The organism is Achromobacter sp. DH1f, from assembly GCF_000633435.1.
In the GTDB taxonomy this organism is placed as follows: Bacteria; Pseudomonadota; Gammaproteobacteria; order Burkholderiales; family Burkholderiaceae_B; genus Achromobacter; species Achromobacter deleyi.
This window is the reverse complement of record NZ_AYMF01000010.1, coordinates 1-228,498: the sequence shown is the minus strand read 5'-3', so window position 1 is coordinate 228,498 and position 228,498 is coordinate 1. Positions and strand designations below refer to the sequence as shown.

General features: G+C 67.0%; 203 protein-coding genes, 3 tRNA genes and 1 other RNA gene (1 of these 207 only partly in view). 105 read left to right on the top strand and 102 right to left on the bottom strand.

Features of this window, described 5'->3' with window-relative positions; translation table 11 throughout:
• The 3 genes in view from U858_RS0108835 to U858_RS0108825 are tightly spaced (at most 47 nt apart) and all read right to left on the bottom strand, a layout consistent with a single transcriptional unit that may run on beyond the window.
• A protein-coding gene (locus tag U858_RS0108835; protein ID WP_025137201.1) for a tripartite tricarboxylate transporter substrate binding protein crosses the window boundary here: on the bottom strand, positions 1–743 show its 5' portion. 253 nt of this gene lie to the left of the window's left edge; 743 of the gene's 996 nt are visible here — the first part of the coding sequence; the start codon lies at positions 741–743; the stop codon falls past the left edge of the window.
• Positions 744–790: 47 nt separating this feature from the next.
• Positions 791–2,062, bottom strand: a complete 1,272-nt coding sequence (locus tag U858_RS0108830) for a CaiB/BaiF CoA-transferase family protein (protein WP_042884643.1) — start codon at positions 2,060–2,062, stop codon at positions 791–793.
• Positions 2,059–2,985: a hydroxymethylglutaryl-CoA lyase gene (locus tag U858_RS0108825; RefSeq protein WP_025136808.1), complete on the bottom strand. Its 927-nt coding sequence runs from the start codon at positions 2,983–2,985 to the stop codon at positions 2,059–2,061. Before U858_RS0108825 ends, U858_RS0108830 begins: the two co-directional genes overlap by 4 nt.
• Positions 2,986–3,088: 103 nt before the next feature.
• On the opposite strand from U858_RS0108825, the gene U858_RS0108820 reads away from it, so the two are divergent.
• From U858_RS0108820 to minE, 4 genes are all read left to right on the top strand, one after another.
• Entirely contained in the window at positions 3,089–3,820 is a 732-nt protein-coding gene (locus U858_RS0108820) for an IclR family transcriptional regulator (protein WP_025136807.1), read from the top strand.
• Positions 3,821–3,910: 90 nt separating this feature from the next.
• Positions 3,911–4,798, top strand: coding sequence for a septum site-determining protein MinC (gene minC / locus U858_RS0108815; protein ID WP_025136806.1), 888 nt, complete (start codon positions 3,911–3,913; stop codon positions 4,796–4,798).
• A gap of 84 nt (positions 4,799–4,882) precedes the next feature.
• Positions 4,883–5,698, top strand: coding sequence for a septum site-determining protein MinD (gene minD, locus U858_RS0108810; RefSeq protein ID WP_025136805.1), 816 nt, complete (start codon positions 4,883–4,885; stop codon positions 5,696–5,698).
• Positions 5,699–5,701: 3 nt separating this feature from the next.
• The gene (minE, locus tag U858_RS0108805) at positions 5,702–5,959 is read left to right on the top strand and encodes a cell division topological specificity factor MinE (protein WP_025136804.1); all 258 of its coding nucleotides are present in this window, start codon (positions 5,702–5,704) and stop codon (positions 5,957–5,959) included.
• A 178-nt stretch (positions 5,960–6,137) separates the two neighbouring features.
• Here the strand turns inward: minE and U858_RS0108800 are convergent, their stop codons facing one another.
• The 6 genes from U858_RS0108800 to U858_RS0108780 form a co-directional block, all read right to left on the bottom strand.
• Positions 6,138–6,362 carry a glycine zipper 2TM domain-containing protein gene (locus U858_RS0108800; protein ID WP_025136803.1) on the bottom strand — a complete coding sequence of 75 codons (225 nt, stop codon included), beginning with the start codon at positions 6,360–6,362 and terminating at the stop codon, positions 6,138–6,140.
• Positions 6,363–6,550: 188 nt separating this feature from the next.
• Positions 6,551–7,084, bottom strand: a complete 534-nt coding sequence (locus U858_RS0108795) for an isochorismatase family protein (protein WP_025136802.1) — start codon at positions 7,082–7,084, stop codon at positions 6,551–6,553.
• 70 nt (positions 7,085–7,154) lie between these two features.
• Complete coding sequence (locus tag U858_RS34740) at positions 7,155–7,532, bottom strand: type II toxin-antitoxin system VapC family toxin (RefSeq protein WP_081821580.1); 378 nt, start codon at positions 7,530–7,532, stop codon at positions 7,155–7,157.
• Positions 7,519–7,728 (bottom strand): type II toxin-antitoxin system VapB family antitoxin, encoded by a 210-nt coding sequence (locus tag U858_RS0108790; RefSeq protein ID WP_025136801.1) that lies wholly within the window; start codon positions 7,726–7,728, stop codon positions 7,519–7,521. Before U858_RS0108790 ends, U858_RS34740 begins: the two co-directional genes overlap by 14 nt.
• 124 nt (positions 7,729–7,852) lie before the next feature.
• Positions 7,853–9,526: an energy-dependent translational throttle protein EttA gene (ettA, locus tag U858_RS0108785; protein WP_025136800.1), complete on the bottom strand. Its 1,674-nt coding sequence runs from the start codon at positions 9,524–9,526 to the stop codon at positions 7,853–7,855.
• A 66-nt stretch (positions 9,527–9,592) separates the two neighbouring features.
• Positions 9,593–10,561 carry a DMT family transporter gene (locus U858_RS0108780; RefSeq protein WP_081821579.1) on the bottom strand — a complete coding sequence of 323 codons (969 nt, stop codon included), beginning with the start codon at positions 10,559–10,561 and terminating at the stop codon, positions 9,593–9,595.
• 99 nt (positions 10,562–10,660) lie between these two features.
• On the opposite strand from U858_RS0108780, the gene U858_RS0108775 reads away from it, so the two are divergent.
• Complete coding sequence (locus U858_RS0108775; RefSeq protein ID WP_025136798.1) at positions 10,661–11,476, top strand: helix-turn-helix transcriptional regulator; 816 nt, start codon at positions 10,661–10,663, stop codon at positions 11,474–11,476.
• Between the two features lie 123 nt (positions 11,477–11,599).
• Positions 11,600–12,130: a hypothetical protein gene (locus tag U858_RS0108770; RefSeq protein WP_025136797.1), complete on the top strand. Its 531-nt coding sequence runs from the start codon at positions 11,600–11,602 to the stop codon at positions 12,128–12,130.
• A gap of 300 nt (positions 12,131–12,430) precedes the next feature.
• Here the strand turns inward: U858_RS0108770 and U858_RS0108765 are convergent, their stop codons facing one another.
• The 6 genes from U858_RS0108765 to U858_RS0108740 all read right to left on the bottom strand — a co-directional run bounded on the left by U858_RS0108765 (position 12,431) and on the right by U858_RS0108740 (position 18,646).
• On the bottom strand, positions 12,431–13,420 hold the full coding sequence (locus tag U858_RS0108765) for an ABC transporter ATP-binding protein (protein ID WP_025136796.1): 990 nt from the start codon (positions 13,418–13,420) through the stop codon (positions 12,431–12,433).
• A complete protein-coding gene (locus U858_RS0108760; RefSeq protein WP_025136795.1) occupies positions 13,417–14,418 on the bottom strand; it encodes an ABC transporter ATP-binding protein in 1,002 nt (333 codons plus the stop codon). Before U858_RS0108760 ends, U858_RS0108765 begins: the two co-directional genes overlap by 4 nt.
• An 8-nt stretch (positions 14,419–14,426) precedes the next feature.
• Entirely contained in the window at positions 14,427–15,341 is a 915-nt protein-coding gene (locus U858_RS0108755) for an ABC transporter permease (protein WP_025136794.1), read from the bottom strand.
• Positions 15,341–16,330, bottom strand: a complete 990-nt coding sequence (locus U858_RS0108750; RefSeq protein ID WP_025136793.1) for an ABC transporter permease — start codon at positions 16,328–16,330, stop codon at positions 15,341–15,343. The genes U858_RS0108755 and U858_RS0108750 overlap by 1 nt, the downstream gene beginning before the upstream one ends.
• A gap of 63 nt (positions 16,331–16,393) precedes the next feature.
• Complete coding sequence (locus U858_RS0108745) at positions 16,394–17,965, bottom strand: ABC transporter substrate-binding protein (protein ID WP_025136792.1); 1,572 nt, start codon at positions 17,963–17,965, stop codon at positions 16,394–16,396.
• A gap of 189 nt (positions 17,966–18,154) precedes the next feature.
• Positions 18,155–18,646, bottom strand: coding sequence for a MarR family winged helix-turn-helix transcriptional regulator (locus U858_RS0108740; protein WP_025136791.1), 492 nt, complete (start codon positions 18,644–18,646; stop codon positions 18,155–18,157).
• A 370-nt stretch (positions 18,647–19,016) separates the two neighbouring features.
• Here U858_RS0108740 and U858_RS0108735 point away from each other — a divergent pair, with 370 nt between their 5' ends.
• The 14 genes from U858_RS0108735 (at position 19,017) to U858_RS0108670 (ending at position 36,348) form a co-directional block, all read left to right on the top strand.
• Positions 19,017–21,245 carry an indolepyruvate ferredoxin oxidoreductase subunit alpha gene (locus U858_RS0108735; protein WP_025136790.1) on the top strand — a complete coding sequence of 743 codons (2,229 nt, stop codon included), beginning with the start codon at positions 19,017–19,019 and terminating at the stop codon, positions 21,243–21,245.
• 11 nt (positions 21,246–21,256) lie between these two features.
• Positions 21,257–22,813, top strand: a complete 1,557-nt coding sequence (locus tag U858_RS0108730) for an indolepyruvate oxidoreductase subunit beta family protein (RefSeq protein ID WP_025136789.1) — start codon at positions 21,257–21,259, stop codon at positions 22,811–22,813.
• Between the two features lie 24 nt (positions 22,814–22,837).
• A complete protein-coding gene (locus U858_RS0108725) occupies positions 22,838–23,815 on the top strand; it encodes a PDR/VanB family oxidoreductase (RefSeq protein ID WP_025136788.1) in 978 nt (325 codons plus the stop codon).
• A 26-nt stretch (positions 23,816–23,841) separates the two neighbouring features.
• Positions 23,842–25,161 (top strand): aromatic ring-hydroxylating dioxygenase subunit alpha, encoded by a 1,320-nt coding sequence (locus tag U858_RS0108720; protein ID WP_025136787.1) that lies wholly within the window; start codon positions 23,842–23,844, stop codon positions 25,159–25,161.
• Entirely contained in the window at positions 25,158–25,649 is a 492-nt protein-coding gene (locus U858_RS0108715) for an aromatic-ring-hydroxylating dioxygenase subunit beta (RefSeq protein ID WP_025136786.1), read from the top strand. Before U858_RS0108720 ends, U858_RS0108715 begins: the two co-directional genes overlap by 4 nt.
• A gap of 9 nt (positions 25,650–25,658) precedes the next feature.
• Entirely contained in the window at positions 25,659–27,290 is a 1,632-nt protein-coding gene (locus tag U858_RS0108710; RefSeq protein ID WP_025136785.1) for an AMP-binding protein, read from the top strand.
• On the top strand, positions 27,287–28,462 hold the full coding sequence (locus tag U858_RS0108705) for a thiolase family protein (protein ID WP_025136784.1): 1,176 nt from the start codon (positions 27,287–27,289) through the stop codon (positions 28,460–28,462). The genes U858_RS0108710 and U858_RS0108705 overlap by 4 nt, the downstream gene beginning before the upstream one ends.
• Positions 28,459–29,700: an SDR family NAD(P)-dependent oxidoreductase gene (locus U858_RS0108700; RefSeq protein WP_025136783.1), complete on the top strand. Its 1,242-nt coding sequence runs from the start codon at positions 28,459–28,461 to the stop codon at positions 29,698–29,700. The genes U858_RS0108705 and U858_RS0108700 overlap by 4 nt, the downstream gene beginning before the upstream one ends.
• A 45-nt stretch (positions 29,701–29,745) precedes the next feature.
• Positions 29,746–30,531: a cyclase family protein gene (locus U858_RS0108695; protein WP_025136782.1), complete on the top strand. Its 786-nt coding sequence runs from the start codon at positions 29,746–29,748 to the stop codon at positions 30,529–30,531.
• Positions 30,532–30,553: 22 nt separating this feature from the next.
• Positions 30,554–31,282 carry an SDR family NAD(P)-dependent oxidoreductase gene (locus tag U858_RS0108690; RefSeq protein ID WP_025136781.1) on the top strand — a complete coding sequence of 243 codons (729 nt, stop codon included), beginning with the start codon at positions 30,554–30,556 and terminating at the stop codon, positions 31,280–31,282.
• 185 nt (positions 31,283–31,467) lie between these two features.
• Entirely contained in the window at positions 31,468–32,616 is a 1,149-nt protein-coding gene (locus tag U858_RS0108685; protein WP_025136780.1) for an ABC transporter substrate-binding protein, read from the top strand.
• 161 nt (positions 32,617–32,777) lie between these two features.
• The gene (locus tag U858_RS0108680; protein ID WP_025136779.1) at positions 32,778–33,818 is read left to right on the top strand and encodes a branched-chain amino acid ABC transporter permease; all 1,041 of its coding nucleotides are present in this window, start codon (positions 32,778–32,780) and stop codon (positions 33,816–33,818) included.
• On the top strand, positions 33,815–35,611 hold the full coding sequence (locus U858_RS0108675; RefSeq protein ID WP_025136778.1) for an ATP-binding cassette domain-containing protein: 1,797 nt from the start codon (positions 33,815–33,817) through the stop codon (positions 35,609–35,611). Before U858_RS0108680 ends, U858_RS0108675 begins: the two co-directional genes overlap by 4 nt.
• On the top strand, positions 35,608–36,348 hold the full coding sequence (locus U858_RS0108670) for an ABC transporter ATP-binding protein (RefSeq protein WP_025136777.1): 741 nt from the start codon (positions 35,608–35,610) through the stop codon (positions 36,346–36,348). The genes U858_RS0108675 and U858_RS0108670 overlap by 4 nt, the downstream gene beginning before the upstream one ends.
• 66 nt (positions 36,349–36,414) lie before the next feature.
• Here U858_RS0108670 and U858_RS0108665 read toward each other — a convergent pair whose 3' ends face one another.
• Positions 36,415–37,350: a glycosyltransferase family A protein gene (locus tag U858_RS0108665; protein ID WP_025136776.1), complete on the bottom strand. Its 936-nt coding sequence runs from the start codon at positions 37,348–37,350 to the stop codon at positions 36,415–36,417.
• Positions 37,351–37,575: 225 nt separating this feature from the next.
• Between U858_RS0108665 and U858_RS0108660 the strand changes: the two genes are divergently transcribed.
• Positions 37,576–38,532, top strand: coding sequence for a LysR family transcriptional regulator (locus tag U858_RS0108660; RefSeq protein ID WP_025136775.1), 957 nt, complete (start codon positions 37,576–37,578; stop codon positions 38,530–38,532).
• A gap of 1,053 nt (positions 38,533–39,585) precedes the next feature.
• Complete coding sequence (locus U858_RS36355) at positions 39,586–39,714, top strand: hypothetical protein (RefSeq protein ID WP_006226408.1); 129 nt, start codon at positions 39,586–39,588, stop codon at positions 39,712–39,714.
• A gap of 204 nt (positions 39,715–39,918) precedes the next feature.
• On the opposite strand, the gene U858_RS0108650 is transcribed toward U858_RS36355, so the two are convergent.
• Genes U858_RS0108650 through U858_RS0108640 form a run of 3 tightly spaced genes read right to left on the bottom strand, consistent with a single transcriptional unit; the run spans position 39,919 to position 42,299 of the window.
• Positions 39,919–40,842: a sugar kinase gene (locus U858_RS0108650; protein ID WP_025136774.1), complete on the bottom strand. Its 924-nt coding sequence runs from the start codon at positions 40,840–40,842 to the stop codon at positions 39,919–39,921.
• Positions 40,835–41,479, bottom strand: a complete 645-nt coding sequence (locus U858_RS0108645; RefSeq protein ID WP_025136773.1) for a bifunctional 4-hydroxy-2-oxoglutarate aldolase/2-dehydro-3-deoxy-phosphogluconate aldolase — start codon at positions 41,477–41,479, stop codon at positions 40,835–40,837. The genes U858_RS0108650 and U858_RS0108645 overlap by 8 nt, the downstream gene beginning before the upstream one ends.
• A gap of 22 nt (positions 41,480–41,501) precedes the next feature.
• The gene (locus U858_RS0108640) at positions 41,502–42,299 is read right to left on the bottom strand and encodes an IclR family transcriptional regulator (RefSeq protein WP_029953664.1); all 798 of its coding nucleotides are present in this window, start codon (positions 42,297–42,299) and stop codon (positions 41,502–41,504) included.
• A gap of 230 nt (positions 42,300–42,529) precedes the next feature.
• On the opposite strand from U858_RS0108640, the gene uvrA reads away from it, so the two are divergent.
• From uvrA to U858_RS0108610, 6 genes are all read left to right on the top strand, one after another.
• The gene (uvrA, locus tag U858_RS0108635; protein WP_025136771.1) at positions 42,530–48,289 is read left to right on the top strand and encodes an excinuclease ABC subunit UvrA; all 5,760 of its coding nucleotides are present in this window, start codon (positions 42,530–42,532) and stop codon (positions 48,287–48,289) included.
• A gap of 8 nt (positions 48,290–48,297) precedes the next feature.
• On the top strand, positions 48,298–49,434 hold the full coding sequence (locus U858_RS0108630) for an aminodeoxychorismate synthase component I (RefSeq protein ID WP_025136770.1): 1,137 nt from the start codon (positions 48,298–48,300) through the stop codon (positions 49,432–49,434).
• 86 nt (positions 49,435–49,520) lie between these two features.
• On the top strand, positions 49,521–50,153 hold the full coding sequence (locus tag U858_RS0108625) for an aminotransferase class IV family protein (protein WP_025136769.1): 633 nt from the start codon (positions 49,521–49,523) through the stop codon (positions 50,151–50,153).
• Between the two features lie 100 nt (positions 50,154–50,253).
• Positions 50,254–50,775: a sigma-70 family RNA polymerase sigma factor gene (locus U858_RS0108620; protein WP_025136768.1), complete on the top strand. Its 522-nt coding sequence runs from the start codon at positions 50,254–50,256 to the stop codon at positions 50,773–50,775.
• On the top strand, positions 50,772–51,752 hold the full coding sequence (locus U858_RS0108615) for a FecR domain-containing protein (RefSeq protein WP_029953661.1): 981 nt from the start codon (positions 50,772–50,774) through the stop codon (positions 51,750–51,752). The genes U858_RS0108620 and U858_RS0108615 overlap by 4 nt, the downstream gene beginning before the upstream one ends.
• A gap of 164 nt (positions 51,753–51,916) precedes the next feature.
• Positions 51,917–54,319: a TonB-dependent receptor gene (locus U858_RS0108610; RefSeq protein WP_025136766.1), complete on the top strand. Its 2,403-nt coding sequence runs from the start codon at positions 51,917–51,919 to the stop codon at positions 54,317–54,319.
• 81 nt (positions 54,320–54,400) lie between these two features.
• On the opposite strand, the gene U858_RS0108605 is transcribed toward U858_RS0108610, so the two are convergent.
• A complete protein-coding gene (locus U858_RS0108605; protein WP_025136765.1) occupies positions 54,401–55,303 on the bottom strand; it encodes a LysR family transcriptional regulator in 903 nt (300 codons plus the stop codon).
• A 157-nt stretch (positions 55,304–55,460) separates the two neighbouring features.
• Here U858_RS0108605 and U858_RS0108600 point away from each other — a divergent pair, with 157 nt between their 5' ends.
• The 3 genes from U858_RS0108600 to U858_RS0108590 are packed head-to-tail and all read left to right on the top strand — an operon-like array spanning position 55,461 to position 57,499.
• A complete protein-coding gene (locus U858_RS0108600; RefSeq protein WP_025136764.1) occupies positions 55,461–56,696 on the top strand; it encodes an aromatic ring-hydroxylating dioxygenase subunit alpha in 1,236 nt (411 codons plus the stop codon).
• Positions 56,697–56,698: 2 nt separating this feature from the next.
• Entirely contained in the window at positions 56,699–57,172 is a 474-nt protein-coding gene (locus U858_RS0108595) for an aromatic-ring-hydroxylating dioxygenase subunit beta (protein WP_025136763.1), read from the top strand.
• 15 nt (positions 57,173–57,187) lie between these two features.
• A complete protein-coding gene (locus tag U858_RS0108590) occupies positions 57,188–57,499 on the top strand; it encodes a non-heme iron oxygenase ferredoxin subunit (RefSeq protein ID WP_025136762.1) in 312 nt (103 codons plus the stop codon).
• A gap of 52 nt (positions 57,500–57,551) precedes the next feature.
• On the opposite strand, the gene U858_RS0108585 is transcribed toward U858_RS0108590, so the two are convergent.
• From U858_RS0108585 to U858_RS0108570, 4 genes are all read right to left on the bottom strand, one after another.
• A complete protein-coding gene (locus U858_RS0108585) occupies positions 57,552–58,382 on the bottom strand; it encodes a ThiF family adenylyltransferase (protein WP_025136761.1) in 831 nt (276 codons plus the stop codon).
• A gap of 943 nt (positions 58,383–59,325) precedes the next feature.
• A complete protein-coding gene (locus U858_RS0108580; protein WP_025136760.1) occupies positions 59,326–60,747 on the bottom strand; it encodes an efflux transporter outer membrane subunit in 1,422 nt (473 codons plus the stop codon).
• Positions 60,748–60,752: 5 nt separating this feature from the next.
• Positions 60,753–62,711, bottom strand: coding sequence for a MacB family efflux pump subunit (locus tag U858_RS0108575; RefSeq protein ID WP_025136759.1), 1,959 nt, complete (start codon positions 62,709–62,711; stop codon positions 60,753–60,755).
• Between the two features lies 1 nt (position 62,712).
• On the bottom strand, positions 62,713–63,894 hold the full coding sequence (locus tag U858_RS0108570) for an efflux RND transporter periplasmic adaptor subunit (RefSeq protein WP_025136758.1): 1,182 nt from the start codon (positions 63,892–63,894) through the stop codon (positions 62,713–62,715).
• A 417-nt stretch (positions 63,895–64,311) separates the two neighbouring features.
• Between U858_RS0108570 and U858_RS0108565 the strand changes: the two genes are divergently transcribed.
• The 6 genes from U858_RS0108565 to purU all read left to right on the top strand — a co-directional run bounded on the left by U858_RS0108565 (position 64,312) and on the right by purU (position 69,540).
• The gene (locus tag U858_RS0108565; RefSeq protein ID WP_025136757.1) at positions 64,312–65,520 is read left to right on the top strand and encodes an MFS transporter; all 1,209 of its coding nucleotides are present in this window, start codon (positions 64,312–64,314) and stop codon (positions 65,518–65,520) included.
• A gap of 2 nt (positions 65,521–65,522) precedes the next feature.
• Positions 65,523–66,185 (top strand): gamma-glutamylcyclotransferase, encoded by a 663-nt coding sequence (locus tag U858_RS0108560; RefSeq protein WP_025136756.1) that lies wholly within the window; start codon positions 65,523–65,525, stop codon positions 66,183–66,185.
• Positions 66,186–66,312: 127 nt separating this feature from the next.
• Positions 66,313–66,942 carry a pyridoxamine 5'-phosphate oxidase gene (gene pdxH / locus U858_RS0108555; RefSeq protein WP_025136755.1) on the top strand — a complete coding sequence of 210 codons (630 nt, stop codon included), beginning with the start codon at positions 66,313–66,315 and terminating at the stop codon, positions 66,940–66,942.
• Between the two features lie 45 nt (positions 66,943–66,987).
• Positions 66,988–67,509 carry a flavin reductase family protein gene (locus U858_RS0108550; protein ID WP_025136754.1) on the top strand — a complete coding sequence of 174 codons (522 nt, stop codon included), beginning with the start codon at positions 66,988–66,990 and terminating at the stop codon, positions 67,507–67,509.
• Positions 67,506–68,609: an NAD(P)/FAD-dependent oxidoreductase gene (locus U858_RS0108545; protein WP_025136753.1), complete on the top strand. Its 1,104-nt coding sequence runs from the start codon at positions 67,506–67,508 to the stop codon at positions 68,607–68,609. Before U858_RS0108550 ends, U858_RS0108545 begins: the two co-directional genes overlap by 4 nt.
• Before the next feature lie 76 nt (positions 68,610–68,685).
• Positions 68,686–69,540 carry a formyltetrahydrofolate deformylase gene (gene purU / locus U858_RS0108540; RefSeq protein WP_025136752.1) on the top strand — a complete coding sequence of 285 codons (855 nt, stop codon included), beginning with the start codon at positions 68,686–68,688 and terminating at the stop codon, positions 69,538–69,540.
• Positions 69,541–69,586: 46 nt separating this feature from the next.
• Here the strand turns inward: purU and U858_RS0108535 are convergent, their stop codons facing one another.
• Positions 69,587–70,492 carry a LysR family transcriptional regulator gene (locus tag U858_RS0108535; RefSeq protein ID WP_029953659.1) on the bottom strand — a complete coding sequence of 302 codons (906 nt, stop codon included), beginning with the start codon at positions 70,490–70,492 and terminating at the stop codon, positions 69,587–69,589.
• 188 nt (positions 70,493–70,680) lie between these two features.
• Here U858_RS0108535 and U858_RS0108530 point away from each other — a divergent pair, with 188 nt between their 5' ends.
• The 6 genes from U858_RS0108530 to U858_RS0108505 all read left to right on the top strand — a co-directional run bounded on the left by U858_RS0108530 (position 70,681) and on the right by U858_RS0108505 (position 76,159).
• Positions 70,681–71,808 carry an iron-containing alcohol dehydrogenase gene (locus U858_RS0108530; RefSeq protein ID WP_232786517.1) on the top strand — a complete coding sequence of 376 codons (1,128 nt, stop codon included), beginning with the start codon at positions 70,681–70,683 and terminating at the stop codon, positions 71,806–71,808.
• 65 nt (positions 71,809–71,873) lie between these two features.
• Positions 71,874–72,749 carry a TauD/TfdA family dioxygenase gene (locus U858_RS0108525; RefSeq protein ID WP_025136749.1) on the top strand — a complete coding sequence of 292 codons (876 nt, stop codon included), beginning with the start codon at positions 71,874–71,876 and terminating at the stop codon, positions 72,747–72,749.
• A 43-nt stretch (positions 72,750–72,792) separates the two neighbouring features.
• The gene (locus tag U858_RS0108520; RefSeq protein ID WP_025136748.1) at positions 72,793–73,773 is read left to right on the top strand and encodes a tripartite tricarboxylate transporter substrate binding protein; all 981 of its coding nucleotides are present in this window, start codon (positions 72,793–72,795) and stop codon (positions 73,771–73,773) included.
• A gap of 30 nt (positions 73,774–73,803) precedes the next feature.
• A complete protein-coding gene (locus tag U858_RS0108515; RefSeq protein WP_025136747.1) occupies positions 73,804–74,961 on the top strand; it encodes an alpha-hydroxy acid oxidase in 1,158 nt (385 codons plus the stop codon).
• A complete protein-coding gene (locus U858_RS0108510; RefSeq protein WP_025136746.1) occupies positions 74,958–75,383 on the top strand; it encodes a nuclear transport factor 2 family protein in 426 nt (141 codons plus the stop codon). Before U858_RS0108515 ends, U858_RS0108510 begins: the two co-directional genes overlap by 4 nt.
• An 11-nt stretch (positions 75,384–75,394) precedes the next feature.
• Positions 75,395–76,159, top strand: coding sequence for a fumarylacetoacetate hydrolase family protein (locus U858_RS0108505; protein ID WP_025136745.1), 765 nt, complete (start codon positions 75,395–75,397; stop codon positions 76,157–76,159).
• A 12-nt stretch (positions 76,160–76,171) separates the two neighbouring features.
• Here U858_RS0108505 and U858_RS0108500 read toward each other — a convergent pair whose 3' ends face one another.
• Positions 76,172–77,062, bottom strand: a complete 891-nt coding sequence (locus U858_RS0108500; protein ID WP_025136744.1) for a LysR family transcriptional regulator — start codon at positions 77,060–77,062, stop codon at positions 76,172–76,174.
• Positions 77,063–77,203: 141 nt separating this feature from the next.
• On the opposite strand from U858_RS0108500, the gene U858_RS0108495 reads away from it, so the two are divergent.
• From U858_RS0108495 to U858_RS0108485, 3 genes are all read left to right on the top strand, one after another.
• Positions 77,204–78,907: an acyl-CoA dehydrogenase family protein gene (locus tag U858_RS0108495; protein ID WP_025136743.1), complete on the top strand. Its 1,704-nt coding sequence runs from the start codon at positions 77,204–77,206 to the stop codon at positions 78,905–78,907.
• 133 nt (positions 78,908–79,040) lie between these two features.
• Positions 79,041–80,021 (top strand): tripartite tricarboxylate transporter substrate binding protein, encoded by a 981-nt coding sequence (locus U858_RS0108490; RefSeq protein WP_025136742.1) that lies wholly within the window; start codon positions 79,041–79,043, stop codon positions 80,019–80,021.
• 12 nt (positions 80,022–80,033) lie between these two features.
• On the top strand, positions 80,034–81,143 hold the full coding sequence (locus U858_RS0108485; protein ID WP_025136741.1) for a CaiB/BaiF CoA-transferase family protein: 1,110 nt from the start codon (positions 80,034–80,036) through the stop codon (positions 81,141–81,143).
• Between the two features lie 7 nt (positions 81,144–81,150).
• Here U858_RS0108485 and ggt read toward each other — a convergent pair whose 3' ends face one another.
• A complete protein-coding gene (ggt, locus tag U858_RS0108480) occupies positions 81,151–82,905 on the bottom strand; it encodes a gamma-glutamyltransferase (protein WP_025136740.1) in 1,755 nt (584 codons plus the stop codon).
• 136 nt (positions 82,906–83,041) lie between these two features.
• Here ggt and U858_RS0108475 point away from each other — a divergent pair, with 136 nt between their 5' ends.
• The gene (locus tag U858_RS0108475; protein WP_025136739.1) at positions 83,042–83,932 is read left to right on the top strand and encodes a LysR family transcriptional regulator; all 891 of its coding nucleotides are present in this window, start codon (positions 83,042–83,044) and stop codon (positions 83,930–83,932) included.
• Between the two features lie 95 nt (positions 83,933–84,027).
• Here U858_RS0108475 and U858_RS0108470 read toward each other — a convergent pair whose 3' ends face one another.
• The gene (locus tag U858_RS0108470) at positions 84,028–85,020 is read right to left on the bottom strand and encodes a tripartite tricarboxylate transporter substrate binding protein BugE (RefSeq protein WP_025136738.1); all 993 of its coding nucleotides are present in this window, start codon (positions 85,018–85,020) and stop codon (positions 84,028–84,030) included.
• A gap of 246 nt (positions 85,021–85,266) precedes the next feature.
• Between U858_RS0108470 and U858_RS0108465 the strand changes: the two genes are divergently transcribed.
• Positions 85,267–86,166, top strand: coding sequence for an AEC family transporter (locus tag U858_RS0108465; RefSeq protein WP_025136737.1), 900 nt, complete (start codon positions 85,267–85,269; stop codon positions 86,164–86,166).
• A 523-nt stretch (positions 86,167–86,689) separates the two neighbouring features.
• Here U858_RS0108465 and fumC read toward each other — a convergent pair.
• Entirely contained in the window at positions 86,690–88,081 is a 1,392-nt protein-coding gene (fumC, locus tag U858_RS0108460; RefSeq protein ID WP_025136736.1) for a class II fumarate hydratase, read from the bottom strand.
• A 171-nt stretch (positions 88,082–88,252) separates the two neighbouring features.
• Between fumC and tsaE the strand changes: the two genes are divergently transcribed.
• Positions 88,253–88,792 (top strand): tRNA (adenosine(37)-N6)-threonylcarbamoyltransferase complex ATPase subunit type 1 TsaE, encoded by a 540-nt coding sequence (tsaE, locus tag U858_RS0108455; protein ID WP_025136735.1) that lies wholly within the window; start codon positions 88,253–88,255, stop codon positions 88,790–88,792.
• Positions 88,720–90,099, top strand: a complete 1,380-nt coding sequence (locus U858_RS0108450) for an N-acetylmuramoyl-L-alanine amidase (RefSeq protein ID WP_025136734.1) — start codon at positions 88,720–88,722, stop codon at positions 90,097–90,099. Before tsaE ends, U858_RS0108450 begins: the two co-directional genes overlap by 73 nt.
• A gap of 131 nt (positions 90,100–90,230) precedes the next feature.
• Here the strand turns inward: U858_RS0108450 and U858_RS0108445 are convergent, their stop codons facing one another.
• Complete coding sequence (locus U858_RS0108445) at positions 90,231–90,869, bottom strand: VTT domain-containing protein (RefSeq protein ID WP_025136733.1); 639 nt, start codon at positions 90,867–90,869, stop codon at positions 90,231–90,233.
• Positions 90,870–90,979: 110 nt separating this feature from the next.
• Here U858_RS0108445 and mutL point away from each other — a divergent pair, with 110 nt between their 5' ends.
• The 3 genes from mutL (at position 90,980) to U858_RS0108430 (ending at position 94,492) form a co-directional block, all read left to right on the top strand.
• Entirely contained in the window at positions 90,980–92,950 is a 1,971-nt protein-coding gene (gene mutL / locus U858_RS0108440; RefSeq protein ID WP_025136732.1) for a DNA mismatch repair endonuclease MutL, read from the top strand.
• Positions 92,951–92,953: 3 nt separating this feature from the next.
• Complete coding sequence (miaA, locus tag U858_RS0108435; protein ID WP_369797649.1) at positions 92,954–93,913, top strand: tRNA (adenosine(37)-N6)-dimethylallyltransferase MiaA; 960 nt, start codon at positions 92,954–92,956, stop codon at positions 93,911–93,913.
• A gap of 84 nt (positions 93,914–93,997) precedes the next feature.
• Complete coding sequence (locus tag U858_RS0108430; RefSeq protein ID WP_025136730.1) at positions 93,998–94,492, top strand: hypothetical protein; 495 nt, start codon at positions 93,998–94,000, stop codon at positions 94,490–94,492.
• Between the two features lie 59 nt (positions 94,493–94,551).
• Here the strand turns inward: U858_RS0108430 and purM are convergent, their stop codons facing one another.
• Positions 94,552–95,601 carry a phosphoribosylformylglycinamidine cyclo-ligase gene (gene purM / locus U858_RS0108425; RefSeq protein ID WP_025136729.1) on the bottom strand — a complete coding sequence of 350 codons (1,050 nt, stop codon included), beginning with the start codon at positions 95,599–95,601 and terminating at the stop codon, positions 94,552–94,554.
• Between the two features lie 305 nt (positions 95,602–95,906).
• Here purM and hda point away from each other — a divergent pair, with 305 nt between their 5' ends.
• Genes hda through U858_RS0108405 form a run of 4 tightly spaced genes read left to right on the top strand, consistent with a single transcriptional unit; the run spans position 95,907 to position 99,167 of the window.
• Positions 95,907–96,608 (top strand): DnaA regulatory inactivator Hda, encoded by a 702-nt coding sequence (hda, locus tag U858_RS0108420; RefSeq protein WP_025136728.1) that lies wholly within the window; start codon positions 95,907–95,909, stop codon positions 96,606–96,608.
• Positions 96,605–97,303 (top strand): HAD family phosphatase, encoded by a 699-nt coding sequence (locus tag U858_RS0108415; protein WP_025136727.1) that lies wholly within the window; start codon positions 96,605–96,607, stop codon positions 97,301–97,303. The genes hda and U858_RS0108415 overlap by 4 nt, the downstream gene beginning before the upstream one ends.
• A complete protein-coding gene (gene pcnB, locus U858_RS0108410; RefSeq protein ID WP_025136726.1) occupies positions 97,304–98,680 on the top strand; it encodes a polynucleotide adenylyltransferase PcnB in 1,377 nt (458 codons plus the stop codon).
• A gap of 4 nt (positions 98,681–98,684) precedes the next feature.
• On the top strand, positions 98,685–99,167 hold the full coding sequence (locus U858_RS0108405) for a 2-amino-4-hydroxy-6-hydroxymethyldihydropteridine diphosphokinase (protein WP_025136725.1): 483 nt from the start codon (positions 98,685–98,687) through the stop codon (positions 99,165–99,167).
• A 100-nt stretch (positions 99,168–99,267) separates the two neighbouring features.
• Here the strand turns inward: U858_RS0108405 and U858_RS0108400 are convergent, their stop codons facing one another.
• From U858_RS0108400 to U858_RS0108385, 4 genes are read right to left on the bottom strand one after another with little or no spacing between them, the layout of a single operon-like run.
• Positions 99,268–100,164, bottom strand: coding sequence for a sugar kinase (locus U858_RS0108400; protein ID WP_025136724.1), 897 nt, complete (start codon positions 100,162–100,164; stop codon positions 99,268–99,270).
• Between the two features lie 7 nt (positions 100,165–100,171).
• Entirely contained in the window at positions 100,172–101,005 is an 834-nt protein-coding gene (locus U858_RS0108395) for a CoA ester lyase (protein ID WP_025136723.1), read from the bottom strand.
• Positions 101,002–102,195, bottom strand: a complete 1,194-nt coding sequence (locus U858_RS0108390; protein ID WP_025136722.1) for a CaiB/BaiF CoA-transferase family protein — start codon at positions 102,193–102,195, stop codon at positions 101,002–101,004. Before U858_RS0108390 ends, U858_RS0108395 begins: the two co-directional genes overlap by 4 nt.
• Complete coding sequence (locus U858_RS0108385; protein WP_025136721.1) at positions 102,192–103,022, bottom strand: MaoC family dehydratase N-terminal domain-containing protein; 831 nt, start codon at positions 103,020–103,022, stop codon at positions 102,192–102,194. Before U858_RS0108385 ends, U858_RS0108390 begins: the two co-directional genes overlap by 4 nt.
• 134 nt (positions 103,023–103,156) lie before the next feature.
• On the opposite strand from U858_RS0108385, the gene U858_RS0108380 reads away from it, so the two are divergent.
• Positions 103,157–104,062: a LysR family transcriptional regulator gene (locus tag U858_RS0108380; protein WP_025136720.1), complete on the top strand. Its 906-nt coding sequence runs from the start codon at positions 103,157–103,159 to the stop codon at positions 104,060–104,062.
• A gap of 75 nt (positions 104,063–104,137) precedes the next feature.
• Here U858_RS0108380 and paaG read toward each other — a convergent pair whose 3' ends face one another.
• From paaG to U858_RS0108365, 3 genes are read right to left on the bottom strand one after another with little or no spacing between them, the layout of a single operon-like run.
• A complete protein-coding gene (gene paaG, locus U858_RS0108375) occupies positions 104,138–104,965 on the bottom strand; it encodes a 2-(1,2-epoxy-1,2-dihydrophenyl)acetyl-CoA isomerase PaaG (RefSeq protein WP_025136719.1) in 828 nt (275 codons plus the stop codon).
• Positions 104,966–104,991: 26 nt separating this feature from the next.
• On the bottom strand, positions 104,992–106,104 hold the full coding sequence (locus U858_RS0108370; protein ID WP_025136718.1) for an acyl-CoA dehydrogenase family protein: 1,113 nt from the start codon (positions 106,102–106,104) through the stop codon (positions 104,992–104,994).
• 31 nt (positions 106,105–106,135) lie between these two features.
• Positions 106,136–107,326: an acyl-CoA dehydrogenase family protein gene (locus tag U858_RS0108365; RefSeq protein ID WP_025136717.1), complete on the bottom strand. Its 1,191-nt coding sequence runs from the start codon at positions 107,324–107,326 to the stop codon at positions 106,136–106,138.
• Between the two features lie 218 nt (positions 107,327–107,544).
• Here U858_RS0108365 and U858_RS0108360 point away from each other — a divergent pair, with 218 nt between their 5' ends.
• The 4 genes from U858_RS0108360 (at position 107,545) to U858_RS0108345 (ending at position 111,266) form a co-directional block, all read left to right on the top strand.
• Complete coding sequence (locus U858_RS0108360) at positions 107,545–107,946, top strand: Zn-ribbon domain-containing OB-fold protein (protein ID WP_025136716.1); 402 nt, start codon at positions 107,545–107,547, stop codon at positions 107,944–107,946.
• Complete coding sequence (locus tag U858_RS0108355) at positions 107,943–109,115, top strand: thiolase (RefSeq protein ID WP_025136715.1); 1,173 nt, start codon at positions 107,943–107,945, stop codon at positions 109,113–109,115. The genes U858_RS0108360 and U858_RS0108355 overlap by 4 nt, the downstream gene beginning before the upstream one ends.
• 167 nt (positions 109,116–109,282) lie before the next feature.
• On the top strand, positions 109,283–110,266 hold the full coding sequence (locus U858_RS0108350; protein ID WP_029953656.1) for a tripartite tricarboxylate transporter substrate-binding protein: 984 nt from the start codon (positions 109,283–109,285) through the stop codon (positions 110,264–110,266).
• A 34-nt stretch (positions 110,267–110,300) separates the two neighbouring features.
• On the top strand, positions 110,301–111,266 hold the full coding sequence (locus tag U858_RS0108345) for a nitronate monooxygenase family protein (RefSeq protein WP_025136713.1): 966 nt from the start codon (positions 110,301–110,303) through the stop codon (positions 111,264–111,266).
• A 994-nt stretch (positions 111,267–112,260) separates the two neighbouring features.
• Here U858_RS0108345 and U858_RS0108340 read toward each other — a convergent pair.
• Both U858_RS0108340 and U858_RS0108335 read right to left on the bottom strand, forming a co-directional pair.
• A complete protein-coding gene (locus tag U858_RS0108340; protein ID WP_025136712.1) occupies positions 112,261–113,244 on the bottom strand; it encodes a tripartite tricarboxylate transporter substrate binding protein in 984 nt (327 codons plus the stop codon).
• Between the two features lie 226 nt (positions 113,245–113,470).
• The gene (locus U858_RS0108335; protein WP_025136711.1) at positions 113,471–114,370 is read right to left on the bottom strand and encodes a LysR substrate-binding domain-containing protein; all 900 of its coding nucleotides are present in this window, start codon (positions 114,368–114,370) and stop codon (positions 113,471–113,473) included.
• 148 nt (positions 114,371–114,518) lie between these two features.
• Between U858_RS0108335 and U858_RS0108330 the strand changes: the two genes are divergently transcribed.
• From U858_RS0108330 to U858_RS0108320, 3 genes are read left to right on the top strand one after another with little or no spacing between them, the layout of a single operon-like run.
• Entirely contained in the window at positions 114,519–115,433 is a 915-nt protein-coding gene (locus tag U858_RS0108330; RefSeq protein ID WP_025136710.1) for an SDR family NAD(P)-dependent oxidoreductase, read from the top strand.
• A gap of 7 nt (positions 115,434–115,440) precedes the next feature.
• A complete protein-coding gene (locus U858_RS0108325) occupies positions 115,441–116,301 on the top strand; it encodes a MaoC/PaaZ C-terminal domain-containing protein (protein WP_025136709.1) in 861 nt (286 codons plus the stop codon).
• Positions 116,298–117,527, top strand: coding sequence for a CaiB/BaiF CoA-transferase family protein (locus U858_RS0108320; RefSeq protein ID WP_025136708.1), 1,230 nt, complete (start codon positions 116,298–116,300; stop codon positions 117,525–117,527). Before U858_RS0108325 ends, U858_RS0108320 begins: the two co-directional genes overlap by 4 nt.
• 63 nt (positions 117,528–117,590) lie before the next feature.
• Here the strand turns inward: U858_RS0108320 and U858_RS0108315 are convergent, their stop codons facing one another.
• On the bottom strand, positions 117,591–118,355 hold the full coding sequence (locus U858_RS0108315) for an IclR family transcriptional regulator (RefSeq protein ID WP_025136707.1): 765 nt from the start codon (positions 118,353–118,355) through the stop codon (positions 117,591–117,593).
• 163 nt (positions 118,356–118,518) lie between these two features.
• Between U858_RS0108315 and U858_RS0108310 the strand changes: the two genes are divergently transcribed.
• The 3 genes from U858_RS0108310 (at position 118,519) to U858_RS0108300 (ending at position 121,204) form a co-directional block, all read left to right on the top strand.
• The gene (locus U858_RS0108310) at positions 118,519–119,487 is read left to right on the top strand and encodes a tripartite tricarboxylate transporter substrate binding protein (protein ID WP_025136706.1); all 969 of its coding nucleotides are present in this window, start codon (positions 118,519–118,521) and stop codon (positions 119,485–119,487) included.
• Positions 119,488–119,555: 68 nt separating this feature from the next.
• On the top strand, positions 119,556–120,248 hold the full coding sequence (locus tag U858_RS0108305) for an RraA family protein (RefSeq protein ID WP_025136705.1): 693 nt from the start codon (positions 119,556–119,558) through the stop codon (positions 120,246–120,248).
• Positions 120,245–121,204, top strand: coding sequence for an NAD(P)-dependent oxidoreductase (locus tag U858_RS0108300; RefSeq protein WP_232786516.1), 960 nt, complete (start codon positions 120,245–120,247; stop codon positions 121,202–121,204). The genes U858_RS0108305 and U858_RS0108300 overlap by 4 nt, the downstream gene beginning before the upstream one ends.
• Before the next feature lie 63 nt (positions 121,205–121,267).
• On the opposite strand, the gene U858_RS0108295 is transcribed toward U858_RS0108300, so the two are convergent.
• From U858_RS0108295 to U858_RS0108280, 4 genes are all read right to left on the bottom strand, one after another.
• Positions 121,268–123,553: a hypothetical protein gene (locus U858_RS0108295; RefSeq protein WP_025136703.1), complete on the bottom strand. Its 2,286-nt coding sequence runs from the start codon at positions 123,551–123,553 to the stop codon at positions 121,268–121,270.
• Between the two features lie 22 nt (positions 123,554–123,575).
• Positions 123,576–123,647 (bottom strand) — tRNA-Trp (locus U858_RS0108290).
• 80 nt (positions 123,648–123,727) lie between these two features.
• Positions 123,728–125,251: a fumarate hydratase gene (locus U858_RS0108285; RefSeq protein ID WP_025136702.1), complete on the bottom strand. Its 1,524-nt coding sequence runs from the start codon at positions 125,249–125,251 to the stop codon at positions 123,728–123,730.
• Between the two features lie 76 nt (positions 125,252–125,327).
• A complete protein-coding gene (locus U858_RS0108280; protein ID WP_025136701.1) occupies positions 125,328–126,095 on the bottom strand; it encodes a crotonase/enoyl-CoA hydratase family protein in 768 nt (255 codons plus the stop codon).
• A gap of 320 nt (positions 126,096–126,415) precedes the next feature.
• On the opposite strand from U858_RS0108280, the gene glyQ reads away from it, so the two are divergent.
• From glyQ to def, 8 genes are all read left to right on the top strand, one after another.
• Positions 126,416–127,327: a glycine--tRNA ligase subunit alpha gene (gene glyQ / locus U858_RS0108275; protein ID WP_025136700.1), complete on the top strand. Its 912-nt coding sequence runs from the start codon at positions 126,416–126,418 to the stop codon at positions 127,325–127,327.
• A complete protein-coding gene (glyS, locus tag U858_RS0108270; protein ID WP_025136699.1) occupies positions 127,328–129,466 on the top strand; it encodes a glycine--tRNA ligase subunit beta in 2,139 nt (712 codons plus the stop codon).
• Complete coding sequence (gmhB, locus tag U858_RS0108265; RefSeq protein WP_025136698.1) at positions 129,463–130,002, top strand: D-glycero-beta-D-manno-heptose 1,7-bisphosphate 7-phosphatase; 540 nt, start codon at positions 129,463–129,465, stop codon at positions 130,000–130,002. Before glyS ends, gmhB begins: the two co-directional genes overlap by 4 nt.
• Entirely contained in the window at positions 130,002–130,730 is a 729-nt protein-coding gene (locus tag U858_RS0108260; protein ID WP_025136697.1) for a 1-acyl-sn-glycerol-3-phosphate acyltransferase, read from the top strand. Before gmhB ends, U858_RS0108260 begins: the two co-directional genes overlap by 1 nt.
• Positions 130,717–131,775: a M48 family metallopeptidase gene (locus U858_RS33625; RefSeq protein ID WP_025136696.1), complete on the top strand. Its 1,059-nt coding sequence runs from the start codon at positions 130,717–130,719 to the stop codon at positions 131,773–131,775. The genes U858_RS0108260 and U858_RS33625 overlap by 14 nt, the downstream gene beginning before the upstream one ends.
• A gap of 44 nt (positions 131,776–131,819) precedes the next feature.
• Complete coding sequence (locus U858_RS0108250) at positions 131,820–132,962, top strand: 2-aminoethylphosphonate--pyruvate transaminase (RefSeq protein WP_025136695.1); 1,143 nt, start codon at positions 131,820–131,822, stop codon at positions 132,960–132,962.
• A gap of 11 nt (positions 132,963–132,973) precedes the next feature.
• A complete protein-coding gene (gene gloA / locus U858_RS0108245) occupies positions 132,974–133,369 on the top strand; it encodes a lactoylglutathione lyase (RefSeq protein ID WP_025136694.1) in 396 nt (131 codons plus the stop codon).
• A gap of 123 nt (positions 133,370–133,492) precedes the next feature.
• Positions 133,493–134,026, top strand: coding sequence for a peptide deformylase (def, locus tag U858_RS0108240; RefSeq protein ID WP_025136693.1), 534 nt, complete (start codon positions 133,493–133,495; stop codon positions 134,024–134,026).
• Here def and U858_RS0108235 read toward each other — a convergent pair.
• Positions 134,014–136,377, bottom strand: a complete 2,364-nt coding sequence (locus U858_RS0108235; protein ID WP_025136692.1) for an acyl-CoA dehydrogenase — start codon at positions 136,375–136,377, stop codon at positions 134,014–134,016. The genes def and U858_RS0108235 overlap by 13 nt on opposite strands.
• A gap of 149 nt (positions 136,378–136,526) precedes the next feature.
• Between U858_RS0108235 and U858_RS0108230 the strand changes: the two genes are divergently transcribed.
• The gene (locus U858_RS0108230) at positions 136,527–137,756 is read left to right on the top strand and encodes a nucleoside recognition domain-containing protein (protein ID WP_025136691.1); all 1,230 of its coding nucleotides are present in this window, start codon (positions 136,527–136,529) and stop codon (positions 137,754–137,756) included.
• A 45-nt stretch (positions 137,757–137,801) separates the two neighbouring features.
• On the opposite strand, the gene pyk is transcribed toward U858_RS0108230, so the two are convergent.
• Positions 137,802–139,244, bottom strand: coding sequence for a pyruvate kinase (gene pyk, locus U858_RS0108225; RefSeq protein WP_025136690.1), 1,443 nt, complete (start codon positions 139,242–139,244; stop codon positions 137,802–137,804).
• A gap of 105 nt (positions 139,245–139,349) precedes the next feature.
• Between pyk and U858_RS0108220 the strand changes: the two genes are divergently transcribed.
• Complete coding sequence (locus tag U858_RS0108220; protein WP_025136689.1) at positions 139,350–140,492, top strand: glycerate kinase; 1,143 nt, start codon at positions 139,350–139,352, stop codon at positions 140,490–140,492.
• A 136-nt stretch (positions 140,493–140,628) separates the two neighbouring features.
• Here U858_RS0108220 and rsmA read toward each other — a convergent pair whose 3' ends face one another.
• Genes rsmA through U858_RS0108205 form a run of 3 tightly spaced genes read right to left on the bottom strand, consistent with a single transcriptional unit; the run spans position 140,629 to position 145,404 of the window.
• Positions 140,629–141,420 carry a 16S rRNA (adenine(1518)-N(6)/adenine(1519)-N(6))-dimethyltransferase RsmA gene (gene rsmA / locus U858_RS0108215; RefSeq protein ID WP_025136688.1) on the bottom strand — a complete coding sequence of 264 codons (792 nt, stop codon included), beginning with the start codon at positions 141,418–141,420 and terminating at the stop codon, positions 140,629–140,631.
• A 19-nt stretch (positions 141,421–141,439) separates the two neighbouring features.
• Positions 141,440–143,014 carry a peptidylprolyl isomerase gene (locus U858_RS0108210; protein ID WP_025136687.1) on the bottom strand — a complete coding sequence of 525 codons (1,575 nt, stop codon included), beginning with the start codon at positions 143,012–143,014 and terminating at the stop codon, positions 141,440–141,442.
• A complete protein-coding gene (locus U858_RS0108205; RefSeq protein ID WP_025136686.1) occupies positions 143,011–145,404 on the bottom strand; it encodes an LPS-assembly protein LptD in 2,394 nt (797 codons plus the stop codon). Before U858_RS0108205 ends, U858_RS0108210 begins: the two co-directional genes overlap by 4 nt.
• 168 nt (positions 145,405–145,572) lie before the next feature.
• Here U858_RS0108205 and U858_RS0108200 point away from each other — a divergent pair, with 168 nt between their 5' ends.
• The 3 genes from U858_RS0108200 to U858_RS0108190 all read left to right on the top strand — a co-directional run bounded on the left by U858_RS0108200 (position 145,573) and on the right by U858_RS0108190 (position 148,155).
• On the top strand, positions 145,573–146,613 hold the full coding sequence (locus U858_RS0108200) for an aminoglycoside phosphotransferase family protein (protein ID WP_025136685.1): 1,041 nt from the start codon (positions 145,573–145,575) through the stop codon (positions 146,611–146,613).
• Positions 146,613–147,299 (top strand): N-acetylmuramate alpha-1-phosphate uridylyltransferase MurU, encoded by a 687-nt coding sequence (gene murU / locus U858_RS0108195; RefSeq protein WP_025136684.1) that lies wholly within the window; start codon positions 146,613–146,615, stop codon positions 147,297–147,299. The genes U858_RS0108200 and murU overlap by 1 nt, the downstream gene beginning before the upstream one ends.
• Positions 147,300–147,456: 157 nt before the next feature.
• Complete coding sequence (locus tag U858_RS0108190; RefSeq protein WP_025136683.1) at positions 147,457–148,155, top strand: DUF6776 family protein; 699 nt, start codon at positions 147,457–147,459, stop codon at positions 148,153–148,155.
• Positions 148,156–148,230: 75 nt separating this feature from the next.
• Here U858_RS0108190 and U858_RS0108185 read toward each other — a convergent pair whose 3' ends face one another.
• The 6 genes from U858_RS0108185 to U858_RS0108160 all read right to left on the bottom strand — a co-directional run bounded on the left by U858_RS0108185 (position 148,231) and on the right by U858_RS0108160 (position 154,344).
• Positions 148,231–148,557 carry a 4a-hydroxytetrahydrobiopterin dehydratase gene (locus tag U858_RS0108185; RefSeq protein ID WP_025136682.1) on the bottom strand — a complete coding sequence of 109 codons (327 nt, stop codon included), beginning with the start codon at positions 148,555–148,557 and terminating at the stop codon, positions 148,231–148,233.
• Positions 148,558–148,628: 71 nt separating this feature from the next.
• A complete protein-coding gene (locus U858_RS0108180) occupies positions 148,629–149,276 on the bottom strand; it encodes an OmpA family protein (protein ID WP_025136681.1) in 648 nt (215 codons plus the stop codon).
• Between the two features lie 204 nt (positions 149,277–149,480).
• Positions 149,481–150,149, bottom strand: coding sequence for an HAD family hydrolase (locus U858_RS0108175; RefSeq protein ID WP_025136680.1), 669 nt, complete (start codon positions 150,147–150,149; stop codon positions 149,481–149,483).
• A 107-nt stretch (positions 150,150–150,256) separates the two neighbouring features.
• Positions 150,257–152,734, bottom strand: a complete 2,478-nt coding sequence (locus tag U858_RS0108170) for a TonB-dependent siderophore receptor (RefSeq protein WP_081821577.1) — start codon at positions 152,732–152,734, stop codon at positions 150,257–150,259.
• Positions 152,735–152,840: 106 nt separating this feature from the next.
• Complete coding sequence (locus U858_RS0108165; protein ID WP_025136678.1) at positions 152,841–153,842, bottom strand: FecR domain-containing protein; 1,002 nt, start codon at positions 153,840–153,842, stop codon at positions 152,841–152,843.
• A complete protein-coding gene (locus U858_RS0108160) occupies positions 153,829–154,344 on the bottom strand; it encodes a sigma-70 family RNA polymerase sigma factor (RefSeq protein ID WP_025136677.1) in 516 nt (171 codons plus the stop codon). The genes U858_RS0108165 and U858_RS0108160 overlap by 14 nt, the downstream gene beginning before the upstream one ends.
• A gap of 206 nt (positions 154,345–154,550) precedes the next feature.
• On the opposite strand from U858_RS0108160, the gene U858_RS0108155 reads away from it, so the two are divergent.
• Complete coding sequence (locus U858_RS0108155) at positions 154,551–154,955, top strand: hypothetical protein (RefSeq protein ID WP_025136676.1); 405 nt, start codon at positions 154,551–154,553, stop codon at positions 154,953–154,955.
• Positions 154,956–155,034: 79 nt separating this feature from the next.
• Here U858_RS0108155 and U858_RS0108150 read toward each other — a convergent pair whose 3' ends face one another.
• Complete coding sequence (locus U858_RS0108150) at positions 155,035–155,445, bottom strand: DUF1090 domain-containing protein (protein ID WP_025136675.1); 411 nt, start codon at positions 155,443–155,445, stop codon at positions 155,035–155,037.
• A gap of 288 nt (positions 155,446–155,733) precedes the next feature.
• On the opposite strand from U858_RS0108150, the gene U858_RS0108145 reads away from it, so the two are divergent.
• Complete coding sequence (locus tag U858_RS0108145) at positions 155,734–156,360, top strand: FMN-dependent NADH-azoreductase (protein WP_025136674.1); 627 nt, start codon at positions 155,734–155,736, stop codon at positions 156,358–156,360.
• Between the two features lie 93 nt (positions 156,361–156,453).
• Here U858_RS0108145 and U858_RS0108140 read toward each other — a convergent pair.
• Together U858_RS0108140 and U858_RS0108135 are read right to left on the bottom strand one after the other, a co-directional pair.
• Positions 156,454–156,529: transfer RNA gene (locus tag U858_RS0108140), tRNA-Lys, on the bottom strand.
• A gap of 242 nt (positions 156,530–156,771) precedes the next feature.
• Positions 156,772–157,518, bottom strand: a complete 747-nt coding sequence (locus U858_RS0108135; protein WP_025136673.1) for an SDR family NAD(P)-dependent oxidoreductase — start codon at positions 157,516–157,518, stop codon at positions 156,772–156,774.
• 116 nt (positions 157,519–157,634) lie between these two features.
• On the opposite strand from U858_RS0108135, the gene U858_RS0108130 reads away from it, so the two are divergent.
• Positions 157,635–158,279, top strand: coding sequence for a TetR/AcrR family transcriptional regulator (locus U858_RS0108130; RefSeq protein ID WP_025136672.1), 645 nt, complete (start codon positions 157,635–157,637; stop codon positions 158,277–158,279).
• Positions 158,280–158,290: 11 nt separating this feature from the next.
• Positions 158,291–159,886, top strand: coding sequence for a sensor domain-containing diguanylate cyclase (locus tag U858_RS0108125; RefSeq protein WP_025136671.1), 1,596 nt, complete (start codon positions 158,291–158,293; stop codon positions 159,884–159,886).
• 60 nt (positions 159,887–159,946) lie between these two features.
• On the opposite strand, the gene U858_RS0108120 is transcribed toward U858_RS0108125, so the two are convergent.
• Entirely contained in the window at positions 159,947–162,022 is a 2,076-nt protein-coding gene (locus U858_RS0108120) for an AsmA family protein (protein WP_025136670.1), read from the bottom strand.
• A gap of 296 nt (positions 162,023–162,318) precedes the next feature.
• On the opposite strand from U858_RS0108120, the gene U858_RS0108115 reads away from it, so the two are divergent.
• Positions 162,319–164,223 carry an LTA synthase family protein gene (locus U858_RS0108115; RefSeq protein ID WP_025136669.1) on the top strand — a complete coding sequence of 635 codons (1,905 nt, stop codon included), beginning with the start codon at positions 162,319–162,321 and terminating at the stop codon, positions 164,221–164,223.
• Here U858_RS0108115 and U858_RS0108110 read toward each other — a convergent pair.
• On the bottom strand, positions 164,207–164,812 hold the full coding sequence (locus tag U858_RS0108110; RefSeq protein ID WP_025136668.1) for a DNA-3-methyladenine glycosylase I: 606 nt from the start codon (positions 164,810–164,812) through the stop codon (positions 164,207–164,209). The two genes, U858_RS0108115 and U858_RS0108110, sit on opposite strands and share 17 nt — an antisense overlap.
• 220 nt (positions 164,813–165,032) lie before the next feature.
• On the opposite strand from U858_RS0108110, the gene U858_RS0108105 reads away from it, so the two are divergent.
• The gene (locus U858_RS0108105; RefSeq protein WP_025136667.1) at positions 165,033–165,506 is read left to right on the top strand and encodes a YkgJ family cysteine cluster protein; all 474 of its coding nucleotides are present in this window, start codon (positions 165,033–165,035) and stop codon (positions 165,504–165,506) included.
• A 15-nt stretch (positions 165,507–165,521) separates the two neighbouring features.
• On the opposite strand, the gene U858_RS0108100 is transcribed toward U858_RS0108105, so the two are convergent.
• A complete protein-coding gene (locus tag U858_RS0108100) occupies positions 165,522–166,349 on the bottom strand; it encodes an alpha/beta fold hydrolase (protein ID WP_051593547.1) in 828 nt (275 codons plus the stop codon).
• Between the two features lie 379 nt (positions 166,350–166,728).
• Entirely contained in the window at positions 166,729–167,511 is a 783-nt protein-coding gene (locus tag U858_RS0108090) for an AraC family transcriptional regulator (protein WP_025136665.1), read from the bottom strand.
• A 108-nt stretch (positions 167,512–167,619) separates the two neighbouring features.
• Here U858_RS0108090 and U858_RS0108085 point away from each other — a divergent pair, with 108 nt between their 5' ends.
• From U858_RS0108085 to U858_RS0108060, 6 genes are all read left to right on the top strand, one after another.
• Positions 167,620–168,060: a transcriptional repressor gene (locus tag U858_RS0108085; protein ID WP_025136664.1), complete on the top strand. Its 441-nt coding sequence runs from the start codon at positions 167,620–167,622 to the stop codon at positions 168,058–168,060.
• Positions 168,057–168,476, top strand: a complete 420-nt coding sequence (locus tag U858_RS0108080) for a hypothetical protein (RefSeq protein WP_025136663.1) — start codon at positions 168,057–168,059, stop codon at positions 168,474–168,476. Before U858_RS0108085 ends, U858_RS0108080 begins: the two co-directional genes overlap by 4 nt.
• Before the next feature lie 418 nt (positions 168,477–168,894).
• Positions 168,895–169,806 (top strand): LysR family transcriptional regulator, encoded by a 912-nt coding sequence (locus tag U858_RS0108075; protein ID WP_025136662.1) that lies wholly within the window; start codon positions 168,895–168,897, stop codon positions 169,804–169,806.
• 151 nt (positions 169,807–169,957) lie between these two features.
• On the top strand, positions 169,958–171,574 hold the full coding sequence (locus U858_RS36440; RefSeq protein WP_025136661.1) for a methyl-accepting chemotaxis protein: 1,617 nt from the start codon (positions 169,958–169,960) through the stop codon (positions 171,572–171,574).
• Between the two features lie 139 nt (positions 171,575–171,713).
• Positions 171,714–172,001, top strand: coding sequence for an MSHA biogenesis protein MshH (locus tag U858_RS0108065; RefSeq protein WP_025136660.1), 288 nt, complete (start codon positions 171,714–171,716; stop codon positions 171,999–172,001).
• A gap of 110 nt (positions 172,002–172,111) precedes the next feature.
• Positions 172,112–172,543 carry a RidA family protein gene (locus tag U858_RS0108060; protein WP_025136659.1) on the top strand — a complete coding sequence of 144 codons (432 nt, stop codon included), beginning with the start codon at positions 172,112–172,114 and terminating at the stop codon, positions 172,541–172,543.
• 7 nt (positions 172,544–172,550) lie between these two features.
• Here U858_RS0108060 and U858_RS36490 read toward each other — a convergent pair whose 3' ends face one another.
• From U858_RS36490 to mnmC, 8 genes are all read right to left on the bottom strand, one after another.
• Positions 172,551–172,637: a pirin-like C-terminal cupin domain-containing protein gene (locus U858_RS36490; RefSeq protein WP_081821575.1), complete on the bottom strand. Its 87-nt coding sequence runs from the start codon at positions 172,635–172,637 to the stop codon at positions 172,551–172,553.
• 51 nt (positions 172,638–172,688) lie between these two features.
• Complete coding sequence (locus U858_RS0108055) at positions 172,689–173,957, bottom strand: hypothetical protein (RefSeq protein WP_025136658.1); 1,269 nt, start codon at positions 173,955–173,957, stop codon at positions 172,689–172,691.
• Between the two features lie 188 nt (positions 173,958–174,145).
• Positions 174,146–174,221, bottom strand: a tRNA-Lys gene (locus U858_RS0108050).
• 102 nt (positions 174,222–174,323) lie between these two features.
• Positions 174,324–175,121 carry a MetQ/NlpA family ABC transporter substrate-binding protein gene (locus U858_RS0108045; RefSeq protein ID WP_025136657.1) on the bottom strand — a complete coding sequence of 266 codons (798 nt, stop codon included), beginning with the start codon at positions 175,119–175,121 and terminating at the stop codon, positions 174,324–174,326.
• Between the two features lie 62 nt (positions 175,122–175,183).
• Positions 175,184–175,837 carry a methionine ABC transporter permease gene (locus U858_RS0108040; RefSeq protein WP_025136656.1) on the bottom strand — a complete coding sequence of 218 codons (654 nt, stop codon included), beginning with the start codon at positions 175,835–175,837 and terminating at the stop codon, positions 175,184–175,186.
• Positions 175,794–176,882, bottom strand: coding sequence for a methionine ABC transporter ATP-binding protein (locus tag U858_RS0108035; protein WP_025136655.1), 1,089 nt, complete (start codon positions 176,880–176,882; stop codon positions 175,794–175,796). The genes U858_RS0108040 and U858_RS0108035 overlap by 44 nt, the downstream gene beginning before the upstream one ends.
• A 173-nt stretch (positions 176,883–177,055) precedes the next feature.
• Positions 177,056–179,281: a TIM-barrel domain-containing protein gene (locus U858_RS0108030; protein WP_025136654.1), complete on the bottom strand. Its 2,226-nt coding sequence runs from the start codon at positions 179,279–179,281 to the stop codon at positions 177,056–177,058.
• 270 nt (positions 179,282–179,551) lie between these two features.
• Positions 179,552–181,426: an FAD-dependent 5-carboxymethylaminomethyl-2-thiouridine(34) oxidoreductase MnmC gene (gene mnmC / locus U858_RS0108025; protein WP_025136653.1), complete on the bottom strand. Its 1,875-nt coding sequence runs from the start codon at positions 181,424–181,426 to the stop codon at positions 179,552–179,554.
• Positions 181,427–181,568: 142 nt separating this feature from the next.
• On the opposite strand from mnmC, the gene U858_RS0108020 reads away from it, so the two are divergent.
• The gene (locus tag U858_RS0108020; protein WP_025136652.1) at positions 181,569–182,444 is read left to right on the top strand and encodes an inositol monophosphatase family protein; all 876 of its coding nucleotides are present in this window, start codon (positions 181,569–181,571) and stop codon (positions 182,442–182,444) included.
• Positions 182,445–182,471: 27 nt separating this feature from the next.
• Here U858_RS0108020 and U858_RS0108015 read toward each other — a convergent pair whose 3' ends face one another.
• Positions 182,472–184,184, bottom strand: coding sequence for an AMP-binding protein (locus U858_RS0108015; protein ID WP_025136651.1), 1,713 nt, complete (start codon positions 184,182–184,184; stop codon positions 182,472–182,474).
• 76 nt (positions 184,185–184,260) lie between these two features.
• Between U858_RS0108015 and U858_RS0108010 the strand changes: the two genes are divergently transcribed.
• A complete protein-coding gene (locus U858_RS0108010) occupies positions 184,261–185,457 on the top strand; it encodes a M20 aminoacylase family protein (RefSeq protein ID WP_025136650.1) in 1,197 nt (398 codons plus the stop codon).
• A 10-nt stretch (positions 185,458–185,467) separates the two neighbouring features.
• On the opposite strand, the gene U858_RS0108005 is transcribed toward U858_RS0108010, so the two are convergent.
• Positions 185,468–186,364 (bottom strand): LysR family transcriptional regulator, encoded by an 897-nt coding sequence (locus U858_RS0108005; protein ID WP_025136649.1) that lies wholly within the window; start codon positions 186,362–186,364, stop codon positions 185,468–185,470.
• A 147-nt stretch (positions 186,365–186,511) separates the two neighbouring features.
• Between U858_RS0108005 and U858_RS0108000 the strand changes: the two genes are divergently transcribed.
• The 4 genes from U858_RS0108000 to pagP all read left to right on the top strand — a co-directional run bounded on the left by U858_RS0108000 (position 186,512) and on the right by pagP (position 190,273).
• On the top strand, positions 186,512–187,594 hold the full coding sequence (locus tag U858_RS0108000; RefSeq protein ID WP_025136648.1) for a YeiH family protein: 1,083 nt from the start codon (positions 186,512–186,514) through the stop codon (positions 187,592–187,594).
• A gap of 97 nt (positions 187,595–187,691) precedes the next feature.
• Positions 187,692–188,102, top strand: a complete 411-nt coding sequence (locus U858_RS0107995) for an acyl-CoA thioesterase (RefSeq protein WP_025136647.1) — start codon at positions 187,692–187,694, stop codon at positions 188,100–188,102.
• 10 nt (positions 188,103–188,112) lie between these two features.
• A complete protein-coding gene (gene mgtE, locus U858_RS0107990; protein WP_025136646.1) occupies positions 188,113–189,585 on the top strand; it encodes a magnesium transporter in 1,473 nt (490 codons plus the stop codon).
• Between the two features lie 133 nt (positions 189,586–189,718).
• Complete coding sequence (gene pagP, locus U858_RS0107985; protein ID WP_025136645.1) at positions 189,719–190,273, top strand: lipid IV(A) palmitoyltransferase PagP; 555 nt, start codon at positions 189,719–189,721, stop codon at positions 190,271–190,273.
• Between the two features lie 84 nt (positions 190,274–190,357).
• Here the strand turns inward: pagP and U858_RS0107980 are convergent, their stop codons facing one another.
• The 3 genes from U858_RS0107980 to U858_RS0107970 form a co-directional block, all read right to left on the bottom strand.
• Positions 190,358–190,969 carry a gamma-glutamylcyclotransferase gene (locus U858_RS0107980; protein ID WP_025136644.1) on the bottom strand — a complete coding sequence of 204 codons (612 nt, stop codon included), beginning with the start codon at positions 190,967–190,969 and terminating at the stop codon, positions 190,358–190,360.
• A 193-nt stretch (positions 190,970–191,162) separates the two neighbouring features.
• Positions 191,163–191,621 (bottom strand): Lrp/AsnC family transcriptional regulator, encoded by a 459-nt coding sequence (locus U858_RS0107975; RefSeq protein ID WP_025136643.1) that lies wholly within the window; start codon positions 191,619–191,621, stop codon positions 191,163–191,165.
• An 86-nt stretch (positions 191,622–191,707) separates the two neighbouring features.
• The gene (locus U858_RS0107970; RefSeq protein ID WP_025136642.1) at positions 191,708–192,487 is read right to left on the bottom strand and encodes an SDR family oxidoreductase; all 780 of its coding nucleotides are present in this window, start codon (positions 192,485–192,487) and stop codon (positions 191,708–191,710) included.
• Positions 192,488–192,651: 164 nt separating this feature from the next.
• Here U858_RS0107970 and U858_RS0107965 point away from each other — a divergent pair, with 164 nt between their 5' ends.
• Positions 192,652–193,188, top strand: coding sequence for a cysteine dioxygenase family protein (locus tag U858_RS0107965; protein WP_025136641.1), 537 nt, complete (start codon positions 192,652–192,654; stop codon positions 193,186–193,188).
• 45 nt (positions 193,189–193,233) lie between these two features.
• Here U858_RS0107965 and U858_RS0107960 read toward each other — a convergent pair whose 3' ends face one another.
• From U858_RS0107960 to U858_RS0107935, 6 genes are all read right to left on the bottom strand, one after another.
• Entirely contained in the window at positions 193,234–194,928 is a 1,695-nt protein-coding gene (locus U858_RS0107960; protein ID WP_025136640.1) for a thiamine pyrophosphate-binding protein, read from the bottom strand.
• Between the two features lie 58 nt (positions 194,929–194,986).
• Positions 194,987–195,979 carry a tripartite tricarboxylate transporter substrate binding protein gene (locus tag U858_RS0107955; protein WP_025136639.1) on the bottom strand — a complete coding sequence of 331 codons (993 nt, stop codon included), beginning with the start codon at positions 195,977–195,979 and terminating at the stop codon, positions 194,987–194,989.
• A complete protein-coding gene (locus tag U858_RS0107950; RefSeq protein ID WP_029953645.1) occupies positions 195,976–196,719 on the bottom strand; it encodes a GntR family transcriptional regulator in 744 nt (247 codons plus the stop codon). The genes U858_RS0107955 and U858_RS0107950 overlap by 4 nt, the downstream gene beginning before the upstream one ends.
• A 178-nt stretch (positions 196,720–196,897) precedes the next feature.
• A complete protein-coding gene (locus U858_RS0107945; RefSeq protein WP_025136637.1) occupies positions 196,898–197,617 on the bottom strand; it encodes a VOC family protein in 720 nt (239 codons plus the stop codon).
• 13 nt (positions 197,618–197,630) lie between these two features.
• Positions 197,631–200,366 (bottom strand): preprotein translocase subunit SecA, encoded by a 2,736-nt coding sequence (gene secA, locus U858_RS0107940; protein WP_025136636.1) that lies wholly within the window; start codon positions 200,364–200,366, stop codon positions 197,631–197,633.
• Positions 200,367–200,543: 177 nt separating this feature from the next.
• Positions 200,544–201,527 (bottom strand): M23 family metallopeptidase, encoded by a 984-nt coding sequence (locus U858_RS0107935; RefSeq protein ID WP_025136635.1) that lies wholly within the window; start codon positions 201,525–201,527, stop codon positions 200,544–200,546.
• Positions 201,528–201,654: 127 nt separating this feature from the next.
• Here U858_RS0107935 and U858_RS0107930 point away from each other — a divergent pair, with 127 nt between their 5' ends.
• Positions 201,655–202,062: a flagellar hook-length control protein FliK gene (locus tag U858_RS0107930; RefSeq protein ID WP_025136634.1), complete on the top strand. Its 408-nt coding sequence runs from the start codon at positions 201,655–201,657 to the stop codon at positions 202,060–202,062.
• Positions 202,063–202,257: 195 nt separating this feature from the next.
• On the opposite strand, the gene lpxC is transcribed toward U858_RS0107930, so the two are convergent.
• The 16 genes from lpxC to rnpB all read right to left on the bottom strand — a co-directional run bounded on the left by lpxC (position 202,258) and on the right by rnpB (position 221,301).
• On the bottom strand, positions 202,258–203,181 hold the full coding sequence (gene lpxC / locus U858_RS0107925) for a UDP-3-O-acyl-N-acetylglucosamine deacetylase (protein WP_025136633.1): 924 nt from the start codon (positions 203,179–203,181) through the stop codon (positions 202,258–202,260).
• 240 nt (positions 203,182–203,421) lie between these two features.
• Complete coding sequence (ftsZ, locus tag U858_RS0107920; protein WP_025136632.1) at positions 203,422–204,606, bottom strand: cell division protein FtsZ; 1,185 nt, start codon at positions 204,604–204,606, stop codon at positions 203,422–203,424.
• A gap of 186 nt (positions 204,607–204,792) precedes the next feature.
• On the bottom strand, positions 204,793–206,019 hold the full coding sequence (gene ftsA, locus U858_RS0107915; RefSeq protein ID WP_006217473.1) for a cell division protein FtsA: 1,227 nt from the start codon (positions 206,017–206,019) through the stop codon (positions 204,793–204,795).
• A gap of 4 nt (positions 206,020–206,023) precedes the next feature.
• Positions 206,024–206,848, bottom strand: coding sequence for a cell division protein FtsQ/DivIB (locus U858_RS0107910; protein ID WP_025136631.1), 825 nt, complete (start codon positions 206,846–206,848; stop codon positions 206,024–206,026).
• 12 nt (positions 206,849–206,860) lie between these two features.
• The gene (locus U858_RS0107905; protein ID WP_025136630.1) at positions 206,861–207,811 is read right to left on the bottom strand and encodes a D-alanine--D-alanine ligase; all 951 of its coding nucleotides are present in this window, start codon (positions 207,809–207,811) and stop codon (positions 206,861–206,863) included.
• Positions 207,808–209,214 (bottom strand): UDP-N-acetylmuramate--L-alanine ligase, encoded by a 1,407-nt coding sequence (murC, locus tag U858_RS0107900; protein ID WP_025136629.1) that lies wholly within the window; start codon positions 209,212–209,214, stop codon positions 207,808–207,810. Before murC ends, U858_RS0107905 begins: the two co-directional genes overlap by 4 nt.
• Positions 209,211–210,290: an undecaprenyldiphospho-muramoylpentapeptide beta-N-acetylglucosaminyltransferase gene (murG, locus tag U858_RS0107895; protein WP_025136628.1), complete on the bottom strand. Its 1,080-nt coding sequence runs from the start codon at positions 210,288–210,290 to the stop codon at positions 209,211–209,213. Before murG ends, murC begins: the two co-directional genes overlap by 4 nt.
• The gene (gene ftsW / locus U858_RS0107890) at positions 210,287–211,480 is read right to left on the bottom strand and encodes a putative lipid II flippase FtsW (RefSeq protein ID WP_025136627.1); all 1,194 of its coding nucleotides are present in this window, start codon (positions 211,478–211,480) and stop codon (positions 210,287–210,289) included. The genes murG and ftsW overlap by 4 nt, the downstream gene beginning before the upstream one ends.
• Positions 211,477–213,009 carry a UDP-N-acetylmuramoyl-L-alanine--D-glutamate ligase gene (gene murD, locus U858_RS0107885; RefSeq protein ID WP_025136626.1) on the bottom strand — a complete coding sequence of 511 codons (1,533 nt, stop codon included), beginning with the start codon at positions 213,007–213,009 and terminating at the stop codon, positions 211,477–211,479. The genes ftsW and murD overlap by 4 nt, the downstream gene beginning before the upstream one ends.
• Positions 213,006–214,175 (bottom strand): phospho-N-acetylmuramoyl-pentapeptide-transferase, encoded by a 1,170-nt coding sequence (gene mraY / locus U858_RS0107880; protein WP_025136625.1) that lies wholly within the window; start codon positions 214,173–214,175, stop codon positions 213,006–213,008. Before mraY ends, murD begins: the two co-directional genes overlap by 4 nt.
• Entirely contained in the window at positions 214,165–217,029 is a 2,865-nt protein-coding gene (murF, locus tag U858_RS0107875) for a bifunctional UDP-N-acetylmuramoyl-L-alanyl-D-glutamate--2,6-diaminopimelate ligase MurE/UDP-N-acetylmuramoyl-tripeptide--D-alanyl-D-alanine ligase MurF (protein WP_025136624.1), read from the bottom strand. Before murF ends, mraY begins: the two co-directional genes overlap by 11 nt.
• A complete protein-coding gene (locus U858_RS0107870) occupies positions 217,026–218,753 on the bottom strand; it encodes a penicillin-binding protein 2 (protein ID WP_025136623.1) in 1,728 nt (575 codons plus the stop codon). The genes murF and U858_RS0107870 overlap by 4 nt, the downstream gene beginning before the upstream one ends.
• The gene (gene ftsL / locus U858_RS0107865) at positions 218,750–219,040 is read right to left on the bottom strand and encodes a cell division protein FtsL (RefSeq protein WP_025136622.1); all 291 of its coding nucleotides are present in this window, start codon (positions 219,038–219,040) and stop codon (positions 218,750–218,752) included. The genes U858_RS0107870 and ftsL overlap by 4 nt, the downstream gene beginning before the upstream one ends.
• On the bottom strand, positions 219,040–220,137 hold the full coding sequence (rsmH, locus tag U858_RS0107860) for a 16S rRNA (cytosine(1402)-N(4))-methyltransferase RsmH (protein WP_025136621.1): 1,098 nt from the start codon (positions 220,135–220,137) through the stop codon (positions 219,040–219,042). The genes ftsL and rsmH overlap by 1 nt, the downstream gene beginning before the upstream one ends.
• 7 nt (positions 220,138–220,144) lie before the next feature.
• Positions 220,145–220,573, bottom strand: a complete 429-nt coding sequence (gene mraZ, locus U858_RS0107855; RefSeq protein ID WP_025136620.1) for a division/cell wall cluster transcriptional repressor MraZ — start codon at positions 220,571–220,573, stop codon at positions 220,145–220,147.
• A 322-nt stretch (positions 220,574–220,895) separates the two neighbouring features.
• Positions 220,896–221,301: RNase P RNA component class A (gene rnpB, locus U858_RS34220), an RNA gene on the bottom strand.
• Positions 221,302–221,418: 117 nt separating this feature from the next.
• Between rnpB and U858_RS0107850 the strand changes: the two genes are divergently transcribed.
• Positions 221,419–223,242, top strand: coding sequence for an ATP-binding cassette domain-containing protein (locus U858_RS0107850; RefSeq protein WP_025136619.1), 1,824 nt, complete (start codon positions 221,419–221,421; stop codon positions 223,240–223,242).
• Positions 223,243–223,309: 67 nt separating this feature from the next.
• Here the strand turns inward: U858_RS0107850 and pyrC are convergent, their stop codons facing one another.
• Both pyrC and U858_RS0107840 read right to left on the bottom strand, forming a co-directional pair.
• Entirely contained in the window at positions 223,310–224,374 is a 1,065-nt protein-coding gene (pyrC, locus tag U858_RS0107845) for a dihydroorotase (RefSeq protein ID WP_042884624.1), read from the bottom strand.
• A gap of 10 nt (positions 224,375–224,384) precedes the next feature.
• A complete protein-coding gene (locus tag U858_RS0107840) occupies positions 224,385–225,578 on the bottom strand; it encodes a M20 aminoacylase family protein (protein ID WP_025136617.1) in 1,194 nt (397 codons plus the stop codon).
• Positions 225,579–225,725: 147 nt separating this feature from the next.
• Here U858_RS0107840 and U858_RS0107835 point away from each other — a divergent pair, with 147 nt between their 5' ends.
• On the top strand, positions 225,726–226,004 hold the full coding sequence (locus tag U858_RS0107835) for an SWIB/MDM2 domain-containing protein (RefSeq protein ID WP_006217453.1): 279 nt from the start codon (positions 225,726–225,728) through the stop codon (positions 226,002–226,004).
• A gap of 167 nt (positions 226,005–226,171) precedes the next feature.
• Here U858_RS0107835 and gcvA read toward each other — a convergent pair whose 3' ends face one another.
• Positions 226,172–227,092 carry a transcriptional regulator GcvA gene (gcvA, locus tag U858_RS0107830; protein WP_025136616.1) on the bottom strand — a complete coding sequence of 307 codons (921 nt, stop codon included), beginning with the start codon at positions 227,090–227,092 and terminating at the stop codon, positions 226,172–226,174.
• A 182-nt stretch (positions 227,093–227,274) separates the two neighbouring features.
• Between gcvA and U858_RS0107825 the strand changes: the two genes are divergently transcribed.
• A complete protein-coding gene (locus tag U858_RS0107825; protein ID WP_232786514.1) occupies positions 227,275–227,832 on the top strand; it encodes a LysE family translocator in 558 nt (185 codons plus the stop codon).
• Positions 227,833–227,882: 50 nt separating this feature from the next.
• On the opposite strand, the gene U858_RS0107820 is transcribed toward U858_RS0107825, so the two are convergent.
• Positions 227,883–228,248 (bottom strand): membrane protein, encoded by a 366-nt coding sequence (locus U858_RS0107820; protein WP_025136614.1) that lies wholly within the window; start codon positions 228,246–228,248, stop codon positions 227,883–227,885.
• 69 nt (positions 228,249–228,317) lie between these two features.
• Between U858_RS0107820 and U858_RS36110 the strand changes: the two genes are divergently transcribed.
• Positions 228,318–228,498: hypothetical protein (locus tag U858_RS36110; RefSeq protein WP_232786513.1), on the top strand; the 181-nt coding region annotated here is incomplete at its 3' end.

Here is a 228,498-nt window from a genome sequence, read left to right as displayed (position 1 = left end):
TCGGCGACGGTGGGGACGTCGGGCAAGGCGGCCAGGCGGGTGTTGGAGGTGACGGCCAGGGCGCGCAGTTTGTTGGCGGCGAGCAGGGGGAAGGCGGTCTGGGGGGTGATGAAGTAGAGGTCGGTCTGGCCGCCTACCAGGTCGGTGACGGCGGGGCCGGCGCCTTTGTAGGGGACGTGCAGGAACTCGATGCCGGCGCGGCGGGCGAGCATGACGCCGGACATGTGGCCGATGGTGCCGTTGCCGGCCGAGGCCAGGCGCAGGGACGAGGCGGGCTTTTTCTTGGCGTCGTCGACCAGGTCGGCCAGGGTCTTGTAGGGGGAATCGGCACGCACGACCAGGACGACGGGCTGGGCGGCGATCAGGCCGACCAGGGTGAAGTCCTTCTTGGGGTCGAACGGCATCTTGGGATAGAGCGCCGGGTTGATCGCGAGGTTGGCGGCCTGGCCCATGCCGACGGTGTAGCCGTCGGGCTGGGCCCGGGCCACGTAGTCCATGCCGATGTTGCCGGTGGCGCCGGGCTTGTTCTGCACCACCAGGCTCCAGCCGGTGGCCACGCCCAGGCGTTCGGCCAGCAGGCGGCTGACGACGTCGGTGCCGCCGCCCGGGGGCATGGGCACGACCAGGTTGATGGGGCGCTCGGGATAGGCGGCGGCGGTGGCGGGCGCGGCGCCGGCCAGGGTAGCGGCGGCCAGGACGGCCCCGGCAAGGCAGCGCGGAAGAAGGCGCGGGAAGGGATTCATGCGGTTGTCTCCAGAAGGATTCTTGGTGGCGGCCGGGGCGGTCGCGGTCAGTACACCGGCCCTACGACGCCGGCTTCGGTCAGGGCCGCGATCTGCGTCGCGCTCAGCCCCAGGGTTTCCAGCAACTGGGCGCCCTGCGCGCCCAGTGCCGGGGGATCGGTACGCACGCCGGGGCGGCGGCCGCCCAGCGTGATGGGCAGCAGCGGCACCTTGGCGTGTTTGCCCGCCCCGCCGCTGCCCGCACCGCTGCCCGCGCCGTCTTGCGGCAAGGTGATGTCGGCCAGGCCACCGGTGGCGGTCAGGTGCGGGTCGTCGAACAGGTCCTGCGGCTTGGCAATCGGCGCGTAGGGCAGGCCCTGGGCCTCGAAGCGGCCGGCGATGTCGGCGGCGGCCAGCGGCGCCATGCGTTCGCGCAGCATGGGCATGAGCCACGAACGGGCTTCGACGCGGTCGTTGTTGCCGGCCAGGCGCGCATCCTGGGCCAGGTCGGCGAAACCGAAGGCCTCGCAGAACAGCTTCCATTGGGTGTCGGACACCACGGCCAGGAAGATCTGTTCGCCATCCTTGACGGTGAAGACGTCATACACGGCCCAGGCGGAGATGCGGCTGGGCATGGGGGCGGCGGGCTTGCCGGTGACGGCGTACTGCATCATGTGATGGCCGACCAGGAACACGTTGTTCTCGAACAGCGCGCTTTGCACTTCCTGGCCGCGGCCGGTGCGGGCGCGTTCCAGCAGCGCGGCCATGGCGCCCATGGCGCCGAACATGCCGCCCATGATGTCGTTGACCGCGGCGCCGGCACGCAAGGGCCGGCCTTCTGGGCCGGTCATGTAGGCCAGGCCGCCCATCATCTGCACCACTTCGTCCAGCGCGGTGCGGTGCTGGTAGGGGCCGGGCAGGAAGCCTTTGTGCGAGACGTAGATCAGGCGTTCGTTCAGCCTGGACAGGGTGGCGTAGTCCAGCCCCAGCCGGGCCATGGTGCCGGCCTTGAAGTTTTCGCTGACGATGTCGGCGCTGGCGATCAGCTTGAGCACCAGCTCGATGCCGCGCGGGTCCTGCAGGTTGACAGGCAGGCTTTTCTTGTTGCGGTTGAACATGGCAAAAAAGCCCGCGCCCGAGCCCTTCAGGCGGCGTGTGTTGTCGCCCTGCACCGGTTCGATCTTGATGACCTCGGCGCCCAGGTCGGCCAGCATCATGCCGCAGGTGGGGCCCATGACCATGTGCGTAAATTCCACCACCCGGATGCCGGCCAGCGGCAGCGGCGCCTCGCCGGTTTGGGTGGCGGTTTGTGCGGCGGCGTCGTGCGATTGCGGATTCATGCGGCCTCCCGCGCGTAAGTGAAGCCCTTGGGCAGGCCGGCGTCGGGCACGTGGCCGTACAGCGGTTCGCCGGGCAGCCCTTCTTGCAGCGCATCGCGCGCGGCCAGGAGGCCGTTCATGTCGATGCCGGTATCCAGGCCCATCGACTCGAGCAGGAACACCAGGTCTTCGGTGACGATGTTGCCGGTGGCGCCGGGCGCGTACGGACAACCGCCCAGGCCGCCCTGGCTGGCGTCGAACGTGTCGACGTCGGCCTCCAGCGCGGCCACCACATTGGCCAGCCCCTGGCCGCGCGTGTTGTGAAAGTGGGCGCCGCCCGCGCGTTCGCCGAGTTCGGCACGCAGGGCCTTGAACAGGCGCTTGACCTGCGCGGGGTTGGCGTAGCCGGTGGTGTCGGACAGCCCCACTTCGTCCACGCCCAACTGCGCCATCGTGACGGCCAGGCGCAGCGTGTCGGCTTGCGGCACCTGGCCGGCCAGCGTGCAGCCGAACGCGGTGGACAGGCCGGCTTCCAGTTTCACGTCGGGGAATTGCGCGTTGCGCAGGGCCACCACGGCGGCCACTTCGTCGCGCATCTGCGCGTGGGTCTTGCGCACGTTGGCCAGGGAATGGGCCTCGCTGACCGACACGGGCAGCGTGACCTTGGCCGCGCCCGCCAAGAAGGCCGCGCGGGCGCCGCGCAGGTTCGGGGCCAGCGCCGCCACGGCCAGGCCGGGCAGTTGCCGGGCGCCCGCCACCACGTCGGCCGCGTCGGCCATCTGCGGCAGCAACGTGGGCGGCACGAACGAGCAGACCTCGATTTCGCGCAGACCGGCCGCGGCCAGTGCGGCGATCCAGCGCAGCTTGGCGGGCGTGGACATGATGGCGGCGATGCTCTGCAACCCATCCCGGGGGCCGACCTCGCTGACTAGAATCTGGGGCATTGACTTTCTCCTTAGCGTTCTATAAGATAGAACGACGTTCTATAAATTATTCCCCATCCGGATTCCGGGTGTCAACCCTGCCTGCCCGAAAGGCCGCTTTGCCATGCCCAGAAAAGCCAGCCAACCCTCGTTAGCCGACCAGCACGCAGCGCCCGGCGGCGCCGCCGCGGTGGACCGCGCCCTGTCGGTGCTGTCCGCTTTCCGCACGGGCGACCGGTCACTGACCCTGGCCGAACTGGCCGAACGCACCCAGCTCTACAAAAGCACCGTGCTGCGTCTTCTGGCCTCGCTGGAACACGGCCGCCTGGTGCAGCGCACCGCCGACGGCCACTACGCCCTGGGCGCCGAAATCGCACGATTGCATGGGGTCTACGCGGCCTCGTTCTCGCTGGAAGCCGTGGTCATGCCGGTGCTGCAGGAACTGGCGCGCGCCACCCGCGAAAGCGCCGCATTCCACGTACGCCAGGGCGAACACCGCCTGTGCCTGTACCGGGTCGATTCGCCGCAACCGGTGCGCGACCACATCAAGGCAGGCGACCTGCTGCCCCTGGACCGGGGCGCGGGAGGCCGCGTGCTGACGGCGTTCGGGGGCGCGCCGGGCGAACCCTACGAATCCATCCGCCAAAGCGGCGTGGTGGTGCTGGAAGGCGACCGCATGCCCGAGCTGTCGGGCATCTCGGCGCCGGTCTTCAATGCCACGGGCGAATTGGCCGGGGCGGTCACGCTGACCATGCCCACGCCGCGCCTGCAACGCGACCATGCGGCGCTGGTGGTGGCCGCCGCGGCCGATGCCACCCGCAAACTGGGCGGTTTTTACCCTTGGCCGAACGATTGAACGGCCCCGGGGCGGGTTATCATCCCCGACATTGCGCAGCCGGTCGCATGCGCCCCTTTCGGGCGCACAGAACCGCCAGCCCCACTCAAGATGAACACTGAATCCCTAGCCCTGGACTTCAAGAGCGCCACCCTGTATGCCATCCGGGTGGTCCTGCACAGCGCCGACCCCGAACGCCTGAACGCCGCGCTGGCCAAGCGCATGGCCGATGCGGGCAGCTTCTTCGAGAACGAACCCGTCGTCATCGACGCCAGCCGCGTCGAGGAAAAAATCGATTGGACCGCGCTGGTCGCGGCGCTGCGCGGGCATAACCTGCCCCCCATCGGCGTGGTCGCCGAAGGCGCCAACCTCGCCGCTGCGCGCGCCGCGGGCCTGACGCCCGTGGAACTGTCCACGCCCGCAGCCCGCCCGATGCCGGTGGTGGACACCGCGCCGCCCAATGACGTCGCCACGCCGGTGCCGTCGGTGCCTGCCGCCGCGGTCGAGATCGCCTCCGCGCCCACGCCGGCCGACACACCTGCGGACAAGCCCGCCGAGAAGTCTGCCGATACCGCGGCCGCCAAGTCCACCGAGCCCCTGCCCGAGCGCGCCGCCAGCAGCACTACGTCGGCGCCCAGCCCGACGCCGGCCGCGCCGCAATCGTCGTCGGCGCTCGTCATCACCAAGCCCCTGCGGTCCGGCCAGCGCGTCTATGCGCGCCACACCGACCTGGTCGTCATCGGCATGGTCAGCCAGGGCGCCGAAGTCATCGCCGACGGCAACGTGCACGTGTACGGACCGCTGCGCGGCAAGGCCATGGCCGGCGCGCGCGGCGATACGTCGGCGCGCATCTTCACCACGCACCTGGATGCGGAGCTGCTGGCCGTGGCCGGCGTGTACCGTGTGGTGGAAGACAAGCTCGACAAGTCGCTGCACAACCAACCGGCGCTGGTGCGGCTGGATGGCGACACACTGCGCATCGAGGCGCTCAAGGCCTGACGGCAACACATTCTGTAAGAAGCCTTACATGGGCTTTTTGCTTTACGATAACGCGATTTATTCGAACATAAGGGTTTGATCGTCATGACACGCATTGTTGTGGTGACTTCCGGCAAAGGCGGCGTGGGTAAAACCACGACGAGCGCCAGTTTTTCCGCGGGCCTCGCGATGCGGGGCCACAAGACCGCTGTCATCGACTTCGATGTCGGCCTGCGCAATCTCGACCTCATCATGGGCTGCGAGCGTCGCGTGGTGTACGACTTCGTCAATGTGATCCAAGGCGAAGCCACGCTCAACCAGGCGCTGATCAAGGACAAGCAGCTTGAAAACCTGTTCATCCTGCCCGCCTCGCAAACGCGCGACAAAGACGCGCTGACGCAGGAAGGCGTGGAAAAGGTCATCAACGACCTGAAGGAAATGGGCTTCGACTACATCGTCTGCGATTCGCCCGCCGGCATCGAAACGGGCGCCCTGATGGCCGCCTACTTCGCCGACGACGCGCTGGTCGTGACCAACCCCGAAGTCTCGTCCGTTCGCGACTCTGACCGCATCCTGGGCATCCTGGCGGCCAAGTCCAAGCGCGCGGTCGACGGCGGCGAGCCGGTCAAGGAATTCCTGCTGCTCACGCGCTACAACCCCAAGCGCGTGGTCGACGGCGAAATGCTGTCGCTGGGCGACATCGAAGACATCCTGCGCATCAAGCTCATCGGCGTCATTCCCGAATCCGAAGCCGTGCTGCAGGCGTCCAACCAAGGCCTGCCCGCCATCCACCTGAAAGAGACCGACGTTTCCGAAGCCTACAAGGACGTCGTGGCCCGTTACCTTGGCGAAGACAAGGCCCTGCGCTTTACCGACTACGAGAAGCCGGGTTTCCTGAAACGCCTGTTCGGAGGCAAGTAAGCAATGTCCTTCCTGTCGTTTCTGCTTGGTCAAAAGAAATCGTCCGCTTCCGTCGCCAAGGAGCGGTTGCAGATCATCCTGGCCCACGAGCGGGGCCGCGGCGACTCGCCCGACTACCTGCCGCAGCTGCAGCAGGAACTCATCGCGGTCATTTCCAAGTACGTGAAGATCAACCCCGAAGACATCAAGGTGCACCTGGAACGCCAGGACACCCTCGAAGTGTTGGAAGTGAAGATCGAAATGCCGCAAAGCGAAGCCTGACGCACGCGCCGCGCAGACGTTCTGCGCGGCCCGCGGCACGTTCGCGCGCAAACGAAAAACCCTCGGTTTCCCGAGGGTTTTTTCATGGGCGAAACATTCAACGCAGGCGGCAGCAGGCACGGATACCTGCCGCGGGCACCGGCCCACCCAGGGCCAGCGTGCCCTTGCCGCAGCTGGCTTAGTGCTTGCCGACCTGGTCGCCGATGACACCGCCGATGGCTGCGCCACCCACGGTACCCAGGATGCCGCCGTTGGTGATGACGGCGCCCGCCACACCACCCAGCGCCGCACCGCCCACCGTGCTCTTCTGGCGATGGCTCATGCTGTCCCAGGACGAGCAACCTGCCATCGTGGCAGCCATGGCAACAGCGACACAGATTTTGGAAACAGATGCGATCTTCATGATGAGGCTCCTATTCTTGTACCCGGGGCCGCACCTGAACAAGACGCGAGCGCACGACACCCCTATGGGTTTGGAACCTTCAGGATCGCAAAATATCCCGGGGGACGGTGTGAGGTTTGCCCAGGAATTGTGTCAAAGGGCGAGGGAATCTTTGCGGTTCCCCTGGGCCGTGTTGCAGGGCTTACGCACTATTTGACCAGACGTAACACGTCGCGGAAGCGCGGATGCTCGCAGGTGTCCATCCATTCGAAAATGGCCATTTCCGAGGTGACGATCTCGGCGCCATGGGCGCGCGCGCGGCGCAACGCCGCATGGTGGTCGGACGGCTTGCGCGAGCCTGCCGCATCCGACACCAGCACCGCCTTGTAACCCGCATCGATCAAACCGATGACGGTCTGCAACACGCAGATGTGGGCCTCGCAGCCCGCCACCAGCACGGTCTTGCGCGCGGCCGGCAGCCAGGCGTCAAAGCCGCGTTCGCGCGTGGAAGAGAAATGCATCTTCTGGAACGTGGACTGCACCAGCTCGTTCAGCGGCGCCACGGTCACGCCGAGCATCTTGCTATGGTGTTCCGTCGCCACCACCGGCACCTCGAGCAGGCGCGCGGCCTGCGCCAGCTTGTGCGCCGTGGCCAGCACCGCATCGCCATCGTGGATCACGGGCATCAGGCGGCCCTGCATGTCGACGATGAGCAAGGTGGAATCAGAGGCTTGCAGCAACATGGTGGATCTCCAGAAATCAGTAGGACAAAGCCAGCATAGCGATCTTGTCGACAGGCATCGTATTGCTGGCTCAGTGATATTGAGGGGGTTCAGCGAACAAGCTCAGTTCACTGGCAAGCGACCGTAGACGCTTGTCCTTGGTCCACAACGTTGCACCCGGTGTCAATCGAGTTGAGGCCAAAAGGTGCAAATCCACGTAGCCGATTCCTTTGCCAAATAGTCTCTCGGCCTGCAGAAAATGCATCACCTCGTTGTGACTTGCTCTCACGACTTGGGGTAGTAGCGTCAATGCATCCATTACCGTTTCGCGTCTTCCCAAAGAGCCAAGTGCGAGTTCGCCAACCACGAATGGATGCATCAGCACGCTTTCATCATTCAATAGGCGTTCAAGGCGGGGTTCACCCTCAGCCAAATGATCGATCCAGACAGAGGTATCAACCAAGATCATCGGCAGTCTCCGTTTGACGCCGAGGTATCGGCTTCAGCTTGGGAGAGCTTCCACCCAGCTTGGCCAGCCGCTTCGCGGCTTCTTTCTGCACCAGCTTGGTCAGTGCTTGCTGGAGCAGCGCGGACGTTTCCTGAATACCCGTGTAGGTTCGGGCCAGTTCCAGCAGATCGTCGTCGAGTGTCACAGTGGTACGCATGCGAACCTCCCCGTCGTAAATTTGAATCAAAAATAACATCAAATGATGCTGCTTTTGATTCTAACACCTCAAAAAAAATCCCGGCACATCGGCCGGGATTTCTCGGACTGCGTTACAGGCGGGATTACTTCAGGGCCTTGTAGCGCAGGCGCTTGGGCTTGGCGCCTTCTTCGCCCAGGCGGCGTTTCTTGTCGGCTTCGTACTCTTGGTAGTTGCCATCGAAGAACACCACTTGCGAGTCGCCTTCGAATGCCATGATGTGCGTGGCGATGCGGTCCAGGAACCAGCGATCGTGGCTGATCACCATGACGCTGCCGGGGAACTCGAGCAGTGCGTCTTCGAGGGCGCGCAGGGTTTCGACGTCGAGGTCGTTGGACGGTTCGTCCAGCAGCAGCACGTTGCCGCCGGCGATCAGCGTCTTGGCCATGTGCAGGCGGCCGCGTTCGCCGCCGGACAGCTGGCCGACCACCTTGTTCTGGTCGCCGCCCTTGAAGTTGAAGCGGCCCAGGTAGGCGCGCGACGACATTTCGAACTTGCCCACGGTGAGGATGTCGGCGCCGTCGGCCACCGCGTCGAACACGGTCTTCTTGTCTTCCAGCGCATCGCGCGACTGGTCGACGAAGGCCAGCTTGACGGTCTGCCCGACCTTCACTTCGCCCGAATCCGGCTGCTCGCGGCCGGCGATCATGCGGAACAGCGTCGACTTACCGGCGCCGTTGGCGCCGATGATGCCGACGATGGCGCCCGGCGGCACCTTGAAGCTGAGGTTGTCGATCAGCAGGCGATCGCCATAGGCCTTGCTGACGTTGTTGAATTCGATGACCTCGTTGCCCAGGCGCTCGCCCACGGGAATGAAGATTTCCTGGGTTTCGTTGCGCTTCTGGTATTCGTAGGACGACAGTTCCTCGAAACGGGCCAGACGCGCCTTGGCCTTGGCCTGGCGGCCCTTGGGGTTCTGGCGCACCCATTCAAGTTCTTTCTTGATGGTCTTCTGGCGGGCCGATTCCGAGGACTCTTCCTGCTTGAGGCGGTCTTCTTTCTGCTCGAGCCACGAGCTGTAGTTGCCCTTCCAGGGGATGCCGTAGCCGCGGTCCAGTTCGAGGATCCATTCGGCCGCGTTGTCCAGGAAGTAGCGATCGTGGGTCACGCCCACGACGGTGCCCGGGAACTTGTGCAGGAACTGCTCCAGCCATTCGACGCTTTCGGCATCCAGGTGGTTGGTCGGTTCGTCGAGCAACAGCATGTCGGGCTTGGACAGCAGCAGGCGGCACAGCGCCACGCGGCGCTTTTCACCGCCGGACAGGTTGCCGACGATGGCATCCCAGGGCGGCAGGCGCAGTGCGTCGGCGGCGATTTCCATCTGGTGCTCGATGTCGTCGGCGCCGCTGGAGGCGGCGGCCGCGATGATGGCTTCAAGTTCAGCCTGTTCGGCGGCCAGCGCGTCGAAATCGGCGTCCGGCTCGGCGTAGGCGGCGTAGACCTCATCCAGGCGCTTCTTGGCGGTGACCACGGCGCCCAGGCCTTCTTCGACGGCCTGGCGGACCGTGTGCTCGGGGTTGAGCTGCGGTTCCTGCGGCAGGTAGCCGATGTTCAGGCCCGGCATGGGCGTGGCTTCGCCTTCGATCTCGCGGTCCACGCCTGCCATGATCTTCAGCAGCGTCGACTTGCCCGAGCCGTTCAGGCCCAGCACGCCGATCTTGGCGCCAGGAAAAAACGAAAGCGAGATGTCACGCAGGATCTGCCGCTTGGGCGGCACGATCTTGCCGACGCGGTTCATGGTGTAGACGTATTGGGCCATGGGCTCGTATAGGGTAAGAAAGCTGATGAACCGTTGATTGTAGGCCGGATCCCTGACAGGCGCGCGTCAGCCTTGCGCGGCGGGCTTGCCCCCGGCGAACGGCGCACGCATCTGCGCCAGCATCACCCCTGCCAGCGCCATCGCGCCGCCCACGATATGGAACAGGTGCGGCTTCTCGTCCAGGAACAGCGCCGCGATCGCCACCGTGGCCACCGGCATCACGTTCAGGAACATGCTGGCGCGGTTCGGCCCCAGGTGCCGCACCCCCTGCATCCACAGGAACGGCGCGAACAGCGACGGAAATATCGCCGCATACAGCACCAGCGGCAGGTTCTCGCCATTGAGCGACGCGGCCGGCGCCATCAGGAAGGCCGGCAGCTGGAACAGCACGCCGAACGCCACCTGCACATACAGCGACTGCCACGGCCCCACCGGCAGGCCCCAGCGGCGCAGCAGCACGCCGTACAGCGCATACGCCAGCGCCCCCAGGCCCATCAGCACGTCGCCGTGATTCGCGCCCACCGACAGCAGCCGCGCCGGATCGCCCTCGCCGATCAACAGCGCCAGCCCCGCCAGCGACAACAGGCCGCCCAGCAGCGCCATCGCCGACGGCCGCTCGCGCAGCACCAGCGCCCCCACCGCAATCGTCATCAGCGGAATCATCGCCGTGATGATGCCCATATTGGTCGCCGTGGTGCTGCTCGCCGCCACATAGGCCAGCCCCTGGTACAGCGCCATGCCCAGCCCGCCCAGCACCGCGAACTTCGGCAGGTAGGGCAGCACCACGCGCCGATTGCGCCACACCCCCGGCAGCGCGAACGGCGTCAGCACCACGCCCGCCAGCGCCCAGCGATAAAAGCCGATGACTGCCGGTGAAATCACGTCCGCCGCCATCTTGGTGACGATCATGTTGACCGACCAGATCAGCGCCGCCAGCAGCGGAAACAGGAAATAGCGGGCCGGAACAGGAGAAGAAGCCGGGGAAGAAGCCGAGGAAGAGGCCGGGGTCGTCCCCGGAGAAACTGCGCGCGTCATGGAAGCGGTACTGCCAAACAGGAATGGCTGGCCAGTGTAGGGCTATGTCCGACTCGATGTATATAATGAAAATCAGACAAATTCCTGCGAACTTCGGACATGGCTGCTACGCCCCCGGACCTCGGCCCTGGCCGCCCCTACCCCCTGGCCTGCCGCATCCTGCACTTCCTGCCGCATTCACGCGTCAGGCGGCACACCTCGCCCTGGGGCGAACTGAACTTCGCCCTGTCCGGCATCATGGAAATCGGCATCGAAGGCGCCACCTACCTGTCCCCGCCCCAGTACGCCATCTGGATACCGCCCCAGATAGAGCACTGCTGCCAGAACCAGGACGACGTCCATTACGCCTGCATCGACATCCCTGCCGCGGCCTGCGCCGACCTGCCCGCCGCCCCCTGCACCCTCGAAATCAGCCCCGTCATGCGCGCCGTCCTGGCCGACTTCGAACGGCGCGGCATCACCTACCCCGACACCCCCGAAGATCGCCGCCTGGCCCAGGTCGTCATCGATCAGATCCGCGTCGCCCGCGCCTACGCCAGCTACCTGCCATCCGCCAGCGAACCCGTCCTGGCCCCCATCCTGGCCGCCCTGCAAAGCCAGCCCGGCGACAAGCGCAGCGCCGCCCACTGGGCCGCCACCGCCGGCATCACCGAGCGCACCCTGCTGCGCCACTGCCAGCAGCACCTGGGCATGACCTTCAACGAATGGCGCCAGCGCCTGCGCGTCGTCAGCGCCCTCGGCATGCTCGAAGCCGGCCAGTCCGTCCAGGCCATCGCCCGCGACCTCGGCTACAGCACCCCGTCCGCCTTCATCGCCATGTTCCAGCGCCTGACCGGCCAATCCCCCGACAGCGCCCGCAAGCGCACCGACCCACCCCGCCCGTCGCACCATCCCGGTGCGCCCGCTCCGCTATAGCCGCACTCCCCCCGCGTAAATCGTCATCCACCCGTGCGATGCACGGCTTGCGCGATCGCGAGACAATAGCGGTTGTTTTTTCGTAACGCCGTACCCGCGGCATCATCGCGCCCAGGAACCCCCATGTCCGCCTCTGCCACGCCCCCGCCTTCCCTGACCCACTTCAGCGCGACCGAACTCGACATGCTGGCCAAGACCGCCGACGCCCTCAGCGCCTACCTCGGCAAGCCCGTCCTGGCCGAAGTCGTCCTGGGCGACGAAGGCACCGAATGGGTCACCTACGGCGTGCCCATCGACGAAAACGCCAAGACCGACGAAGCCCAGACCCACGTCCAGCTGGGCGGCCCCGGCGCCCGCCTGCTCGGCAACCGCGGCGGCCTGCCCCAGACCGACGACGACACCTACGACTGCCTCTACCTCTGGGCCATCCAGATCTCGCTCAACGAAGGCGAACGCTTCATCAAACTCGACCACGACGGCGAAGAATCCGCCTGGTCCGACAACCTGGAAGACGTCCTGCCTTTCGCCCTGACCGAAGAACCCCTGCCCGACCCCGACGAAGAAGAAGACGACGCCGAAGACGACGACGAAGAAGACGACCCCCTGGGCCACGACCACCCGCACGACCCCAACGATCCGGGCCACCGCCACTGAGCAACACGGCGAAGCAACAGTCGAACACTCAAAGCTGGAAAGGGACCGCCCAGAACGAGCCGGTCCAGCAAAGCGGCCAAGCCGCAACGACGCCCCACAAGCCAAATGCGGCGACGGGCCGCCCGCGCGGCCTCGTTGCCGCGGCCCCGCAAGACGCTCCTCCCCCAAGAAACCCGAGGCAAGAACGCCAAGCAAACCCGTCGCCCCAGCAACGACGGCGAGCAATCAACGCGAGTCTGGCACGGCGTGGGGCGGGGTGCCAGACGTCTAAAGAACCCAAAAACGCCAAGAAAAAGAAGCCTAAATCCTCCCCTCCTGCACCGCATGACAAGCCACCACCGACACCCCCGCCAACACAGCAACAGGCGCCTCGGCCTTGCACCGCTCATCCGCATGTGGACAGCGGGGATGAAACGTACACCCTGAAGGCGGATTCAGCGGATTGGGCACTTCCCCCGCCACTGCCGTGCGCGGCTTGCCCGCCCCATTGATATCCGGAATCGCCTCCAGCAGCATCCGCGTATAAGGATGCCGAGGCCGCGCAAACAGCTCATCCCGGGGCGCGACTTCCACCATGCGCCCCAGATACATCACCCCCACCCGGTCCGCCACATGGTGCACCACCGCCAGGTTGTGCGAGATGAACAGATAGGTCAGCCCCAGCTCCCGCTGCAGGTCCTTCATCAGGTTGAGCACCTGCGCCTGCACCGACACGTCCAGCGCCGACGTCGGCTCGTCGCACACCAGGAACTCCGGATTCACCGCCAGCGCCCGCGCAATCGAAATGCGCTGGCGCTGCCCGCCTGAAAACTGATGCGGATAGCGGCCCTGGTCCGCCGGGTCCAGCCCCACCTGCTTGAGCAGATCCCCCACCCGCGCCGTCCGCTCCGCCGGCGTCATCGCCGTATGCGTCAGCATCGGCTCCGCAATGATCCGCCCCACCCGCCAACGCGGATTCAGGCTCGCATACGGATCCTGGAAAATCATCTGCAGCCGCTTGCGCAGCGCCCGGCCGCCCGGCTCCGACATCTTCGACAGCGGCTGGCCGTCGAAGCGGATATCGCCGCGCGTCAGGCCGTACAGGCCCACCAGCATCCGCGCCACCGTCGACTTGCCGCAGCCGGACTCGCCCACCAGCGCCAGCGTCTCGCCGCGCGCAATCTCGAACGACACGCCGTCCACCGCCCGCAGCATCACCCGCGGCTTGCCTGCCAGCTTGCGTTCCAGCCAGGGCGGCGACACATCGAACCAGCGCGCCGCGTCCTTCACTTCCACCAACGGCGCGCTCATGCTGCCACCTCCGATTGCTTGCCACTCGGGGCCGCGGCCCCCTCATGCAGCCAACAGGCTGCGCGCGACGTGCCGGCCGGCATCAGCTCGGGCCGGTCCAGGGCGCAACGCGGCAGGCGCTGCCCGCAGCGCGGGTTGAACGCACAGCCCGGTGGAATCGCATTCAGCCGCGGCATGCTGCCGTCGATCTGCACCAGCCTTTCCGCATGCCCTTCCAGCGACGGGATCGACCCCATCAGCCCCGCCGTATACGGGTGGCGCGGCTGGTGGATCACATCGGCCACCGGACCGATCTCGGCTACCCGGCCCGCGTACATCACCGCCACCCGGTCCGCCGTTTCCGCGATCACGCCCATGTCGTGCGTGATCAGCATCACCGCCGTGCCGTGCTCGCGGCACAGCCGCTTGAGCAGCTCGATGATCTGCGCCTGGATCGACACGTCCAGCGCCGTCGTCGGCTCGTCCGCCACCACCAGCTTCGGTTCGGCCGCCAGGGCCAGCGCAATCACCACGCGCTGGCGCATGCCGCCCGAGAACTGGTGCGGGTAATGGTCGATGCGCTCGCGCGCGGCGGGAATGCCCGTCGACGCCAGCAGTTCCACCGCCCGGTTGCGCGCCTGCGACCAGCTCAGGTCCAGGTGCGTCACGATGGTCTCGGCCAATTGCCGGCCCACCGTGTACAGCGGATTGAGCGAGGTCAGCGGGTCCTGGAACACCGCGCCGATCTCGCGGCCCCGCACCCGGCGCATCTGCTCGTCCGGCAGATTGTCGATGCGACGGCCCGCCAGCAGGATTTCGCCGGCGGCGATGCGGCCCGGCGGTTCCAGCAGGCCGATGATGGACGCGCCCGTCAGGGACTTGCCCGCGCCCGATTCCCCCACCACGCCCAGGACTTCGCCCGCCTGGATCGAAAAGGACACGTCGTCCAGGGCGCGCAGGGTGCCGCGGCGCGTCGGAAATTCGACGCGCAGATTGCGGACTTCAAGAAGTGCGCTCATGTAAGACCTCAATTCAGACGCGGGTTGAGCGCATCGCGCAGCCAGTCACCCAGCAGGTTGACCGACAGCACCAGCAGCACCAACGCGGCGCCCGGGAAGATGGTGATCCACCACTCTCCGGAAAACAGGAAATCGTTGCCGATGCGGATCAGCGTGCCCAGCGACGGCGCCGTCGGCGGCACCCCCACCCCCAGGAACGACAGCGTCGCCTCGGTGATGATCGCAGTGGCCAGGTGCACGGTCGCCAGCACCAGCACCGGCCCCAGCACATTGGGCAGCACATGGCGGAACATGATGACCGGCGAAGCCACCCCGATCACCCGCGCGGCCTGCACGTATTCGCGGTTCTTCTCCACCAGCGTCGACCCCCGCACCGTGCGGGCGTACTGCGGCCAGCCGGCAAGCGCGATGGCGCCGATCAGCACCGGGAACGCGATGATCTCGTGCAGCTCGCGCGGCACTGCCGCACGCGCCACGCCGTCGATCAGCAGCGCGATCAGGATCGCCGGGAACGACAGCTGCACGTCCGCGATCCGCATGATGAACGCATCGATGCGTCCGCCCGCGTAGCCAGAGATCAGCCCCAGCACGATGCCGATCAGCATCGACAGCAGCACCGACGCCAGGCCGATCAGCAGCGACACGCGAGTGCCGTACAGGATCGCCGAATACAGGTCGCGGCCCTGGCTGTCGGTGCCCAGCAGATAGGTCTGCTGGCCGTTGGCCTCCCAGGCCGGCGGCAGCAGCGCATCCAGCAGTTCCACCTTGGTCAGGTCGAACGGATTGTGCGGCGCGACCCAGCCGGCGCCGAACGAGCCGATCAGCAGCAAGGCCAGCAAGACGGTGGCCACGATGGCCACGGGCGCCCGGCGCCAGGCCCAGGCAATGTCGCTGTCCCACCAGCGTTTCATGACGGCGCGCATCAGTGGCCACCTCCGCCGCGGGTCAATCCCGAGCGCAAGCGCGGGTCCACGACAAAATACAGAAGATCGACGATCAGGTTGATCACCACGAACACCAGCGCGATCAGACACAGGTACGCGGCCATCACCGGCACGTCGGCGAATTGCACCGCCTGGATGAACAACAGGCCCATGCCCGGCCACTGGAACACCGTCTCGGTCACGATGGCGAAGGCGATGATGCCGCCCAGCTGCAGGCCGGTGATGGTGATGACCGGCACCATGGTGTTCTTCAGCGCATGGCCGAAGTGGATGGCGCGGCGCTTCAGGCCGCGGGCGCGGGCGAACTTGATGTAGTCCGACCGCAGCACCTCGAGCATTTCCGACCGCACCAGCCGCAGCACCAGGGTCATCTGGAACAGCGACAGCGTGATGGACGGCAGGATCAGGTGCTTCCAGCCCGTGGCGGTGAACAGGCCCGACGTCCACCAGCCCACGCTGACGGTATCGCCGCGGCCATAGCTGGGCAGCCAGCCCAGCTGCACCGAGAACACCAGGATCAGCAGGATGCCGATCAGGAAGGTCGGCAGCGACACCCCCAGCAGCGAGCCGGCCAACAGCAGCTGCGACAGCAGGCTGTTGCGCTTGAGCGCGGTATACACGCCCAGCGGCACGCCCACCACCAGCGCCAGCAACGCCGCCACCATGGACAGTTCCAGCGTGGCCGGCAGGCGCGATTTGAGCAGGGTGGAAACCGGTTCGCTCTGGCGCAGGGAGATGCCGAAATTACCCTGGGCGGCGTTGGCCACGAAGTGGCCGAATTGAACGATGGCGGGCTCGTTCAGGCCCAGGCGTTCACGCAGTTCGATGCGCTCGGCATCGGTGGCGTCCTGCCCCAGCATGATGGTGACAGGGTCGCCGACGTATTGAAAAAGCACAAAGGCCAGTAGCGCGACGGTGAGCATCACCGCTACGGCCTGCAACAGGCGACGCAGTATGAAAGCAAACATAGGCGGGAAAAGCAAAGACGGCGAAGCCCCTCAGCAGGGGCTTCGCTGTCTGGTTAGCCGGGATCAGTCGACCTTGACCCAATCGGCAACGAGGCGATTGTCGGCGCGGTGGATGACCGTGACGTTCTTGCGCATGGCCCAGGGAATGACCTGGTCGTGCAGCGCGATGTGGCCGAATTCCTTGGCGTGGACTTCCAGCACCTTCTGGATGTCCGCGTCGCGCTTGGCCGCGTCGGTTTCGGTCTTGATGCGATCGATGATCGCGTCCAGTTCCTTGTTGCTGTAGTTGCCCAGGTTGTACATGCCGTCCGCGCCTTCGCCCTTGGTGCGGATCAGGTTCTGCAGCGTGTACATGGCGTCGAACGTCGGCACGCCCCAGCCGAACAGGTAGGCGCTGGTGTCGGAATTCTGCACCTTGGGGAAGTAGGTCGAACGCGGCATGGCGTTCATCGTGGCCTTCACGCCCACCTTGGCCCACATGCCCACCACGGCCTGGCAGATCGCCTCGTCGTTGATGTAGCGGTTGTTGGGGCAGTCCAGCGTGAAGTTCAGGGTGCCGTCGTAGCCGGCGTCCTTGAGCAGCGCGCGGGACTTCTCGGGATCGTAGGGCACGCGCTTGTGCAGCGATTCGGTCCAGCCATGCACCTGCGGCGCGATCATGGTGCCGGTGGGCGCCGACAGGCCGCGCATCACGGCGCGCTTGATGGCGTCCACGTCGATGGCGCGGTACAGCGCCTCGCGCACGCGGATGTCCTGGAACGGATTCTTGCCCTTGATGTTCGAGTACTGCAGCTCGGGGCGCTTCTGATCCAGGCCCAGGTAGATGGTGCGGTATTCGTTGCCTTCGACCACCTTGGCCGACTGGCGCAGGCGGTCCAGGTCCTGCGCGGCCGGGTCCAGCACGAAATCGATCTCGCCCGACAGCAGCGCGGCGGTGCGGGTGGCGTTCTGCTTGATGGGCGTGAACACCACTTCGGTGACGTTGCCGACCTTGCCGGCCTTGTTCCACCAGTCCTTGTTTTCTTCGAACACCGTGCGCACGTCCACTTCGCGCGACTTCAGCTTGTAGGGGCCGGTGCCGTTGGTGTTGCGCGCGCCGAAGGTCTCTTCCTTGTTGACGAAGTCCTGCGGCTTGGCGATGTTGTTCTTTTCCGACCAGGCCTTGTTCATGATGAACACGTTGGGCAGCTGGCGCAGCAGGACCGGGTTGGGCGCCGAGGTCTCGATCTCGACCGTCAGGTCGTCGATCTTGCGCGCTTCCTTGATGCCGGTGGTGTAGGCCTTGTAGTTCGACGTGGGCGCCATGGCGCGATGCACCGAGAACACCACGTCGTCGGCGGTGAAGGCGGCGCCGTCATGGAACTTCACGCCGGGGCGCAGCTTGAAGCGATACAGCGTGGGCGAGACCTGCTCCCACTCGGTCGCCAGGCGCGGCACCACCTTGAAGTCCTTGTCGTAGTCCACCAGCGGTTCGTAGATGTAGCTGTTGGCGGCGATCGTCATGCCTTCGTTCTGCGAATGCGGATCAAAGGTGAGGATGTCGCCCTGGGCGGCCCAACGGAAGGATTTGGCCTGCCCGATCGAGGGCACGGCCACGGCGGCGGCGATCGCGATGGCAATCAAAGTGCGGCGCATAGGTGTCAACTCCTGACTGTAGTCTGAATACCGGCGCGATATTGCCTAGCCGCAAGACCCTCGTCAATTAAGGGTTTATGCGTACCGGAGCCGGTTTTCACAGGAGAAACACAATTAGGGACATATAAGGACATGACGAAAAAATCGCATATCCGCCCAAGTAAACAGTGTTCACCTGTCGGACAAGCCCTATTCGTCCGTGTCCAGCGGCAGGTCCAGCGGCACGTGTTCCGTCATCAGCACGCGCAGCATGTCGATCAGCAGCGCCGCCTTTTCTTCGCCGAAAGGCGCCAGCACCGCCTTCTGGTGCTGGGTGGCCTGCTCGCAGAGCGCCGCGATCAGGTTGCGGCCCTTGGTGGTGATGCCGACCCGCGTCTGGCGGCGGTCGGCGCGCACGCCGGTGCGCGCCACCAGCCCCTCGGTTTCCATGCGCTGCACCACTTTGCTCAGGGTCGGCTGCTTGGTGATGGCCAGCACCGCCAGGTCGCCGATGGTTTCGCCCGCGCTGCCTTCCAGGCTGGCCAGCACCCGCCATTCAGTGACCGACAGCCCGGCTGACTTCACCTGCTGATGGAATTCGGCCGAGATGCGCTGGCTGGCCTGCGCCAGCAGGTAGGCCAGGTAATCGTCGACGAACCGCGTGCCGGTCGCCAGGGTCCCGCTCTGCTTGTCCGACCGCATGTTGCTTTGCTCCCACGCACCAATATGGATAGGCGGCGTCATGCCGCAGGGCGCATTGCACCACGGCGGCGCGAAGGCGCGCCATGACGCGACGCAATGCTGTTGCGCAGCACAGGGTATACCCCGAATCGCAACCCGTTTTTGCACCATCAAAGCGCCTTTTTTCAGGCGCGGCGATAGAGAACAACCAGTATATACACCCTTGTTTTAGCGTGATATTTTTTTGATTCCATGAAATTTCATCTTTTTTGTTGACAGCTAAAACGTTGACTCCTAAAGTATTTTTCAGAGTGAAATTTCGTGACGTGGCCTTGCTGCGCAGCAGCAACGCTTGAGGACCCGCAAGCCGGTCCGCGTGGAGGAGTTCGAGATGGCTGAAAGGTCTTTCAAGAAAGAAGTCCAGCAGTTGCGTATCGGGGCCGGCGAAGAGTTTCGCGGCGAAGGCATCCTGGCCGTCACCAAGGCCTTGCTGCAGTCCGGCGTGGGCTACGTGGCCGGTTATCAAGGCTCGCCCATCTCGCACTTGATGGACGTGCTGGCCGACGCCAACGACATCCTGCAGGAACTGGGCGTGCACTTCGAGGCCAGCGCATCCGAAGCCACCGCCGCCGCCACGCTGGCCGCGTCCGTCATGTACCCCATCCGCGGCGCCGTCACCTGGAAGTCCACCGTGGGCACCAACGTCGCGTCCGACGCGCTGGCCAACCTGGCCTCGGGCGGCGTCACCGGCGGCGCGCTGGTGATCGTGGGCGAAGACTACGGCGAAGGGTCGTCCATCATGCAGGAACGCTCGCACGCGTTCGCCATGAAATCGCAGATCTGGCTGCTGGACCCCCGCCCCAACCTGGAAAGCATGGTCAAGGCGGTGGAAGACGGCTTCGCCCTGTCGGAAGCCAGCAAGACGCCGGTGATGCTGCAACTGCGCATCCGCGGCTGCCATGTGCACGGCCGCTTCATCGCCAAGGAAAACAAGCGCCCGGCGTTCTCGCTGGCCCAGGCCCTGGAAAGCCCGGCGCGCGACACCAGCCGCATCGTGCTGCCGCCCGCCTCGTTCCTGCACGAACAGGAAAAGATCAAGGAACGCTGGCCCGCCGCCATCCGGTATATCAAAGAGCACAAGCTCAACGAGCAGTTCGATGGCGACCAGGACGACATCGGCCTGATCCTGCAGGGCGGGCTGTACAACGGCGTGATCCGCGCCTTGCAGTTGCTGGGCCTGGCCGACAACTTCGGCAACAGCCGCATTCCGCTGTACGTCATGAACGTGGCCTACCCCGTCATCGAAGATGAGGTCATCGACTTCTGCCGCGGCAAGCGCTCGGTGCTGCTGCTGGAAGAAGGCCAGCCCGACTACCTGGAACAGAACCTGCACGCCGTGCTGCGCAAGGCGGGCATCGACACCCGCCTGTCCGGCAAGGACGTGCTGCCGATGGCGGGCGAATACACCACCCAGGTCATGCGCGACGGCCTGCGCGAATTCCTCAAGCGCGAACGGCCGCAATCGCTGCAGACGCATGCGGCGGTGGCCGTGGACCGCGAAGCCAGCGCCGCGCCGCAGCTCGAGATAACCGAGATCGCACGGCCCAAGCCGGCGCCGCGTCCGGCCGAGCAACCCATCACCTTCCACAAGCAGGTGGCCGACCTGGCCGCCGTGGTACCGCCGCGCCCAGCCGGCTTCTGTACCGGCTGTCCGGAGCGGCCGATCTTCTCGGCCCTGACCCTGGCCCAGGAAACGCTGGGCCAGCACCATATCTCGTGCGATATCGGCTGCCACCTGTTTTCGATCCTGCCGCCCTTCAACCTGGGCGCCACCACCATGGGCTACGGCCTGGGCGCGTCCAGCGCAGCGGCGTTCAACGTGCCCGCGGCCAAGCGGCCGATCTCGATCATGGGCGATGGCGGTTTCTGGCACAACGGCCTGGCGTCGGGCATCGGCAACGCGGTCTTCAACAAGTATGACGGCGTCATCGTCATCGTCGACAACTTCTATGCCTCGGCCACCGGCGGACAGGACATCCTGTCGTCGCGCGCCGACAACCCCGACCGGTCCACCAACAACCCCATCGACCAGGCCGTGCGCGGCGTGGGCGTGAAATGGGTGCGCACGCTGGACCGCACCTATGACGTGGCCAAGGTCCGCGCCACCATCGAAGAAGCACTGACCACCGACATCAAGGGCCCCAAGGTCATCATCGCCCAGTCGGAATGCATGCTGAACAAGCAGCGCCGCATCAAGCCGCTGTTCAACAAGGCGGCCAAGGAAGGCCGCCGCGTGGTCAAGGAACGCTTTGGCGTCGACCCTGACGTATGCACCGGCGACCACGCCTGTATCCGGCTGTCGGGCTGCCCGTCGCTGACGGTGAAGGACAGCGGCGACCCCTTGAAGGAAGACCCGGTGGCGCACGTGGAAAGCAGCTGCGTGGGCTGCGGCAACTGCGGCGAAGTCGCGCATGCCGCGGTGCTGTGCCCGTCCTTCTACCGCGCCGACATCGTGCACAACCCCAGCGGCCGCGACCGTTTCCTGGCGCGCGTGCGCCAGGGCGTGATCGGCTACCTGCAGCGCCGCCGCGCCGCGCGCCTGGCCAAATTCGCCCTGTGAGGACCCGCCCCATGAACCCGGTGGCATTGCAGCAAGGCACCCCCATCAAGATCGCTATCCTGGCCATGGGCGGCCAGGGCGGCGGCGTGCTTGCCGACTGGATCGTCGACATGGCCGAACACGCCGGCTGGTGGGCCCAGACCACGTCGGTGCCCGGCGTGGCCCAGCGCACCGGCGCCACCATCTATTACCTGGAACTGCTGCCCGAAGCCGATGTGGCGCGTGCCGGCCGTCCGCCCGCACTGGCGCTGATGCCCACCCCCGGCGACGTCGACCTGGTGGTCGCGGCCGAACTCATGGAAGGCGGCCGCGCGATCCAGCGCGGCCTGGTCACGCCCGACCGCAGCGTGCTGATCGCCTCGTCGCACCGCAGCTACGCGGTCAGCGAGAAGTCGGCGCCCGGCAACGGCATTGCCGATCCCAACAAGGTACTGGAAGCCGGCCGCGCCGCCGCCCGCCGTTTCCTGTGCTTTGACCTGCAGGACCTGGCCGACCGGGCCGGCAGCGTCATCAGCGCCAGCCTGTTCGGCGCGGTGGCCGGCAGCGGCGCCCTGCCGTTCTCGCGCGAAGACTATGAAGCCACCGTGCGCCGCGCTGGCGTCGGCGTGGATGCCAGCCTGCGCGCCTTCGCGCTGGGCTTTACGGCTGCCGACCAGGCGCCCGCGCAACCGGCCGCGATCGACCTGACCCGCCCCGTGCCGGTACTGCCCGAACGCGCCGCCAGCCCGCGCACGCAGGCGCTGCTGGACACCATTGCCCGCGATTTCCCGCCCTGTGCCCAGCCCATGCTGGTGGCCGGCGTGCGCCGCCAGATCGAGTTCCAGGACCTGGCCTACGCCCAGGATTACCTGGCGCGCATGCAAGCCCTCCGTGAACTGGACGCGCGCCACGGCGGCGAAGCCAGGCAATGGGCGCTGACCTGCGCCGCCGCGCGCTACCTGGCCACCGCCATGGCCTACGACGATGTGATCCGGGTGGCCGACCTGAAGACCCGCGGCTCGCGCTTCGAGCGCGTGCGCAGCGAAGTGGGCGCCAAGCCGGACCAGCTGGTCTACACCACCGAATTCATGCACCCGCGGCTGGAAGAGATCTGCGGCACGCTGCCCGCAGGCCTGGGCCGCTGGCTGGAGCAATCCAAGGGCTTTGGCGGCTTTGTCGAGCGGCGCCTGGGTAAGGGCCGCCGCATGCAGAGCGGCACGCTGGGCGGCTTCATGATGCTGTACCTGCTGGCCGGCATGCGGCGCTTTCGCCGCCGCACGCTGCGCCACCAGATCGAATCGGCCGCGCTGACGCAATGGCTGGACCTTGTGGCCAGCCTGGCGCCGCGCGACTACGACCTGGCCGTGGAAACGGTCAATTGCCGCCGCCTGGTCAAGGGCTACAGCGACACCCACGTGCGCGGCGGCGGCAAGTACCGCCAGCTGATCGCGGCCGCGGCCCAACTGGCGGGCCGGCCCGATGCCGCGGCGTCGCTGCGGTCGCTGCGCGAAGCCGCGCTGGCCGACGAGAAATGCGGCCCCATGGAACGCCAGCTGGCCGACGTACTGGCCCAGAAAATGGCCGCCTGATCCCAGAACCTAGAGACGAACGCCGTGCAAACCCTGAAACTCATCGTCCGCGAGATCCGCCAGGAATCGCCCCTGATCCGTTCGCTGCGCCTGGCGCGCGAAGACGGCGGCGCCCTGCCGGCCTTTGGCCCCGGCGCCCACCTGAAAGTGTCGGTGCCCGGCCTGCGCGAGGCACGCTGCTATTCACTGGTGCAGCTGGCGCCCGAGGCTGGCCGCTTTGCCGAGCCCGCCGAATACCGCCTGGGCGTGCGGCTGGAAGAAGCCAGCCAGGGCGGTTCGCGCCACATGCACGGCCTGGCGGTGGGCGACACGCTCACCGTCGAAGGCCCCAAGAACGACTTTCCGCTGCACGAATCGCCCGCGGGCGACGAACCGGTCGTGCTGATCGCCGGCGGCATCGGCATCACGCCGGTGGCCTCGATGGCGGCCGCGCTCAAGTCCGCCGGCCGCGCCTTCCGCCTGCACTACAGCGGCCGCAGCCGCGACCAGCTGGCGTTCCTGCCGGAACTGCAGGCCCTGGCCGGCGACGCGCTGGCGCTGCACGCCGACGATGAGCCGTCCTGCCGCTTCGATCTGCAAGCCCTGCTTGACGCTGCCAACCCGCGCCAGCACCTGTACGTCTGCGGCCCAAAGGGCCTGATCGACGCCGTCATCCAGGGCGCCCGCGCGCGCCACTGGCCCGACGCCCACATCCATTTCGAACTGTTCGCCAGCGCCGCGCCGCAGGCCGGCGACCAGCCGTTCGAGGTGGAACTGCGCCAGTCCGGCCGCGTGCTGACGATACCCGCCGACAAGACCATCGTCGACGTCATGGAAGAAGAAGGCTGCGATCCCATGTTTGACTGCAAGCGCGGCGAATGCGGCGTCTGCCAGGCCACCGTGCTGGAAGGCGAGCCCGACCACCGCGACTACTACCTGTCGGACACCGAGAAAGCCAGCGGCAAGATCATCCAGATCTGCATCTCGCGCGCCAAGTCGGCCCGCCTGGTGCTGGACCTGTAGAGCCGGTCCGCAGAAAGGAGACGAGCATGGCCAAATACCGCGACAATCCCGACGCCATCCGCGCCCTGCTGCGCGAGACCGAGGTACACAAGGACCTGTTCATCGACCAGGAACTGTTCGACCTGGAAATGGAACGCCTGTACGCCAACACCTGGGTCTACGTCGGCCACGACAGCCAGGTGCCCAACCCGGGCGACTACATCACCACCACCGTCGGCAACCAGCCGGTGGTGATGGTGCGCCACAGCGACCGCACGGTGCGCGTGCTGCACAACCGCTGCCCGCACAAGGGCACCATGGTGGCGGGCGACGCCTGCGGCAACACCGGCAAGTTCTTCCGCTGCCCCTATCACGCCTGGACCTTCAAGACCGATGGCAGCCTGCTGTCGATCCCGTTGAAAAAAGGCTACGAGAACACCGGCCTGGAACAGTGCGAAGCCAGCCAGGGCATGGCGGCCGTGAAAGACGTGCGCAACCACCGCGGCTTCGTCTTCTGCCGCCTGAACCCCGAGGGCCAGTCGTTCGAGGACTTCTTCGGCGACGCGCTGTCGACCCTGGACAACATGGTCGACCGCTCGCCCGAAGGCCGCCTGGAAGTGGCTGGCGGCGTGCTGCGCTACATGCACCGCTGCAACTGGAAGATGCTGGTCGACAACCAGACGGACACCTGCCACCCCATGGTGGCGCACGAGTCGTCGGCCGGCACGGCCGTCAAGGTCTGGGAACAGGCCCCGGCCGGCACGCCCAAGCCCATGGCGGTGGAATTGTTCGCGCCGTTCATCTCGCCCTATGAGTTCTTTGAAAACATGGGCATCCGCGTCTGGGAAAACGGCCACGGCCACACGGGCGTGTCGGATTCGATCCACGCGGCGTATTCCGGCATTCCGGGCTACTGGGAATCCATGGTGGCCGCCTACGGCGAAGAGCGCGCACACCAGATCCTGGGCGACGTGCGCCACAACACGGTGTATTTCCCCAACATCATGGTCAAGGGCCCGATCCAGACGCTGCGCGTGTTCAAGCCGATCGCCGCCGACCGCACGCTGGTGGAGTCCTGGACCTTCCGCCTGGTCGGCGCGCCCGACCTGCTGCTGGAACGCACCCTCATGTACAACCGGCTGATCAATGCGCCCACGTCGGTAGTCGGCCACGACGACCTGGAAATGTACGAACGCGCGCAGGACGGCCTGCAATCGCGGGCCCGCGACTGGGTCAACATCGGCCGCCTGTACACCCCCGACGAGGCCGGGCGCAAGAACGTCACCACCAACGGCACCAACGAATGGCAGATGCGCAACCAGTACCGCGCCTGGGGCCGCTACATGACGCAGACGGAGGCAGCATGAGTTTTTCCGAACGCGACCTGATCGATTTCGTCTACGCCGAAGCGCGCCTGCTCGATGACCTGCGCTTCGAGGACTGGCTGGACCTGTATGCCGAAGACGGCTACTACTGGATGCCGCTGGCCCACGGCCAGACCGACGCCAGGCTGCACGCCTCGCTGATGTACGAAGACAAGCTGCTGCTGCGCGTGCGGGTCGAGCGCCTGGCCGGCCAGCGCACCTTTTCGCAGCAGCCCAAGAGCCGCTGCCACCACTTGCTGCAGGCGCCCACGATCGAACGCGACCATCCGGAATCCGCCCCCGCCGAAGGCCGACACGTGCTGCGCACCGCGTTCCACTATGTCGAGACGCGCCAGGACGCGCAGACGCTGTACGCCGGCTGGGCCACCCACCACCTGGTGGAACAGGACGGCGCGCTGCGCATCCGGTTAAAACGCGTTGACCTGGTCAATTGCGATGCCGCCTTCGGCAACATCCAACTGTTCATGTAGGAGCGGCTTGTGAGCACCACCGTCCATCAGGCCTTTCGCGACACCGCGGCCCGCCACGGCGCCAGGCCCTTCCTGTGCATCCTGCCGGAAACGGCCGAGGCCTACGGCATCGGCGCCGGCGAGCTGGGCTATGCGCAGGCCGCCAGCGCCATCGAGACGCTGCGCGCCGCCTACGCCCAGGCCGGCTACGGCCACGGCCACCGCGCCGGCCTGCTGCTGGAAAACCGCCCGGCCTTCTTCCTGCACTGGTTCGCGCTGAACGCGCTGGGCGTGTCGGTGGTGCCCATCAACCCCGACCTGCGCGCGGCCGAACTCGAATACCTGACCGGCCATTCCGAGATCGCGCTGGCGGTGGCCCTGCCCGACCGCCATGCCGACCTGCTGGCCGCGGCCGAACGCGCCGGTCGTCCCTTGCGGGTGATGGCGCCGGACGACGCACCACCCGCCGCGCCGTTTGCCGCACCGCTGGCCGGCGCACCCGGCGAACTGACCGAATGCGCGCTGCTGTACACGTCCGGCACCACCGGCCGGCCCAAGGGCTGCATCCTGCCCAACCGGTATTTCCTGCATGCGGGCGGCTGGTACGCGCGCATCGGCGGCCTGGCCGAGCTGCGGCCCGGCGAAGAACGCATGCTGACGCCGCTGCCGCTGGTGCACATGAACGCCATGGCTTATTCCGCCATGGCGATGGTGCTGACCGGCGGCTGCCTGATTCCGCTGGACCGCTTCCACCCCAAGACCTGGTGGGACAGCGTGCGCGATTCCGGCGCTACCGTGCTGCACTACCTGGGCGTGATGCCGGCCATCCTGATGAAGGCCGAGCCGTCTGCGCAAGACCGCCAGCCCGCCATCCGCTTCGGCTTCGGCGCAGGCGTGGACCGCAAGCTGCAGCAGCCGTTCGAAGCGCGCTTCGGCTTTCCGCTGCTGGAAGCCTGGGCCATGACCGAGACCGGCGCGGGCGCCGTCATCATCGCCAACCAGGAACCGCGCCATATCGGTGAAAGCTGCTTCGGCGCGGAAGAAGACGATGTGCAGGTGCGCATCGTGGCCGACCACGGCGGCGAAGCGGCGGCCGGCGAACCCGGCGAGCTGCTGGTGCGCCACGCCGGCAGCGACCCGCGCTACGGCTTTTTCGCCGGTTACCTGAAAGACGCGGACGCCACCGACCAGGCCTGGGAAGGCGGCTGGTTCCATACCGGCGACATCGTGCGCCGCGAGGCCGACGGTGCGCTGCGCTTTGTCGATCGCAAGAAGAACGTGATCCGCCGCAGCGGCGAGAACATCTCGGCCGTGGAAGTGGAAAGCGTGCTGCTGCAGCACCCGCTGGTCAAGGCCGTGGCGGTGGCCGCGGTGCCCGACCCGGTGCGTGGCGACGAGGTGCTGGCCTGCGTGGTGGCGGAAACGGCTCCCGCCGACGCTGCCGCCCGGGCCGACGCCGCGCGCGGCATCGTGCAATGGAGCCTGCAGCAACTGGCCTACTACAAGGCGCCCGGCTATGTCGCGTTTGTCGACAGCCTGCCGCTCACCACCACCAACAAGATCCAGCGCGGCGAGATGAAGACGCTGGCGCCGACGCTGCCGGGCACCGCCTGCTGCGTGGACACCACCGCCATGAAAAAGCGCCAGGAGCCCGCCCGATGACCGCGCCGCGCGCCCGCTACGACGGCGTGGTGGCGGCCCTGCCCGTCAGCATTCCGTACGAGCGTTATTCCACGCTGGCTGCGCACGGCTGGCTGGGCCGGGCGCTGGCCGCGCTGATCCGCCAGGCCGGCATTGCCAAGACCGACGTCGACGGCCTGTGCGTGTCCAGCTTCACGCTGGCGCCGGACACCGCCGTGGGCCTGGTGCAGCACCTGGGCATGAGCCCGCGCTGGCTCGACCACCTTCCCATGGGCGGCGCCAGCGGCGTGGCCGCGTTGCGCCGCGCCGCCCGCGCGGTGCAGGCCGGCGACGCCAGCATCATCGCCTGCATCGCGGGCGACACCAACCAGGTGGACTCGTTCCGCAATACCGTCAGCCAGTTCTCGCGCTTCGCCCAGGACGCCGTCTACCCGTATGGCGCGGGCGGCCCCAACGCCAGCTTCGCGCTGCTGACGGCGCACTACATGCGCGCCACCGGCGCCACCCGCGAAGACTTCGGCAAGGTCTGCGTGGCCCAGCGCGACAACGCCCTGCGCTACCCCCACGCCCTGATGAAAAAGCCGCTGACGCTGGCCCAATACCTGGACGCCCGCGTCATCGCCGACCCGATCCACCTGTTCGACTGCGTCATGCCCTGCGCGGGTGCCGACGGTTTCCTGGTGATGACCGAGGCCCGCGCCAAGGCGCTGGGCCTGCCCTACGCCCGCATCCTGTCCACCATCGAACGCCACAACGCCTGGATCGAAGACCCGATCCAGACCCGCGGCGGCTGGACGATGGACATCGACGAGCTTTACGGCATGGCCAACGCCAGCCCGGCCGACATGGATTTCCTGCAGGCCTACGACGACTACCCCGTCATCAACCTGATGCAGATGGAAGACCTGGGCTTTTGCGCCAAGGGCGCGGCGCCCGAGTTCGTGCGCGCCAACACCTTCACGGTGGACGGCAGCCTGCCATTCAATACCAACGGCGGCCAGTTGTCGGTGGGCCAGGCTGGCGCGGCCGGCGGCTATCTGGGCATGGTCGAGGCCTTGCGCCAGCTGACCGGCACGGCCGGCGGCACGCAGGTCGCCGACGCGCGGCTGGGCCTGGTGAGCGGCTTTGGCATGATCAATTACGACCGCGGGCTGTGCACCGCCGCGGCCATCCTGGCCAGGAGCGACGCATGACCGAGCCGCTAGCCAAGCCGCCCCGCAAGAACCCGGTAGCGCGCACCCGCCAGCCGACCCTGCCGCCCGGCGCCCGCAGCCGCGCCGCGCTGGGCCTGACGGCCGCGGCCGCCGAGGGCCGCTTCGACCTGCAGACCTGCGCCGACTGCGGCGCGGTGCAGTACCCACCACGCGACGCCTGCGGCCATTGCCTGTCCGACCGCCTGCCATGGCGCCAGGCGGACCCGAACGGCGTGCTGCTGGTCAGCACGACCCTGCATCACAGCAACGACCTCTACTTCCGCGAGCGCCTGCCCTGGCGCGTGGGCACCGTGCGCATGGACGCCGGCCCCTCGGTCGTGGCCCACATCCACCAGGATTGCGCCGACGGCGCCCGCGTGCGGCTGGCGCTGAAGCTGGATCGCGCCGGCCAGGCCGTGATGATCGCCCTGCCCGAAAGGAATACGCCGAACATGGAAGACGACAAGACCCTGCGCGAAACCTCGTGCGATCCGAAGTTCCGCCGCGCGCTGATCACCGACGGCAAGTCGGCGGTGGGCCAGGCAGTGGCGCGCGCGCTGCTGGACGCCGGCAGCCCGACCGTGTTCCTGGGCGATCCGCAGGCCTGGCGCCAGGACGCCGGCTTCAATGCACTGGCGGCCGACCCGCGGGTGCAGGTGCTGGCGCTGGACGTGACCGACTCCGATTCCGTCGAACGCGCCGCGGCGTCCATCGGCGGCAAGGTCGAGATTCTGGTCAACACGGCCGACCTGGAACGCGAAGGCGGCCTGCTGGACCGGCGTGACGTGAACACCGCGCGCGATGCCATGGACGTGAACGTGCTGGGCCTGATGCGGCTGGCGCAAGGCTTCGGCCCGGCGCTGTGCGGCCGCGCGGCCGATGGCGTCAACAACGCGGCGGCCTGGGTCAATGTGCTGTCCATCTACGCCCACATGAACCTGCCCTCGCGCGGCATGTGGTCGGCGTCCAAGGCGGCCGCGCTGTCGCTGGCGCAGTGCCTGCGCGCCGAGATGCGGCCGGCGGGCGTGCGGGTGGTGAACGTGTTTCCGGGCCCGGTCGACCATGAATGGGAGCAGCGCACGCCGCCCCCGCGCGTGGCGCCCAAGGCCATCGCGAGCGCCATCGTGCGCGCGCTGCAGGACGGCGTCGAAGACGTGTATGTCGGCGACGTAGCGCAGGAATTCCGTGCACGGCTGGCGGAAAACCCCAAGGGACTGGAGCGGGAACTGGGCGCCTGACGGCCGGCCCACGCCCGACGACACGAAAACCAAAAGGAGCAACAGATGAGCCAACCCATTCTTGCCCAATTCATGACCGAACTGGTTTCGGGCCGCATCCGCCTGGTGGACCTGACCGAGACGCTGACGCCGGAATTTCCCACGATCGTGCTGCCGCCGGAATTCGGCCAGGCCTGGCCGTTCCGCATCGAAGAGATTTCGCGCTACGACGAGCGCGGCCCGGCCTGGTACTGGAACAACTTCTCGTGTTCGGAACACACCGGCACGCACTTCGACGCGCCGGTGCACTGGGTCACGGGCAAGGACCAGCCGGACAACACCGTGGACACCATTCCGGTGGACGCCTTCATTGCCGGCGCCTGCGTCATCGACTGTTCCGCAGAAGCCCGCGACAACCCCGACTTCCTGCTGACCATCGACTTCGTCCGGGCGTGGGAAGAAAAGCACGGCCGCATTCCGGCCCGGTCGTGGGTGCTGATGCGCACCGACTGGTCCAAGCGCGCCAAGCCCGCCGAATACCTGAACATGAAAGAAGACGGCGCCCATTCGCCCGGCCCCGATGCCGAGGTGGTGCCGTGGCTGATCAAGGAACGCGACGTGCACGGTTTCGGCACCGAGTCGGTGGGCACCGACGCCGGCCAGGCGCATCACCTGAACCCGCCCTACCCCTGCCACTACTACATGCACGGCAACAACCGCTACGGCCTGCAGTGCCTGACCAACCTGGACCAGCTGCCGCCCACCGGCGCCGTGATCTTCTCGGCGCCGCTGAAGATCCGCAGCGGCTCGGGCAGCCCGTTGCGGGTATTGGCCTTGGCGCCCCGCGCCTGATCCGCACGCAAAGGAAATCCGCATGACTCCATCCAACGTTGCGATCGTCACCGGCGGCAGCGCCGGCATCGGCGCCGAAATCTGCCGCAGCATGCTCGATGCCGGCTACGAAGTGATCTCGATGGCGCGCCGCGCCGCCGACTTCAGCCACCCGCGCCTGCACAACGTGCAGGTGGACCTGCTGGACGCGGACGCTACCGCCCAAGCCGGGGCCGAGGTCGTGGCGCGTTTTCCCGTCAGCCACGTTATCCACAACGCCGGCGTGATCTGGCCCAAGCTGCTGCCCGACGTCACGCAGGAAGAGCTGCATGGCCTGACCCAGATCCACCTGGGCGCGGCCATCAGCCTGGTGCAGGCGGCCCTGCCCGGCATGCAGGAACGCAAGTTCGGCCGCATCGTCATGATGTCGTCACGCGGCGCGCTGGGCCTGCCCACCCGCACCGCCTATTCCGCCACCAAGGCCGGCATGGTCGGCATGGCCCGCACCTGGTCGCTGGAACTGGCGCCCTACGGCATCACGGTCAATGTGGTGGCGCCCGGCCCGATCCAGACCGACATGTTCTACGAGGTGATCGAGCCCGGCAGCGAGCGTGAAAAGCAGCTGGCCAACGGCATTCCGGTCAAGCGCCTGGGGCGTTCGGACGACGTGGCGCGCGCCGTCATGTTCTTTGCCGACCCGGCCAACAGTTTCGTCACCGGCCAGACGCTGTTCGTCTGCGGCGGCGCCAGCGTCAGTTCCATCACCATCTGAACGGCCTTTTTCACGCCCGCTTCGGGTTTTGACGGATAGGTAAGCACGGGGACCGGGTCTACAGTGCTGAGCCTTGCCTCTCAGAAAGTTTAAGCCGCAAGTAATTCCAGCCGTACCCGCGCAGTTCCCGTTTTCTCCGTTTTCCAGCCGCACTCCTTTTACGCTCCCTATCCGGAGGTTTTGCCATGCTGTCGAAGAAACTCCCCCTGGCCGCCGCCGTCCTGGCCGCGCTGTGTTCCCTGCCCGCCCTGGCCCAGGTCAAGGTCGGCGTGGTGTCCTCGTCCACCGGCCCCACGGCGCTGGTGGGCATTCCGCAGAAGAACACCGTGCCGCTGCTGCCCAAGAAGATCGGCGACCTGACGGTGGAATACATTTCGCTGGACGATGCCAGCGATTCCACCAACTCGGTCACCGCCTTCAAGAAGCTGATCACCGAGCAGAACGTGGACGCGCTGATCGGCCCGTCGGGGTCGCCCAACGCCATGGGCGTGATCCAGTTCGCCGCCGAAGCCGGCGTGCCGATGCTGGCGCCGGTGGGCACCGCGGCCGTGGTGCTGCCGATGAACGAGCAGAAGAAGTGGGTGTTCAAGACCACGCAGAACGACGACATCATCGCCCGCGCGCTGGTCGACCACATGGCCAAGACCGGCATCAAGACCGTCGGCTTCATCGGCCTGAACGATCCGTATGGCGAGAATTGGTACAAGGTCTTCTCGGGCCTGGCCGCCGAAAAGGGCATCAAGATCGCCGCCAACGAGCGCTATCTGCGCTTTGACAGCTCGGTCACCGGCCAGGCGCTGAAGATCCTGGCCGCCAAGCCCGACGCCGTGTTGATCGCCGCCCCCGGCGCGGCCAGCGTGCTGCCGCAGACCACGCTGTTCGACCAGGGCTACAAGGGCAAGTTCTACCAGACCCACGGCGCCGCGCTGCCCGACTTCCTGAAGCTGGGCGGCAAGAAGGTCGAAGGCACGGTGCTGGCCGCCAGCCTGATGCTGGTGCTGCCGGAAATGCCCGACAGCAACCCGTCCAAGAAGGTCGCCAGCGACTACATCGCGGCCTACGAGAAGCTCAACGGGTCCAAGCCCGCCACCTTCGGCGCCAACGTCTACGACGCCGGCCTGCTGCTGGAAAAGGCCATTCCGCTGGCCGAGAAGGCCGGCAAGCCGGGCACCAAGGAATTCCGCAGCGCCCTGCGCGATGCGCTGGAGCAAACCCGCGAGCTGGTCGGCACCCAGGGCGTCTACAACATGAGCGCCGCCGACCACAGCGGCTTTGACGACCGCGGCCGTGAACTGATCACGGTGAAGGACGGCAACTGGACGTTGGTGAAGTAAAAGTAAAGGCGGGGGAAGGCCCCCCCCCGAAGCGCCGCGCGCTTCCCCCCAGGGGGCATGCCTGCGGACCGGCAAAGCCGGCTCCGCGGCATCCCGCTGGGGATGCGTTCAAGTGAAGATGAGGTCGCCGTCATGTTTGTCTGTTTTATCCGGAAGTACTGATGAATGCTCAGATCGCCCTGATACTCGGGCAGGATGGCATCACCAACGGCGCCATCTACGCGCTGCTGGCCTTGTCCATCCTGCTGGTCTTTACCGTTACCCGCGTGCTGTTCATCCCCCAGGGCGAATTCGTCGCCTTCGGCGCGCTGACCATGGCCGCCCTGCAAGCCGGCAAGCCGGTGCTGCTGGTGTGGCTGCTGCTGGCCTTTGCGCTGGCCGAGGCCGTGGCCGACCTGCTGGCGCGCGCCAAGCGGCCGGGCCGCCAGCGCGGCGCCTGGCGCATCGGCGCCAAGGTCGCGTATCCGCTGATCCTGGCGGCGCTGTTCTATCGCTTGCCGTTGGCGCAGCTGCCGATGGCCGTGCAGGCGCTGCTGACGCTGTTGCTGGTGGTGCCGATGGGGCCGCAGCTGTATCGCCTGTTCTACCAGCCCATCGCGTCCGCCTCGACGCTGGTGCTGCTGATCGTGTCGATCGCGGTGCACCTGGCGCTGGTGGGCCTGGGCCTGTTGGCCTTCGGCGCCGAGGGCGCGCGCACCGCGCCGTTCAGCGATGCCAGCCTGACGCTGGGCCCCATCAACGTCAACAGCCAGGCGCTGTGGGTGGTGGCGGTGTCGGCGCTGCTGATCATCGTGCTGTACCAGTTCTTTGAACGCTCCATGTACGGCAAGGCCCTGCGCGCGGCCGCTTTCAACCGCCTGGGCGCGCGCCTGATGGGGATTTCGCCGGTGTTCGCCGGCAAGGCCACGTTCTTCCTGGCGGCGCTGATCGGCACCGTCTCGGGCATCCTGATCGCGCCCATCACCACCATGTACTTCGATTCCGGCTTCATGGTCAGCCTGAAGGGCTTCGTCGGCGCCATCATCGGCGGCCTGGTGAGCTACCCCCTGGCCGCTGGCGGTGCGGTGCTGGTCGGCCTGATCGAGGCGTTCTCGTCGTTCTGGGCCAGCGCCTACAAGGAAATCATCGTATTCACCCTGATCATCCCCGTGCTGCTCTGGCGCTCGCTGAAAAGCCACCACGTCGAGGAAGAAGAAGAATGACCCCGCGCCATCTCGTCCTCGCGTTCCTGGCGCTGCTGGCGGCCGCCCCGCTGGTCCTGCCGCCGTTCTACGTCACCCTGCTGAACTACATCGGCCTGTACGCCATGGTGGCGCTGGGCCTGGTGCTGCTGACCGGCGTCGGCGGCCTGACCAGCTTCGGCCAGGCCGCGTTCGTCGGCGTGGGCGCCTACACCACCGCGCTGCTCACCACGCAGGCCGACGCCCTGCCCGCCTGGCTGGCCTGGCTGGGCGCCTCGCCCTGGCTGACGCTGCTGGCCGGGCTGCTGCTGACGCTGGTGATCGCCTACCTGCTGGGCGCCATCACGCTCAAGCTGTCCGGCCACTTCCTGCCGCTGGGCACCATCGCCTGGGGCCTGTCGCTCTACTTCGCCTTCGGCTCGGTCGAAGGACTGGGCGGACACACCGGCATTCCCGACGTGCCCGCCATCCACCTGTTCGGCTGGGCCCTGACCCAGGGCGGCGAGATCTACTACCTGATCTGGGCCTTTCTGCTGGTGGCCATGTGGTCCACCAGCAACCTGCTGGATTCGCGCGAAGGCCGCGCGATCCGCGCCCTGAAGGGCGGCCGCGTGATGGCCGAGTCCATGGGCGTGGACACCGCGCGCTCGCGCATGGTGATCTTCATCATCGCGGCGTTGCAGGCCTGCGCGTCGGGCTGGCTGTACGCGCACATGCAGCGCTTCGTCAATCCGAACCCGTTCGGCCTGCAGATGGGCATCGAATACCTGTTCATGACCGTCATCGGCGGCGCCGGGCAGGTCTGGGGCGCGCTGGTCGGTGCAGGCGTGTTCACGGTGCTCAAGCAATGGCTGCAGGACTGGCTGCCCAAGCTGCTGGGCCAGACCGGCAATTTCGAGGTCATCATCTTCGGCTTCGGCATGGTGCTGCTGCTGCATCGCGCCCGCGGCGGCCTGTGGCCGGTGCTGGCGCGGCGCTTTCCGATGAAGAAAAGCGTGCGCAAGATCGACGCGCAGGCCGAACCGCTGCCGCGCAAGCCCATGCCGCCCCGCGGCGACGTGGTGCTCAAGGCGGTGGACGTGACCCGCAAGTTCGGCGGCCTGGTGGCCAACAACGCCATGAACCTGGAGATTCGCGCGGGCGAGATCCTGGCGCTGATCGGCCCGAACGGCGCCGGCAAGAGCACCATGTTCAACCAGATCTCGGGCGTGGACACGCCGACCTCGGGCCAGGTCACGCTGCTGGGCCAACCGGTGGCCGGCGCCGGGGCGCGCAAGATCGCGCGCCTGGGCCTGTCGCGCACCTTCCAGCACGTGCGCCTTCTGGGCCGCATGAGCGTGCTGGAAAACGTGGCCATCGGCGCGCACCTGCGCGGCCACCGCGGCGTGCTGCCGGCCGCCTGGCGGCTGGACCGCGCCGAAGAGGCCCGCCTGCTGGCCGAAGCCGCCCGCCAGGTCGAACGCGTGGGCCTGGGCAAACACCTGCACGACGACGCCGGCTCGCTGGCGCTGGGCCAGCAACGCATCCTGGAAATCGCGCGGGCGCTGGCATCGGACCCCTGCATCCTGCTGCTGGACGAACCGGCCGCGGGCCTGCGCTACCAGGAAAAATGCGAGCTGGCCGAGCTGCTGAAAAAGCTGCGCGCCGAAGGCATGGCCATCCTGCTGGTCGAGCACGACATGGACTTCGTGATGGGACTGGTGGACCGGGTGGTCGTGATGGACTTCGGCGAGAAGATCGCCGAGGGGCTGCCGGCCGAGATCCAGCACAACCCCGCGGTGCTGGAAGCGTATCTGGGCGGAGTGGAAGAATGAGCGCGAAACTGCTGGAAGTACGCGACCTGCGCGTGGCCTACGACAAGGTCGAGGCCGTCTCGGGCGTGAGCCTGGCGGTGGACGAAGGCAAGATCGTCACCGTCATCGGCCCCAACGGCGCCGGCAAGACCACGCTGCTGTCGGCCATCATGGGCGTGCTGCCCTCGCGCGGCGAGATCGTTTTCGGCGGCAAGCGCCAGGAACACGCCGAGATCGAGGAAATGGTGGCTGCCGGCATGAACCTGGTGCCCGAAAAGCGCGAACTGTTCGCCGAAATGACGGTGGAAGACAACCTGGCGCTGGGCGCCTTCGATCGCTTTCGCCGCGGCCTGCGCGACCAGGACAAGACACTGGCCGAGGTCTACGCGCTGTTCCCGCGGCTACAGGAACGCCGCGCCCAGCTGGCCGGCACGCTATCGGGCGGCGAACGCCAGATGCTGGCCGTGGGCCGCGCCCTGATGGCCAAGCCGCGCCTGCTGATGCTGGACGAACCCAGCCTGGGGCTCGCCCCGCGCATCGTGCGCGAGGTCTTTCGCATCGTCGCGCACCTGCGCGACATGGGCGTGTCCATCCTGCTGATCGAACAGAACGCCCGCGCCGCGCTGCAAGTGGCCGACTACGCCTACGTGCTGGAAACCGGCGCGGTCACGCTGGAAGGCCCCGCCGCCGAGGTCGCCGTGGACCCGCGCGTGGTCGAGGTCTACCTGGGACTGGGCCACGCGGCCGCCGCAACGTAGTGGGTCAGGCGGGGGCTGGCGCCCCCGCGCTTGCGGCAACAGGATTCGTGTACCGGCGCCCGCGCCTCAAGCCACGCCACGCCGCCGGTCGCGCCGATACAGCGCGTAGCCCAGGGGCCACATGATGCCGACCATCACGCGCGCCCACGGCTGCGTCAGGCGGTAGGCCTGCACGGCCGTCGGCACGCCGGAATGCTTCAGGTGCAGCCGGAACCGCGTGTAACGCGCGGCAGCCATGATGAACTCGCGCGGCCGGAAGCGGAAGAATTCCAGGTGGTGCTGCAGCATGTCCCAGGCCAGCAGGTACAGCCCCTGCGCGTTGTTGCGCACCGACACGGCACCCTGGCTCAAGCCGCCCGGGGTGTCGTGATAGGTGCGCACGACCTGGTTGATGAAACGGCTGAGATAGCCCGCCCGCGCAATCGCCCACCACACCAGGCTTTCGGGCACGAAGCCGGCGACGTCTTCGGGAAACGGGAATTTGCGCAGGATGTCGGTGCGCATGCAGCCGAATTTCTCGCCCTTGATGCGATAGCGGAAATACACGTCGACGGCGGTGCTGTCGAAGACGTCCTGCGGATAGCGGTCGCCGACGATGCTGCCGTCGGGCCGCGCACAGAGGCCGGTGATGGCCACGTAGGAATCGCGCCGTGCCGGGGGAATGGCGTCCCAGGCGGCCTTGAAGGTGGCCAGGGCGTCAGGCGGCATCTCGTCGTCGCTGTCGAGCCCGACGATCAACTGGCCATGCGCCTCGCGCACGCCCCGGTTGAAGGCGGTTTTCTTGTGCTGGTTGTTCTGCCAGACATAGCGGATGGGAAAATCGGCCCGCTGCTGCCAATCGAGCACGGCTTCGTGGGTATTGTCGGTGGAGCCGTCGTCCACGATGACCCATTCGAAATCCCGAAACGTCTGGCGGGATAGCGATTCATACACCCGGTGCAGGGTGCCCGCCCGGTTGTAGGTCGGCGTCAGAACGGTAAAGAACGTCGGCGTGTCAGTCATGCCTGCTGTGCCCTTTTGCGATTTCCGGATAACCGCTGCGGTCTTGGTATGCGTGTTTTCGCCTGAAGTGTAGGGGATATGCCTGCGCCAACCCATGGCACGGCATGCAAATTTGCAATCAAATCTGACAATGTGCGGATTCCAGGACAGGCCCAACCCGCCTGGGAACCCGTTGGGGCGGGCGCCGGAGTGGCGTAAACTCGGGCGGCCCCAACCGGAATGCCTATGGAAGCTTCGACCGTCCAGCTCAATGACATCGCCTTGTTCGTAGAGGTAGCCAAGCGCAAGAGCTTCAGCCTGGCCGCCCGCGCGCTGAATATGCCCACGTCCACGCTGTCACGCCGGATCAACGAGCTGGAACGCGCGATCGGGCTGCGCCTGATCAACCGCAATACGCGCCGCCTGGACCTGACGGAAGCGGGCGCGGCCTACATGAGCCGCTGCCAGGGCCTGATCGACGAGGCGCGCCTGGCGCACGAACAACTGCAGACGCTGTCGGGCGGCCCATCGGGCAACCTGCGGGTATCGATGCCCTACAGCCTGGCCATCTGGCTGCTGCCGGAAACGATCAACGATTTCACGGACCGCTATCCGGAAGTGGAATGCGAGTTCGACCTGAGCATGATGACGGCATCGGACGCGCAAGGCACGCCGTTCGATATCGTGCTGCGATTCGGCCGCAACAGCGATTACCCGACAGCCAATATCGACAACGGCACCGCGGCGGTGACGCCGCGCAGCGACGGCGCGGTGATCCAGGAACTGGTGTCGCTGGACAATTACCTGTACGCCTCGGACCGCTATCTGGAACGTTTCGGCGAACCGAAGACGCCCAGCGATCTGACGCAGCACCAATGTCTGCGCACGACGATCGATGACGCACATTCCCACTGGACGTTGCACAACGGCAAGGTGAGCGAGCGGGTTCCGGTCAGCGGGCATCTTGCTGCAAACAATATGAGTATCGCGGGGACGCTGGCGGGGTTGGATCTGGCGATTACGCGAATGCCGCATTGTCAGGCGTTGGATCCGATCATCAAGCGGAATTCTTTGCGGCGAGTGTTGCCGGGATGGTCTGTGGATCCTATTTCTATCTATGTTGTCTATCCTTCGAGTATTCAGCCGGCTAAGACTCGGGCTTTTATGGATTTCATTCGGCCTAAGTTGGGGCCTGCGGAGTAGTTCTTAAGCCGCGATTGGCGGGGGCGGTGTGGGGTGGGCGGGGCTACGATTGCGGTCCGGAGCCTTCGCTCCGGACTGCCCCGTCCTCATCCTCGTACGCCTTCGGCTCCCTACGGATTCCGTCGGGCGCATCTAACGCCCCACCCACCCCACACCGCCCCCGCCAATCGCTCTTGATGAGGATTAGCCACGGCCCCTGGGGCGAGTTGTGTGCTTGGCATGTTGGTGAAGATCAGTGGGGGGGTGGAGCGGGGTGCGGGGCCCGTCTCGTGCCGGCCGCGCGGGCGGCCTTACGAGACTTACGCGCCGTCTTGCGTACACCGATGCCGCTATCGCGCTTGCGGAGCGCGCGCGCGTTTGGGTCACCTGTTGAATTGACGCCCGACTGGCCCCAGCCTTCTAGCGGCGCGGATGCCGTGGCGTTCGACATGAATGTGCAGCGCCCGATGGGCGGCGCGCGAGAAAGCCGCCACGCGCAAGCCAGCCCATGCCGCGCCGCCCATCACCGCCCCCCCAAAACAATTGCGTAACCTTAAGAACCCCTACCTCCACCAGCGCGAAGCGCCACCGCCACACAGTCAGCAACACGAACGCCAAACGTGGCCGCCCGCGCGGCCGCGGCTTGGCGACCCTGCAGATTCCATTCCCTGCACACGGGTCTAGCAACGCGACAAATCTCAGCAGACGTAGTCCCTCGCGGCGGTGGCATGCGGGGCGGGCAACCTCGATGCGCCCGAGGGAATCTGAAGGAGGAGCCGAAGGCTCGGACGAAGATGACGAAGGGGCAGTCCGGAGCGAAGGCTCCGGACCGCAATCGTGGGCGCCCGCCCCGCATGCCACCGCCGCGAGGGACGACCTACGAAGATCAACGCCCAGCCCACGAAGCAACCTCCGAAAAGCCAAAATTAGCGCTCTCCCAAATTTCAAGCTAGAATACCGAGTTACCCAATTCCCCCGCCAGCCCAGTATCCGGTTGTGCGGTCGGTTGGAAGACCGCAAGTTGGAACTTCCAACCGCAAATCCGATTTCCGCAAATTCAACAGGAGAATCAACATGGCTGAACGCAAACGCGTGCGTCGTAACACCCTGGAACGCCGTTGCCTGGGCAAGGCCTTCAAGCGCTTGTTCGTCAAGTCGCCCAAGGGTGTTTTCAAGATGCTGGAAAAGATCAAGCGCGTCTAAATGGCCGCTGGTTGCCCGGGCTTTGCCTGGGTAGCTTGATCGAAAAATCCCCGCCTGGCGCAAGCCAAGCGGGGATTTTCCATCTGGGGCCCGGATTTGCGGGGTTGGCCTCGTCGGCCTGACGCGGGCTCCAGTATTACGCGTGCCTCGCCGGTTCGGCATATCGCCTGGCGAAGCGGGGCCAGTCCGGTCCCCCGCTTCGCCCTAGCCCTTCAGCTTTGCCAGCACCTGCTCTGCCCGCGGCAGCGGATTCACCGCGCCATATCCCAGCGTCGACAGCGCGGCCGCCACGTTCGCGTAGCGGACCGCGTCTGCCCAGTCGTCGCCCTGGCAGCGGCGGGCCAGCAGGCTGCCGGCGAAGCAGTCGCCGGCGCCGGTGGCGTCCACGGCGTCCACGCGCAGCGCGGCGACCGGGGTGCGGGTCTTGCCGTCGTCGATGATCGAGCCGTCCTTGCCCAGTTTCAGTACCACCACGCCGGTGGCGCCGGCGTCACGGATCCAGTCCAGCGTGCGTTCGGGGTCGTCGTTGCCGGTCAGGTGCTGCATGTCGTCCATGCTCGGCAAAAACAGGGTCGCATGGCGAAGGGCTTCGCGCAGCGTTGCGCGGGCGCGGTCCAGCGGCCACAGGCGCAGGCGCAGGTTCGAATCCAGGCTGACCTCGACGCCGGACGCGCGGGCGCGGGCCATCGCGGCGAAGACCGTGTCGCAGGCACTGGTGCTGATCGCCAGGCTGATGCCGGATACGTGCAGGAAGCGGGCGCGTTCGATCTGGCCGCCGGCCAGGCTGGCGGGCGTCATCAGGCTGGCGGCCGAGCCGCGGCGCAGGTAGCTGAAGGCGTGGCCGTCGGGGCCGTGCTGCACGAAATACAGGCCCGTGTGCGCCGAGGCGTCGACCTCGACGCCCGACGTGTCCACCCCTTCGGCCTGCCACAGCGCCAGGAACTGGGCGCCGAACGTGTCGTCGCCCACCCGCGTCAGGTAGGCGCAGCGCGCGCCCTGCCGCGCCGCCGCGATCACCGCGTTGGAGGTGTCGCCGCCGAAGCCTTGCAGGTATTGCAGCTGCCCCTGGCTGGTCTGGTTCAGTTCGACCAGGGGTTCGCCCAGCGCAACGATATCGAAATCAGCCATTAGCGGCCTCGCGGGTGCGGGTGATCTGCGCCACCAGCGCGGCCGTGTCGCGGGCGGCGAAGGCGGCCTTGTCGTACAGGTTGCTGCCGATGCCGACCAGGCCGGCGCCGGCCGCGAAATAGCTGTTCATGTTTTCGGCGGTGACGCCGCCCGTGGGGCAGAACACCGTGTCCGGGTATACCGACTTCAACGCGGCCAGGTGCTTGGGGCCGCCCGTGTCGGCCGGGAACACCTTGACCACGTCCACGCCGGCGCGGCGTGCCGCCAGCACTTCGGTGGGCGTGAAGGCGCCCAGCAGGCACAGGGCGTCGGCCGCGTGCGCCAGGTCCACGATCTCGGTGGCCAGGGCCGGCGACACCAGGAAGTCGGCGCCCGCCACCAGGGCCTCGCGGGCCTGTTCTTCGTTCAGCACGGTGCCCACGCCCAGCAGCAGGCTGGGGCCGTGCTTGTCGCGCAGCGCGCGCACCAGGTCGGTCACGCCGGGGATGGTCCAGGTCAGTTCCAGCGTCGTGCAGCCGGCGGCGACGGCGACTTCGGCCGCATAGGCGGCGGTGTTGGCGTCGGTGTAGCGCAGCACGGGCACGACCCGGGCGGCCAGCAGGGCGGCGAGCTTGGAGGCAAGGGGAGCAGCGGTCATGGGATTCCTCGGGGACGGGCGTTCAGGCGCCGCCGGATGACACCGGCAGGACGGCGAGTTTGGCTGAGGCGGCGTCGCGCAACCGCAGCAGGGGTTCTATATAGGCGGCTTGCGGATCGTCGCGGCGCCGGAACAGCAAGGTGCTGACGCTGACGCAGGCCACCGGCTGGCCGGCGGCGTCGCGCAGCGCCACGCCGTAGCAGACGATGCCGGGTTCGTTTTCCTCGTTGTCCATGGCGTAGCCGCGCGCGGCCGTGTCGACCAGCGCCGCGCGCAGGGCCGGCAGGGTCGACAGCGTGCCGGGCATGCGCGATTCCAGCGGCAGGTCGCGCAGCAGGCGCTCGCGCGCCGGCTCGGCCAGCGCCGCCAGGTAGGCCTTGCCGACCGCGCTGGAATGCAGCGCCACGGCGGCCCCCACGCGCGAGGCCATGCGGACCGGGCCGGGGCTTTCGAGCTTGTCGATGTAGATCATTTCGGCGCCGGCCGGCACCGCCAGGTGCACGGTTTCGCCGGTGTCGTCGCGCAGGGCCTGCAAGTCGGCCGACAGCGCGGCGCGCAGGTCGAACTGCGACCAGGCGCGGCTGGCCAGCGCCAGCAGGCGTGGCCCCAGGCGATAGGCGCCGTCGGTTTCGGCCACCATGCCCTGCTCGGCCAGCGCCGCCACGATGCGGTAGGCGGTGGGCCGGGGATAGCCGCAGCTGCGCGCCAGCGCGGCCGCCGTGGGCGGATGCGGGGCGTCGGCCACCGCCTGCAGCACCGTCATGAACTTGGCGAACGCCGCAGCGCCCGCCACCTTGGTTTCCGACACGACCACCCCCATGTTGGGAAGATGCCCAGCGTTAACAATGCTTATGCAGAATGCGCAAGGCAAACCGCGCGAATATCAAACGAATCTGCGATACTGTTTATTTGTACAGCAGCTGAGCGCGTGATTGACCACATTGTGGACTCATGCCTCACTATATAGGCAATTATTCCACATCGCCGCGTCCGGAACCAGCGACAGGCCGTCGCCCGGGCGGGCCCCTCCCTCAGGCTACGATACCGTCCATGAGCTCCCAAATCCGCATCGTTGGCGCCCGCCAGAACAATCTCAAGAACCTGGACCTGACCATCGCCACCGGCGAATTGGTTGTCGTGACCGGCGTATCGGGGTCCGGCAAAAGTTCGCTGGCCTTCGACACGCTGTACGCCGAGGGACAGCGCCGCTACGTGGAAACCTTCTCGCCCTATGCGCGCCAGTTCCTGGACCGCATGGACAAGCCGCAGGTGGACCGCATCGAAGGCATCCTGCCGGCCATCGCCATCGACCAGACCAACCCGGTGCGCAGCTCGCGCAGCACGGTCGGCACGATGACCGAGCTGAACGACCACGTGAAACTGCTGTTCGCGCGCGGCGCCCGGCTGCACTGCCGCGGCTGCGGCAAGGTGGTGCGGCGCGACACGCCCGATTCCATCTACCACTCGCTGGCCGAACGCTCGGCCGTCGCAGGTGACCCGCGGCTGGTGGTGACCTTCCCCATCGCCGTGCCCGCCAACTTCACCGAAGACGAAGTACGCGGCTTCCTGGAGCAGCAGGGCTACACCCGCGTGCACGCCGAGGAAACCGCCGTGCCGCGCGCCACCGCCGCGGCCAAGAGCGCCAAGAAGGGCAAAGGCAAGGCAAAGGCCGACACCGACGAGCGCCGCATCCTGCATGTCATCCAGGACCGCTTCCGCTTTGCCGGCACCGAACGCGAACGCGTGATGGAAGCGCTGGACACCGCGCTGCGCATGGGCGCCGGCCACCTGGCGGTGTACGTGATGGACGCCGAGGGTGCCGATGCGCACATCTGGAAGTACAGCGACCGCCTGCACTGCGCCGATTGCAACATCGAATACACCGACCCGCTGCCCAGCAGCTTCTCGTTCAATTCGCCGCTGGGCGCCTGCGAGGCCTGCCGCGGCTTCGGCCGCGTGATCGGCATCGACTTCGGCCTGGTCATCCCCGACGAAAACAAGACCCTGCTCGAAGGCGCCATCAAGCCCTGGACCACGCCGTCGTACAAGGAATGCCAGGACGAGCTGCAGAAGTACGCGCCGCGCGCCGGCATCCCGCTGGGGGTGCCCTGGAAGAGCATGAGCGAAGAGCACAAGCGCTGGGTGCTCTACGGCACGCCCGACTGGAAGGGCGGCAACGATGCCTGGAAGCACCAGTGGTACGGCGTGCAGCGCTTTTTCGATTGGCTCGAGACCAAGTCGTACAAGATGCACGTGCGCGTGCTGCTGTCGAAATACCGCAGCTACACGCCCTGCCCCACCTGCAATGGCGCCCGCCTGAAGCCCGACGCGCTGCTGTGGCGCCTGGGCACCAAGGAAGAAGCCGACACCGTGCTGCCGCCCGACGACGGCCGCTACAAGCGCTTCATGCCGGTGGGCGCCAACTGGACGCGGCCGCAGCTGGACGCCATGGACGGCCTGTCGGTGCATGACGTCATGCTGCTGCCCATCGAGCGCGTGCGCACGTTCTTCGACAAGCTGTCGTTCTCGGGCGCGCTGGACGCGGCCACCGATCTGCTCATGACCGAAGTGCGCGCCCGCCTGAAGTTCCTGTGCGACGTCGGCCTGGGCTACCTGACGCTGGACCGCCAAAGCCGCACGCTGTCCGGCGGCGAGGTGCAGCGCATCAACCTGACCACCGCGCTGGGCACCTCGCTGGTGAACACGCTGTTCGTGCTGGACGAGCCGTCCATCGGCCTGCACCCGCGCGACATGCATCGCGTGGTCGAAGTGATGCACCGCCTGCGCAATGCCGGCAACACGCTGGTGGTGGTCGAACACGACCCGCAGGTCATGGTGGCCGCCGACCGCATCATCGACATCGGCCCCGGCCCCGGCGAACGCGGCGGCAACATCGTGTTCGACGGCACGCCGGCGCAATTGCGCGCGGCCAACACGCTGACGGGCAACTACCTGGGCGGCCGCCAGCGCGTCGAAGCGCCGCGTCCCATGCCGGTCGCGGCCAATACGCCGCGCCTGCTGCTCGAAGGCGTCAGCGCCCACAACCTGAAGAACGTCTCGGTCGAACTGCCGCTGGGCCGGCTGGTCTGCGTGACCGGCGTGTCCGGTTCGGGCAAGTCCACGCTGGTGCAGGACGTGCTGTACCCCGCCCTGCTCAAGCAGAAGGGCAAGCCGTCCGAAGCGCCGGGCGCGTTCGAACGCTTGCTGGGCGCCGAACAGATCGCCGACGTCGTGATGGTGGACCAGACTCCCATCGGCAAGACCGCGCGGTCCAACCCGGCCAGCTACGTGGGCGCGTTCGACGCGATCCGCAAGCTGTTTGCCCAGGCCCCGCTGGCGCGTGAACGCGCCTATACGGCAGGCACCTTCAGCTTCAACGGCGGCGACGGCCGCTGCCCCACTTGCGGCGGCACCGGCTTCGAACACGTCGAAATGCAGTTCCTGTCCGACGTCTACCTGCGTTGCCCCGACTGCGACGGCAAGCGCTTCCGCCCCGAAGTGCTGGAAGTGCGCGTCGAACACCTGGGCAAGAGCGCCTCGATCGACGAGGTGCTGGAAATGACCGTCAGCGAGGCGCTGGAATTCTTCAAGGGCCTGCGCGACGTGCAGACGGGCCTGGCGCCGCTGGCCGACGTCGGCCTGGAATACGTGCGGCTGGGCCAGCCCGTGCCGACCCTGTCGGGCGGCGAGGCGCAGCGGCTCAAGCTGGCCGGCCACCTGGCCGAGGCCGCGCGCAGCGGCATCTCGACGGCCAAGGTCGCCAAGAAGGGCAGCCTGTTCCTGTTCGACGAACCCACCACCGGCCTGCACTTCGACGACGTGGCGCGCCTGATGCGCGCCTTCCGCAAGCTGCTGGCCGCCGGCCACACGCTGCTGGTCATCGAGCACAACCTGGACGTCATCCGCGCGGCCGACTGGCTGATCGACCTGGGCCCCGAAGGCGGCGACGCCGGCGGCCTGGTGCTGGGCGTGGGCACGCCGCAAGACCTGATGGCCAACCCGGCCTCGCACACCGGCGCCGCGCTGCGCGACTACGAAGTCAGCATCCTGCCGGCCGACGTGGTGGTGACCAGCGACGCCGACGCCCAGGAAGTCGAACAGGCCGGCCTGACCGCCCGCATCGCCGAACCGGCCGCCGCCTATGGCGCGGGCGAAGGCACGCCGCTGCAGTCGGTGATGCGCAAGCGCCGCCAGGACAATATGTCCATCGAGATCCGCAACGCGCGCGAGCACAACCTGAAGAACATCAGCGTCGAGATTCCGCGCGACAAGTTCACGGTGATCACCGGCGTGTCCGGCTCGGGCAAGTCGACCCTGGCCTTCGACATCCTGTTCAACGAAGGCCAGCGCCGCTATCTGGAATCGCTCAACGCCTACGCCCGCGCCATCGTGCAGCCGGCCGGCAAGCCGGACGTGGACGCCATCTTCGGCATTCCGCCCACGGTGGCGATCGAGCAGCGCACCAGCCGCGGCGGCCGCAAGTCGACCGTGGCCACGATGACCGAGATCCATCACTTCCTGCGCCTGCTGTACGTGAAGCTGGGCACGCAGTACTGCCCCGACTGCAACGTGGCGGTGGAACCGCAGAATGCGGACCAGATCGTGGCGCGCCTGCTGCGCGACCACAAGGGCGAGCACATCGGCCTCCTGGCGCCGCTGGTGACCGCGCGCAAGGGCTACTACACCGACCTGGCCAAGTGGGCCGGGTCCAAGGGCCACACGCACCTGCGGGTCGACGGCGAATTCATTGCCGTCGCGCCGTGGCCGCGCCTGGACCGCTACAAGGAACACACCATCGAACTGCCGGTGGCCGACGTGGTGGTGGACCCCGCCAACGAGGCCGACCTGCGCGCCGCGGTCAAGAGCGCATTGGAAAACGGCCAGGGCGTGATGTCGGTGGTGTGGCCCGTGAACAAGCTGCACGAAGCGCTGAACAGCGAATTGCAGCAGCAGCACTTCTCGGTCAAGCGCGCCTGCCCGTCTTGCGGCACCAGCTTCCCCGAACCCGATCCGCGCCTGTTCTCGTACAACTCCAAGCACGGCTGGTGCACCGGCTGCTTCGGCACCGGCCTGCAACTGCAAGGCTTCGACGAAGAACAGACCGGCGAGGAAACCGCCTGGAACGCCTGGTACGAAGGCGAGGCCAAGGCCTGCACCCAGTGCGACGGCCAGCGCCTGAACCGGGTCGCCCGCGCGGTGCGCTGGCGCGACAAATCCATCGCCGAACTGGCCTCGCTGCCGGTGTCGGACGCGCATACCTTCTTTACGGGCCTGGTGGCGCGCGGCCGCGAAGGCGAGATCGCCCGCGACATCCTGACCGAAATCCGCGGCCGCCTGAATTTCATGCAGGAAGTGGGCCTGAACTACCTGGCGCTGGACCGCGCCGCGCCGACGCTGTCGGGCGGCGAAGCGCAGCGCATCCGCCTGGCGGCGCAGCTGGGGTCCAACCTGCAGGGCGTCTGCTACGTGCTGGACGAACCCACCATCGGCCTGCACCCGCGCGACAACCGCATCCTGCTGGACGCGCTGGCGCGCCTGGAAGGCAACGGCAACACGCTGGTGGTGGTCGAGCACGATGACGACACCATCCGCCGCGCCTCGCACATCATCGACATCGGCCCGGGCGCCGGCATCCGCGGCGGCCGCGTGGTCGCCCAAGGCACCGCGCAGGACCTGATCGACGCCCCCGAATCCGTCACCGGCCGCTACCTGGCCAAGCCGCTGCAGCATCCGCTGCAGGGCCGCCGCCCGGTCGAGGCCGACACGCCCATGATCGAGATCAAGGGCGCGCGCCTGCACAACCTGCGCAGCGTCGACGCCAAGATCCCGGTGGGCCGCTTGAGCGTCGTCACCGGCGTGTCGGGTTCAGGCAAGTCGACCCTGGCGCGCGAAGTGCTGCTGGACAACCTGATGCAGGCCGTGTCGCAGGGCAAGGCGCCCGGCTGGGCCGGCTGCGAAAGCATCAAGGGCTGGGAAGCGATCGACCGCGTGCTGGAAGTGGACCAGACCCCCATCGGCAAGACGCCGCGCTCGTGCCCGGCCACCTACGTCGGGTTCTGGGACGACGTGCGCAAGCAGTTCGCCGATACCCGCGAGGCCCGCATGCGCGGCTGGACGGCGGCGCGCTTCTCGTTCAACACCGGCGACGGCCGCTGCCCGATCTGCGAAGGCCAGGGCATGCGCACCATCGAAATGAACTTCCTGCCCGACGTGAAGGTGCCGTGCGATGCCTGCAACGGCGCGCGCTTCAACAACGACACGCTCAGCGTGCAGATGCGCGGCAAGAACGCAGGCGAATTGCTGGCCATGGAAGTGGACGATGCCATCGGCTATTTCGCGGCGCACCCGAAGATCCACCGCCCCCTGCAACTGATGCAGGACGTCGGCCTGGGCTACCTGACGCTGGGGCAGCCGTCGCCCACGCTGTCCGGCGGCGAGGCCCAGCGCATCAAGCTGGTGACCGAGCTGTCCAAGGCGCGCCTGACCGACGGCCTGATCAAGACCGGCCGCGCCTCGCGCATTCCGCACACGCTGTACGTGCTGGACGAACCGACGGTGGGCCTGTCGATGGCCGACGTGGAGAAACTGATCCACGTGCTGCATCGCCTGGTCGAAGCCGGCAACACCGTGGTGGTCATCGAGCATAATCTCGACGTCATCGCCGAAGCCGACTGGCTGCTGGACCTGGGCCCCGAAGGCGGCACGGGCGGCGGCAAGCTGGTGGGCCAGGGTTCGCCGGAACACGTCATGGCCCAAAGCGCCCAATCGCACACCGGACGGGTCCTGGCGGAGTTCCTGGCACAACAATAAAGAGCGTCATGCATTGTCGTTTTGAAGACCGGCTGGCCGGCCGCGCCCTGCGGCTGGACGGCCTGCTGGCCCGCATCGAGGCGCGCGCGGCGGCCGAGGTCGGCCCCGCGCTGGCCGCCATCGACGCGGCTCGCGGCCAGGGCCATTGGGTGGCCCTGCAGCTGGATTACGAACTGGGGGAATGGCTGCTGCCCGAGGCCACCCGGCCCGCGCCCGCCGGCCCCTGGACGCCGCCGCGCGACGACGGCGCGGCGCGCCTGACCGCGCTGGTGTTCGAACGCAAGATCGACGAAACGCCCTGGGACGCCCCCGCGGCCGACAGCGCCCCCGCCGCCCTCAGCATTCCGGCGCCGCGCATGCTGGAAGCCGACTACGTGCGCCAGATCGACGCCATCCGCGGCTTGATCGCCGACGGCGAGCTCTACCAGGTCAACTACACCCAGCCGCTGGACCTGCAATACCAGGGCGACGCGGCCACGCTGTACCGCCGCATCGCCGCGCGCAATCCGGTCGCGCACGCCGCCTTCATCCAGGACGGCGCACGCACGGTGCTGTCGTTTTCGCCCGAATTGTTCGTGGCCCGCCGCGGCCCGCAACTGACCACCCGGCCCATGAAAGGCACGGCGCCGCGCCACGCTGATCCGGCCGAAGATGCCCGGCTGGGCCAGGCGCTCTTGGCCAGCGACAAGAACCGCGCCGAAAACCTGATGATCGTCGACCTGCTGCGCAACGACCTGGGCCGCCTGGCCGAGCCGGGTTCAGTCAAGGTCGATGCCCTGTTCTCGCTGGAACGCTACCCCACCGTCTGGACCATGACGTCGACCGTGTCGGCCCAGGCCCCCGGCGCCACGCTGGAAGACGTGCTGCGCGCGCTGTTCCCGTGCGGCTCGATCACCGGCGCGCCCAAGGTGGCCGCCATGCGCCGCATCCGCCAGATGGAAGCGGCGCCGCGCGGCCTGTACTGCGGCAGCATCGGCTGGCTGGCGCCGGACGGCGATTTCTCGCTGAACGTGGCGATCCGCACGCTGGTGCTGGATGCCGCGGGCCACGGGGTCTACAGCGTGGGCGGCGGCATCGTGCACGATTCGGACCCGGCCGAGGAATGGCAGGAATGCCACTGGAAGGCCCGCATATTGCGCGCCTGAATGCGCAAGCGACGCGGGCAGAGTAGGATAGAGCGCGGCCCCGCCCGCCGCCGTTCGCCGCTGTCCGCCGATACCCAGGAGCCCCCATGCAACCCGAACTGATCGAGACCATCCTGGTCGATGCCGAGCGCCGCGTGCCGCTCTTGACGCGCCATCTGCAACGGCTGGAACAGTCCTGCAAGGCGCTGGGCTACACCTGGGGCGGGCGCACGGTCGAAAGCGACATCATGATCGCGGCGCTCAGCCTGGTCACGCCGGGCGCGCACCGCCTGCGCCTGCTGGTCGCGCGCGACGGCAGCCGCCACATCCAGACCGCCGTGCTGCCGCCCCTGCCCGCCGTGCAGGAAATCATGCTGGCGCCCGAGGCGCTGCGCTCGTCCGAACCGCTCTTGCGCTACAAGACCACCTACCGCCCCTGGTACACCAAGACCATCGAATGGCTGCCCGCGCATCCGCATATTTTCGACCTGGTCTACCTGAACGAGCGCGGCGAGCTGTGCGAAGGCAGCCGCAGCAACGTCTACCTGCGGCTGGACGGCGACTGGTACACCCCGCCGGTGGACAGCGGCTGCCTGCCCGGCGTGCAACGCGGCGAACTGTTGGATAACGGCAACGTGACCGAACGCGTGCTGACCCTGGCCGACCTGCACGCCGCCGACGAGATCCGCCTGTCCAACGCCCTGCGCGGCTGGTTCGACGTGACGCTGCGCGAAGCCTGACGCCGCCTGGCGCGGGACAGCGCCGATTGCCAAACCGGCAAGGCTGACGAATAATTGATACTCATTCTTATCTATTGTTCGGCGTCGGCAGCGTCCCATCGTGTTTCCTTCTTCTTGCGCGGCATCCCCCAACGTTGAAACCCTGTACAGCGACCACCATGGCTGGCTGCAGGAATGGCTGCGCCGGCGGCTGGGCAATGCCTTCGATGCCGCCGACCTGGCGCAGGACACTTTCCTGCGGGTGCTGCGCACGCTGGAACCCATCCGCGAACCGCGCGCCTACCTGACCACCATCGCCCACGGCCTGGTGGTGAACCACTGGCGCCGCCAGGACCTGGAACGCGCCTACCGCGAGACGCTGGCCACGGTGTCCGACACCCTGGCCCCGTCGCCCGAGGAAGGCGCGCTGCTGCTCGAAGCCCTGTGCGAGCTGGACGCGCTGCTGAACCAGCTGAACCCCAAGGCCCGCGCCGCCTTCCTGCTGGCGCACCTGGACGGCTACACCTACCTGGAGATCGCGGCGCGGCTCGACGTGTCCGAACGCATGGTCAAGAAGTACATGGCCCAGGCGATGCTGCACTGCCTGACCGCCGGCCAGGCGCTGGGACCGGGCACGCCATGAGCGCCACGGGCGCGCCGCCCAGTTTCCAGGTACTGCAGCAGGCGGCTGAATGGTTCGCCGTGCTGGGCGCGCCGGCCGTCGATACCCAGGCGCACCAGCGCTGGCGCCAGTGGCTGGACGCCGACCCTGCCCACCAGCAGGCCTGGCGCCAGGTCGAGGCCATCAGCGGCAAATTCCTGAACGTGCCCGGCGGCAACAAGCCCATGGCCCATCGGCTGCTGGATGCCGCCGCGGCCGGCCAGGCGCGCCGCCGCCAGGCGCTGAAGATGCTGACGCTGCTGTGCGGCGTCGGCCTGGGCAGCTGGGGCGCGTCGCAAGCCGTGCCCTGGCGGCGCTGGACGGCCACGCACCATACCGCCCTGGCCGAACGCTGCGAGGTCCGGCTGGCCGATGGCGGCAGCGTCTGGCTCAATACCGACAGCGCGATCGACGTGGACTACGGCCCCGACCTGCGCCGCATCCGCCTGGTGGCCGGCGAAATCCTGGTCACCACCGCGCCCGACATCCAGACGCCCGCGCGGCCCTTCGTGGTCGATACCGCCCAGGCCCGGCTGCGGGCACTGGGCACCCGCTACAGCGTCTACCAGGAAGACGACGCCTGCGTCGTCGCGGTGTTTGACGGCGCGGTGCAGGTCGAACCGGTGACGCCGGGCGCGGCAGGCGGCATCCTGCATGCTGGCCAGCAGGCCCGCATCACGCGCGCCGGCCACGTCGTTGCCGAACCCGCGGCCCTGGCGCGCCGTTCGTGGGCCGACGGGCTGATCGTCGCCGAGAACATGCGGCTGGGCGATTTCGCGGCGGAACTGTCGCGCTACCGGCGCGGCCACCTGGGCTGCGACCCCGCGATTGCGGACCTGCGCATCGTGGGCACCTATGCCACCGTCGACACCGACCAGGTGCTGGCGACCCTGGAAAACACGCTGCCCGTGCGCGTGCGCCGGACGCTGCCGTGGTGGGTGGTGCTGGAAGGCCGCTAAGGGGCCGAAAAAAAGGGCCGAAAAAAGCCGACGAAACGGCGACAAAGGGGCCGGCCGATTCTTTTTGCGCGAAGGCGTCGCCGAGGTTCCCTTTTTCGCGTCGTGGATTGGCATACGGGTGAAACCACCCATTTCTCCCTTCCAGACCGGGCCGTACCATGCACATGCCTTCCCCTTCCCGCCGACGCGCCGCCGTCCGCCTGCCCGCCGCCACGGCCGCCGCCACACTGATCGGGCTGGCCCTGCCCGGCGCGGCCCCCGCCCAGACGCCAAACGCCACCCAGGCCACCCAGGCCGCCGCCGAGCGCGACTACGACATTGCCCCCGGCGAGCTCAGCCGCGTGCTGACCGAATTCGCCGTGCAGGCCGGCATCCAGGTCTCGGTCGAGGCAACCCTGACTGCCGGCCGCCAGAGCCCGGGCCTGCGCGGCCGGCAATCCGCCTGGTCGGGCCTGAATGCGCTGCTGGCCGGCACCGGCCTGCAGCCGGCCCGGCGCGGCAACGCCTACACCATCGTTCCCGCGGCCAATGCCGATGCGGTGACGCTGCCGGGCATCACCGTGCAGGGCAGCGCCACCGCCGCCCTGCAACAGGACGGCCTGGCCAGCGACGGCTACCGCGCCAGCACCGTATCCGCCGCCGGCGCGCTGGGCGGCATGGAGCTGCGCAACGCCCCCTACACCTTCAACGTCATTCCCCGCGAACTGCTGCAGAACGTGCAGGCACAGTCGCCCGACGACGTCTACAAGATCAACCCGTCCACCCTGACGCAGGTGCCGCAACTGGCCGGCTGGGCGCCGATGGTCAAGATCCGCGGGTTCAACAGCTACGACCGCGCGGAAGATGGCCTGCGCCATGCCTACGGCTTTGCCGCCTCGCTGGAAGACAAGGAACGCGTCGAAGTGCTGAGCGGGCTGTCCGGCTTTCTGTATGGCGCGGCCTCGCCCGGCGGCATGGTCAATTACGTGAACAAACGCCCTACCCCCGACCGCTACAACAGCATCACCGTGGGCACCTATGGCGCCAGCCAGGCCTATGTGCATGGCGACTTCGGCGGCCCCATCGACGACAACGGCAAGGTCGGCTATCGCGTCAACCTGGTGCGCCAGAACGGCGACACCGCCGTGGACGACCAGAAGATCGACCGCACCCTGGCCAGCCTGGCGCTGGATTTCAACGTGACCGACCGCTTCAAGCTCGAACTCGGCGCGTCGTACAGCGACTACAAGATGCGCTCGCCCACGGCCTACTGGTTCTTTGGCGACGGCGTGCCCCGCCCCAAGGCCATGGATTCGAGCAAGGACTGGAGCCAGCCGTGGATCCGCGACGAGACCCAGAGCCGCAAATGGATGGCGCGCATGACCTACGAGGCCAGCGACCACCTGACGCTGCGCGTGGCCCATCTGCGCGAATACCAGGACCGCCCGATCCAGTACCACACCATGAACTCGGTGCAGGAAGCCGGCGAATACTCGCAACTGCGGCAAAAGGTGGGGCCGACCAAGACCGAGTCCGAGGCCTGGCAGGCCCTGGCCGACCTGTCGTTCAACACCGGACCGCTCGGCCACAAGGTCACCCTGGGCTACTACGGCTACATGGACCGGCAGTGGCAGACCACCTACTTCCCGCACACCGGTTACGTCGGCCCCTACAGCCTGGACCGCCCGACTCACGTGCCTGAACCGCAGTGGCCGTCCGACGCGTCCGCCCGGATGTACTACGCCAGCCGCATCCGCAACGACAACTTCATGATCGGCGACCTGGTGCGCTTCAATGAACAGTGGTCCGCCCTGGTCGGCATCAACCGCAGCACCATCAAGTCGATGGAACGCAACGCCGAGGGCCTTGCCGGCCAGCCCGACTACGACCGCGGCCGCAACTCGCCCAACGCGTCCCTGATCTACGCGCCCACGGCCTGGCTGACGACCTACGCCACCTACATCGAAGGTCTGGAACAAGGCGGCGTCGCGCCCGACGAGGCGGTCAACCGCCTGCAGGTGCTGCCGCCCATGCGCAGCAAGCAGCGCGAACTGGGCATCAAGGCAGAACTGGGCGGCGTGCTGGTCAGCAGCGCGCTGTTCGATATCGAAAAGGCCTACGAATATTCCAACGATGCCAACGTGTACGTGCAGGACGGCATCCAGCGCCACCGCGGCGCCGAAATATCGGCGGTGGGCAAGCTGACCGAGGCCTGGACCGTCATGGGCGGCGCAACGTGGCTGACCGCCCGCGTGGAGGGCAGCGCCAACGACGGCAACGCGCCGATCAACGTACCCAAGTTTATGGCCAAGCTGTATTCCGAATACGCCCTGCCGTTCGCGCCGGGGCTGAGCGTGACGGGCGGGGTCTATCACGTCGGCAAGCAATGGGCCACGGACACCAACAGCAGCCGGCTGCCCTCGTACACCACGTTCGACCTGGGCTTGCGCTACGCCACCAAGGTGACCGGCCGCCCCGTGACGCTGCGCCTGAACGTCAACAACGTCGCCAACCGCAACTACTGGCTCAACAGCTACTACCTGGGCAATCCGCGCAACGTTGCGCTGTCGGCGCAGATGCAGTTCTAGGCGCGCGGCCGGCACCGGCACACCGGAAAGCCCGCCGATGCAGGCCGCTTTCCGGTTGCCGCCTTCCCATCTTGCCATCCGCTAGTCCGCGAACTGCTCCACCACCACCTGCCGCAGCCATTGATTGGCCGGCTCGCGGTGGTTGCGCGCGTGCCAGAAGACGTTGATGACGGACTCCGGAATCTTCACCGGACAGGGCGCGGTGGCCAGGCCGAAGGGCTTACAGGCGCAATCGGCAAAGCGCTGCGGCACCACCGCGATCATGTCGGTAGCCTGCAGCACCGGCCCCACCGCCATGAAATGCGGCACCGTCAGCCGCAGGCGGCGGCGGATGCCCGCCCGTTCGATCACCTGGTCCACCACGCCGTGGCCGGTGCCTTCGGACACGATGCCCACGTGCTCGGCGGCGCGAAACTGCTTGGCCGACACGCCGCCGCGCGCCAGCGGATGGTCCTGCCGGAAAATGCACACATAGGGCTGGCGAAACAGCCGACGCTGAAAGAAGCCTTGCTTCAAACCCGGCAGAAAGCCCATCGCCAGGTCGATCCGCCCGCGCTCCATCTCGTCCTTCACGTCGATCGACGTCGTGCGCACGGTGCGGATGGTGACGCCCGGCGCCGCGCCATCCAGCGCCCGCATCAGCCGCGGCAGGAAATAGGTTTCGCCCACGTCGTTCACGCCAATGACGAAGGCCCGCTCGCTCTGTGCCGGGTCGAACAAGGCACGCGCATTCAGCGTGCCGTGCAGCGCCCCCAACGCATCGGCAATGGGCTGCGCCAGCGCCTCGGCATACGGCGTGGGCACCATGCCGCGCGAAGTCCGCAGGAACAGCTCGTCGCCCAGCAGCTTGCGCAGCCGGCCCAGCGCATTGCTGACCCCCGGCTGCGAAATGCCCAGGTTGCGCGCCACTGCCGACACCCGGCCGTGCTTGCACAGTTCATTGAAGACGACCAGGAGGTTCAGGTCCATGTCTTGCAGGTTCATGCGCTTGTCTCCACCAATATTGATTTTGGTGATTGTTGTCATCATCCAGATTCTATTTATTTATTCCACGCCCTGGCCGAAGATGCAACAAACGCCGCGCCCATGTCGCGCGGCCCCTGCCCGGCCGCACGGCGGCCACGGATGAAGGAGACAAACCATGCAAGCCTGGCCGGCCGACGGCACCCACCGCATTCCCTTCGGCGTCTACACCGACGCCGCCGTACACCAAAAGGAACTGGACCGCTTCTTCTACCAAGGCCACTGGAGCTACGTGGGCCTGGAAGCCGAAATCCCCCACCCCGGCGACTTCAAGCGCACGGCCGTGGGCGAGCGGTCCGTCATCCTGCTGCGCGACAACGACGGTCAGGTGCGGGTGGTGGAAAACGTCTGTGCGCACCGCGGCGTGCAGTTCTGCCGCGAACGCTCGGGCAACCGCAGCGAATTCGTCTGTCCCTACCATCAGTGGAACTACGACCTGCAGGGCAACCTGATCGGCGTGCCCTTTCGCCGCGGCGTCAAACAGGACGGCCGCGTCAACGGCGGCATGCCGCCGGATTTCAAACCCGAGGAACACGGCCTGACCAAACTGGCCGTGGCCTGTCGCAACGGCGTCGTCTTCGCCTCGTTCGACCACGACGTCGAGCCGCTGGAAGACTACCTGGGCCCCGACATCCTGCACTACTTCGACCGCGTCTTCGACGGCCGCCAACTGGTGATCCACGGCTACAGCCGCCAGCGCATTCCCGGCAACTGGAAGCTGATGCAGGAGAACATCAAGGACCCCTACCACCCCGGCCTGCTCCACACCTGGTTCGTCACCTTCGGCCTGTGGCGGGCCGACAACCGCTCCGAACTGAAAATGGACCGCCACTTCCGCCACGCCGCCATGATCTCGACGCGCGGCCAGGGCGGCAAGGGCAGCGTCACCAGCGGCGTATCCAGCTTCAAGGAACAGATGTCGCTGAACGACGACCGCTTCCTGGACATCGTGCCCGAACCCTGGTGGAACGGCCCCACGGCGGTGCTGATGACGCTGTTTCCCAGCGTCATCATCCAGCAGCAGGTCAATTCGCTGTCGACCCGCCACATCCAGCCCGTCGGCCACGACGCCTTCGATTTCGTCTGGACGCACTTCGGCTTCGCCGACGACACGCCCGAGATGACCCAGCGCCGCCTGCGCCAGGCCAACCTGTTCGGCCCCGCCGGTTTCGTATCGGCGGACGACGGCGAGGTGATCGAGTTTTCGCAGTCCGGCTTCCAGCAAAAGCCCTGGCACCGCAGCGTGGCCGAACTGGGCGGCAAGACCGCCGAGAACACCGACCACATGGTGACCGAAACGCTGATCCGCGGCATGTACGCCTACTGGCGCCGCGTGATGGAAGGGGAGGCCTGATGATGCTGGAATTTCCGCTGTACTACGCGCTGACCCGGCTGTACACCGACTACGCCGCTGTGCTGGACGCCGAACAATGGGACCGGTGGCCCGACTTCTTCCTGGAAGACTGCACCTACAAAGTGCTGCCCCGCGAAAACCACGAACGCGGCTACCCCCTGGCCACGATGTCCTTCGAAAGCCGCGGCATGCTGCGCGACCGCATCTACGGCGCCACCGACACCATCTTCCACGACCCCTACTACCAGCGCCACGTGGTCGGCGCCCCCCGCGTCCTGTCGGTCGCCGGCGAACGTATCGAATCGGAAGCCAACTACGCCGTCTTTCGCACCAAGCCCAACCAGCTCACCACCGTCTACAACGTAGGCCGCTACCTGGACGTCATCCGCCAGACCCCGGATGGCCTGAAATTCGAATCAAGACTGTGCATCTTCGACAGCGAGCTGATCCCGAATTCGTTGATCTATCCCATCTGACAGAACAGACCCGCCATGACAACCCAATGGATCAAAGCCATCCCGCTGGCCGACGTACCCGATGAAGACGTGATCGCCGTGCAAGCCGGCGACCACGAAATCGCGCTCTACGGTGTCGAAGGCAGCGTCTACGCCACCGCCAACCTCTGTACCCACGGCAACGCCCGCCTGTGCGACGGCTTCCTGACCGGCCACGAAATCGAATGCCCGCTGCACCAGGGCCGCTTCGACGTCAGAGACGGCCGCGCCCTCTGTTCGCCGCTACGCGACAACCTGGCGACCTACCCCGTCAGAATCGAAGATGGCATGGTGTTCGTAGCGCTGTAGCAAGACAGCCGATCCATCCCATGCCCAAGGCGGCGCCCACTGGCGCCGCCAATCAGCCCAACGCCAGGCGCAAGGCCTCATTGGCCGCCGCCATCCCCATGGCGGCCGTCACGGTCACGACAGACCCATACCCCGCACAAGACAACCCCTGCGGCGCAGCCGCTTGCGCGGCCACCCCCATGTCGTCGTCCATCTCGCCGGCCCGCGTCCACTCATCCGGCAAGATCGCCGGCTGATCGAACCACAGCGCATGCACCCCCATCTTGGGCACCCGCTTCAAGGCCTTGCCGTTCTTGTCCGACGCCCGGGGAAACCCATGCTCGCGCCGCAGCTTGTTGCGCAACTTGGACAGCAAGGCATCATTGACCGCCGCCGACAGATCCCCCGCCCGCAACGCCAGCGGGTCCGTCTTGCCCCCCGCCCCGCCACACAGCAACATGGGCACACCCAACGCCCGCGCATGCAAGATCATCGCAATCTTGGCCGCCGCCTGATCGGTACAGTCAATGATGACGGTATAGGGCCCAGGCAAGACCTCGCCGACATTCTCAGGCGACACAAAGTCATCCACCCGCGTCAACCGGCAAGCCGGATTGATCCCCGACACCCGCTCGGCCATGGCATCCACTTTGGACTGCCCCACGGTATCGGTCAGCGCATGAATCTGCCGATTGACGTTGGACTCCGCAATATGGTCCAGATCAATCAGCGTCAACGCCCCGATGCCGCAACGAGCAAGCGCTTCCACGGTCCACGAGCCCACGCCGCCCAGGCCGGCAACGGCAATGTGAGCGTCTTGAAAACGTTTCGGAGCGGAGGGACCGTATAGGCGGGACAGGCTGGAGAAGCGGCGGTCGAGGTCGATTTCGTCTTGGGGGTTCATGGGACGTATTTTATATGGCGCGGGGTGTTGGTTCTTAAGGCGCGCGTGACGGGGTGGGTGTGGGGTGGGCGGGGCTACGATTGCGGTCCGGAGCCTTCGCTCCGGACTGCCCCTTCCTCATCCTCGTTGTCGCCTCCGGCGACTGCCTTCGGATTCCGTCGGGCGCATCTAACGCCCCGCCCACCCCACACCCACCCCGCCACGCGCTCTTGATGAGGATTAACGACGGGCCCTGGGGCGAGGTGTGTGCTTGGCATGCTAGCCACCATCGGAGGGGGGTTGGCGGGGTGGGTCGGTGCCCGCCTCGTGCCGGCCGCGCGGGCGGCCTTACGAGGCTTACGCGCCGTCTTGCGTAAACCGATGCCGCTCTCGCGCTTGCGATGACCGTTCGATTTTGACCGCCTATTGAATTGACGTCCAATTGGCACCGGTCTTCGAGCGGCGCGGATGCCGTGGATTCCAACAAAGTTTCCAGCGCCCGATGGGCGGCGCGCGAGACGGTCTGCATGCGCAAGCAGGACCCTGCCGCGCCGCCCATCACCGCCCCACCCCCACGATGTGGGACCCAATAGAAAACCTATTTCCATCAGCGCGAAGCGCCCCCGCAACACTTTCTAGAAACGCAATGCCAAACGTGGCCGCCCGCGCGGCCGCGGCTTGGCGACCCTGCAAATTCCATTCCCCGCACACAGGTCTAGCAGCGCAACGAACCGAGACACGCGTAGCCCGGCGCGGGGGTGGCTTGCGGAGTGGGCAACCTCGATGCGCCCGAGGGAATCTGAAGGAGGGACCGAAGGTCCGGACGAAGATGACGAAGGGGAAGTCCGGAGCGAAGGCTCCGGACCGCAATCGTGGGCGCCCACTCCGCAAGCCACCCCCGCGACGGGCGACCTACGAAGAACTCCCCGCCACCAGCAAACCAAACACCACAAAAGTAGACAACCTACTCCACATTCGTAGCAGCAACAGAATCATCCCCTCCAAGCGCCTGATAAACCTTCACCTGATTAACCAACCGATTCAACACATTCTCATCCCGAGCAATCTCCGCCACCCGCCGCTTCTCCTGCGCATCCAACCAAAACCGCAACGACACCGACCCCGCCCGATACCGGACTTCGTACAGCCGCTCAGCCTCCCGAGCCGCCTTCAACGAGGCCTCGAGCTGCTCCCCCTGCACCCGCAGCTGCGTCCGATTGGACAACGCATTTTCCACATCCGCCATCGCCTGATAAAGAGATTGCCTGAACGTCACGACCCGTTCATCGAACTCCGTCCGAGAAATCTTCAGATTCAGTCCCAGCCGGTTCCACTGCAAGAATGGCAGCGTCACCGCCGTCGTCAGCGCCCCCACCGGATTTTGCAGAATGTTCGACAGCGTCGGGCTGCTCGTTCCCAGCGATCCCGTCAGCGTCAGCGTCGGATAGAAGCTTGCCCGCGCCGCGTCCACATTCGACAGCGCCTCGCGCAGACGAAGTTCCGCCGCGCGCAGATCCGGACGGCGTCCCAGCAGCTCCGCCGGCACGCCTGCCCGCGCCTCCGGCAACGGATATTGGGGTAGCCGCGGCGGGTCCGCCATCGTGCGGTCCGGCGGGCTATCGAACAGGATCGTCAGCGCATTCACGTATTCCACATGTTGCTGCACCAGCAGCGCGTGCGCCGCCTGCTGGCTCGCCACCGTCTGCTCCGCTTCCGCCATCTCCAGCGCCGACGCCCCGCCCGCCGCATATTGTGCCCGCACCAGGTCCTGCGTCCGGCGTGCATACGCAATGCTTTCCAGGCTGCTCGCAATGCGTTGATTGATGAACGCCGTCTGCCAATACAGCGTCGCCGTCGTGCCCACCAGCGACAGCGCCGAACTCTGGCGGTCCTGCTCGCTCGCCAGCGCTTCCCAGTCGGCCGCATCGCGCTGGCGCGACAGCTTGCCCCACAGGTCCACCTCGTAGCCGATCGACAGCTCCGTGCCGTTCGTGCGCGTGATTGCGCGGTCGCCGTAGAAATTGCGTGAGCGGGTCACGCTGGCGTTGCCCGTCAGCTGCGGAATCAGCTGGTCTTCGGCCAGGCCCGCCTGGTATTGCGCCCGGCGTACCCGGATCGCCGCGGCGGCCAGGTCGTTGTTGCGCGCCAGCGCGCCTTCGACCAGTCCATTCAACACCGGGTCATTGAAATTGCGCCACCACGCCCCGCCCTCCGCCAGCGCCGCGGCCGGCGCCATCGGGGCTGCCGCATCGGACGCATAGGTCCAGGCCGCCGGGGCGCGCGTCTCGGGCGCCTGGTACTCGGTCTTGAGCAGGCCGCCGCAGCCCGACAGGGCCAGCGCCAAGGCCAGCGCGGCGGGTTTGTAGATCAGGGAAACTGCTTTCATCGTCCTCATTCCCGGGCCAAGGCCTCGACGGGATCCAGGCGCGCCGCATTGCGCGCCGGTAAATAGCCGAACAGCACGCCGATCAGCGTCGAGCACGTGAATGCCGCCACCATCGACGCCGTCGAATAGATCATGCGGAACGAGCCGCCCGTGGCTTTGGCCACCAGCACGCCCAGGCCCAGCGACAGCGCGATACCCACCGCCCCGCCGATCAGGCACACCAGCACCGCCTCGATCAGGAACTGCTGCATGATGTCGCTGCGGCGCGCGCCCACCGCCATCCGCACCCCGATTTCCCGGGTGCGCTCGGTGACTGACACCAGCATGATGTTCATCACCCCGATGCCGCCCACCATCAGCGAAATCAGCGCAATCAGCGACACCAGCAGCGTCATCGTCGCCGTCGTGCGTTCGATCGTCTTGCGGATCGCGTCCGTGTTGAACACGAAGAAATCCTTCACCACGTGGCGGCGCAGCAGCACCCGGGTGATCGCCTGCTCGGCCGCGGCCGGCGGCGACGCATCATTCACGCGCACCGTGATGCTTTTCAAATGCTGCTGGCCCAGCACGCGCGACAGCGCCGTGGTGTAGGGAATCCAGACGTTCAGCGTTTCGTTGTTGCCGAAGACCGTGTCGTTCTTCTTGGTCACGCCGATCACGCGGGCCGGCATCGCGCCCAGGAACACGATCTGGCCGATGGCATCGGTGTGCGAGCCGAACAGCGCCTTGCGGGTGCTTTCGTCGATCACCACTTCCTGCGCGCGGCGGGCCACGCTGGTGGCGTCGAAGAACTTGCCCTGCGCCAGCTTGACGTTGCGGACCCGGAAATATTGCTCGCCCACGCCCTGGATCGAACCGTTCACCGCCACGTTGCGATAGCGCAGCGTGCTGCTGGTGGAGACTTCCGGCGTCACGCTGTCCACGTACGACTCGCGGGCCAGCGCATCGGCGTCGGCCGGCACCAGCGTGCGGATGTTGACGGCCTTTTCGTCGCCGAAGTCCTTGCCCGGAAACACCTCGACCGTATTGGTGCCGATCTCGCTGATGTCTTCCAGGATCTTCTGGCGCGAGCCCTCGCCCAGCGCCACCACCGACACCACCGCGGCGATGCCGATGATGATGCCCAGCATGGTCAGCGAGGTGCGCAGGCGGTGCGCGTTCATGGCCAGCAGCGCCATGCGCAGGGCCTCGCCGCAGCGGTCCAGGTAGGCCTGCCAGCTCGGCCGCGGCGGCAGCGGCGCGGCGTCCTCGCGCTCGGCCAGCACGCGCGGCGCATCGGGGTTGCGCTTGTCCGACACGATCTCGCCGTCGCTGATCTCGATGATGCGTTGCGCATGGCGCGCCACGTTCATGTCGTGCGTGACCAGGATGATGGTGTGGCCGGCCGCGTTCAGTTCTTCCAGGATGCGCAGCACTTCCTGGCCCGTGTGCGTGTCCAGCGCGCCAGTCGGTTCGTCCGCCAGGATGATGTCGCCGCCGTTCATCAGCGCGCGCGCAATACTCACGCGCTGCTGCTGGCCGCCCGACAGTTGCCCGGGGCGGTGGCCGGTGCGGTCGCCCAGGCCCAGGCGCCGCAGCAGTTCGGCGGCGCGTTCCAGGCGGGCCTCGCGGCGCTTGCCGGCATAGACGGCCGGCACCTCGACGTTGCCCTGCGCCGTCAGGTCGGACAGCAGGTGATAGCGCTGGAAAATGAAGCCGAAGTGTTCGCGGCGCAGTTCGGCCAGTTCGTCCGGGTCCAGCTCGCCGGTGCTGCGGCCGTCCACGCGGTAGTCGCCGCTAGTGGGGCGGTCCAGGCAGCCCAGGATGTTCATCAGGGTCGACTTGCCCGAGCCCGACGCGCCGACGATGGCCACCATTTCCCCGGCCTCGATGGTCAGGTTGATGTCCTTGAGCACGGCGATGGTCTGCTCGCCCGCGGGAAACTCGCGGCGGACCCCGGCCAGCGAAATAAGCGGTCCGGCCATCTCAGCGTCCTGCGGCGGCCACCGGCGCGGCGTCGGCCGACACCACGCGTTCGCCCGCTTCCAGGCCTTCCAGCACCTGCGCCTGCACGTTGTTGTTCATGCCGATCTTGACCTGGCGGGTCTCGGTCTGGTTGTTCTTGCCGACCACCCGCACGGCATAGCGGCCGTCTTCGCCACGCTTGCCCAGGGCCGAGGCCGGCACCACCACCGCGTCGCGGGCCTCGCCCAGCACGATGGACACCTGCGCCGTCATGGAGATGCGCAGCTTTTCTTCGGGGTTGGGCACGTCGAACAGGCCGTTGTAGTACACCGCGGCGCTGGTGGAATTGGAGCCGGACGAGGTCAGGGACGCGGTGGCGTCGTCTTTCTGGATCGATTCGGGCGCCGGTTCCACCGCGCGCAGGGTGGCCTGGTAGCGCTGGTCGGGTTCGCCCAGGATGGTGAAGTACACCGGCAGGCCGGGCTTGACCCGGGTCACGTCGGCTTCGGAGATCTGCGCCTTGATGGTCATGGTGGCCACCTGGGCGACCTTGATGATGGTCGGCGCGCTCTGGAACGAGTTCACCGTCTGGCCTTCCTTGGTGACCACGGCGACCACGATGCCGTCGATGGGCGAGACGATGCGGGTGTAGCCCAGGTTGACCTTGGCCGTGTCCACCTGGATTTCGGCCTGCACGATCTGCGCGTCCAGCGACGAGATGTCGGCGCGGGTCACGCCCAGCGTGGCCTCGGCGGTTTCATAGGCCTCGCGCGAGCTGGCGTCGGCCGCCAGCATCTGGCGTTGCCGGCGGAAGGCCAGTTCGGCCTGCTTCAGGGTGGCGACCTTGGCGGCGCGCTCGGCCCGGCGGGTCTGCAAGGCGGCCTGGGCATTGCGCAGTTCGTTCTGCTGGGTCAGGTCGTCGATCTCGGCGACCAGCTGCCCCTTCTTGACGCGGTCGCCCAGCGCCACCTTCAGCGACTTGAGCTGGCCGGTGGCCTGCGCGCCGACGCTCACGCGTTCGATGGCGTCCATCGTGCCGCTGGCCAGCACACTGTCTTCGAGGTTGCCGCGCGTGACTTCGGCCACGGCGAAAGTGGGTGGCGGCGGGGCCGAGAAAAAGACGGCCCGGACGCCATAGGCAATGATCAGGAGAACAACGGCGATGAGGACGTAGCGCTGGACTTTGCTGCGAGGCTTTTTCATTGAACCAGTTCGGATGGGGCGGCGGGGGCATGGCCCGCCACTCGAATAACTAAAAACGGATAGGGCTGGCGGCGCTTGCCCAGACTGCCTGCACATCCTAAACGCTGGTTTGCGCCAAAAGGATGCCCAATCTGTGGCGAAAGGGTGAAAAACGGTAAAGCGGGCCGGGCTTGGGCCGCCGTATCGAATGATTGTTCCGTTGCGTGAACGATACATCTGTTGCAGCGCATTAATGCAACCCGTGTAACCGACCTTGCGGCGAACGTGCCGCCATCTTGCCCCAACCCTATCCGACTTGGGCCATAGATGGCGCCTATCTTGTCGCCACTGCCGAAACACGATTGCCGCAGTGCAAAAAAACCGCGCCTCGACATAGCGCGACGATAGGCACAGAATGAATGCAGTTAAGTCGTATCCGTGCCTACTTCGCCCCCTTCCCCCTCTTCAAATCACGCCGCCCCGGAGTTTTCCGGGGCGGCGCTGTTGTGCGTGCTGGCCATGCTGAATCACGTGGCGCTCACAGGGGGACGGATCACCGTATCCCTGACGGCGCTGCAGATGGGCCTGTCCACCTTCAAGGTGGGCACGCTGATCGCCGTGTTCGCCGTGCTGCCGATGCTGTTTTCGGTGCGCGCCGGACGCTGGGTCGACCGGGTCGGCATCGTGCGCCCGCTGGTCACCGGCACCACGCTGGTGGTGATCGGCACCGCGCTACCCTTCGTGTCGCAGACCCAGTTCGCGCTGCTCATCGCGTCCTGTTCCATCGGCATCGGCTTCATGCTGCACCAGGTGGCCACCCAGGACCTGCTGGGTCACGCCGAACCCACGCAGCGCCTGCGCAATTTCTCGTACATGTCGCTGGCCCTGGCGGGATCGGGGTTTTCGGGGCCGCTGATCGCCGGCCTGGCGATCGACCACCTGGGCACCCGGCTGGCCTTCGGCCTGCTGACGCTGGGTCCGCTGCTGTCGGCGGCCGGGCTGTACACCTTGCGTCACCAATTGAAGGCGGTCGATTCGCTGCTGGCCGGCGCCAAGGAAGCCCAGCGCCGCCGCGTGACGGAGCTATTGGCCGTGCCGGCGCTGCGCCGCATCCTGATGGTCAACACCATCCTGTCCGGCGCCTGGGACACCCACCTGTTCGTGGTGCCCATCTTCGGCATCGCGATCGGCCTATCCGCCACCACCATCGGCGTCATTCTTGCGTCCTTCGCGGCGGCAACGTTCATCATCCGCCTGGTATTGCCGCTGATCCAGCGCCGCGTGCGGTCCTGGACGCTGGTGCGCGTGGCGATGGCCACCGCCGCCATCGACTTCATGCTTTACCCGCTGTTCACCGACGTTAGCATCCTGATCGTGCTGTCGTTCATCCTGGGGCTTGCGCTGGGGTGCTGCCAACCGAGTATGCTTTCACTGCTGCACCAGCATTCGCCGCCGGGCCGCGCCGCCGAAGCCGTGGGCCTGCGGATGGCGCTGATCAACGGTTCGCAGGTGTCCCTGCCGCTGACCTTCGGCGCGCTGGGTGCGGTCATCGGCGTCGCCCCGCTGTTCTGGGCCTATTCCGTGGCCCTGATGGCCGGGGGCTGGGCCAATCGCAACCCCCCGCTCGAGTCTGACCGGAAACCGTAGTCGTGAACACGCAGTCCCCTCCTTCCGCCGCCGGCATTGCCGGCGCCAGCCTGCCCTTTCGCCTGTGGACGCCCGAAGAACGCCAGGCGTCGCTTGCCACTGCGCTGCAACATTGGCAGGCCGGCGAGGACGTCTGGGTCTATGGGTACGGATCCCTGGTCTGGCGTCCCGATTTCGATTTCGAAGAGCGTCGCCTCGCCACCCTGCACGGCCATCACCGGGCGCTGTGCCTGTGGTCGCGCGTCAACCGCGGCACGCCCGAATGCCCTGGCCTGGTGTTCGGCCTGGACCGCGGCGGCTCGTGCCGCGGCGTGGTCTACCGCCTGGCGGGCGGCCGGGTGCCGACGTATTTCCCGGCCCTGTGGGACCGCGAGATGTCCACCGGCGCCTACCTGCCCCGCTGGCTCAACTGCACCACCGAGGCCGGCACCGTCAAAGCGCTGGTATTTGTCATGAACCGCGCCAATCCGGCGTACATCCGCGCCCTGCCCGAACCCGAGCTGCTGGCCATCGTGCGCCGCGCCGCCGGCCGCTACGGCCCCTGCACCGAATACGTGGTGCAGACGGCCCAGGCGCTGCGCGCGGCCGGCATCCATGACGCCCGCCTGGACGCCATCGCCCGCCGCCTCGAACAGGACGGCCGGCCGTTGCCCGAAGGCGCCTAGGGCGGCCACCGACCCGAATCGGCTTACTGCGGACAGGAAACTTGCCCGGACCCTGCGCGGGGTCAATAAGGGGGGCATCCCAGCGGCGGTATAAACTGCTTGTTATCAACGCTGAATCAAACGCCCCATGTCTGTCTCAGATCTGCGTCAAAGCTACGACAAGAACGTGCTGCTGGAAAGCCAGGCCGCCGCCTCGCCGTTCGAGCAATTCACCCGCTGGTTCGACGAGGCCCTGGCCGCCAAGGTCCCCGAGCCCAACGCCATGACCCTGGCCACGGTCGATGCCGACGGCCAGCCCAGCGCGCGCATCGTCCTCATCAAGGGGTTCGACGAGCACGGTTTCACGTTCTTCACCAATTACGAATCCCGCAAGGGCACCGACCTTGCCGCCGAGCCGCGCGCCTGCCTGCTGTTCTTCTGGCAGCCGCTGGAACGCCAGGTGCGCATCGAGGGCGTGGTGGAAATGGTCGCGGCCGAGGAATCGGACGCCTACTACCACAGCCGCCCGGCCGGCTCGCGCATCGGCGCCTGGGCCTCGCGCCAGAGCCAGCCGATCACCCGCGCCGAGCTCGAAGCCCGCGAACGGGAATTCCGCGAGCGCTACGGCGACCAGCCGCCGCGCCCGCCGCACTGGGGCGGTTACCGCCTCAAGCCCACTTCCCTGGAATTCTGGCAAGGCCGGCCCTCGCGCCTGCACGACCGCCTGCGCTATGTCGCCGACGGCCAAGGCTGGAAGATCGAACGCCTGTCGCCTTGACGCCGCCGGGCGCCGTGCGCGGCGCCCGCTCCCTCCCTTATCTGCATGCCCGCCTCCTCCCCTGATTTCGACGCTGCTTTCTTTCGCACCGCGCTGGGCCGCTACGCCACCGGCGTCACGGTCGTGACCACTTCCGACCTCGATGGCGCGCCCATCGGGCTCACGGTCAGCTCGTTCAACTCGGTTTCGCTGAACCCGCCGCTGGTGCTCTGGAGCCTGTCGCGCAATTCCTCGTCGCTGGCCGCCTTCGAGCAGTGCCAGCGCTACGTGGTCAACGTGCTGGGGGCCGAGCAGATCGCCCTGGCGCGGCGCTTTGCCACCGGCAAGACGCCCGACCGCTACAACGGCCTGACGGTGCACCATGCGCCGGGCGGCACGCCGATGCTGGACGGCCACTGCGCCGCCTGGTTCGAATGCCACAACCGCAGCCGCTACGTCGAAGGAGATCACGTCATCATGGTCGGCGAAGTCGAGCGTTGCGGCCACAGCGGCGAACCGCCCCTGGTGTTCCATGCGGGCGGTTTCGACCTGACCCCGGCCGGCGCCCGCGCCGGCAAGACCCCATGAGCGCCGATATCGATTGCGTGGTGATCGGCGCCGGCGTGGTCGGCCTGGCCATCGCGCGCGCGCTGGCCCAGTCCGGCCGCGAAGTGCTGGTGGCCGAAGCCACCGAGGCCATCGGCACCGGCACCAGCTCGCGCAATTCCGAAGTCATCCATGCGGGCATCTACTACCCGGCAGGCAGCCTGAAGGCCCGCCTGTGCGTGCGCGGCAAGCACCTGCTGTACGCCTATTGCGCCGAACGCGGCATTCCGCACCGGCGCCTGGGCAAGCTGATCGTCGCCACTACCGCCGAACAGGCCACCCAGCTCGAAGGCATTGCCCAGCGCGCCCGCGCCAACGGCGTGGACGACCTGCAATTCATTTCCGGCGAAGACGCCATGCGGCTGGAACCGGCGCTGCAATGCACGGCCGCGCTGGTGTCGCCGTCCACCGGCATCGTCGACAGCCACGCGCTGATGCTGGCCTTCCAGGGCGATGCCGAAAACGCGGGCGCCCAATGCGTGTTCCACACGCCGCTGGTGTCCGGTCGGGTCCGCCCCGAAGGCGGCTTTGAATTGCAGTTCGGCGGCGATGACGCCATGAACCTGACCTGCAACGTGCTGATCAATTCGGCCGGCCTGCAGGCGCCGGCGCTGGCCCGCCGCATCGACGGCGTGCCGCCCGCCACCATTCCCACCGATTACCTGTGCAAGGGCAGCTATTTCACGCTGGCTGGCCGCGCCCCGTTCTCGCGCCTGATCTACCCGGTGCCGCAGCACGCCGGCCTGGGCGTGCACCTGACGCTGGACATGGGCGGCCAGGCCAAGTTCGGCCCCGACACCGAATGGGTCGGCACCGAGGACTACACCATCGATCCGGCCCGCGCCGACGTGTTCTACGCCGCCGTGCGCAGCTACTGGCCGGCGCTACCCGACGATGCCCTGACGCCGGGCTATACCGGCATCCGCCCCAAGATTTCCGGCCCGCACGAACCGGCCGCCGATTTCGTCATCGCCGGCCCCGCCGTGCATGGCGTGCCCGGCCTGGTGAACCTGTTCGGCATAGAATCGCCAGGCCTGACGTCCAGCCTGGCCCTGGCCGAAGAGACCCTGGCCAGATTGTGAATCTCTGCGTCGCGCGCTGACTGCCCGATGGGCAAGCGCCGAGGCCCCCTCATTCCTTTTCTTTTTCCTCTCAGCCATGCAGCACAACGACTACATCCTGACCCTGTCCTGCCCCGACCGCACCGGCATCGTCTTTCGCGTCAGCGGCCTGTTGTTCGAATTGGGTTGCAACATCCTGGATTCGCAGCAGTTCGGCGACGAGGAAACCGGCCGCTTCTTCCTGCGGGTGCACTTCGACCTGCCCGTGGGCGTGGCCCCCGAGGCCCTGCGCGCCCGCCTGGACGAAGTGTCGGCCGAGTACGGCATGGACCTGCAACTGCATGACGCCCGCCGCAAGGAACGCCTGCTGATCATGGTCAGCAAGCAGGGCCACTGCCTGAACGATCTGCTGTTCCGCGTGCACAGCGGCCAGCTGCATGCCGAAGTGGCGGCCATCGTGTCCAACCACAACGACTACGCCAGCCTGGCTGCCTCGTATGGCATTCCGTTCCACCACCTGCCCGTCACGCCCGAAACCAAGGCGCAGCAAGAGCAGGACGTGCTGGCGCTGGTGGACCAGTACAGCATCGACCTGGTGGTGCTGGCCCGCTACATGCAGATCCTGTCGGCCGACATGTGCCGCGCGCTGAATGGCCGCGCCATCAACATCCACCACAGCTTCCTGCCCAGCTTCAAGGGTGCGCGCCCGTACCACCAGGCGCATGCGCGCGGCGTGAAGATCATCGGCGCCACCGCCCACTTCGTGACCTCGGACCTGGACGAAGGCCCGATCATCGACCAGGACATCGAGCGCGTGGACCACACGATGACCGCACAGGACCTGACCCAGGTCGGCAGCGACATCGAATCGCTGGTGCTGTCACGCGCCGTGCGCAGCCATGTCGAACACCGCATCCTGCTGAACCGCAACAAGACCGTGGTGTTCCGCTAGGACTTCCCCCCGCCACGCTTGGGCGGGGCATCGCAAGGCCCGGCGTTCAGCGTTTCCAGTCGGCGTCCTTGAACCAATTGCGCAGATGTTCCACGATCAGCCTGACCTTGTCAGGCTGATTGCGTCTGGTCTGCACGATGGCGTGGATATCCAGCCCCTGCGGCTCGTAGTCGGGCAGCAGCACGTCCAGCACGCCGTCGGCCAGGTCCTGTTCGACCATGTAGCGCGGATGCATGGAGATGCCCCCGCCGCGCTTGGTCATGTTCAGGATGGCTTCGCCCAGGTTCGAATTGAACGATCCGCCCACCCGCACGATGTGGGTATTGGCCTGCGCGTCGGTGAAGCTCCATTGCCCCGTGGGGGCCTTTAGGTTGTGCGCCAGGCAGTTGTGCCGTTCCAGGTCTTGCGGGGTTTCCGGCCGGCCGTGGCGCGCCAGGTAGGCGCGCGTGGCCACCACCACCTGCGGCACCACCGTGATCTTGTAGGCGATCTGGTTGGAATCCTTCAGCCGCGGCGCGATGCGCACCGACAGGTCGATGTTCTCGGCGATGAGATCGCTGCGGCCGTCGTCGATCAACAGTGACACCTTGATCGCCGGATAGCGCGCCAGGAAATCCTGGATGGCAGGCACCAGGTGCACCGTGCCGAACGAGGGCGGCGCACCGATGCGGATGCGGCCGCTGGCCGTCAGCACGGGCCCTTGCACCAGTTCCTTCAAGTTCAGCAGGCTTTGCGCCAGCGTATCGGCGTTTTCCAGCAGCAGCCGGCCGCTTTCGGTCAGGCTGACGTGCTTGGTATTGCGGTTGAGCAATTGCACTTCGAAGTGCGCTTCCAGCCAGGCGATCTTCTTGGTGACGGCCGAACGGCTGGACGCCAGGCTGTCGGCCGCCTTGGAAAAGCTGAGGCTCTTGCCGACTTCGACGAACACTTCCAGGCAGTCGATAACGTTCATTCAGGACTCGTGTGTTTCCAAAAAGGAAAAAGCCATTTCCTTTTCTAGTGATTTTTCAGCGTAACCCGCGTCACTATACTGGCCGCATGACTTCCGCCCCCTCGCCTTCATCGCTCCGGCCCGGTCCGCGCCCCTTCGATTACCACCTGTTCGGCACGCACGTCTGTTTCGGGGAAGGCGCATCGTCCTTGATAGTAAAGGAACTCGAGGCGCTGGGCTGTTCCCGCCCCGTCATCCTGACGCAGGCGCGGATGGCGAACTCCGAGCGCTTTCGCACGCTGTCGGAGGCCTGGCAAGGACTCGACACATTGCTGCTGACCGACGTGCCGAATCATTCTGGCGTGTCGTTTGTGGAAACAGTGGCCGCGAAAATTGCCGACTTCCGCGCTGACTGCCTGATCGCCATCGGCGGGGGTAGCGTGGCCGATACGGCCAAGGCCCTGGCCCTGCTGCTGGCCGAAGGCGGCGCGCTGGCCGATCACGTCACCACGTTCACGCCGCCTGCCACGGTGCACATCCCCCGGCGCGTCAAGCGGCAGCTACCCATCATCGGACTGCCGACGACGGCCTCGGGCGCCGAAGCCACCTCGTCGTTCGGCGTGCGCGGCGCCGATGGACACAAACTGATGTTCTGGAATCGCCGCGTGGCGGCGGCCACTTTGCTGATCGACCCGCTGCTGTGTGACGACCTGCCGATGGCGCTGCTGCGCGACACCGCCATGAACGGCATCGCGCACGCGGTGGAAGCCCTGTATTCGCTGGGGCGTTCGCCGGTGTCGGACTGCGTGGCGGTGCGAGCGATCGACCTGTTCGACGAGGCGCTCGCCCCCCGCGCGCTGCAAGCCGCGCCCCCGACCGCCCTGCCCGACACGACGGCCCGCGATGCCGCCCTGCGCGCCGCCATCCTGCAAGCCGCGCACCTGGCCGGCCTGGCCCTGTCGATGGCCCGCAGCTGTCTGCACCACGCCATCTGCCATGTGGTGGCGTCGCGCCAGGACCTGGCGCATGGCGCGGTCAATCGCGTGATCCTGCCGCACGCGCTGGCGTTCAACGAAGCCGTTGCGGCAGACGCCTTGCAGCCCGCGCTGGACGCGGTGAACCGGCGCGCGCAACGTCCCTATCCGACCCTGTCCGCCTGGGTGGCGGACATCCAGCGCCGCCACGAGATGCCCACGCAGCTGTCCGACCTGGGCGTGCCCGACACGGCGCTGGCGCCGATGGCGGCCGAGATCATGACCGAACGCGGCCTGGCGCTGAACCCGCGGCCGCTTGCCGATGCGGCCGACGTGCTCGGCATCTTGCGGGCCGCGTTCTGAAACCCGTTGACACCCCCAGGCGGTCCCGCGCGGACGCCAGACCCATTCCACAGACAGGAGACATCATGAAAATCGTTGCCGGGGCAGGCTCGCTGGGCGCCCGCATTCTGGATATCGACCTGGCGCAGCCGCTGGCCGACGCCGACTACCGCGGCATCGAAGCCGCGCTGGGCCGGCATGGCGTGGTGAGCTTTCCGCGGCAGACGCTGGACGCGCATCACTTGAAGGCCTTTGCCGAGCGCTTCGGCACGCTGGAACTGAACGTGGCGAACATGTACTTCGAGCCGGGCCTGCCGGAAGTGATGATCCTGTCGAACATGGTGGAAAACGGCAAACCGGTGGGCCTGAGCGATGCCGGCCAGGACTGGCACACCGACATGTCCTACAGCCGCACCATCGCGTTCAGCAACGTGCTGTACGGCATCCGGATTCCGATGCGCGACGGCAAGTCGCTGGGCAATACCGAGTTCTGCAACATGCACGCCGCCTACGACGACCTGCCCGAGGCGCTGAAGACCGAGCTGGACGGCATGACCATCACGCACGACTTCAACAAGTTCTGGGAAATGATGCGCCGGGAAAAAGGCAGCAGCCGCCCGCCGCTGACCGACGAGCAAAAGCGCCGCAAGCCGCCGGTTTCGCACCCCGTGTTCCTGACGCATCCCATCACGGGCCGCAAGGTGCTGTACGCCAACCCGGGCTATTCCGTGAAGATCAACGAGCTGCCGCCCGCACGCAGCGACGAGGTGCTGGATTTCCTGTTCAAGCACCAGTTGCAGGAGAAGTACCGCTACCGCCACCAGTGGCAGGAAGGCGACGTGCTGATGTGGGACAACATGGGCACCATCCACAACGCCGTGGCCGACTACCGGCCCGACGAGCCGCGCCTGATCAAGCGCTGCCAGGTCATGGCCGACCGGTACTTTCCCGACCTGTACTGATACGGCCATACCGATATCCATCAAAAAACAAGGAGGAGACATCATGAAGAAAAACACCCTGACCCCGCTGTTCTGTGCCGCGCTGATCCTGGCCGGCGCCGCCGCGCCCGCCCAGGCCGACGAGTACCCGTCGCGCCCCATCCGCATGCAGGTGGGCTATGCGGCGGGCGGCCCGACGGACGTGATCGCGCGCATTCTGGCCAAGCAGATGTCGGAAAGCCTGAAGACTTCGGTGGTGGTCGAGAACAAGCCGGGCGCCAGCGCGTCCATCGCGGCCAGCGACGTGATGCGTTCGGAACCCGACGGCTACAAGGTGCTGGTGACCTCGCTGACGCTGAACGTGAACCCGCTACTGTACCCGGACCGCTACAACTACGATGCGGTCAAGGACTTCACGCCCATCAGCAACTTCGCCAAGCTGCCGATGGTGGTGGTGACCTCTTACGGGTCGCCCTACAAGACCATGCAGGAACTGATCGCCGCCGGCCGCGCCAACCCGGACAAGCTCACCTTCGGCTCGTCGGGCATCGGTGGATCGGCCCACCTGGCGGCCGAGATGCTGGGCACCATGACCGGCATGAAGATGATGCACGTGCCGTTCAAGGGCAATGGCCCGGCCTTGCAGGAAATGCTGGCCGGGCGCATCTCGTTCATGTTCTATCCCAGCATCGGCATCGCCAACTACGTGGCGCAGAAGCAATTGCGCGTGCTGGCCATCGGCACCCGCGAACCGCAGCCTGAATTTCCCGGCGTGCCGACGCTGGAAAGCCTGGGCTACCCGGGCTTCGAGGAAGGCGCGTCGTGGGTCGGCATGCTGGCGCCGGCGGGTACGCCCAAGCCCATCGTCGACAAGCTGAACCAGGCCGCCAACGCCGCCCTGGCCAACCCCGAGGTACGCCAGCAACTGGCCTCGCTGGGCGCGCTGGTCGATGGCGGCACGCCCGAGCAGTTCAGCCAGTTCCTGGTGCAGGACCGGGCCCGCTGGGCCGACGTGATCAAGAAAGGCAATGTCAAAGGCGAATGAGCGGGCGCCCGCCGCCCGGAGGCTGACGCCATGACATCGCGACTGGACGATTGCTATTCGATCGAACGCCTGCGCCTGGCCGCCCGCGCGCGCCTGCCGCGGCCGATCTTCGATTTCTTCGACGGCGGCGCCGAAGATGAAATCACGCTGCGCGAGAACGTCGACGCGTTCCAGCGCCTGAGGCTGTCGCCCCGGGTGCTGCGCGATGTGTCGCAGGTGGACATGGCGGCGCCGTTCGTGGGCGCGCCCGCGGCGCTGCCCTGCGCCATCGGCCCCACCGGCGCGGTGGGCTTCGGCTGGCGCGGCGGCGACGTGGCGCTGGCGCGGGCCGCGGCACAGGCCGGCATTCCGTATGCGCTGTCCACGTCGGCCACGGCGTCGATCGAAGACATCGCCGACCAGGCGCCGGGCCGGCTCTGGTTCCAGGCCTACATCCTGCAGGACAAGGCGCGGCTGGCCGACCTGATCAGCCGGGCCGCCGTGGCCGGCTACGAGGCGCTGGTGATCACCGTGGACCTGCCGGTGGGCGGCAAGCGCGAACGCGACCTGGCGCACGGCCTGGGCTTTCCCATGAAGCTCACGCCGCGCAACGTCTGCCAGTTCGCGCGCCGGCCGGCGTGGTCGCTGGACATGCTGCTGCGGCGCCCGCCGGTCATGCCCAGCCTGGCGGGCCTGGCCGGACGCACTGCCGACCGCCGGGCGATGAAGTCTGTCGCCGGCCGCAACTATGACCCCGCCTTCGATCTGGACGACCTGGCGCGGCTGCGCGACGGCTGGAAGGGCCGGCTCATCGTCAAGGGCGTGGTCAACGGGCTGGACGTGGATGCCATCGTCGGCCTGGGCGCCGACGCACTGGTGGTGTCCAACCACGGCGGCCGCCAGCTCGACACCGGCATCGCGTCGCTGGCCGCCCTGCCCGAGGTACTGGCCGCCGCCCGCGGCCGGGTGCCGGTGCTGCTGGACGGCGGCGTGCGCCGCGGCAGCGACATCTTCAAGGCGCTGGCGCTGGGCGCGGCCGGCGTGCTGACCGGTCGCGCCACGCTTTATGGCGTGCTGGCGGGCGGCCACCCCGGCGCGTGCAAGGCCTTGCAGATCCTGCGCGACGAACTGCAGCGCACCATGCAGCTGTGCGGCGCGCGCCGCCTGGCCGATATCAACGACGACATGCTGAGGACCGTACCCCCATGAACGACACCCTGGCCCTGTGCCACAACCAGGTCATGGCGTTTTTCCGCGACCTGGACGACAACCGCTACGCCGACCTGGTGCAGCGCCTGGCGCCCGACGGCGTCTGGCTGCGCCAGGGCCAGACCCTGGCGGGCCGCGAGGCGACGCTGCAGGCGCTGTCGCGCCGTTCCACCACCCAGCGCATCCACCACCTGATCTGCAATCTGGTGGCCGACGGCCAGGATGAGGCCGACCGATGCACGATGCGCGCCTACATGCTGGTCGTGCGCCACGACAGCGGCGCACCGCTGACCGGCCCGGCGCCGCTGACGGGCATCGAGAACATCCGCACCACGCATATCGAACTGGCCCGCCGCGACGGGCAATGGCTGATCACCCGTCTGGCCAACGACGAACCCAGTTTCGCCGCCCCGGCGGCTTGAAGGAACCCACCATGAAATGGATACGCGGTAGCCAAGGCGGCAAGACGTTCTACGGCATTCTGGAAGACGACCGCGTCACCCCGGTGCAGGGCGACCCGTTCAATGGCTATGAAAAGCGCGCCGAGACGCTGCGCCTGGCCGACCTGCGGCTGGAGGTGCCGGTGGTGCCGCCCACGTTCTACTGCGTCGGCCTGAACTACATCAAGCACGTCGGCACCGAGGGCAAGCAGATTCCCACGCAGCCGGACGTCGGCTACCGCGCCAACAATGCGCTGGTGGCGCACGGGCAGGACGTTCTCATGCCCGCCGACGCCACCCGGGTGCACTACGAGGGCGAACTGGTGGTGGTGATCGGCAAGCAGGCGCGCAACCTCAGCCCCGCCGAGGCCCGCGCCTGCATCCTGGGCTACACCATCGGCAACGACGTCAGCGAACGCAACTGGCAGGCGTCGGACCGCACCTTCTGGCGCGCCAAGAACAGCGACACCTTCAAGCCCATGGGGCCGTGGATCGAGACCGACGTCGACCTGGCGCGCATGGAAACGGTGGTGCGCGTGAACGGCCGCGAAACCACCCGCTTCGGCACTAACGACATGCTGTTCGGCGTAGACGCCTTCATCAGCACGATGAGCCGCTACCTGACCCTGTACCCCGGCGACATCCTGTGGATGGGCACCGACGGGCATTCACCGGACTTGCAGGACGGCGACGTGGTCGACGTGTCCTTGACCGGGCTGGGCACGCTGACGAACCGCTTCGTGCGGCAGGCCGGCTAGCGTCAACAGGCCCTAGCCGCCGGGAAACTGGCGCTGCACCAGCGCCAGCGCCTTGTCCTGCAAGGGTGAACGATCGGCATCCGGCCAGATCACCTGGCTGACCGAGCGCGCCTGATGCTCGAACGCGATGAAGCGCGTGCCCGCCAGGCCGCTGCGCGACAGGCAGGCCGGCACGATCGACACGCCCAGCCCCTGCGACACCAGCGAGGCCACGCTGAGCCAGTGGCGCACCTCGTGCCGGATCACCGGCATGAAGCCCGCCCCCACGCACAGCGACAGCACGGTTTCGTAATAGCTGGGCGAGGCGGCCCGGGCGAAGAACACGAAATCGTCCGTGGCCAGCTCCGCCAACCGCAGCGACCGCCGCCGGGCCAGCGGGTGGCTGTCGGGCAGGCACACGACGAACGGCTCGGCCAGCAGGTCGCGCGCGGCCACCCCGGCCGGCACCGGGTTGGCATGGATGAAGCCCAGGTCCTGTTCGCCACGCCGCACGGCCTCGATCTGCTCATGCGAGTTCTGCTCGGTCAGCACGTGCTCGACGTCCGGCAGTTCGGCGCGCATGGCTGCCAGCAGCGCCGGCAGGCCGCGATACAGCATCGACCCCACGAAGCCGATGCGCAGCCGTCCGCGCAGGCCGGCGTCCACCCGCTGCACCAGCGTGCGCACGTCTTCGGCCTGGCGCAAAAGCGTCAGGGCCTCGCGGTACAGCACCTGGCCGGCCGCCGTCAGTTCCACCTGGCGGCTGGTGCGCGCCAACAGCCGCGCGCCGACGTTGTCTTCCAGCTGGCGGATGGCGTAGCTGAGCGGCGGCTGCGAAATGTGCAGGCGCGCGGCCGCCCGGCTGAAATGGCGTTCTTCGGCCACGGCGATGAAATAGCGCAACAGGCGCGGGTCCAGGTCCATCGGTCTCCTCCCTGGGCGGCGCGCGCAGCGCCATCCGAGATCCATATTTTTTTTGGATAGGTCTACACCAAAACGGTATTTGTATAGATTAATCCATCGTCGCACCATGCCAGGCAACCCCTACCCCAGCAGGATGCCGCCATGGATACCCCCGCCCAGCCCGCCGCCCCGGTTTCGGCCACGCCCGTACCGGATTCCCGCGGCCTGAACCTGTTTCGCGCCGACCCCTACGCCGCGCCGCTGGCCCGGCGCTACCTGCCCGCCGCGCTGCATGCGCACCTGCTGCCGCACCTGGACCGCCTGGGCGAACTGGCCGGCGGCCGCATGGACGAGCTGGCGGCCACGGCCGACAAGCATCCGCCCACCCTGTCGGTGCGCAGCCGCGCCGGGGCCGACGAATCACGGGTGGACAAGCACCCGGCCTACGTCGAACTGGAACGCCTGGCCTACAGCGAATTCGGCCTGGCGGCCCTGTCGCACCGGGGCGGCGTGCTGGGCTGGCCGGAACCCATGCCGGCCGCCGCCAAGTACGCGCTCAGCCACCTGTTCGTGCAGGCCGAGTTCGGCCTGTGCTGCCCGGTCAGCATGACCGATTCCCTGGCCCGCACGCTGCGCAAGTTCGGCGACCCGGCGCTGGTGGAACGGGTGCTGCCGCAGGTCACCAGCCAGGATTTCGACACCCTGCGCCAGGGCGCCATGTTCATGACCGAGCAAGGCGCCGGGTCCGACGTCAGCGCCACCGAAGTCACCGCCCAGCGCCAGGATGACGGCACCTGGCGCGTATCCGGCGACAAGTGGTTCTGCTCCAACCCCGACGCCGGCTTTGCCATGGTGCTGGCGCGCAGCGAGGCCGAACCGGGCCTGAAGGGCGTGTCGCTGTTCCTGTTGCCGCGCGACCTGGAAGACGGCACGCACAACCGCTACCGCATCCTGCGCCTGAAGGACAAGCTGGGCACGCGCTCGATGGCCAGCGGCGAGATCCGGCTGGAAGGCGCCACGGCCTGGCTGGTGGGCGAACGCGGCAAGGGCTTCAAGCACATGGCCGACATGATCAACAACTCGCGCCTGTCCAACGGCATGCGCGCGGCCGGCCTGATGCGCCGCGCGGTCACCGAGGCCGTCTACGTCTCGCAGCACCGCCGCGCCTTCGGCAAGCGCCTGATCGACATGCCGCTGATGCAGCGCCAGCTGGTCAAGATGACGGTGTGGGCCGAACAGGCGCGCAGCGTCATGTTCCAGACGGCGCGCGCGCTGGCCGACGCCGACCAGGGCGGCGGCGCCCCCGCGCTGGCCCGCATCCTGACGCCGCTGATCAAGTTCCGCGCCTGCCGCGACGCACGCAAGGTCACCGGCGACGCCATGGAAGTGCGCGGCGGCTGCGGCTATATCGAAGAATGGACCGAACCGCGGCTGGTGCGCGACGCCCACCTGGGCTCGATCTGGGAAGGCACCAGCAACATCGTGGCGCTGGACGTGCTGCGGGCCATCAAGAAAGAAGGCTCGCTGCCCGCGCTGCGCCGCCACATCGACCATTTGCTGGCCGACGGCCTGCCCTGCCCGCCCGAACTGGCCGACACCCAGGCCCGCGCGCTGGAACAGACCTATGCGCTGGCCGAGCACGCCGCCCAGGGTGACCGCGCCGAACTGGCGCGCCAGGCCGCCGCGCTGCTGTACCACGCGGTGTCGATGGCGGCGCTGCGCTGGGAAGCGGCCGGCGAGGGCCTGGCCAGCCGTGCCTTGCTGGCCGACCAGGTGCTGCAGCATCGCCTGGCGCCGCGCGATCCCTACGCCATTGCCGCTGACGAAAGCGCCGCCTGCCGCGGCATCCTGCAATACGCGCTGTAGGCTGGCGCCCTTTGCCGCACCCGTGGCAGGACGGGTGTGGAAGCTTTACCTGGCGATGCGGCATGGCCCGCACGCCTGTTCGACCCACGACGCCGGCGGCACAGTCGGCGCGCCCCTACCACTGGAGACTTCCATGAAACGCTTGTTCACTCCCCTGCTGCTGGCCGCCGCCGCGCTCACGGCCGGCGCCGCGCCCGCCCTGGCCGCCGACGCCTACCCGTCCCGCCCCGTCACGCTGGTGGTGCCCTTCCCGCCCGGCGGCCCCACCGATGCCCTGGCCCGCCGCCTGGCCGAAAAGCTGAAGACGCCGCTGGGCCAGACCGTGATCGTCGAGAACCGCGCCGGCGCGGGCGGCAATATCGGGTCCGAATACGTGGCCGCCGCCAAGCCGGACGGCTACACCCTCCTGTTCGGCACGTCCGGGCCGCTGGCCATCAACGTCAGCCTGTACAAGAACCAGGGCTACAACCCCGAGACCAGCTTCGCGCCCATCATCCGCATCGGCCACCTGCCCAACATCCTGGTGGTGAACCCGTCGGTGCCCGCCAACAACGCACAGGAACTGATCGCCTACGCCAGGAAGAACCCGGACAAGCTCAGCTACGCCTCGTCCGGCAACGGCGCGTCGTCGCACCTGGCGGGCATTCTGTTCAACCAGATGGCCGGCACCCAGGTCATGCACATCCCCTACAAGGGCACGGGGCCGGCGCTGAACGACCTGCTGGGCGGACAGGTGTCGATGTCGTTCACCGACATCCTGACCGCGCTGCCGTACATCAAGGCCGGCAAGCTGCGCGCCATCGGCCTGGCCAGCGGGCAACGCTCCGACGCCCTGCCCGACCTGCCGACGCTGTCCGAGCAAGGCCTGAAGGGCTACGACGTCAGCGTGTTCTTCGGCATCGTCGCGCCCAAGGACACGCCCGCCGCGGTGACGGCCAGGCTGAACCAGGCGTTCCAGACCGCGCTGGCCGACCCCGCCATCGAACAGACCCTGCGCAGCCAGGGCATCGTGCGGGCCGAAGACCAGACCCCGCAAGGCCTGTCCGCCTTCATCGCCACCGAAGTGCCCAAGTGGCGCACGCTCATCCAGAGCGCCCACGTTTCCATCGACTGACTCCGAGGCTCCATGGCTCCACAGCTTCCCGATGCCGGCGCCCTGGCCGGCTGCAAAGTGATCGACCTGTCCCGCGTGCTGGGCGGCCCCTACTGCACCCAGATCCTGGCCGACCACGGCGCCGACGTGCTCAAGATCGAGCCGCCCGGCGGCGACGAGACGCGCGGCTGGGGTCCGCCTTTCCTGGGCGACACGGCCTCGTACTTCGTCGGCGTCAATCGCAACAAGCGCGGCATGACGCTGGACCTGTCGCAAGCCGCCGGCCAGGAACTGCTGCGCCACCTGCTGGCCGATGCCGATGTGCTGGTCGAGAACTTCAAGCCCGGCACGCTGGAAAAGTGGGGCCTGGGCTACGACACGCTGAGCCAGCAGTTTCCCCGGCTGGTGCACTGCCGCGTCAGCGGCTTCGGCGCCGACGGCCCGCTGGGCGGCCTGCCCGGCTACGACGCCTGCGCGCAAGCCATGTGCGGCCTGATGAGCGTGAACGGCGAGGCCGACGGCGAAGCCACCCGCGTGGGCCTGCCGGTGGTGGACATGGTGACGGGCCTGAACGCCGCGGTGGCGATCCTGCTGGCGCTGAACGAGCGCGTGCGCAGCAGCCTGGGCCAGTTCCTGGACATCACGCTGTACGACTGCGCGCTGTCGCTGCTGCATCCACACGCGCCCAACTATTTCTACAGCGGCAAGACGCCGGGCCGCAGCGGCAACGCGCATCCCAACATCGCACCCTACGAAACGCTGCCCACCGCCAGCGGCCCGATCTTCCTGGCGGTCGGCAACAACCGCCAGTTCGCGCAGTTGGCGCAGGTGCTGGGCGCGCCCGGCCTGGCCGACGACCCGCGCTACGCCGCCAACGCCGACCGCCTGGCAAATCGCCCGGCGCTGCGCGACGACCTGGCGGCGCTGCTGGCCCGCCACGAGGCCGCCACGCTGGCCGACCGCCTGCTGCGCGCCGGCGTGCCGGCCGCCGCCGTGCAGACCGTGGACCAGGCGTTGGCGCATCCGCACACCCGGCACCGCGGCATGGTGCTGGAACAAGGCGACTACCGCGGCGTGGGTTCGCCCATCAAGCTGTCGCGCACGCCGGCCACGTTGCGGCGGCTGCCGCCGGATCTGGCCTAGGACGCGCCTAGCCGCCCTTGGCCAGCCCTTCGCGCCGCGGATCCACCCCGCCTTGCAGGCCGTCCGGCGTGATCACGATGCCATGGATGCCGCTGGGAAACTCGGTGATCTTCACCGGGTGCCCCATGCGTTCCAGGGCCGGCGCCAACGCTTCCAGCGCGGTGCCCTTTTCCAGTTCGGTTTCCTTGTTGCGGCTGCCCATGTTGGGCAGCGCCGCCGCGGCCTGGATGTCCAGGCCCCAATCCAGCACCGCCACCACCGTCTTGGCGACGTAATTGATGATGGCGCTGCCGCCCGGCGAGCCCACCAGCAGGTAAGGCTTGCCGTCGCGCAGCACGACCAGCGGCGACATCGCGCTGCGCGGGCGCTTGCCGGGTTCGACGCGATTGGCCACCAGCCGGCCTTCGGGGTCCTTGAACGATGACGAGAAATCGGTCATCTCATTGTTCAGCAGGAAGCCGCGCACGAAGATCTTGCTGCCGAATTCGTTTTCGATGGTGGTGGTCATGGACAGCGCATTGCCGTCCGCGTCCGCCGCCACCAGGTGGCTGGTCGATGGCTGTTCCAGCGCGTTGTCCTGGCCCAGCGACAGCAGCTTGCCTTCGGGATCGCCGGGCAGCGCGACCTTCATGCTTCGATCCGGCTGGATCAACGCGCCGCGGGCGCGCAGGTAGGCCGGGTCCAGCATGGCGCGCACCGGCACCTTGACGAAGTCGGGGTCGGCCACGTAGAAGTCGCGGTCGGCAAACGCCAGCCGGCCCGCTTCCGAAAAATAGTGCACCGCCTCGACGCTGCCGGGCGCATAGCGCGACAGCGGATACTGTTCCAGCTCGCCCAGCATCTGCAGCACGGCGATCGGGCCGCTGCTGGGCGGGCCCATGCCGCACAGCTGGTAACCGCGATAGGCGCCGCAGACCGGCTCGCGCTCGCGCGCCTGGTAGCCCACCAGGTCGGCCAGCGCCAGGTCGCCCGGCTTGGCGTGGGCATGCACCGCCGTCACGATGTCGCGCGCGATATCGCCTTGATAGAACGCGTCGGCCCCGCCCTGGGCCACGGCCCGCAGCGTGGCCGCGAAGGCCGGGTTCTTCAGCACATGGCCGACGGGCCACGCGGCGCCGTCGGGCGCATAGAAATAGGCGGCGGCCGCCGTCTGGCGCGGCAGCTCCTTGTTGCCCGCCAGCAGCTTGTGCAGGCGCGGCGACACTGCAAAGCCCTGTTCGGCCAGGCGGATGGCGGGCTGGAACAGATCGGCCCACGGCAGCTTGCCCTGGCGCCGGTGCGCCATTTCCAGCCCGCGCAGCAGGCCCGGCACGCCCACCGCCATGCCGTTGTTGACCGACTGCACGAAGGGCAACGGCTTGCCCTCTGCATCCAGGAAACGGTCGGGGCGCGCGGCGGCTGGCGCGGTCTCGCGGCTGTCGTACGTGACGATGCGGCCTTGCCTGGCCGAGTACACCACCATGAAGGCGCCCCCGCCGATGCCGGACGATTGCGGCTCGACCAGGTTCAGCACCAGTTGCGCCGCGATGGCGGCATCGACCACGCTGCCGCCCCGGCGCAGCATCTCGTCGCCGGCCTCGGTGGCCAGCGAGTTGGCCGCCACCATCATGAAATGCGGCGCACGCACCAGTTCACGCGCGCGGGTGCCGGTGGCGGCTTCGGGGTTGAGGTCGTCGGTAGCGACGGGCGAGCGGGCCCAGGCGGATGGCATCGCGGCCAGCGCGGCGGCGAGCAGGACGGCAGCGCAGGGACGCATGCGCATGACAGACTCCATCGGGTGGCGCCGGCAGGCCGGCATGAGCTTGCATGATAGACAAATCGGCGCGGTCCTTGATACCGCCGCATGCCGTCTCGCCGCGCCGTAGAATGCCGCTTTGCGCCGACACTTTCCCTTTCCCATGCGCCTGCGCCACATCGAGATCTTCGAAGCGATCCGCCGCACCGGCTCCCTGACACAGGCCGCGGCGGCGCTGCACATCACGCAACCGGCCGCCAGCAAGCTGCTGGCCAGCGCCGAGACGCAGCTTGGCTTCAAGCTGTTCGAACGCGTCAAGGGCCGCCTGGTCGCCACGCGCGAGGCCGACATCCTGACGCCCGAAGTCGCCCGCCTGAACCAGGACCTGGACAGCGTGCGCCGCCTGGCCGCCAGCCTGCGCGACCGCCCCCATGCCCATCTGCGGCTGGGCTGCGCGCCAGCGTTGGGCCTGGGCCTGTTGCCGGGCGTGGTGCGGGACAGCCGCCAGGCCCAGCCCGGCCTGACCTTCGACATCCATACCCATCACAGCACCGAGCTGGTCAACGGCATGCTGACGCGCGAGCTGGATCTGGCGGTGACCTTCGACACCCGCGACACGCCGGGCCTGACACGCATCGAGCTGGGCCACACCGAACTGGTGCACCTGAGCGCGCAGCCCGGCCACGGCCCGCTGGCGTTGGCCGACATTGCGGGCGACGCACTGATCCTGCTGGATGCCAGCGATGCATCCGGCGCGCTGTTGCAGATGGCGCTGGATGCGCAAGGCCTGGCCCCGCGCGCCGCGGTGCGCGTGCAGACGCACTACGTGGCCTGCGCACTGGCCCAGGCGGGCGCGGGAGACGCCATCGTCGATGCGGTCACGGCGCAGGCGATGCTGCATCCCGGCATGCACCTGCGACGGCTGGCGCCGATCTTGCAAGTGCCGATCAGCGTGCTGGCGCGCGAGCAGGACCCGTTGTCGGCGCTGCACCGCGACCTGATCGACCGGCTGCGCAGCGCGTGCGAAGCGAGCCAGGCCGCGCTGCACGCCTAGCCACGACGAGCGTACGGCCCCAACGAAAAAGAGCGCCCGAGGGCGCTCTTTGCTTGGCGATTCAGGCAGCGGGCCAGGCCCGCGCCATCACGCCATCAGTCCAGCTTGATGTTCTGCTTCTTCACGACGTCCTTCGCCCAGTCGTACTGCTCTTTGATTTCCTTGGCGAATTCTTCCGGCGTGTTGCCCGACGGGGCCGAGCCCTGATCGTCCAGCGCCTTGATGACCTTGGGGTCCTTCAGGGCCACGACAGCGGCGTCACGCAGCTTGTTCACGACTTCCATCGGGGTGCCCTTGGGCGCCAGCAGGCCGTACCAGACCGGCTGGTTCAGCACGGGGAAGCCGGCTTCCTTGAAGTTCGGCACGCCCTTGAGCGACGCGATGTCTTCCGGCCACGCGATGGCCATGGCGCGCAGCTTGCCCGCCTGGATCTGCGGCATGGAGGACGGCAGGTTGTCGAACAGGATTTCGATCTGGCCGCCGACAGCGTCGGCCACGGCCGGGCCCGAACCCTTGTAGGGCACGTGCACGATGTCGGTGCCCGTGGCCATCTTGAACGATTCACCCATCAAGTGCAGCACGCCGCAGGTGCCCGAGCTGCCGTACGAGTACTTGCCGGGGTTCTTCTTGAGTTCTTCGACGAAACCCTTGAAGTCCTTGGCCGGGAACTTCGGGTTCACGGCCACGACGTTGGCGGTGTTGGCGAAGTTGGTGACGGCCTGGAAGTCCTTGATCGGATCGTACGGCAGGTCGTTGGGGCGGCACGCCGGGTTCACGGCCATGGTCGACACGGTGGCGATCGACAGCGTGTAGCCATCCTTGTCGGCACGAGCGGCTTCGGCCGCACCGATGGCGCCGCCTGCGCCGCCCTTGTTTTCAACGACCATCGGCTGACCGAGTTCCTGGCTCATGCGCTGCGTCACGAGACGGGCGATGATGTCGGTGGAACCGCCCGGCGCGAACGGAACGATGACGCGAATCGGCTTGCTGGGATACTTGTCGGCGGCGTGGGCGACGGAAGCGCCGAGCGTGCCTGCGGCACCGGTTGCCACTGCGATGGCCAGAGCCAGGGAGCGAACTTTATTCATGGGTGTGTTTCCTCCAAGTGTGCGAGCCCGTATGTGAACGGACCGTTTTGTGGTGCACCCGCCTGTGGGCGGGTCAGCAGTTAACGGTGGGGGCGCATTGCTTAGTGTGCAGGGCAGAAAGCCGTGCTGTTTATGAGTTGCTTGTGGCACACGCGCCCGCCGGAATGACGGAGAATAGCAGCAAATGCTTACAGTCGCATAGGACGCCGGTCCCCGGCCCAGACCTCGAAAAAAACACATCACACTATGTCGGTCGCACTGCTGGTTTTCCCTGATTTCTTGCTGGTCGCGCTGGGTTGGGCGCTGCGCCACAAACTGAATTTCTCACGCGAGTTTTTCGCCGGCACCGAGCGGCTGGTGTACTTCGTGCTGTTCCCCGCACTGCTCTTTCAATCGATCCTGCGCACGCCGATCAGCGCGGGCAATGCCGCAATACTGTTGCAGGCGACGGCCGCAGTGATCGTGTCGGGCGTGGCGCTGTCGTGGCTGGCGGGGCTGGTGCTCAAGCCGTCTTCGTTGGGGCTGGCGTCGTCGGCGCAATGCGGCTTCCGGTTCAACACGTATATCGGGCTGGCGCTGTCGGCGAGCCTGGGCGGCGCGCTGGGGCAGACGGTGATGGCGCTGATCATCGGCTTCGCGGTGCCGATGGCGAATGTGGCGGCGGTGTACGGGTTGGCGCGGCACAACGGCGGCAATCTGCTGCGCGAGCTGGCGCGCAATCCGCTGGTGGTGTCGACGCTGGCGGGGCTGGCGTGCAATCTGGCGGGGCTGCATCTGCCGGGGCCGGTGGATACGGTGCTGGCGCGGCTGGGCGCGGCGGCGATCGCGTTGGGGATTCTATGCGTGGGGGCCAGCCTGGCCTGGGAAGGCGGCAAGGGGTACGGGGGGTTGATTGCCTGGATGCTGGTGGTGAAGCTGGTGGGATTGCCGCTTGTGGCGCTGGGGGTGGCGAGTTTGCTGGGGCTGCCTGCGCTGGAGGCGCGGATGCTGTTGTTGTTTGGGGCGTTGCCTACGGCTTCTGCGGCTTATGTGTTGGCGATGCGGATGGGGGGGGATGGACGGATGGTTGCCGTCTTGATTTCCCTTGGGACTTTGGTTTCTGCTTTGACGATTCCTTTGTGGATGATGGTTGCGGGGGGTGGGTGATCTTGCTTGCCTAGGTTTGTTCTTCGTAGGTCGCCTCTCGCGGCGGCGGCTTGCGGAGCGGGCGCCCACGATTGCGGTCCGGCGCGCGGGCGCCGGACTGCCCCGTCGTCATCTTCGTCCAGGCCTTCGGCCTTCCCTTCAGATTCCCTCGGGCGCATCGAGGTTGCCCGCTCCGCAAGCCGCCGCCGCGAGAGGCTACGTGCGTCTGGGGTTGGCGCGCTGCCGGGCCTGGGCTTGCGTGAGAGATTTGCGGGGCCCGCAAAAACCGGCTGCGCGGGCAGCCGGTTTTTGCATACGTGGTGTAGGGCGTCGTGGCGTTGGACGCTTCGCGCTTGCGCAGCGGGGGGAAGCGATGTGTGTTGGCGGCATGCGAAGCGTTGGAGGTGGTTGCTGCGCATGGGCTGCGAACTAGGTGACGATTGCCCTCGATGCCGGGTTGGTTGGCGAAAAAAAAATCCGTCCCTTGGGACGGATTCTGTTTTTGGGCGGGCGGCGCTGGCTTTTTCCGGCGCCGCCAGGCGCTTTACTTGCCGGCGTTCGTCATGCTGGCGGGGACGACCCAGTCGGCGAATTGGGCTTCGGTGACGTAGCCCAGGGCCAGGGCGGACTCTTTGAGGGAAAGGCCTTCCTTGTGGGCTTTCTTGGCGATCTGGGCGGCCTTGTCGTAGCCGATGTGCGGGTTCAGCGCGGTGACGAGCATCAGCGAGCGGTCGACGAGTTCGGCGATGCGTTCGCGGTTCGGTTCGATGCCGGCGGCGCAGTGCTGGTCGAAGCTGGCCATGCCGTCGGTCAGGAGGCGCACCGATTGCAGGAAGTTGTGGATCACCAGGGGCTTGTAGACGTTCAGTTCGAAGTTGCCGCTGGCGCCGCCGATGTTGATGGCGACGTCGTTGCCCAGGACCTGGGCGGCCAGCATGGTGATGGCTTCGCACTGGGTCGGGTTGACCTTGCCGGGCATGATCGAGCTGCCGGGTTCGTTTTCGGGGATGCTGATTTCACCCAGGCCGGAACGCGGGCCGCTGGAGAGCCAGCGGACGTCGTTGGCGATCTTCATCAGGCCGGCGGCCAGGGACTTCAGGGCGCCGTGGGCGAACAGCAGGGCTTCGTGGGAAGCCAAGGCCTGGAATTTGTTGGGGGCCGAGACGAAGGCGGTTTCGGTGGCGTGGGCCAGTTCGGCCGAGACCTTGGCGCTGAATTGCGGATGGGCGTTCAGGCCGGTGCCGACGGCGGTGCCGCCGATGGCCAGCTGGTGCAGGCCGGGCAGCGTGGCGCGGATCTGTTGTTCGGCCAGGTCGAGCTGGGCGACGTAGCCGGACAGTTCCTGGCCCAGGGTCAGGGGCGTGGCGTCCTGCAGGTGGGTGCGGCCGATCTTGACGATGTCGTAGAACTCGGCGCTCTTGGCGGCGAAGGTGGCGCGCAGGGTCTTCAGGGCCGGCAGCAGGTGGTGTTCGACCTGGACGGCGGCGGCCACGTGCATGGCGGTGGGGAAGGTGTCGTTGGACGACTGGCCGCGGTTGACGTGGTCGTTGGGGTGGACCTTGCGTTCTTCGCCGCGCACGCCGCCCAGGATTTCCGAGGCGCGGTTGGCCAGCACCTCGTTCATGTTCATGTTGCTTTGCGTGCCCGACCCGGTCTGCCAGACAGACAACGGGAATTCGTTGGGCCACTTGCCGGCGATGACTTCATCGGCGGCGCGGATGATGCCGTCGGCGATCTTGGGATCGAGCTCACCCAGGTCGGCGTTGACCTTGGCGGCCGCGCGCTTCAAGCGCGCCATCGCGTTGACCAGGGGTTCGGGCATTTTCTCGGTGGAAATCGCGAAAAAATGCAGCGAGCGCTGGGTCTGTGCGCCCCAGAGGTGGTCTTCGGGGACTTCGATGGGGCCGAAGGTGTCTTTTTCGATGCGGGTCTTCATGGCGCTTACAGCTCCGTAGCAGCGTCCGTCGCGGTCGGCGGAGGAGCCGCCAGGCACGACTTATTTGAGAATAGCAATCACTTATAGATTAGCAGAAACCCGAATTCCTATAATTGCGTTCAATCCGCGTTTCCATCCTGATCTTTTACCACTCGCCCACTGCCCCGCGCCATGTCCGCTCCCCTCAGCAGCCTGACCCTGCACCTGCCCGACGAAGCCGCTACCGACGCCCTGGCGAGGCAGCTGGCGCCGCTTGTTTCCGGCAAGCAAACCGGGCTGGCAGGCGCATGTATCCACCTTCAGGGGGACCTGGGGGCAGGAAAGACGGCCTTCACCAGGGCATTGTTGCGCGAATGCGGCATCACAGGCCGAATCAAGAGTCCAAGCTACGCGCTGCTTGAATCCTATAAAGTTTCTAACTTATACTTCTATCATCTTGATTTTTATAGATTTAGTGATTCGCGCGAATGGTTGGACGCAGGATTCCGGGATTTACTGCGTGAAGATGCGGTCGTTTTGATCGAATGGCCGGAGCGGGCCGAGGGTCTTTTGCCCCCGCCCGACCTGCAGATTTCCCTGGCTTACGCCGGCCTGGGACGCGACGCCACCCTGACCGCGTACACAGCTCGAGGACAAACATGGTTGAACGCGATTGTCCCCCCGCCCGTCACGGCGCCCTCCCCGCAGCAGGCGCCACCCGACGCCGCCTGATCAGCGTCGCCGCCACCCTGCTCGTCCTGCCGGTCATACCGCGCCTGGCGCAGGCGGCAACGATCCTGGCCGTGCGTACCTGGCCGGCCGACGAATACACCCGGGTCACCCTGGAACTGGACAGCGAGCTCAAGGCCGAACAGTTCACCCTGGAAAATCCCCACCGCCTGGTGGTCGATATCGAGGGTCTGACCCTGAGCGCCGCGCTGAATGACCTGGTATCCAAGGTCCGGCCCGACGATCCCTACATCCAGAGCCTGCGCGTGGCGCAGAACCGCCCGAACGTGGTGCGACTGGTGTTCGACCTGAAGCAGGCCGTGGCGCCGCAGGTGTTCACGCTGAAACCGGTGGCGGACTACCAGTACCGCCTGGTGCTGGACCTGTACCCCAAGATCGCCCAGGACCCGTTGGTCGCCATCCTGAACAAAAGCGGCCCCGACGCCGACGATCCGCTGGCGCGCATCCTGGAAGACATCCAGCGCAACCCCGCCACCCGCGCCGACCCGCCCGAACCGCCGCGCGTGCGCGGCCAGCAGCCGGCCCCGCCCCTGGCGGTGCCCAAGGCGCCGCCGGCCACCGCGGGCCGCGGCAAGCAGCGCATGCTGACCATTGCGCTGGATCCGGGCCATGGCGGCGAAGATCCCGGCGCCATCGGCAGCAGCGGCCTGCGCGAAAAAGATGTGGTGCTGCGCATTGCCCGGCGGCTCAAGCAGCTGATCGACAGCCAGCCGTATATGCGGGCCTACCTGACGCGCGACGACGATTTCTTCGTTCCGCTGCATGTGCGTGTGCAGAAGGCGCGGCGGGTGCATGCCGACCTGTTCGTGTCGATCCACGCCGATGCCTGGATCAAGCCTTCAGCCAATGGCTCGTCGGTGTTCGCGCTGTCCCAGCGCGGCGCTTCCAGCACCCAGGCGCGCTGGATGGCCGACAAGGAAAACGCGGCCGACCTGATCGGCGGCGTCAACCTGGGCAGCCACGACCGCCAGGTGGCCAAGGTACTGCTGGACTTGTCCACCACCGCGCAGATCAACGATTCGCTCAAGGTCGGCAACGCCTTCCTGGACGAGATCAAGAAGATCAACCGGTTGCACAAGAACAGCGTGGAACAGGCCGGCTTTGCCGTGCTGAAGGCGCCGGACATCCCGTCGGTGCTGGTCGAGACCGCCTTCATCAGCAACCCGCAGGAAGAGGCGCTGCTCAAGACCCAGGCGCACCAGGAAAAGTTGGCGCAGGCCATGATGACGGGCATCCAGCGCTACTTCACGGCCAACCCGCCGCTGGCGCGGCTGGGCGACGTCAGCTGACCCCGGGCGGGGCCCCTGCGAGTCCCGCTTGCCGGCCTCGGACAAAGGGCTTGGCCGCCCCTGACCTGAGCGCCGGGACAAAAAAAAGCCATGTGCATGCACATGGCTTTTTTCTTGCCGGCGCGCTCGCCCTACCCGCCCCGGCGCGCACGCAGCAGCTTGAACAGCGCCGCCCCCACCACCGGCACGATGGCCGCAGCCAGGCCGAGCAGCACGATGGTGTTCAGGTATTCCTTGACCAGCGGAATGTTGCCGAAGAAGTAGCCCGCGGCCACCAGGCTGATGACCCACAGCAGCGCGCCCAGAATGTTGAACAGCTGGAAGCGCGACAGCGGCATGTCGGCCACGCCGGCCACGAACGGCGCGAACGTGCGCACCACCGGAATGAAGCGCGACATGACGATGGTCTTGCCGCCATGTTTTTCGTAGAAGGCGTGGGTACGCATCAGCGCGCCGCGGTCCAGGAAGCGCAGGTTCATCGAAAACACGCGTGGCCCGAAATAGCGGCCAACGGCGTAGTTCAGGGTATTGCCCGTGACGGCCGCCACGATCAGCAACGCCGACAGCAGAATCGGGTCCAGGCTGCCCGTGGCGCCGAAGGCGCCGGCAATGAACAGCAGCGAATCGCCCGGCAGGAAAGGCAGCACCACCAGCCCGGTCTCGGCGAACACGATCAGGAACAGCACCAGATAGACCCACACGCCGTATTGCTGGACCCAGACGCCCAGCGTCTGGTCGATGTGCAGCACCATTTGGAAAAAATCAAGCATTGATACGGCCCTGAAAGCGGTTGGGGAATCAGCCTGGAAATATAGCCCACCGGATCAACGGGCAAAATCAAGAGGCTAAAATCATCTCTATAGCTACACCGGGACACCCCATGACAGAACGCCGCTCCATTCTTGCGCTTCCCGACCTGCTGATCAGCCAGATCGCCGCGGGCGAAGTGATCGAGAGACCCGCATCGGTACTCAAGGAAATCCTTGAGAACGCCATCGACGCAGGCGGGCGCGCGATCGAAGTCCGCCTGGAAGGCGGCGGCATCCGCCGCATTGCGGTCACCGACGACGGCGGCGGCATTCCGCCCGAAGAGCTGCCGCTGGCCCTGGCGCGCCATGCCACCAGCAAGATCCGCAACCTGAACGAGCTGGAATCGGTGGCGTCCATGGGGTTCCGCGGCGAAGCGCTGGCCTCGATCGCGTCGGTGGCCCAGGTGTCCATCATTTCGCGCACCCGCGACGGCGAGCACGCCTGGCAGATCGATGCCGGCAGCATGCAGGTCGGCCCCGCCTCGGGCCCGCCGGGCACCACCGTGGACGTGCGCCAGCTGTTCGATGCCGTGCCGGCGCGGCGCAAGTTCCTGCGCTCGGAAGCCACGGAATTCGGCCATTGCGTCGACGCCATGGAGCGCATCGCCATGGCGCATCCGCAGATCGCCTTCCGCCTGTTCCACCACGACCGCGCGCAGCGCCAGTGGCTGCCCGCCGAACCGCCGCAGCGCATCCGTGACGTGCTGGGCGCCGAATTCGCCGAACACGGCCTGCTGCTGTCGCACAGCGTGGGCACGGTCAGCCTGGCCGGCATGATCACCCGCCCCACCGCGGCCCGCGCCCGCGCCGACCGCCAGTACCTGTACGTCAACGGCCGCTACGTGCGCGACCGTACGGTCAGCCACGCGCTGCGCGCCGCCTACGCGGACGTGCTGCACGGCGACCGCCAGCCGGCCTACGTGCTGTTCCTGGACATCGACCCGGCCGCCGTGGACGTGAACGTGCACCCGGCCAAGCACGAAGTGCGGTTTCGCGACAGCGGCGCGGTGCACCGGTTCGTGACGCACGCGGTCAGCCAGACGCTGGCGCAGACGGGCGGCTCGTCGGCGGTGGCCCCGGCCGGCGCCGCGCGCGATGAGGAATTCGAAACCGTGGCGCCGTCGGGCACACCCGCAGGCGCAGCCGTGCCCGCAGATGGCGCGGCAAGCGCACCAGCCGCCCTGCACGCGGCCGGAGAAGCCTCGCCCCGCCCCGGCTACGCTGGTGCCGGCAGTGCCGCCCCGTACGGCCTGCGGCCCTCGCCCACCGCGCCGCGTCCGCACACGCAGGTGCCGTTCCGCCTGCACGCCGAACCCGCCGGCATCCCCGTGGCCGACTGGCAGGCGCTGTACCGCCCCCTGACCGACGACACCGCCCCGCGCACCGAACCGCTGCGCGATGCGGCCACGCCGCTCGCCCCGCAAACCGCGGCCGTCTCCTCCCTGCCCGCCGACGAAGAGCATCCGCTGGGCATGGCGGTGGGCCAGTTGCACGGCATCTACATCCTGGCGCAGAACCGCCGCGGCATGGTGCTGGTGGACATGCACGCCGCGCACGAACGGGTGGTCTACGAGCAGCTCAAGCAGGCGCTGGACGCGCGCAGCCTGCCGCGCCAGGACCTGCTGGTGCCGGTGGTGTTCCACGCCCAGGAAAAGGACGTGGCGGTGGTCGAGGAATTCGAAGAACAGCTCGAAGACCTGGGCTTTCAGATGCGGCCGTCGGGTCCTACGTCGATCGCGGTGCGCTCGGTGCCTGCCATCCTGGCGCGCGGGGACATCGAGACGCTGGCCCGCGCCGTGCTACGCGACCTGGCCGGCGTGGGCGTGTCGCGCCTCTTGACCGAGCAGCGCAACGAACTGCTGTCCACCATGGCCTGCCACGGTTCGGTGCGCGCCAACCGCAAGCTGACCCTGGAAGAAATGAACGGCCTGCTGCGCCAGATGGAAGCGACCGAGCGCGCCGACCAGTGCAACCATGGCCGCCCGACCTGGGTGCAGTGGTCGGTGTCTGACCTGGACAAGCTGTTCCTGCGCGGGCAATAGATCTTGCCCGTGCCGTCCCCCGCCCCTCTCGTCATCTGCCTGGCCGGCCCCACCGCGGCCGGCAAGAGCGCATCCACCCTGGCGCTGGCCGAACGCTGGCCGCTGGAGATCGTCAACGTCGATTCGGCCACGATCTACCGCGGCATGGACATCGGCACCGCCAAGCCGTCGCCGGCCGAACAGGCCCTGGTGCCGCAGCACCTGCTCGACATCCTCGACCCGGCGCAATCGTATTCGGCCGCCGAATTCCGAACCGACGCGCGCCGCCTGATCGGCGAGATCCGCGCGCGCGGCCGCATTCCGCTGCTGGCTGGCGGCACCATGATGTACTACAAGGCGCTGCGCGACGGCCTGGACGACCTGCCGCAGGCCGACCCCGCGCTGCGCGCCGAACTCGAAGCGCGCGCCGCCCGCCTGGGCTGGCCGGCGCTGCATGCCGAGCTGGCCGTGCTGGACCCCGTCACGGCGGCGCGCCTGGCGCCCAACGACAGCCAGCGCATCCAGCGCGCGCTGGAAATCTGCCAGTTGGCCGGCCAGCCCATGTCCGCCCTGCTCAGCCGCGGCCAGCGCCCGCCCGACGATGACGCCGACCGCTACCTGACCATCAGCCTGGAACCCTCCGACCGCGCCGCGCTGCACACGCGCATCGAACAGCGCTTTGACGCCATGCTGGGCAACGGCCTGCTGGACGAGGTGCGCGGCCTGCATGCGCGCGCCGACCTGCACCCCGGCCTGCCGTCGGTGCGCTGCGTGGGCTACCGCCAGATGTGGGCCCACCTGGACGGCGAGATCAGCCTGGACGAGGCCCGCGAACAAGGCATTGCCGCCACCCGCCAGCTGGCCAAGCGCCAGATCACCTGGCTGCGGGCCCAGCCCGAACGCATCATCGTCGACTGCCTGGCCGCCGACGCGGTGGCGCAGACCATCGACGCGGTGGCCATGGCGCTGGCCGACGCGCCTTGAGACACGGAAATTCCGGCCTGCGGGCCTGACCATTCGCCGCAGCCGGCCATCCACGGCGGCGGCAAGACACGGGGGACAGGGTTCATGGACATCAACGAAGCGAACAAATCCTTCGCGGCCGCGCTGCGCAAGCAGAACAAGGCCCTGATCGGCACGATCCAACGGCTGCTTCAGGAACGCCCGTTCTCGCTGGACAAGGGCGTTTCCAAGGAAACCGTGGACGCCATCCACTTTGAGTACGACTGGGAGTCGTTCGCCCCTGTCGCCATTCCGTTGAATACGCGTTCGGGCTACTGCGGACGCGGCCTGCCGCTGGCATTGCCGGCCCCGCTGATTCCGCCGGCCGTCGACGCCGCGCTGGACGAGGCCACGGACAACGAGGACGATGACTTCTGCGACGAGCTGCGCGAAGCCATGACGGACACCTATGTCGCGTGGTTCCAGGCGGCCTGGCGGGACGCGCGGGCCGTCAACCCATCCCTGCGCGGCTTTCTGTCCGTGCACGACACGATCTGGCGCACGGATCTGGATACGGGCGAGGAATTCCGCGAGGACGCGGGCCGGGTCAAATTCTTTTGATGACCCGGTGAAATGAAAAAACCCGCCACCAGGCGGATTTTTTACGCGAGCCTGCCGGCTCAGACCACCACGGTCTGGGGCATGCCGTCGGTTTGCTCGACGATTTCACCCAGCTTGCTGACCGTTTCGCCCTGCTCGCGCAGCGTGGCGGCGATGGCGTCGGCCTGGGCCGGGTCCACCACCAGCACCATGCCGATGCCGCAGTTGAAGACGCGGTACATCTCGGTGTCTTCGACGCCGCCCTGGGCTTGCAGCCACTGGAACAGCTTGGGCATTTCCCAACTGTCGCGCTGCAGCCTGGCCGCCAGGCCGGGCTGCAGGATGCGCGGCACGTTGTCCAGCAGGCCGCCGCCAGTGATGTGGGCCAGGCCCTTGATGGCGGTGCCGTGCTTGGCCAGCGCCGCCAGCACCTGCTTGACGTAGATGCGCGTCGGGGCCATGACCACGTCGACCAGCTTCTGGCCGTGGAAGTCGTCGTCGGGCTTGGCGCCGGCGCGTTCCAGGATCTTGCGCAAGAGCGAATAGCCGTTGGAGTGCGCGCCGCTGGACGCCAGGCCCAGCACCACGTCGCCGGTCTTGATCGACTTGCCGTCGATGATGGCCGACTTTTCGACCGCGCCCACCGCGAACCCGGCCAGGTCGTATTCGCCGTCCGGGTACATGCCCGGCATTTCAGCGGTTTCGCCGCCGATCAGGGCGCAACCCGACAGCTCGCAGCCCTTGGCGATGCCGCCCACCACCGACGCCGCCGTGTCCACCGAAAGCTTGCCGCAACCGAAGTAGTCCAGGAAGAACAGGGGCTCGGCGCCCTGCACCAGGATGTCGTTGACGCTCATGGCCACCAGGTCGATGCCGACCGTGTCGTGGCGGTTCCAGTCGAACGCCAGGCGCAGCTTGGTGCCCACGCCGTCGGTGCCCGACACCAGCACCGGCTCTTTGTAGTGCTTGGGCACTTCGAACAGGCCGCCAAAGCCGCCGATACCGGCCAGCACCCCGGGACGCATGGTGCGCGCCGCGAGCGGTTTGATACGGTCGACCAGGGCGTCGCCCGCGTCGATGTCGACACCGGCATCGCGGTAGGTCAAGGGAGCTTTGGGTTGATTCGTCATGAGAAATGCCGTGGGGTATGTAACAATTGCTGGGAATTTGGGTGGAACGCCCTGCATTTTACGATGTTGCGGCCCGGTCCAGGCTGACGGGCGCCGAAAGCCGCCCGGGGCGGGCGGGCCGGCGGGTCGGTATTTTCGCGCAAACCCAAGCCAGGCAAAGGGCTTGGACGCGACACCGCCCCCCCGGGTGGTTTAAAGTGTAGGGTTGGCCGATAGCGATTTTGCCAGTTTCTGGCGGGCAATGCCGCCTTCGGCCTTGGGCAAGAGCCAACGCCCCGCGTCACCCGCCTGATCGATAACCTCTCATGAACCGCCAGCTGCTGCTTGACGTTCTTCCCGCGCCAGCGCCATCGCTGAACAATTACATCGCCGGTCCCAACGGAGAGGCGCTGGCGGCCGTGCGCACGCTCGCCCCGGGCCGCGCGCTGTATATCTGGGGTTCCGCCGGCTGCGGCCGCAGCCATCTGCTGCGCGCCCTGACCGCGCGCGCGGACGCCGTCTACATCGAAGCCGCCAACAGCGCCAACATCCTGCGGGTGCTGGCCGAAGCCGATTCCAAGTCGCCCATGCCCAAGTTCGTGGCCGTGGACGACGTGCACCGCATGGACGAACACCGCCAGGCGGGCCTGTTCGCCCTGTACAACCGCTGGCGCGAATCCGCCGCCACCGGCCGCGCCTTCGCGCTGGCCGTGGCCGGCGACCGCGCGCCGCTGTCGATGCCGCTGCGCGAAGACCTGCGCACCCGGCTGGGCTGGGACCTGGTGTTCCGCCTGGATCCCCTTTCCGACGCCGACAAGCTGGCCGCATTGGCCGCCCAGGCGGCCGAGCGCGGCCTGCACCTGGCGCCCGAAATCATCAATTGGATGCTCACGCACCACGAGCGCGACATCCGCAAGCTGGCCGCCTTGCTGGACGCGCTGGACCGCTATTCCCTGGCCACTGGCCGTCCCATCACCCTGCCCCTGTTGCGCGCCATGCTCGCAGACCCTGATTCACAACGCCCATGACCTCCCGACGTCTCGCCCTGTTCGACCTGGATCACACCCTGTTGCCGCTGGACAGCGACTACCAATGGGCCGACTATCTGGCGCGCACCGGCCGTGCGGGCGACCCCGACCAGGCCCGTCGCCGCAACGACGACCTGATGGACCGCTACAACCGCGGCGAACTCACCGCCGAGCAGGCCGCCGAGTTCATGCTGGGCCTCCTGGCCGCGCACGCGCCGTTCGAACTGGCGGCCTGGCACGAGGAATTCATGGCCGAGGTCATCCGGCCGTCGATCACGCCCGCCGCGCGCGAGCTGGTCGAATCGCACCTGGAAGCCGGCGACCTGTGCGCGGTGGTCACGGCCACCAACAGCTTTGTCACCGCCCCCATCGCCCGCGCCTTCGGCGTGCCCCACCTGGTCGCCACCGACGCCGAAGTCCAGCGCGGCCGCTACACCGGCCGTATCCTGGGCACGCCCAGTTTCAAGGAAGGCAAGGTGGTGCGCGTGAACGATTGGCTGGGCGCCATGGGATTAGGACTTGCAGATTTTTCCGAATCGTTTTTCTATAGCGATTCGGTCAATGATGTCCCGCTGCTCGAAAAGGTGACCCGTCCGATCGCCGCCAACCCCAGCCCGACCCTGCGCAAGATCGCCCAGGAACGCGGCTGGCAAGTGATCGACCTGTTCGACCACGTCATAGATGCCAAGTCCTAAATGATCACCGAAACCATAAAAAAATTCGTCGGCCGACTGTTCGCGCCGGCAGCCCGGGGGCCTTTGCGCATCGGACGCGACAAGCACGGCATCGACCGGCGCAACGTGTCGCGCCACGCCATCAAGGTGTGCGAGGTATTGCGCCAGCATGGCTATGAAGCCTATATCGTCGGCGGCGCCGTGCGCGACCTGATCGTCGGCCTGGAACCCAAGGACTTCGACGTGGCCACCAACGCCACGCCCGAGCAGATCCGCCCGCTGTTTCGCCGCGCCCGCATCATCGGCCGCCGCTTCCAGCTGGTGCACGTGGTGTTCGGCCAGGAAATCATCGAAACCTCGACCTTCCGGGCCCCGGCCTCGGAAGACCAGGAAACCGACGAACACGGCCGCATCCTGCGCGACAACGTGTTCGGTTCGCACGAAGAAGACGCGGCCCGCCGCGACTTCACCATGAACGCGCTGTATTACGACCCGCACAACGAGGAAGTCATCGACTTCCACAACGGCGTGGCCGACCTGAAGAAACGCCAGGTCCGCATCATCGGCGACCCCGCCAAGCGCTACCGCGAAGACCCCGTGCGCATGCTGCGCGCGGTGCGTTTCGCGGCCAAGCTCAACGGCACCATCGATCCGGCCACGCGCCAGCCCATCCGCACGATGGCCAACCTGATCGAAAACGTGCCGGCCTCGCGCCTGTTCGACGAAATGCTCAAGCTGCTGACCTGCGGCCATGCCATGGACTGCCTGCGCCAACTGCGCGCCGACGGCCTGCACAACGGTCTGTTGCCGCTGCTGGACGTGGTGCTGGAACAGCCCGGCGGCGAGAACTTCGTCGAACTGGCGCTGGAACGCACCGATGCCCGCGTGCGCGCCGGCAAGACCATCAGCCCCAGCTTCCTGTTCGCCGCGCTGCTGTGGCAACAGGTGGACGTGCGCTGGAAGCAGCTGCGCGCCCAGGGCGAGCACACCATTCCCGCGCTGTCGCAGGCGGCCGATTCGGTGCTCGACGAACAGACCGAAAAGCTCGCCATCCAGCGCCGTTTCTCGTCGGACATGCGCGAAATCTGGTTCATGCAACCGCGCTTCGAGCGCCGCATGGGCAAGACCATCTTCCGCATGATCGAACAGCCGCGCTTTCGCGCCGCCTGCGACTTCCTGCAGCTGCGCGCCGCGGCCGGCGAGTTCGACAGCGTGCTGGCGCAGTGGTGGATGGACCTGGCCAACGCCGATGACGCCACCCGTGCCGACATGATCGAAGACCTGGGCCGCCAGCCGCGCGACCCGGCCGAGGCGCCCGCGCCGTCGGCGCGCAAGCGCCGCCCGCGCCGCCGTCCCAGCTCGCGTGCCGCCAGCGGCGGCGCCGGGTCCGCCGAATAAGGCCATGGCCGCCCCCGTGCGCGCCTACATCGGGCTGGGCGCCAACCTGGGCGACAGCGCGGCCACCTTGCGCACCGTGCTGGCCGAGCTGGCCGGCGCGGACGGCATCGACGCGGTCACCGTGTCACCGTTCTACCGCAGCGCGCCGGTGGACGCCACCGGGCCGGATTTCGTCAACGCCGTCGCAGCGCTGGACACCCCCCTGGCGCCGCTGGCCCTGCTGGACCTGCTGCAAGCGCTGGAACAGCGCCATAGCCGCGAACGCCCCTACAAGAACGCCCCCCGCACGCTGGACCTGGATCTGCTGCTGCATGGCGACACGACGATGGCGCACGAACGCCTGGTGCTGCCCCACCCCCGCATGCCATTACGCGCCTTCGTGCTGCGCCCGCTGCGCGACCTGGCGCCCACGCTGACGCTGGCCGGCCGCAGCCTGGATGCCTGGCTGGACGAGATCACCGACCAGCCGATCGAACGCATTGCCTGAGAACGTATTGCCTGAATGTGGCGCGGCCGGTTCCGGCCGCGCATTCCCCTGATCGCTGCCCCGCCCCCTGCCCGGCTTTCCGTGAACCGGACGCGGGCCGCTAGGCCTTGGGCGTGAACGCCAGCATGGCGCGTTCGACATCGCTCACCGTGGGCAGGCCCGCCTCGTTGCCCAGGTGCTGGATCTTGTGCGCCGACGCGGCGCGCGCGAAAGTGAAGTGTTCTTTCCAGGGCAGTTCGGGCCGGTTCAGGTACGACCACACATAGGCGCCGTGGAACACGTCGCCCGCACCCGAGGTATCGACGATGCGCGCGGCGGGCACGTCCAGCGACGGCAGCGTGTCGACGGTGCCGCTTTCGTCGTACCAGAGCATGCCGCGCTCGCCCATCGTCACCGCGCCGATGCGGCAGCCGCGCTGGCGCAGCAGGTCCAACAGGCCTTGCGGCGACAGGCCCAGTTGTTCGCACATGCGCTCGGCGCATACGGCCACGTCGATATGGCGCAGCAACGCATCCGTGTTCTCGCGCACCCCGCCGCCGTCCAGTGACGTCAGGATGCCGGCCTGGCGGCAGGCGCGCGCATAGTGCAGCGCGGCGTCGGGCTGATGGCCGTCCAGGTGCAGCACGCGGTAGCCAGACACGTCCAGGCGCGGAAAGTCGTTCAGGTAGTCGGTATCGCGCGCCCGCACGATGGCGCGCTTGCCGTGGTTGGGCATGATGAACGACAGCGACGAGCGGCGCACCTGGCGGCCGTGCAGCGTCACGCCATGCGCGGCGGCCATGTCGGTGTACATGTGGCCCAGCCAGTCGGGCGCCAGCGAGCACACCAGGTCGGGCTGGGTACCCAGCTTGCCGCAGGCAAACGCCGCGGTGACGGCATTGCCGCCGAACGATACGGCGTAATCGCGCGCCACGCGCTTGTCGTCGCCGGTGGGCCACTCGTCGGCCAGCACGGTGACGTCGATGTAGGTATGTCCGATGAACAGCGCTTCGCTCATGGGTTCATCAACCGCCGACGGCTTCCCCGGCCTGCGCCAGCACGCGGCGCGCGCGGGTGATGACAGGCGCGTCCACCATCTTGCCGTCCAGCATGAAGGTGCCGGTGGACTTGTCGCGGTGGGCATCGACGACGCGGCGGGCCCAGGCCAGTTCGGCCGGGTCGGGCGCGAACGCCGCGTGGATGACGGGGACCTGCGCGGGATGGATGCACAGCATGCCGCCAAAGCCCATCTGCTGCGCGCGCGCGGCGGCGCGCGACAACCCGGCGTGATCTTCGACCCCCGCGAACACGCCGTCCAGCGCGGTCGCCAGCCCGGCCGCGCGCGTCTGCAACAGCACCTGCACCCGGGCCTGGTCCAGCACGGCCTGCGCGCCGTCGGTATCGGGCGCCAGGCCCAGGTCCAGGCCGTAATCAAGGCTGCCAAAGGCCAGCCGGGCCACGCCGGGGGTGCCGGCTACCTCGGCGGCGTTGAGCACGCCGCGCGCGGTTTCTATGATGGGGATGACGGGCAACCCGGTCTGCGCCACATGGCGCACCTGGGCCAGGCTTTCAGCCTTGGGCAGCAGGATGCCCGCCACCGCCGGCCGGCCCCGGCAGGCTTTGAGGTCGTCGTCGTGCCACGAGGTGGACGCATCGTTGATGCGCACCCACACCCGCGCCTGCGGGTGGGTGCCCAGGAAGTCGCACAGGGCTTCGCGGGCCGAGGCCTTGGCCAGGTGTTCGACCGCGTCTTCCAGGTCGACGATCACGGCGTCGGCGCCCGCGGCCAGGGCCTTGGGAATACGCTCGGGGCGCGAGGCCGGCACGAACAGCGCGGTACGAACGACGGAATGCATCACACGACCTCCGAGGCATGGAATTGCGCCACCTGATCCGGCGCATATCCCAGAGATGCTAGCACTGCATCCGTGTTTTGGCCCACGGCGGGCACGGCCGCCATGCGCGGCGCGAAGGCGTTGCTGCTGGCCGGCGGCAGCAGCGCCGGCAGCGCGCCGGCCGGGCTGTCGACCTGGCTCCAGCGGGCCCGCGCCTGCAACTGCGGGTGCGCCCACACACCGGCCATGTCGTTGACGCGCGCATTGGCGATCTGGGCGTCTTCGAGGCGGTCGGTAACCTGCTGCACCGACAGGTCGGCAAAGGCCGCCACGATCAGCGCCCGCAAGGCGTCGCGGTTGGCGGTGCGCAGCGAATTCGAGGCAAAGCGCGGGTCTTCGGCCAGCTCGGCCTGGCGCAGCACCTGGGCGCAGAACACGCGCCATTCGCGTTCGTTCTGCAGGCCCAGCATGATGGTGTTGCCGTCACCGGTGGGAAACGGGCCGTACGGGTAGATGGACGCATGCGCGGCGCCGGCGCGCACGGGCGGCGCCGCGCCTTCGAACGCGTAGTACATCGGAAAGCCCATCCACTCGACCATGCTTTCCAGCATGGAGACATCCAGCCGGCTGCCCAGGCCCGTTTTCTGGCGCAGCAGCAGCGCATTGAGAATGGCCGAATAGGCGTACATGCCGGCGGAGATGTCGGCGATGGAACAGCCCGCCTTGACCGGATCGTCGGCCGTGCCGGTGACCGACAGAAAGCCGCTTTCGCTCTGGATCAGGAGGTCGTAGGCCTTTTTATCCTGGTAGGGGCCGCCTTCCCCGTAGCCGGAGATATCGCAGACGATCAGGCGCGGATACCTGGCGTGCAGCGCCTCGAACGACAGGCCCAGCCGGGCCGCGGCGCCGGGCGCCAGGTTCTGTACCAGCACGTCGGCCTGTTGCAGCAGGCGGTCCATGATGTCGCCGGCTTCGTCGCGCTTGAGGTCGAGCGTCAGGCTTTCCTTGGACCGGTTGGTCCAGACGAAGTGCGACGACAGGCCGCGCACACGCTCGTCGTAGCCGCGGGCGAAGTCGCCGGCGCCGGGGCGTTCGATCTTGATGACGCGCGCGCCCATGTCGGCCAGTTGGCGGGTGCAGAACGGCGCGGCGATGGCGTGTTCGAGGCTGACGACGGTAATGCCGTCCAGCGGGCGGGGGGCCGGGTTGCTCATTCGGTGAACCTCAGTTCGGCTTGATGGGCCAGCGTGCCGTCCTGCTCGGCCCACAGCTGGGCCACGCCGGCTTGCTCGATGCGGCCGGCCACGAGGAACGGCGCGGGCGAGATCAGCGGGCGCAGGCCGCGGTAGGTCAGGTGCGTGGGCCGGGCCTTGGGATGGGCGCGCTGGAACGCGGCGACCATCTCGGTGGCGATCAGCGGCCCGTGCACCACCAGGCCGGGGTAGCCCTCGGTGCCGGTGACGTAGGGATGGTCGTAGTGGATGCGGTGGCCGTTGAACGTCACGGCCGAGTAACGGAACAGCAGCACCGCCGACGGCTCGACCGGGTCGCGCCATTGCGCCTGGGGCGCGGGCTCGGTGCCGGCCAGCTTGGGCGGCGTGGGCTGGCGATAGACGATGTCCTGTTCTTCCAGGATGGCCAGCTCGCCTTGCTGGCGGTATTCGTGACGCACGGTGACGAACAGCAGCGCACCGCTGCGGCCAGCCTTTTCCTTCACCTCCGCCACGGCCGAGATGCGCTCGGCCGGCACGCCGACGCGCAGGGGGTGCAGGAATTGCACCCGGCCGCCGGCCCACATGCGGTTGCGGTCGTGCGCCGGGGGCAGGAAGCCGCCGCGCGCGGGGTGGCCATCCGTCCCCAAGCCATCCAGGCCCACGGTGCTGATGAAGAACGCCCACTGCCACAGGGGCGGCAAGGGGTCGCCTTGCGCAGGCGCCGGGCCGCCCAGCGTGGCGGCGATGCGGGCGGCGTGGCCGGGGTCCAGCGCATCCGCCTGGCGCTCGCCGCTGCCGATCCAGGCGGCCGGGTCTGTCGATGTCATGCCGATATCCTTGTCATAGGGGTTGACGGGTAGCATCCCGCAAGCCGCGCAGGCTGTGAATTCGTTTTTCCTCAAGGCGGGGTTTGCGGCGCATGAATCGTGCGCCCCGCGCCCGCCGCCGTAATATAGGCGCCATGCACTTCGACCTTGCCGACCTACGCCTGTTCATCCACATCGCCGAGTCTCCCAGCCTGACGCAGGCCGCCAAGCGGGCGCACCTGTCGCTGGCCGCGGTCAGCGTGCGCATCAAGGCGCTGGAAAACCAGCTCAATACCCGCCTGTTGTACCGCGACAGCCGTGGCGTGGAAATCACCCCTGCCGGGCAGCGGCTGCTGCAGCACGCCCGGGTCATCATGCGCCAGGTCGACCACCTGAAGCACGATTTCCAGGAACAGGCCGACGGCGACGCGGGCCATATCCGCATTTTCGCCAACACCACCGCCGTCACCGAGTTCATGCCCGACATCCTGGCGCACTTTCTGTCGGGCCATCCGGGCGTGACGGTGGACCTGCAGGAACGCCTGACGCGCGACATCGTGCGCGGCGTGCTGGACGGCACCACCGACCTGGGCATCGTGGCCGGTCCGGTCGACGCGCCCGAACTGCAGACGATTCATTTCAGCACCGACCGCCTGGTACTGGTGGTTCCCAACGGCCACGCGCTGCAGGCGCAGGACAAGGTCAAGCTGGCCGACGCCGTGCGCTACCCGTTCATCACCATGCACGAAGGCTCGACCCTGGTGGCGTTTCTGCGCGATCAGCTGGAGCGCATTGGCCAGCGGCTGCCGCAGCGCATCCAGCTCTACAGCTTCGATTCCATCTGCCGCATGGTGCAGGCGGGCGTCGGCGTGGGCGTCATTCCCGACTCGGCCGCGCGCCGCTACGGCACGGAAATGAAGCTGCGCGTGGTGGAGCTGGACGAACCCTGGGTGGTGCGTGAACGCAAGCTGCTGGTGCGCGACATCGACGCCCTGCCCGGCTGTGCACGCGAGCTGATCGAGCAGATCCGGCAGCCGGGCGAGGCCGCACCCGCGGCCTGATCCGAAGCCAGGACTGGCTCTGGCCCCGGACGGGTTCCCGCCCCGCTGACGTCGCCCGGTGCTGCGGTGTCCGTCTCAACGCCCCTTGAAAGCCGGCACGCGTTTCTGCGCGAACGCCTGCATGCCTTCCAGGTAGTCGTCGGTGTAGCCTAGCTCGCGCTGCAGCCTGCATTCCAGGTCGAACTGCTCGGCCAGCGTATGGCCGCTGGACGCATGCAGCGCCGCCTTGGTGGCGCCGTAGGCCCGCGTCGGCCCCGCCGCCAGCGTGGCAGTCACCTCGGCCAGCGTGCCGGCCAGGGCCTCGTCCGGCACCACCCGCCAGATCAGGCCCCACGCCTCGGCCTGCCGCGCGCTGACGGCTTCGCCGAACAAGGCCGCGCCCATGGCCCGCGCCGAGCCCACCAGGCGCGGCAGGAACCACGTGCCGCCGGCATCGGGCAACAGGCCGATCTTGCTGAACGCCTGGATGAAGCGCGCAGACTCCACCGCAAACACCACGTCGCAGGCCAGCACCAGGCTGGCGCCCGCGCCGGCGGCCACGCCGTTCATCACGCACACCACCGGCACCGGCAGCGCGCGCAAGCGCATGATCAGCGGACGATACGACTTGGCCAGGATTTCGCTCAGGTCGCGCCGGCTGCCGTCTTCGGGCGGCTTGCGCTCGCCCAGGTCCTGCCCGGCGCAAAAGCCGCGGCCGGCGCCGGTGATGACCACGCCGCGCAGGCCGGCGTGCGCCTCCAGCTCGTCCAGCGCCCGCGCCAGTTCGGCGTGCATCACGGCGGTGAAGCTGTTCAGCCGTTCGGGACGGTCCAGCGTGATGACGCCCACGCCCTGGTCCAGCACGAAGCGGATCTGCGTGTAGCCGGCGCGCGACGCGCTGGCATCGGTATGGGCGGTGCGCATGTCTGCGGCTTCCGATGATGTGGGCGTCATGCCAATTCCTCCAGCACGGCCAATTGCTCGGCGCTGTCGCCCAGCAGCAGGTCCACCACCGTCAGGCGCTTGAAGTAGTCGCCTACCTCCAGCTCGTCCGTCATGCCCATGCCGCCATGCAGCTGCACCGCCATCTGCGCGACCTGCCGGCCAGCGCGCGCGGCTTCCAGCTTGGCCGAGGCCAGCATGCGGCGGCGCTGGGCGGCGTCCGGCTCGGTCAGCGCCGCCACCGCCACATAGGCCATGGACAGCGCCAGTTCCTTGGCCACCAGCATCTCGGCCAGGCGATGCTGCAACGCCTGGAACGAGGCCAACGGCTGGCCGAACTGCTGGCGCGTCTTGAGATAGTCCACGGTGATTTCCAACAGACGCTCCATGGCGCCGGCCGCGTGCGCGCACAGCGCGGCCGTGCCCCATTGCAGCGCCTCGGCCAAGGCGGCGTCGGCCTGCGCGCCTTGCGCCAGCAGGGCGTTCGCCGGCAAGGCGACGCCCGCGAAATCCAGCCGTGCGCAGCGCGCGCCGTCCAGCGTCGGCGTATCGGTGACGCGCACGCCCGCGGCGTCCGCCGGCACCGCCAGCAACACGGTCGCGCCGCTCTCGTCGCGTGCGCTGACCCACCAGGCCTGCGCGGCCGCACCGTGCCACACCAGGTGCTTGGCGCCATCCAGCCGCCAGCCCGCCCCGTTGCGCACGGCTTGGCAGACGTCGGGCCTTGCCTCATAACGCCGCCCCGGTTCCTGCCAGGCTACGCTGACCACGCATTCGCCCGAGGCAATGCCGGGCAGCCAACGCTGGCGCGCCTGCCCGCCGCAGGCCTGGATCAAGGCGGCGCCCATCACCGCGCTGGGGATGACCGGCTCGGCCACCAGGCCGCGGCCCAGTTCCACATGCACGGGCAGCAGGCTGGCGGGCACTTCGCCAAAGCCGCCCGCGTCCTGCGCAATGGTCAGGCCCAGCACGCCCACGTCGGCCAGTGCGGCCCAGGCACGGGCATCGAGCCGCCCCGCCGTTTCGCGGGCACGGCGTTGCGGCCGGGTCCATGCCTGGTCCACCAGGCGGCGCAGGCTGTCGGCCAGCATGCGCTGTTCTTCGGTATAGAGGAAATCCATGCGTCGTGTTCCTTGGGCGAATGGCGGCGGCCTACAGGCCCAGCACCAGGCGGGCGATGATGCCCTTCTGCACTTCGGTGGTGCCGCCGTAGATCGAGGTCTTGCGCATATCGGCGTAGCCGGCGCCCGAGGCGGCGGCCATCTCGGGGCCGGGTCCGTGCCAGTCGGCGTCAGCCAGCATCCAGGCCGGGTCATAGGGCCAGGCGTCGGGGCCGGCCACTTCCATCTGCAGCATCGCCAGGTCCTGCTGGATCTCGGAACCGCGTATCTTCAGCACCGACGCCTCCGGCCCCGGCGTGCCGTCGTTGCTGGCCGCCACGCGCAGCAGCAGCATCTCCAGCGCCATGATGTCGACCTCGATGCGCGAAATGCGGTCGCGCATGCGGCTGTCGGCCAGCAGCGGCCGGCCCCGCGAGGTGGCGCGGGCGGCCATGCCCTTCAGGATGTCGAGTTCGCGATGGCAATGGCCCAGGCCGGCGATGCCGGTGCGTTCGTGGCCCAGCAAGTATTTGGCGTAGGTCCAGCCGTGGTTTTCTTCGCCCACCCGGTTTTCCACCGGTACCCGCACGTTTTCCAGCCACACCTCGTTGACGTCGTGGCCGCCGTCGAGCGTGCGGATCGGGCGCACCGTGACGCCGGGTGCGCGCATGTCCAGCAGCAGCATCGAAATGCCGCGCTGGGCCCGCGCGTCGGGATCGGTGCGCACCAGGCAGAACATCCAGTCGGCGTACTGCGCCAGCGTGGTCCAGGTCTTCTGGCCGTTGACGATGTACTCGTTGCCGTCGCGCACCGCGCGGGTCTTGAGCGACGCCAGGTCCGACCCGGAGCCCGGTTCGGAATAGCCCTGGCACCACCAGTCCTGCACCCGCGCCATGCGCGGCAGAAAGCGCGCCTGCTGCGCGGCGCTGCCGTACTTCATCAATACCGGGCCGATCATCGACAGGCCGAACGGCAGCAGCCGCGGCGCGCCGGCCTTGAAGCATTCCACTTCGAAGATCAGCCGCTGCAGCGCGTTCCAGCCAGTGCCGCCGTGTTCCACGGGCCAATTGGGCGCGCCCCAGCCCTGGTCGGCCAGGAGGTTGTGCCACCGCACGTAATCGTCCCGCTCCAGCCGTTGATGGCGGCGCACCTTGTCGCGGATGTCCGCGGGCAATCGGTCGGCGGCAAACGCGCGCACCGTCTCACGAAACTGGCGCTCTTCGGGCGTCCAAGTCAGATTCATGGCCTGTCTCCTTTGACCGGTATCTAGCCATGGCCCGCCCCGCCCGGACAATCTGCGGTTGCCGAAGGGCGGCTTTTGCGGCGATGTAGGGACTCAGCCCCGCGTCGCCGCACCGCAGGCACTACGGGCCGGCAAAAGGCCTGCTTCAGCAATGAAGAATGGCACGCGCCGGCACCAGCCCCGACACTGGCGGCTCGTCAACCCGGAAACCCCATGCAATGACCGCTACCGCCCCGAACGACGCCGCCACCGGCGTCGACGCGCAGTACCGCCAGGCGCTGGACCAGGGCCGCTTCCTGATCCAGCACTGCGCCGCCTGCGACCGCGCCGTGTTCTATCCCCGCATGCTCTGCCCGCATTGCGGCGCCGACCAGCTGTCCTGGAAAACGCCCGACGGGCGCGGCACCGTCTATTCCACCACCGTGGTGCGGCGCAAGCCCGAGGCGGGCGGCGACTACAACGTGGCGCTGATCGACCTGGCCGAAGGCGTGCGCCTGATGAGCCGGGTCGACGGCATCGCGCCCGACGCCGTGCGCATCGGCATGGCGGTGCGGGCCCAGGTGGCGGTCACCGAGGGCCGCGGCCTGGTGGTCTTCGTTCCCAACAAGGAGGCGCCATGACGCTGAACGATCTGCGCGGCGCCGTCGCGGTGGCCGGCGTGGGCCATGCCGGCCTGGGCCAGGCCAACGGCTATACCGAAATGGAAATCCTGGTGCAGGCCGCGCAGCGCGCCGTCGCCGACGCCGGCCTGACGATGCAGGACATCGACGGCCTGTGCACGGCCAGCGTGGCCGCGCCGATGTGGGCGATGCCGGTGATCGAACACCTGGGCATCCGCCCGACCTTCATCGACAGCACCATGCTGGGCGGCTCCAGCTTCGTGGCCCACCTGCTGCCCGCGCTGCATGCGCTGGCCTCGGGCCAATGCAACGCGGTGCTGGTCTGCTACGGCAGCACCCAGCGCACGTCCACCCTGAGCCGCGCCGAGATCGGCCGCGTGCGCAAGCAGTTCGATCCGCAGCCCTACGAAACGCCGTACGACCCGCTCAGCCCGCTGTCGTCGTATGCGCTGGCCGCCGCGCGCCACATGCACCAGTACGGCACCCGCCGCGAAGACCTGGCCCGGGTGGCGCTGGCCGCCAACCAGTGGGCCCAGCTCAACCCCGAGGCGCAACTGCGCGAGCCGGCCACGCTGGAACAGATCCTGTCGGCGCGCATGGTGTCGGACCCCTTGAGCGTGCGCGACTGCTGCCTGGTGACCGACGGCGCCGGCGCCTATGTGCTGGTACGCGCCGAACGCGCCCGCGACCTGCCGCGCCCGCCGGTGTACGTGCTGGGCAACGCCACCGCGGTCTGGAACCGGCAGATCTCGTCCATGGAAGACCTGACGGTGACGGCGGCGGCGGAGTCCGGCCGCCGCGCCTACGCCATGGCCGGCGTGGCGCCGCGCGACATCGACGTGGTGGAGCTGTACGACGCCTTCACCATCAACACGCTGCTGTTCCTGGAAGACCTGGGCTTTTGCGCCAAGGGCGAGGCGCGCGACTTCATTGCCGACGGCGCGATCGCCCCGGGCGGACGGCTGCCGGTGAACACCAACGGCGGCGGCCTGTGCTGCGTGCATCCCGGCATGTACGGCGTCTTCATCATGATCGAGGCGGTCAGGCAGTTGCGCGGCGAAGCCGGCGCGCGCCAGGTGTCCGGCGCCGACCTGGCGCTGGTGCATGGCAACGGCGGCACGCTGTCCAGCCAGTCCACCGCCATCCTCGGCACCGCCGCCACGTTGTAGCTTCCACCACGATGTTCCCGGCAGAACCCGATATCCGCAGCGACACGATTTTTCCCCACCGTCTTTCCCAAACTCGCGGCGCCACTTATCCCCAGCCGCTGAAACAAAGGCCGGCGTAGGCGCGCACGCTTCGTTCCGCTCTGCGACCGGCCTATCCCCAAGGAGACATGAGCGTGAACATCAAGCCCCTGCTGGCCGCGGCGACCTTCGCCGCGGCCCTGGCGACCGGCGCCCCCGCCGCCGCCGACAATGCCTATCCCGACCGGCCGATCCGCCTGCTGGTGGGCTACGCCCCGGGCGGCCCGGTGGACACCACCGCGCGCGTCTTCGCCAAGTACCTGGGCGACAAGCTGGGCCAGGCCGTGGTGGTGGAAAACCGCGCGGGCGCCAGCGGCATGATCGCGTCCGACGCCACGGCCAAGGCGCCACCCGACGGCTACCTGCTGGGCTTTGCCGCCAGCCCCACGCTGACGATGTCGCCGCTGGTGCAGCGCAGTACGCTATTCGATCCGCGCAAGGACTTCTCGCTGATCGGCCTGATCGTGGACTACGCCAACGTGCTGCTGATCGGCCCGCAGGCGCCCGCCAAGAGCGTGGCCGAACTGGTGGACTACGCCCGCGCCCACCCCGACGCGGTGTCGTTCGGATCGGCAGGCATCGGGGCATCGAACCACCTGTCGGCCGAGCTGCTGAAAAAGCAGGCGGGCGTGCCGATGCTGCACGTGCCCTACCGCGGCAATTCACCGGCGATGATGGACGTGGTGAGCGGCAAGATCACGTTCATGTTCGACATCACCAGCACGGCGATCCCGTTCATCAAGAGCGGCAAGGCGCGCGCGCTGGCGGTCACGTCACGCACGCGCAACCCCGAGCTGCCGGACGTGCCGACGATGATCGAGGCGGGCATGAAAGACTACGAGGTGGTGGGCTGGTACGCGCTGGTGGCGCCGAAGAAGCTGCCGGACAACATCCGCGCCCGCCTGACCCGCGCACTGTCGGACGTATCGCAAGACCCGGCGTTTCGCCGCGCGATGACGGAAGGCGGCTACACGATCAACACGGGCGACGCCGCCGCGCTGCAAGACCGCATCGACCGCGAGTACGCGCTATGGGCGGACGTGATCCAGAGCGCGAACATCCAGGCGAACTGACCCTTTTCTGTTGAACCGCACCCGGAACCTGCCTATGAGCCGAACGCCCGCCTTGCGCACGCAAACCCGATTGCCGATCATCGGCGCCCCCATGTTCCTGGTCTCGGGCCCGGATCTGGTGGCCGCGCAATGCGGCGCCGGCATCATCGGCACGTTCCCATCGCTGAACGCCCGCCCGCAGGAGCAGCTGCACGAGTGGATCACCCGCATCGAAACCCGCCTGGCCGCGACCCGCCGCGCATCGCCAGGCACGCAGGTCGCCCCGTACGGGGTGAACCTGATCGTGCACCCCAGCAACGCCCGCTGGCAAGGCGACCTGGCAATCTGCGCGGAACGCCAGGTGCCGCTGCTGATCACATCGCTCTCCCCACCGGAAGCCGTGGTGCGCGCCGCCCACGCCTACGGCGGCCAGGTCTACCACGACGTAACAACGGTCCGCCACGCCAAGCGCGCGCTGGACGCGGGGGTAGACGGCCTGATCCTGGTAGCCGCCGGCGCAGGCGGCCACGCGGGCCAACTGAACCCGATCGCCCTGGTCAACGAAATCCGCGCGTTCTACGACGGCCCGCTGGCCCTGTCGGGCTGCATCAGCCACGGCAAGGACATCCTGGCCACCGAGGCCCTGGGCTGCGATTTCGCCTACATGGGCACCCGCTTCATCGCGACCCAAGAATCCCTGGCAAACGAAGCCTATAGGGAGATGGTGTTAGGCGCGCAAGCCGCAGACGTACTCAACACCCCCTATTTTTCCGGCGTCCCCGCCAACTACCTGACCCCCAGCATCCAGGCCGCAGGCCTGGATCCCCACCACATAAAAAGGCAAACAACACCCCCAGCCCCCAACCTGGACAAATCCACCCGCCCCACCCCCTGGAAAGACATCTGGAGCGCGGGCCAGGGCGTGGGTTCAAGCCAAGAGATCTTGGCGGTGGCAGATCTGGTTGCATTGCTGGAGGCAGAGTATCGAGAGGCAAGGAAAACATTGCTTCGTATTTCTTGAGATTGCTTGATTACTTCTTTTGTGGTTTTTGTTTTTACTTATGTGATTCTGTTTGGGTTGTGCGGTCGGTTGATCTTCGTAGGTCGCCCCTGGCGGGGGTGGCATGCGGAGTGGGCGCCCACGATTGCGGTCCGGAGCCTTCGCTCCGGACTTCCCCTTCGTCATCTTCGTCCGGGCCTACGGCCCCTCCTTCAGATTCCCTCGGGCGCATCGAGGTTGCCCACTCCGCATGCCACCCCCGCCAGGGGCTACGTGCGTCTGGGATTGATGCGCTGCTAGACCCGTGTTCAGGGAATGGAATCTACCGGGTCGCCAAGCCGCGGCCGCGCGGGCGGCCACGTTTGGCATTGCGTTGCTGGAATGTGTTGCGGCGGCGCTTCGCGCTGGTGGAGATTGGGGTTCTTTTGGTTCCTCGCGTCGGGGGGAGGGGCGGTGATGGGCGGCGCGAGCAGGCACTGGCTTGCGCATGTTGACTGTCTCGCGCGCCGCCCATCGGGCGCTGCGCACTGACGTCGAACGCCACGGCATCCGCGCCGATAGATACTGCCGCATTTGCGCCAGCACCAGGCACGCACAAAACAGGCCGCTCTAACACCACCAGCATCAACCACCAGCGTCGACCACCAGCATCGCCACCCACACGCGAGAGCGGCATCGGCGCCCGCAAGACGCCGCGTAAGTCTCGTAAGGCCGCCCGCGCGGCCGGCACGAGACGGGCACCGTCCCACCCCGCCCACCCCACTCTGACCGTGGCTACCATGCCAAGCACACCGCCCGCCCCAACGTCCGACGCGAATCTACAGTGTGAGCGCTTGGCGGTGTCGGTGTGCGGTGGGCGGGGCGTTAGATGCGCCCGAGGGAATCGGAAGGGAGCCGAAGGCGGACGACGATGACGACGGGGCAGTCCGGAGCGAAGGCTCCGGACCGCAATCGTAGCCCCGCCCACCGCACACCGACACCGCCAAGCGCGACTCAAGAACGACACCCCACCACCCTACTCAAGCCTAATATCCGCCTTCTTAATCAACTCCCGCCACTTCACAACCTCGCCCCTCACAAACTCCCCAAATTCCCCAGCACTCCCAGGCTTAGGCTCAGCCCCAGCCGCCAACATAGCCTTCGCTGTCCCCGCGTCAGACAAGACCTTCACCAAATCGGCATTCAGTTTAGAAACGATCTCCCCCGGCGTCCCCTTAGGTGCCATCAGCCCGCTCCAGGAATACGCCTCGTAGCCCGGCAACCCCGACTCTGCAATCGTCGGCACGTCCGGCAGCATGCTTGAGCGCGTCGGATTGCCGACCCCCAGCGCGCGCACCTTGCCTGTCTTCAGATGCGGCACGGCGGAGGGCCCGTCGGCGAACATCACCTGTACCTGGCCGCCCAGCAGGTCTTGCATCGCCGGGGCGCTGCCTCGGTACGGGATGTGTTGGATCTTGACGCCTGCCATCGCGTTGAACAGCTCGCCCGCCAGGTGCGTGCCGCCGCCCGTGCCCGACGAACTGAACGACAGCTTGCCGGGGTTCGCCTTCGCATAGGCGATCAGTTCGCTCACCGAATTCACCGGTAGCGATGGGTTCACCACCAGCACGATCGGGAAGACTGCCGCCATGCCGACCGGCACGAAATCGCGCGTGATGTCGTACGTCAGGTTGTCGCGCAGGCTTGGCAGCACCGCATGGTGGATCGAGGCGAAGAAGAAGTTGTAGCCGTCGGGTTCGGCCTTGGCCGCGAATTGGGCGCCTACGATGCCGCCTGCGCCCGAGCGGTTGTCCACGACCGTGGGCACCGACCAAAGGTGGCCCAGGGGTTGGGTCGTGAAGCGGGCGGTCGTATCCACCGGGCCGCCGGCGGGAAACGGCACGATGAAGGTCACGGCGTGGCCGGGCCAGGTGGCGGCTTGGGCGAACTTGGGAAGCATGGCGGTGGCGCACGCGGCGCCCAGCCCCGCGATGACGCGGCGGCGTTGAGGATCTTGCAAGGCGGTCTCCTGAGGGTCGTTCTTGTCGGTGGCCTGGCCGCAAACCGCACCTGAACCACGCGGTGCCCTGCCGCCTGCCCGCCCCGTCTTCTGCGTTGCCGCGCGTCATGCACGGCCGGGGCTTTTTTTATTATTTGCCTCCGCGCCGCTTTTGCCGCTACACATTTTCAAAAGCCCCTCTTTCGCCGGCATGCCGCGTTCGGTCAGCGGACACTATCTGTGGCGGCTACTGGCCGCGCGCCGCGCGTTGCACGTGTTCGATGAAGCACTCGGCGAAACTGGGCAGGTCGCGGCCGCGTTGGCGGCACAGCAGGCGGTCGCGCAGGGCCCAGGGGTCTTCCAGTTTCAGCACGTGCAGCGCGTCGGGGCGGCTGTAGCGCGCGGCGCAGGCGCGGGGCACCACGGCGATGCCGGCGCCGGCTTCCACCATGCGGCACACGGCCTCGAAACTGCCCACGTGCACACGTTGGCAGATGCGCTTGCCCAGGCCGCTGGCGATGTCTTCCAGGAAGGTCTGGATCGCACTGTCGGGGTGGATGCCGACGAATTGGTAGGCATCCACCAGGTCGACGAAATGGGCCGACTTCGAGGCAGCCAGCGGGTGGTCCAGCGACGTCACCACCGTCAGTTCGTCGCGGAACAGCGGCGTGACGTCCAGGCCTTCGACATCGATATTTCCAGCCACCAGGCCAAGATCGCCGGCCCCGGCGCGGATCGCGATGACGATGTCGCCCGAGATCTTTTCTTCGAGTTCCACGTCGACGTCGGGGTTTTCCGCCAGGAAGGTCGACAGTGCGTCGGCCAGGAACGAATTGGTGGCGGTCGTGTTGGCCAGCAGCCGCAGCCGGCCTTTCAGGCCGCTGGCGTAGGGCTGCAGATCGGCGTTCAGGCATTCGAGCTGGCGGAACACGGCGTTGGCGTGCTTGAGCAGCACTTCGCCCGCCGGTGTCAGGGCCACGCCGGTCGCCATGCGCACCAGCAGGCGCGCCTTGAAGGCTTCTTCCATGTGCTTGACCCGCGCGCTGGCGGCGGGTAGCGACAGGAACGTGCGTTCGGCCGCGCGCGTCAGATTCAGCGTTTCTCCCACGTTCAGGAAGAGCCGCAGGTCAGTCAGATCATGTCTCATGTTCCACCACACAGAAGGGGGGCATTTCTAATTTTGAATTCTTCGAATGCCGTCACGAACATACCATGGGGCAACCCCGTAAACCATCGGGTTTGACGCGGAACTGTTTTCCATGCGGCGTGCGCGCCGCGGCACAGGAGTAGGCCCAATGAGCGGTATTGTTTCCGGCAAGGTAGTGGTCGTGACGGGCGCGGGCGGCGGTATCGGCCGCGGCGTTGCATTGGCCATGGCGCAGGCGGGCGCCAAGGTGGTGGTCAACGATATCGGCGTGTCGCTCACCGGCGAAGGCGGCGGCGACGGCCCCGCGCACGCCGTGGTGCGCGAGATCATCGCGGCGGGCGGGCAAGCGGTGGCCAACACCGACAGCGTGGCGGCCTACGACAGCGCCAGCCGGATCGTGCAGACCGCCATCGACGCCTTCGGCCGCATCGATGCGGTGGTCAACAACGCCGGCAATCTGCGCGACCGCGTGTTCCACAAGATGAGCGAAGAAGAGTGGCGCCAGGTCATCGACGTGCACCTGAACGGTTCGTTCTTCATGAGCCGTGCGGCGGCGCCGTATTTTCGCGAACAGGAATCGGGCGCCTTCGTGCACATGACGTCCACCTCGGGACTGATCGGCAACTTCGGCCAGGCCAACTACGCGGCCGCCAAGCTGGGCATCGTGGCGTTGTCCAAGTCCATCGCGCTGGACATGGCGCGCTATCACGTGCGTTCGAACTGCATCGCGCCCTTTGCCTGGAGCCGCATGACCAGTTCCATTCCCGCCGAGACCGACGAGGAAAAGGCGCGCGTCGAGAAACTCAAGAAGATGGAAGCCGGCAAGGTCGCGCCCCTGGCCGTGTACCTGGCCAGCGATGCGGCCAGCGAAGTCACCGCGCAGATCTTCGCGGTGCGCGCCAACGAGATCATGCTGATGAGCCAGCCGCGCCCGGTGCGCAGCGTGCACCACAGCGATGGCTGGACGCCCGAAAGCATCGGCGAGATCGCCGTGCCCGCCATGCGCAAGCACTTCTACGCGTTGGAGCGTTCGCCCGACGTGATCGACTGGGACCCCATCTGAGACCGCCATGCCGCTGGACTACGCAACCGTGAAGCACTGGCGTTTCGATGACGTGCGCCAGCACTACGAAGACAAGGACACCATGCTGTATGCGCTGGGCATCGGCCTGGGGCAAGACCCCGAAGACAGCCGCCAGCTGCGCTACGTGTATGAGAAAGGCCTGCAATCCTTTCCGACCATGAGCGTGGTGCTGGGCTATCCCGGCTTCTGGATGAGCGATCCGCGCGCCGGCATCGACTGGGTGCGGCTGGTGCATGGCGAACAGCGCATGACGCTGCATGCGCCCCTGCCCACGGCCGGCACGGTCGTCGGCAAAAGCCGCATCACGCATGTGATCGACAAGGGTGCGGACAAAGGCGCCATCGTCGTCACCGAACGCACGCTGCATGACGAGGCCGGCACTCACCTGGCCACGCTGCAGCAAAGCACGTTCTGCCGTGGCGACGGCGGTTTTGGCCAGGGCGATGCCAGCCCCGAACCCTTGCCGGCCGCGCCGGCCGGCGAACCGGACCGGCGTTGCGAATTGCGCATTCCGCCGCAGGCCGCCTTGCTGTACCGGCTGAACGCGGACCGCAATCCGCTGCATGCCGATCCCGAGGTCGCGCACCAGGCCGGCTATGCGCGTCCGATCCTGCATGGCTTGTGCACCTATGGCGTGGCGGCGCACGCCATCGTCAAGACCTGGTGCGACTACGACGCCGCGCGCCTGACCCGGCTGGACGCGCGCTTCTCGGCGCCGGTCTACCCGGGCGAAACGCTGCAATGCGACATGTGGCGCCAGGCCGATGGCCAGATCCGCTTCATTGCCCGCGCGCTGGAACGCGGCACCGTCGTCCTGACCCATGGCGCCGCCGAGGTGCGGGCATGAGCCGCGCGCCCGCCCTGGACGGCATCCGCGTGCTGGACCTGTCGCGCATCCTGGCCGGCCCCTGGTGCACGCAGAACCTGGCCGACCTGGGGGCCGATGTCATCAAGATCGAACGGCCCCGCGTCGGCGACGACACCCGCGCGTGGGGGCCGCCGTTTCTCAAGGATGGCGACGGCGTCGACACCAACGAGTCCGCCTACTACCTGAGCGCCAACCGCAACAAGCGCTCGGTCGAGGCCGACATGGCCACGCCGGAAGGCGCCGCGCTGATTCGCGAGCTGGCGGCCGTCAGCGACATCCTGGTCGAGAACTTCAAGGTCGGCGGCCTGGCCAGGTATGGGCTGGACTATGCCAGCCTGCAGGCCATCAATCCGCGCCTGATCTACTGCTCGGTCACCGGCTTCGGCCAGGACGGCCCGTTCGCCCGCCGCCCCGGCTACGACTTCATGATCCAGGGCATGGGCGGACTGATGAGCATCACCGGCGAACGCGACGACCTGCCGGGCGGCGGTCCGCAAAAGGCCGGCGTGGCCGTGACCGACATCGTGACCGGCATGTACGCCACGGTGGCGATCCTGGCGGCGCTGCAAGAGCGCCACCGCAGCGGCCTGGGCCAGCACCTGGACATCGCGCTGCTGGACAGCCACGTGGCGCTGCTGGCCAACCAGAACTCGAACTACTTCAATTCCGGCGTGGCGCCCACACGGGCGGGCAACGCGCACCAGAACGTGGTGCCCTACCAGGTGTTCGCCGCCAGCGACGGCCACCTGATCGTGGCCACGGGCAATGAATCGCAGTACCGCGCGTACTGCACGGCCATCGGCGCCGCCGAGCTGGGCGACGACCCGCGCTTTGCCACCAACCGGTTGCGCGTGACCCACCGGGACACGCTGGTGGCGCTGCTCACCGAGATCATGCGGCAGGGCAAGCGCGATGACTGGATCGCCAGGCTGGAGGCCGTGGGCGTGCCCTGCGGACCGATCAACGACATTGCCCAGGCCTTTGCGCATCCGCAGGTCGCGGCGCGGCAGTTGCGGCGTGACCTGCCGCATCCGTCGGGCGGCGTGGCGCCCGTCACCGCCAGTCCGCTGCGGTTTTCGGCGTCGCCCGTGGTCTACCGGCGCGCGCCGCCGCTGCTGGGCCAGCACACCGAAGAAGTGCTGCGCGAGGTGCTGGGCAAGTCGCCCGAGGCCATTGCCGCGTTCACGAAGGGAACGGCCGGCTAAGCGCGGGCAGGCCCGCGTGCACGGTCAGGAATGGCGGTAATGCCCATCCCGAGCGGCGCGACGTCACGGATGCCACTGCGTGCGCACCGGGGCGGCGCGTTGCGCGCCGCCGCTCAAGGCATACGACAACTGGCTGGCCTTCTGGCTGACCAGCTTGGCAAAGCCTTGCAGCTTGGCGCGCGGCAGCCTGCCTGCCGGCCCCGACACGCTCAGGGCGCCCAGCAGGCGCCAGTTCGACCCGAACACCGGCGCCGAGACGCTGGCGATCTCGGCTTCACGCTCGCCGATCGAGATATAGAAGCCTTCGCGGCGGATGCGTTCGTACAGCGCGCCCGGCTCGCCTGAAAACGCCAGCAGCACGCGCCCCGGCGAGCCTTTTTCCAGCGGCAGCACCTCGCCCATGCGGATGTGGTGGCGGATCGCCTTGGGCCCTTCCACCCGCACCAGGCAGGTGCGGATATCGCCTTCGCGCACAAAGAACGACGAACTTTCACCCGTCTCGCGCGTCAACGCACGCAGGGTCGGCTCGATCTCGTTGTCCAGGTCGAACGAGGCCTGGTAGCGCGCGCCCAGCCAGCCCGTCGCCGGCCCCAGGCGCCACGCGCCGTCTTCTTCACGCTGCACCAGGTAGCGCGCCTGCGCCAGCGTGCGCGCGATGCGCAGCGTGGTGGTCTTGTGCATGCCGGCGCGGCGGCTCAGTTCGGCCAGCGACACGAACGCGTCGTCGACCTGGAAGGCCTCCAGCAGGCGCATCGCGCGCGCCACGGCAATCACGCCGTCGGCTTCGCGAACCTCGGGGACCACGGCGGGAACAGGTGTCTTCTTCATGGCGGGTGCGTTTCACGGCATGCGCCGCGTTTCATTCAGTGAAACAGCATTGTATGCAGCGAAACGTCTTTCTATAGTTCGACGGCCATCAAGCCCGCACACGACGGGCGGTGGCAACCGGCCCGCGGGGCCTGTGAACACCAGAACACTTCGGAGACAAACCATGAACGTGCTTATGCGCGCGGCCGTCCTGGCCGCCGGCCTGCTGTGGGGCGCCGCCAGCGCCGCCCAGACCTATCCCGACCGCCCGATCCGCCTGATCGTGCCCTTCCCGCCCGGCGGCGGCACCGACATCATCGCGCGCGAGTTGGGCGTGGCCCTGAACAAGACGTCGGGCTGGAGCCTGGTGGCGGAAAACCGGCCCGGCGCCGGCGGCAACCTGGGCGTGGAAACCGCCGCGCGCTCGGCGCCCGACGGCTACACCCTGGTGCTGGGCCAGACCAGCAACCTGGCCATCAACCCCACGCTGTACACCAAGCTGTCGTACGACCCGTCCAAGGACCTGGCGCCGGTCGCGCTGGTGGCCACCGCGCCGCTGGTGCTGGTGGTGGCCGCGAATTCCTCGTACCAGACGCTGGCCGACGTGGTGCGCGAGGCCAAGGCCCACCCCGGCGCGCTCAATTTCGCCTCGCCGGGCAACGGCACCGTCGCCCACCTGACCGCCGAGCTGCTGCAGCAGTCGGCCGGCATCCAGCTGCAGCACATTCCGTACAAGGGCGCCAACCAGGCGCTCAATGACCTGTTCGGCGGCCAGGTGCAGTTGTTCATGTCGTCCATTCCCACCGCACTGGGCCAGATCCGCACGGGCAAGCTGCGCGCGCTGGCGGTGACGTCGGGCAAGCGCGTGGCCGAGCTGCGGGACGTGCCCACCGTCAGCGAGGCCGGCTACAGCGGCTTTGACGCCACCACCTGGTTCGGCCTGCTGGCCCCGGCCGGCACGCCCGAACCGGTGATCCAGGCGCTGAACGCCGCCGCCAACAAGGCCATGGCCAGCGCCGAATACCAGGAAAAGATCCGCGCCGAAGGCGGCGAAGTGCTGGGCGGCACGCCGCAGGCGCTGGCCCAGCGCCTGAGCCACGACCGCGAGCTGTGGGCCGCCATCGTCAAGAAATCTGGCGCAAAGATCGACTGAAGCCCGTCGACTGAAACCCATCGATTGAACCCCGGTTCACTTTTCATCCCGACATAGGAAGCAGCATCATGAACCCGACCTCCCTGCCCGCCATTCGCCGCGACATCCAGCGCGTGCGCCCCGAGCTGGTCGAACGCGCCCGCGGATTCCAGGCCGCCATCCTGGCCGACGTGGGCGGACGCCGCGGCGCGCTGGGCGGCCGCATCGCGCCGCTGTCGCCGCGCATGCACGTGGCCGGCCCGGCCTTCACCGTCGAGCTGCGGCCCGGCGACAACCTGATGTTCCATGCCGCGCTGGCGCTGGCGCAGCCGGGCGACGTCATCGTCGTCGAAGGCAAGGGCGACCGCTCGGCCGCGCTGTGCGGCGCCATCATGGTGACGCAGGCGCGCGCCAGCGGCCTGGCCGGCTTCGTGGTCGATGCCGCCGTGCGCGATGCGGCCGAACTGGTCGAAGGCGACTTTCCCGTGTTCGCCGTGGGCACCAACCCCAACGGCCCCACCAAGGGCCTGCCGGGCCGCGTGAACTGGCCGGTGACGCTGGCCGGCGTCACCGTGAATCCGGGCGACCTGGTCGTGGGCGATGCCGACGGCGTGGTGGTCGTGCCGCGCGAAAACGCAGAAGAAATCCTGGCGCTGGCCCAGCAGAAGGTGGACGCCGAAGCGCGCCGCATCGCCGAGATCAAGGCCGGCCAACTGGGTGCGCCCTGGCTGCAGGACGCCTTGCGCGCGGCTGGCGCCCTGCGCGCGGGAGAAACGCTATGACATCCGCCGCGTCCTCGATGGATGCAATGGCCGCATCCGCCCGCCCCATCATCCTGGTCACCGGCGCCGACCTGGCGGACGAGGCCGTGAAGACACTGGACGGCTATGCGCTGGTCTACGCCGGTGCGCGGCCCACGGAACAGGACCTCTTGGCGCTGGTGCGCCAGCACGATCCGGTGGCGCTCATCGTGCGCTACGGCCGCATCAGCGCCGCCGTCATCGAGGCCGCGCGCTCGCTGCGCGTGATTTCCAAGCACGGCAGCGGCATCGACACCATCGACAGCGCGGCGGCCGCTGCGCGCGGCATTGCCGTCAAGGCGGCGGCCGGCGCCAATGCCGCCGCGGTGGCCGAACACGCCATCGCGCTGCTGCTGGCCTGCGCCAAGTCCATCGTGCCGCTGGACGCCCGCATGCACGCCGGCCACTGGGACAAGGCCACGCACAAGAGCATCGAACTGGCCGGCCGCACGCTGGGGCTGGTGGGCCTGGGCGCGATCGGCCGGCGCGTGGCGACGGTCGCGCACGCGCTGGACATGCGGGTGATCGGCCACGACCCTTACGCCGAGAACCTGCCGCCATGGATCGAACCGGTGGACTTGCCGCGGTTATGGGCCGAGTCGGACGCGATCTCGCTGCATTGCCCGCTGACCGACGCCAATCGCGGCCTCATCAGCGCGGCCACGCTGGCGCAGTGCCGCGACGGCCTGCTGCTGGTCAACACCGCGCGCGGCGGGCTGGTGAACGAAGAGGATCTGCTGGCCGCGGTGCGCAGCGGCAAGGTGGCCTGCGCCGGGCTGGACAGCTTCCAGCAGGAACCACCGCCCGTGCCGCATCCCTTTCACGGCCAGCCCGGCCTGCTGTTGAGTCCGCATGTGGGCGGTGTCACGCGCGATGCCTACGTGAAGATGGGCGTGGGCGCGGCGCGCAATGTGCTGCAGGTGCTACAGGCCGCCTGACGCGCCAGGCGAGGTCACCAGCGGTCGGCCAGGGTGCGGCCAGGGCAGCCGCCCCGGCCCAGTTCAGGCCGGCGCGTCCAGCATCCAGTGGCGCGTGGCGAACCAGCCGCGGAACACGCGTGCGCCCTGCTCGCCCGCTTCGTGCTGCGGCAGCGTGGCGCCGCGCGCCGCCTGCTGCAAACCGCGCATGACGGGACGGAACAGCGCCTGGAACGCCGCCCCCTGCGCCGCCAGGTGTGCCTGCATGGCGGCAATCGTCTCATCCCGCTCGGCCGGCGTGGCCAGCGACAGGAAGAACAGCGCCTGCCGCCAGGCCACGGCGGTATTGCGCAGCATGCGGATGCGCGCATGCCAGACATCGATCTTCATCTGCTGACGCGCGCAGAGCCACTCGAACGCGGCAAAGGCCAGTTGGCCGTGGCGTTCGCGCAAGGCCGGCCCCAAGCCGGCGCCGGTCACCAGCAACGCCAGGTTGTGGGTAGTCAGGATCTGCTGCTGTTCGATCACCATGCCGTTCGCGCCGACCTGCCCGAACCCCGGCGGCACACCGGCGCGCGCGGCGCACAGGCGGACAAAGGCCGCTTCGCCGCGCGTGGGCGCCAACGCCAGGATGGCGGGCACTTCCAGCGCGTAGTAACGGGCGTACAGGCTGCCGTCCAGCAAGGCCGCCGCGCATCGCGCGGCCTGGACAAACTGGGGGCCGAACTCGCCCATGAAGATATCGGCGGCCAACTCCTCGCCCCACGGCAGGTCGCGGCCGGCCCGTTCGCTCAAGGCGCGCAGCTCTTGCAGCAGCTTGTTGGGCAGCGCGGCGTGCGGGAACGCGGTCAAGGCCAGGCCGGCGATCTCGGTCAACGCGGCGCCGGCCGCGTCGGCATCCCGTTGCGCCGGCTGGCGCAAGCTTTCGACGGCAGCAATCCACGGCAGATCGCCAAGCGCCGCCTGGCGCGCCAGATTCAGCAGCAACAGGGACCGCCGACGCCGGAACGCGCGATAGGTCGCTTCATACAGCGCACGCAGCGTTGGATCGACAAAGCCCGCGCCTTGCTGCGCGGCGGTGACCTGCGGTGTCAAGGTGGCCAGGAATTCGCTCGAGCGGATCAAACCTCGTTCGACCAATTGCGCCAGCGTACCGGTCCGGCAGCGCAGCACCCGCCGCGCCACGGGCGCCGGCACGGCCAGGCGTGCCGGCAGACCCGCGCCGCGCGCCTCGGTCTCGGCCAGCGGCGCCAGCACGGGCGCCAGGTCCTGCACGCCGGCCTGTTCGGGGTAGTCCCGCAAGCGGGTGGCAACAACGCGTGCCGCCGCTTCAAAGCCCGGCGCGGCGACGTCGCCGCGCTGCCGGGCCCGCAGGGCCTGCACCGCCTGGCCGTCCGGCGCGCCGTGCGCCGCCACATAGTCCTGCAACAGGCGGCGCACCCGCCCCACCTGCCTGCCCGTCAAGGTTTCGGCGGCCCGGACGCATTGCGCCAGCAGGTCGAACAATTCACGCTTGTGCCGGTGCCGCCGCGACAGGCCGCCCAGCGCTCGCCCAGAGGCCGCCTGCGCCGCCTCGACCTCGCCCACCAGGGCCGCCGCGCGTTCGCTCCAGCCCTCGGGATAGCGCCGGCATGGCCAATCGTCCTGCACCGTTTCCAGAAACAGGGCCACCGCGCGGTCATGGCGCGGTAGCAGCTCGGTCACGGTCGTGCGCTGTGCTTGCAAGCGTGGTTGCGGCGCCAGCGCGGCCAGCACCCCGGCAACCTCGCCCGCGGTCCTGACATGCAGGTCCGCAGCGGCCGGCTCGTCGCCGGCCCAGGGCGCGGGATAGAAGCGCAGGCGGTCAAAGAACGGCGCCAGCTCCGCGACCAGGTCGCGCGCGGCTTGCGCCTGCCCTTGCCGCAGCAGCCAGGCCACGGTCAACAGCGCCGCTTCCTCGGGCAGGTCGACGCGGTAGTCGCCATCGGCCAGGCGCGCCTGCAACTGGGCAATGCCGGCCTCGCCAAGAAAATAGGTATTCAGATCGCGCCGCTCGTGGCCGGTGCGGATGCCCGGCGTGCGGGCGGCCAGCTCGCGCTCGAAGTCCGCCAGCGGTCCGCCCGCCAGCAATTGGCCGGTGGCGAATCCGCCCGTGACGACTTCCAGCGTGACCCAGTCGGGAATGCCGGCCAGCGGCGTGCGCGACCCGTAGTCGACCGTGCCGGCCAGCGCCTGTTCCAGCACCTGCCGCCAACGCAGCACGCGCTCGGCGGCGCGCTCGCGCACGTCGGGATCGGCGTGGGTCTCGTGGGTGAGGAAGGCCTTGGCGAGCATGGCAGCCGCGTAACCGCTGCCGATCGCGCCCGCCTCTGGCGCGTCGTCGTGAGGCATCGAGCACCTGAGTGAAAGAGGGATCCGGGAGCTGGAGTCGAACCAGCGCCTATCCAGAGTGGAGCCGGATGTTCTACCGCTGAACTATCCCGGAATTGGAGGCAGTATAAACACAGCCCTGCCGCGAAAAAAATCGGCCGCTACAAGAGCGGCCGACTTCGATGCAGACGAGGCTTACGCCACCGCGACCGGGATCTTGCCGATCTTGGCCTGCCATTCCTTCGGGCCGGTCGTGTGGACCGAGGTGCCCTGGGCGTCAACCGCCACGGTCACCGGCATGTCCTTCACGTCGAATTCGTAGATGGCTTCCATGCCCAGGTCGGCAAAGCCCAGCACCTTGGCGCCGCGAATGGCCTTGGACACCAGGTACGCCGCGCCACCCACGGCCATCAGGTAGGCCGAACCGTGCTTCTTGATCGCCTCGATGGCGACGGGACCGCGTTCGGACTTGCCGATCATGGAGATCAGGCCGGTCTTCTCCAGCATCATGTCGGTGAACTTGTCCATGCGCGTCGCGGTGGTCGGGCCAGCGGGACCCACCACTTCGTCGCCCACCGGATCCACCGGACCCACGTAATAGATGACGCGGTTGGTGAAATCCACCGGCAGGGGCTCGCCCTTGGCCAGCATGTCCTGGATGCGCTTGTGCGCGGCATCGCGGCCGGTCAGCATCTTGCCCGACAGCAGCAGGGTCTGGCCCGGCTTCCAGCTGGCGACTTCTTCGCGCGTCAGCGTGTTCAGGTCGACCTGCCTGGACTTGTTGTAGTCGGGCGCCCAGTGCACTTCGGGCCATTCCGACAGCGACGGCGGGTCCAGGCGGGCCGGGCCCGAGCCGTCCAGCTCGAAGTGCGCGTGGCGGGTGGCTGCACAGTTCGGGATCATGGCGACGGGCTTGGAGGCCGCGTGCGTCGGGAAGGTGCTGATCTTGACGTCGAGCACGGTGGTCAGGCCGCCCAGGCCCTGCGCGCCGATACCCAGCGCGTTGACCTTTTCGTACAGCTCGATGCGCAGCTCTTCCAGCTTGTTCTGCGGGCCGCGGGCCAGCAGCTCGTACATGTCGATGTCTTCCATCAGCGACTGCTTGGCCATCAGCATGGCCTTTTCAGCGGTACCGCCGACGCCGATGCCCAGCATGCCCGGCGGGCACCAGCCGGCGCCCATGGTCGGGACCGTCTTGAGCACCCAGTCCACCAGCGAGTCGCTGGGGTTGAGCATGGCGAACTTGGACTTGTTTTCCGAACCGCCGCCCTTCGAAGCCAGCTGCACGTCGACCTTGTCACCCGGGACAAGTTCGACGTGCAGGATACAGGGCGTGTTGTCGCGGGTGTTCTTGCGGGCGAACAGCGGATCGTCCAGCACGGAGGCGCGCAGCGGATTGTCCGGGTTCAGGTAGCCGCGGCGCACGCCTTCGTCGCACAGTTCCTGCAGCGTGCGCTTGGTGTCGAAGCGCACTTCCATGCCGACCTTCAGGAACACGTTGACGATGCCGGTGTCCTGGCACAGCGGACGCTTGCCCTCGGCGCACATGCGCGAGTTGGTCAGGATCTGCGCCATCGCATCGCGCGCGGCCGGGCTTTCCTCGCGCTCGTAGGCGCGGGCCAGGTGGCGGATGTAGTCGACGGGATGGTAGTAGCTGATGAACTGGATGCCATCAGCGATAGACTGGATGAAGTCTTCTTCTTTGATGAGGACGGACATGGCGATATGCGGGTTACGAAGGGAACGTGAAAACGCGGCCGGCTAGCCGGCCGCGCGCGATGGGGTGCAGCTTATTTTATTTTGCCTGCCAGACGGGCTTTCTTTTTTCAGCGAAAGCCGTGGCGCCTTCTTTCGCATCGGCCGACGCGAAAATATGGGCGATCAGCGGCCGCTGGCGGTTGAACATGTCGTCCTGATTCCAGTCGCCCGACTGCGCCACGATGCTCTTGGCAGTCTGCACCGACAGCGGGCCGTTCTCGACGATGGCGCGCGCCAGTTCCAGCGCGCCGGCCAGGGCGCCGCCGGGTTCGGTCAGGCGGTTGACCAGGCCAAAGCTGTAGGCGCGCTCGGCGCTCAGCATGTCGCCCGTCAGGATCACTTCCATGGCGATGTGGTACGGCAGGCGGCGCGGCAGGCGCAGCATGCCGCCGGCGCCGGCCACCAGGCCGCGCTTGACCTCGGGCAGGCCGAACTTGGCGTTGCTGGCGGCCACGATCAGGTCGGATGCCAGGGCCATTTCGCAGCCACCGGCCAGGGCATAGCCTTCGACCGCGGCGATCAGGGGCTTCTTGGGCGGCGCTTCGTTCAGGCCGGCGAAACCGCGGCCTTCCACATAGGGGCGCTGGCCCGACTTGGCAAAGGCCTTCAGGTCCATGCCCGACGAGAACGTGCCGCCCGCGCCCGTCAGGATGCCGATGCGCACGTCGTCGCGGCTGTCCAGCTGGTCCAGCGCGGCGGCCATGGCCTGCGCGGTTTCCAGGTTGATGGCGTTCTTGGCTTCGGGGCGATTGATCGTGATGATCTGGATGCCGTCGGCGACTTCCACCGAGATCAGGTCAGACATGCGGATGCTCCTTCCGGGGTGTTGGTGTGATGCGTTGGTTTTATATAAGACTGCGCGTCAACCTGGAATGATACGACCAATGGTTGGCCGCCGCAGGCGCGGGGCCGGCCGGTGTCCGCCAGGAGCACGCCGGCCGGACGGCCCCTGCCATCCGTCCCCGGCGGGACGATCGGCGGCCATGGCACGCCAGGAAATATGTAACGGCAGGGATATCGCCCCATTTCCGGGGGCCGGCCCCCGCCCTGCCCCGGGCCAGTTAAAATGCCCGGTTTCCCACGCCCACGGCAGACGTCGCCCGGCGACCGAATTCCAAGAATCCTATGCTCACCTTTCAGCAAATCATCCTTACGCTCCAGGAATACTGGGACAAGCAGGGTTGCGCCCTGCTGCAGCCCTACGACATGGAAGTCGGCGCCGGCACCTCGCACACGGCCACATTCCTGCGGGCTATCGGGCCGGAACCCTGGCGCGCCGCCTACGTGCAGCCCTCGCGCCGTCCCAAGGATGGCCGCTACGGCGAAAACCCCAACCGCCTGCAACACTATTACCAGTACCAGGTGGTGCTGAAACCCGCGCCCCCGGAAATCCTGGACCTGTACATCGGTTCGCTCAAGGCGCTGGGCATCGACCCCACGCAGCACGACATCCGCTTCGTCGAAGACGACTGGGAAAACCCCACCCTGGGCGCCTGGGGCCTGGGCTGGGAAGTCTGGCTCAACGGCATGGAAGTCACCCAGTTCACCTATTTCCAGCAAGTGGGCGGCCTGGACTGCACCCCGACCACCGGTGAAATCACGTACGGCCTGGAACGCCTGGCCATGTACCTGCAGGACGTGCAAAGCGTGTACGACCTGGTCTGGACCGAAGGCGCCAACGGCAACCGCGTGCTGTATCGCGACGTCTTCCACCAGAACGAGGTCGAGCAATCCACCTATAACTTCGAGCACTCGTCGGCCGAAATGCTGTTCTCGCATTTCAACGACTACGAAGCCGAAGCCAAGCGCCTGATGGACGTGCCCCTGGCGCTGCCCGCCTACGAGGCCGCGCTCAAGGCCGCGCACACCTTCAACATGCTGGACGCGCGCGGCGCGATCAGCGTGACCGAACGCGCCGCCTATATCGGCCGCATCCGCAACCTGTCGCGCGCCGTCGCGCAGGCCTACTACGATTCCCGCGAACGACTGGGCTTTCCCATGCTGGGCCGCGACAAGGCCGCCGGGGAGGCTGCATAAATGACGACGAACATCCGCCCGCTGCTGGTCGAACTGCTGACCGAAGAACTCCCGCCCAAGGCCCTGCAGAAGCTGGGCCAGGCCTTTGCCGAAGGCGTGCGCGCCACGCTGCAGCGCCACGGCCTGTTGGCCGACGGCTGCGCCGTGCAGGCGTTTTCCACGCCGCGCCGCCTGGCCGTGCACCTGTCGGCCGTGCTGGCCCAGGCGCCTGACCAGGCCTACGCCGAAAAGCTGATGCCCGTGAAGATCGGCCTGACCGAAGACGGCAAGGCTACCCCGGCGCTGCAGAAGAAGCTGGCCGCCAAGGGCCTGGACAACATCGACCTGGCCACCCTGGAACGCGAATCCGACGGCAAGCAGGACTACCTGGTTGCCCGCGGCACCGCCCCCGGCGCGCAGTTGGCCGCCGGCCTGCAGGAAGGCATCGACGCGGCCATCGACGGCCTGCCGATCCCCAAGGTCATGCGCTACCAATTGGCCGACGGCGTCACCACCGTCAAGTTCGTGCGCCCGGCGCACGGCCTGGTCGCCCTGTTCGGCGCCGACGTCGTGCCCGTCACCGCGCTGGGCCTGACCGCCGGCCGCGACACCCTTGGCCACCGCTTCATGAGCAGCGGCGCCGTGTCCTTCGCCGATGCCGACGCCTACGCCGCCACCCTGGCCGACAAGGGCCATGTGGTGGCCTCGTTCGAAGGCCGCCGCGATGAAATCCAGCGCCAGCTGCTCGACCACGCCGGCCGCCTGTCGGCCACGCTGGGCGACGACCCGGAAGTGGCCGCGCTGCTCGACGAAGTCACCGCCCTGGTCGAACATCCCACCGTCTACGTGGGCCAGTTCGAAGAGCAGTTCCTGCAAGTGCCGCAGGAATGCCTGATCCTGACCATGCGGTTGAACCAGAAATACTTCCCGCTGTTCGACCCGGCCACCGGCCGCCTGACGCACCGCTTCCTGATCGTGAGCAACATGCACACGGACAACCCGGTGAACATCGTCGAAGGCAACCAGCGCGTGGTGCGCCCGCGCCTGGCCGACGCCCAGTTCTTCTTCGAAACCGACCGCAAGACGCCGCTGGCCGCGCGCGTCGAGCAACTGGGTTCGATCGTCTACCACAACAAGCTGGGCACCCAGCTTGAACGCGTCGAACGCGTGCGCGCCATCGCCCGCGACGTGGCCGGCAAGCTGGGCAGCGACGTCACCGCCGCCGACCGCGCCGCGCTGCTGGCCAAGGCCGACCTGGGTTCGAACATGGTGGGCGAATTCCCCGAGCTGCAAGGCATCATGGGCGCCTACTACGCTGCCGGCGACGGCGAGCCGGACAGCGTCGTGCAGGCCCTGCGCAACCAGTACCGCAACCGCTACGACGCCCCCGTCACGCAAGACGGCCTGACCGCCGCCGCGCTGTTCATCGCCGAGCGCGCCGAAACCCTGGTCGGCATCTGGGCCATCGGCCTGGCGCCCACCGGCGAACGCGATCCCTTCGGCCTGCGCCGCGCCGCGCTGGGCCTGATCAGCGCGTTCGAGCAACTGGCCGCGGGCGGCTGGCTCAAGCTCAACCAGGACGGCCCGCTGTCGCTGGACGGCCTGCTGGCCGCCACGGCCGCCACCTTCCCGGCAGGCAAGATCCCCGCCGAAACGCTGGCTGAAGTGCGCACCTTCATCTACGAGCGCTACCGCAACCAGCTCATCAACGACCACGACCGCAACGCGGTCGAGGCCGTCATCGCCCTGACGCCGCCGCTGCACCAGGTGGCCGAGCGCGTACGCGCCGCCGCCGCCTTCGCGCAGTTGCCCGAAGCCGCCAGCCTGGCCGCCGCCAACAAGCGCATCGGCAACCTGCTCAAGAAGGCCGAAGGCGAGATCGGCGCGGTCAACGATGCCGCCCTGGTCGAACCCGCCGAAAAAGCCCTGGCCGCCGCGATTGCCGCGCTGCGCCCGCAGGCCGAGGCGCAACGGGCGGCCGGCGACTTCGCCGCCAACCTGCGCACCCTGGCCCAGGCCCGCGAACCCGTCGACGCCTTCTTCGCCGACATCATGGTCATGGCCGACGACCCCGCCGTGCGCGCCAACCGGCTGGCGCTGCTGGGCCAGTTGCACACCCTGATGAACCAGGTCGCTGACATTTCCAGGCTGGCACAGTGAAACTCATCATCCTCGACCGCGACGGCGTCATCAACCAGGACAGCGACGCATTCGTCAAGAACCCCGACGAATGGATCGCCCTGCCCGGCAGCCTGCAGGCCATCGCGCGCCTGACCCAGGCGGACTGGACCGTGGTCGTCGCCACCAACCAGTCGGGCCTGGCCCGCGGCCTGTTCGACATGGACACGCTCACCGCCATCCACACCAAGATGCGGCGCGAGCTGGCCGCGGCCGGCGGCAGCGTCGATGCCGTCTTCATGTGCCCGCATGGCCCGGACGACAACTGCACCTGCCGCAAGCCGCGCCCCGGCATGTTCGAGCAGATCGGCCACCGCTACGACGTCGACCTGGCCGGCGTGCCGGCCGTGGGCGATTCGCTGCGCGACCTGCAGGCCTCCAGCGCGGCGGGCTGCTCGCCGTGGCTGGTGCTGACCGGCAACGGCAAGAAGACGCTGGCCAAAGGCGGCCTGCCCGACAATACGCGGGTCTGCGACGACCTGTCGGCCGTGGCCGACGCCCTGCTCCAGGACAACTGATGGCCCGGCTGCGCTCGTTCCTGTATTTCCTGTTCCTGGCCATCACGGTCATCCCCTACGCCTTCGCCTGCATCCTGTGGGCGCCGCTGCCGCTGCACCTGCGCTACAAGCTCACCGTCGGCTGGCCGCGCCTGGCCATCTGGGGCGCCAAGGTGTTCTGCGGCATCCGCTGGCAGGTCAAGGGCTGGGAAAACCTGCCCGACGGCCCCGCCGTGCTGCTGTCCAAGCACCAGTCGGCCTGGGAAACCCTGTTCTTCCCGGCCTACATGCCGCGCGAAGTCTGCTTCGTCTACAAGAAAGAACTGCACATGGTGCCGTTCTTCGGCTGGGGCCTGGCGCTGCTGCGCATGATCGCCATCGACCGCTCCAAGGGCCGCGACGCCTTCGACCAGGTGGTCAAGCAGGGACAGACCCGGCTGGACGAAGGCCGCTGGCCGCTGCTGTTTCCCGAAGGCACCCGCGTGCCGCCGGGCAAGACCGCGCGTTTCAAGATGGGCGGCGCCCTGCTGGCCTCGCGCACCGGCGCGGTCGTCATCCCGGTCGCGCACAATGCCGGCGAATGCTGGCGGCGCAACGCCTTCGTCAAATATCCGGGCCTGGTTACGCTATCCATCGGTCCCGCGATAGAATCCAAGGGAATCTCCCCCGAAGAACTGAACCAGAAAGTGCAAGACTGGATCGAAGGGGAAATGCGGCGTCTTAACCCTGAAAGGTATGGCCAGCACTGATCAGCTCGAACTTCTGTTCGACGTGCACGACCACGACGCGCCCTCGGGCGCGTCGTCGCTGAACGCGCGCCCCCCGGCTCGGCCCTCTGTCCCACGCGCTGCCCCGCCTGACGTCCACCCGCAGTCTGCGCTGCTGTTTCCCGCGGCGGCGCCTGTCGCGCCCCCTGCTGTTACGCCCCCTGCTGTTACGCCCCCTGCGGCCGCGCCATCCGCCCCCAAGCCTGCCGGCGAGCCGCTGCTGACGCTGTCGCCCAACGCCGCCTCGCGCGTGCCCACGCCCTGCCCCGATCCCATGCCGCCCGGCGCCCGCTGGCGCGAGGTCGACACCGACCCGCAGCCCATCGGCTTCGTGCTGCTGCGCTCGCGTCGCCGCAGCATCGGCTTTGTCATCACCGACGACGGCCTGCGCGTCACGGCGCCCAACTGGGTCACGCTGGCGCAGATCGACGACGCCGTCCGCGAAAAAGCCCGCTGGATCGTCGCCAAGCTGCGCGAATGGCACACCCGCAAGCAGCAGCTGGCCATGGCGCACACGCGTTGGCAGGCGGGCGGCGAACTGCCTTACCTGGGCAAGCGCATCGTGCTGGGCGTGGGGGGCGACAGCCGCCAGACCTTCCTGTCCGGCAATGCCGATGCCCCTGCCGATGGCGACACGCTGTGGCTGGCCCTGCCCGCCACGGCCGACCAGGGCCGCATCCGCGACGCCGCGCAGGCCTGGCTGCAGCAGCGGGCCGGCGCCTGGTTCGGCGCGCGGCTGGCGCACTTCCTGCAGATCAGCGGCCTGAAGATCAGCCGCTGGCGCCTGTCGTCGGCAGCCACGCGCTGGGGCTCGTGCACCAGCGACGGCAACATCATGCTGAACTGGCGCCTGGTCCACTTTGCACCGGCCATCATCGATTACGTGATCGCGCACGAGCTTGCCCACTTGCGCGAAATGAACCACAGCCAGGACTTCTGGCGCGAAGTGGGCCAGATCCTGCCCGACTTCGAAGAAGCCAAGAACGTGCTGCGGCGCCACGATCCCGCCTCGCTCCCCCAATTCTAGGACTGGCGCGAGGCGACTTTGCGACCCCCTCGGAGACACCAAAAATGCTGCTGCTGATTCCCGGCCCGGTCACGACCGATGCCCGGGTGAAGGCCGCCATGGCGCAGGATTACGCGCCCTGGGACAACGAATTCCGTGCGCTGTACCGCCAGGTCTGCGCGGGCGTGCTGCGCGTGGCCCAGGCCGACGCCGCCCACCACGAAGCGCTGGCGCTGCCCGGCTGCGGCCATTTCGCGGTGGAAGCCGCGATCCGCACCTTCGTGCCCGCGGGCGGGCGCCTGCTGGCGCCGTCCACCGGCGCCTACGCCAGCCGCCTGCAGAAGCTGGCGGCCGACGCCGGCCGCGTCGCCGTGCCGCTGGCCGTGGGCACCCGCGAACGCGTCGATCCGCAAGCCGTGGCGCGGGCGCTCGAGCAAGACCCCACGCTGACCCATGTGGCGCTGGTCTACAGCGAAACCGGCAGCGGCATCTGCCACGACGTGCCCGAACTGGCCCGGGTGGCCCACGCCCTGGGCCGCCGCGTCATCGTCGACGCCGTGTCGGCCTTCGGCGCGCTGCCGCTGGACCTGGCTGCCCTGCCGGCCATCGATGCCGTCGTGCTGACCGCAAACAAATGCCTGGAAGGCCTGCCCGGCGCCGCCTTCGTCGTGGCCCGCCGCGACCGCCTGCAAGCCGCCCAAGGCAATGCCGGCAGCTGGTCGCTGGACCTGGCCGACATCTACCAGCACACGCTGGCGCCCAACGCCGGCCCGCGCTTCACGCCGCCCGCCCCGACGCTGGCGGCGCTGGCCGTGGCGCTGGACCTGTATCATCAGGAAGGCCGCGAGGCCCGCCTGGCGCGCTACACCGCCAACATGCGCACGCTGTACGACGGCGTGGCCGGCCTGGGCCTCACGCCCTACCTGACGCCCGACCTGCAAGGCCCCATCGTCGTCAACGTGCATGCGCCCGACGCGCCGACCTGGAATCTGCAGCTGTTCGTCGACGCGCTCAAGCAACGCGGTTTCGTGCTCAGCAATTTCACCAACACCGAACAACCCACCTTCCGGGTCGGCTGCATCGGCGCCTTCGGGCCCGACCAGATGCGGCTTGCGGTCGACGCCATGGGCGGCGCGCTGCAAGACCTGGGAATTTCCAGGGACCATGCCGGGCACGCCCGGTTCGTCCCCCAACCCCTCACCGCTTAAGGAATTTCTCCATGCGTATGCTCCACACCATGCTGCGAGTCGGCAACCTCGACAAGTCCATCGATTTCTATACCAACGTGCTCGGCATGCGCGTCCTGCGCCGCAACGACTACCCCGACGGCAAGTTCACCCTGGCCTTCGTGGGCTACCAGGACGAATCCGAAGGCGCCGTCATCGAGCTGACCCACAACTGGGACACCGACAAGTACGACCTGGGCACCGGCTACGGCCACATCGCCCTGGAAGTCGACAACGCCTACGAAGCCTGTGACAAGGTCAAGGCGCGCGGCGGCAAGGTCACCCGCGAAGCCGGCCCGATGAAGCACGGCACCACCGTGATCGCGTTCGTCGAAGATCCGGACGGCTACAAGATCGAGTTCATCCAGAAGAAGGGTCGGGTAGATTAAGGGCCCCCACGCCGCGCCCGCTCCGCAGGCTTGCTGCCCCCCGAGGGGGCGCTTTCCCCTTGGGGCGGCCCGGCGGGGAAAGAATCCTTCTGCTAGATTGATCGTTCTTTCTTGACCGTCATCATGATCCACACCATCCTCAAAATGGGCGATCCCCGGCTGCTGCGCGTCGCGCCGCCGGTCGAGCGCTTCGATACCCCCGAGCTGCACGCCCTGATCGCAGACATGTTCGAGACCATGGCGGCGGCGCAGGGCGTCGGCCTGGCCGCGCCGCAGATCGGCGTGGACCTGCAATTGGTCATCTTCGGTTTTGACCGCAACGAGCGCTATCCCGACGCGCCCGCGGTGCCGCAGACGATCCTGTGCAATCCCGTCATCACGCCGCTCTCGGACGAAATGGAAGACGGCTGGGAAGGCTGCCTGTCGGTGCCGGGCCTGCGCGGCACGGTGCCGCGCTACCGCCACATCCGCTACACCGGCAAGGACCCCTACGGCCGCGACATCGAGCGCGAGGCCGAAGGCTTCCATGCCCGGGTGGTGCAGCACGAATGCGACCACCTGATCGGCCGGCTGTACCCATCCCGGATCCAGGATTTCACGAAGTTCGGCTTCACTGAAATCCTGTTCCCGGGCATGGACCCGAATCAGGACGACTGATCGGCGGGCGGTGTCGGCGCGGGCTTGACGTCCGTGCCGGCATCGGCCTTGGCCGCGGGCTCGTGTGCCGGCGCGGCTGAGGCCTTGGCCGCAGGCTCGCGGCCCGGCGTGGCTTCGGCCTCTGCCGCCTGCGGCGACAGGTCGCTCGGCGCGAAGTCATCCACTTGCAGCACCCGCGACACGATCGCCTCGGCCTCTTCCAGCTGCGCCGCCTGCGATGCCGAGATCGCGCCATGGCGATGCGCCTCGCGCCAGTCGCGCACGCCCGACTGCTTGAGCCGGTCGCGGATGGGCTGCACCGCATCCACCACCGCAAAGGCGCGTGTCAGCAGCGCCAGCGGATCATCGTCTTGCGCACTGCCGGCCGCCGCCCGTTGCAGATCGGCCGCCAACCGCACGTGCGTGGGCGACGGCTTGAGCAGCAGTTCGGCGCATTCGCGGGTCAGTGCATCGTCCGGCCCCTTGGCCAACCGCAGCGGCAGGATGGCGGCCCGCAAGCCCCAGGCCATCACCCGGCCGGGCAGGTTCGACAGCACCTGGTCCATGCGTTTTTCGATTTCCGCGTAGCCTTGCTGCAGGCACCAATGCACCAGCGGCAGGTCGTCGTGCTTGCGGCCTTCGTCCTCCCAGCGCTTGAGCACCGCCGACAGCAGGTACAGCTCGGACAGAATGTCGCCCAGCCGCGCCGAGATCATCTCGCGACGCTTCAGCCCGCCGCCCAGCTGGGCCAGCGTGGCATCTGCCAGCAGCGCGAAGCCGGACGCATAGCGCCCCAGCCGGCGATAGTGCCGGGCGGTGGGTCCGGACACCGGCGACGGCGCCAGGACGCCGCCTGTCCAGGCACGGCCAATGGCACGCAACGCATTCATGCCGGTATGCCGCAAGTGACGCCAGAACACGTCATGGAAGACCTCCATGCCGCGCTCTTCGTCGGGGTTGCCCAGCGCCAGCATTTCCGGCATCAGGTACGGATGCGCGCGAATGGCGCCCTGACCGAAGATGATCAGGTTGCGGGTCAGGATGTTGGCGCCTTCCACCGTGATGGCGATGGGCACCGCACGGTACAGCGCGCCGAGGTAGTTGCTGGGCCCGTCGATGACCGCCCGGCCGGCATGCACGTCCATGGCGTCGTTGACCGACACCCGCATGCGCTCGGTGGCGTGGTACTTCATGATGCCCGACACCACCGCCGGCTTCACCCCCTGGTTCAGCGCCGCGCAGGTCAGCCGGCGGGCGGCCTCCACCAGGTAGGCATTGCCCGCCAGGCTGGCCAGCCTTTCCTGCACGCCTTCGAACTTGCCCACCGGGATGCCGAATTGCTCACGCACCCGCGCATACATGCCGGTGGCGTGCGCGCTCATGACGCAGGCGGCGGCCGACAGCGACGGCAGCGAAATGCCGCGCCCCGCAGCCAGCGCGCTCATCAGCATCTGCCAGCCATGGCCGGCGCGTTCGGCCCCGCCGATCAGGGCGTCCAGCGGCACGAACACGTCGTGGCCGCGGTTGGGGCCGTTCTGGAACACCTGCATGGCCGGCAGGTGGCGGCGGCCGATCTCGACGCCGGGCGCGTCGGTGGGCACCAGCGCCACCGAAATGCCGATGTCGCGCGCGCCGCCCAGGATGCCATCGGGGTCCGACATCTTGAATGCCAGCCCCAGCACCGTGGCCACCGGCCCCAGCGTGATGTAGCGCTTGTGCCAGTTCAGCCGCACGCCGATCAGTTCACGGCCATCGACCACCTGGCGGCAGACGATGCCGGTATCGACCATGGACGCAGCGTCTGACCCCGCTTCGGGGCTGGTCAGCCCGAAGCACGGCACCTCGCGGCCATCGGCCAGGCGAGGCAGCCAATAGTCACGCTGGGCAGGGGTGCCGAACTGCAGCAGCAGCTCGCCCGGCCCCAGTGAATTGGGCACCATGACGGTGACCCCGGTGGTGATGGAATAGGCGGAAATGCGCCGCACCACTTCGGAATGCGCGTAAGGCGAAAAGCCCAGCCCGCCGTAGCGCTTGGGGATGATCATGCCGAAAAAGCGCTGCGCCTTCAGAAAGGCCCAGACCTCGGGCGGCAGGTCGCGCCGGTGCCAGGTGATGTCCCATTCGTCCAGCATGGCGCACAGCTGCGCCACGGGGCCGTCGATGAAGCGTTGTTCGTCGGGCGTCAGGGTGGCCGCAGGCACGTCGAGCAGCTTGCGCCAGTCGGGGTTGCCCGTGAACAGGTCGGCGTCCCACCAGGTGTCGCCGGCCTCGATGGCTTCGCGTTCGGTGGGCGACAACGGCGGCATGGCCTTGCGGGCCCAACGGTAAGCGGGTTCGGAGATGCGGCGCCGGCGCCATGCGTTCAAATCCATGTGCTCCCCTTCTTGTTCGATGCCACTGGGCGTATCAGGCCAAAGTACCAGAATTGGCCCGCCGGGGCCAAGCTGGACAGGGCTGACTCTGCGACAATGGGCCTCCCCTTTGCGGGAACGCAATCAACCGCTATCCAGGCACACGCCGCATGCTGAACAAACTCTGGCTGGGCTTTTTCCTGACGGCCACCGCTGCCGCCCTGTACCGCTGGCTGGCCATCGGCGACCCCGACGTCTTTCGCGCCATGGTCGCCAGCCTGTTCGACATGGCGCGGGTCTCGGTCGAAGTCATGGTGCTGCTGTTCGGCACGCTCACGCTGTGGCTGGGCTTTCTGCGCATCGCCGAACGCGCGGGCCTGGTCGAAAAGCTGGCGTGGCTGCTGGGGCCGCTGTTTGCCCGGCTGATGCCGGAGGTGCCGCGCAACCATCCCGCCATCGGCCTCATCACCCTGAATTTCGCCGCCAACGGCCTGGGCCTGGACAACGCCGCCACGCCCATCGGCCTGCGCGCCATGCGCGAGCTGCAAGCGCTCAACCCCAAGCCCGACACCGCCAGCAACGCGCAGATCCTGTTCCTGGTGCTCAATGCGTCGTCCTTGACGCTGCTGCCGGTGACCCTGTTCATGTTCCGCGCCCAGCAGGGCGCGCCCGACCCCACCCTGGTATTCCTGCCGATCCTGCTGGCCACCAGCGCATCCACGCTGGCCGGCTTCCTGGCGGTGGCGGCCTGCCAGCGCCTGCGGCTGGCCGATCCGGTCATCCTGCTGTGGCTGGGCGGCGTGGCGCTGGTGCTGGGCGGGTTCATGGCGCTATTGGCCAGCATGTCGGCCACCGCCATCGCCGCGCTGTCGTCGCTGATGGGCAACCTGGCCCTGTTCGGCATCCTGCTCGCCTTCCTGGTCGTGGGCGCCTGGAAAAAGGTGCCGGTCTACGAGGCCTTCATCGAAGGCGCCAAGGAAGGCTTCGACATCGCCAAGAGCCTGTTGCCGTACCTGGTGGCCATGCTGTGCGCGGTGGGCGTGCTGCGGGCATCCGGCGCGCTGGACTTCCTGCTCGATGGCATCCGCTGGCTTGCCGCCCATGCCGGCTGGGACACGCGTTTCGTCGACGCGCTGCCCACTGCATTGGTCAAGCCGTTCTCGGGCAGCGCCGCCCGCGCCATGATGCTCGAAACCATGACGCATTTCGGCGTGGACAGCTTCCCGGCGCTGCTGGCGGCGGTGGTGCAAGGCAGCACCGAAACCACCTTCTATGTGCTGGCCGTGTACTTCGGTTCGGTCGGCATCCTGCGCGCGCGCCATGCGGTCGGCTGCGCGCTGATCGCCGACCTGGCCGGCGTGCTCGCGGCCATCGGCGTGTGCTACTGGTTCTTCGGCTGAACGCCAGCGGCGCCGGTCCTGGTACGGGCCGACGCCGCCGCCCGTTCAATCGACCAGCAGGATCTTCATGCCATTGGTGCCGCCGCTGTCGCGGTAGAAATCGCCCTTGGTCAGGATGACCCAGTCGCCTTCCTTCACCAGGTTGCGCTTTTTCAGTTCGTCGATGGCGGCGTTGCTCAGGTCGGCCGGCTCGTAGTCGGACGGCGCGAACGGAATGGTGTAGACGCCGCGGAACATGGTGACGCGATTCTGCGTGACGCTGTGCGGGCTGTAGCAATAGATCGGCACGCCGGAACGGATGCGCGACATGATCAACGGCGTGTGGCCGCTTTCGGTCAGCGCGATGATCGCCTTCACGCCCGGAAAGTGGTTGGCCGCATACATGGCCGCCAGCGCAATGGTTTCGTCGCAGCGCGTGAAGGTTTCGCCCAGACGGTGGTGCGACTGCGTGCTGGTGGGATGCTTTTCGGCGCCCAGGCACACCCGCGCCATGGCCTGCACGGTTTCGACCGGGTACTGGCCCGACGCGCTTTCGGCCGACAGCATCACGGCATCGGTGTAGTCCAGCACCGCATTGGCCACGTCCGACACTTCGGCGCGCGTGGGGATGGGGCTGGAAATCATGGACTCCATCATCTGGGTCGCGGTGATCACCACCTTGTTCAGCGTCCGCGCGTGCTGGATGATGCGCTTCTGGATGCCGACGAGCTCGGCGTCGCCCACTTCCACGCCCAGGTCGCCGCGCGCCACCATCACGCCGTCGCTGGCGCGGATCAGCGCGTCCAGCGCCTCGTCGTCGGCCACGGCTTCGGCGCGTTCGATCTTGGCAATGATCCACGCGTCGCTGCCCGCCGCGCGCAGCAGTTCGCGCGCCTCGTCGATGTCGCTGCCATAACGCGGGAACGACACCGCCACGAAGTCCAGCTGCATCTCGGCGGCCAGCTTGATGTCAACGCGATCCTTGTCGGTCAGGCTGGGCGCAGACAGGCCGCCGCCGCGCCGGTTGATGCCCTTGTTGTTGGACAGCGGGCCGCCCACGGTGACAGTGGTGTGGACCTCGTCGCCTTCGACCCGGTCCACCACCAGCACCACGCGGCCGTCATCGAGCAGCAGCTCGTCGCCCACGCGGCAATCCTGCACCAGTTCTGGGTAGTCGATGCCCACGATGCTGGCCGTGCCGGCATCTTTCGGATGCACGCGCGACAGCGTGAACGGCTGGCCCACCTGCAGATGCACCAGCTTGTCGGTGAAACGCGCGATGCGAATCTTGGGGCCTTGCAGATCGCCCATGACGGCAACGAAGCGGCCTTGCCGCGCGGCGGTCTCGCGCACCAGGCGGGCGCGTTCTCGGTGATCGTCGGCACTGCCGTGCGAGAAGTTCAGCCGTGCCACATCCAGGCCCGCCTTGATCATGGCGTCGATGCGTTCGGGCGTCGACGTCGACGGGCCCAGGGTGGCGACAATTTTGGTGCGGCGCAATACAGGCATGGCGATCCACTCTCACATGAACAACGAAAGCGTTATGGTACGCCGGCCGCGGATGCACGGGTATCATGGTCAACACCCTGACACCCTCTCTGTGCCGCCGACTCCGTGAAAATCGTCATCGCTCCTGACTCGTTCAAAGAAAGCGTTTCCGCACCCGACGCCGCAGCGGCCATCGCGCGCGGCGTCAAGGCCGCCTTTCCCGGCGCGCAGACCGTATGCATTCCGATGGCCGACGGCGGCGAAGGCACGGTACAGGCCGTGCTGGCCGCGGCAGGCGGCCAGGCGCGCCAACGCACCGTCAACGATGCGCTCGGCCACAAGGTCGATGCCGTCTGGGGCTTGCTCGATGACGGCACCGCCATCATCGAAATGGCCGCGGCGGCCGGCCTGGAACTGATCCCACCGTCCAAGCGCGCCCCCCTGCGCGCCAGCAGCCACGGGGTGGGCGAATTGATCCTGGCCGCGCTGGATGCGGGCGCCAGGCACATCATCCTGGGCCTGGGCGGCTCGGCCACCAATGACGCCGGCGCCGGCATGCTCACGGCGTTGGGCCTGCGCCTGCTCGACAAAGAAGGCCGCAGCCTGCCGCCCGGCGGCGGCGCACTGGGCCAACTGGCCAGCATCGATACGCGCGGGCTGGATGCGCGCCTGGCCGATGTCCGCATCGACATCGCCTCCGACGTCGACAACCCGCTGTGCGGCCCGCAAGGCGCGTCCCACATCTTCGGTCCGCAAAAAGGCGCCTCGCCCGAACAGGTGCTGATGCTGGACGACATGCTGTCGCACTTTGCCGACGTCTGTGCGCGCCAACTGGGCGCCGACCGCCGCGACGAAGCCGGTGCGGGCGCTGCGGGCGGCCTGAGCTTTGCGGCCAAGACCTTCCTCAACGCGCAGTTCCGTCCCGGCGTGGACATCGTGGCCGAACTCGGCGGCCTGGCCGCCGCCATGCAAGGCGCCGCGCTGGCCTTCACCGGCGAAGGCCGCATGGACGCACAGACCCTGCGCGGCAAGACGCCCGCCGGCGTGGCCCGCATCGCCCGCCAGGCCGGCGTGCCGGTGGTGGCCCTGGCCGGTTCGCTGGGCGAGGGCTACGAGGCCCTGCACGCCTGCGGCATCAGCGCCGCCTTCAGCCTGGCGCCCGGCCCCATCACGCTGCAGCAGGCCCTGACCGACGCCGAACGCCTGCTGCACGATCGTGCGCGCGACGTCATGCAGCTATGGATGGCCGCGCAAAAGCGCATGCTGTAGCCCGCGCGTTTTCGCTGTGCTGCTTTGGCTTTGCTGTTTTGGCCGTGCCGTTTTCCCGGCACCGCCAACGCGACGCCATTTTTCCGGCACGAAAAAAAGCCCGCTCGACGCGGGCTTTCTTGATGGCGATGCAGTTTCAGCCGCGTTGCAAGATGCCGGCCTCGACCAGCGCATCCGACAAGCGGATGTAGCGATCCACCGAGATATCCTCGGCGCGCGCCGTGGGCGCGATGTCCAGCGCTTCCCAGGGCACTTGCGGCGCCCAGTCGGCCAGCACCCGGCGCAGCATCTTGCGACGCTGCGAAAACGCGCGGGCCACCACGGTTTCGAAGGCGCGCTCGCTGACCGGCCGCAAGCGGTCGGCCGGCAGCGGCACCATGCGCACGATGGCCGACACCACCTTGGGCGGCGGATCGAAGGCCTCGGGCGGCACGTCGAACAGCTTGTGCATGCGGTAGCGCGATTGCAGCATCACGGACAGGCGGCTGAAATCGCCGCTGCCGGCCTGCGCCACCATGCGGTCGATCACTTCGCGCTGCAGCATGAAATGCTGGTCGCGGATGTGGTCGGCCCAGGTCATCAGGTGAAACAGCAGCGGGCTGGAAATGTTGTAGGGCAGGTTGCCCACCACCCGCAGGCCGTTGCCGAATTGCGAGAAATCCACCGTCAGGGCATCGGCCTCGACCACCGTCAGGCGGTCGGGTTCGAACTGCTTGCGCAGGCGGGCCGCCAGGTCGCGGTCGATTTCAACCGCGGTCAGGTGATTCAGCCGTTCGAGCAGCGGCCGGGTCAGGGCCGACAAGCCGGGGCCGATCTCGACCACGGCATCGTCGCGGGCGGGTCCAACTGCCCGGACGATGGACTCGACCACGCTTTCGTCGGTCAGGAAGTTCTGGCCAAAGCGCTTGCGCGCCTGGTGTGAAGACATGAAAAGCCTGGGCTGGTGATCAGCGGTTGTTCTGGTTGATACGGTCCTGCTTCTCAAGACGGTTGTCCACGTACGCCTGGGCGCGCAGTTGATCAAGCCAATCTTCAAAAGCGGGTTGGGCGCGGCGCTCGAACAGGATCTGGCGGGCCTTCATGCGCGCCAGGTCGTCGGTGGCGTCATGCTGGCGGCGCTCTTCGACCTGGATCAGGTGCCAGCCGAACGGCGTCTGGATCGGTTGGCTGATTTCACCCGGCTTGAGCGCGTTCATGGCGGCCTCGAAGGGCGGCACGGTCTCGCCCGGGTTCAGCCAGCCCAGATCGCCGCCCTGCGGCGCGGTCGCGTCCTGCGAGTACTGGCGCGCCATGTCTTCGAACTTGGCATCGCCGGCCACCAGGCGCTGACGCACCTGTTCCAGGCGCTGACGAGCCTGCTCGTCGCTCATGACGGTCGAGGTCTTGATGAGGATGTGGCGCGCATGCGTCTGCATCACTTCCACGGGACCTTGCGGCGCTTGCGCCTGGGGCTGCGGACGCGGCTGCGGCGCCGGCGTGGGCGCCGGTGCGCGGGCCGTGCGGCTGGGCGCGGGCTGCGCCGTGCCGCGGTCCATGACCTTCAGGATATGGAAGCCGTTGCCACTTTGCAGCAGCGTGCTGACCTGGCCTTTTTGCAGATTGGCGATGGCCTTGGCGAACAGGTCGGGCCAGCCGTCCAGCGGACGCACGCCCATGACCCCGCCCTGCAAGGCTTCGGGACCGTCGGAACCGGCGGCGGCCAGGCTGGCGAAGTCGTCGCCGCGCTTGGCGCGCGCCAGCAGATCTTCGGCCTTCTTGCGCAAGGCGGCCACCTGGTCCGGCGACGAGCCTTCCGGCACACGCACCAGGATCTGCGCCACGGCGTAGAGCATCGGGCCGGCGGCTGCGGCAGCCTGTTCGGGTGCGGCTTCCGGCTGCACCTGCGGCGCGGCCTGCTGGGCCGGCTGCGAAGCGGCAGCGAACGCCGGGTTGCGGCGCTGGTCTTTCAGGAAGGCATCCACTTCGGCATCGGAGATGACGATGTTGGAATCCACCGCGCGCTGGCGCAGGCGATCCGAACGGATCTCGTCGCGCAGCGACTTGCGGTAGCTGTCCCAGGTGGTGCCGGACTTCTCGATTTCCTGGCGCAGTTGCGCGGCGGTGATCTTGTTGCGGTCGGCGATGGTCTTGATGGCCTGGTCGACCTGGGCTTCGTCGACGCGGATGCCCATGCGGTCGGCTTCGTGGCGCTGCACCCGTTCCATGATCAGGCGTTGCAGCACCTGGTGCTGCAGCGTCTTGTCGTCGGGCACCTGGATGCCACGCGCCTTGAGTTCGCCGGCGATGCGCAGCGAGGCGTCGCGCAGTTCGCGCAGGGTGATCACATCCTTGTCGACCACGGCAGCAATGCCATCGACGAACTGTTCGCCCGCAGGCTGCGGCGCGGCTTTCTGCGCGGTGGGCGCGTTCTTGCCGCCCTTGCCGGTCGGCTCCGCTGCGTGCGCGGCGGAGAAGGCGGCGCAAACGGCCAGCAACAGCGCGTTGCCGGAGAAGCGACGCAAAGAGTGCAACCTACGCATCATTCATACCTTTCAAATGTGGTCCCGGTAGGAACAGGCGGGGTGATGTTCGAATAACCGGGGATACTTCTATTCAGCAGGTTCATCGGATCGGTTCCCAGGGAACCCAGTCCGGTCAACTCAAGCTGGAAAAACAGCGCCGTATTGGCGTCGGTGGCTGACACGGCATAGCGTTGGAACACCATTCGGCCAACCCAGCAGCAGTCGCCCTTGTATTCGACGCCGGCAATGGCCTGCGTGATACGCGGGGAATCGGTCGTGCCGCTCACGGTGCTGGAAGGCCCATTACGCAGCGAGTAGTCAACCCGGCCCACGCCATACCAGCGCTTGGTGAACGGCCACTGGACCGCCAGGCTGATCTGGTTCTGGCCTTGGGGCTGGTACTGAACACCGGTTTGCGGATCGCGCTGATAACGATACGCCAAGGCGATCGTGGTCAGGCGCTGCGGCGACCAGCGGCCGCTCAGCAACGTGCGCGACCAACGGTTGTCGTAGGGGTTGTACTGCGCCGCCACATCGGTGGTGAACGTATCGGTGAGCGCAGCGCTGGCGCCCACCAGGAAGTCGGAACGCACGTTTTCACGCGGCGTTTCGCCCGGCAGGGTCACTTGCTGGTCGGCGAAATACAGCCGCTGCGCCACGGCCAGGGACGCGCGCTCGAAACCGGACGAGGCGTCGAGCCAACGGGTCGTCAACGCGGCGGTCAACTGGTTGGCATTGGAAATGCGGTCCCAGCCACCGGTATAGATGTTCTCTTCGAAGGCCTGCGAAAAGCTGAAGTCGGACAGCGAGGTGTCGTAGACCGGAATCTTGGATTGGTCGCGATACGGCACGCGCAGGTAATACAGGCGGGGTTCCAGCGTTTGCGTCGACGCCTTGCCGAACAGCGTGGTGTCACGCTCGAAGATCAGGCCGGTATCCAGCGACATGATCGGCACGGTGCGCGATTGCGAACGCGGATAGCCGACCGATGTGCCGGCGTTGGCGGTCCCGGCATTCAGGCCGAGGTAGTCGCCGTTATACCAACTGGTCTGGTACTGGGTGTAATTGACGCCCACCTTGGGCACCACGAACCAGCCCGGACGGACGATCGGGTACGACACCGTCGGATACGTCTGCAGACGATCGCCATTGGGGCCGTTGCGCTTGCCCAGCAACAGCGGCTGGCTGAAGCGAACGGCGGTCGAGGTCCATTCGACGTCGAAACCGCCCCAATCGTATCGGGCGCCGCGCAGGAACAGCTCGGGCTCTTTGTCGTACGGCGGCGTCAGCAGGGCGTTGGGATCCTGCAAGGTCTGATACTTGTAGACCTGGGCGTAGGCGCTCCAGTAGTTCGATGCCCAACCCACCCGCGCGCGCTGCGGCAGATACGTGGTCGATGCCTGATTCAGGCCCAACTGCGAAATATCGCGGAAATAGTCGTTGTCCGAGACTTTGGCCACGTCCCAGTCGGCGTAGAAACCGTTGGACAACAGCTGCTGGTGGCGCCACCAGTACATCCATCGGTTTTCGCCAGAGACATTGTCATTGGGCAGATAGGCGCCATAGACACTGCCGTTGTAGCCCCATCCCAGATAGCGGAACTCGCCGCCCAGTTGCAGCCCGCGCTTGGAGAAGTAACGCGGCTGGATGGTCGCGTCGTAGTTCGGCGCAATATTCAGGTAGTAAGGCAGCGAAAAATCAAAGCCGCCCTTGCTGGTCGTGCCGTAGGTCGGCACCAAAAAGCCCGACTTGCGCTCTTTCTTGACCGGGAAGGTCATGTAGGGCGACGCCAGGATCGGCACATCCTTGAAATACAGCACGCCGCTACGGGCCACGCCTTCGTTTTCGTCGAAGTCGATGTCGACCGTGTTGGCCTTGATGTACCAGGACGGCGTCTCGCAAGCGCAGCCGCTGTAGGTCACCGTGTGCAGCCGCATCTGCGACTTGCTGAAGATGTCGGCCTTGTCGGCCACGGCAAAGCCGCCCGTGGCGCCCAGCCAGAAGTTGGGCTTTTCGACTTCGCCGGAATACTTGTCGACGTTGAACTTGGCGGTCGGACCGGTCACCAGGGTGCCATCGCGCATCATGCGCGCATTGCCCTGGACGTCGACGTCACCCGTGTCCTTGCGATAGTTGATGCGGTCGCCCTTGATCACGCCGTCGATGCGGCGCACCTGCGCCGCGCCGGTCAGCGTCAGGTCGGAGTCCGGATCACCTTCGATCGTGTCGGCCTCCATGTAGGCAGGGATATTCCCGTCCGGCAGGCGGTGCATCCGCAGTCCGGGGGAGGTGCGCAGCTCGGGAGCCGCGGTGATCGACGTCGACGAGGGAGCCGAACCTTGGCTGCCCTGGGCCTGAGCGGCCCCGGCGACGCTGATAGCAGATAGGATCAACCACCGAACCTTGCGCACGAGTGAAAACAGCCCTTTTTTACGATGGGGGAACCAGGCACCGGCGCCCAAGAAGGGCCAATGCTAACGGAAACGAGCCGGTATTATAGAGAAGCCGCGCCAGACGCCCAGCCTTATGTGCGCGGAACCCAAATTTCAGCAATATTGCCCTTCTGACACGGATCTTCCTTGAAAAACGATCATGACCCCCGCCTGGCGCAGATCCGCGCCTGGCTGGCAGGCCTGCCCGCCCAGCTGGGCCTGGCGCTGGACACGCTGCGTCCCGCCTCCGCCGATGCCAGCTTCCGCCGCTATTTCCGCCTGGACGCCGCCGGCCGCACCCTGATTGTCATGGACGCCCCGCCCCAGCACGAAGACTGCCGCCCGTTCCTGCACGTGGGGCAACTGCTGCGCGATGCCGGCCTGAACGTGCCCGCCGTGCTGGCGCAAGACCTGGACCAGGGCCTGCTGCTGCTGTCCGACCTGGGCGAACAGACCTATTACCAACGCATCCAGGACGGCCTGGACGACGCCCGCCTGCAATCGCTGTACCGCGATGCCCTGGCCGCGCTGGTGCGGCTGCAACAGTCGGCCACCACCGGCCTGGCCCACTACGACACCGCCCGGCTGGCCGACGAACTCAAGCTGTTCCCCGAGTGGTATGTGCAAAAGCACCATGGCGCCGCCATCGACGACAAGACCGCGCTGGCCCTGGAAAAGATCTTCGCCCTGCTGTCCGCCAGCAACGGCAACCAGCCCACGGTGCTGGTGCACCGCGACTTCCATTCGCCCAACCTGATGGTCTGCGACCAGCCGCAATACGGCCCCAACCCGGGCATCATCGACTTCCAGGACGCCCTGGCCGGGCCCATCACCTATGACCTGGCGTCGCTGGTCACCGACGCCCGCACCACCTGGGAAGAGCCCCAGCAACTGGACTGGGCCATCCGCTACTGGGAAATGGCGCGCGCCGCCGGCCTGCCCGTGGATGCCGACTTCGCCGAATTCCACCGCGCCTATGAATGGATGGGGCTGCAGCGCAACCTGCGCATCCTGGGCGTGTTCGCGCGCCTGAACCACCGCGACGGCAAGGCCCATTACCTGGCCCACATGCCCCGCGTGAACGGCTACGTGCGCCAGGTGGCGCAGCGTTATGGTGTCTTCACCCCCCTCCTGCGCCTGCTGGACAAGCTGGACGACCGCCAGGTCAGCGTCGGGTACACCTTCTGATGCGAGCCATGATCCTGGCCGCGGGCCGCGGCGAACGCATGCGCCCGCTGACCGACCGCCTGCCCAAGCCCATGCTGCCGGTCGGCGGCAAGCCGCTGATCGTCTGGCACCTGGAACGCCTGGCTGCCGCCGGCATCCGCGATGTGGTCATCAACCACGCCTGGCTGGGGCACGAAATCGAGCGCGCCCTGGGCGACGGCGCCGGTTTCGGCGTGCGAATCCGCTATTCGCCGGAAGGCACCGCCCTGGAAACCGCCGGCGGCATCGCCCAGGCCCTGCCGTTGCTCGGTCCGGCCCCGTTTCTGGTGATCAGCGGCGATATCTGGTGCGACTGGGACGTGGCCACCGCCCCCGCCCTGGCCGCCTGCCTTCCGGCGGACAGCGCCTGGCTGCTCATGGTCGACAACCCGGCGCACCACCCCACGGGCGATTTCGTGCTGGAATCCGATGGCCGGGTGCATGACCACGGCGAACCCCGTTTGACCTATTCCGGCTTCGGCGTCTACCATCCCAGCCTGTTCGCGGGCATTGCCCCCGGCACGACCGCCAAACTGGCCCCCCTGCTCCGGCAAGCCATGGAGCAGGACAAGGTGCGCGGCGCACGCCATACAGGCCGATGGACAGACGTCGGCACCCCCCAACGGTTGGCCGACCTCGACGCGCAGCTCGCTGCCCGCCCGGTCTGAGTCCCGGCCAATGTCCACATATTTCACAATATCAAGGTGCGCAACGAGGCTTGTCCGCGCGCCCAACGCCCCGGGTTAACCGGGTATTCTCTGACGCTTTGGCTCGCGTGCGCAGCGCGCAGCCAGGCAACACACAGGAAGTTTTCTAGGAATGGGGATGTTCGGAAGATCGCAACGGGCCGTGTTCAAGCCCTCCGTATACCAACCCGGCCAACGCACGCGCCGCATGCCGCGCTGGCTGGTCCTGCTTCTGGTGGGCATCGCCCTGGGCGCGGGCGGCGTGCTCTTCCTGCAAACCAACTACGGTCCGCAGCGCCTGACCGTCGAGCAATCCGAGCAATTGCACAGCGAACTCAGCGCCTCCAAGCTTGAGAACCAGCGCCTGCAAAGCCAGCTCGAAGAAGCCACGCAGCAGCGCGACGCCAACAAGTCCGGCCACGAAAAGCTCACCGCCGACCTGGCCGATGCCCGCGCCAAGCTGGAAACCCAGAACAAGGAATTGGTCCTGTTCCAGGACGCCATGCCGCCCGATCCCCGCGGCGGCAACCTGGGCATCCGCTCGGCCACCTTCAAGCGCCAGCCCGGCCAGCTCGATTACCAGGTGCTGGTGATGCGCGAAGAGCGCACTGGCGCCCCCTTCAAGGGCACGCTCACCTTCTCCATCGACGGCAGCTACCCCAACGGTCGCGCCGCCACCGTCACCCCGGAAGGCCCGTCGCTCAATGTCGACCGCTACGACTATGCCCTGGGCCAACTGAAGCTGCCCGACGGCTTCACCCCCAAGGTCGTGGTGCTGCGCGTCATGGACGGCGCCCAGAAGCAGCAGGCCATGCGCATCTACTACGTGCGCAACTGAGGCCGCCAGGCTTCACGAAAAACCCGCCAGCCGGCGGGTTTTTTTATGGGCACGCGAACCGGACGGCGCCTGCGTCTACGAGGCCGCCTTCGGCGCGGTCGCCCCCATCTGCGTGGCAGCCTCGTCCATGAACTGCGCCATGCGCACATCCAGTTCCGTCACGCCGCCCGCGTCATGCGTCGTCAACGTGACGTCCACCCGGTTGTAGACATTGGTCCATTCGGGATGATGGTTCAGCTTTTCGGCAAACATGGCCACTCGCGCCATGAAGCCGAAGGCCGCATTGAAACTGGCGAAGCGAAAGCGCTTCTCGATGGCGTCGCGCATGGCGACGGCCTGCCAACCAGACAGGGCGGCCACCGCCATGTCGGTGCCGATGCGGGCAGGGGGAAACATGCTCATGGTGAACTCCAGGAATAAGCGTGGGCGGGCGCCGCGGCGCGGGCTACGCGCCAGGCGCCCGGCACGCGCCGCTATTGCTTGACCGCGTACAGGTAGATCTCGACCCGGCGGTTCAGCGCGCGGCCGTCCGCGGTGGCATTGTCGCCGATCGGATCGTTGGGCCCGCGGCCTTCGATCGACAGGCGCGTTGCCGCCACGCCCTGTTTGGACAGGTAGTCCGTCACGCTGCGTGCGCGATTGACCGACAAGGTCTGGTTGTGCGCCAGCGCACCCGTGCTGTCCGTATGGCCCACCACCTTGGCCCGCAGCTCGGGATGCTGGTTGAGCGAACGCGCCACGCTGTCCAGCACGGGCAGCAGCGCCGGCTTGAGGTCTGTCTTGTCCGTATCGAACGACACGTTGCTGGGAATGTTGACCTTCAGGCTGCCATCCGGCATCTCGACCACGTCGATGCCCAGCGACGTGGCGCCCGAGCTTTGCACGTCGTCCTTGACCACCTTCCAGTTGTAGCCGACCAAGCCGCCGGCCACCGCGCCGATGCCCGCGCCGACCGCGGCCCCCGTGCCATGGCCGATCAAGGCGCCGATGCCGGCGCCGATGGCCGCCCCTGCTCCCGTTCCCACGGCAGTGTTGGTCTGCTGTTGGGTGGCGCACCCCGCCACCAATGCCCCGGATGCCGCAACTACAGCGATACGCTTGAGTATTGTTCTTGAGTACATGACAACCTCCACGATCCTGTCGGTGCGCCGGCGGATGCCGGCAGCAAGGACCATGTTAAGTCCAGTCATGCCTCGGGTGTCAGCGGTCGGCGCGCAACATTTTGTACCTCTGTCGGGGCGGCCCGTGCCGGGGCGGCCCATGCCGGGGCGGCCCCATGCCGGGACAGTCATGGGCCTGTGCCGCGCTAGGCCCTGCCACCAGCATCAACGCGGCGCGCTGCCCGCATGAAAGCCGGCCAACCAGGGCAAGGCGGCCTCCAGGCGCGGCGACTGCGCCTCGGGCGCCGGAGCGCCTTCCGGCAATGCCAGCCCGACCCGGTTGTGCCAATAGGTGCGCAGGCCGACCTTGCTGGTGCCGAAGAGGTCGTAACCCGAGCCCGCGACGAACGCCGCCTGCGAGGCGGGCGTGTCCAGGCGTGCCAGCGCCAACGCGTAGGGCCGTGGGTCTGGCTTGTAGAAACCCGCCTCTTCCGAGGTCACCACCACGTCCCAATCCACGCCCAGCAACGCGGCCGCGCGCTGGCCCAGGCGTTGTGAACAGTTGGTCACCACGCCCAGTTGGCAATGCGGGCGCAGCGCCTGCAGCAGTTCACGCGCACCGTCCCAGGCGGGCAGATCATCCCAGCCCGCCTCCAGCGCCGCCGGCGCGTCGGCCGGCAAACCAACGGCCCGGGCGGCCGCCTCGACCAAGTGTTCGTAAGGCTGATAGGCGCCGCAGCCATAAGTCAGCCGCAGGTACTCGGCCCGCCAGGCACGGCCACGGGCTTCGGAGCCGGCCGCGGCATTCCAGACCGTCCATGAATCCAGCAAGGCGGTCAACAGATCGAACAACACCGCGCGGGGATAGGCGGCAGGCGAGGCAACGACGGACATGGCAGCACTCCAGAAAATCGATGCCGTCACTATAGAGAGGCCATCGCGCGCCGTGGTTTAGCCGGGGTGCAACCACCCTTAAGGTTTGGCTTAATGCCTGCCACCCCTCACCAGCGGTACGTCGCGGTGGCCAGCACCGTGCGCTGGTCGCCATAACGGCAATCACCACCGCTGCAATTGCTGAGATAGGACTTATTGCCCAGGTTGCGCACATTCAGCGCCAGGTTCCAGTTCGGCATCTGGTAGCCCACCATCGCGTCGAACAATGTGTAGCCGGGCAGTTTTTCCGCCGCCGATTCCAGGTACCCCCGGTTCGGCCCGGTGTAGCGTGCGCCCAGCCCGATCTTGATCCCCGACGCGAAGCGGTAGTCGGCCCACACTGCGAACTGATTGCGCGACACCGCCTGCATCTGCTTGCCGACCTCGCTGGGCGTGCTGCTGGCGGTGATCTCGGCCTTGGGCGTGTACGTATAGGCGGCCACCACATTCATCTGGGTCAGCGGCCGGAATGCGGCCTCCAGCTCCAGCCCGCGCACCTGCACCTCGCCCGTCTGCTTGGGCAGGAAATCCGGCGTGTAGGTAATGTAGTTGTGGCGCCGCAGATCGAACACGGCGGCGCTGTAACGGCTGCGCCCGCCCGGCGGCTCATAGCGGATGCCCAGCTCATACTGGCGGCCGGTCTCGGGCCGCATCGGGTTGTTGGTTTCGGGATCGAGGGTGGCCGTGGGCGAGAACGATTCCGCGTAGCTCACGTAAGGCGCCAGGCCGCTCGGATGCAGGTAGACCAGGCCGGCGCGCTTGCTGAAGTTGTGTTCGGATATCTTGGTGCGAGAGCCGTCGATGTTGCTGGCCACGTCGGCCGACGCCTTGTCGTAGCGGCCGCCCAACGTGGCCACCCAATTGCCCCATTTGACCTGGTCCTGCAGGTACAGGCCGGTCTGCGCCAGCCGGGTCGTGGCGTCGAACCAGGGGGCCGCCGTTTCAACCCGGCTGCCATAGACCGGCGAATAGCCGTCGATCGGATCGACCACGCCGTCGTTGTAGGTACGCTGGTCGTTGCGGGAATGCTGGTAGTCCAGCCCGAACAGGAAGGTGTGGGCCCAGTCGCCCAAACTGACCTTGGCCTGGGCCTGGTTGTCGATGGTGAACAGGCGCGCGTTTTCCTGGCTGCCGAACGGATAGCGTTCCAGCAGGCGGAAGTTGGCCGGATCGTCGGGGTTGTCGGGGTTGACCGTGGCGAAGCCCCCGCGCACATAAACCTGCCGGTAATCCACGCTGGTGTAGCCGTAGCGCGCATTCTGCCGCACGGTCCAGGTGTCGTTCAGGCGATGCTCCAGCAGGTAGCCGACCATCCACTGTTCCTGGTTGAAACGGTCAAAGCCCGGCTCGCCCACATACGTGTTGCGCGAAAACTTGCCGTTCGGGTTCGGCAACTGCGTGCCGATTTCGGGAAAGCTGGCGTACGAACTGCCGTCGCGCACTCGCAGGTAATGCGACAGCAACGTCAGCGTCGTATCGCTGGACGGTTTCAGTGTCAGCGCCGGCGCGATAAAGAAGCGGTCATTGGGCAAGCCGCTGGCGGGCAGTTCGGCGTCGCGCGCCAGGCCCGTGACGCGATAGAGCACCTTGCCGTTCTCATCCAGCGGGCCCGAGAAATCCCCCGCCACCTGGCGCCGGTCGTGATTGCCCAGCTGCACTTCCAGCTCGCGCAGCGGTTCTTCGGTGGGGCGCTTGCTGACCACGTTGATCATGCCGCCCGCGCCGTTCTGGCCATACAGCACAGACGTCGGGCCGCGCAGCACTTCGATGCGCTCCGCGCCGTAGACCTCGGTCTGCCAGACCGCCCAACTGTTGTTGTTGCGCAGTTGCAGGCCGTCCAGGTAGTAGCCCGGCGTCTGCGCGTCGAAGCCGCGGATGATCGTCCAATCAAAGCGCGTGTCGGCGCCCCACGGCGACGTATTGATGCCGGGTGTGTAGGCCAGGCTTTCCTTGAGCCGCGAGGCCCCGCTCTCCTTGATGAAATCCGCCGTCACCACCGAGATCGACTGCGGCGTCTCCAGAATGGAACTGTCCGTCTTGGTGCCGGTCGCGCTGCGCGTGGCCACGTAGCCGTCCACCGCGCCCCAGGCGGTTTCCGCGTTGCCGGTCACCGTCACCGCCGGCAAGGTGGTCGTGCCATCGGCCTGCGCCGGCCGCAACGAATAGGCCCCGCCGTTCCCGCGCACCACGCGCAAGCCCTGCCCCTGGAGCAGGCCGGCAAAGCCGTCCAGCACGGTATAGCTGCCGGCCAGGCCGGCCGTGTGCTTGCCGCGCGTCAATGCCGCATCCACCGACAGCTCGACGCCCGCCTCGCTGGCATAGCGCGTCAACGCTTGATCCAGCGGTCCGGCCGGAATCCGGTAGCTGCGCAGGGCAGCATTCGGCCCCGCGGGGGGCGCGCTCTGAGCCTGGGCCAGGACCGGTGTCGATGCCAGCAAGGCAGCCCCCAGGCCGAGGCGCAGGCACAGCGCCGCCTGCGCACGGCGGGCCTGGGCGGGTTCAGGGGAAAAGAGGAAATGCAAAGATGCGGTGCGGCGGCTTGCCATCAGGTCGGTCCCAGAAAGTACGGAAGAAGTGCTACGGCTGATACGTCTTCCGGACGAACGGGCGATTTCCTCAATGCCCCGCCAAAAAAAATTGCAACAGGCGCCCCTAACGGGCGGTCCGCGCGCTCACGGTCACCCAATACGGGCTGCGATAGCGGATATCCACCGGCAATCCCAACGCCAGATTGCGCAGGGCGCGATCGGTGTCCTGCAACGAGAACACGCCGGTCACGCGCAGGTCTGCGACGGCAGGGTCGCAGCGCAGAAAGCCGCTGCGATAGCGGCCCAATTGCGCCGTGAAGTCGGCCACCCGCAAGTCTTCCGCCACCAACACCCCGCGCGCCCAGGCCGCGTCGGCCTCGCGTGCGGCCATCGGACCTTCGGCATGGCGGGCATCGAAACGAACGCGCTGGCCGCTGTGCACCCGCAAGGCCGCGTCGGTCGCATCGCCGGGATAGACATCGACCGCGCCCTCGTAGACCGCCAACTGCGCCAGTCGACCCTCGTCCCGCAGCGTGAAGCGGGTGCCCAGCGCCTGCACCCAACCCTGCCGGCTTTGAACCCGCAACGGCCGCGCCAGCGGATCGACCGCGGTGGTCACCAGGATTTCGCCTTCCCGCAGGAGGATGCGGCGTTCGCGCCCGTCAAAGCGCACGTCGATAGCCGAACGGCTATCAAGCACCACCCGAGTGCCATCGGCCAGCGTGATCTCGCGGATCTCGCCCACGCCGCTGCGATAGTCCGCCGTCAGGGCGTACCAGCCGCCGCTTTCCCGCAGCGCGCAGGCGGTGCCCACGGCCACCGCCGCCAGGCCCAATACCTGCAGCGCCTTGCGGCGGCCGGCGGCCACGGCCGGACGGGCCTCCAGCAGCACCTGACGGGCGGCTGGCTCGGACACCCCGCCCAGCTTGCCTTCCATCACCTGCAGCCGGGTCCAGGCGCGCTGATGATCCGGGTGGGCCGCCAGCCAGGCATCACAGGCGGCCCGATCCGCCGCGCTCGCCTCGCCCGACCACAGCCGCGCCATCCAGGCCGACGCGCGCCGCACGATGGCGGGGTCGATCGGCCCCTGCGCCGCCACCCGCCCCAAGGCGTCAGTCCGTGCCATCGTAAAGCGCCTGATAGCAGGCCAGCAGCGCGGCCGCCACGTACTTCTCGACCGACGACACCGACACGTGCAACCGCTCGGCGATCTCGCGATAGCTCAGCCCGTCCAGCTTGCACAGCAGCAACGCCATGCGCGCCTTGCGGGGCAGCTTGTGCAGAATGGCATCAATCTCGACCAGCGCCTCCAGCGCCAGGGCGCGCGTCTCTTCGGATGGTGCCAGCGCCTCGGGTAACGCGGCGATGGCTTCCAGGTAGGCCGCCTCGATCCCGCGGCGCCGATACAGGTCGATCAACAGGCCATTGGCAATCTGGGTCAGGTAGCGGCGCGACTGGTGCGGGTGCGGCGTCGTACCGGACGCGAGAATGCGTACATAGGTGTCATGCGCCAGATCGGCGGCATCGAATGCATTGCCCAGCCGCTTGCGCAGCCAGCCACGCAACCAGCCGTGATGGTCGCCGTAAAGCACTTCGATGGGCTGGGTGGAGGTCCCGGTCGCGGACATGAAGGTGGAACAGTACGTTTGCGCGGCGCATGTCATGGCGGGTTTCACCATATGAAATGCGAATTATTCTTAATATTAATTTAGCTGGAAGTGCGCAGCAAGCAGCGCCGCTTGCCAATATCCGCGCCCCGGACGGGACGGCACCGATGCCAATAATCAGAATGTTCCAATAGGCGCGGGGGTTGGGGAAAGCAAGACTGCCATTCATGTCCCGCTCATCGTCTATCCCCTCCATCCTCCCTCGAATCAAGCGCTTCACAGCTGCCCTGCTCTTGGCCGCATTGGCGGCGGGCATCAGCGCGTGCGATCAACGCCAGCCCTTTGACTCGCAGGTCTGGGCCAGGCCTTACTCCTTCGACACGTCTCAACGCGCGGCCATGCTGGACGACCTGTTGGCCAGGCACACGCTGACCGGCCTGAGCCGCGACGAGACGCTTGCCTTGCTGGGCCCCCCTGATCGCTATGTCGACCCGCAACGGCACGAACTCGAGTATCGCGTCGACATGGACTTCGATACGATCGATCCCGTCTACACCAAGTCGCTCAGGATCACGTTGGACGAAACGGATACGGTGGCGCACTGGCGCATCGTCGAGTGGCGCAAGCGCTGAACGCCGACGAAGGCCTTGGCACAGGCAAAAAAAACCCCGCGCGATGCACGGGGCTGAGCAGCGTCAGGGCAAATGCAGATCAGCTGTCTTGTTCGGCGCGGGCTTCGGCCAGTTCGGCGTTGGCATGATCCAGCTTTTCCTTGGCACGGTTGATGCGCTTGGCATCGCCGTTGCGGGTTTCGCGGTCCAGCGTGGCTTGGCGCTCTTCGACCTTGGTCTCTTTTTCGGCGACCTTGTCGGCACGCTCGCGGGCCAGGCTCTTGTCGTCGCACTGCTTGCTCTTTTCGAGCGCCACGCGCAGACCGGCAATGCGCGCATTGTCCGCATGCGCACGCTGCGCGATGTCGAGTTCTTTTTCAATCTGGTCGGTCTTGGCCGCGCAGCCTTTCAGCTTGTCGGCGTACGCATCGGTGTGCGAAAAGACTGCCGCACCAACGGTGACGGCCCAGCAGGCGCTGGCGACGCAAAGGGAAAATCGGGAAATTGCCATGAGGAAAGTCCTTGGTATGAGGTTCGAGCGGAATAGATCGAACACGATCATGCCAAGGCGATGTCGCTCCAGGAATTGGAACATTCTGAATTTCCGAGGTTGTGATCTGGTGCTTTGCTTGGCATCGCGCCCCGGCGCGAGCAACCCGACATTGCGTTGGCAATTACGTCGTAGCGCGATACACTTTCGTTCGCCAACGATTGCAAATGCAATCGTACGAGTGCGGACCCAGCGTGACGCATTCCTGGCGTTGCCTACGTACACGCTTCGTCATCCGGATCATGCAGCATGCGTCTGTTGAACATCGAGTCCTCACCCCGCGGCGCCCAGTCCGCGTCCATCGCCATCGCCAACGCGTTCATCGACGCCTACCGGCAGGCCTGCCCTGCGCTGGAAGTCGATACGCTGAATGTCTGGGAAGAAGCGCTGCCGGAATTCGACAGCCAGACCATCGGCGCCAAGTACAAGCGCGTCTCGAACACGCCCTTGGACACCGCGGAATCATCAGCCTGGGCGCGCATTGAATCGCTGGCCAGGCGCTTTCAGGAAGCGGACCGGATCGTCATGGGCGTGCCGATGTGGAATTTCGGCTATCCCTACAAACTCAAGCAATTGATCGACCTGGTCAGCCAGCGCAACATGCTGTTCACCTTCAATGGCCAGGCCTACGGCCCGATGCTGGACATCGCGCGGGCGTTGGTCATTCATGTACGCGGCCAAAGCCACGACAATGCCGCGAGCGGCCACAGCAGCCCCGGGTTCACGCACCAGGCGGACTATATCGAGTTCTGGCTGAAGTTCATCGGGGTCCGGGACGTCAGCAGCCTGACGGTCGAACACACCTGGGATGCGCGGGCGCCGGAAACCCTGCAGCAAGGCAAGGCCCGGGCGGCGACGCTGGCGTTGGATTTCTGATTCGCGCTGCCGCACCAGACAACTAACAACGACAAACAAAAACGACAAATAAAAACGCCTTGGGCGCTAAGCGACCAAGGCGTCTTGAAATTCTGGTGGGCTGTGAGTGGCTCGAACACTCGACCTACGGATTAAGAGTCCGCTGCTCTACCAACTGAGCTAACAGCCCTGCAGGTTCATCCACTTCGTTTGCATCGTTGCCGCTGCGCTTCGTTGTGTGTGAACTGCGAAGAAGCAAGATTATAGGGAGCTTTTTTTAAATGTGCAAGTCGACTGCTGATCGACCAAAAAAAAGTGGCCCGCCGACGTGCCTGGCAGGCTCCAGGCTCGGCCAGCACAGGCGCCGCGGCAGGCTGCCCCAGGCCCTTCGAGGCCCGGATCGGCCTGCCCGGAACGCCCTGCCCTCGCCCATCAGGCTGCGTAGCCGCCGTCCACCGCCAGGCTCGCACCCGTCACGTAGCGTCCGTCCGGACCGGCCAGGAATGCCACCATGCCGGCGATGTCGCGCACTTCGCCGTAATGGGGCAAGGACAGCACCGCCACCAGATCGCCGGCGTGATCGCCGTCGGCGGGGTTCATATCCGTGTCGATGGGGCCAGGGTGCACAACATTGACGGTGATGCCGCGCGTCCCCAGGTCGCGGGCCAACCCACGAGTCATGCCCAGCAGCGCCGACTTGCTTGCCGAATAGAGCGTCACGCCCGCCCGCCCCGAGCGCTCGGCCAGGCAACTGCCAATGTTGATGATGCGCCCGCCATCCGGCATCGACGCCTGCGCGGCCTGGATCGCCACGAAAGGCGCACGCACGTTGATGTTCATCGTGCGGTCGTAGTCATCCAGCGTGACCTCGCCCAGCGGACCGGCCAGGAAGATGCCGGCGTTGTTCACCAGCACGTCCACCGGCCCCAACTGCTCGATGGCCTGCTCCACCGCGCCGCGAATCTGGGCGGGATCGGCCGAGTCCGCCTGGATGGCGCGGGCGCGTCGGCCGCCGACTTCCAGTTCGCGCACCAGCGCGGCTGCCGCTTCCTGCGACGCCGCGCTGACGTAGGTGAATGCGATATCCGCGCCGTCCGCGGCCAGGCGCCGTACGAGCGCCGCGCCAATGCCCCGGCTGCCGCCGGTCACGAAAGCCACCTTTCCGTTCAGATTCTGCATGGGATCATCCTTAATTTGTAGTGATCAGTACAAATATCATCCATCGACTGTACGCAGCCGTCAACGATTTTCTTATCGATCAACACAAAATATCCCTCGCGAGTAAAATGCCGCCCATGGCAGAACGTGGGCGCCCCCGGAACTTCGACCGAGCCCAGGCCTTGCGCAAGGCCATGGAAGTGTTCTGGTCGAAGGGATATGAAGGTGCATCGCTAACCGATCTGACGGCTGCGATGGGCATCAACTCGCCCAGCCTGTACGGCGCATTTGGCTCAAAAGAAGGACTATTTCGCGAAGCGGTGCAGCTTTATCGCGACACCGACGGCGCCGCCTCTCGGCGCGCCCTGACCGATGCCGAAACCGCCCGCGATGCCGTGCAAGGCATGTTGCTGGCCGCCGCCGAGCGCTTCACGACGCCTGGCGCGCCACCCGGCTGCCTGATCGTTCTGGGCGCGCCCTCCGGCGCCGACAACCACGACGGGGTCGGCGCCTTTCTGGGCGACAACCGCCGTGAAATGCAAGGCCGCATCCTGGCCCGCCTGACCGCCGGTGCGGCCGCGGGCGAACTGCCCCCGGGCGCCGACCTGAAAAACCTGGCGGCGTTCTACACCACCATCCTGCACGGAATGTCCATCCAGGCGCGCGACGGCGCCAGCCGCAAGACTCTGCAAGCCGTGGCGCGCCAGGCGATGTGTGCCTGGGATGCGCTCACCGGCGGCATGCCCCCTTCCGGCCTGCCCCCAGGCCGCACACATTCCTGACGGGATCTCCCATGTTCCGCATCGACCTCCGGCGCCTCATCCTGTGGATCAGCCTGCTGTCGATTTTCCTGGTCCTGGCGGCGGGCCTGCATGCCAGTTATCTGGTCCAGCGCGATCTGCTGCTGCACAACGCGCTGGAAAGCAACCGCGTCTACGCGGCCAAGCTGGCCGCCACCACCGAATACTTCCTGGGCGACCTGCGCCGCCACCTGGCCTTCAGCGCCGACACGCTGGCCGACATGGAGGCTCACCCCGAACTCGCCGTGTCGGAGACGCGCCGCCAGGAAGAACAGCTGGGGCATTTCAATTCCAGCTTCGTGGTGTCGCCGGATGGCATGGTGCAGGCGGTGTCGCCGTCGTACCCGCAACTGAAGGGCCAGCAGATGACCAGCGAAGCGGCCAAGACCGCACTGACCACCCGGCGCCCGTTCATCAGCGAACCCTTTCGCGCCAGCACCGGCCGCTGGCTGATCCTGTATACCCATCCGATTTTTTCCCGCGACTACCGCTACCTGGGCTACATCGCCGGCACGCTCTATCTGCACGAAGACAACGTGCTGGACCGCCTGCTGGGCCAGCACTTCAACCGCGACGATTCGTTGCTATACGTGCTGGCGCGCGATGGCACGCTGATCTACCACCCCGACCGCAGCCGCCTGGGCCACATGTCCGCCGACAAGGCCAAGCTGGGTGCGGCGCTGCGCGGCGAAACCGGTGAGCTGCGCTTCACCGACGCGGACGGCGCCGAGATACTGGCCGGCTACGCGCCGGTGCCCAGCACAGGCTGGACCATCATCGCGCAGCGGCCGGTGGCCAGCACGTTGCTGCCGCTGAACGACCTGCTGATGGCGACCGCCCGCAACACCCTGCCGCTCCTGCTGCTGTCCATCGTGCTGCTGTGGCTGCTGTCGCGCTGGATCGCGCGCCCACTGGGGGAACTGGCTGGCATCGCCAAGCGCATGCAGGACCCCGATTCGACCGAGCGCATCCGCAAGGTGCGGTCGTGGTATTTCGAGGCCTCGCAACTCAAGCGCGCGCTGCTGATGGGGCTGGCGTCGATCCAGCACAAGATTCGCGACCTGCGCCGCGCGTCCACCACCGACACCCTGACCGGGCTGCTGAACCGCCGCGGCCTGGACGAGGCGATGGCGTTGCTGCAGGCGGCGGAAACGCCGCTGTCGATCGTGGCGATGGACATCGACCACTTCAAGCACATCAACGACCGCTACGGCCATGCGGCCGGCGACCGCGCCTTGCAGGCCCTCGCCACGCTCCTGACCGAAGGCTCGCGCAGCGGCGACACCGTGGCCCGCAGCGGCGGCGAGGAATTCGTGATGCTGATGCCGGGTGCGCCATTGGCGGCGGCCGTGGCCACCGCCGAACGGTTGCGACTGAAGCTGGCCCAGTTGGGCGCCGCCGCGGGCCTGCCCGCGCCGATCACCATGTCGGCGGGTGTGGCCCATTACCCGGAACACGGCGCGACGCTGGACGAAGTCATCCAGCGGGCCGACCGGGCGCTCTACTACGCGAAGAACCACGGCCGCAACGCCGTCTGCATCGCCGACAACCATGCCCCCGACGGCGCACGGATGGCGCTGCCCCGCTAGGCGGCCACGCGCGAGACGGCGCCAGGCGTCGTCGGCACCGGCCCGGCCGCATCGCCCACCCTACTTGCCCTTGGCAGGCGCCGGCGTCTTGGGTGGCACGCGCATCTGCTTGAGCAGCGTGGCGCAGGAATTGTCGTCGGTGGTGCTGGGCGCAATCAGCGCCAATAGGCCGGCCGCCGGCGTCAGGATCACGCCCAGGGCCACCATACCCGCCCCGCGCGCCGCCAGCGGCAGCACGTGCACGCCCACGTCGGGCGAGCCGAACGTGCCGCGCACGTATAGCGGCGAACGCAGCGAGAAGATCCGGAAGCCCTTGCTGTCCGGCGTGATGTCCAGGTCCAGCTTCTCGTTCTTGAAGTCGGTGGGGCCCGTGATGTTGATCAGGGCGTTCTCGGTGTCGAACACGAACACGCGCGGCGTCATCACGCCGCTTTTCATTTCCAGGTCGGCCGCGCCGCAATTGATCTTGACCTCGTCGTCGCCGAACAGCTTGGACACCACGTAGTTGCCCACGTTCAGGCCGGCGATTTCCATCAGGCTGCGGCTGATCACCCCATCGTTGACCAGCATCTTCACGTCGCCGGATGCCGTACCCAGCAGCGCGGCCACGGAATTGCCGGTGCCCGACAAGGCCAGGTCGCCGTTCATTTCGCCCAGCGTCTTCTGCATGGACTCGGTGGCAGGAAAGAGCTGCTTCAGGCGCAGACGCCGCGCGTGCATGTCGACGCGCCCGGTCATGGGGGCCTTGGACCCGTCCAGATGCAGCGTCGCGGCCATGGTGCCGCCCGCCATGCCGAAACGCAGCGGGTCCAGCGTCAGCTGCCCGTCCTGCAGCACCACGTGCACCGACAGGTCCGACAGGGGCAGCTTGGCGTCATGCACGATGCGGCCGGCCTCGAGCGAGACGTCGGCATCCATGTCGCGCCAGCGATCGGTGCGAAAGGCCTGGTCCGGCAGCACCTTGCCGCCGGCGCGCTTGGCCGGTGCGTCCTTGGGCTTGTCCTGGGCCGGCGCGGCCTTGCCCGAAGGCACCCCGACCAACGGCCCCAGGTCCGCCATGCGCAGTTGCCTGGACGACAGCTTGCCGGTCAGCTTGGGCCGCGGCGCAGCCAGCGAAAACGACACATCGCCGTGCAGGTCGCTATTGCCCACCTGGCCATTGAAGTCGCGGTAGTCGAACACCGCGCCCCCCGCATTGCGCAACCTGGCCACCAGATGGCCGTCGGTGGAATAGGGCGGCGTGTCCGGCAAGGTCACGCCGGTCAGCGGATACAGCTGCGCCATGGACCCGCCCGACAGCTTCAAGCGCAGGTCCAGCGCCCCCAGGTTGGCCGGGTCGGTCAGCGTACCGGTCACCGACGCCTTGGTACCGCCGATGGCGACGTCGGCCTGCACCGGGAAGGGTTGCTTGGGGTCTTGCAGGGCCAGCATGCCGCCCACCTTACCCTCGCCCTTGGTGGCCAGGCCCTTGTACTTGCCGTCCACCTTCCAGCCGAAGACATAGTCGCGCGGCGCGGGCGCCGCGCCGTCTTGCGGCACGAAGGCCGACCCGGCCACGTCGGCGAACGGCACCGGCTTGCCCAGGGGGTCGACCAGCACGGTCAGGGCTGCCTGCAGAATCGCATCAGCATAGCCCACCCGCCCCTTGTCGAAGCCGATCTCATTGATGTCCAGTACCCAGGGCGACGGCTCGCCCGATTCGGGCAGCGTGAAAATCCAGTTGGCGCGGCCGTCGGCCAGGCGTTCCAGGTCGGCGGCGAGCTCGGTCAGCTGGATGCGCCGGATCACCACGCGGTGGCTCAACAGTGGCAGCGGCGACAGGCTGAACTCGCCGCGCGTCAAGGTCGCGAACTGCGGCGCCTTGGCCCAGTCCGGATTGCCAACGCTGATGTCATTGGCGACCACGTGCGGCCATGGCACCCAGGCCCGCCAGCCGCCTTCATCGACTTCGCGCGTCCATTCCACGCTCAGATCGCCGTTGATGGCGAAGGGCCGCCCGATGGCCGCGGTGACCCGTTCGTTGATCATGGGCTTGGCGCGGTTCCAGTCAAACGTGGCGATCACCACCCCCAGCACCACGACCACGAGGGCCAGCCCCCCGACAATCCCGACCGCTATTTTTGTTTTGCGCGTCATCGTTATCACCCTGCCTTTGTCGCCGGGGCGCCGATGCCCCGACCCTAATTAGCTCAAGGGTAGCGCGCGGCGCCGGGCAGGTTAAGCTTGCCGGCCTCATAATGTGTGCGGATTTTTCAGTGTCATAGAGAGAGTGGTCGGCAAAAGTTACAAAGCAGACTGCCCACCTCCGGCTTTTCCCGCCAACGGACGGAATAATCCCTACCGAATTTTCGACGCCGCCCCTGTTCAAATGCGCGATCACCCCGATCCCGTAATCCCGACCGGGGCGGACAGCAGCACTACCTGGAGGCCCGATGCGGCATTCGAGTTTGATTTTCGTGGTGGCAGCCTTTGCGCTGCTGACACTCAGCCGCCTGGCGCTGGCCGCGTGGCAATGGCAGCGCGTGCGCAACGCGGGCGGCCTGGCGCCCCTGCTGCTGGGCGGCCTGCGCATCGACGCCCATCAGATCTGCGTGCTGGCCGCCTTGCCGGCGGTGCTGTCGCCCTGGCTGGGCCACCTGCCGTTCGCCGCCACGGCCGCCGGCATCTGGTACCTGGTTGCCTTCATCCTGCTGGCTTTCCTGGAAGTGGCCACGCCGCCCTTCATCCTGGAATACGACACCCGGCCCAACCGGCTGTTCGTCGAATACCTGAAGCACCCGCGCGAGGTATCGGGCATGCTGTGGCGCGGCTACAAGGCCGCGCTGCTGGGCGGCTTCGGCGCGCTGGCGCTGATCGGCTGGGGCGCCTACACCCTGTTCGGCCACGCCACGCCCGACCCGCAACTGGCCTGGTGGCAGATGCCGCTGGCCAGCCTGGCCATCCTGGCCATCGTCATCCTGGCCATCCGCGGCACGCTGGGCCACCGGCCCATCAACCCGTCGTCAGTGGCCTACAGTTCGGACGGCATGCTCAACACCCTGGCGCTGAACTCGCTCTATAACGTGTTCTATGCCGTCTACAGCATGAAGAATGAAAAGTCGGCCTCTGCCGTGTATGGCGGCATGGACGATGACGACATGCACCGGCGTGTGCTGACCCAGGCCCGCCTGCCCTATCCGCCCGCCAACGCGGACCACCCCAGCCTGCATCGCCAGCCCGCCACCCGCAAGACGGCGCGCCCGCTGAACCTGGTGATCATCCTGGAAGAAAGCCTGGGCGCGCAGTACAGCGCCGGCCTGGGCGGCATGAACCTGACGCCCGAGCTCGACGCCCTGGCACGCGACGCCTGGACCTTCACCCGCGCCTACGCCACCGGCACGCGCTCGGTGCGCGGACTGGAAGCCGTGGTGACCGGCTTTCTGCCCACCCCGGCCCAGGCCGTGCTGAAACTGCCCCGCTCGCAACGCGGCTTTTTCTCGCTGGCCGACCTGCTGGGCCGCCATGGCTACCACTCGCGCTTCATCTATGGCGGCGAGTCGCACTTCGACAACATGAAGGGCTTCTTCCTGGGCAACGGCTTCAAGCAGATCGTCGACCGCGAAGACTTCGTGAACCCGGCCTTCGTGGGCACCTGGGGCGCCTCGGACGAAGACATGTTCAACCAGCTGGACCGGCTGCTGCGCGAAGACGGCGACCAGCCGACGTTCACCCTGGCGTTCAGCGTATCGAACCATTCGCCCTGGGAATACCCGGCGGGCCGCATCCAGACCGAAGGCAACCCCGCCACCGTGGAAAACACCGTGCGCTACGCCGACTGGGCGCTGGGCCGCTTCTTCGAGCGGGCCAAGGACGCGCCGTACTGGGAAAACACGGTGTTCCTGATTGCCGCCGACCACGATTCGCGCGTGTTCGGCGCCAGCCTGGTGCCGGTGCGCCACTTCCATATTCCCGCGGTGATCCTGGGCGCGGGCATCGAAGCCCGCCGCGACGACCGGCTGATCAGCCAGATCGACCTGGCGCCCACGCTGCTGTCGTTGATGGGCGTGGATACCGAACACCCCATGATCGGCCACGACCTGACCCGCAGCACGCCGGGCCGCGCCATCATGCAGTACGACAACACCTACGGTTACCTGAAGGAAAACGACCTGCTGGTGATGGCCCCCAACAAGACGCCCGTGCAGTACCGCTACACCGCGCCGGAAGACTACGCGCCGGTGCCGCTGGACCCAGACCTGGCCGCCGAAGCGCTGGCCCACGCCCTGTGGCCCAGCTGGGCCTATCGCGAAGGGCGTTACTGCATACCCGGCGCGGCGACCGTCACGCCGGCCGTTTGAATGCCTGGCGTGCGCGTTCGCTGAGGCTGTGACAATAGCAGTCGGGATGGTGGTCGTTGACCATGCCGACCGACTGCATGAACGCGTAGACCGTGGTGGGGCCGACGAACTTCCAGCCCAGTTTCTTGAGCGCCTTGGACAGGGCGTCGGACTGCTCTGACGTAGACGCACCCAGCGTGGACGGCGCCCCCGCAGGCGCCTCGAAGCGCCACAGATAAGCGCCCAGCGAGCCTTCACGTTCGATCATTTCCAGCGCGCGCTGGGCGTTGTTGATGACGGCTTCGATCTTGCCGCGATGGCGCACGATGCCGGCATCGGCCAGCAAGGCCAGCACCTGTTTCTCGCCAAAGCGCGCCACCTTGGCCGGTTCGAAATTGGCGAAGCCGCGGCGGAAGGCCTCGCGTTTGTTCAGGATGGTGCGCCAGCTGAGACCGGACTGGAAACCTTCCAGGCAGAGCTGTTCGAACAGGGCGCGGTCGTCGCCTTCCGGGCGGCCCCATTCGGTGTCGTGATAGGCCATGTAGTCGGCGGAAGTGTCGACCCAGCCGCAACGGGCGCGGCCGTCGGGGAAGGCGGAATTGGCATTCATGGATAAGGTCCTGGCGGCAATCGGTTCCCGATGCTACTCCAGCCACGTCCCCGAAAAAAGTCGTAGCAGCCGCAAGCCGAATCCAGCTACTATTTCCGACCCTGATCCCGCGCCGGCCGTGTCCGCGCGCCCTTGCCGGATCTGCCAGGCGCGCGGGCGACATGCCCCGGACGCGCCCGGCCGCAGCCGGAGCCGGACAGGCTTTCGGACTTCCCACGCCATGTCCCTGCTCGAGACATCCGTCATCACGTTCGTGTCGCCCGCCACGCTGGCCGGCGACGCCAACCCGGCCGCCAATCCCTGTCTGGACTGCGGCGCCTGTTGCTCACATTTCCGGGTGTCGTTCTATTGCGGCGAACTGGCCGGCGAAAACGGCGGCCATGTGCCCATCGAACTGGTCACGCAGATGAGCCCGTTGCGGGCCTGCATGAAGGGCACGGAAATGGGCGGCGGCCGCTGCATATCGCTGCGCGGCGAACTGGGCAAGCCCGGCATCCATTGCGCCATCTACGAAAACCGCCCCACGCCCTGTCGCGAATTCGACATCTGGCAACCCGATGGCTCGCCCAACCCTGACTGCCAGCGCCTGCGGCTGAGCCTGGGCCTGCCCGCCGTGCCGCCGCGCCCGGACGCCGAAAACGATCCGCAAGGCCCGTCGCACCCCAACCAACCCGACCAGCCGGCCGCGGCCTGACATCGGGCCAATGCGCTAGCGGGCCACCGCCAGCAGGCTGTCCGCCGGCTGCTGTGCCGACTGTTGCGCCGGCTGTTGCGCCGTTTTGGCACGGCCGCGCTGAGGCTCGGCGGCGCGTCGGCGGGTCCGCACGATGCCCGGGTCCTTGCCCAGGAATTCCAGCACGTTCTGCATCACCCGTTCGCGTTCGTGGTCCACGCAGATCATGTGATAACTGTCCTGCAGCAACACGACCGAGGCGCCGGGAATGCGCTCGCCCAACAGCCGCGCCGACCGCGGGCTGGTCAGTTCGTCTTCGACCGCGTGCATCACCAAGGTCGGGCAGCGCATCTGTTCCAGCCCGCGCTTGACCATGCCGCGCAGGCGGTCCACCTGGCGCACGCAGGCCAGCGGCACCCATTGGTAGTGGAAACCATCGCCGCGCGCGAAACCCGCCTTGATGAAGGCCCGCACCAGTTCGCTCTTGACGCCGTAAGGGTCTTCTTCCTCGACCCGGATGCGGCGCGGCACCCCTGGCACGTGGTACAGCAGATAACGCAACCCGCGATACCAGGGCGTGCTCCAGCCATCCAGGAACACCGGCGCCGACAACGACACCAAGGCCCCGCGGGTGTGCGATTCGCGCTTGCACAGTTCGACCGCCAGCAAGGCGCCCAGGCACATGCCGATGACGTGCACCACCTCGTACTGGGCGCACAGCTCGCGATAGCGGCGGGTCACTACGTCCATCCAGTCCTCGACCCGCACGTCCAGCAGGTCCTCGGGCCGGCCGGCGTGGCCCGGCAGCGTGACACCGTGGGTTTCCACCCCGGCGCGCGCCAGCACCTTGTGCAGCGAGCCCATGTCGAATTCGGTGCCGCCCAGGCCGTGGATCAGCAGCGCGCAGGTGCGCTGCCCTGCCGGTTGCACAGTCGGTGGCGCAATCACGACGCGCACCCCGCGGCGGCGTCCAGCTGCCACGCGTGGCGGGTAGCCGCCAAGAGGCGCGCCAGGACCTGGGCGAAGGCGTTTGCCGGGGCCGGGGCCGCGGCGGCGCCGGCGCTCCCGGCCGGCGAGAGAACGAGGAAAGGTTGGCAAGTCATGGAACACCCTTGATGCATGGAGGGCAGGACCAGAAGACCTGTCCTACCCTGGCGCCATGGTAGGCAAGGGGCGTGCGGGAAGATCCGCAAATCTGTCGGAAAAAAGTGAAGATCCGTAAACCGCGGGAAAAGCGGGGCGTCTACTCTCGCCCGGCGAGGTAGCGCGTGGGCGTCGTGCCGAACGCCGTACGGAAACTGCCGATGAACGCGCTGGTGCTTTCGTAGCCGACCGACAGCGCCGCCTCGGTCACCGAACCGCCGCTGCACAGCAACTCCAGCGCGCGCAACAGACGGGCCTGCTGGCGCCATTGGCCCAGCGTCACGCCGGTTTCCTGGCGGAAACGCCGCATCAACGTGCGCGAGGACATGTTCAGGCGCTGGGCCCATTCGTCGATGCCGGAGGGGTCGTCCGGCGTACCCAGCAGCGAATTGGCCAGGTCCTGCAGACGCGGATCGTCCGGCATGGGCAAGAGCACCGGCGCGTGTTCGCGCTGCGCGATCTCGGCCAGCAGCACCTCGAACAGCTGTTCGAGGTAGGCCTCCGACAAGGCGCCGGTCGGGCTGGTGGTGAAGCGCTCGACCAGCGCGTCGATCAGCTTGGACGACGGCCACGAGCGGCAGTGCGTCGGCAACCGGGCGCAGGCGTCCTCCCGCACGTACAGGAACGAGCCGCGGGCCTCGCCGAACCAGCGCGCGGCGTGCGTCACCCCGGGCGGAATCCAGCCGAGGCTGCCCGGCAGCACCGTCCACACCTGCGCGCCGGCCTGCACCATCACCAGCCCTTCATGCACGAGCACCAGCATGCCCTCGTTATGGACATGGTCGGGGACGAAGATGCCCTTGGATTCCCGCGGGCGCCGCATGCTGAACGGCGTCAGCAGGACATCGGGAAGGGCTTGGTGGACCACGGTCACCTGGAACATGGTTGGCAGATTTGAGCTACAGGTTGACGGATTCCCGTTAGCGGGATCATTTGAAAATGTACATCATTCTCATCATTCGGGCATCGGCCCCGGAACCGGAGAATCTACATGGACCACACCCGCCTGCGCGTGGCCGGCATCAAAGCCACTTTCCCGCGCCTGAAGATCCTGGACGTCTTTCACCAGCATACGGATCAGCACATGAGCGCGGCGGACATCTATCGCAGCCTCATCTCGGAACGCAGCAGCATCGGCCTGGCGACGGTTTATCGCGTCATTACGCAACTTGAGGACGCCGGCGTGCTCAAACGTACTCAGCTCGACTCGCACTCGACCGTGTACGAGCTGAATGACAAGGGACACCACGACCACCTGGTCTGCCGGCATTGCGGCCGGATACAGGAATCCAGCGACCCCGCCATGGCGCAATTGGTACGCAAGATCGCCAGGGACTGCGGCTTCGCGCTGGATTCCTACAGCCTGGTGCTTTACGGCGGCTGCGGCTGCCGCAAGGATGCGCCCGCCCCTTATATCGGAGAATTCGAATGAACCGCGACCAGTTTTTCTTCCACGACCTGTCCCAATTCCCCATCGTCACGGCCAAGCACGGCAGCGCGCCGGCCGGCTATTCCACCAGCTGGATCCGCGAAATGGAAATGCTGGTCAACAACCCGCAGACCTTCGTCATGGTGGTGCCCGACATGCGCCAGGAAGCCAGCCACGACGACCGCAAGGCAATGATCGAATGGCAGACCAGCAACATGGCCCGGCTGAAGGCGCGCTGCCGCGCGTTCATCGCGGTCGAGCGTGATGCCGGCGCCCTGGCCAAGATCCGCAAGCGCGCCGAAAAGATGGCGCAGGCATTCGGCATGCCCTTCCTGGCTGTGGCCACGCCCCATGAGGCGGTGCAATGCGCCAGGGAATTGCTGGGCCAGACCGGCCCGGGCGGCTTCGTGGTGGACTGATCCACCGGCCCCTGCTGCCGCCCGTTTTTCAGCGCGCCTTCGGGCGCGCTTTTTTTCGTGCCTGGCCCGCGCCTCGCCGCCAGGCCCCAGCGCGGCGTCTTATTGCCGAAATTAGAATGCAATATTGATAAATTTGCGATTGTGGCAAAAGGTGTTGCTGGAATAAATTCCCCCTCTGGCCCGATCGCCTGTCCCGCAGGCCAGGGCTGGCATCGCAGCGCGCCGGCCTCCCCGGATGGCGCTCACGGCCTGTCCGCGGCACGACCCGCCCTCGCTTCCATGGTCCGACGCCATTGGCCGGCGCGTTCACAAGACGCCGCGGCGCGACCGCCCCAGGGGGCCGCCGCCTCCCGCGCACCCTCTTTTAGCGGTTGCCGGCCGCCCGGGCTCGACACTGAGATTTACGGCACTCATATCAATGAAGCGATTCCAATTCGACAGCACCGCGCTTCGTTACTTTCTCACCGTTGTCGACACAGGGTCCGTCAATGGCGCCGCCGCCCGGCTCAACGTCGTCAGTTCGGCCGTCAGCCGGCAGATCGCGGGGTTGGAGCAACGCCTGCACAACCAATTGTTCGAACGCCATCCCAAGGGCATGCGGGTCACCGAAGTCGGGCGGATCCTGGCCGACCATGCCCGCCGGGTGGAGGCGGACGCCGCCCGCACCTATGCCGAAATCGACGGCCAGAACGGCCGCTATACCCAAACGGTGAAGATCGCCGGCGCCCCGGGCTTTGCCGCCTGCGCCCTGCCGCGCAAGTTCGCGGCCTTCCAGGCCGAACACCCGTCCATCCGCTTCAGCCTGCATATCCTGGATGCCGGCCTGGTGTCCGAACGCGTACGCTCGGCCCAGGCCGACATCGGCGTCACCTATAGCCATTCGGCCGAAAAGGACATTGCCGTCATCTATTCGCATCCGGCCGAGATCGTCGCTGTGATGCGCCCCGGCCATCCGCTGGCAGCCTGCGAATCGCTGCACATCACCCAATTGCCGGCCTATCCGCTGGCGCTGCCCGAAGGTGGCAGCGCCCTGCGCCAGGTGCTCGACATGGCCTGCAGCCTGTACAACATCACCCTGTCGCCGGCCTTCACGTCCAACCTGCCGGACGCGGCCTACCAATATGTATTGACGGGCGATGCCGTGACGCTGTGCGCCCGGCTTACCGCCGCCGATCACCTGGAAACGGGACGCTTGATCTGCCGGCCGATCAACGACGCCCTGCTCAATGCCGGCCAGCTTCAATTCCAGACGCACGCCTCGCGCCCCCTGTCGGACGCCGCGCACCGCTTCCTGCGCTTCATCCGCAGCGACGCACCGCAACTTTTCTAGCGTAGCCCGCGGCAGGCATTGCCAAAACCAGAATGCCCCCCTGAAAAATGATCAATTGTTAGTTATGTAATTTAAATTTACAGTCAGCCCGGATTTTCCGAGACCGCGCTTTGACGGGTCAGCCCCAAGACACACACAGGAGCCCCCCACCATGCTCAAGAACCTGAAGATACGCACCGGCCTCGCGGCCGTACTGGCCCTCTTCGTATTGGCGCTGGCGGTCGCCACAGGCATGGGCTGGCTCTACGCCAAGGCCGCCGATCTGGCAGTGGACGACCTGAGCTCGGTGTCCGCCGAGCAGACCCGCCCCCTGTACGAAACCCAGACGCTGCTGCTGCGCAGCCGCTTGACGCTGGTGGCTGCCTACCTGGACATCACCACCGGCAAGGGCGCGCAGGCGCAGGCCAGCGTCGACCAGGCCACCCAATACCTGCAAGACGCCCGCAAGCGTTTCGCCGTCTACCAGCGCGTGCCCAAGAACACCGAGGCCGGCAAGAAACTGGCCAGCGACCTGGACGGCGTGTTCACCGCCTATGTGCGCAGCATCGAAGCGCTGGAACAGGCCTTGCAGAAGCAGTCCGCCGAAGGCTATGCGGCCGCCGTGGTCGACACGCGCACCGCCGACGCCCGCTTCGTCGAACGGGTCAACAGTTTCCTGGAACACACCGAACGGCGCACTGACGAGATCAATGCCGCGTCCGACCAGCGCTACGATCGCGCCGAATTGTCGACGATCATCATGCTGGCGCTGGCCGCCGCCCTGGCGGTGGGTTGCTGGCGCTTCATCAGCCGCCAGGTGCTGCAACCGCTGAAGGACGCCGCCCTGCACTTTGACCGCATCGCCTCGGGCGACCTGACCCAGCGCGTCGCGGTGAACTCCGACAACGAGATCGGCGTGTTGTTCACGGCGCTCAAGCGCATGCAGGAAAGCCTGACCCGCACCGTCAGCGAAGTGCGCCGCAGCGTCAACGAAATCAATACCGGCGCGGCCGAGATCTCGTCGGGCAACACCAACCTGTCCTCGCGCACCGAAGAGCAGGCGGCATCGCTGGAAGAAACGGCCGCGTCCATGGAAGAGCTGGCCACCGCGGTCAAGCAGAACACCGAACATGCCCACCAGGCCAATGGCCTGGCGGCCGAAAGCCGTGGCGTTGCCTTGCGCGGCGGCGAGGCCGTGGGCCAGGTCGTGGAAACCATGGCCCGTATCTCGGAAAGCTCGCGGCGCATCGCCGAAATCGTGTCGGTCATCGACGGCATCGCCTTCCAGACCAACATTCTGGCCCTGAACGCAGCGGTCGAAGCCGCCCGGGCCGGCGAACAGGGCAAGGGTTTTGCGGTGGTGGCCGGCGAAGTCCGCACCCTCGCCCAGCGCAGCGCCCAGGCCGCCCGCGAAGTGAAAGACCTGATCGAGCAATCGACCAGCAACGTCGACAGCGGCGCCGAGCAAGTGCGCGCCGCCGGCAACACCATGCAGGAAATCGTGGCCTCGGTGCAGCGCGTCACCCAGATCATGGCGGAAATCACCGAAGCCTCGACCGAGCAGTCCATCGGCATCGACCAGATCAACCGCGCAGTGACCCAGATGGACGACGTCACCCAGCAGAATGCGGCGCTGGTCGAGGAAGCTGCCGCCGCAGCCTCGTCGCTGGAAGAACAGGCCAAGCGCCTGGCGGCCACCGCCGCCTTCTTCAAGCTGCCCGCCGAGATCGTCATCGACGTCACGCCCCAGGCCATCGCGGCCCCGCTGCGCCCGGCCTACGTGGGGTAATGCGCCGCAGGGGCGACTCTGGCCAAGGCGCAATGGCGCCCCGGCCATTTAAGAGTGCGCCCGCCAAGCCGTTGTCCATAAGGTAAGGCCCCGCAAGACTGCTTGCGCCGGGCCTCCCTTCGACCACGAGCCCCGACGCATGAGCCGCGCCCTCGCCTGTCATTTTTGCCTTTCGACGCTGGCGCAAGGCGCCCCACTCCTGGAAAGCAACGGCTCGGCCATCTGCAAGACCTGTGTCGATGCCTTTTCGGCCGAATTCACCGAACGGGCCTGGGTCATGGCCGCGTCGTTGGACGAACAACTGGACGTGCTGCTGGCCGAAAGCAAGCGCGCACTGGAACAGAGCGCCACCCTGGCCGAGCGCGCCCGCAGCTGCGGCCTGAGCCTGACCGAACTATCGGCCATGCCGCCGCGCGCGCTGTCCTGATCCGTCGGCCTGGCCGACAAGTGATGCCCGGCCGCCTTCCTTGACCTCAACTGTGGTTGAGGTTTGATACTGGCGCTCCTATCAAGACCGACACGATTCTGGAGCCTGCCATGCCGTCCCGCATCACCCCCGCCCTGCCCTCGCTCGCCTTCATCAATCCGCCCGGCCTGTACGACCCGCGGCCCAATGGCTACTCACATGTGGCGGTGGCCGACACCCCGGCGCGGCTGATCTTTGCCGCCGGTCAGGGCGGTGAAAACGCCCAGGGCGAGCTGCAGCCGGACTTCCTCAAGCAGGTGCGCCAGGCGCTGGACAACGTCCAGACCGCCCTGCAAGGCGCTGGCGCCACCCTGTTCGACGTGGCCAAGCTGACCGTGCTGGTGGTGGATCACAGCCAGGAACGCCTGGCGGTGTTTTCCCAGGAGATCAAGTCGCGCTGGGGCATCCACCTGGCCCCGGCCTGCACCCTGATCCCGGTGCCACGGCTGGCGCTGGACGGCATGCTGGTGGAAATCGAAGCGACTGCGCTGCTGCCGCTTTGAGGCCGTATCAGGCGCCAAAAGCCCCACTGCGGAAATCCTGGCAGGCCTGGAAAATCTGCTCGGCCGTGTTCATCACGAAAGGCCCACCTGGCATCCGCCAGGTGCAGGTGGACGCCCTGCGCCAGCCCGTCCCACGCAATACACGCTATTCGGTCACCAGGTAAGCCTGGCCACCCGGTTTCAAGTACGGCTTCAATGCCTTGAACGGCACGCTGGCATGCGGCCCCAGGCAAGCGCCCATGGCATGGCCGATGCCCGACACCGACAGCACCAGTTCGCCAGGCGACGCCACGCTCAAGGCAAGATAGCTGGGCCAGACATCCGAGCAGCCTTCCAGCGATTCGCCGTCGGCCGCGCCCTTGGCGTTTTCCGCAGCCAGCGGCGCCCGCACCTTTTCCATCAGTGCCAGCAAGGTCGGGCTTGCGGTTCGCAGGCCATCATCACCCGGCACATACGCGTCGAAAATGCGATTCCAATTCAGGTACTCGCCGCGCAGCAGATCGAAGGTGTAGGGATCGAAATGGTTATTGGGATGCGCGCCGCCGCAGTACAGGCTGCCGGACTCGGTCACCGTCATCAGCGCCGTCGACAGCCAGTCCACCGTGATGTTCTCGTCGTCATAGCTGCCCAGCGTGCCCGCCGCCGGATTGCCGTCTGTGTAGATCGTGGCCATGCATTCCAACGCGGCCAGATTCATCTGCCAATGGCGCTGTTCCAGCAGATGATTGATGCGCACGAGCACCTGCGGGTCCGGATGGCGGCTCAGCCGCGGATAGCTGAACTTCGTGCGCGGATCGCGCCACAGGCGGTAAGCCACCACGGCGTTGCCGACGTCAGGGCCGACCGGCACGGCGTGGCCGGCAAGCTTGAGCGTTTCGTAGGGCGCATGTTTGGCATCGATGTCTGCGTTGATATCGATGCCGCTGCCCACGCCGCCGCTGATCGCATCGGTCACCGCCTGCACCGCGCCCGGCGCCAAGGCATCGGGGTCATAGTCCGCCACACGGCGCAATGTGAACGTGCGCGTCTTGCCCGTTCTGGCATCGACCCATTTGCCGTGGTAACCCGCAGCATCGCGCGTGCCGGACCAGGTCGCGGCCGGCGGCGACGCGTTCGACTCGGGGTCGCCGCCGCCTTCCTTGATGTCGTAATAGGTCCGGGGTTCGTGCAGCGCCTGCGGCGTGCCCTTGAGCGGGATATCCACGCCATGCTTCGGATAGAAGTAGCGGCCCGCCACGGAACCATCGGCCGCCGGCTGGCTGTCCAGCTCCATCACGATGTCGCCGGCGCCTTGCAGGGTGCCGGTGTACACGATGCGCGGGGTGGCCTGGGCCGAAGGGCAGGTCAGCACCCAGGCGGCCAGCGCAAAAGCGCCAAGCCATGTTCGAAAGACGCGCCGCGTGGCAGGGATCATGTTGGAAGTCTTGCCCGGCAAGGAAGTCACCGATGATAAATCAAGGTGGTCACAGTGCAGGCCGTCCGAGCGCAATGCTATACGGGCGTAAACGGGCGTATACATACAGGCGTAAAAAAAACCCCGAGCAGACAATGCAGGGGGTTCTTTCATGATCCAGCCAAACGTCTGGATCAAACTTGTAGGGGTGGTGGGCTGAGCGAGACTCGAACTCGCGACCAACGGATTAAAAGTCCGCTGCTCTACCGACTGAGCTATCAGCCCGACCGAAGCCAGAAATTATGGCTTATTTCGACGGCGTTGTCAAAACTCCATGAAAAACGGCCGCTCGCGCGGCCGTTCTGGTACTGAGGCGACGCTTCTGGCTTACCAGGCGGCGACCACGGCGCCCTTGAACTTGGTCTCGATGAACTGCTTCACGGCCGGGCTGTGATAGATGCTGACCAGCTTGGCGAACTCGGGACGGTCCTTGTCCTTTTCACGCACGACCAGCACGTTGGCGTACGGCGAATCTGGCGATTCCTGGGCGATCGCGTCCTTGGTGGGGTTCAGGCCGGCTTCCAGCGCGAAGTTGGTGTTCACGGCCGACGCGTCGGTGTCGTCCAGCGAACGCGGCAGCTGGGCGGCGTCCAGCTCGATGAAGCGCAGCTTCTTGGGGTTCTCGATCACGTCGATCGGGGTCGCCTTCAGGCCGGCTTCCGGACGCAGCTTGATCAGGCCGTTGGCCTGCAGCAGCAGCAAGGCGCGGCCGCCGTTGGTCGGGTCGTTCGGCAGCGCGATGCGGGCGCCGTCCTTCAGTTCGGCCAGCGACTTGATCTTCTTGCTGTAGATGCCGATCGGGAAGATCACGGTCTTGGCGATGCTGACCAGCTTGTAGCCGCGGTCGGCGTTGGCATTGTCCAGGTAAGGCTGGTGCTGGTAGCTGTTCACATCCAGGTCGCCCGAGGCCAGCGCGACGTTGGGCTGCACGTAGTCGGTGAACTCGATCACCTGGATGTTCAGGCCCTGCTTGGCGGCTTCCTGCTTGACCACGTCGAAGATCTGGGCGTGCGGGCCGGCGGTGACACCCACCTTCAGCGGCTTGTCCTGGGCCAGCGCGGGCTGGGCGAATACGGCGGCGCCGAGGGCAAACGCGGCCAGCGACTTCAAAACCTTGATGCTCATGTTGCGGATATCCCGAATGTCGGAAGTAGAAGAAGAACGAAAAGAAGAATGGCCGGCGATGCTCAGCGGTGCGAAATGCGGCGCACGTAGCGGTCGCCCAGGCTCTGGATCAACTGCACCAGCACGATCAGCACGATGACCACGGCGGCCATCACGTCGGACTGAAAACGCTGGTAGCCGTAGCGGATGGCGAGGTCGCCCAGGCCGCCGCCGCCGATGGCGCCAGCCATGGCCGAATAACCGATCAGGCTGACCACGGTGACGATGGTGGCGGCGATCAGGCCGGGTAGCGCCTCGGGCAAGAGCACCTTCATGATGATCTGCATCGGCGATGCACCCATGGCGCGCGCCGCGGTGATCAGGCCCGGGTCGACTTCACGCATCGCGTTCTCGGCGATGCGTGCCATGAACGGAATCGCGGCCACCGACAACGGCACGATGGCGGCGGTGGTGCCGATGGACGTCTGGGCCACCAGGCGCGTGAACGGAATGATGGCGACCATCAGGATCACGAACGGCACCGAACGCGTGGCATTGATGACCGCGCCCAGGGCGTGGTTCACCGGCTGGTTCTCCAGCATGCTGCCGCGCGCAGTGACGGTCAGGATCACACCCAGCGGAATGCCGACCAGCACCGCAATGGCGCTGGCCACACCCACCATCAGCAGGGTATCAAGCAGCGACGTAATAAGCAGGTCGATCAGTTGCGGGCTCATGAGCAATTTCTTCAACGGTAATGTCACGGGCGGTCAACGCGGCAATCGCGTCCTTGACCGCGGCGGGGGTGCCTTGCGCCAGCACGAACATCGTGCCCACGGCCACGCCCTGGATGTCTTCGACGCGGGCCTGCACCAGGCCGACGTCCAGCGAATACTGCGTGGACAGGTCGGACAGGAACGAGCCCGACGCGTCGGTGCCGGTCAAGGACAGGCGCAGCAGGCGCACGGCCTGGCCAGGCTTGGCCGCGGCCAGCGTCTCGATGCGCTGCTTCACAGCGGCCAGCGTGGCGTCGGTCAGGTCCGACGCGGTGGCCGCCGACACCATGGCGCGGGTCACTTCGTGGCGCGGCTGCGCAAACACTTCGCGCGTGCTGCCCATTTCAACCACTTCGCCTTGCGACAGCACGGCCACGCGGTCGCAGACCTCGCGCACCACTTCCATCTGGTGCGTGATCATCACGACGGTCACGCCGGTCTTGCGGTTGATGTCGCGCAGCAATGCCAGAATGTTGTGCGTGGTTTCAGGGTCCAGCGCGGACGTGGCCTCGTCGCTCAGCAGCACATCCGGATTGTTGGCCAAGGCGCGGGCGATACCCACGCGCTGCTTCTGCCCGCCGCTGATCTGGCTGGGATAGCGGTCGCGCAGATGCTCCAGGCCCACCAGGGCCAGCAGGCGCTCGACGCGCGCGGGAATTTCATTCCTGGCCACGCCGGCGATTTCCAGCGGCAGCGCCACGTTGCCGTACACCGTGCGGCGCGACAGCAGGTTGAAGCCCTGGAACACCATGCCGATGCGGCGGCGCTGGGCGCGCAACTGCGCTTCGTTCAGGCCGGTCAGCTGCTGGCCGCCGATGGCAATAGTGCCTTCGTTGGGGCGCTCGAGCAGGTTGATGCACTGGACCAGCGTGCTTTTACCGGCCCCGCTGGGGCCGATGATGCCGAAGACCTCGCCCTGCTGGATGTGCAGGTTGATGCCCCGCAGCGCCTGGAACTGGCCATGCGGCGTGGCGTAGGTCTTGGATAGGTTCTCGATCTGGATCATGGCAAGCGATTTTGTATCTTTTCTCTTCTAAAGAGAACGACCGTTTTTTCCATTTTTAATAACTAACAGTAATATAGAATGCGTCCGCACAAAGACGTAAAGGGCAGCCTGGAAGGAAAGCCTTCCTGACTGCCCTTTTGTTCGGGGGTGGCCGGTAGCCGGCCCCTCCGGGATCAGCGAGCGCGCGAGATACGCACTTCAGCGCCGCGGCGCTTGACCTCCAGCCCCTCGGACGGCGAAATGCGCAAGCCTTCCAGGCCCTTGATGTAGCTGGAGCCCTGCATCTGCATGACGCGGATCTTGTTGCGCATGACCACCGGGTTGTGCACCGGCATGCCGAACATCCAGACTTCGTCCAGGATGCGCGCCGAATTGAACTCGCCCGTGTGCTGCGCGGCGGGTCCCAGACAGAGCATATGCCCTTCGCGGCCGAACACCGGGAACTGGCCCAGGTCGCAGTCGATGGTCCAGGTGGTGCCGCCTTCGTAGCGATGGCCCGTGTTCAGGTCCCACCAGGCGTCGCCCTTGGGCAGGTACACCCGCACCTGCTTGCCCGGCTCGGTGATCGGCGCCACGAGCAGGGCCGGGCCCAGCAGGTATTGCAGGTCCCACTCGTGGGCATGCGGGTCGTTCGGGAACGACAGCGCCATGGAACGCTGCACCGGCAAGCCGGTGCGTGCGGCGTCTTCGATGGCGCCCAGCACATAGGGCACCAGGCGATAGCGCCATTGCATCCAGGTCTTGACCTGGGCCAGGGTCTCGTCGCCGAAGTCCCAAGGCATCAGGCCGGCCACGCCCTGGAAGGAGAAGTTCGCCGAGAACACGCCGGCGGTCAGCCAACGCAGGTACAGCTCGGGCGTCATGCCGGCGGCGCTGCGCGCGGCCGTGCCGATGCCGTGCACCTGCACGGGCAGGCCCGAGGCACCGATGGACAGGGCCGTGCGCAACGTGTGGCGCAGGCCGTCCCAGGTGTTGTCGACCTGCGGCCCCACCTGCCACGGCAGGCGCTGCGCCGCCGGGAACAGGTCGGTGCTGGGCACCACACCTTCGGGCGGCACCTTCAGACCGGCAACCGCGTCGAACAGTGCGCGGCGCACCAGCAGCGGATACATGCTGCGCAGTGCGGGGCCGGTTTCGCCGTTGCGGGCATTGACGCCGTCGGGAATGGCGATCTGGGCATCGCACGCGGGCGCGTCCAGGCCGTCTTCGATCAGCTGGCGATGGCGCTCGACCCACAGGTTGTAGATGTCGCGGTAGGTCAGGTCCAGCAGGCCATAAGGCTGGCCCGAGGTGGCGGCGTTGCCGTCGAACACCTGCGCCGAGCCGTCGTCCTTGGTCAGGAGCCAGCCGCGGTCTTCGAGTTCCTCGAACAGCGGGCTGGTCTTGATCACGCCCGGAAAGCCCGAGGCGGCGACATGCACGTTGTGCTTGTGGAACAGCGCCAGCATCTGCTTGGCGTCCGGGAAGCGCTGGGCATCCCATTCGAACACGGCCTTGTCGGACTGAAAGCCCCAGGCCGCCGGCTGCGCCAGCGTGACGGCGTCGACCGGAATCTGGTTTTCGCGCATGCGGGCCACCAGCGCCACGGTCTGCGTCGGCATTTCGCCGCTGGCCTGTTGCAGCCACGCGCCCATCGCCCACAGCACCGGCTGGCCGGCGCGGCCGGTCAGGGCGGTGTACTGGTTCAGGATTTCGGCGGGCTCGCCGGCAAACAGGAAGACGTCGAGCACGGCATCGTCGACACAGACGATGTAGGCCGAATCGGCCGGCGCGGCGCCCACCGAGTGCTGCACCCGGCGCATCGCGTTGACGTACACGCCCCAGCCTCGCGGACTCCATGCCAACGGCAAGGCGCGATGCTCGGGGTCGTCGGAAACGACGGATTCGTCGCGACGGTTCAGGTCGCCCGGGGTTTCGCCCAGGCCGTAGACGCGTTCGTCCGGCAGCAGGGAGAACCCCGCCGTCCAGGAGGCATCGTCGGCCTGGTCCAGCGCGTTGTGCCCAAATGCGGGCGTATGCGCGGAAACCTCGGACTCGAACACCCGCGCGTCATTGCGGTACAACGCAATCCGCACGGGGTTGGATTGGATCTCCAGGGCAACATCGCCCTGGGTGATGCGCCAACCGTCCCCGCCTTCGCGTGGCGCGATGGCGGCCTCGCCCACGGCCTCTTGGCGCGCGAGCAGCATTTCAGCCACGGCGCGCGCACGCGCGCCGGGCTTGTCATCGGTAAGGTGGTTCGCCTCGCCGCAGCGCAGGCGAAAAACACCAGGCGCATGCGCCTCGACTACCAGGTGCAACCCATCGCCCGCGTCGAAATCGATGCGACTGGGGCGGGACGTCAGCAGCTCGATGTTGTCGAGCTGGGTAGTATGGGCAAAGTCGAACTTGGGCGGCACAGAGCATCCCCCGGCTTAAGCCAAAAACCATCAAAAGACGCTATTTTGACGGATTTGAGCTTTGAAATAAACTCGGTCCCTCTTTTGGACAGCGATATCATCCAAAAAAGGGGGCACAAAGCCCCCCGTCAACGCTTGCCCGGCCAACCGCCGGTGCGCCGCCGGAACGCCAATTTTGAGCCCAAAGCGGGCTATTTGGCGCCAAATCCTGGCATTTCCCGCAATTCTACGCCACCTCGCCCGACTCCCCTCGGGGGCCCGAAGTTTTTTTCAGCGCGGCAAAATAAGTTGGGCCAGATCGGTTTCAAGCGGTGACGGTTCGCCGCAAAGGCGCGCGGCGATCAGGTCGCCCATCAGTGCCGACCACGAGAGCCCTCGCGACGCGTAACCGGCGGCCAGCCACAGGCCTGGCGCATGCACCAACGGCCCCACGGCGGGCAGCCGCCCCGGCAGCACCGCACGCCATCCCGCCCAACCGGACAGGCTGCCCGGCACCAGGGCGTCGAACCCCGGAAATGCGCCGCCCAGCAAGCCCGCCGCCTTGGCCAACGTGACTCGCTGGCCCTCGGCCCCTATGTTCGCCTGGGTCGCGCCATGCACATAGGTGCTGCCCACCACGCAACCGGCCCCGGTGTCGGGCAGCAGATAGCCTTCGCCCCCCACCACGCAGCGGGGGCCGCCCGCCAAGGCCGCAGCCGGCACCAGGGTCACTTCGCCGGCCAGCGCATGCATCTGCGCCACTCGCGGCAGGGGCGCCAGCAAGCCGCTAGCCTCCAATACCGCCTGCGCGCCGAAGGCATTGGCCAGGATGACGGTGTCGGCCTGCGCCAAATCGCGGCCTGCCGCGTCCAGGGCACGCCAGCCCGTCCCCTCGGCCACCACCCGCGCCACCGCACCCGGCACGACCTGCACCCCGGGCGTGGTCAGCAACGCGGGGATCAATTTGTTGGGCTGCACCAGCATGCCCTGGCCAAAAAACACGCCGCCGCGCGCCAGCGGCAGACCCGCCAAGGCGCTGGCTTCATCGCGGCTGACCTCACGGACCCAATCCTGGGGAAAGGCCAGGGTTGCCAGCGTGCCGGCCAGCGCGGCCGCCCGCCCCTCATCGCGTTCCAGCTGCACGGTGCCGCAGACGGTCGGCGCCGCGCCAGCAGGCAAGCCCGCCCACCGCGCCAACGCCCGCGCGCTGCCCGCGCGCGACAAGCGCGCCCGTGCGTTGTCGTCCCGCGCCAGCACAGGCGTCAACGCCGCCGCGGCATGGCCGGCATGGGCGGCCGCACCGTGCGCCAGCGCGGCGTCCAGCACCGTCACGCGCCACCCGCGCAGCGCCAGCGACTGCGCGATTCCCGACCCGGCCAGCCCTGCTCCGACCACCACGGCATGACGCTGCGCATCGGCCATGGCAGGCGCACCCGCCGCGACCCCCGGCGCCGCCACCGCCCCCACCGTCATGTGCCACTTGCCGCCATAACCTGGCGCCCGATGCACCTCGAAACCCGCATCCTGCAAGGCCCGACGCAACTCGCCGGTACATGCCCAGGTCGCCACGGTGGCGTCGGCCGCGGCCAGGCGCGCCAGCGCCTTCAAGAGCGGCGCCTGCCACATATGCGGATTGCGTTCGGGCGCAAAGCCGTCCAGGAAGTAAGCATCCACCCTGGCCGACAAGCGTGGCGCCAGCGTCTGCGCATCGCCGAAACCCAGGGTCAGCGTCACTGCGCCGCCCTCGAATTCCAACCGATGCAAGCCGGGCAGCAACGCCGGCCATTGCGCCGCCAGTTGCGCGCCCTGTGCCGCCAGCGGCTCGGGAGCATGCCGCGCCAGCAACGCCGCAAGGTCCTCACGCCCGAACGGATGCGCTTCCAGCGACACCACGTGCAGGGTCCGTGAGCGCTGCGGATCGTCACGCCACGCGCGCCATAGCGCCAGGAAATTTAGCCCCAGGCCGAAACCGGTCTCGCAGACCGTGAAGGCGTCGCGTCCACGCCAGCGTTCAGGCAGGCCATTGCCACGCAGGAACACATGTTCCGCCTGCCCCAGCGCCCCCGACGGCGAGTGGTAGACGTCGCCATAGACCGGACTGAAAAGACGGCCTTGCGCATCGAATTCAGCGACGGCGGGGGTCAGGGGAACGTAGGACGAGGACATGGAAAGCGGCGAATTGGACGACTATCAGACAGAAAGGATTATCGGACGACACGATGGCCGGCGTTGGATGGACGCCACGCACCAGGCGCCTTTTGCGGCCGTGGCCACGAATTTGACGCATACCTGGGCTTACACTCGATTCATGGAAACCTATGATCCGCCCCGCTCGCTGGCTTCTCCCATAGACCTGTGCGCTGCGATCGACGCTGCGGTCACGGCGGCGCATGCCGGTGCAGCCATCCTGCAATCCTACGCGCATCATCGCGCCGATCTCGTGATCGACCGCAAGGCGCGCAACGATCTCGTGTCGCAGGCCGACCGCGAAGCCGAGGCCGTCATTATCCAGGAGCTGCAGGCCCGCACGCCCAAGTTCGGCATCGTCGCCGAAGAAACCGGCGGCCAGGCCCAAGGCGTCGCCACCTGGTACATCGATCCGCTGGACGGCACCACCAATTTCCTGCACGACATCCCGCACTACGCGGTCTCGATCGCCCTGATCGCGCATGCCGGCGCCGCGGTCTCCGCCAACGAGCGCCTGCAAGCCGATACGCCGGTCGTCGGCGTGGTCTACGACCCCTGCCGCGAAGAACTCTTCACCGCCGTGTACGGCCTGGGCGCCTGGCTCAACGGTCGCCGCATCTCGTGCTCGCGCACCCGCACGCTCGAAGACTCGGTGCTGGCCACCGGATTTCCGTTCCGCGATTTCTCTTTCGCCAGCCAATACATGCCGATGCTGCACGACGCCATCAACCGTGCGCGCGGCGTGCGGCGCATGGGCGCAGCCGCGCTGGACCTGGCCTGGACGGCCTGTGGCCGCTATGACGGCTATTGGGAAATGGGGCTGGCCCCCTGGGATGTGGCCGCCGGAACGCTGATCGTGCGCGAAGCGGGCGGCGCCTGCAGCGACATGCATCGCACCGATTCCTGGCCCATCGGCGGACGCGTGGTGGCGGGCAATCCCGCCATCGAACGCGCCCTGCACGACATGATCGCCCCGCACCTGGACCAGCCGGGCTGACGCCCGGCCGTCCCGCATCAGGCCTGATCAGGCCGTCTGGCCCTGCGGCGCCGCGGCGTTGGCCTCGGCGCCAGCATCAGGGCGCAATTCACGCCGCAGGATCTTGCCGACGTTGCTCTTGGGCAGTTCATCACGGAACTCGACGAAGCGCGGCCGCTTGTAGCCAGTTAGCTTGTCCTTGCACCATGCCTGCACCTGCGCTTCGGTCAGCGCCGGGTCTTTCTTCACGACGAACACCTTCACGGCTTCGCCCGAATGCTCGTCCGGCACGCCGATGGCCGCGCATTCCAGCACGCCGGGCATTTGCGCCACCGCCGCTTCGACCTCGTTCGGATAGACCTTGAAGCCGGACACCGTGATCATGTCCTTCTTGCGGTCGACGATGCGCGTGTAGCCCTTGTCGTCCATGATGCCGATATCGCCGGTGCGGAAGAATCCGTCGGCCGTCATGGCGTGGCGAGTTTCGTCCGGCTTTTGCCAGTACCCCAGCATGACCTGCGGCCCGCGGATGGCCACCTCGCCCCGCTCGCCCAGCGGCACCTCGTGGCCGGCATCGTCCAGAATCGCGACCTCGGTGGACGGCAACGGCAGGCCGATGGACCCCGAATACGCCGTGGCGTTGGTCGGGTTGACCGTAGCCACCGGCGACGTCTCGGACAACCCATAGCCTTCGACCAGCGGCCGCCCGGTGATCTTGAGCCAGCGCTCGGCCACCGCCTGCTGCACGGCCATGCCGCCGCCCAGGGTCAGCCGCAGGCCGGAAAAATCCAGCTTGGCGAAGTCGTCGTTGTGGGCCAACGCGTTGAACAGCGTATTGACGCCCGGGAACACATTGATGGGCGTCTTGCGCCACGCCCCGATCAGCGAAGGCTGGTCGCGCGGATTGATGACAAGCACGTTGCGCATGCCCGCATGCAGGCCATACAGGCCGCAGACCGTCATGGCGAACACGTGGTACAGCGGCAAAGCGCTGAGAATGGTGATCTGCTGGCCCGCCATGTCGTGCAGCGCGGGGCTGGCCACGGCTTCCATCTGCATCACATTGGCGGTCAGGTTGCGGTGCGACAGCATCGCGCCCTTGGGCACGCCGGTGGTGCCGCCGGTGTATTGCAGCACCGCCAGGTCATCCATCGAAATGGCCGGCGCGGCGAACGGCAGGCGCGCGCCCTGGGCCAGCACCTGCGGCAGCATCAGCGCGCCGTCGATGCGCCAGGCGGGCACCAGCTTCTTGATGTAGCGGGCCGCCAGGTTGACCAGCGGCGCCTTCAAACCGCCAAGCAAATCGCCCGGGCCCGTCACCACAATATGCTTGAGCGCACCGCGGTCGGACACGCTTTGCAGCGTGTGCGCGAAATTCTCGAGAATGACGATGACGGACGCGCCGCTGTCCTGCAACTGGCGCTGCAGTTCGTCGGCGGTGTAGAGCGGGTTGACGTTGACCACCGCGTGGCCGGCCCGCAGCGTGCCGAGCATGGCGACCAGGTAGGCCGGCACATTGGGCATCATCAGCGCGACCCGCGAGCCCTTGGGCAACCCCAGGCTTTGCAGCCAGCCGGCGAACGCCCGGGCATGCGCATCCAGCTGCGCATAGGTGATGTCGCTGCCCATGGCGGTCAGGGCGGTGCGGGACGAATACTGCTTGCAGGCGCGGTCCAGCAGGTCGGTCAGCGAGGTGTAGCCGTCGGTGGAGATATCGGCGGGAACCCCTTGCGGGTAATGGGCAAGCCACGGGCGGGTCATGGTGTTTGTCTCCATTAAATTGGCTTTTGATTGATGATAACCTTGTTGCGTTCCCAAATTCCGCTTGATCCCTCCCATGAAACTGCTCGAACCCATCGTCGCGTGGCACCACGACATCTCCCAGATCCGACGCGACATCCACGCGCATCCCGAACTGGCTTTCGAGGAATTCCGCACGGCGGACGTGGTGGCGGCCAAGCTTGAAGAATGGGGCATCGAGATCCACCGTGGCCTGGGCGGCACGGGCGTGGTCGGCATCATCCGCGGCAACCAGCCGGGCGAGCGCGCCGTCGGCCTGCGCGCCGACATGGACGCCCTGCCCATGCAGGAAGCCAACACCTTCGACCACGCCAGCAAGCACGAAGGCAAGATGCACGCCTGCGGCCACGACGGCCACACGGCCATGCTGCTGGCCGCCGCGCGCTACCTGTCGCAGCACCGCGACTTCGCCGGTACCGTCTACGTCATCTTCCAGCCCGCCGAAGAAGGCGGTGGCGGCGCCAAGCGCATGATCGACGACGGCCTGTTCACCCGTTTCCCCATGGAAGCCGTGTTCGGCATGCACAACTGGCCCGGCATGAAGCCCGGCCAGTTCGGCGTCACCGCCGGCCCCATCATGGCGTCCAGCAACGAATTCTCGATCGTGGTCAAAGGCAAGGGCACGCACGCCGGCATGCCCAACCTGGGCATCGATCCCGTCATGGCGGCCGTGCAACTGGCGCAGTCGCTGCAGACCATCATCACGCGCAACCGCAACCCGCTGGACGCCGCCGTGCTGAGCATCACGCAGATCCACGCGGGCAGCGCCGACAACGTCGTGCCCAACCACGCCGAACTGCGCGGCACCGTGCGCACCTTCACGCTGGACGTGCTGGACCTGATCGAACGCCGTATGGAAGAAATCGCGCGCCACACCTGCGCGGCCATGGATTGCGAAGTGCAGTTCACCTTCCAGCGCAACTACCCGCCCACCATCAACCACCCCGACGAAGCCGCCTTCTGTGCCGACGTCATGCGCGACATCGTCGGCGCCGACATGGTCAATGACCACGTCCAGCCCACCATGGGCGCCGAAGACTTCGCCTTCATGCTGCAGGAACTGCCGGGCGCCTACGTCTGGATCGGCAACGGCACGGGCGACCACCGCGCCGCCGGCCACGGCCTGGGCCCCTGCATGCTGCACAACGGCAGTTACGACTTCAACGACGACCTGCTGCCGCTGGGCGGCACCTACTGGGTGCAACTGGCGCTCAAGCGCCTGGCCAAGGCCTGATCTTCCTGGCTTAGCTCACGGCCTGCCCCGCCCCCACCGCCAGGCACATCGCCAGGAAGCGCTGGGCGGCGCGGGCCGCCGCATCGGCATGCGGCACCAGGATGCTCAACGTACGCGTCAGGGGCCGGGGCAGCAGCCGCAAAGCCGCCAGCGCGCCGTCTTCATGCCGCATCGACATCGCCGACACGAAGCCCACGCCCAAGCCGGCGCGCACCGCCTGCTTCACGCCTTCCACCCCCGCCAATTCCAGCCCGATCGACGGCGCCAGCCCGGCATCGGCAAACGCGCGTTCGACCAGCCGCCGCACCCCTGAACCCGGTTCGCGCATTACCAGCGCCGATGCCGCCAGGTCGCGCAGCGTGACCGCCCCCTTGCCCGCCAGGGCATGGTCGGCCCGCACGATCGCCACCACCTCGTCCTGCCGCCAGGCGTGCACGGCCGTGTCGGCGGGCAGGCCGGCGGGCACATCGCCTTCGATGAAGGCCAGGTCCAACGCCGGCAGGCGCTCGACGATTTCGCGGGTATTGCCATCGGACAGGTGCAGGCTGACCGCCGGAAAGGCATGGCGGAAATCGGCCACCAGCGCCGGCAGCAGATAGCTGGCTGGCGTGGTGCTGGCCCCCAGGCGCAACGCGCCCGTTTCCAGCCCGCGCCAGGATTCGCGCACGGCCTGCGCCTGCCGGTACACCTGGCGCAACTGGCGCGCCTGCTCGGCCAGGCGCTCGCCCGCTTCGGTCAGCGCAATGCCGTGACCGCTGCGACGGTACAGCGGCTCGCCGAACCACTCCTGCAAGGCCCGCAGCTGGCCGGACACCGCCGGCTGCGACAGATGCAGCGCCAGCGCGGCGCGGCTGATGTTGCCGGCATCGGCAACGGCGGCAAAGGTAAGCAGTTGGTCTGGGGTCATGACGAAGCCCGATCGATGGGCACCTGGCGGTTGCTCCGAATAAATATCGGAATTTCTGATATTACATATTCAAAATAAAGATTTTTCAAATAACAGGTCGGAAATTAATATTTCGTCTAGTTATTTAGATATGCCAAAAGGCCCGCCATGAGCTCCGCCACCAGCGCCACCGCCCCCCTCTCTTCCTCACCGGCCGCCACCCCCGCGGCCACCGCCACCCCCTGGCGCGACAAGCTCAACGGCGTGCTGTTCGTCGGACTCATGGCCGCCGCGGTCATGCAGCTGGCCGACCTGCCCGCCATCCGCCAGCTGGGTTTCTCGCCGCTGGTCGTCGGCATTGTCTGCGGCATGCTGTACGGCAACTTCCTGCGCGGCACCATGCCGGTCGACTGGGGCGTGGGCGTCAACTTCACCGCGCGCCGCCTGCTGCGCATCGCCGTGGCCTTCTATGGCCTGAACATCAGCATCCAGCAGATCGCCGCCGTGGGCCTGCCCGGCCTGGCCGTCTCGGTGGCGGTGGTGGTGGGCACGCTGCTGATCGGCACCCTGGTGGGCCAGCGCCTGTTGGGCCTGGACCGCGACACCGCCATGCTGACCGCCGCCGGCAGCGCCATCTGCGGCGCGGCCGCCGTACTGGCCTTCGAACCCACCTTGCGCGCCGCCCCGCACAAAAGCGCCGTGGCCGTGGCCACCGTGGTGCTGTTCGGCACCCTGTCCATGTTCCTGTATCCGGTGCTGTACCACGCGGGCTGGCTTCAATTCGACACCCAGGCCCTGGGCATCTATATCGGCGGCACCATCCACGAAGTGGCCCAGGTCGTCGGCGCGGCCAGCAACATCGACCCGGCCACCACCGAAGTCGCCACCATCGTCAAGATGACCCGCGTTGCCCTGCTTGTGCCGGTGCTGCTGGTGCTGGGCCTGTACCTGCGTAGCGCCGCCAGCCACGCCGGCGGCCAGGCCAAGGGCGCCAAGCTGCCCATCCCCTGGTTCGCGGTCGGCTTCCTGGTCCTGGCGATCATCAACTCGCTCAACATCATCCCGGCCGACGCTGTCGCCGCCATCCGCCGCCTGGACGTCTTCGCGCTGACCATGGCCATGACCGCGCTGGGCATCGAAACCCGCTTCGCCCAGATCCGCAAGGCCGGCCCCCGCGTGATGGCGCTGGGCCTGATCCTCTACGCCTGGCTGCTGGTGGGCGGCTACGGCATCGTCAAGCTGGCTTCGTGATCCTGCGATAAACCGCTGCGACAGGCCCCCGGCGCGCGCCCGGGGGTCATGTTTTTCCTGCATAATCGGCTGGTTGCCTTGCATTGGAGCCGGCCGCATGACCTCCAGCACCAAAACCCCCTTCACGACTTTGCCCGCCGATCGCGACGCGGTATTGCGCGTCATGCCGATGCCGGCGGACGCCAATATCCACGGGGACGTTTTCGGCGGCTGGATCATGTCCCAGGTGGACATCGCGGGGTCCATCCCCGCCGCCCGCCGTGCGGCGGGCCGGGTGGCCACCGTTGCCGTCAACGCCTTCCAGTTCAAGCAGCCTGTCTTCGTGGGCGACCTGCTCAGCTTCTACGCCGCGGTCGTCAAGACCGGCAAGACCTCCGTTACCGTGTCCGTCGAGGTCTACGCCGAACGCCAGCGGCTGGACGCCGAAGTCGTCAAGGTCACCGAAGCCACGCTGACCTACGTGGCCACCGACGAAGCGCGGCGCAGCCGCCCCCTCCCTATTCTTTGAGCCGTAACGCATGACGCAGTCCGCCGCCGCGCAGAAACCGCCTGCGACGCCCCGTCGCCTCGACCCGGAAGACGCGCAACACGCCCTGGCGGAAGTCCAGGAACGCCTGCGCCGCCAGCAGCTGGTCGCCGATCTGGTCCATCGCCAGGAAGAAGGCGATGCCAAGGCCACCCTGGTCGAAGACCTGGTGCATCGCCAGCACGAGGCTGAACTCAAGACCCTGCTCGACGGCCTGCACCCGGCGGATATCGCCTTCATCCTGGAATCGCTGCCCAAGGACGAACGCCAGGCCATCTGGAAGCTGGTCAGCCCCGAGCACGACGCGGACGTGCTGCTCGAAGTCGAAGACTGGGTACGCGAATCGCTGATCGAAGCGATGGACCGCCAGGACCTGGTGGCCGCCACCGGCAACATGGACGCCGACGAGCTGGCCGACCTGGCGCCCGACCTGCCGCCGGACGTCGTCGCCGAAGTCCAGAAAGGCCTGACCGAAGAAGAGCGCGCGCAGCTGCTGGAAGCCATGGGCTACCCGGAAGACAGCGTCGGCGCCATCATGGACTTCGAAATGGTCCGCGTGCGCGAAGACGTCACGCTGGAAGTCGTGCTGCGCTACCTGCGCCGCCTGCACGAACTGCCCGACCACACCGACCAGATCTTCGTGGTCGACCGGCAAGACAAACTGCAAGGCATCCTGCCCCTGTCTCGCCTGTTGGTCAGCGAACCTGAAACCGAAGTGCGCGCCGTCATGAATTCGGACTTCCTGGCGCTCAACCCGCTCGATTCCGACGCCGACGCGGCCGGCGCCTTCGAACGCTACGACCTGGTGTCCGCCCCCGTCATGGACGACCAGGGCCGCCTCATCGGCCGCGTCACCATTGCCGACGTCGTCGACGTGATGCGCGAAGACTCCCAGGAACAAGCCCTGTCGCGCGCCGGTCTGCAGGAAGAAGACATCTTCGCCCCCGTCAGCACCGCGCTACGCAACCGCGCGCCCTGGCTGCTGTTCAACCTCTGTACCGCAGCCACGGCGTCGTTCGTGGCCTCGCAATTCGAAGGCACGGTCAGCCAGATCGTGATCCTGGCGTTCCTGATGTCCATCGTCGCCGGCATCGGCGGCAACTCGGGCAACCAGACCATGACGCTGATCATCCGCGCCCTGGCCATGGGCCGCATCACGGGCCGCAACCTGTGGCAACTGGTCAAGCGCGAGCTCTTCGTCACCCTGATGGTGGGCCTGTGCGGCAGCGTGGTCGCCGCCCTGTTCGCCTGGGCCATTTCGCATTCGCTGTCGATCGCCCTGGTCATGATGGCCGCCATGATCTGCAACATGCTGGTCGGCGCGTCCGTCGGCGTGCTGGTGCCCATGCTGCGGGCCCGCTTCGGCAAGGATCCCGCCATGGGCTCGTCGGTGCTGCTCACCTTCGCCACCGACTCGCTGGGCTTTTTCATCTTCCTGGGGCTGGCCACCATATTCCTGCTGTAGCGCGTCCGCAACGGACGTGCGCATCATTGTTTCATCGGGTGTCATCAGCGGCTATTTGACAGCCGCGTGACAGTTAATATGAAAGGCGCTCCGTTACAGTAACGGGATCGTCATCATATTCTCCGTTCCACCCATGACCGCCAGACTCCGGGCAGCCTTTTTTTGCCTGCTGCTCTCGACCTTCAGCGCCGGCGCGCACGCCTGTGAAAACTTGCCCTCATGGGCGCAGTCCGCCTGTAACCGGATCGACCAGATCTGGACCGAAGGCGGCAATGACCTCTACTTCAGCGGATACTCGTGGCACAACCGCGCCATGTACAGCCGCGAAAAGATCAACAGCTTCAATGAATTGGCCTGGGGCGGCGGTTACGGCCGCAGCATCTACGACGAAGACGGCGACTGGCAGGGCCTGTACGCCATGGCGTTTCTCGACTCGCACAGCAAGGTCGAACCCATCGCCGGATATGGCTTCCTGAAGATCGGCCGCGTGAGCGAAAACGTCCGCCTGGGCGCCGGCTACACCGTATTCCTGACGGCGCGCCACGACATCATGAGCTACGTGCCATTCCCCGGCGTGCTGCCGCTGGTCTCGGCCGGCTACAAGGACACCATGCTGTACGCCACGTACATTCCGGGCTCGCGAGGCGCCGGCAACGTGCTGTTCATGTTTGGCCGCTGGTCGTTCTGACGCGGCCACGCCACAAGATTTAGTCTGATATTACGGGGCCGAAAGGCCCCGTTTTTCTGTCGGCAGCGACCTGCCAGCCAGGCGTCAGCAGGGCTGCAAGCCCAGCCTGCGCACCAGTTCGCCCAGGCGCCAGTCGTCGATGCCGTGGGCCCGCAAGGCCCTTTCGGTTTCCACCACGTAGTCCAGGCAAGGCCCGGAATGCCCGACCGCGTTGCGCACCGAGGCCAGCAGACGGTCATCGGACAGATCGGCGGCGTACTCCTGGCAGGCGCGGTTCAAGAGAAACACCAGGCCGCGCACGGGTGCCTGCTCGGTATGGCAGGCCAGCCAGCGGGGGGTGTAGGCGCCGGTGACCATCTCGCGGCGCCACAGCGCCTGGAAAACGGCCGGCACATCGCTCGCGGCGATCAGGAAGGCCACGCCGCGGCAACAGCCGCCGCGATCCAGGCCGAACACCAATCCGGGATTGTCAGGGGAACCGCGATGGTCGTGCGACCACAGGCACAACGACCGGTGATAACCCCGCACCGTCGCCAGGCGACGCTCGCGCCAGGCAAAACCGGGGTGCCAGATCAGGGAACCATAGGCGAACACCCAGAGATCGTCGGTGCCGTTCCATCCAGCCAAAAGCTCGTCTACCGACGCGGGTTGCGTCTTCGCCAATCCGGCGCAGCCGGCGGGTACTGCCAACGACATAGGGTCCTCTGATATCCCGGTTCATTCCATAGCTGGAATGACGAATATGCTACGCCGCCTGCCGCGCAAAAGAATTGCGAGATTGCCGTCTCGCAACACCCCGAAAGAAATTTGTATTCCCGGGAAGGGGCCGCAGGGGAAAAAAATTGCGCGCCTGGGCCAAGCCGGCCGGCAGGCCGTCTAATGGCCGGTGCTAGACGGCGTCCAGCGGCAGCTCGGTGGTGCTCTTGATGACTTCCATCGAGAAGCTGGCGCTGACGTCCAGGAGGTCCACCGCCGCAATCAGGCGGCGATAGAAGCGGTCATAGGCTGCCATGTCCTCGACCACCACCTTGAGCAGGTAGTCGATATCGCCCGCCATACGGTGAAATTCCACCACATTAGGCAGCGCCATGACGGCGTTGATCAGGCTCTGCGTCCATTTTTCGTTGTGCTGGCTGGTCTTGATGGACACGAACACGGTCAGGTTCAAGCCCAGCGCGCGCGGGTCCAGCAGGATGGCGTTGCGCGCGATGACGCCGTCGTCCTTGAGCTTCTGGATGCGGCGCCAGCATGGCGTGACGGACAGATTGACCTGCTCGGCGATTTCGGCAACCGAGCAGGTGGCGTCCTTCTGCAGCAACGCCAAGATCTTGATGTCCGTCTGGTCCATGGGGTTTCCTCAAGCAATATCGGCCCAATCTTGCCCTGTCGACCTGCGCCCGTCCAGCCGTGGAACACCCTTGCCCGGCCATCGGCTCAATAGGTGCCCGGGTAGCCGCCGCCATCGAGCAGGATGTTCTGCGCCGTCATGTAGCTGGCCTGCGCCGAGCACACGTAGGCGCACAGCGCGCCCAGTTCTTCGGGCTGGCCGTAGCGGCCCGCGGGGCTGGCGCGGCCGCGTTCGTCCCACAACTGCTCGAAGGTCTTGCCGGTCTGTTCCAGCATGCCGCGGATGTGGCGCGCCTGCGCGTCGGTGGCGAACGCACCGGGCAGCAGGTTGTTGATGGTCACGTTGTGGCGCACGGTCTGGCGCGCCAGGCCGCCGACAAAGCCGATCAGGCCGGCCCGCGCCCCATTGGACAGCCCCAGCTCGGCGTGCGGCGCCTTGACGCTGCGCGACACGATGTTGACGATGCGCCCGAAGCGCCGCTCGATCATGCCGTCCACCACGCGGCGGATCATGTCGATGGGGCCCAGCATCATGGAATCCAGCGCGGCGATCCAGTCCTCGTGGCTCCAGTCGCGGAAATCGCCCGGCATCGGGCCATCGGCATTGTTGATGAGAATGTCCGGATGCGGACACGCGGCCAGCGCGGCCTCGCGTCCCGAGTCCAGCGTCAGGTCGGCCGACACCCAGCCCACCCCGTTGCCCGTTTCGCGGGAAATCTCGGCCGCGGCCTGTTCCAGCGTCTGCGGATTGCGGGCAGCGATGGTCACCGCCACGCCCTCGCGCGCCAATTGCAGGGCGCACGCGCGGCCCATGCCGCGGCTGCCGCCGAACACCAATGCGGTCTTGCCGCTGATACCCAGATCCATGCCAGACTCCCCAGAGTTGTGCCAAGAAGCGGACCAGTATAGGAGCGCCGGAGGGCCTGCGGGATGGAATTTTTTTCCAATCTTCCCTGCCAAACGGGCGAATTTGGCAAAGGCATTCCACGGCGAATCCCTAAGATGAAGGCTTGTCATTCAGGGGGATACGCATGCCTTCTGCCCAACTTGCCGCTGCCGACCTGCGCTCGCTATGCGAGTCGGTGCAGGCTGCCCAGCTGAATGCGGCGCGCGCGCTGCTGCGCGACCTGGCCGCCAGCGTCGCCAATGCCGGCGACATGCTGCAAAACCTGCCCGAAGACCTGCGCGCCGGCCGCGCCGACACCTACACCCGCCACATTGCCTATGCCGATCCGCATGGCGCCTTCACGGTAGCCTACCTGATCTGGCGTCCGGGGCAATTCAGCCCGGTACATGGCCACAAGACCTGGTGCACCTACCAGGTCCTGCAGGGCGAGCTGGCCGAAACCCACTACCGCTGGGATCCCGATGCGGCCGCCGCCATCGCCTGCGGCGAGGCCCGCCGCCGTCCTGGCGACATCGTCACCGCCACGCCAGGTTTGCGCCAGATCCACCGCCTGGGCAACGCCGGCCCCGGCATTGCCGTGTCGCTGCACATCTACGGCGTCGACCAGGCCGACCTGTGCACCGGCGTCAATCACCTGGTGCCCACGCCCGCGGCGCACTGAACGCGAAAGAAAAAGGGGCCCGCAGGCCCCGTTCTCGTTTGGGCCTTAGCCCATCCATTGGCTCACCGGCGCCGCCGTGTCCTGCAACGGCTGCGCCACCACGTCGATCAGCGTCGGGCCGTCATGCTCCATCGCCGCCTTGATCGCCGCGTCCAGCTTGGCCGGGTCTTCCACCCGCCAGGCCTTCACGCCGTAGGCTTCGGCAATGCGGGCGTGGTCGGTGCGGTCGAAATCGACGCTGTAGTAGCGCTTGTCGTAGCCGGCCTTCTGGCTGGCCTTGATCCAGCCGTAGACCGAGTTCGAAAACACGATCATCAGCAGCGGCGCCTTGTGGCGCACGATGGTCTCCAGCTCGCCCACCGTGAAGCCGAAGCTGCCGTCGCCCATCACGGACACGCACTTGGCCTGCGGCCGGCCTACCCAGGCGCCCAGCGCCGCCGACATCGAGAAGCCCAGGGCGCCATGCGCGCGATTGGTGATGAAGTGGCGGCCGGGACGCGACACGTCGTAGTAGGCCGAAAAATACGGGCAAGGCGTGCCCGGGTCCGCGCACACCACCGCGTCATCGGGCAACAGGCGGTTCAGCGATTGCACCACGCGTTCGGGGCGGATGGGCGCGTCCAGACTGGCGGCCAGGGGCTCGAGCTGCGCCCGGCGTGCGGCCTTGGCACGGCCCGCCAGCACGGCGCCATCGACCGCATCGGACGGCCGATGCGCCAGGCGCGCCTGCACTTCGGCGCCCAAGGCTTCCAGTGCCAGCTTGGCATCGCCCACCAGACCGACCTCGGTCAGGTAGTTGGCGCCGATCACCATCGGATCGATGTCGATGTGCAGGATCGGCACATCGCGGTTCGGAAAGCGCCAGTGTTCGGTCGACGTCGATCCTGCGCGGCACCCCACGAACAGCACCACGTCGGCCGCAGCCACCACGTCGCGCGTCGCCATCACCCCCCCGTTGGAACCCACCACGCCCGCATTCAGCGGATGCGTGTCGGCCAGGCTGCCCTGCCCGCTCACGGTCACGCAGACCGCGGCTTTCAAGCTTTCGGCCAATGCCTGCAATGCGCCACTGGCACCGGCGATCACCACGCCGCCACCGCAGATGATGACGGGCGAACGCGCGCCCACCAGCCGCTGCGCGGCACGCGCCACGTCGGCCGGGTCCGGCGCGAAGCGCAGCGACGGAAAGCGCGCGTGCTCGGGCTGCGCCCACACGTCGGCCGCATCCACCTGCTGCTTCATGACGTCATACGGAAAACACAGGTGCGCCGAGCCGGGCTTGCCGGTGGTCATCGCGCGGAACGCGGCGCGCACCATGCCCGGGATCTGGTCCGCGCGGTCGATCGTGCGGTTCCATTTCGTCAGCGGCCGGTACAGGGCTTCCTGGTCCAATTCAGTCAACGGGTACTTGCCGCGCGAACCCACCGCCACGTCGGACGTGATGCCTAGCACGGGAATGGACGACTCGTTGGCCTCTACCAGGCCCGGCAGCAGATAGGTCGCGCCGCCGCCGCTCGGGCCTTCGCAGACGCCGACCTTGCCGGTCACGCGGGCATAGGCGTCGGCCATGTAGCCGGCGCTGCGCTCGTCACGGGTCAGCACGTGCTGCATGCCGTGGTCCAGGCGGTAAAGCGCGTCGTAGAACGGCAGGCTGGTGTCGCCGCACAGACCAAAAATGTGTTTGACGCCGTTGTGTTGCAGCATCCGCACCATTGCTTCGGCGCCGGTCAAGGTATCCATGTCTTCTCCACGCGATGCGCGGGCCGGGCGGAACGCTGGGCGTCCCGCCTCAGGCCGCTCAGTTATCCAGATTGATGTTGCTGCTCTTGATGAACTTGCTCCAGCGGTCGTATTCCGCCTTCACGTAGGCATCCAGGGCTGGGCCATTGGACGCCACGATCTCGAAGCCCGCTTCCTGCAGCTTCTTTTTCACGTCGGGGTCGGCCAGCACCGTATTGAATGCCTGGGTCAGCTTCTTGATGGTGGCGTCGGGCGTGCCCTTGGGCGCGAACATGCCGCTCCAGGAATACGCCACGAATCCGGGGAAGCCGGACTCGGCCACCGTCGGCACGTTGGGCAGGTCGGGCAGGCGCTTCTCGCCGGCCACGGCCAGGGGCTTGATCTTGCCAGCCTGGATCTGGCCGCGCAGCGCGGCAAAACTCAGCCAGGTCATGTTGGCCTGGCCGCCCACCACGGCCTGGATGGCCGGGCCGCCGCCGCCGTATGGCACGTGCAGCAGGTCCACCTTGGACAGGCGCTTGAGTTCCTCGGGCGCCAGGTGGTTCAACGAGCCGACGCCGGTGGACGCATAGTTGAACTTGTTGGGCGGCTGCTTGGCGGCCGCCGCCAGGAATTCCTTCAGGTTGTCGCCCGGCACGCCCGGGTTGGCGCCCAGCACCAGCGGAAAGCGCACGGTCTGGGTGATGGCGACGAAGTCCTTGAACGTGTCGTACGGCAGCTTGGGCTTCACGGCGGGATTGATGCCGTGGTTGTCGAAGCTGACCAGCAACGTGCTGCCGTCCGGCTCGGCACGTGCCACGAACGCAGTGGCGATCTGACTGGCCGCCCCGGGGCGGTTTTCCACCACCACCGCGCGGCCGCCCAGTTCCTGCGACAGGCGCGGCTGCATGATGCGGGCCAGGATGTCGGTGCTGCCGCCCGGCGGGTACGGCACCACCAGGATCAACGGCTTTTCGTCCGCCGCCCGGGCGGGCGCGGCCGCCAGGCCGCCTCCCAGCGCGGCCAGCGCGCAGACGGCCGCCAGGGCGCGCCGGATCGATGTGTAGGTCATGTTCTTTCCCCTGATGTTGTGGTGTTGGCCGGCGCTGCCGTGGCGGGTTCGGCCTGGTCCCGCATGTAAATCGTGGAAAAACCGGTGCGGATGACGTCCGTGATCTGGTCCAGGCGCCGCCCGATGTGGCTGCGCATCATGTCCGGCAAGGCGTCCACGTCGCGCCGCTCCAGCGCCTGGACGATGCGCATGTGCTCGCCCTGGGTATGGCTGCGCCGGCCCTGCTGCATGTCGATCCAGCGCACGAAGTGGATGCGCGCATTGACGCTTTCCAGCGCCCGCACGAATTCCTCGTTACGCGACAGGCGCGCCAGGGTCAGGTGAAACGCTTCGTCCAATGCCAGCAGCCGCGTGGCCTCGCCGTCGTCCGGTTCGTCGCGCGACCGTTCCACGAACGCGCGCAGCTCGGCCAGTTCTTCGTCGGTCGCCCGCTCGCAGGCCGCGCGCACAATGCCCGCCTCCAGCACCGCGCGGTATTCATAAAGGCTGTGGATCTGCTTGGCGTCCAGCAAGCGGGCGATGAAGCCGCGGTTCACCGATCGGGTCAGAAATCCCTCGACCATCAGCTGGTTCAGCACTTCGCGCAGCGGCGTGCGGCTGACGTTCAGGCGCCGGGCCAGGTCCACTTCATTGATGCGCTCGCCCGGCTTGAACTCGAAGCTCACCGCCATCGCCTTGACGGCGTTGTACAGCTCGGCCTGTCCGGCCGAAGTGCGGGCAGCGGGTCGGGATTGCGTCATCGGATGGGTCAGCCGCCAGGGCGCTCCAAGCAGGGATGAAGTGCATACTAAAGTGCATACACTTTGCCTTGCAACCCGGGTTTGCCCGAAAAGCGGGCACGACTTATCCGCCCCTTTTTATAGGGCAATGCGTGGAATGGGGAAAACAGACGCGCGGCCGAGTGGCCGCGCCTGGGACTCAAAGACCGGTATCGAGCGTGTAGTGCGCGCCGTCGCGGTTTTCCAGCGTCAGCGTGGACAAGGTCGGCACGGTTGCCGACGGGTCTTCCTGCACGTGGATGCGCAGGTTGGCCAGCGGCACATCCCAGCCCCCTGCGGCGGCCTCGGCCTTCACGCCGGCCACCAGGGCCAGGCGCTCAGCCACCTGGCGCGCCTGGGCAGCCCGTGCGTCGATGCGTGTCAGGCCGCGGGCGCCGTTGGGGTGCGCCATGAGTTCGGGCGACCAGACGCACTCGGGTGTCAGGTGGCGGCAGAAATACATGCGAATGCCCGGCAACGGCTGCTCGGCAAAACGCACGGTATGGAAACGAGCCTGCACTTCCTGGCCGTCCAGCATGGCCGGCCGGCTCAATTCCTGCATGGGATTGACTGCGAAGCCGGCGGCGAGCAGGCGCTCGCGCGTGGCTTCGGCGTCATAGGTGCGAAACACCAGCGCTTCCAGCCCGAACGGAGAATCGGCGATTTCCTTGCGGGCTGGCGGCGCGCCGGGCGGCCAGCCCAGCAATTCGACATACGTGCCTTCCAGCACGATCAGGCGATTGCACGACCCCAGGTTGTGCACCGCCTTCTCACTCAGGTGAAAACCCTGGCGCTCGAAGTGCGGCGCCAGCGCATCCAGCCGGTCGCGCACCATGACCACGGCATGGTCGAATTCGGTGTGGCCGACGGAATGCAGCATGGCGTCTATCCGGTCAGACCAGCTTGCCGTGGCACTGCTTGAACTTCTTGCCGCTGCCGCACGGGCACGGATCGTTGCGGCCCACCTTGGGCAGCACGTTGCGTTGCGGCTGCGCGCCCTCTTCCGTGGCCGACTGGGCCAGGGCCTCGTCGTAGTCGGAGTGGTGGTACTGCACGTTCTGCACATGCGACTGGGCGGCTTCGGCCTCGGCCTGCTCGACCTGCTCGGACGACTGCACACGCACCGTCATCAGCACGCGTACCACGTCGTCGCGAATGCGGTCCAGCATGCCCGAGAACAGTTCGAAGGCTTCGCGCTTGTATTCCTGCTTGGGGTTCTTCTGGGCGTAGCCGCGCAGGTGGATACCCTGGCGCAGGTAGTCCAGCGCCGACAGGTGTTCGCGCCAGTGCGTGTCGATGGCTTGCAGCATGATCGAACGCTCGAACTGCGACCACGATTCCGCGCCCACCTGCTCGACCTTGGCCTGGTAGATGTCGCGGGCCGCCGCGACCACGCGTTCGCGCAGGTCTTCGTCGGTCAGCGTGGCTTCCTTTTCGAGCATCTCGACCAGCGGCAGACGGATCTGCCAGTCGGCTTCCAGCGCCTTCTGCAGAGCCGGAATGTCCCATTGCTCTTCCACCGATTCCGGCGGCACGTAGGTGTTGAACAGCTCGGTCACCGCGGCATCGCGCAGGTTTTCCACCGTGGCGCCCACGCTGGCGGCTTCCAGCACGTCGTTACGCTGCGAATACAGCACCTTGCGCTGGTCGTTGGCGACGTCGTCGTATTCCAGCAATTGCTTGCGGATGTCGAAGTTGCGTCCTTCCACCTTGCGTTGCGCGGTTTCGATCGAGCGGGTCACCATGCCCGCCTCGATGGGCTCGCCCTCGGGCAGCTTCAGGCGTTCCATGATGGCGCGCACACGGTCGCCCGCGAAGATGCGCATCAGCGAATCTTCCAGCGACAGGTAGAAGCGCGACGAACCCGGGTCGCCCTGGCGGCCGGCACGGCCACGCAGCTGATTGTCGATACGGCGCGACTCGTGGCGCTCGGTGCCGATGATGCGCAGGCCGCCAGCGGCCTTCACTTGCTCATTCAGCGGCTTCCAGTCGGCGCGGATCTTTTCGATGCGTGCGTTCTTTTCGGCTTCGGACAGCGATTCGTCGGCGCGGATCAGGTCGACCTGCTTGTCGACGCTGCCGCCCAGCACGATGTCGGTACCGCGGCCCGCCATGTTGGTGGCGATGGTGATGTGGCCCGGCTTGCCGGCTTCGGCAACGATCTCGGCTTCACGGGCGTGCTGCTTGGCGTTCAGCACTTCGTGCGGCAGCTTGGCCTTTTTCAGCAGGCCAGACAGCAGCTCGGAGTTCTCGATGCTGGTGGTACCCACCAGCACCGGCTGGCCGCGTTCGTGGCAGTCGCGGATGTCTTCGAGAATGGCGTTGTACTTTTCCGGGTCGGTCTTGAAGACCTGATCGTTTTGATCCTTGCGGATCATGGGCTTGTTGGTCGGGATGATGACCGTTTCGAGCCCGTAGATTTCCTGGAATTCGTACGCTTCCGTATCGGCCGTACCGGTCATGCCGGACAGCTTTTCGTACATGCGGAAGTAGTTCTGGAACGTGATGGATGCCAGCGTCTGGTTCTCGTGCTGGATCTTCACGCCTTCCTTGGCTTCGACCGCCTGGTGCAGGCCGTCGGACCAGCGACGGCCCACCATCAGGCGGCCGGTGAATTCGTCGACGATGATGACTTCGCCGTCCTGCACCACATATTGCTGGTCGCGGAAGAACAGCGAATTGGCGCGCAGGGCCACCATCAGGTGGTGCATCAGCGCGATATGGCGCGGGTCGTACAGCGACTCGCCCTCGGGCAGGATGCCCAGACGCGCCAGGATGCCTTCGGCATTGACGTGGCCGGCTTCCGACAGGTAGACCTGCTGGCTCTTTTCGTCGACCCAGTAGTCGCCTTCGGGTTCCGGCTCTTGCGGCTTGGGCTCGCTGGCCATGCGGGTCAAGAGCGGCGGCACCGCATTCATGCGGATGTACAGCTCGGTGTGGTCTTCGGCCTGGCCCGAGATGATCAAGGGCGTACGCGCCTCGTCGATCAGGATCGAGTCCACTTCGTCGACGATGGCGTAGAACAGCGCGCGCTGGCGCCGGTCTTCAACACGGTATTCCATGTTGTCGCGCAGGTAGTCGAAACCGAATTCGTTGTTGGTGCCGTAGGTGATGTCGGCGGCGTAGGCGGCCTTCTTTTCCTCGTTCGGCTGCTGCGGCACCACCACGCCCGTGGACAGGCCCAGGAAGTGATACAGGCGCCCCATCCATTCCGCATCGCGGCGGGCCAGGTAGTCGTTCACCGTGACCACGTGCACGCCCTTGCGGGCGATCGCGTTCAGGTAGACCGGCAGCGTCGCCATCAGCGTCTTGCCTTCCCCCGTACGCATTTCGGCGATCTTGCCGCTGTGCAGGGCGATGCCGCCCAGCAACTGCGCGTCGAAGTGGCGCATGCCGAAGACCCGCTTGCCGGCTTCGCGCACGACGGCGAAGGCTTCCGGCAGCAGGTCGTCCAGGGAAGTGCCCTGGGCGTGACGGGAGCTGAACTCCTCGGTCTTGGCCGCCAGCTCCGCATCGGAGAGCGCGGAGATCTTGGGCTCAAGCCCGTTGATCTGGGTTACCAGCTTGCGATACTGCTTAAGCAGCCGGTCGTTGCGGCTACCTATGAGTTTTTTGAGCAGAGAAACCATGCGTATGTCGGCCGCACGAACTACGCCGCGCCCGCAAACAGGCTGAGGGCAGCGTCGCCCGTGACTTGATGTTATTTGGTTGAGCGGGGGTCCGCTGGGAAACGAACCAGTTTAACGCACCTGGAGCGCAATAGCCTGATCCTATGGCCAGGCTGGCACTGTAGCCCGGATCGGGCCTCAGCGCGCGGCGCCATTGGCGCCGACCTGCGCCACGGCAGGCGGCGCGTGTTGCTGCGGCCCGAGGAACAGGCGCGGATCCAGCGGTTGCCCGGCCAGCCGGACCTCGAAATGCAGGTGCGGCCCGGTGGATTGGCCCGACGAGCCGACCCGGGCGACCTGCTGGCCCCGCTCGACCAATTGGCCTTGCTTGACCAGCAGTGACGAGGCATGGGCGTAGCGCGTGATGAGGCCGTCGCCATGATCGATTTCAACCATGTTGCCGTAGCCCGGCAGGAATTTGGCTTCCAGCACCACCCCGCCCGATGCGGCCAGGATGGGCGTGCCCGGCGGCGCGGCAAAATCCAGGCCTTCGTGCATGGCCTGGCGCCCGGTCACCGGATTGCGGCGCCAGCCGTAGGACGAGCTGAGGTACGGATAATCGGTGATGGGCATGGCCGTGGGCATGCGGGCCTGATCGGCCGAACGCCGGGTCAGCGCCGCGTCCAGCAGCTTGAGATTGTCGGTTTGCAGCGCCAGCCGTTCCTGGATTTCGTCCAGCTGGCGGCCCAGCGCTTCGGCCGATGCCGCGGTGGGCGGCGTGCGGTCGGTGAACAGGTCGTCCATGACCTGGGTCGCCTCGGGCGCGTGGTTCGCGTCGGCGGGCGCCGCGGCCAGTTGCTTGGCCACTTCGGGATCGGTATAGGCCACCCCGGCCACCTGGGCCACGCGCTGGCCCAGCCCGTCGATGCTGACCAGCTTGGCCTGCAGCGCGCCCACCTTGGCGGCCAGCAGATTCATGTTGCCGCGCAGGAAATCGGCGTCGCGTCCCGGCTGTCCGGACAGCGGCCAGCCCACCGTGTGCACGGCGGGCAGGATCGGCGTAATGTACCGTTGAAGCGCGGCGCCAAAGATGGCGGCCGTCATCAACGCGCCCCCCAGAAACAACGCCAATCGCGTGCCTCCCAGGGTGAAATGCCCGTCCTGCCCATCGCGGGCGTGCATAATCACTATTTTCAAGGTTTGCTTCCTAATTCTTAGAGCCGGGATGAATAGACCCACTTCATACCGTCAACGTTCCAGTTCCAGCCGGCGGAAAGAAAATACCGCCCTGGGATGGCTGGGTCATGACATGCGGGGCGCCGGCGTACTGGCGACCGCCCGCAAGCACTTGCAAATCCAATATGCAGTGGCGGCGATTCTGCCCGCCCCGTTGGGCGCCGTGTGCCAGGTAGGCAAGCTGGAAAACCAGCGCCTTCAACTGGTGGTGCCCAGTGCCGCGCACGCGGCGAAGATGCGTCAATTGGCCCCGCGCATCGCGCAGGCCTTGGCGGACCAAGGCTGGAACCTTAACGAAATTGCCGTCAAGGTACAAGCCGGCCTGCCCCAGCCCGGCGCCCGCCAGCCGCTCCCCCCGAAAGAGGCGCAGCCTCTGGGCGACACGGCCCTGGGCGCATTCGAAGCGCTGCACGACACCCTGCGCCCCGGCCCCTTGGCCGACGCCGTCGCCAAGCTTTTGAAGCACCACAAGAGTAGCTGAGATAGCCAGGCTTGTCCGGCACGCCCCTCGCCCGGATACCAAGCGAAACCAAGTTGTCGGACCGGATGATGCCTCGGGAAATACCTGGATGGCACCCGAAGGCGGAGGGACGGCGGAAGGTGCCATCCCGGGGACAGGGCAGGACATCAGCCGGGGACGGTCCCCGGCGATACCGCCCTTAGCGGCGAACCGGCATCAAGCCAGTTGCCATTCGTGCCGGAACGCCTGCGGCGCCGCGGCTTGCGATTCGTAGGTCACCAATTCCCAAGCGTCGCGCTGCGCCAGCAGTGCGCGCGCCAGCTGGTTGTTCAGGCCGTGGCCCGACTTGCACGCCACATAGCGGGCCACCAGGGGCTTGCCCAACAGATACAGGTCGCCGATGGCGTCCAGGATCTTGTGCTTCACGAATTCGTCGTCGTAACGCAGGCCGTCGCTGTTCAACACCCGGTATTCGTCCATGACGATGGCGTTGTCCAGGCTGCCGCCGCGGGCCAGGCCCATCGAGCGCAGGGCTTCGACTTCATTGACGAAACCGAAAGTGCGCGCGCGCGCGATTTCGCGCACGTACGAATGGGTGGCGAAGTCGATCTCGGCAAAATTGGCGGTCGAGTCGATGGCGGGGTGGCGGAAGTCGATCGAGAAGGCCAGCGCGTACCCTTCATGGGGTTCCAGCCGGGCCCACTTCTCGGTGCGGCCTTCGCCCTCGCGCACTTCCACCGTCTTCAACACGCGGATGAATTGCTTCGGAGCGTTCTGCTCGACGATGCCCGCCGAGCGCAACAGGTAAACAAACGTGGCCGCACTGCCGTCCATGATGGGGACTTCTTCGGCAGTGAGATCGATATGCAGGTTGTCTATGCCCAGGCCGGCCAATGCCGACATGAGATGTTCCACCGTGGACACGCGGACATTGCCCTGCTGCAGCACGGATGCCATGCGGGTGTCGCCCACGCCCGTCGCCTGCGCGGGCAAGTCAACGACTTCGGGCAGATCGACGCGATGGAACACGATGCCCGTATTGGGCGCCGCCGGACGCAGGGTGAGCTCGACCCGCCGTCCGGAGTGGACGCCGACACCAGTCGTGCGGACGAGATTCTGAATGCTGCGCTGTCGGAACATGAGACTAAGGTATTTTGAGCCAGGAAGCCGACAAGTTAAGAAGAGATTGCCGGCGTAACTGACGTATTGTAACTCTGTCCGGTTCCCAACGCCATCAAGGGCGTGTGGACCGACCGATAAAACCGTCCCCTATTCACACCGTGCAAGGGAAACACGGGCCGCTCCGCCTCCGGCTTGCCTGCGGGGACAGGCAAGCCGGAGATGAGGGAGTGCATATAGAGCCTGAATCAGGCTCCAGGTTCAATCCGCCTGCTTGCGCAGGAATGCCGGGATGTCGAAATGATCCATGCCCGAGCTTTCCAGTGCACGCACCTGGGCCGATGCCTGGCTGCGCGGGTTGCGCATGACAGACGGCATGTCCAGATTGCGGTAATCACCCTGACCGGCGGCCGGCATCGTGCCCATGGGCATGTTGTCGGTACCGGTACGCAGCACTTCAGCGGTGCTCTGCACCAGTTGCGGACGCGCCTGCGCACGGCCCAGGCCGGTCGCAACCACGGTCACGCGCAGGTTTTCACCCATCGACTCGTCGTAGGCGGTGCCGAAGATCACGGTCGCGTCGTCCGAAGCGTAGCTGCGGATCGTTTCCATGATTTCGCGCGTTTCGCGCATCTTCAGCGAGCGGCTGGCGGTGATGTTGACCAGCACGCCGCGAGCGCCGTTCAGGTCCACGCCTTCCAGCAGCGGGCAGGCAATGGCGTGCTCGGCGGCGACGCGGGCGCGGTCAGCGCCCGAAGCCGATGCCGTGCCCATCATGGCCTGGCCTTGCTCGCCCATGATCGTCTTGACGTCTTCGAAGTCGACGTTGACGTTACCTTCGACGTTGATGATTTCGGCGATGCCCGCGCACGCGTTGTGCAGGATATCGTCGGCCGAACGGAAGCAGTCTTCCTGCGTCGCGTCCTCGTCCATCAGTTCATAGAGGTTCTCGTTGAGCACCACGATGAGCGAATGCACGTGCTTGGCGAGTTCGGCAATGCCGTCCTCGGCCATCTTCAGGCGCTTGTTGCCTTCGAACGTGAAGGGCTTGGTAACCACGCCCACCGTCAGAATGCCCAGCTCCTTGGCCACTTCGGCCACGACCGGACCTGCGCCCGTGCCGGTGCCGCCGCCCATGCCGGCGGTGATGAAGACCATGTGCGCGCCGTTCAGGGCGGCACGGATCTCCTCGCGTGCGGTTTCAGCCGACGCGCGGCCTTGCTCGGGCTTGGCGCCCGCGCCCAGGCCCGTGCGGCCCAGACGGATCTGCACCGGGGCGTTGGTCGCCGCCAGTGCCTGCGCATCGGTGTTGGCGCAGATGAAATCCACGCCGTGCACGCCGCTGCGAATCATGTGCGCGACGGCATTGCCGCCTGCACCACCCACACCAACGACCTTGATTACGGTCCCTTTGGTGTTGTTCTCAAGCATCTCAAAGTTCATCATGATGACTCCCTCACAAGTCCGATTTTGCAAATCACAAAAATTCCCCAACAACCTATATTTTGTGAATCGCCTCAAAGCCGAAGCCGACCGGTTTGATCCGCAACGGGTTTGAGACGCCTCCCCTTCTGGCCCGATCCGCGATGCCGCTGCGGATCACGCCAAGGAGCAGGCCCCAACCTGCCCCCCTCAATTCATAAACCATTCCTTCATGCGCGCCAGCAGGCTCTTGAAATTGCCCGTCTGCGCGGCGACCTTGCGGCCGCGCACACGCTGCATGCGCGCTTCCTGCAGCAAGCCCATCACGGTCGAGAAGCGCGGATTGCGCATCACGTCGGCCAGGCTGCCTTCGTATTCGGGTACCGCCACGCGCACCGGCTTGAGGAACACGTCCTCGGCCAGTTCGATCATGCCGGGCAACTGCGCCGAGCCGCCGGTCAGGACCACGCCGGACGCCAGCAGGTCTTCGTAGCCGGAGTCGCGCACCACCTGCTGCACCAGCGTGAACAGTTCTTCCACGCGCGGCTCGATGACGGCGCCCAGCGCCTGGCGCTTGACCTGGCGCGGACCGCGGTCGCCCAGGCCCGGCACTTCCACGGACTCGTCCGGGCTGGCCAGCACCTGCTTGGCCACGCCGTAGCGCAGCTTGATTTCCTCGGCATCGGGCGTCGGCGTGCGCAGCATGGCCGCGATGTCGTTGGTGATCTGGTCGCCGGCGATCGGCAGCACCGCGGTGTGGCGAATGGCGCCGCCGGTGAAGATGGCGACGTCGGTCGTGCCGCCGCCGATGTCCACCAGCACGACGCCCAGTTCTTTTTCATCGGCAGTCAGCACGGCCAGGCTGGAGGCCAGCGGCTGCAGGATCAGGTCCTGCACTTCCAGGCCGCAGCGGCGCACGCACTTGACGATGTTCTGCGCGGCGCTGACCGCGCCGGTCACGATGTGCACGCGCACTTCCAGGCGCAGGCCGCTCATGCCGATGGGCTCGCGGATGTCTTCCTGGCCGTCGACGATGAATTCCTGCGTCAGCACGTGCAGCACTTGCTGGTCGGTCGGGATGTTCACGGCCTTGGCGGTTTCGATGACGCGAGCGACATCGGTGGCGGTGACTTCCTTGTCCTTGACGGCGACCATGCCGCTGGAGTTGAAGCTGCGGATATGGCTGCCGGCGATGCCGGTGTAGACGTCGCGGATCTTGCAATCTGCCATCAGCTCGGCTTCTTCAAGCGCACGCTGGATGGAGTTAACGGTGGTCTCGATATTGACGACCACGCCCTTGCGCATGCCGCGCGATTCGTGCTGGCCCAGGCCAAGCACTTCGAATCGGCCTTCAGGCAAGATTTCAGCCACCACAGCCACCACCTTGCTGGTGCCGATATCGAGGGCGACGATAAGGTCCTTGATGTCACGGGTCATGGCGTTAGCGTTTCTTGGGAGGTTTCGGTGTGGATTTGGATTTGGCTTCCGACGCGGGCAACGGGGCCAGCGCCAGGGCGAAACCATTGGGATAGCGCAGGTCGGCCTGCGTGATGGTGCGCCCTTCCAGGCGCCCCGCCACGGCCGGCCAGGCCTGCACAAAGCGTTGAATGCGAGCCGCGAACGGCAGCGCGCCGGGCAGGCCATGCGGGTCCGGCGCATCGGCGCCCGGATCGCGGCCCAGGTCCAGCAACATGCCGTTGGACAGCACCACGCGCCAGGCATAGCGCGGGCTCAGCTCCAACTGCTTGACGTGCATGTCCAGCGGTGCAAACCAGCGCGCCAATTCGGCGTAGCGCTGCACCACCAGCGATTCGGTGCCCTCGGGCCCGGAGAACTGCGGCAATACCGTTTCGTCGTCCACCTCGCCCGTGTTGGCCGTGAACGCCTCGCCCCAGGTGTTGATCATCTGGTTTTCGTTCCACAGCGCCAGCGGCTGCTGCTCTTCGATGCGCACGCGCAGCACATTGGGCCAGATGCGACGCACGGTGGCATGCCGCACCCAGGGCACCGATTCGAAGATCTCGCGGGCGTCGTCCAGGTCCACCGTGAAGAAGTTGCCCTTGAAGCGCCCCGCGATCGCCGCACGCACGGCGCCCGGCGACACATAGTGCAGCTCGGTGTCCGGCGTGGATTCCAGTTCGATGGCCGACAGCGTGAAGTACGGGCGTTGCGCTACCCACACCACGCCCGCGATCAGCATGGCGCAGACCGCCAGCACGGCTAGCGTGTTGGCAATCAGGTTGGTAGTGCGAGCGTCGTTCCACACAGAGTATCCAGGTCAAGCGTTGCGGGCGATGCTGTGCACTTTGCACGAAGCGTCGGCCAGGATCGCCACGCACAGGTCGGCGTAGCTCATCCCCGTGGCGCGAGCGGCCATGGGAACCAGCGAATGGCTCGTCATGCCGGGCGAAGTATTCATTTCAAGCAGCCAGGGGCGGTTGTCGGCGTCCAGGATGAAGTCGGCGCGGCCCCAGCCTTCGCAGCCCAGCGCGCGGTAGGCGCGCACGGCGATGTCGGACACTTCTTCGGCCACCGCCGGCGGCAGCGTGGCCGGGCAGAAGTACTGCGTGTCGTCCGAGAAGTACTTGTGCTCGTAGTCGTAATTGCCCCCGGGCGCGGCGATCTCGATGACCGGCAGCGCGCGCGCGGTCTTGCCGCCGCCCAGCACCGCCACAGTCAGTTCGCGGCCCTGGATGAATTGTTCGGCCAGCACCTCGGCGTCGAACTTGGCGGCCAGGGCATAGGCTTCCTTCATGTCGGAATAACCCACCACCTTGGTGATGCCCACGGTCGAACCTTCATGCGGCGGCTTGATGATCAGCGGCAGGCTCAGGCGGTCAGGCACCAGGCGCAGTTCGGTGTCGGCATCCAGCAATTCGAATTGCGGCGTCGGCAGGCCCTGCTGCAGCCAGACGCGCTTGGTCATGGTCTTGTCCATGGCCAGCGCCGAAGCCAGCGGGCCGCTGCCGGTATAGGGAATGCCCAGCAGTTCCAGCGCGCCCTGGATCGAACCGTCTTCGCCGTAGCGGCCGTGCAGCGCGATGAACACGCGGTCAAAGCCCTGGCTGGCCAGCTCGGCCAGGCTGTGCTCGCCGGTGTCGAACAGGTGCGCGTCGACGCCGGCGCTGAGCAGCGCCTGGTGCACGCCGGCCCCGGACATCAGGGATACCTCGCGCTCGGCGGAACGACCGCCGTACAACACGCCTACCTTGCCGAATTTCGCGGTCATGCCAGTTCTCCAACTTGAGCGGGGACCTTGCTGATCGAACCCGCTCCCATAACAATCACCACGTCGCCGTCGCGCACGAAATCCACCACGGCTTGCGGCAGTTCGGCGACGTCTTCGACGAAAACCGGTTCGACCTTGCCGGCCACACGCAGGGCGCGCGACAAGGCGCGGCCATCGGCGGCCACCAGGGGCGGCTCGCCCGCGGAATAGACCTCGGTCAGCAGCACGGCGTCGGCCGTGCCCAGCACACGCACGAAATCTTCGAAGCAATCACGCGTCCGCGTGTAGCGATGCGGCTGGAACGCCAGCACGATGCGGCGGTCGGGCCAGGCGCCACGGGCGGCTGCCAGCGTGGCGGCCATCTCGACCGGGTGGTGGCCGTAGTCGTCGATCACCGTGAAGGTGCCGCCGCCATGCGAGGCGGGCACCGGGAATTCGCCGGTCTGCGTGAACCGCCGGCCCACGCCCTTGAACGAGGCCAGCGCGTCGCAGATGGCTTCGTCGGACACGCCCAGTTCAGTCGCCACGGCGATTGCCGCCAGCGCATTGCGCACGTTGTGCAGGCCCGGCAGGTTCAACACCACCTGCAAGGGCGGCAGCAGGGTGTCGCGATGGCTGCGCTGCACGTTGAAGCGCATGCGCGTGCCTTCCGGCTGCACTTCGTAGCCGCGCACCATGGCTTCTTCGTTCAGGCCGTACGAGGTAATGGGGCGCGACACGAACGGCATGATCTCGCGCACGTTGGCGTCGTCGGTGCACAGCACGGCGCTGCCGTAGAACGGCAGGCGCTGCGTGAACTCGATGAACGCGCTCTTCAGGCGCGCGACGTCATGGCCGTAGGTGTCCATGTGGTCCGCGTCGATGTTGGTCACGATGGCCATCACCGGCAGCAGGTTCAGGAACGAGGCGTCGGATTCGTCGGCTTCGACCACGATGTAGTCGCCCTGCCCCAGCCGCGCATTGGCGCCCGCGGAATTCAGGCGGCCGCCGATCACGAAGGTCGGATCCAGGTCGCCCGCAGCCAGGATGCTGGCCACCAGGCTGGTCGTGGTGGTCTTGCCGTGCGTGCCGGCCACCGCAATGCCGCGCTTCAACCGCATCAGTTCGGCCAGCATGATGGCGCGCGGCACCACCGGGATGCGCGCGGCGCGTGCCGCGATGACCTCGGGGTTGTCGCCCGCCACCGCCGTGGACGTGACGATCGCGCCCGCACCGGTGACATTGCTGGCGACGTGGCCGATGGCGATGTTCACGCCCAGGCCCGCCAGGCGGCGCGTCACGGCCGACTCGTTCAGATCGGAACCGCTGATGGTGTAGCCCAGGTTGAGCAGCACCTCGGCAATGCCGCTCATGCCCGAGCCGCCGATGCCTACGAAATGGATATGTTGAATTCTGTGTTTCATGTTGAACGCCCCGCTGCTTGTTCACAGACGTCGGCGATATGGGCTGCGGCTTCAGGGTGCGCATGCGCGCGGGCCCGTTCGGCGACAGCCTGCAGTTCTTGACGGGAGCGCTGGTCCAGCCAGTCCGCCAACCACTCGGGGCTCAAGGCGTTCTGCGGCTGCAGCCAGGCGGCCTGCGCGTCGCTCAGGAAGCGCGCGTTGGCGGTTTGGTGGTCATCGATAGCATGGGGAAGCGGCACGAACAGCGCCGCCACACCCGCCGCAGCCACTTCGGACACCGTCATGGCGCCCGCGCGGCAGATCAGCAGGTCGGCATCGCCCATGGCGCCGGCCATGTCGTCGATGAAGGCGCGGCAGTCGGCCGCCACGCCCGCCTGGGCGTAGGCCTGCTGCAGCGCCGGCAGATGTTGCTCGCCGGCCTGGTGCACCACCACGGGCCGACGGTCTTGCGGCAGGCGCGCCAGCGCCTGGGGTACGGCGGTATTCAATGCCTGGGCGCCCAGGCTGCCGCCGACCACCAGCACCCGCAGCGCGCCGCTGCGGCCGCTGTAGCGCTGGGCCGGATCGGGCAAGGCGCACAGGTCGGCGCGTACCGGATTGCCCATGGCTTCGCCCTTGGGCAGTACGCCAGGGAAGCCGCTGAGCACGCGGCGGGCCATGCGGGCCAGCCACTTGTTGGCGGTGCCGGCCACGGCGTTCTGTTCGTGCACCACCAGCGGCGTGCCGCGCAGCGCCGCGATGACGCCGCCAGGGAAAGCGACGTAGCCGCCCATGCCCAGCACCACATCGGGACGCACCGCGGACAACCGCCCCCAGGCCTGCGCAAACGCACGCACCAGCAGGAACGGCAGCTTGAGCAGCGCCGTGGCGCCCTTGCCGCGCACACCGGCAAAGCGCAGCGGCACGAGTTCGATCCCGCGCGGCGGCACCAGCTTGCCTTCCATCTTGTCGGGATTGCCCAGCCACAGCACGCGCCAGCCGCGCTGGCGCAGCACATCGGCCACGGCCAGGCCGGGCATGATGTGGCCGCCAGTGCCGCCGGCCATGATCAGGATGGTGCGAGGCGTAGCGCTCATGTCCGCCCCCCGCGCATCATGATGCGGTTTTCGACGTCCACCCGGATCAGCATGGCCAGGGCGCACAGGTTCATCACCACGCCCGAACCGCCGTAGCTCATCAGCGGCAGGGTCAGACCCTTGGTGGGCAGCAGCCCCAGGCACACGCCCATGTTGATGAAGGCCTGCACGCCGAACCACATCGCCACGCCATGCGCCACCAGACCCGCGAAGGTGCGTTCCATGGCGATGGCCTGGCGGCCGATGTCAAAGCCGCGGTAGACGATGATGGCGAACAGCGTGATCACCAGCATCACGCCGGCAAAGCCGAGTTCCTCGCCCACCACCGCCATCAGGAAGTCGGTGTGCGCTTCGGGCAGATAATGCAGTTTTTCGACGCTGGCGCCCAGGCCCACGCCCAGCCATTCGCCGCGGCCCAACGCGATCAGCGAATGCGACAGCTGATAGGCGCTGCCGTAGGCGTTGTCTTCGTTCCAGGGATCCAGGTAGGCGAACAGGCGCGCACGGCGCCACGGCGACAGCCAGATCAGCATCAGGAAGGTGCTGACCAGCACCGCCAGCAGGCTGCTGAAGTACTTGCCGTTGATACCTCCCAGGAACAGGATGCCGATGGCAATCGCCACGATCACCATGAAGGCGCCCAGGTCGGGCTCGAGCAGCAGCAGCATGCCCACGCCGGCCAGCGCGAACGCCATCGGCAGAAAGCCGCGGGCAAAGGCCTGCATGTGTTCTTGCTTGCGCACGGTGTAGTCGGCGGCGTACAGCAGCGCGGCCAGCTTCATCAGTTCGGACGGCTGGAAATTCAGCGGACCCAGGGGAATCCAGCGGTGGGCGCCGTTGACCTCGCGGCCGATGCCGGGCACCAGCACGGCCACCAGCAGCACCATTGCCACCACGAACAGCGGCACGGCCAGCCGTTGCCACACGCGGATGGGAATGGCCAGCACGATCGCGGCGGCCAGCAGGCCGGCGCTGACGAACAGGCCGTGGCGGATCACGAAGTAATAGCGGCCATACGAGGCATAGCGCGGGCCGTCGGCCAGCGCGATCGATGCCGAATACACCATCAGCAAGCCAAGCAGCAACAACGTCGACGCCGCGATGACCAGCGGCAGATCGAAGTTGCGCATGCGGGTACGGCCGGGCCGTACGGCGTTGACGCTGGCGGTGAGATCGGCGATCAGGCTCATGCCACCTCTCCTCGGTCGCGAGCCAGGTCTTCGACCTCTTCCACGAACACCTGCCCGCGGTGCGGGTAGTTGCGGAACATGTCCATGCTGGCGCAGGCGGGCGACAGCAGCACCGCGTCGCCGGTTTGCGCCAGGTCGGCGGCGCGGCGCACGGCCTCGTGCAGGGATGCGGCCTGGATGCAGTCGACGCCAGTCTCGGCCAGCACGCGGCCGATTTCAGGACCGTCCTGGCCGATGAGCACGACGGCGCGCGCGTGGCGCGAGACAACCGGGATCAGGGGCGAGAAGTCCTGCCCCTTGCCCAGGCCGCCAGCGATCAGCACCACAGGCTGGCCCAGGCCTTCCAGCGCGGCCACGGTGGCGCCCACGTTGGTGCCCTTGCTGTCGTTGATGTAATCGACGCCGCCGATATTGCGCACGAACGCAGCACGATGCGGTTCGCCTGCGTAGTCGCGCAGCGCACGCAGCATGGCGCCCCAGCCCAGGTCCAGGCAGCGCGCCAGTTGCAGCGCGGCCAGGGCATTCAAGGCGTTGTGGATGCCGCGGATGCGCAAGGCATCCACCGGCATCAGGCGGCTCATGCGGCCCTTGGCGCGCACGGGTTCCGGCGCATCTTTCTTGCGGCGCACGGGCGCGACAGGTTCGTCGAAATCGACCGGCTCGGCGGCGACCAGCCAGGCCACCCCCTGGCCCAGCTCCAGGCCCATGTCGCCCACGCGCTCGGGCACGTCACGGCCGAAGCTGCGCACGTTCAGCGCGTCCAGCGTCGGCACCATGGCGACCGTGTACGGATCTTCGCGATTGACGATGGCCACGCGCGCCATCTTCAAGAGGCGCGCCTTGGCCTGCGCATAGGCGTCCATGCCGCCATGCCAGTCCAGGTGGTCTTGCGTCACGTTCAGCACGACGGCGGCGTCGGCCATCAGCGTGTGCGTGGTTTCCAGCTGGAAGCTGGAAAACTCCAGCACCCACACCTGCGGCAGTTCGTCGGCGTCCAGCGCCCCGATCAATGCGGTCAGCGCTGCCGGGCTGATATTGCCGGCAGCCAGCACCGACAGGCCGCTGGCCTGCACCAGGTCGCGCGTCAGTGCGGTCACGGTGGTCTTGCCATTGGTGCCGGTCACGGCCAGCACGCGGGGACGGTACTCGCGGGTTTCGGCCAATTCGGCCAAAGCGCGTGCGAACAGTTCCATTTCGCCGATGACTTCGATGCCGCGGGCCTTGGCCTCGCGCAGCAGGTCTTCGGCCGGCGCGCCGGTGGGCGCCAGGCCCGGGCTGATCACGACCTGGTTCACGTCGTCCAGTAGAGCGATGTCGAACGAGGTGTCGCAACCCAGGCGGTATTCGACATCGGCCTGCGCCAGCGCGTCGCGCAGCGCCGGCAACCCGCCCGGCTCCGCACGCGTGTCGGCCACGCGCAGGCGGGCGCCCTGTCGGGCGCACCAGCGAGCGGCGGCGACACCCGACTCGCCCAATCCGAGGATCAGGACGAGCGGCGCGTCAGCGCGGGAGGTTTCCATCGTATTCATCGCAACTTCAGGGTAGAGAGGCCAATCAGCACCAGCATCATGCTGATGATCCAGAAACGCACGACCACCTGGGTTTCTTTCCAGCCGCCCACTTCAAAGTGATGATGCAGCGGCGCCATGCGGAATATGCGTCGACCTGTTCCATAACGTCGCTTCGTGTACTTGAACCAGGTCACCTGGATCATCACCGACAGGGTCTCGACCACGAACACGCCGCCCATGATGAACAGCACGATTTCCTGGCGCACGATGACCGCGATGGTGCCCAGCGCGCCGCCCAAAGCCAGTGCGCCGACGTCGCCCATGAAGACCTGCGCCGGATACGCGTTGAACCACAAAAATGCCAGTCCCGCGCCGCCGATTGCCGCGCACAGCACCATCAGTTCGGACGCCCCCGGGATATACGGGAACAGCAGGTACTTCGAATAGTCGACGCGGCCGACGACGTAGGCGAAGATGCCCAGCGCGCTGCCCACCATGACGGTAGGCATGATCGCCAGGCCATCCAGGCCGTCGGTCAGGTTGACGGCGTTGCTGGTGCCCACGATCACGGCCCAGGTCAGCGCCACGAAACCCAGCACGCCCAGCGGATAGCTGACGGTCTTGAAGAACGGCACGATCAGGTCGGCGCGCGTCGGCAGCGCCATCGTGAAGCCGCTGCCGACCCAGGCCTTGAAGAGCGGCCACAGTTCGGTATTGGCCGGCGCCGACACGGCAAACGCCAGGTAGACCGCGGCCACCAGGCCGATGGTGGCTTGCCAGAAGAACTTCTGGCGCGCCGGCATACCTTCCGGATCGCGGTAGACCACCTTGCGGTAATCGTCCATCCAGCCGATCCAGCCGAAGCCGAAGGTCACCAGCAGCACCACCCACACGAAGCGGTTGGTCCAGTCGGCCCACAGCAGCGTGCTGATGGCGATGGAAATCAGGATCAGCACGCCGCCCATGGTGGGGGTGCCGGTCTTGACCAGATGGGTTTCGGGGCCGTACGAACGCACGGCCTGACCGATCTTCATTTCGGTCAGCTTGCGGATCACGCGCGGACCGGCCACCAGGCCGATCAGCAAGGCGGTGGCGCATGCCAGCACCGCACGCAGCGTGATGTACTCGAACACGCCCAAGGCGCGCACATCATCGGAAAGCAGGCGGGCGATCTCAAGCAGCATGGTGGTCTCCCTGCCCCTTGGACACTTGCCCGTCAGTCGAAGTAAAAGCCGTCACTACCCGCTCCATGCGCATAAAGCGCGATCCCTTAATCAATACGCAGGACGCGCGCAGGCCGCGCAACGCGGCAACGACTTCGTCTACCGATGCGCAGGCGTGCGCGTCCGAACCGTAAGCGGCGGCTGCCGCCCGGCTGGCTTCGCCTAGCGTGATGAGTGCGTCGAGCCCATGCTCGCGCGCGTAATTGCCCACCTCGACATGCATGGCGGGGCCGTTGTCCCCGACCTCGCCCATGTCGCCCAGGACCAGGACGCGGGTGCCGCCGATGCGCGCCAGCACGTCGATGGCCACGCGAACCGAATCGGGGTTGGCATTGTAGGTATCATCAATGAGCAACGTTCCGTCACTCAATTTCTTGTACTGCATGCGACCCGCGACCGGGCTGAAACCCGCCAGCGCGCGCACGGCGACATCCAGCGGCACCCCCGCAGCAATGGCGCTGGCGATGGCCGCCAGGGCATTGCGCAGGTTGTGCAGGCCGGGCACCGGCAGCGTCAGGTCGGCGGCGCCCATCGGCGTCACCACGCGGCAACGCGTCGAATCGACGTCTGCCAGGATCTGTTCCGCGTAGACGTCCAGGCCGGGCTGCAAGCCGAAACGCAGCACGCGGCGCGGCGCGGCCAACTTGTCCCAGATAGCGGCATAGGGCTCGTCGCCGGGGTACACGGCCACGCCGTCGTCGGGCAGGGCCGCGATGGCCGCGCCATTTTCGTAGGCCACTGCTTCCACGGTGTGCATGAATTCCTGGTGCTCGCGCTGCGCATTGGTCACCAACGCCACGCTGGGCGCGGCGATGGCGGCCAGCTGCGCGATCTCGCCCGGATGATTCATGCCCAGTTCGAACACCGCCGCACGATGCTCGGGCCGCAAGCGCAACAGCGTCAGCGGCACGCCGATATCGTTGTTCAGGTTGCCCGCGGTGGCCAGCCGGGCCGCTTCGCCCTTCCAGCCCGCCAGCATGGCGGAAATCATTTCCTTCGTGGTCGTCTTGCCATTGCTGCCCGTCACCGCCACCACCGGCAGCGTGTATTGGGCGCGCCAGGCGGCGCCGATGCGCATCAGCGCCAGGCGGGTATCACCCAGCACCAGTTGCGGCAGGCTCGAATCCGGCACGGCATGCGCCACCACGGCGGCGCAGGCGCCACGTTCCGCAGCCTGGTCCAGGTAGTTATGCGCGTCGAAGTTGTCGCCGACCAGCGCCACGAACAATTCGCCGGCGCCGATGCGGCGCGTGTCCGTGGACACGCCCTTCACCAGCGGCAACAGCAGCGCCAGTCGGGCCCACTCGCGGTCGTCGAAGGGCAGCTTTTCGCCACCGATGTCCTGGTAGGTCTCGTGGCCCTTGCCGGCCAGCAGCACGACGTCTTCGGGCGAACTAGCCCAGATGGTCTGCATGATGGCGCGAGCGCGGTCGACCTCGACATCGGCGCCTGCCGACGCGGGAATGCCGGCCAGGATCTGGGCCACGATGGCCTCGGGCGATTCGGTACGGGGGTTGTCGCTCGACACCACCACGTGGTCGGCCAGCTCAGCGGCAATGCGGCCCATTTCGGGGCGCTTGCCCGGATCGCGTTCGCCGCCGCAGCCAAACAGGCAGATGAGGCGGCCGGCCCGCGCCTGCGCCACCGGGCGCAGTGCGGCCAGCGCACGAGCCAACGCGTCGGGCGTGTGGGCGTAATCCACGACGACCAGCGCGCCGCGCCCAGCATTGGCCTGGGTGCTGGAGACAACGGGTTCCACGGTCTGCAGGCGGCCATCGACGGGATCGGTCGCGGCCAATTCACGCGCGATCTGCGCGAACGGCAGGCCCAGCTTGTACAGCACGCCGGCCACCAGCAACAGGTTGGACACGTTGTGCGCGCCCAGGAGGCGCGTCACAATCTGTGCCTCGCCATGCGGCGACACCAGCGTGAAGATCTGGCCTTGGGCGGTCGCCTGCAGATCACGCGCGCGCATCGCGGCGGGAATCGCGGCATCCGCGCTCAGGCTGTAGCCCATGACCGATACGTCGGCCGGCAGCGACGCAATCAGGCGGCGTCCAGCTTCGTCGTCCGCGTTCACCACGGCGGCATTCAGGCCCGGCCAGCGGAACAGGCGCGCCTTGGCGGCCTCGTAGCGTTCCATCGTGCCGTGGTAATCCAGATGATCGCGGGTCAGGTTGGTGTACGCGGCCAACGCCACGCGCACGCCATCCATGCGGCCCTGTTCGATGCCGATGGAAGAGGCTTCCATGGCCACCGCCTTGGCGCCGGCATCGCGCATCGCGGCCAGCAGGCGGTGCACGGTCAGCACATCGGGGGTCGTCAGGCTGCCGCCCAGCGTGCGGCCGTCGGGCAGCACGGCGCCCAGCGTACCGATGGTGCCGCAAGGCTTGTCATTGCGGCCCAGTGCATGGGCAATCCATTGCACCGACGAGGTCTTGCCATTGGTGCCGGTCACGGCCACCACGGCCAGCGCCGACGACGGACGGCCATACCAGGTGTCGCCCAGTTCGCCCAGCAGGGCGCGCAGGCCGGTCACCGGCAGCATCGGCGTATCGCCGGCAGCGCCAGCGGCTTCGATGGTCTCGGTGGCGGGCGCCTCGAACAACACCGCGCTGGCGCCCAGCGCCAACGCCTTCTCTATATAGAGGCGGCCATCGCTGGACAGGCCCGGGCAGGCGACGAACACGTCGCCCGGCTCGATCTCGCGCGAGTCCAGTTTCAGGTGCGCGGTCAACGACACGCGCGAATGCAACCACGCCACGGCTTGTTCGACCGTGGCGGCGGGGGATGAGAGGAAGCCTTTGGCGCTCATCTGCCTGGCTCCTTGATACCGGCAACAATAGTGGATTCGAAGGGCGCGTCCGGCCTCACGCCCATCAACCGCAGACTCCCGCCGACAATATGGGAGAACACGGGTGCGGCAATCGCGCCGCCGTAATAACCGCCGACCGTGGGCTCGTCGATGGACACGGCCACGACGATCTTCGGATCGGACACGGGCGCAAAGCCCACGTACGAGCTGCGATAGCGCTGCATGCTGTACTTGCCGTCGACGATCTTGCGCGCGGTGCCGCTCTTGCCGGCCACGCGGTAGCCCTGGACCTGGGCGGCCTTGGTGCCGTCGGGGCCGGCGGCGGCTTCCAGCATGCCGCGCACCAGCGCGGTGGTCTTGGGCGTATAGATCTTGACGCTGGTGGGATCGCTGTCGCGCTTGACCAGGGTCAGCGAAACCATGTCACCGTTGCGGGCGAACACGGTGTAGGCGCGCGCCACCTGCAGCAGCGACACCGACAGGCCGTAGCCATAGGCCATCGTGGCCTTTTCGATCAGGCGCCAGCGGTCCCAGGGACGCAGGCGGCCGGGCGCGGCGCCGGGGAATCCCACTTGGGGCGCCTGCCCCAGGCCCAACTCGGTGAAGCGGTCCCACATCTCGCGGGATTCCAGCTTCTCGGAGATCATCGTCATGCCGATGTTGCTGGACTTGCGCAGCACGCCGGCCACGTCCAGCGTACCGTTGCGGCTCACGTCGCTGATCGTGCTGCCCTGGTAGGTAAAGCGGCCGTTGCCGGTTTCGAAGAGGGTGGTCGTGCTGATGCGGCCCAGGTCCAGCGCCAGCGCGGCGGTGAAGGGCTTCATGATCGAGCCGGGCTCGAACGTGTCGGTGATGGCCTGGTTGCGCAGGTTGGCGCCGTGGAAAGTTTCGCGTTTGTTCGGATCGAACGTCGGCACGTTGGCCAGCGCCAGGATTTCGCCGGTATGCACATCGACGACCACGGCGGTTGCGCCCTTGGCCTGGTGCTTGTCCATGGCGTCCTTCAATTCCTTGAACACCAGGTACTGCAAACGGGTATCGATGGACAGGCGCAGATCGCGGCCATCCACCGGCAGGGTCACGGCCTGCACGTCTTCGATGACGCGACCCAGGCGGTCCTTGATGACGCGGCGACTGCCCGGGCGACCGGACAACTGCTGGTTGAACGTCAGTTCGACGCCTTCCTGGCCCTGGTCTTCGACGCTGTTGAACCCGACCACGTGCGCCATCACATCGCCGTCCGGGTAGTAGCGGCGCGTCTCGGGCTGCTGGTGCACGCCGGGCAGGCCCAGCTGCTTGATCTTGTCGGCCACGTCCATCGAGACCTGGCGCTTGAGATAGACGAAGTTCTTGTCTTCCTCGACCCGGCGACGCAGGTCGGCGATCGGGGACTCCAGCAGCTTGGCCAGAGAATCCAGTTGGGCCGGCGTGGCCTGCTTCAGGTCTTCGGGGATCGCCCAGATAGCACGCGCCGGCACGCTCGAAGCCAGCACCGCGCCATTGCGGTCCATGATCTTGCCGCGTGTGGCGGCCAGCGTCAGCGTGCGCTCGTAGCGGCGTTCGCCTTGCTGTTGCAGGAATTCGGTGGACAGACCTTGCAGGAACAAGGCGCGGCCGGCCAGCACGGTAAAACCGCCGAACAGCAGGATCAGCACCAGGCGGGCGCGCCAGGTGGGCAACTGTCCGCGCAGCACCGGATTGTCGAAGAACGGAACGCGCTTCATTGGGCACCTCCGTTAGCCGGCACCGGGGCCTGGTTCAAGTACAGCGTGCGGTCCGGAACGATGGGAATCATCTTCAGGTTGTCGCGCGCAATCACGTCGACCCGCGCATTGCGCGCAAGCTCGGCACGTTCCAGCTGCAGGCGCCGCCAGTTGGTTTCCAGGTCGCGTGCCTGCGCCTGATCACGACCCAGCTCGACAAAGAGCTGGCGCGACTGATACCGGCTGGTGACCAGGGAAATGGCCGACAGCATCAGTAAAGCCGCAACGATCAGGTTGACGCGACCCATCAGCGGCGCCCTCCTTTGCCGCCGCGGCGAGGCGGCGGAGCCAGATCGCTGCCGGGCAGCGAGCCGATCTTCACAAACGCGGCGCCGCCTTCGGCGGACAGGGGTGTTTCGGTACGCTCGGCGACGCGCAGCACCGCCGAGCGGGCGCGCGCATTGGCCGAGACTTCGTCGTCTTCGGCCAGCACGCGTCCCAGGGAACGCAATACGGGTTGGGGCATTTCGCTTTCACGCAGCGGCAGGCGCGCATGCGCGGCAGCCGGACGAGCCGCCGCCGCGATGCACTGCTTGACCATGCGGTCTTCAAGCGAATGAAAGCTGATCACCGCCAACCTCCCCCCTGGGGCGAGCAGATCTAAAGCTGACGCGAGGGTGCGCGCGAGCTCTTCGAGTTCCCGATTGATGTAAATCCGTAGAGCTTGAAAGGTGCGTGTGGCCGGATGCTGCCCCTTTTCGCGCGTGCGGACGGCGCTGGCGACGCACTCGGCAAGTTCGAGCGTGGTGCGCAGCGGCCTTGTTGCGCGGCGAGCAGCAATCGCCTTTGCAACCTGAAAAGCAAACCGTTCTTCGCCATAATCCGCTATGACCTCCCGCATCTCATCCACACTGGCTTGCGCCAGCCAATCCGCCACCGTGGGTCCACGAGTGGTGTCCATCCGCATGTCGAGCGGGCCGTCTCGCATGAACGAGAAACCGCGCTCGGCATCGTCGATCTGAGGCGACGACACGCCCAGATCCAGCATCACGCCATCGACCTTGTCGATGCCGAGCTGCCCTAATTCTTCGGCCATGGTGGCAAAGCCGCCATGCACCACCGTCACCCGGGAATCCGCCGCCGCCAACGCATTGGCGACCGCAATGGCCTCGGGGTCCTTGTCGAACACCACCAGCCGCGCCCCCGCCCCCAGGCGACTGAGCAATTCCCGGCTGTGGCCGCCGCGTCCGAACGTACCGTCTACGAAGACGCCACGTTCCGCCCGCGTAGCCGCGGCCGGCTCGTCCTGGATGTGCGACCGGGTCGCGCCTTTGCCGCCGAAATCGGCCAGCAACAGCGCGTCCACCGTCGGCTCCAGCAGGACGGGCCGATGTTCGAATTCCATAACTTTTTCAGAACGAAAACTGATTCAACACATCCGGCATACCCTTGGCCAGGTCTTCAGCCTCTCGGCTTGCCAGGGTAGCGGCATCCCACAGCTCGAAATGAGCGCCCAGACCGAGCAGCATCACATCGCGCGTCATACCGGAAGCGTTGCGCAGTTCAGGCGCGATCAGGACGCGGCCAGAGCCGTCCAGTTCCACGTCCTGAGCGTTGCCCAGCAACAGCCGCTGCAACGCGCGAGCCGTCATGGGAAAGGCGGCAATCTGCTCGCGCTTCTTTTCCCACTCGGGCCGCGGGTACACCAGCAGGCAGCCGTCTGGATGGCGAGTCAGGGTCAGGCGGCCTTCGGCCTGCGACACCAGCGCGTCACGATGCCGGGTCGGAATCGAGATCCGTCCCTTGGCATCCAGCGTGAGCGCGCTGCTTCCCTGAAACACCACTTTTACCCCACTTAATTGCACAATTTCCTACTATTTCCCACTCTACGGTATGGCAATGGGGCGGTCAAGCGCGCGGTTGCAATTTTTTCAATCACAACAAGGACTTAGAGCAACTTGTAAATGCGCAAAAAGAAAAACCTCCTAATAAATCAGGAGGTTGCGTCACTAACTAAAAGTGCTTCTTAAGAAGTGGCGGCTAACGATGCCTTTGCATTGTTTTACCTGGCCCGCTGGCCGAAGACTGGCGGGCGTTCCGCGCCCGCTGCCGCGTCATGGGCTTTGAAAAAAAGCCGCCGGCGCCGCACGGAAGAGAAATTCAATGCAAGACGGGTCTATAGGCCGGATTCTGTACGCCAGGTTTCCCTGGCGGGCAATCATTCCTCTGCGCGGATCATTGCTGAGCCGCTGTAGCCACCTACCCGCATGCTTGAACGGAGCCGCCCTTCGCGGCCCGAAAGCCGCACGCATGCCTATTTGATGTTGCTCCGGGTAGAGGTTGCCGCGTTTCACCCTGCGATGCCGCCGATCGTTGCCGACCGGCGCAATACGGAGATGGCCGTATCAGTGCGCGACTGGCGCGCCCGCCCCGCAGACTCGTCTCTGTGGTCCTATTCCTCGTCCGCGCCCGAAGACGCGGCCGGACGGCCGTTAGCCGTTACCCTGCCCTATGGAGTCCGGACCTTCCTCGATGGATTCGCATCCACCGCGATCGCCCGACCCGCCTTGCGGTGCGTATTCTAGTACAGGTTGCGAGCCTGTCCCCCAGAGGGTCCAAACGACCCGGCAGGGTTCCTGCGACAATAGCGCTTGATCCGCCTAGACGCAGCAGACACTACCACTACATGGCCCTCGCAACTCTCATCACCCTGACCGACATCCAGCTGGCCTACGGCCACCACCCGCTGCTGGACCACGCCGACTTCGCCATCCAGGCCGGCGAGCGCATCGGCCTCATCGGCCGCAACGGCGCCGGCAAGTCCTCGCTGCTCCGCCTGCTCGATGGCCGCACCCTGCCCGACGACGGTGACATCGCCCGCACGTCGGGCCTGCGCGTGGCCACGGTCGAACAGGAACCCGAGCTCGACGAGAACGCCACCGTCTTTGACGTCGTCTGCAATCTGGACGACGACCACGAAGACTGGCAACGCCCGTCGCGCGTACGCTCGGTGCTCGAAAAACTAGGCTTGCCCGCAGACGCGCAGATCGCCGGTCTGTCCGGCGGCACCCGCAAGCGCGTCGCGCTGGCCCGCGCCCTGGTCGACGAACCCGATCTGCTGCTGCTGGACGAGCCCACCAACCATCTCGACTTCGAAGGCATCGCCTGGCTGGAAGAGATGCTGCGCACCTGGAAGGGCGCCGCGGTCATCATTACCCACGATCGCCGCTTCCTGGATTCGGTGGCCACCCGCATCGTCGAACTCGATCGTGGGCGCCTGCTGAGCTTCCCCGGCAATTTCTCGCAATGGCAGGAGCGCAAGGCGCAGTGGCTCGAATCCGAACGTCTGGAGCAGGCGCGGTTCGACAAGCTGCTGGCCCAGGAAGAAGTCTGGATTCGCAAGGGCGTGGAAGCGCGCCGCACCCGCAATGAAGGCCGCGTTCGCCGGCTGGAGAAGCTGCGCGTCGAGCGCGCCGAGCGCCGCGAACGCGTCGGCGACGTCTCGCTGGCGCTGGCCGAAGGCCAACGCTCGGGCAAGATGGTGGCCGAGCTGGAACACGTCAGCAAGCGCTTTGGCGACAAGATCGTAGTGGACGACTACTCCACCACGCTGCTGCGCGGCGACCGCATCGGCATCGTCGGCCCCAACGGCGCCGGCAAGACCACGCTGCTCAAGCTCATCCTCGGTGAAATGCAGCCCGACAGCGGCAAGACCCGCCTGGGCACCAACGTTTCGGTCGCTTACTTCGACCAGATGCGCGCCCAACTGGATGAAAACGCCACCCTGGTCGACATCATCAGCCCGGGCAGCGAATGGGTGGAAATCGGCGGCACGCGCAAGCACGTCATGAGCTACCTGGGCGACTTCCTGTTCTCGCCCGCCCGCGCCGGCTCACCCGTGCGCAGCCTGTCCGGCGGCGAGCGCGCCCGCCTGCTGCTGGCGCGCCTGTTCGCCCGCCCCGCCAACGTCCTGGTACTGGACGAACCCACCAACGACCTGGACATCGAAACGCTCGAATTGCTGGAAGAACTGCTGCAGGAGTATTCCGGCACCGTCCTGCTGGTCAGCCACGATCGCGCCTTTTTGAACAACGTCGTCACGCAAACCATCGCCTATGAAGGCCACGGCCGCTGGCGCGACTACGTGGGCGGCTACGACGAATGGGTCGCCCAGCGCCCGGCATCGCCGAACGGCGAAGACGCCGAAAAGGCGATCAAGGCTGCCGACGAGGCGGCGGCGCGCGCCAAGGCCGCCAAGCCTAAGCCGGCCAAGAGCGCCAAGATGAACTCGTGGGAACTGCGCGAACTGGAAGGCCTGCCCGAGGCCATCGCCGCACTGGAAGCCAAGCAGGCCGAACTGGCCGGCAAGCTGGCCGACGGCAGCCTGTATCGCGATGCCCCGGCCGAAGTCGAGCGCATCAACGGCGAACTGTCCAAGCTCGAAAGCGAACTCGAAGAAAAGTTCGCCCGCTGGGAGCTGCTCGAGGCGCGCCGCGAAGGCGCTCTGTAAAGACAACGCCACTATCTATATATATAGATAGTGGCATGTCATGGATGGGCGGCAAGGCCGCCCGCGGTCAGACTGCTGCGCGCCAGGCCAGGGTTTCACCCGCGGCCAGCGGCACCAGCGCCGTATTGCCGAACGGCACTTCATCCGGAATCTGGAAGCTTTCGCGTACCAGCGTCAGCGTGCCCGTATTGCGCGGCAGGCCATAGAAGTCCGGACCATGGAAGCTGGCAAAGCCTTCCAGCTTGTCCAGCTTGCCGACGGCATCGAATGCCGTGGCGTACAGCTCCATGGCGTGCAGCGCCGTGTAGCAACCGGCACAGCCGCAGGCGTGTTCCTTCAGTCCGCGCGCATGCGGCGCGCTGTCCGTGCCCAGGAAGAATCGCGGGCTGCCGCTGGTCGCGGCTTCCACCAACGCCAGGCGGTGCGTTTCACGCTTGAGAATCGGCAGGCAGTACCAGTGCGGCCGCACGCCGCCCTGGAAAATGGCGTTGCGGTTGTACAGCATGTGCTGCGGTGTGATCGTGGCCGCGATCGGACCTTCGGCATCGCGCACGTACTCGGCGCCTTCCTTGGTCGTGATGTGCTCGAACACCACCTTCAGCGCCGGGAAGGCGCGGCGCAGCGGCTTCATCACGCGCTCCACGAAAATCGCCTCGCGGTCGAACACGTCGATCGACGGATCGGTCACTTCGCCATGCACCAGCAGCGGCATGCCGCATTTTTCCAGTGCTTCCAGCGCCTTGGCGCACTTGCCCAGCAGGTCGGTCACGCCGGCATCGGAATTGGTGGTCGCACCCGCCGGGTACAGTTTGACCGCGTAGACCTGGCCGGACTCGTGCGCACGGAAAATCTCTTCGGCCGACGTGTTATCGGTCAGGTACAGCGTCATCAGCGGCGTGAACGCGTCGGCGTTGCCGCCCGCCTTGGTCAGCGCAGCCAGGATGCGGCCACGGTAGGCCAGCGCCTGCTCGGTGGTGGTCACCGGCGGCCTCAGGTTCGGCATGATGATGGCGCGGGCGAATTGCCGGGCGGTATCCGCCACCACGGCTTCCAGCGCCGTGCCGTCGCGCAGGTGCAGGTGCCAGTCGTCGGGGCGGGTGATGATCAGTTGCTGGGTGTTTTGCGTAGACATGGGAAGCTTCTTAATCTGCCAGCGGCATGCCCCGTTCGGCCAGCGCGCAGAACATCGCGCTGCCCAGGGGAATGACGGCATCGTTGAAATCAAAATGCGAGTTGTGCAGCACGCAGCCGGAATCGGCCCCGCCCTGCCCCAGCCGGAAATACGCGCCGGGCTTGCTCTGCAACATGAAGGAAAAATCTTCCGAACCCATCGACGGTACCAGGTCACGCACGACGTTCTCCTTGCCGATCATCTCGGTAGCAATGTCTGCGACAAGATTGGCGTGCTGCGGCGTGTTCAGGGTTGCGGGATAGATGCGTTCATAGATCAGTTCAGCCGTGCCGCCGAACGCACCGGCGATGGCAGTGACCAATTCGCGCATGCGCGTCTCGACCATTTCCTGCACCGACTTGCGGAACGTGCGCACCGTGCCCACCAGCTTGGCTTCGCGCGGGATCACGCTCATCGCGCCGGGGTGCCCAGCCTGCATCGAACCGATCGAGACTACCGCGGAATCGAGCGGATTGACGTTACGCGACACGATGGTCTGCAACGCCGTGATGATCTGGCCGGCGATGGTCACGGGGTCGATCGTCTGGTAAGGATGCGCGCCGTGGCCGCCGCGGCCGGTGATCTGGATCTCGAAGCGATCTGCGGCCGCCATCATCGGCCCGGGATTGATGCCGATGGTGCCAGGCTTCAGGCCCGGCCAGTTATGCAGCGCGTAAATCGCATCACACGGAAACGTATCGAATAACCCGTCCTCCAGCATGGCTTTCGCGCCACCGCGCCCTTCTTCGGCCGGCTGGAAGATCAGCACCGCCGTGCCGTCGAAATTGCGCGTCTGGGCCAGGTACTTGGCCGCCCCGATCAGCACCGCCGTATGGCCATCATGGCCGCAACCGTGCATCAGGCCGGGCTTGGTGGACTTGTGGCCGAAGTCGTTGTCTTCGGTCATGGGCAAGGCATCCATGTCGGCACGCAGGCCGATCATCCGGCCGCTGTCGCAGCGCTTGCCGCGAATGACACCCACCACACCGGTCTTGCCGATGCCTCGGTGCACCTCGATTCCCAGCGCCTCCAGCGCGCCCGCGACGATCCCGGAGGTCCGGACTTCTTCGAAGCCCAATTCTGGATGAGCATGCAAATCGCGCCGCAGCGCCGTCAATTCGTCATGAAACAGCCGAATTGATTCCAAAGGAGAACGTGCGTACATAGGAGGTTACAGAATGACGTGAGGTGGGGGACGGTCGGGACATTTTAGTTGCTACAGAGGATAAATGCCTTTGTCTTTACGGGAGAGACACGTTATGCTCCGGCCGCAGGACAATTTTTCCAACAGCCAGAGAAGGAGCGCCGCATTATGGCCACAACCTCCAAACCCGCGACCGCGCGCAAGCCGAACGCTGCATTCATGAAGCCCCTGACTCCCAGCGCCGAATTGGCTGCTGTGATCGGTTCGGAAGCCGTGCCGCGCACCGAGGTCACCAAGAAGATCTGGGAATACATCAAGAAGCACAACCTGCAAGACGCCAGCAACAAGCGCAACATCAACGCCGATGCCAAGCTGCGCCCGATCTTTGGCAAGGATCAGGTCACGATGTTCGAACTGACCAAGCTGGTCAACGCACATCTGAAGTAAGCAGGCAAAGGGCGTACCTCGTACGTCCCTGCCTCGATACTGTCGTGACGCCCTGGCTTGAACGCCGGGCGGACCCGACTTACGGCGTCTCCCCGCCGATGCAGTTCCGCAGGCTTTCCGCCTTGCGTGGCTTGACCCACACCCGCGTTGGGCACCGCCTCCCTCTTCTAGTTCAGCGTAGTGCCCGCCCTCGCTTGACGCGCTGTCTTGCCGGTGTGTTCGTGCGCCGCCTCCAGTAGCCACGCCCTGAATGCCGCGGCTTCAGGCCGCTGTGCTGTCGCATGCGCATAGACCAGCCAGTAACTGAAGTCATTGGGTAGCGCCAGGTCAAACAGCTGCACAAGGCGCCCAGCCCGCAGATCATCAGCGGCCAACATCAAGCGGCCCAACGCCACGCCCAGGCCGTCGGCAGCCGCTTGCAGCACAAGCGCGGCATCACTGAACTGCACGCCTCGATCCAGGTCAAGCGACACGCCCGTCAGCTCTCCCCAGTGTCGCCAGGCGGCGCGCGGCTCGTCGTGCAACAGCATGACGCTTGTCAGGCCTGCGGGTTGAGCCAGCACCGATTGCTCTTGCCGCAGCGTCGGGCTGCATACCGGACTCAAATACTCACGTGCGATCAGGTCCGCCTTCAACCCCGGCCAACGCCCTAAGCCAGAGCGTATCCCCAGATCGAATTCATCATCGCCCGACCAAAGCTGCACGGAACTTGAGAACTTGATTTCTATGTCGGGATGACGTGCCCGAAACGTCGGCAAGCGCGGCAGCAACCAACGAGACGCGAAGGACGGCAATGCCGTGATGCGCAGCGGCCCGTCCTTGCGCTCACGAACCTGTTCGGTTGCCGCAGCCATGCGGTCAAACGCGAGCGATAGCTCATCGAGATAAGCCCGGCCCTTGTGGGTCAGCGCCAACGTATGCCCTCGCCGCAGGAAGAGAGACCTGCCCAGCCATTGCTCCAACTGCCGTACCTGATGGCTGACGGCAGCCTGCGTCACGCACAGCTCGGCAGCGGCCCGCGTGAAACTCAAATGCCGCGCAGCGGATTCGAACGCTCGCATTGCGCTCATCGGAGGCAGACGTCGCATTTTCTCGATTAGCCAGGGTTATCGAAGCCATGAGAATAGATCGTTTTGAGCGCACCAGTAAGACCCGTCTAATGGCCATTCCGTCGGCGCCCACCTGACCTTCGCGCCGGCCTGTACAACAGCAGGGAGCAGTCATGGCAGGTTGGGAAATGTGGGCGGCATTCCTGGGATACGCAGCACCCATGATCATCAGTCCCGGGCCGGGCAACACCTTGTTGGCCACCGCGGGCGGCCGCTATGGCATCGGCGGATCCGTACCCTTCTGGATGGGTTTCGAAGCCGCCAATCTGGCCCTATGTGCGCTATACGGGCTGGGCTTGGGCGGCGCGCTGCACGAGCATCCTCAGATCCACGTCGCCCTGAAATGGGCCGGCGCCACCTATCTGCTCTACCTGGCCTGGTGTTTTTTCCGCGCATCGGTCAAACCCGCCGATCACGCCGAGCCCGACAAGCGCCTGCGGTTTGCCGACGGCTTCATCTGCGTGATCCTCAACCCGAAAATCCATTCGATGATCGTCGTCATGTTCGCGCAGTTCCTGACGCCGGACGTCAGCCTGCCCCTGCAGGTGGGCCAGCTCAGCGCGGCATTCGCGGTATTGGGGTTGCTCTGCCATTTCCCCTGGATCTATGGCGGCAAGGTCATCCTCGGCCGCTTCAATTCGCCGCGCGCGGTACGCATCCAGGCAGCGATCTTCGGCACCTCGATGTTGCTGGTCGCGTTGTACGTGGTCCTGAACTGACAATGCAAAAGGCCGGCATGTTGCCGGCCTTTCGTCGAGGACGCCTGAAATCAAGCGTAGGTGGTCGGCGCCGTACCGTCCAGCAGGGACAGCCAGCCCTTGATCAGGCGGTACAGGCCCCAAACAACCGTGGCGACCACACCAATCCAACCAATATAGATCACCAGGGCCAAGCCGCTGATGGCCAGCCACAGCAAAGCCCACCAGAAGGTGCGCAGCAGCCAGTCGAAATGGGCCGCGTAAACGGTGCCAGCGGCATCCGAACGCTTCAGGTACATCAACACGACCGCGGCCAACGTAGCAATGCCCAGGAAGCCACTGGTCAGAAAGCCCAGGGCAAACAAGCCGTAGGCCACATGGGTCAGCGTGCGCAGGTCTAATGCCGTACCGGGCGCGGGGGTCTGGGTATCACTCACGATTACGCTCCAACAATTGACTCAGTCAATCTTACCGCACAAAGCCATCTGGCCCACGAGCGTTGTTATTTGGGCACATTCAACATTGGCGCGGCTTGCAGCCCTGTTGACGGCCCTCTAGAGCATCCTTTTTCAGACCAGGCGCCTGCCAATCCACAGCATCTGACCCTACGTATTCCATGCTCGATGCTCACGCAAAAGCCCCTGGGCGGCGCAGCCGCCCAGGGGCTTTTTGTATTGTTGTGTTTGT

Bases quoted from the DNA above. Each gene is read 5' to 3' on its own strand.
- U858_RS0108110 (WP_025136668.1), bottom strand. From the start codon at position 164,812: ATGAATGCCAATTCCGCCTTCCCCGACGGCCGCGCCCGTTGCGGCTGG.
- U858_RS0108790 (WP_025136801.1), bottom strand. From the start codon at position 7,728: ATGCGTACCACTGTGACACTCGACGACGATCTGCTGGAACTGGCCCGA.
- U858_RS0108695 (WP_025136782.1), top strand. From the start codon at position 29,746: ATGAGCCAACCCATTCTTGCCCAATTCATGACCGAACTGGTTTCGGGC.
- tsaE (WP_025136735.1), top strand. From the start codon at position 88,253: ATGTCCGCTCCCCTCAGCAGCCTGACCCTGCACCTGCCCGACGAAGCC.
- U858_RS0108550 (WP_025136754.1), top strand. From the start codon at position 66,988: ATGCCCGCCTCCTCCCCTGATTTCGACGCTGCTTTCTTTCGCACCGCG.
- U858_RS0107945 (WP_025136637.1), bottom strand. From the start codon at position 197,617: ATGCTGCATTCCGTCGGCCACACCGAATTCGACCATGCCGTGGTCATG.
- U858_RS0108130 (WP_025136672.1), top strand. From the start codon at position 157,635: ATGGCAGAACGTGGGCGCCCCCGGAACTTCGACCGAGCCCAGGCCTTG.
- U858_RS0107955 (WP_025136639.1), bottom strand. From the start codon at position 195,979: ATGACCTACACATCGATCCGGCGCGCCCTGGCGGCCGTCTGCGCGCTG.
- U858_RS0108570 (WP_025136758.1), bottom strand. From the start codon at position 63,894: ATGAAAAAGCCTCGCAGCAAAGTCCAGCGCTACGTCCTCATCGCCGTT.
- U858_RS0108445 (WP_025136733.1), bottom strand. From the start codon at position 90,869: ATGCTTGATTTTTTCCAAATGGTGCTGCACATCGACCAGACGCTGGGC.
- U858_RS36490 (WP_081821575.1), bottom strand. From the start codon at position 172,637: ATGCCAGGTGGGCCTTTCGTGATGAACACGGCCGAGCAGATTTTCCAG.
- murG (WP_025136628.1), bottom strand. From the start codon at position 210,290: ATGAGCGCTACGCCTCGCACCATCCTGATCATGGCCGGCGGCACTGGC.
- U858_RS0108145 (WP_025136674.1), top strand. From the start codon at position 155,734: ATGCGTCTGTTGAACATCGAGTCCTCACCCCGCGGCGCCCAGTCCGCG.
- U858_RS0108230 (WP_025136691.1), top strand. From the start codon at position 136,527: ATGCTGAACAAACTCTGGCTGGGCTTTTTCCTGACGGCCACCGCTGCC.
- U858_RS0108520 (WP_025136748.1), top strand. From the start codon at position 72,793: ATGAAGAAAAACACCCTGACCCCGCTGTTCTGTGCCGCGCTGATCCTG.
- U858_RS0107950 (WP_029953645.1), bottom strand. From the start codon at position 196,719: ATGACGCAATCCCGACCCGCTGCCCGCACTTCGGCCGGACAGGCCGAG.
- purU (WP_025136752.1), top strand. From the start codon at position 68,686: ATGCAGCACAACGACTACATCCTGACCCTGTCCTGCCCCGACCGCACC.
- U858_RS0108800 (WP_025136803.1), bottom strand. From the start codon at position 6,362: ATGAAGATCGCATCTGTTTCCAAAATCTGTGTCGCTGTTGCCATGGCT.
- lpxC (WP_025136633.1), bottom strand. From the start codon at position 203,181: ATGTTCCGACAGCGCAGCATTCAGAATCTCGTCCGCACGACTGGTGTC.
- U858_RS0108615 (WP_029953661.1), top strand. From the start codon at position 50,772: ATGAGCGCCACGGGCGCGCCGCCCAGTTTCCAGGTACTGCAGCAGGCG.
- pcnB (WP_025136726.1), top strand. From the start codon at position 97,304: ATGATCACCGAAACCATAAAAAAATTCGTCGGCCGACTGTTCGCGCCG.
- U858_RS0108370 (WP_025136718.1), bottom strand. From the start codon at position 106,104: ATGGATTTCCTCTATACCGAAGAACAGCGCATGCTGGCCGACAGCCTG.
- U858_RS0108760 (WP_025136795.1), bottom strand. From the start codon at position 14,418: ATGAGCGCACTTCTTGAAGTCCGCAATCTGCGCGTCGAATTTCCGACG.
- U858_RS0108000 (WP_025136648.1), top strand. From the start codon at position 186,512: ATGAGCTCCGCCACCAGCGCCACCGCCCCCCTCTCTTCCTCACCGGCC.
- U858_RS0108045 (WP_025136657.1), bottom strand. From the start codon at position 175,121: ATGAGCATCAAGGTTTTGAAGTCGCTGGCCGCGTTTGCCCTCGGCGCC.
- ftsZ (WP_025136632.1), bottom strand. From the start codon at position 204,606: ATGATGAACTTTGAGATGCTTGAGAACAACACCAAAGGGACCGTAATC.
- U858_RS0108075 (WP_025136662.1), top strand. From the start codon at position 168,895: ATGAAGCGATTCCAATTCGACAGCACCGCGCTTCGTTACTTTCTCACC.
- U858_RS0108185 (WP_025136682.1), bottom strand. From the start codon at position 148,557: ATGAGCATGTTTCCCCCTGCCCGCATCGGCACCGACATGGCGGTGGCC.
- U858_RS0108080 (WP_025136663.1), top strand. From the start codon at position 168,057: ATGAACCGCGACCAGTTTTTCTTCCACGACCTGTCCCAATTCCCCATC.
- U858_RS0108745 (WP_025136792.1), bottom strand. From the start codon at position 17,965: ATGCGCCGCACTTTGATTGCCATCGCGATCGCCGCCGCCGTGGCCGTG.
- U858_RS0108005 (WP_025136649.1), bottom strand. From the start codon at position 186,364: ATGACCCCAGACCAACTGCTTACCTTTGCCGCCGTTGCCGATGCCGGC.
- U858_RS0107825 (WP_232786514.1), top strand. From the start codon at position 227,275: ATGATCATCAGTCCCGGGCCGGGCAACACCTTGTTGGCCACCGCGGGC.
- minD (WP_025136805.1), top strand. From the start codon at position 4,883: ATGACACGCATTGTTGTGGTGACTTCCGGCAAAGGCGGCGTGGGTAAA.
- pdxH (WP_025136755.1), top strand. From the start codon at position 66,313: ATGTCTGTCTCAGATCTGCGTCAAAGCTACGACAAGAACGTGCTGCTG.
- U858_RS0108750 (WP_025136793.1), bottom strand. From the start codon at position 16,330: ATGTTTGCTTTCATACTGCGTCGCCTGTTGCAGGCCGTAGCGGTGATG.
- U858_RS0107935 (WP_025136635.1), bottom strand. From the start codon at position 201,527: ATGCACGCCCGCGATGGGCAGGACGGGCATTTCACCCTGGGAGGCACG.
- U858_RS0108365 (WP_025136717.1), bottom strand. From the start codon at position 107,326: ATGAATCTGACTTGGACGCCCGAAGAGCGCCAGTTTCGTGAGACGGTG.
- glyQ (WP_025136700.1), top strand. From the start codon at position 126,416: ATGCTCACCTTTCAGCAAATCATCCTTACGCTCCAGGAATACTGGGAC.
- U858_RS0108100 (WP_051593547.1), bottom strand. From the start codon at position 166,349: ATGGGCTCGCTGCACAAGGTGCTGGCGCGCGCCGGGGTGGAAACCCAC.
- mraY (WP_025136625.1), bottom strand. From the start codon at position 214,175: ATGCTGCTTGAGATCGCCCGCCTGCTTTCCGATGATGTGCGCGCCTTG.
- U858_RS0108250 (WP_025136695.1), top strand. From the start codon at position 131,820: ATGCTGCTGCTGATTCCCGGCCCGGTCACGACCGATGCCCGGGTGAAG.
- U858_RS0108825 (WP_025136808.1), bottom strand. From the start codon at position 2,985: ATGCCCCAGATTCTAGTCAGCGAGGTCGGCCCCCGGGATGGGTTGCAG.
- U858_RS0108580 (WP_025136760.1), bottom strand. From the start codon at position 60,747: ATGAAAGCAGTTTCCCTGATCTACAAACCCGCCGCGCTGGCCTTGGCG.
- U858_RS0108470 (WP_025136738.1), bottom strand. From the start codon at position 85,020: ATGAATAAAGTTCGCTCCCTGGCTCTGGCCATCGCAGTGGCAACCGGT.
- U858_RS0108210 (WP_025136687.1), bottom strand. From the start codon at position 143,014: ATGATGCGTAGGTTGCACTCTTTGCGTCGCTTCTCCGGCAACGCGCTG.
- U858_RS36440 (WP_025136661.1), top strand. From the start codon at position 169,958: ATGCTCAAGAACCTGAAGATACGCACCGGCCTCGCGGCCGTACTGGCC.
- U858_RS0108700 (WP_025136783.1), top strand. From the start codon at position 28,459: ATGACCGAGCCGCTAGCCAAGCCGCCCCGCAAGAACCCGGTAGCGCGC.
- U858_RS0107995 (WP_025136647.1), top strand. From the start codon at position 187,692: ATGACCTCCAGCACCAAAACCCCCTTCACGACTTTGCCCGCCGATCGC.
- U858_RS0108285 (WP_025136702.1), bottom strand. From the start codon at position 125,251: ATGTCCGTCCTCATCAAAGAAGAAGACTTCATCCAGTCTATCGCTGAT.
- U858_RS36355 (WP_006226408.1), top strand. From the start codon at position 39,586: ATGGCTGAACGCAAACGCGTGCGTCGTAACACCCTGGAACGCCGTTGC.
- pyk (WP_025136690.1), bottom strand. From the start codon at position 139,244: ATGCCTGTATTGCGCCGCACCAAAATTGTCGCCACCCTGGGCCCGTCG.
- U858_RS0108135 (WP_025136673.1), bottom strand. From the start codon at position 157,518: ATGCAGAATCTGAACGGAAAGGTGGCTTTCGTGACCGGCGGCAGCCGG.
- U858_RS0108035 (WP_025136655.1), bottom strand. From the start codon at position 176,882: ATGATCCAGATCGAGAACCTATCCAAGACCTACGCCACGCCGCATGGC.
- U858_RS0108715 (WP_025136786.1), top strand. From the start codon at position 25,158: ATGAGTTTTTCCGAACGCGACCTGATCGATTTCGTCTACGCCGAAGCG.
- def (WP_025136693.1), top strand. From the start codon at position 133,493: ATGATCCACACCATCCTCAAAATGGGCGATCCCCGGCTGCTGCGCGTC.
- U858_RS0108380 (WP_025136720.1), top strand. From the start codon at position 103,157: ATGCACTTCGACCTTGCCGACCTACGCCTGTTCATCCACATCGCCGAG.
- U858_RS0108690 (WP_025136781.1), top strand. From the start codon at position 30,554: ATGACTCCATCCAACGTTGCGATCGTCACCGGCGGCAGCGCCGGCATC.
- U858_RS0108180 (WP_025136681.1), bottom strand. From the start codon at position 149,276: ATGTACTCAAGAACAATACTCAAGCGTATCGCTGTAGTTGCGGCATCC.
- U858_RS0108260 (WP_025136697.1), top strand. From the start codon at position 130,002: ATGGCCCGGCTGCGCTCGTTCCTGTATTTCCTGTTCCTGGCCATCACG.
- murD (WP_025136626.1), bottom strand. From the start codon at position 213,009: ATGAATACGATGGAAACCTCCCGCGCTGACGCGCCGCTCGTCCTGATC.
- U858_RS0108705 (WP_025136784.1), top strand. From the start codon at position 27,287: ATGACCGCGCCGCGCGCCCGCTACGACGGCGTGGTGGCGGCCCTGCCC.
- ftsA (WP_006217473.1), bottom strand. From the start codon at position 206,019: ATGACCCGTGACATCAAGGACCTTATCGTCGCCCTCGATATCGGCACC.
- U858_RS0108015 (WP_025136651.1), bottom strand. From the start codon at position 184,184: ATGACCCGCCCGTGGCTTGCCCATTACCCGCAAGGGGTTCCCGCCGAT.
- U858_RS0107850 (WP_025136619.1), top strand. From the start codon at position 221,419: ATGGCCCTCGCAACTCTCATCACCCTGACCGACATCCAGCTGGCCTAC.
- U858_RS0108685 (WP_025136780.1), top strand. From the start codon at position 31,468: ATGCTGTCGAAGAAACTCCCCCTGGCCGCCGCCGTCCTGGCCGCGCTG.
- U858_RS0108105 (WP_025136667.1), top strand. From the start codon at position 165,033: ATGTCCCTGCTCGAGACATCCGTCATCACGTTCGTGTCGCCCGCCACG.
- U858_RS0108020 (WP_025136652.1), top strand. From the start codon at position 181,569: ATGGAAACCTATGATCCGCCCCGCTCGCTGGCTTCTCCCATAGACCTG.
- U858_RS0108170 (WP_081821577.1), bottom strand. From the start codon at position 152,734: ATGGCAAGCCGCCGCACCGCATCTTTGCATTTCCTCTTTTCCCCTGAA.
- U858_RS0108235 (WP_025136692.1), bottom strand. From the start codon at position 136,377: ATGGATTTGAACGCATGGCGCCGGCGCCGCATCTCCGAACCCGCTTAC.
- U858_RS0108735 (WP_025136790.1), top strand. From the start codon at position 19,017: ATGGCTGAAAGGTCTTTCAAGAAAGAAGTCCAGCAGTTGCGTATCGGG.
- U858_RS0108505 (WP_025136745.1), top strand. From the start codon at position 75,395: ATGAAATGGATACGCGGTAGCCAAGGCGGCAAGACGTTCTACGGCATT.
- U858_RS0108510 (WP_025136746.1), top strand. From the start codon at position 74,958: ATGAACGACACCCTGGCCCTGTGCCACAACCAGGTCATGGCGTTTTTC.
- U858_RS0108295 (WP_025136703.1), bottom strand. From the start codon at position 123,553: ATGCCTCACGACGACGCGCCAGAGGCGGGCGCGATCGGCAGCGGTTAC.
- gloA (WP_025136694.1), top strand. From the start codon at position 132,974: ATGCGTATGCTCCACACCATGCTGCGAGTCGGCAACCTCGACAAGTCC.
- U858_RS0108280 (WP_025136701.1), bottom strand. From the start codon at position 126,095: ATGTCTGACCTGATCTCGGTGGAAGTCGCCGACGGCATCCAGATCATC.
- U858_RS0108775 (WP_025136798.1), top strand. From the start codon at position 10,661: ATGGCTGCTACGCCCCCGGACCTCGGCCCTGGCCGCCCCTACCCCCTG.
- rsmA (WP_025136688.1), bottom strand. From the start codon at position 141,420: ATGTCTTCACACCAGGCGCGCAAGCGCTTTGGCCAGAACTTCCTGACC.
- U858_RS0107975 (WP_025136643.1), bottom strand. From the start codon at position 191,621: ATGGACCAGACGGACATCAAGATCTTGGCGTTGCTGCAGAAGGACGCC.
- U858_RS0108010 (WP_025136650.1), top strand. From the start codon at position 184,261: ATGAAACTGCTCGAACCCATCGTCGCGTGGCACCACGACATCTCCCAG.
- hda (WP_025136728.1), top strand. From the start codon at position 95,907: ATGAACCGCCAGCTGCTGCTTGACGTTCTTCCCGCGCCAGCGCCATCG.
- U858_RS0107930 (WP_025136634.1), top strand. From the start codon at position 201,655: ATGCGGGGCGCCGGCGTACTGGCGACCGCCCGCAAGCACTTGCAAATC.
- U858_RS0108595 (WP_025136763.1), top strand. From the start codon at position 56,699: ATGCTGGAATTTCCGCTGTACTACGCGCTGACCCGGCTGTACACCGAC.
- U858_RS0108575 (WP_025136759.1), bottom strand. From the start codon at position 62,711: ATGGCCGGACCGCTTATTTCGCTGGCCGGGGTCCGCCGCGAGTTTCCC.
- U858_RS0108405 (WP_025136725.1), top strand. From the start codon at position 98,685: ATGGCCGCCCCCGTGCGCGCCTACATCGGGCTGGGCGCCAACCTGGGC.
- U858_RS0108400 (WP_025136724.1), bottom strand. From the start codon at position 100,164: ATGAGCGAAGCGCTGTTCATCGGACATACCTACATCGACGTCACCGTG.
- U858_RS0108335 (WP_025136711.1), bottom strand. From the start codon at position 114,370: ATGAGACATGATCTGACTGACCTGCGGCTCTTCCTGAACGTGGGAGAA.
- U858_RS33625 (WP_025136696.1), top strand. From the start codon at position 130,717: ATGGCCAGCACTGATCAGCTCGAACTTCTGTTCGACGTGCACGACCAC.
- U858_RS0108155 (WP_025136676.1), top strand. From the start codon at position 154,551: ATGTCCCGCTCATCGTCTATCCCCTCCATCCTCCCTCGAATCAAGCGC.
- U858_RS0107960 (WP_025136640.1), bottom strand. From the start codon at position 194,928: ATGGATACCTTGACCGGCGCCGAAGCAATGGTGCGGATGCTGCAACAC.
- mnmC (WP_025136653.1), bottom strand. From the start codon at position 181,426: ATGTCCTCGTCCTACGTTCCCCTGACCCCCGCCGTCGCTGAATTCGAT.
- U858_RS0108720 (WP_025136787.1), top strand. From the start codon at position 23,842: ATGGCCAAATACCGCGACAATCCCGACGCCATCCGCGCCCTGCTGCGC.
- U858_RS0108450 (WP_025136734.1), top strand. From the start codon at position 88,720: ATGGTTGAACGCGATTGTCCCCCCGCCCGTCACGGCGCCCTCCCCGCA.
- U858_RS0108730 (WP_025136789.1), top strand. From the start codon at position 21,257: ATGAACCCGGTGGCATTGCAGCAAGGCACCCCCATCAAGATCGCTATC.
- U858_RS0108770 (WP_025136797.1), top strand. From the start codon at position 11,600: ATGTCCGCCTCTGCCACGCCCCCGCCTTCCCTGACCCACTTCAGCGCG.
- ettA (WP_025136800.1), bottom strand. From the start codon at position 9,526: ATGGCCCAATACGTCTACACCATGAACCGCGTCGGCAAGATCGTGCCG.
- U858_RS0108535 (WP_029953659.1), bottom strand. From the start codon at position 70,492: ATGAACGTTATCGACTGCCTGGAAGTGTTCGTCGAAGTCGGCAAGAGC.
- U858_RS0108515 (WP_025136747.1), top strand. From the start codon at position 73,804: ATGACATCGCGACTGGACGATTGCTATTCGATCGAACGCCTGCGCCTG.
- U858_RS0107970 (WP_025136642.1), bottom strand. From the start codon at position 192,487: ATGGATCTGGGTATCAGCGGCAAGACCGCATTGGTGTTCGGCGGCAGC.
- U858_RS0108780 (WP_081821579.1), bottom strand. From the start codon at position 10,561: ATGACGCGCGCAGTTTCTCCGGGGACGACCCCGGCCTCTTCCTCGGCT.
- U858_RS0108320 (WP_025136708.1), top strand. From the start codon at position 116,298: ATGAGCCGCGCGCCCGCCCTGGACGGCATCCGCGTGCTGGACCTGTCG.
- U858_RS0108120 (WP_025136670.1), bottom strand. From the start codon at position 162,022: ATGACGCGCAAAACAAAAATAGCGGTCGGGATTGTCGGGGGGCTGGCC.
- gcvA (WP_025136616.1), bottom strand. From the start codon at position 227,092: ATGCGACGTCTGCCTCCGATGAGCGCAATGCGAGCGTTCGAATCCGCT.
- U858_RS0108190 (WP_025136683.1), top strand. From the start codon at position 147,457: ATGTTCGGAAGATCGCAACGGGCCGTGTTCAAGCCCTCCGTATACCAA.
- U858_RS0108495 (WP_025136743.1), top strand. From the start codon at position 77,204: ATGGATACCCCCGCCCAGCCCGCCGCCCCGGTTTCGGCCACGCCCGTA.
- U858_RS0107840 (WP_025136617.1), bottom strand. From the start codon at position 225,578: ATGTACGCACGTTCTCCTTTGGAATCAATTCGGCTGTTTCATGACGAA.
- U858_RS0108585 (WP_025136761.1), bottom strand. From the start codon at position 58,382: ATGAACCCCCAAGACGAAATCGACCTCGACCGCCGCTTCTCCAGCCTG.
- U858_RS0108300 (WP_232786516.1), top strand. From the start codon at position 120,245: ATGACATCCGCCGCGTCCTCGATGGATGCAATGGCCGCATCCGCCCGC.
- murU (WP_025136684.1), top strand. From the start codon at position 146,613: ATGCGAGCCATGATCCTGGCCGCGGGCCGCGGCGAACGCATGCGCCCG.
- U858_RS0108040 (WP_025136656.1), bottom strand. From the start codon at position 175,837: ATGAGCCCGCAACTGATCGACCTGCTTATTACGTCGCTGCTTGATACC.
- purM (WP_025136729.1), bottom strand. From the start codon at position 95,601: ATGACGAATCAACCCAAAGCTCCCTTGACCTACCGCGATGCCGGTGTC.
- minE (WP_025136804.1), top strand. From the start codon at position 5,702: ATGTCCTTCCTGTCGTTTCTGCTTGGTCAAAAGAAATCGTCCGCTTCC.
- U858_RS0108625 (WP_025136769.1), top strand. From the start codon at position 49,521: ATGCAACCCGAACTGATCGAGACCATCCTGGTCGATGCCGAGCGCCGC.
- U858_RS0108165 (WP_025136678.1), bottom strand. From the start codon at position 153,842: ATGGCACGGACTGACGCCTTGGGGCGGGTGGCGGCGCAGGGGCCGATC.
- U858_RS0108490 (WP_025136742.1), top strand. From the start codon at position 79,041: ATGAAACGCTTGTTCACTCCCCTGCTGCTGGCCGCCGCCGCGCTCACG.
- U858_RS0108385 (WP_025136721.1), bottom strand. From the start codon at position 103,022: ATGACATCGACAGACCCGGCCGCCTGGATCGGCAGCGGCGAGCGCCAG.
- U858_RS0107905 (WP_025136630.1), bottom strand. From the start codon at position 207,811: ATGACCGCGAAATTCGGCAAGGTAGGCGTGTTGTACGGCGGTCGTTCC.
- U858_RS0108795 (WP_025136802.1), bottom strand. From the start codon at position 7,084: ATGTTGCTGCAAGCCTCTGATTCCACCTTGCTCATCGTCGACATGCAG.
- secA (WP_025136636.1), bottom strand. From the start codon at position 200,366: ATGGTTTCTCTGCTCAAAAAACTCATAGGTAGCCGCAACGACCGGCTG.
- U858_RS0108650 (WP_025136774.1), bottom strand. From the start codon at position 40,842: ATGGCTGATTTCGATATCGTTGCGCTGGGCGAACCCCTGGTCGAACTG.
- U858_RS0108360 (WP_025136716.1), top strand. From the start codon at position 107,545: ATGACCGCTACCGCCCCGAACGACGCCGCCACCGGCGTCGACGCGCAG.
- U858_RS0108390 (WP_025136722.1), bottom strand. From the start codon at position 102,195: ATGAGCAACCCGGCCCCCCGCCCGCTGGACGGCATTACCGTCGTCAGC.
- U858_RS0108355 (WP_025136715.1), top strand. From the start codon at position 107,943: ATGACGCTGAACGATCTGCGCGGCGCCGTCGCGGTGGCCGGCGTGGGC.
- U858_RS0108175 (WP_025136680.1), bottom strand. From the start codon at position 150,149: ATGTCCGTCGTTGCCTCGCCTGCCGCCTATCCCCGCGCGGTGTTGTTC.
- U858_RS0108830 (WP_042884643.1), bottom strand. From the start codon at position 2,062: ATGAATCCGCAATCGCACGACGCCGCCGCACAAACCGCCACCCAAACC.
- paaG (WP_025136719.1), bottom strand. From the start codon at position 104,965: ATGCGCACCGCCCATACCGATGCCAGCGCGTCGCGCGCCGGCTACACG.
- mgtE (WP_025136646.1), top strand. From the start codon at position 188,113: ATGACGCAGTCCGCCGCCGCGCAGAAACCGCCTGCGACGCCCCGTCGC.
- ggt (WP_025136740.1), bottom strand. From the start codon at position 82,905: ATGCGCATGCGTCCCTGCGCTGCCGTCCTGCTCGCCGCCGCGCTGGCC.
- U858_RS0107835 (WP_006217453.1), top strand. From the start codon at position 225,726: ATGGCCACAACCTCCAAACCCGCGACCGCGCGCAAGCCGAACGCTGCA.
- U858_RS0108610 (WP_025136766.1), top strand. From the start codon at position 51,917: ATGCCTTCCCCTTCCCGCCGACGCGCCGCCGTCCGCCTGCCCGCCGCC.
- U858_RS0108150 (WP_025136675.1), bottom strand. From the start codon at position 155,445: ATGGCAATTTCCCGATTTTCCCTTTGCGTCGCCAGCGCCTGCTGGGCC.
- mutL (WP_025136732.1), top strand. From the start codon at position 90,980: ATGACAGAACGCCGCTCCATTCTTGCGCTTCCCGACCTGCTGATCAGC.
- U858_RS0108525 (WP_025136749.1), top strand. From the start codon at position 71,874: ATGAAAATCGTTGCCGGGGCAGGCTCGCTGGGCGCCCGCATTCTGGAT.
- U858_RS0108125 (WP_025136671.1), top strand. From the start codon at position 158,291: ATGTTCCGCATCGACCTCCGGCGCCTCATCCTGTGGATCAGCCTGCTG.
- U858_RS0108160 (WP_025136677.1), bottom strand. From the start codon at position 154,344: ATGTCCGCGACCGGGACCTCCACCCAGCCCATCGAAGTGCTTTACGGC.
- U858_RS0108350 (WP_029953656.1), top strand. From the start codon at position 109,283: ATGAGCGTGAACATCAAGCCCCTGCTGGCCGCGGCGACCTTCGCCGCG.
- rsmH (WP_025136621.1), bottom strand. From the start codon at position 220,137: ATGGAATTCGAACATCGGCCCGTCCTGCTGGAGCCGACGGTGGACGCG.
- U858_RS0107980 (WP_025136644.1), bottom strand. From the start codon at position 190,969: ATGTCGTTGGCAGTACCCGCCGGCTGCGCCGGATTGGCGAAGACGCAA.
- U858_RS0108485 (WP_025136741.1), top strand. From the start codon at position 80,034: ATGGCTCCACAGCTTCCCGATGCCGGCGCCCTGGCCGGCTGCAAAGTG.
- U858_RS34740 (WP_081821580.1), bottom strand. From the start codon at position 7,532: ATGATCTTGGTTGATACCTCTGTCTGGATCGATCATTTGGCTGAGGGT.
- U858_RS0108475 (WP_025136739.1), top strand. From the start codon at position 83,042: ATGCGCCTGCGCCACATCGAGATCTTCGAAGCGATCCGCCGCACCGGC.
- U858_RS0108740 (WP_025136791.1), bottom strand. From the start codon at position 18,646: ATGCGGTCGGACAAGCAGAGCGGGACCCTGGCGACCGGCACGCGGTTC.
- minC (WP_025136806.1), top strand. From the start codon at position 3,911: ATGAACACTGAATCCCTAGCCCTGGACTTCAAGAGCGCCACCCTGTAT.
- U858_RS0108315 (WP_025136707.1), bottom strand. From the start codon at position 118,355: ATGAAGAAGACACCTGTTCCCGCCGTGGTCCCCGAGGTTCGCGAAGCC.
- ftsW (WP_025136627.1), bottom strand. From the start codon at position 211,480: ATGAGCCTGATCGCCGATCTCACCGCCAGCGTCAACGCCGTACGGCCC.
- U858_RS0108330 (WP_025136710.1), top strand. From the start codon at position 114,519: ATGAGCGGTATTGTTTCCGGCAAGGTAGTGGTCGTGACGGGCGCGGGC.
- U858_RS0108545 (WP_025136753.1), top strand. From the start codon at position 67,506: ATGAGCGCCGATATCGATTGCGTGGTGATCGGCGCCGGCGTGGTCGGC.
- U858_RS0108500 (WP_025136744.1), bottom strand. From the start codon at position 77,062: ATGGACCTGGACCCGCGCCTGTTGCGCTATTTCATCGCCGTGGCCGAA.
- murF (WP_025136624.1), bottom strand. From the start codon at position 217,029: ATGAGCGCCAAAGGCTTCCTCTCATCCCCCGCCGCCACGGTCGAACAA.
- U858_RS0108090 (WP_025136665.1), bottom strand. From the start codon at position 167,511: ATGTTCCAGGTGACCGTGGTCCACCAAGCCCTTCCCGATGTCCTGCTG.
- U858_RS0108115 (WP_025136669.1), top strand. From the start codon at position 162,319: ATGCGGCATTCGAGTTTGATTTTCGTGGTGGCAGCCTTTGCGCTGCTG.
- U858_RS0108345 (WP_025136713.1), top strand. From the start codon at position 110,301: ATGAGCCGAACGCCCGCCTTGCGCACGCAAACCCGATTGCCGATCATC.
- uvrA (WP_025136771.1), top strand. From the start codon at position 42,530: ATGAGCTCCCAAATCCGCATCGTTGGCGCCCGCCAGAACAATCTCAAG.
- U858_RS0108665 (WP_025136776.1), bottom strand. From the start codon at position 37,350: ATGACTGACACGCCGACGTTCTTTACCGTTCTGACGCCGACCTACAAC.
- U858_RS0108670 (WP_025136777.1), top strand. From the start codon at position 35,608: ATGAGCGCGAAACTGCTGGAAGTACGCGACCTGCGCGTGGCCTACGAC.
- ftsL (WP_025136622.1), bottom strand. From the start codon at position 219,040: ATGGGTCGCGTCAACCTGATCGTTGCGGCTTTACTGATGCTGTCGGCC.
- U858_RS0108630 (WP_025136770.1), top strand. From the start codon at position 48,298: ATGCATTGTCGTTTTGAAGACCGGCTGGCCGGCCGCGCCCTGCGGCTG.
- murC (WP_025136629.1), bottom strand. From the start codon at position 209,214: ATGAAACACAGAATTCAACATATCCATTTCGTAGGCATCGGCGGCTCG.
- U858_RS0108765 (WP_025136796.1), bottom strand. From the start codon at position 13,420: ATGAGCGCGCCGTTGGTGGAAGTGAAGGACGCGGCGCGCTGGTTCGAT.
- U858_RS0108660 (WP_025136775.1), top strand. From the start codon at position 37,576: ATGGAAGCTTCGACCGTCCAGCTCAATGACATCGCCTTGTTCGTAGAG.
- U858_RS0108085 (WP_025136664.1), top strand. From the start codon at position 167,620: ATGGACCACACCCGCCTGCGCGTGGCCGGCATCAAAGCCACTTTCCCG.
- U858_RS0107870 (WP_025136623.1), bottom strand. From the start codon at position 218,753: ATGAAGCGCGTTCCGTTCTTCGACAATCCGGTGCTGCGCGGACAGTTG.
- U858_RS0108640 (WP_029953664.1), bottom strand. From the start codon at position 42,299: ATGGGGGTGGTCGTGTCGGAAACCAAGGTGGCGGGCGCTGCGGCGTTC.
- U858_RS0108465 (WP_025136737.1), top strand. From the start codon at position 85,267: ATGTCGGTCGCACTGCTGGTTTTCCCTGATTTCTTGCTGGTCGCGCTG.
- U858_RS0108600 (WP_025136764.1), top strand. From the start codon at position 55,461: ATGCAAGCCTGGCCGGCCGACGGCACCCACCGCATTCCCTTCGGCGTC.
- U858_RS0108305 (WP_025136705.1), top strand. From the start codon at position 119,556: ATGAACCCGACCTCCCTGCCCGCCATTCGCCGCGACATCCAGCGCGTG.
- U858_RS0108060 (WP_025136659.1), top strand. From the start codon at position 172,112: ATGCCGTCCCGCATCACCCCCGCCCTGCCCTCGCTCGCCTTCATCAAT.
- U858_RS0108605 (WP_025136765.1), bottom strand. From the start codon at position 55,303: ATGAACCTGCAAGACATGGACCTGAACCTCCTGGTCGTCTTCAATGAA.
- U858_RS0108820 (WP_025136807.1), top strand. From the start codon at position 3,089: ATGCCCAGAAAAGCCAGCCAACCCTCGTTAGCCGACCAGCACGCAGCG.
- U858_RS0108065 (WP_025136660.1), top strand. From the start codon at position 171,714: ATGAGCCGCGCCCTCGCCTGTCATTTTTGCCTTTCGACGCTGGCGCAA.
- U858_RS0108590 (WP_025136762.1), top strand. From the start codon at position 57,188: ATGACAACCCAATGGATCAAAGCCATCCCGCTGGCCGACGTACCCGAT.
- U858_RS0108325 (WP_025136709.1), top strand. From the start codon at position 115,441: ATGCCGCTGGACTACGCAACCGTGAAGCACTGGCGTTTCGATGACGTG.
- U858_RS0108675 (WP_025136778.1), top strand. From the start codon at position 33,815: ATGACCCCGCGCCATCTCGTCCTCGCGTTCCTGGCGCTGCTGGCGGCC.
- U858_RS0108415 (WP_025136727.1), top strand. From the start codon at position 96,605: ATGACCTCCCGACGTCTCGCCCTGTTCGACCTGGATCACACCCTGTTG.
- pagP (WP_025136645.1), top strand. From the start codon at position 189,719: ATGACCGCCAGACTCCGGGCAGCCTTTTTTTGCCTGCTGCTCTCGACC.
- fumC (WP_025136736.1), bottom strand. From the start codon at position 88,081: ATGAAGACCCGCATCGAAAAAGACACCTTCGGCCCCATCGAAGTCCCC.
- U858_RS0108680 (WP_025136779.1), top strand. From the start codon at position 32,778: ATGAATGCTCAGATCGCCCTGATACTCGGGCAGGATGGCATCACCAAC.
- glyS (WP_025136699.1), top strand. From the start codon at position 127,328: ATGACGACGAACATCCGCCCGCTGCTGGTCGAACTGCTGACCGAAGAA.
- U858_RS0108310 (WP_025136706.1), top strand. From the start codon at position 118,519: ATGAACGTGCTTATGCGCGCGGCCGTCCTGGCCGCCGGCCTGCTGTGG.
- U858_RS0108430 (WP_025136730.1), top strand. From the start codon at position 93,998: ATGGACATCAACGAAGCGAACAAATCCTTCGCGGCCGCGCTGCGCAAG.
- U858_RS0107965 (WP_025136641.1), top strand. From the start codon at position 192,652: ATGCCTTCTGCCCAACTTGCCGCTGCCGACCTGCGCTCGCTATGCGAG.
- U858_RS0108645 (WP_025136773.1), bottom strand. From the start codon at position 41,479: ATGACCGCTGCTCCCCTTGCCTCCAAGCTCGCCGCCCTGCTGGCCGCC.
- U858_RS0108755 (WP_025136794.1), bottom strand. From the start codon at position 15,341: ATGCGCGCCGTCATGAAACGCTGGTGGGACAGCGACATTGCCTGGGCC.
- pyrC (WP_042884624.1), bottom strand. From the start codon at position 224,374: ATGTCTACGCAAAACACCCAGCAACTGATCATCACCCGCCCCGACGAC.
- U858_RS0108055 (WP_025136658.1), bottom strand. From the start codon at position 173,957: ATGATCCCTGCCACGCGGCGCGTCTTTCGAACATGGCTTGGCGCTTTT.